This window comes from Stieleria maiorica (assembly GCF_008035925.1).
Classification (GTDB): Bacteria; Planctomycetota; Planctomycetia; order Pirellulales; family Pirellulaceae; genus Stieleria; species Stieleria maiorica.
This window is the reverse complement of sequence record NZ_CP036264.1, coordinates 1275409-1506094: the sequence shown is the minus strand read 5'-3', so window position 1 is coordinate 1506094 and position 230686 is coordinate 1275409. Positions and strand designations below refer to the sequence as shown.

The window sequence follows — 230686 nt, the reverse complement described above, 5'->3', positions numbered from 1 at the left end:
TGGTCCGTTTGGCGATCGCCGAGGACCTGAGCGATTCGGTGGACTGGACCAGTGTTTGCATGGTCGACGACGAGCGGCGTGGCGGTTGTGAAATCGTGCCGCGGGAATCGGGCGTGACGGCCGGGATGGCGGTCCTGCCCTGGATCGTGGATGAATTCCAAGCCGATCTCGAATTGGAAGTGCTCGGCGAGGACGGCCAGGCGTTGGTCCCCGGGCAAGCGATCGCGCGATTGCGTGGCAACGTCCGAGATCTGCTGACCAGCGAACGGACGATTTTGAATCTGCTGTCGCGTCTGTGCGGCGTCGCGACACAGGCGAAAACCTACGTGGACGCGATCGCCGGTGCCAAGGCATCGGTCTATGACACGCGGAAAACCACCCCCGGCTGGCGATTGCTGGAAAAGTACGCGGTGACGTGTGGCGGAGGCCGCAATCATCGTCGTGGACTGTATGACGGATTCTTGATCAAGGACAACCACTTGCAACTCGGCGGCACCGCCGGCCGGCCGATGTCGCCGCGTGTCGCGGTGGAAAAGGCGTTGCAGTGGCGGGGCGGCCAGATCCGGCGGATGACGGCGCCGCCGATCGTCGAGATCGAAGTCGACACGTTGGACCAATTGCGCGAGGTGCTGCCGGCCGGCCCCGACATCGTGTTGATCGACAACTTCTCGTTGGACGACATCCGGGCGGCCGTCCAGCTTCGCGACGAACTCAATCCGGCGGTCGAATTGGAAGTCTCCGGAACCGTCACGATTGACACGATCGCTGCGATCGCTGCGACCGGCGTGGAACGCATCAGCAGCGGCGCGTTGACGCACCAAGCGACATGGTTGGACCTGGGGCTGGATTGGTACGACGCATCGGCGACCTAGGATTCGGCGGAGACTCGGGTTGGAGTCTCATTTCTGCACGCCGCTCCTTTGACGCCCCACACCTCGATGCCTGAGAGTTCTTTCGATAAACGTTCGCCGATCGCCGGTGAACGCCACTCCCTGGATTTGTTGCAACCGACCCTGGACGCGATTTCCATCCTGGGATCGCTGTATGTGGTGAAACAGGTGGCCCGCGGCTGGATGGACGATGCGGGGATGGTCTTGGGGCTTTTGGCCGTGATCATCTTTTTGATCCTGTCCAAAATCACCGGCGTGTCACGAACGCGTGACCGCGGCAATGCCAATGACGAAATCACGGCGATCATGGTCACTTGGGTGATGACCGTGATGTCGTTGACGGTGATCGGATTCGCGACCCGTTATGGGGAGGTGTTTGCGCGCAGCTTGATGTTCATCTGGGCGGTCATTGCACCCATGATGGTCGCACTGTCCAGGATGCTGCTGCGGATCATCCAACAATCGGCCAAGCGACGCGGCTACGGAACACGCCGGGTTGCGATCGCGGGGCTGAACACACTCGGTCGGCAAACCGCCAAGAACATCGATGCCGAACCGGCGTTGGGGTTCAATCTGGTCGGCTTCTTTGACGACCGAGTCGAAGACCGCCCGACGCAGTCCGTCTCGGACATGAAAGACAACCTCGGATCCGAAGCGGCCCCGGATGACAACGCGACGTTGTCGGGTAACCTGTCGGAACTGGTCGATCAATGCCGTGGCGGTCAGATCGATACCGTGATGGTGACCTTGCCGATGCGCGCCGAGGACCGGATTCGATACCTGCTGGACCAACTGAGTGATTCGACGGTTTCGGTTTACATCGTTCCCGATTTCTTCGTGTTTGAACTGCTGCATTCACGCTGGACCAACATGGGCGGCTTGCCGGCGGTCAGTGTGTTCGAGAACCCGTTGTTCGGCGTCGACGGCGTGCTGAAGCGGATCGCCGATGTCACGATCGCCTCGGCCGCATTGCTGGTCGCCGCGATTCCGATGACGATGATCGCGATCGCCGTCAAACTGACCAGCAAAGGCCCGGTCTTCTTTCGTCAAAAACGCTACGGATTGGACGGAAAAGAAATCCTGGTGTGGAAATTCCGCTCGATGCGAACCTGCGACAACGGACCGGTCGTCAAGCAGGCGACCAAGGGCGATCCACGAATCACAAAGCTGGGGGCGATCTTACGCAAGACCAGCCTGGACGAGTTGCCGCAATTGTTCAACGTGATCGAAGGCACCATGTCGCTGGTCGGCCCACGGCCGCACGCCAGCGCCCACAACGAACAGTATCGGGGTCAGATTCGCGGTTACATGTTGCGGCACAAGGTCAAACCGGGCATCACCGGCTTGGCCCAGGTCAACGGATGCCGCGGCGAAACGGAGACGATTGAAAAGATGGAACAGCGGATCCAGTGGGATCATCAATACATCCGCCGCTGGTCGCTGTGGCTGGATTTGAAGATCCTGTTCAAAACCGTGTTGGTGGTTTGGAAACAGGAGACGGCGTATTAGTCACACACGCTGGTGTCCAGGCTTTAGCCGCACACGCTCGCTGCGAGGGACGTCGATTGTATTACTGATGGATTCAGTTGCTTTTGTTCCGTGCGTCATCCAAGATCACTCCGCTCGGTTCGCCAACGGCGATCGAGAACTTAGCCTGGGGTGAGACCGGATGAGCCCCAGCGAATCCGGGCGTAACCCCAGGCTATGGATGTGTATGCCCTTTGGGCAAGTGCAGCGGAATGAATTCCGCTGCATCGTGAAACAGCCTTCTGGGCTAACAAAGAAGATCGATGACCAGCGCGTGCAATTTTGCTACACTGAGGGTCAAACACAGGTCGATCACACCGTCACGTGAGTGTTGCCGTGGCTGAATATGTTCCCTCCCTGGCGTCGGCTATTGATTCGTTAGCACGAGGTGACGTGCCGGAGGCCGAGAGCATCTGCAACCACGTGCTGGCCGCTGATCCGAACAACGCCAAGGCGTGGCACCTGTCGGGAATCGTTCATGCACAACAGAACGAGTTGGCCGAGGCCGCCGAACGCTTTGAAAAGGCGATTGCACTTTGCGACGACGTGGCGATCTACCACTACAACCTCGGCTTGGCCTATCAAAACTTGATGGACAAAGACGGCGCGGTGAAAGCCTATCGCGCGGCGGTGGCGATTCAGCCCGACTTTCTGGAAGCCCAGAACAACCTGGGAAACTGCCTGGTCGAATTGGGCGAAACCACCGATGCGGTGAGACACTTTCGTGACTTGGGAAAGCGGTTCCCCGACGAGAGTATTGTGCACTTCAACTTGGCCAACGTGTTGCAGGACGCCGGAGAGTACAACGATTCGATCGATGAATTCCGGCGGGCGATCGACTTGGACCCGGACTTTGCCAGTGCCCGCGAGAACCTCGGTCGTGCCCTCTCCGACGTGACACGCTATGACGAGGCGTTGGTGGTTTGGAGAGCTTGGTTGGAACACGATCCCGAGAGTGCGGTCGCCAGGCACATGGTCGCCTCGATCACCGGCGAGGGTGCACCGCCGCGATGTGACGATGACTACGTCCGCGAGACCTTTGACGAGAACTTCGCCAAATCCTACGAGCATCAACTGCAGCGAATCGGCTACAACGTTCCGCAACTCGTCGCCCGGTCGATCGAGTCGCTGGGGATCGATCGCGATGACCTGATCGTCCTCGACGCCGGATGTGGAACCGGGTTGTGCGCCGACGCGTTGCGCCCACTGGCGAGACATTTGGTCGGCGTCGATTTGTCTGACGACATGCTGCAGGAGGCCAAAAAGCGAAACGCCTACGACGAGCTCTACGAACGAGAGCTGACGCAGTTCTTGATTTCCGGCGCCGGCCCGTTCGACTTGATCATCTGTGGTGACACGTTGTGCTATTTCGGACAGTTGGTCGAGGTGCTGTCGGGGTTCCACACGTGCCTCAAACCCGGCGGACACGTTCTTTTCACCGTCGAACGCTTCGAAACGGACGAAGAAAAGTCATACGAGCTGCAGCCCAATGGACGCTATCGCCACGATGAATCCTTTGTGCGACGATCCCTCGACCAGGCCGGGTTATCCGTGATCCGCATCGAAACCGGTACCCTGCGAATGGAACGCGGCCGTGCGGTCGACGGGTTGATCGTGACAGCCGGACGCGAGTGATCAGTCGCACGCAACCCCTAACCCACCCGTCGCAGAACGTCCCCAGAGCTCTCAGGCTGCTCGACATCCGTCGAAACGCCTTGCCGGCGTCAGGCCGGAATCAAATTTCGCGGCGGCGGCGGATCAGAAGGGCGCCCCCCAGAACGCACAAAGCAAATGCCGACGACGGTTCGGGGATCGCGACGGCACTTGTTTGCAGTGCCAGCGAGTAACCAAACACGCCTTCAATCGTGTTTTCCTGAATCCAAATCGTATAGTCCCCCGCCGCCAGTGGACCGGGCGTGTGGGTTCCGCCAAAGTCCTGCTCCGATGGCGTCAGGTTCAACAAGTTGACGTTCAAATCAGGCCCCCCGACAAGGGTCGCGATCAGCAACTGAGTTCCATTTCCGCTGTCCGATGTCGATCCAGCATCGAGACCGAAGAAATGTCCGTCGTCATCAAACGACAAAAAAGAAACCGAATCGAGCCGCTGCCCGGGAGCAACCGTGAAGGTGAAGATGTCCGGGTCTTCAAAAAAGTTGATGTAAGACGTCAAGCCGTTGACCGTTGTCTCCCCGAGTTCCAACGTGCCGAAGTCAGTCGGTGCGTTGGGCAGGTTGCTGAAATCATCCCCATAATCGGATTCGTTGATCACCACCTCGGCGACCAGGCTACCGGAGAAACATGCAACCAAGACACTCAAGAGGACCAAACGAGTCATGGGGAAAGCAACCGCGGGTGAGGAGTTGATGCGGACGGAGGAACCGTCGCGGACTCATAGTATAACTGCGGCGTCCTGCGGGTGGTTTCGAAAAGCCCGGCAACCGAGTTGTCGCCATCACTTCACCGCCGACAACGCGTCGATCCGATAGTTTGCACGCTCGGGCGATCATCGCTCGGACGACCGGGCAATCCCGCTAGAAACGGGGCGAGGGACGCCGCCACTGCAATGCGTCTCCCCCGCTGCTTTCCGTTTCGGCGAACGGTTCGGTCGACGGCAGCTGGGAGTCCACGGGCCGGCCAGCGGTTTGGACGTTCGAACTGTCGCCCCAGCCGGACACGTCGGCAAAGCCGCCCGCCGATCGCACAAAGGTCGAATTGGTCGGCTGGCCCATCGCCGGTTGGCTGCTGCGGAGCTGATTGCCGGGGGCGACTTGATTGGGGGCCAGTTGAGTGGGGGCTTGCGGGTAGGGGGCGGTCGAAGGGAAAGTCCCTGCTCCCGGACGATTCTGCGGCGGCACATAGCCTGGGGGATAGGGGGCATGGGTCAAATCGATCACCTGCATGCCTCCCGCACGGGGACTGGCTGCGGGATCGGTCGTCGGCAAGCCGTGATTGGTCGGTGCAAGTCGCGGATCGTTTTCGTTTGCAAAACCCGACGCACCCTGCGAAGCATCGCCCACCCATCCGGCTTGTCGCACGCCGCCGTCATACGCATTGGGCGCACTCAGGTCCGTCAGTCCGCGTGTCATTCCGGTCGACCCGAGCGAGGCGCCCGAAGGAGGCGCCGTGCTGTGCTGTGGGAAGCTGCTGGGCGGGGCATAGTTGCTGGTCGGAGCGCTATAGGTCGACGGAGCACCATAGTTGTTCGGTGATCGATAGGACCCGGTCGGCGGCGGGGGCACTCGGGTGGGTGCCCCAAAGGTCCCGATGCCCGATGCCGGCTGGATCGGAGAGAGCGTCGCGGTGCCTTGAACCGGGGCGAGCGGCGAAAGCATCGACGAGCCTCCCAGCGGCGAGACCGGCGTACTCGTGTTGCGGCAGCCGGCCATGAACAACAATGCCGCTGCGGAGAGCAGAACATGGGTCACAGCGGTCATGGGGGCTGGGGCCAAACGTTTCGAATTGGTTCGTCGCATGATCGGAAAGCCTGTGCGGAAAAGAAAATGCACCACGGCTTTAACAAAACCGCTAATTTTGCTGAAAGTCCAACCAAAGCGAAAACCTGGTTTTTCGGCTCGAATTCCGCAAAACCGCTAAAGTTCGCGCGAATCGGGGGGGCGGGGAAGCGACATCCAGACAGGCCCCGGAATCGGCCGCGCCGGCGTCATCCGTGAGGTAAACCCTTAACGGTGTTCGTCGATCGACAGGTGAACACCGCTGATTCTGCTGCCCCTTTTTTCTAGAAGACCACTGCTATGATTCCTCGTCGCTGGTGGAGACGCGTTCCGCCACGCCAACATGTCGGCCCGCTGCGGATGCAATTCGTGATCACCAGCATGCCGGTCGGCGGTGCGGAAACGTTGTTGGTCAACCTGTTGCGGCGGCTGGACCCGGCCGTCGTTCGCCCCGAAGTGGTCTGCTTGAAGCAACCCGGCCCGCTGGGGGAAGTGATCGCCGACGAGTTTCCCGTGCACAGCGATCTGATCCGGTCCAAGTGGGACGTCGGCGTGCTGTTCCGGTTGGCCCGACTGATGCGACGTCGTCAAACCGATGTCGTCGTCACCGTTGGCGCGGGCGACAAGATGTTCTGGGGGCGTCTGGCGGCGTTTCTGGCGGGCGTTCCGGTGATCGCATCGGCCTTGCACAGTACCGGATGGCCCGACGGCGTGGGCCGCTTGAACCGCATGCTGACGCCGCTGACCGATGCCTTCATCGCGGTGGCCGATTCGCACGGCGAGTTTCTGCATCAATTCGAAGGCTTTCCAGAAGCTAAGGTCCACGTGATTCGCAACGGCGTCGACTGTGAACGCTTTCGGGCCGATGAAACGAACCGCGCCGAGGTGCGGGCCGAATTGAACGTGCCATCGTCGGCACCACTGGTCGGCATCGTGGCGGCGCTGAGGAGTGAAAAGAACCACGCCTTGTTGGTCCGTGCCGCGGCACGCCTGCACGAACGTCATCCCGATTTGCACTGGTTGGTCGTCGGGGATGGGCCCGAACGTGAAGGAATCGAAAACCTTGCCCGGCAGTTGCAGGTGGCCGATCGAATCCACCTGCTGGGAACGCGTCACGACACGCCGCGTCTGCTTTCGGCGCTGGACGTCTTCACGCTCTGTTCGCTCAACGAAGCGTCACCGGTTTCGATCCTGGAAGCGTTGGCCTGTGAAGTCCCCGTGGTGGCAAGCGACGTGGGATCGGTCGGCGAAACCGTGATCGAAAACCGAACCGGCCACCTGTTCGCATCGGAGGATCTCGACGCGATGGTCCAGGCAATCGGGAAGCTGATCGATGACCAGTCCGGTCGACAGCGATTGGGGAAAGCGGGCCGTGATTTGGTGCTGCAAACCGGATCACTGCAGTCGATGGTGTCGGGGTACCAGAACCTGGCCACGTCACTTTACGACCGGGCCTGTGCCCAGGGCTCGCGTGTTCTCGCGGACAGCGCCACGTCCCACGGAACTGGACTTAATACGATCACGCAGCGCTAGCGGCCGATGGATTTCGTCCGATCGCACGTGGGATCAACCGTTTCGCGCGAGCGTACGGGCCGGCGACTTTCGATCACAAACTGAGCCGTAGGCGCTAGCCTCGGGCCTTACAAGTCGCGAAGGTCTATCCGAGGCCCGCGGCTAGCGCCGTCGGCTCATAGAGTTGGTGACATTGGGCAAGCGCCAAACGGCTGATGAACTCAATAGGCCGCCGACAAGTGTGCCCGTTGCGACCACTTATTCTCGATGCAGTCGATGATTAGACTTGGTGCATGACCCTCACTAGTCATGTAATCGTCCTTTTGGCGAAGCTGTTCAGCGGCTTCACCGTGCGCTGGGTGGATTGCCAGCCGGACACCTGTCAGCGAATTTATTTTGCCAATCACACCAGCCACTTGGACGCGGTGGTGTTGTGGTCTGCGCTGCCCAAAGAAATCCGCGCGGTCACTCGGCCGGTCGCCGCCAAGGACTATTGGAGTTCCGGTTGGGTCAAGCCACACATGGCGCGCAGCTTTAACGCGTTGTTGATCGATCGCAAACAGATCAAGGTGCACCGCAGCCCGATCGACATCATGCTGGAAGAAATGGGCGACATCTATTCGCTGATCGTGTTTCCCGAAGGCGGGCGGAGTGCCGGAGAGGAGATGGGCGAGTTCAAAAGCGGGCTGTACTACATGGGGAAAAAGCGTCCCGACTTGGAATTGGTCCCGGTCTACATCGACAACGTCAATCGGATCCTGCCGCGCGGCGAAGTGTTGCCGGTGCCGCTGTTGAGCTGCATCACGATCGGGGCGCCGATCTTTCTGGAATCCGGCGAACCCAAAAACGCCTTCTTGAAACGCGCCCGCGAAGCCGTCCAGCGACTCAAGGAAATGTGACGCGGGACATACCCTCGTTCCCAGGCTCCGCCTGGGAACGGAGATATCCTGAAACTCCGCCTCGAGTTGCATGTGCCGCGTGTGGCGGGAGCCACACACGCCGTGCGTTCCAAGGCGGAGCCTTGGAACGAGGCATGTAAACGGCCTGTGGCCGATCCGACACTCCTACCCTCGTTCCCAGGCTCCGCCTGGGAACGGAGATATCCTGAGGCTCCGCCTCGAGTTGCATGTGCCGCGTGTGGCGGGAGCCACACACGCCGTGCGTTCCAAGGCGGAGCCCTGGAACGAGGCAGGGGGCTTTCCTACGCGACACTGCGATTGCCAGAAACCGGCCGATCGCCCAAACTCAGGCGTATGAGCACTCCAGAGATTCCCCGTGGCGTTCGAACCGTCTCCGTCGGCCCCTATCAATGTGGCGACGATCAGCCGCTGATGTTGATCGCCGGTCCGTGCGTGTTGCAATCCGACGCGATTTCATCGCAGATCGCCGAGGTATTGACTCGAATCAACGAGCGTGACGATGTCAACGTTGTTTTCAAAGCCTCCTTCGACAAAGCCAACCGGACCAGCGCCGCGGCGATCCGCGGCCCCGGGATGGCGGAGGGGTTGGAGATGCTCGGGCGGATCGCGAACCAGACCGGATTGCCGGTCACGACCGACATCCATCTGCCCGATCAGGCCGCTGCGGTGGCGGAGGTCTGCGACCTGCTTCAAATCCCCGCGTTTCTGGCTCGCCAGACCGATTTAATCGTGGCTGCGGCGAAAACCGGCCGGCCGTTGAACGTCAAAAAGGGGCAATTCATGGCCCCCGAAGACATGCGTTACGTCGTTGACAAAGCCACGGCGGCGGGCAACGGAGGCGTGATGCTGTGCGAACGGGGCACCTTTTTCGGCTACGGCAGGCTGGTCAACGACATGCAATCGCTGCCGATCATGCGGTCGCTGGGGGTTCCGGTCGTGTTCGACGCCACACACAGCGTGCAGCGGCCCGGATCCGGGCAGGGATCGACCGGTGGAAACCGGGAAATGGTCGAACCATTGGCCCGCGCGGCCGTAGCAATCGGTATCGACGCGATCTTTTTCGAGACCCACCCGGAACCCGATTCCTCCCCCAGTGACGGTGCCAACATGGTGCCGCTGGGCCGATTCGAGGGCTTGGTCGATCGCCTGCTCCAGATTCGACACACGATCAATTCCGTTGGCCAATTGAATGGCACCGCCCAAGCTTCCTAGATTCTGCTTTCCCCTTTTCGGCCCCGATCGCCAGACCGCTGAAATCCGTCGTCGCGGCAGTCTGTTGATCACCCTGATGGTCCTGATCACCGGCGTCGGGTGCCAAGACGACACCGCACTGGTTCGAAAAATCCAAAGCCAACGCCAGGCGCAGCAGGAAACACAGGCCCGGCGCGATCACCTGGGCGAAGCGTTTGTGCTGCTGCGTAAGTACGTCGAATTGGCCCCGGAAATGGCTCAAGAACAGATCGCGTTCCATCTCAATGGCTGGAGCGCGACCCGCCCGCCGAGCGAGGCCACCGAACCGGAATTGGCCGACACACTCCGCGACGTGATCTCGGCGGATGCGTTAACCGAACGCGTCGCCGGCCGCACGTTCCTGCCCGGCGATGTGCTGCACCTGCGCGACAGCTACCTGTTTCACTCGTTGTACACCTGGGTGGACACACCGCGACTGGACGAAAAACTATTGACGGACTGGTTCACCGAGCAGCGTCAATCGTTGGGCGCAGAATCGGTCGACCGACTGGTCACCGCGACGCGTTTGTTCGACTGGACGGTGCGGAACATCGCACTGGAGCCCGACGATCCATCCGCCCCCGCACCGCAAGGCCCCGAGTTTCCGCTGGGCATGAAGTTTCAGGGTGCCGGGTACCGCCAAAGCGACTATCAAACGGTGATGCGTGGTACCGGCGACGGCCTGCAGCGTGCCGGAGTCTTCACCCAGCTGTGCCGACAAGCGGGTATCCCGGCGGCGGTCCTGGGTACGATCGACGGTACCAGTGGTGAAGTGAAACCGTTCTGTGTCGGCGTGCTGGCGGGCGATGAAATCTATTTGTTCGAACCGACCCTGGGCGTGCATGTCCCGGGGCCGAATCAAGTCGGGATCGCCACGCTGGCCGAGGCACGTCGCGATGCCGTCGTCCTGCGGCGCCTGGGCATCGCCGGTCTGGATCAATTCACCTATCCGGTGACCAAGGAAGACGCCCAGCAATGCGTCGCGCTGCTGAATCTGTCTCCCGAAACGATCAGCCCGCGGATGAAGAAACTGCAATCCGGACTGACCGGCGATCGCCGCATGAACGTTTACGTGGACGCGGACAAGATTGCCCAACAGCTTGATGCGGTCACGGGCATCAGCTCGGTGCGGATTTGGGATGTGCCATTGAAAACGGAAGTCTATCGCCAAGTCTGTGAACAATATGCCCAACGCGACCCCGTGTTCGCGTTTTGGTACATGGCCCGCTGGGCGATGATGGACGCCGGATTCGAAAGCGCACGTCAACTGACCCTCGGTCGCTGGCAACACCTGACCGGACAATTCGGTGACATCGAAGAAGAAAGCATCACCGGGGCGCGGACGTTGTACATGAACCAACGGGCACCGGAGTTCGAAATCGAAGACCTGCGGATCGACGTCGACCTTCAAAAACAATATGGGATTCGGCGTGAACTGGGAGTCGACTCGGCAACCTATGACCAACAAGTCGCCCAGATCCAGGGGCTGATGCGGATGGGCAAACGCACCGCGACCTATTGGTTAAGCCTGCTGCAGGCCGACGACGGACGACTGGAGACCGCCGAGGGATGGCTGGAAAAACGCGTGCTGCCCGAGGAGCAGCAATCGTTTTGGACTCCGGCGGCCCGCTACAATCTGGCCCGCCTGGCCGAAGCCCTCGGCAAAACCGACAAGGCGGTCGAAATGTACAAACGAGTCGGTGAACCGCAAGAACACGGCAACCGCATCCGTGCCCGGCTTGTCGCCAAGCAAGACGACTGACGAGGCGAGTAGATCGTTAACTCTTAAACTTAGGGTGCAGCATCTCCGTGTTCGGGTAGCGGAACTCGCCAAGAGTTTTGCACGGGCGCGGCAACGTCGCACGGGGGGACCGAAAGCCTTGGCGGCTTCCGCTACGACACGAATCCGACAATAAAGCTGCGGTTGACCACTAGAGCAGCGTCCGCAAGGCCGCCGGCAACGCCTCGCACTCTTGCTCGAAAACTCGCGCGGCAAGCGAATCAGGCGTGTCATCGGCACGCACCTCACAGGCACGCTGCAAGATGATCGGCCCGTGGTCGTACTGATTGTCGACGAAGTGCACGGTGCAGCCGCTGATCGTGACACCACGCTCGATCGCCGCCGCGTGGACGTTGTGGCCGTACATGCCATGGCCGCCGAACGACGGCAGCAGCGACGGGTGAATGTTGATCACGCGGTTTTCGAAATCGTCGGGAATCAACACGTGCTTCAAAAAACCGGCCATCACCACGTACTTCGCCCCACACCGGCGAACCGGGTCAAACATCGCCTTGCTGTACTTCGCATCGTCGTGGTCGCGTTTGCGAATCACCAACGTTTCGATGCCGTCGTTCTGGGCGATCTCGATCCCACGAACGCCGCTGCGACTGCTGATCACCAACCGGACATCGATCGGCAAGTCATGCTGATCGCGATGCCGCAACAGATTCTCCAGCGTTCGGCCGCCGCCGCTTAAGAACACGGCGATCGGCAGTTTCGTTGACGCCTCGCTCATGACGTGGTCGCCTTGGCGACGAACACGCCGCCGTGTTCCGAAGCCGCCGCATCGACGCCGTCGATCGTGCCGATCTCCAGCGAATCGGTAAGCGTTTCGCTGGAGATGTTTTCCCGGTGTTCCTGGATCGCTTTGGACACTTCGTCGTTGGCCGAATCGATCGCCACGCGAATCCGGTCGGTGTATTGACAATCGATCGCCTTGCGCTGGTTCTGAATCGCGCGGATCAGATCGTTGGCGATCCCTTCACGTTGCAATTCTGGCGTGACTTCGGTGTGCAGCACGACGACCGAACCGATCCCCTGTGCCGCGGCCCAGCCCTCTTTGGCCTGCAATCGAACTTCGATGTCCTCGCCATCCAACTCGATCACGCTGTCACCGAGCTGAAGCTTGACGACGCCATCGGATTGCAATTGGCCCAGCAGTTCGTTTCCGTCGGCTTCGGCCAACGCCTTTTTGACCGCCGGGACTTGCTTGCCGACCTTCGGCCCCAACCGTTTGAAGTTCGGAACGACGGTGTACTGGACGTACTGGTCGCCTTCGGTGGTGTAATGGACCGCTTTGACGTTCAATTCCTCGCGGACCAAAGCGTCATGGTTTTGCAGCCAAGCGATCTGTGAATCATCGGTCAAGATCACCGTGACCTCTGACAGCGGCAGTCGCACCTTCAACTTCTCGCTCGCCCGCGCCGCACGACCCAGCGAAGCGATCTCGCGCAACAGTCGCATCGAATCCGATAAATCCGTGTCGATCCGGTCCGCGTCGACCTCGGGGAAATCACACAGATGAACGCTGCACAGGGTCTTGTCGCCGAAGGGTTCGGTCAATCGTTGCCACAGCGTGTCGGCCAAGAACGGTGTGAACGGGGCGGCCAGCTTGACCAGCTCCAACAACGTTTCATAAAGCGTCCAGTAGGCGTCGTGCTTTTCCTGGGAGTCCTTGTCGCTGGCCCAGAAGCGATCGCGGCTGCGGCGGACATACCAATTGCTCAGCCCGTCCAACAGCGACGAAATCGCCTGGCAGGCGTTGTAGTTGTCCAACGCGTCCATGCGGTCGATCACCTTGGCCGTCGCCTGGTTCAATTCCGACAAGATCCATCGATCGATCTCGCTGCGCTGCGATGCGGGCCGATACTTCGGCGCCGACGCCAGCGACGCCGGCGTCAACTGTTCGTCAGCCGCCACCGCATCACGTGGGTCAAAGCCATCGATTTCCGCATAGATCGTGAAGAAGCTGAACGTGTTCCACAGGCGAAGCAAGAACTCAGGGATCGAATCCTTGATCGATTGCTCGGCATAGATGATCGAATTCCACGGTGCCTGGTTGGCGAACAGGTACCATCGCAACGCGTCGGCGCCGTAGCGGTCAAAGATCTCTTCGGGACTGCGGTAGTTCCGCAGGCTCTTGGACATCTTGCCGACTTGCTTGCTGAACTTCTTGCCGGAATGCTGCTTGGTCTCCGATTCTTCCAACAGAATCGTTTTCTTCTTCTGGTCGTCTTCGTGCTCCCACCACTGAGAAAGCATTAACCCCAGCACGATGCAATTGCGGAACGGCAGCGGATAGTCCAGGTCCTTGACCTTCATCGCCGCGACGTCGCAACCCGGTTCGGCCACCGACGCCCCTTCGCCGAACAACATCGTCGCGATCGCCAGTTGGCTGTAGAACCAGCCCCGCGTTTGGTCGATCGCCTCGCTGATAAAATCGGCGGGAAACTGTGATTGGAACTGCTGGTCACCGGTGTGCGGCCAGCCCCATTGGGCGAACGGCATCGCGCCGCTGTCGTACCAACAATCGATGACCTCGCTGACCCGTCGCATCCGTTTGCCGTCGGCGAAGGGCGAGTCGTAGGTGACCGCATCGATGTAGGGTTTGTGAACTCGCAGGTCGTCGACCAGTTCGGGATTGGCGGCTTTGGCTTCCTGCCAGACCTCGGTGCCTTGGATTCCCGGCTTGGCCAGCAATTCCTCGTAATTGCCAACCGCTTCCATTCGACCGGTTTCTTCGCAAACCCAGATCGGCAGCGGCGTGCCCCAATACCGTTCGCGAGACAACGCCCAATCGACGTTCGATTCCAGGAAGTTACCGAACCGTCCGTCACGAATGTGTTCGGGTTGCCAACCGATTTGCGAGTTGTTCTTCAGCATCAAGTCGCGGAACTTGGTCGTGCGGATGAACCAACTGCGTCGCGGGTACTGAATCAGCGGATCCTGATCGGCACGCCAACAGAACGGATAATCGTGCAGGTACTGTTCTTGCAAAAACATCAATCCGCGTTCTTTCAGGTCGCGGGAAAGGGCCTTGTCGGCATCCTTGACCCACACACCGAGAAACGCCTCCGGTACCGCTTCGGTGAATTTCCCGTCCGGGCCGACCGCACACAGTAGTTCGGGTTGTTCGCCGTCGACGAACCGCCGCCGTTGTTCGTCATAGACTTCGTAGTCGACCTCACCGAACGCCGCCGCCTGGTGAACGATCCCCGAACCGCTGTCGGTGGTGACGAAGTCGGCCGCGACGACACGCCAATAGTGGTGTTCGATTTTCTGGTCGCCGTTTGGCGTCCGCAGCGTTCCGGTCGGATCGCCGGTCGACTTCAGGTAACCGTCAAATGGGGGCGTGTAGCGCAGACCGATCAGATCGGTTCCGCGACAGATTTCCAAGACGTCGAATTCGCACTTGGCCTTGTCTGCGATCGTCTTGACCAACGCGGACGCCAGGTAAAACTGCTCGCCCGTTTCACCGTGTTTGACCAGCGAGTACTCCAGTTCCGGATGCACGGCGGCGTACATGTTGCTCGGCAGCGTCCACGGGGTCGTTGTCCAGACCAGCAGGCTGCGCGAGGGATCATCCACCAGGGGGAATTTCACATAGACGCTCGGGTCGGCGACTTCGCGGTACCCCTGGCCGACTTCGCCCGAGGACAGCGCCGTGCCGCCTTGGGCCCACCACCAGACGATCTTGTGACCCTGGTACAGCAATCCGCGATCGAACAGATTTTTCAAACTCCACCAAACGCTCTCGACGTAACTCTGGTGATACGTCACGTAGGCCTGTTCCAAATCCACCCAAAACCCCAACCGCTCGGTCAGCCGCTGCCACTGCTGCATGTACCGCCAAACGGATTGCTGGCATTTCTGGATGAAGGGTTCGATCCCGTAGGCCTCGATTTCCTCCTTACTGTGGATGCCCAATTCCTTGCCGACTTCGACTTCGACGGGCAATCCGTGCGTGTCCCAGCCGGCTTTCCGCTCGCAACGGTAGCCCCGCATGGTCTTGTAGCGAGGAAAAACGTCTTTGATCGCTCGGGTCAGACAATGGCCCGGGTGGGGCATCCCGTTGGCCGTCGGGGGGCCTTCGAAAAAGACGAAGGGAGGGGCATCGGCGCGACGCTCGAGCGATTGCTTGTAGATGTCGTTTTGCTGCCAGAATTCCAGCATCTGTTCTTCCAGAGCCGGGAATTTAGGGCTGGCGGGAGCGGCACGAAACGGGGCAGCAGAATCAGACGTCGTAGTCATGGGAAACTGAAACGGGTGTTCGGAGCGAATTCAGAGGGGGGAATTGTAATGGCAGCGGGCCGTTTGCCGTAGCCGGAGTGCTGGGCGAACGGCAGATGCGGTGTCGGCCCCAGCGGGGCCGAGGGGGCAGCCGGCAAATGGGACCAATAGGACAGAGAGGACGTGTAGGTCCCATGTGTCGTATCGGTCCTATCCCAGCCTGAATTCCCCTCGGGCGGCCCGCCGCCTGACCACCGCGCCAGCCCGCCGCCTGACCACCGCGCCAGCCCGCCGCCAGCCCGCCCTCTCATTTTCACTCATCCACAAAGTCTGCCCTGCCGATAAAATCGACTGTGTAGCGCCGTGGTTGCGCTCCGCCCCACGCCCCACGCCATTTCCGTTGATGTCCGCTTCGGTTTCCACTCAGAACGAACTGCCGCCCAGGCATCCGGAAAACGGGTCCGCCACGGTACGAGACATGCTTTACGCGTGGGTGGTTCAGTGGGGATCGGCCGTCGTCGATGGGGTCGCGACGGTGGGCGACATCGCGCTGTTCGCTTGGCAGATGCTGGTCTGGATTTTCACGCGGTTGCCCCAACGGGGAACGCTGCTGATCAATTTTTATCAAATCGGTGTGCTCAGCCTGCCTGTGGTGGCGTTGACGGGCACGTTCATCGGGATGGTGTTGGCCGTCCAAAGCTATTACCAGTTTCACGCGCTCGGGCTGGAAAGTCATCTGGGTGTGGTGATCAACACCTCGTTGGTTCGCGAACTCGGTCCGGTGCTGGCGGCGACGATGCTGGCCGGTCGCGTCGGCAGTGCGATGGCGGCGGTGTTGGGGACGATGCGGGTGACCGAGCAGATCGACGCACTGACGACGATGGGGGCCGACCCGATTCACTATCTGGTGGTCCCGCGGTTTCTGGCCTGCATCTTTTTGATTCCCGCGCTGACCATCATGGCGGACTTCATGGGCATCGTCGGAGGTTACTTCTACAGCGTGATGGTGCTGGAAATCGATCACGCGGCCTACCTGACGCACTCACGCGACGGCGTGGTCGGATTTGACTTGTTCAGCGGCGTGTTCAAGAGCGTCTTCTTTGGCGGAATGATTGCCGTGATCAGCTGCTACCAAGGGTTTCATTGCAAGCCGGGCGCCGAAGGCGTCGGCAAGGCGGCGACGCAGGCCTTTGTGTATTCCTTCGTGATGATCCTGGCCATCGATTTGTTCTTGAACATCATCTTGGACAAGATCTACTTCATGATGTATCCGTCGGGGGCGAATATCCTATGAGCGATTCGCCAAAGGAACACCTGATCGAAGTGCGCAATTTGGACGTCACCTTTCACGGCCAGACGGTGTTGAAGGACATCAATGTCGCCATCGAAGCCGGCGAGACGGTCGCGGTGATCGGTGAAAGCGGTTGCGGCAAGACCGTGTTCATGAAAACGATCGTCGGTCTGATTGCACCGACACGTGGCACGATCCACTTTGATGGACAAGATCTGTCGACCCTGTCACCGGCCGCGCTCAGTGATGTCCGCCGACGTTTCGGATTCGTGTTCCAAAACGCAGCGTTGTTCGACAGCATGACCATCTTCGACAACGTCGCCTTTCCGATGCGGCAGTCGACCGATGCGGGTGAGGACGAAATACACGACGCCGTGCTGAAACATCTTCAGGAGGTCGGGCTGCCGCCGACGGTGGTTTCCAAACGACCGAGCGAATTGAGTGGCGGCATGCGAAAACGCGTCGGCATTGCCCGTGCGATCATCTTGCAACCCGAACTGGTCGTGTACGACGAGCCGACGACGGGACTGGACCCCATCATGAGCGACGTGATCAACGAACTGATGCTGGACGTGCGTAGCCGCTATCCGGTCACCAGCGTGATCGTCACGCACGACATGCGGACGGCCCAAAAGGTCGCCGATCGCGTGCTGATGTTTTACCCGCGGACCAGACTGAACAAGGGGCAACCGCAAGTGCTGTACGACGGCCCACCGGCCGGGCTGGATCAATCCGCTGACGAACGCGTTCGACAATTCGTCCGCGGCGAAGCCGGGCAGCGGCTGATGGAGATAACGGGATAATCATGGACGACAACAGGCTTAGATTCGGTGTCGGCGTTTTAGTCATCGCCGCCATCGGCATCGGAATCATCTTGACCTTTTTGTTCGGCGCCGTGCCGCGCGTGTTGACCGGTGAATACCAATTGCTGGTCGAGTTCCCGGCCGCCGACGGCATCAATTCCAACTCGCCGGTGCTGTTGCGAGGCGTCGAAATTGGACGCGTCATCGACAAGGAACTGCGCGAGAATGGTGTCTTGCTGACTATCGGGATCGACAGCAAGTACCGCAAAAACCTGACCCACGAATACATCCCCAAGATCAAGACGAAGTCGATCATCACTGGGGACTCCAAGTTGGAATTCGTCAAAGGGGACGAGGACGAATTGCAGGCGATTCATGAAGGTCGACTGGATACGATTCGCACGCAAACGTACACCGACGATCAGTTCATCTCCTACGGATCACCGGCGTCCGACCCATTTAGTTTGGTTTTGAATCTGGAAGACGAGATGCGGAAGACGTTGGAGGCGGTGCAGTCGGCCAGCGGGTCGCTGCAATCGGTCGGCGACAACGTTAACCAGTTGGTTCAAAACGCGGACGGCGTCGTCCAGAATGCCGAAGGGCAAATCGGCGACGTCGCCCAAGACGCTCGCAACGCGTTGATCGAATTCCAAGGCGCGATGCGCGACATTCGCAACGTGATCGGAAACCCGGAACTCCGCGACAGTCTGGCCGAAGCGTTTCGCGAATTACCGGTCGTACTCAACGAAGCACAGAACACTCTTCAGTCGACTCAGAAAACGTTCGAAAGCTTTGAACGCGTCGGGCAGCGGTTCGAAAACGTCGGCGTCGCCGCGGAAAAGACGGTTCAAAACGTGGACCAAACCATCGACAGTGTTCGCGAAGCGATCGAATCCGCTCAGGGGACGATCGAAAACCTCGAAAAAATCACCGATCCCATCGCAGCGAACAGCGACCAGTTGGTGGTCCAAGTCCTCAAGAGCTTGGCTAACCTGGACCGCACTTTAGTGCAGGTCGAAGCGTTCGGTGCCGGGTTGAACAACAGCAACGGAACGATCCGCCGCCTGCTGGACGATGAAGACATCTATTGGCAACTCCGCCGCACGATCGAGAACGTCGAGATGGCGACCGCCAAAATCCGCCCGATCCTGGACGACGTCCGAGTCTTCAGCGACAAAATCGCCCGTGACCCGAGGCAACTGGGCGTCAAAGGAGCCCTCGACAAACGCGGCAGCGGGCTGGGGTTGAAGTAGCCACACGCGATAAGGCGCAGGCATTGATGTTGTTGTGCGGGCGTTAGCCCACGGTCGCTACGTCGCAGCGACAAGGAATCGCCTAAAGGCGAAACACCAACGCGAGCCAACTGCGGTCAAAACCATGCGGGGGCTTTCGGTCGGCGGAGGCTTTCGCGGAGGTGGAGAAAATAATGGCAGAATGATACGGGGCAGAATGATGGCAGACAGAAGGGATTCGCGACCGCGCTCTCCCACCCATCGTTTTGCCCCCATCCCACCGCACGCTTCTCCAATCACGCGCCGCTCGCTGACCAGCCTGTTGATTTAATTCGATCACACGTGGGATCAGCCGTTTCGCGCAAGCGTACGGGCTTCTTCTACCAAGAAAACGCACCGGCGCCCGTAGGCTCGCGCCAAACGGCTGATTAAATCAACAGGCCGTGACGCTTCCCGCTGGCATTTCTCTCCCATCGCCTTGCCCCCTTTCATCCCGTTGCCCCCATCATTCTGCCTTTTTAATCCCAAAATCTTTCAATCCGCTGACAGATCCCCGAACTCCCTGCGTGTAATCTGCTGATTCTCAATCCCCCGTCTTTGGACGATTTGATTTTGAACGCTCCAGATACACGACCGAGTATCCTGATACGGCTGCGTGACCACAGTGATCGCGAGGCGTGGCAGCAGTTTGTCCAGGTCTATCGCGGTGTGATCCGCCGCGTTTCGATCCGCTACGGGTTACAGGAAGCCGACGCGTCGGACATCGTTCAAGAGGTTTTGATTCGCGTCAGCAAGGGGATCGTCGGGTTTGATCACGATTCCAACCAGGCGCGATTCCGCACCTGGCTGGGGCAGGTCATCCGATCCGCGATCATCGATCACCATCGCCGACGGCCGCGTGAGCAAGCCAGCGGATTGACCGAAGTCCATGACCAACTGGCGCAGTTGACGGATATGGGTGACCAGCAGGCGTTTGATCGAGTCATGTGTCACGAAAGCCGCAACGAGATTTTCCGCTGGGCGGCCGGGCGAATCCGTGGAGAGTTTGCCGAGTCATCTTGGATGGCATTCTGGAAAACGTCGGTCGAACAACAGAGCGTCGACACGGTCGCCGAGCAGCTCGGACGATCCGTCGGCGCGGTTTACACAAGCCGCTCACGCATCATGAGACGGCTGCGCGAAGAGGTGCAGCGATTCGATGAAAGTCTCATGCCGGAAGACTCATCGGGAGAATCACCCGATGAACCCTGAACTTCACCCCGCGGCGGAGACACTGCTTCAGTATCTGTGCGAAGACCTGCCGAGGGAGAGAGCGGAAGAAATTGAGACCCATCTGGGTGAATGTCGAACCTGCCAGAACAACCTGGAATCGATCGCAGCGGGTCAGGATTGGTGGCAGGCCCTCTCGGGGTGCCTGTCCGATTCGACGCCCGAGAGGATCGTCACGCTCGATGCCGAGCGAACGCATGCTTCGCCGGACGAGCTTTGGTTTGTCGAAGACCAACAGATCCATAACCTGCTTGCTCCGACAGACGACCCCAGCAAGATCGGACGACTGGGTGTCTATGAAGTGGTCGGAATCGTCGGGGCGGGTGCGACCGCGGTCGTTCTGAAAGCGTTTGACGGAGCTCTTAATCGATTTGTCGCGATCAAGTTGTTGCGTCCCACCTTGGCGGCTTCACCGATCTCGCGAAAACGGTTCGCGCGGGAAGCCCGCGCCGCCGCTTCGATCGTTCATGAAAACGTGATCGAGATTCACGGGGTCAGCGAAGTCGATGGTCTTCCGTATCTGGTCATGCCCTATGTCCGCGGCGAGTCGCTGGCAAGACGCATCGAACGATCATGGCCGATGTCGACCGAAGCGATGCTGCATATCGCCTGTCAGGTAGCCGACGGCTTGGCAGCGGCCCATGACAAAGGGCTGATCCATCGCGACGTGAAACCGAGCAACATCCTGTTGGGTGACGGCATCGAACGATTGAAGCTGACCGATTTCGGGCTCGCCCGCGCCGTCGACGATCTCGGCTTGACCCGCAGCGGCACGCTGGCCGGAACACCGGAATACATGTCGCCGGAACAGGCTCGTGGAGAGACGATCGATCATCGAACGGATCTGTTTAGCCTGGGAAGTGTCCTGTACGCGATGTGTACCGGACACCCACCTTACACGTCAGACAGTTGTTACGGAGTGCTCCGTCGGATCGTCGAAGAATCACCGCGCCCGATCAGCCAGTTCAATCCCGACGTTCCCGATTGGATGTGCCAGTTGGTCGCCCGGCTGATGGAAAAGGACCGGGACCGCCGAATGGGCAGCGCTTCGATCGTGGCAAAGACACTGCGTCAATGCCTCAATCATCTTCACGATCCACGCCATCGTCTGCCGCAGGAACTGCTTCCGAAACGGCAACGTGCATGGCATCGCGCAATCATCGCGATTCTGTTTTTGATCGTGACCGTCTCTGGTGTCATTGCAGGCGTGGTGATGTGGCCGGCCGTAACCCCTGTCCAGCCCTCGAGACCGCACCCACCGACCGTGGACACGGAGCCCCCGCCCGTCGTCTCCGCGGAGTGGGACGATGGGGTCGGTCAGATATTGAACGAGCTTGACCGACAGTTGAGCGATTTGGACCTAGGCATTGAACAGAACGATCAAACGGGAGAAGTCGAATGAGATCTGTAACAGTGATGATCGTGTGGTTCGCCATCGCCGGCTCGACTCACGGATTGGCCGATGAGAACCATCAAAAACTGATTCGAGACGCCGAGTCGATTGCGGCGGAGTACCGAAGCACGCAAGGCGACTCAGATTCCAAATCGCTGTTGAAGACGAAAGTCAGGACGCTCGTCGAGCAGAGTTTCGACGCTCGCCAGACGGCCCAGCGCGAGCAGATCCGGGAGATGCGAGAGAAGTTGCGTCGGGCAGAGGAAACGCTCGAGAACCGCGAGGCGATCCGAGACCGGATCATCGACCGCAAAGTCGAAGACTTGCTGTCCGAGCAAGTCGCGGACTGGCAAGCCAACACTCCGCCAGAAGACGAATTCTTTGACGTCATCGGCATCGGTGACACCGTCGCGGTCTACCTGCCGGGCATCCTGCCGATGGGCCCCGCCAAAGGGCCGCCGATTCCGCCCAACGTCACCGTGATGAATTCGGGGCGGTTGGTCACCGGATTCCCACTGGCCGTCGGCTCCGACGGCGCGATCACGCTGCCGATGGTTGACCCGATCGAAGTCGCCGGGCTGACGGTGCGTCAGGCGGAAGAAAAAATCGCGCAAACCTACATCGGCGAAGACATCTTGCGTCCCGGGAAGGCGCGTCCGATGCTGACGTTGATCCCGAAAGGAGAAGCCTCGCTGCAGTCGAATGAGCCGTCTCCGGTTTTGATTGAAAATGTGCTTGGCAGCGCATCTGCATCCCCACTTCCCACCGGTGTGGCGTCCTTCGAAGACACCTACGGCCGTCTCGACAGAGCGAGGGAGTTGGTCGCAGAAATCCGCTCGCTACAGGAGAAAGGTGATGCCTGGCGACAAACGCTCGAAAGAATGCCGGTGCAGAGCGACCAAAGTCGTAGGAATATCACTAAAGCCATCGCAAACCTTAAACCCCTCCAAGAAACCAAACGCTTTCGTCTTGAATTAGAAAGAGACTACATGGCGGATGTGATTCAACAGCTAGCAACAGAGCTTCGCTCAAAACAAGAACTATTTGAGAAAGCAAAAGCAAAGCTTGGCGTTACCGAACAACTTTTTACATCGGGAGCGACGACCTCTGCTGAGCTATCCGATGTGAAATCTCAAGCGGTACAAGCAGAGGTGGAAAACCAAAGTGCAGAGCTCAAGTACAGTCAGTACAGAAAAATTGCCAAGCGGTGGCATGAAATCGTCGGTGACGTTCTGGACGATAACGCAAAGTCAGAACAACGTGTAAATGAAGGGGGCGGCGGGGGAACTGGTGACGAAGGCCAGGACGACCAACAGCAGTAACACGACCAGGATGGGCGTCAACCACCACTTCTTGTTGTACTTCACAAACCAGATGAACTCGCGCAAGATCCCCGGATCCGATCCCTCGGCCATCGAGTCGAAGGACTTGTCGCCTTGTTCGTCTTGAGGTTGCTCGGACGGGCTGTGGGGCGTCGTCATCGTGGCGCTTAGAAGGTTCTGAAGTAGGATTCCGGTTCGGATGGCAATTCGATCGACCGCCAGTTGGACCGTGCGTCGGGATCGGATTTGCGAATCGATTTGCCGCTCAGGCGAAACCAAATCGACACCGGCGTCACCACTGCATAATAAACGATTCCCAGCACAACGATCGTGGCAGTCCAGCGGATCGGAAACGTGATCGCGTGAAATAACGCCATCAGTTTTGGCTGCGATGCCGGGAATAAATAATACACAGGCGCCAGGCCCAACGCCGCGACAACCAACCCGCCGGACAGCAGCGGCGAACCGATCGCACGCCAACCGATCCACGACAGCATCAATAATGCCGCCGCGATGGCGATCCCGAAATAGCGTTGTTGTGAGGCGGTCGGGGGGGGCATGGTGAGGTGATGATTAAAGGCGGGGTCTCAGGGGACGACAACTTAGCTGGGGATCGGAGCAGTGGCAAAACGATGGGGGCAAAACAATGAAAGAATCGTTGTGCTCAACATGTCGGTAGACCTGTCATTCTAATCCTGTTTACCACATGCCATCCCTGCCCCCAAACATTTTCCCCCGCATCATTCGGTTTCCTTACCGCGGCACGCAAATCCAAGCTTGGGCCGCTCGCTGACTGGCCTGTTGATTTAATCAGCCGTTTGGCGCGAGCCTACGGGCGACAGTGCATTTTCTTGGTATTGGAGGCCCGTACGCTTGCGCGAAACGGCTGATCCCACGTGTGATCGAATTAAATCAACAGGCCGTGACGTTTCCCGCTGGCATTTCTCTCCCATCATTCTGCCCCGAATCATTCTGCCTCCTTCCCGCTGCACGCTGCCCCATGCACAGGCCGCTCGCTGACGCTTCCCGCTGGCATTTCCCTCCCATTGTTTTGCCCCCATCGTTTTGCCCTCTTCCCGTTGTACGCTGTCCCAAGCTCGGGCCGCTCGCTCACGCTTCCCGCTGGCATTTCTCTCCCATTGTTTTGCCCCCATCGTTTTGCCCTCTTCCCGTTGTACGCTGTCCCAAGCTCGGGCCGCTCGCTCACGCTTCCCGCTGGCATTTCTCACTCATCGTTTTGCCCCCATCGTTTTGCCGCCTTCCCGTTGCACGCTATCGGAAGCATGGGCCGCTCGCTCACGCTTCCCGCTGGCATTTCATTCTGCCATCCGTCCTCTTTGCCGCTCCTTCACCAACAAACAATCGCCGACCACCAGTGCGTCCATGTGGGTCTTCATGAAGCAGCGATACGCGTCGTCCGGTGAACCGACGATCGGCTCGCCACGGACGTTGAAGCTGGTGTTGATCAGCACCGGGCAGCCGGTTTGACGGTAGAACTCCGCAAGCAGCGCTTCGAATCGCGGATTCTGTTCCTGGTCCACCGTCTGCACACGGGCCGATCCGTCGACGTGCGTTACCGCCGGCAAGGCATCGCTTTTCGTTTGGCACACCAGCAACATGTAGGGGCTGGTCTGTCTGTCGTCCAACGCAAAATAGTCGCCGACATGGTCCAGTAAAACGGCGGGCGCGAAGGGCCGGAACGATTCACGAAACTTGATTTTTAAATTCATCGTCGACTGCATGTCGCTTCGCCGCGGGTCGCCCAGAATACTGCGGTTGCCCAGTGCCCGCGGTCCGAATTCCGCCCGCCCGGCGAATCGCCCCACCACCATCCCATCGGCCAACAATGCCGCCGCCCTGCGGTCGAGCTCTCCGGTATCAGTGATCGATTCGTAAACCGCACCGTGACGATCCAGCACCGCGCGCACCTGTTCGCTCGAGTACTCCGGCCCCAGCAGGCTGCCGCGTTGCGAGTCGCACGGCAGGGGTCGCCGTGGCTTGCCGAGCAGTTGATGCCAGATGAACTGTGCGATGCCCAAGGCGCCACCGGCATCGCCGGCGGCCGGTTGAATCCAGATCGAATCGAAGGGGCCTTCGCGAAGCACGCGTCCGTTGGCGACGCAATTGAGTGCGACGCCGCCGGCCAAGCAGAGGTTGGTGGCTTTCGTCGTTTCATGAAGATGTCGCGCCGACCGCAACACGATCTCTTCGGTCACCACCTGCACCGAAGCGGCCAAGTCGCGATCCAGATCCTCGATCTCGCTGTCCCTTTGCCGCGGCGACCGTCCCAACAAACGATGGAACTTTGGCGTCGTCATCCGCAACGACTGACAATAGCCGAAGTAGTCGAGATTCAAATGGAAGGAACCATCGGCATGAATCGTCACCAAGCGATCCTTGATCAGGTCGACATACTTGGGCCGTCCGTAGGGGGCCAGCCCCATCAGCTTGTACTCACCCGAATTGACTCGAAAACCACAGTAGTAGGTGAAGGCCGAGTAGAGCAGACCGAGTGAGTGGGGGAATCGGATTTCGTCGGTCAACTCAATCGAACTGCCTCGCCCCATCCCCATCGTCGTCGTAGCCCATTCGCCGACGCCGTCCATGGTCAAGATGGCGGCCTGGTCATAGGGCGAGGGGTAGAACGCGCTGGCGGCATGCGACTGATGGTGATGACCGAACGCGATCCGCCGCCGGTATTCGTTCCCGAGCCCGCGTCGGATCTCACGCCGCAGATGCAGTTTTTCCGTCATCCACGCGGGCATCGCCTTCCAAAACGACCGGAACCCTTGGGGGGCAAACGAGAGGTACGTTTCCAGCAAGCGGTCAAACTTCAGCAGCGGCTTTTCGTAAAAGCCGACGTAGTCCAACTCGCCGGCGGTGATGCCGGCTTGGTTCAAACAAAAGTCGATCGCGTGGGTAGGGAAACTGGCATCGTGTTTCTTGCGCGTGAACCGTTCCTCTTGTGCCGCGGCGACGACTTCACCATCGACCAACAACGCGGCGGCAGAATCGTGGTAGAAGGCGGACAATCCCAGAATCGCCGTCATCGACCGGCCTCCGCGGCAAAGTTGACGATTCGAAGCGGCGGCAATTGACCGGCCAAATTCGGCAAGGCGGGATCGACGATTTGCCGTCGTGCCAGTTCGTCCAGGGACAGTGAGTCGTCGACGTCGCAGGATTTCAACAACACCAATTCATCGGCATCCGTCAGGATCGACAGCCAACCCGCGATCGCGTCGGTGGTCGTAGTCCAGTCTTCGGGCAACGGCGAAACGGACGCGGCGTGATAAAACGCATCGACGGCGACCAGATGATTCTGACATCCATTGGCCCGCTTCATCTGTGCGAAGTCCTCTGCCGTCGATTCAAGCTGCCACGGGTCTAATTGTCGTCCCAGCCACTCAAACGTCGTTCGCAACAAGCCGACACACTGCCAATGCACCCAGGTCGGTGGGCTGGGGAACATGGCGTCCAGACGACGTACCGCATCGATCAATTCTCCGCCGCCGACGATCGCGATGGTCTGCGCCGGCGGTTGCGACGCGACCCACGACTGGATCGATCCGGCAAGTGATTCTCGCAAGAGCAGGCTACCGCCGATTTTAAGGACACGTCGCATGGGGGTGAATGTGGTATTGGTCAACAAGTACGAGCCCGACGCGCACGCGAGATAAACCCAACCGAAACAATCGTGAGCCGATGGCGCTGGCCACGGGCCCCCACGGTCAATGTTGTCACCGCAGGGCCCGCGGCTAGCGCCGTCGGCTCACGCGCCGCGCCTGGCGGCGATCCTGGGCGAATAACTTTGCCATAGCATAAGCCGGGGCGCAGCGAGAAACCTGGTCTCCGAGCGTTTCGGGCAGGGAAATGATCTCGCGGCCCAGGGCGTTGTCGGGCAACAAATCGCCGCAATGCCCGCTGACAATCAGCGGCCCCTCGCTTCCCAGTGCCTCGATCGCAGCACGCACCAGATCACGCCCCCGCTGATGCACTTGGACCGCCAACTCCATCGCCGTCTCGGTCGCAAACGTTCGATGATCCAGCCCGATCATCCGAGCGATTCGGTTGGCGGCATGAAAGCTGTCGCGGGGCTTGCCATCGGCAGTGCGGCAATCCGATGCGTCACCGGGCTGAAACCCCAACAGCAATCGCACGTCGTCCATTGTCGCAAACACTTCGCGCATCACCGGAACCGCACGCCCATCAAGATCCAGATGATCGACCAGCGAGCAAACCGGCGTGCGTCCGCCGCCGAGGTAGACGAGTGATCCTTCGGCCAATCGATCGAAGTCGGTCCGACTGTTGGTGGCGATCGATCCGGCACGCAGCGGGATCAGATCCGTGGTCGTCGAACCGATGTCGACCAACAATCCGCCGGACGCCAACTGTGGGGCAAAACGCTTAGCGACCAAGTTTGCCAGCGCGTGCCAATTCGACGCGGCGACCAGATCAACGTTTTGGATCGCCCAATCGGCAGAGTGAAATCGCCCGTCGACGGCATAGAAACTCGGTGCCGGCCATTCGCATCGTTTCGCCGCCCGGCAGACTTGATCGACGATGTGCTGCACACCGGCGCCGCGATCGAGAAAACAATCCGCCAGCTCGCCCGTCATCGTCACCACCAGCTGCGCGACATCGGGATAGCGGGCGAAATCCGACTGCAGCTGGCCGGCCAAATCATCGGGCCGCATCCAGAGAGGGAATTCGACCGACGAAGCACGGCCCGCGGTGTCGGCGTACTTCAGGTTGGCCCCGCCGATATCGACCCCTAGTGTGACAGACTGCGATTCGGGGGATGGGGTTAACATGGTGGCGGGAAAGAGAGTGTGTGTGGCGTTCGGAGTGTCGCCGTGTTCTCCGAACTCGGCGCTCTAAAACCGAAGCTTTGACCCGCGCTGACCTCGGAGAGGACGGCGACTGCGGCAAACGGTAGTGGACGACGCGAGGAGTCCTCGCCGTTTGCAATTCGGAAGGACTCGTCGCCTCGTCCACTACCCGAAGACCAAGCTGAAATGGAATAGTGGAAGCCTAATCCACAGAACTACACCGTCTCGGGCGTGTCGATTTCCACCTTCCCGTCGGCGGTCCAATGGACCGAGTTGACGCTGGCCTTGCAACTGACCGGTCCGGTTTCGATATCGAACAGGCGTGCCGCCAGGTTGCCGTGAATCATTTCACGCAAACCGACATAAGAGGTTGTCAGGCGGGGATTGATTTCGACAACGCAGTCGTCGCTCGGCGATTCACCGAGAATCAGATCCAATCCGACGAATCCGCGCGCGGTGGGCGGCATCGCGGCGATGGCTCGAGCGGCCAATGCGGTGGCACGGCGTTGGGCGTTGTTGTTCAGCGGGCCGCAGCCGCCGATGTATTCACAGACGCCGTCACTGATCTCCTGGGACACCGCCGGCAGGAACGTCTGGTAATTACCGGAGGAAAGGAGCGAGATCGAGATGCTGCGGCCGGGGACCCAACCTTGCATCAGGGTGCCTTGGTTGAGCGCCTTGCGTGCTTCGCGGAAATCGTCGTAGGTCTGGATCGCCAGCGTACCGCAACCGTCGCGCGGCTTGACGACGAATCGTTCGCAGCCGGCGACCACGCCGACCATCCGTTCGTCTCCGACGGCGATATACGGTGGGTGTGCGACGCCGGAACTGTGCAACACTTGTGCGGTGAGAAGTTTGTCGCTGGCGACCCGCAAGAAATCGCCGCTGCCCGCGATCACCTCCACGCCGCTGCTGCGAAGCGCTGCGACCCCCTTGGCCATCAAACCGTCCGTCTCCGGCGCGATGATCAGCGCCGCGTCACAGTCTTTGGCCGCAGCGACCCATTGTGCCCACAGCGGCTTGCCGACATCGAACGAGACCGTCTTTGTGGCGTTGATCGCGATTTCGAATCGGTCTTCCAGCACGACCGTCGTCTCGGAGAACGCAGACAGGTCTTCCACCAGAGCGTGAAGCATCGCCTCACCCTCCTTCCTAAGCGAAGGAGGAATCTGGTCGATCGCTTGATCTGCGACGCCGCCGCCGCAGATGTATTCCCCGACGAAAACCTTCAAAGCGACAATCCCTTAAAAAATGCCCAAATGATCGCGTGCTTCGTCCGTCATGCGGTCCGGCGACCACGCCGGTTCCATCACCACTTTGACTTCACACGCATCGACTTCCTCAAGCTCTTCGGCCGCCGCCTTGGTGCCGGCGACCAACTGTGGCCCCGCAGGACACATCGGGCTGGTCATCGTCATCTCGATCTTCACATCGTGACGTCCGTCTTCTTTCTCGTCCCCAATCTCGACGACGTAGATCAGCCCCAGATCCACAATGTTAACGTATAACTCGGGGTCAATCACCTGCTTCAGCGATTCACGGACCTTGTCTTCGGCAAGTGCCATTTTTTGTTCCTTTCTCAAGATTCGGGTTTCAGGCTTCAAGTCTCAGGCCTCAAGTTCTCCGCTAAAGCGTTCTTCCCTCCAACTTGAAACTTGAAACGACCAGCTTGAAACTGGCTTCAAGCGTATTCTCTGACTTGGCGTGCAATCGCCGCTCCCAGGGCCTCCCGGACGCTTTCGATCGTGATTCGATCGAAAATCTGCTGGAAGAACCCGGTCACAATCATACGGGTTGCTTCCTTGCGAGTAAAACCGCGGCAGCGGGCGTAGAAGATCTGATCTTCGTCCACCTTGCTGGTGGTGCTGCCGTGGGTGCAGCGGACGTCGTCGGCTTCGATCTCGAGTCCCGGAATGGAATCCGCTCGGGCGTGATTGGACAGCACCAGATTGTCATTTCGCTGGTAGCCGTCGGTTTTTTGGGCCGCGGGATCGACTTTGATCATCCCGCGCCAAACCGTTCGGCTCTTGTCCTGTTGGGCCGCCTTGTACAGAAAGTCGCTGCGGCAACTCTCGGCCTTGTGGTGCTGCAGGGTGTGATAGGCCAGGTGCTGTCGGGCCTCGGTGAACATCACGCCGTTGACCTGGCTGTACGCCCCGGGGCCGATCAAATCGACCGACTGATTGACCTTCGACAACAGCGATCCCATTGCTGCGATCGTCCACTGCAACGAGCAATCGCGGTCGATCACAGCTTTTTGTTGGGCGAAGTGGTAGGTCTTGTGCCCCCACTCCTGCAGATTGACATAGCGGAGGTGCGAGCCCGGTTTTTGCACCAGTTCGATCGACCCCAAGTGCAAACCCGCGTTGCCGGCGTCGGTGCTGTTGGACTCGTGCAGCAGAGTGGCTTCGGCACCATCCTCCAGAACCACCAGCGTGTGCGTCGTGTCGGTGCCGCCGTCGGTCAGGATCGATCCGATGTGCAGCGGACGATCGACAACAACGCCGCGGGGCACATACAAGAACTGGCCGCCGGACATGAATGCCGCGTGCAACGCCGCGAACTTGTCATGGTCGGGATCGAACGCGGTGAACAGGTAGGGACGCACGAGCTCGGGATGCGACTGTGCGATCTCGGACAGGCTGCCGAAGACAACGCCCTTGGCCGCCAGGTCTTCGTCCAGCGATGCCTTGGTGATGCACCCGTCGACCGTTTCGACGCGGCCGCCCAGGTCGACGCCTTCGACCAGTTGGTGTATCTGATCGGTGTCGGCGAGCTGACAACCGGACGGGTTGAGCACGGGCAGACCGAACTTCGCCAGTTGGAACGTCCGGATATCGGTGCGAATCCACTCCTCGTGGCGGCGCTCGGGCCACTGCATCGCCTGGGCATGTTCGAATGCTTCGCGGCGCAGCGTCGTCAACCAATCCGGTTCGGATTGGCTAGCGAGCAAGGCGTCGAACCCGGCGGCATCAAAGGCGTGTGTGATGGTTTGTGACATGGAAAAATTGTTGGATTGGTTTCGATTTCTGTGTGGGTTGACGTGGCGGTCGGCCCTTCGTTTTATGTGAGCCGAAGGCGCTAGCCTCGGGCCTTGCATTTATGTGAGCCGAAGGCGCTAGCCTCGGGCCTTGCCTGGACACCGATCGCGTTTGGCACCCGCGGGCTAGCGCCGTCGGCTCAGTTGTCCGCCACACCAGGCGAGAATCCGGGAACGGCTTCGGCCGGCAAAAGCAGGTCTTACCCGACGCTGCCTTCCATTTGCAGTTGAATCAGACGGTTCATTTCGATCGCGTATTCCATCGGCAGCTCTTTGACCAGCGGCTCGATAAAACCGTTGACGATCATCGTGCTCGCTTCCTGCTCGGACAGGCCGCGGGAGAGCAGGTAGAACATCTGCTCTTCGCCGATCCGAGACACACTGGCCTCGTGACCGATTTGAACATCCTGCTCGCTGATCTCGATGTACGGGTACGTGTCACTGCGGCTTTGCGGGTCCAAGATCAACGCGTCGCAGACGACGTTGTTCTTGCTGTTGTGGGCACCGGGGTGCACCGCAACCAGACCGCGGTAGCTGCTGCGACCGCCATTCTTGCTGATACTCTTGCTGATGATTTGTCCGGTCGTGTTGGGCGCCTCGTGCACCAGCTTCGCGCCGGCGTCTTGGTGCTGGCCGGCACTGGAGAACGCGATCGACAGGATCTCGCCGCGCGCCCCGGGCTCCTTCATGTGCACGGCGGGGTACTTCATCGTCAACTTGCTGCCCAAGTTTCCGTCGACCCATTCCATGGTCGCATCGCCGTAGGCATGCGCCCGTTTGGTGACCAGGTTGTAAATGTTGTTGGCCCAGTTTTGGATGGTCGTGTAACGACAGCGTGCGTTGCGTTTGACCACGACTTCGACGACCGCGCTGTGCAACGATTCGGTGCTGTACATCGGCGCCGTGCAGCCTTCGACGTAGTGCACGTTGGCACCTTCGTCGACCAGAATCAGCGTCCGTTCGAATTGCCCCATGCTCTCGGCGTTGATGCGGAAATACGCCTGCAGCGGGAAGTCGATCGACACGCCCTTGGGGATGTAGATGAACGATCCTCCGGACCAGACCGCGCTGTTAAGTGCGGCGAACTTGTTGTCTTCCGGCGGGATGATCTTGCCGAAGTACTCGCGCAACAATTCGGGGTGTTCGCGAACGGCGGTGTCGGTATCGGTAAAGATGACACCTTTTTTCGCCAAGTCCTCTTCCAGCGAACCGTAAACGACTTCGCTTTCGAACTGAGCCTTCACCCCGGCCAGAAACTTCTTTTCCGCTTCGGGAATTCCCAGCTTGTCGAAGGTGTCCTTGATCTCTTGCGGGACATCATCCCAAGTCTTTCCCTGATGATCGGTCGGCTTGAGGTAGTAGTAGATGTCCTGGAAATCGATATCGATCGCCCCGCCCCATTTGGGCATCGGCTTGGATTCGAAGATCTCCAACGAACGCAGGCGGAACTCACGCATCCAGTCCGGTTCGTTCTTGATATCGGAGATCTGGTTGACGATCTCGCGACTGAGTCCCTTCTTGGCTTTGAAGACGCCGGTCGTCTCGGTGCGGAAATTGTACTTGTTGATTTCGCCGATTTCGGTTTTCGGTTCGGCAGGCGCGTCGGTTGACATATCGATGAGCTCCAAAACGGAGATGGGAATGATTCGTAGGGTTCAGTTTGCCGGGCGAGTTGCCGAGCGAGCTTACGCGAGCTTGCCAAGCGAGCTCACGCCAGTGCCTCTTCGGCGTCTTCGGCAAGCAGCTTTTGGTTCAGCGCTTCGGCATCCGGATAGGCTTTTCGGATGCGGTCGTAGCCGTGTTGGTGCAGCTCTTCGGCCAGTTCCTTGCCGCCGGTTTCAACCAGCCGTCCGCCCAGCATGACGTGGGTGAATTCCGGGGGATTGTGTTCGAGCAATTTGTCGTGGTGGGTGATGATCAGCAGTCCCATTTTCTGGTGGCCGATGTCCGCGATCGACTCACTTGCCAATCGGACGGCGTCGGCATCGAGCCCCGAGTCGGTTTCATCCAACACGGCAAATTTGGGTTGCAACATTGCCAACTGCAGAATCTCGGCACGTTTCATTTCACCGCCGGAGAAACCGTCGTTGACGTAGCGGCGGGCGAATTCGCTGTCCATCCGCAGATGTTCCATCTTTTCGCGAAGCTCCTTGCGGAACTCACGCATCGGAATCAACTCTTCGCCTTCCTTGCGGTCGGGGCGTCGGACGTTGGTGGTCGCGTGACGCAAGAAATCCGCCATCTTCACGCCGGGGATCGCCATCGGTCGTTGGAACGCCATGAAGATGCCCGCTCGTGCCCGTTCATCCGGCCCCATCTCCAACACGTCCTTGCCGTCCAGCGTGATCGATCCCGACGTCACTTCGTACCCGGGGTGGCCCATGATCGCCAAACCCAAGGTGCTCTTGCCGCTGCCGTTGGGGCCCATCAGGGCGTGCGTTTCGCCATGGTTGATGGTCAAGTTGACGCCCCGGAGAATCGGCTTGTCGCCGACCGACACGTGCAAGTCTTCAATTTTCAGAACGTGAGTCATTTCTATGATTGCAAAGGTGGGTGTAAAAAGGTGTTTGATCGTTCCGTCGCGTCAGTCGACTTCAGCGGTCGTGCCGTCGCCAGGTGAATTCGCGGTTGACGAATTCACCGCCGGCGAAAATTGGCAACAGGAGTCGCCATCGAGTCGGCACTGGCTCAATTGAACCGGCTTGCCGAGTGCCTCCGACAGCACCTGCTCTTCCAACCGGCACATCGAATGGTCCTGGCTGCCATCGGCCAGCGTCGGATAAGGACACGCGTTGATGTCCAAAACCGGCAACTCACCCGCCGAGATCACATCGCTGACGACCCGCCGCGACTTCAACAACCGCGACAGCACTCGCATGCGTTCTTCCAACGGTGCGTTCTCATCAAGCTGCGCCGCATACTCGCGACCCAAACGCGTCGCCACGCTACGAAGCATCCGGTTTCGCAGCTCGGGGTCTTCGATCGACAGCAGTTCCTGCCACATCGCTTCGGCCAATTCGGTCGAATCGGCTGCCGTGATCCGCTTGCCTTGCTCGGTGATTCGGTAACGGTACGTGGGCCGGCCACGACCGGCCACGACTTTCTCGCGATCGATCAAGCCGCGAGCGAGCAACCGCTCGATCCGCTGGCGGACCGCCGTCGCGGTGACGCTCAGCTCCTCGGTCAGCTCTCCGATCCCGAACAGCTCGCCGCTGCGCATCGCCAGCAGCAATTCGCGATCGACCGAGCGGATGGGACCGCTTTCCGGTGACGGCTCAGGTTTCATCGCGGGACCTGTTGGGGAGTCTGGAACGAGAAAGACGACACCCCTACTGTTGCAGCATCGACCATTTTTGACAACCATCGTTGTTTAAAAAGAACGGCAGATTCCCCGCTGCAACGCGGCAACGGGGACCTCACCCCCACTAAGACACTTGCGCCCGCCCGACTGCGACGAATCGACACCGGGGAACACGGCTGAAAACCCAGCCGGCCAGTGGGAACAGAGGGGGCGACAACCCCTCGCCCCCTGGGCTCCTGCCTGGGGACAGGCGAGAGGATTTTGGCGTTTTCGATTCCGTGAAACCCTGTTGGGATCAGCCGTTTGGCGCCAGCCTACGGGCCTCCGATAGACGCCGGGGCCTCCGATAGCCGGGGGCCCGAACGCTTGCGCGAATCGGCTGATGTCACTCGTGTTTCGTCGCTCGATGGCGGCTGTGAGTCAACCAATTCATCGCGGAATGATTTCGCGTGAATTCTGAACCACCGCAAGATCCAGATTTTGCGCCGCCCATGCTCCGCCTCGCGCTGCCGGCCGGGTGTGGCAGGAGCCACACGGGAAGCGCGTTCCCAGGCCGGAGCCTGGGAACGAGGGCGACCACACAAGAGACGCGTTCCCAGGCCGGAGCCTGGGAACGAGGGGCAGAGGGCCTGGCGGGCGAAGAAGCGATCGCGCCCCCTGACCCCCGCCCCGTCCGATTGCTACGATTTCGCGTCCGCCGCAGGCCATCTTAGCCTCGGCGGTGAATCTCCCCGCTCAATGCCTCCCCCCTTTTGACCTAGTAGATACCGATGAAAGCTGTCGCGGTTACCCCGGGCACCCCCAATAGCGTTCACCTGACCGAAATCGAAGAACCGTCGCTGGATCAGTTCCCCGATGGCAAAGGGGTGCTGGTCAAGACCCTGAAGGTCGGGGTGGACGCGACCGACCGCGAGATCAACGAGGCGCTGTACGGCAACGCGCCGCAGGGCGACGATTTCCTGGTGATCGGCCACGAGTCGTTCGGCATCGTCGAAGCGGTCGGTCCCAACGTCCGCCGCGTCAAACCGGGCGACTACGTCACCGCGACGGTCCGTCGACCGGGCGGATCGATCTATGACGTGATCGGGACCAACGACATGACCAGCGAGGAGACGTACTACGAGCGTGGGATCAACTTGCGTCACGGCTTCATGACAGAGAAGTTCGCCGACGAGGAGGAGTACATCGTTCGGGTCCCCGAGGGGCTGAAGCATTTGCACGTGCTGCAAGAACCGATGAGCTGTGCGGCCAAGGCGGTCCAACAGGCCTATGAGGCTCAGCACCGCATGAAGGTCTGGCGGCCGCGTCTGGCCTACGTGCTCGGGTCGGGCCAAATCGGCTTGCTGACCACACTGATCCTCAAACTTCGCGGCCTGGACGTTTACACGCTGGCCCGCGGAGAAGCCCCGAACCTGAAAAGCGAAATCGTCACCGGCATGGAGGCCAACTATGTCAGCACCCGCAAAACGTCGCTGGACGAACTGGTCGCCAACACGGGCAAACCGGACTTGATCGTCGACGCGACCGGCAGCAGCAAGTTGGCGTTCCAGGCGATGCAACACGTCGGGCACAACGGCGTGGTGGTCTGGACCAGCATCACCGGGGGCGATGAAAACATCGAAATCCCCTCCGACAGCGTCAATTTGAATTGGGTGCTGGGCAACAAGTTGCTTCTCGGCAGCGTCAATGCCAACCGCACGCACTTCGAGAGCGGCATCCGAGATCTGGCGCTGGGCGACATGATGTTCCCCGGCGTGCTGGACAAAATCCTGACCCACCCGGTCGACGGAATGGACAACTACCAGGAGATGATGCGGTTGTTGGTCGAGGACAAGGACGCTTTGAAGGTGTTTGTGGATATCGCCGAAGGCTGATCGGCCCGGAACGATCCGCGAATACCGAAAAATGCTGTTGTGGGGGTCCTCGGGGTCTGGTAGGCTTCCCCGCTACGATTTTTCGGGCATGTTGCCCGACCCTGCGCCTGGCGTGTGCAGCCGGTCGGATCGCGTTCGATTGAAGTTTTTCAATCGAAGTTTGATTGAATCCGACCGCCGCAATCGCCAGCTTTCGCCGTGACCTTCCATCACTTAGGGACGGCGTCCGCAGCGGATGTCATTTCACTCCTCCAACCCACGAATCTGTCGCCGCGAACTCCAGACCGCCCTCCAACTGCGGGACGTTTGACGGCAGAAGCCTCTTTTGCCGCGGCGTCATGCTTCGCCGCGCTCCCCGGCCGAACCTGCTCGTTCGGCTCGCCGGCATCTCCTGGACTCATCAACAGATTCCGAATCGGAAAATTTCATGGTCAACCGCAATCTGATCCGTTCCCTCGAAGACGACGACATGCTCAACGATCTGGCCGTCATGGCGCCAGAGGAGGAGACGGAGGATTGGCTGCTCGATTTCCTGCAGCACGCCGAGCAGCAAGAATACGCCCAAGGGCGAATCGTTGACGGCAAAATCGTTGAAATCAACGACGAATGGGCCCTGATCGATGTCGGCTTTAAAAGCGAAGGCACGGTCAACCTGAACGAATGGGGCCCCGACGAAACCAAACCCAAGGTCGGCGACACCGTCCAGGTCCTCATCGAGGAAATGGAAGACAACTACGGGGCTGCCGACGACCCCTACGGAATGATCGCGCTGAGCAAGAGCAAAGCGGAAAAGATCATCGAGTGGGAACACATCATCAAGAAGATCGGTGAAGGCCAGGTCGTCACCGGTACCGTGATCCGCAAGATCAAAGGCGGTTTGCTGGTCGACATCGGCGTCAACGTCTTCCTGCCGGGCAGCCAAGTCGATATCCGACGCCCCGGCGACATCGGCGATTTCATCGGCCGCGTGATCCAAGCCGAAGTCTTGAAGATCGACGACACCCGCCGCAACATCGTCATCAGCCGACGTTCGCTGATCGAAAACCAACGCGAAGAAGACCGCGCGTACCTGATGCAGGAACTCGAGGTCGGACAGATCCGCAAGGGGATCGTCAAGAACATCGCCGACTTCGGTGCCTTCGTGGACCTGGGCGGTATCGACGGCCTGCTGCACATCACCGACATGGCTTGGGAACGCATCTCGCACCCGACCGAAATGGTTTCAATCGACCAAGAAATCGAAGTCAAGGTGCTGCACATCGATCGCGAAAAGCAAAAGATCGCGCTCGGCTTGAAGCAAAAAGACCGCAACCCGTGGGAAAACATCGAAGAGAAGTATCCGGTGGATTCCAACCACGATGGCGAAGTCGTCAACGTGATGAGCTACGGTGCGTTCGTCAAACTGGAACCGGGCATCGAAGGCCTGGTGCACATCAGCGAGATGAGCTGGACCAAGCGGGTCAATCACCCCAGCGAATTGGTCAACATCGGCGACAAGATCCAGGTCAAAATCCTGGGCGTCGACCCCGAAGGCCAGCAACTGTCGTTGGGCATGAAGCAGACCCAAAAGAACCCCTGGGACGACGTGTTGGAGCGTTACCCCGAGGGCACCGACGTGACCGGAAAGGTTCGCAACCTGACCAACTACGGTGCGTTCATCGAACTCGAAGAAGGTATCGATGGACTGCTTCACGTCAGCGACATGTCCTGGACCCGCAAGATCGGTCACCCCAGCGAATTGTTGGAGAAAGGCCAAGAGCTGCAGTGCCGTGTGTTGAGCGTCGACGAACAACGTCGCCGCATCGCGTTGGGACTGAAGCAACTCGATAACGACCCCTGGGATGGCGACATTCCGGACAAGTACCAGCCCGGCCAACTGGTCAAGGGCAACGTCACCAAGATCACCAACTTCGGTGTCTTCATCGGCCTGGAAGACGGCTTGGAAGGCTTGCTGCACATCAGCGAACTGGCCGAGCACAAGGTCGAAAACCCGGAAGAAGTCGTCAAGGTCGGCGACGAGATCGAGGTCAAGGTGCTGCGTGTCGATACCGACGAGCGAAAGATCGGCCTGTCGCTCAAACGAGTCGACTGGGGCGAAGAGCAAGAACGTGCCGCGGCGGAAGCCGAAGCCGCCGAAACCGGCAGCATGCCCGCCCAAGAAGGCGACCTGAAGGGCGGCCTGGGAAGCGGCGAAGGCCCACTGTTCCCGACCGGCGGCTGATCGCAGTCTGCCGACAGGGAACGCCACGCGTCCTGTTGATCACCAACGATGAAAACGGAGCCGACAGAATCGGCTCCGTTTTTTTATTGCCCCGTTCAAACGCAGTGGCCGACCTGCTGCTAACCTTCCGCGCCGACTTAAGGTCTGCCGCCGGACTCCGCGCAACTTATCATTCTGCCCCGCATCATTCAGCCCTCCCTCGCCTGACTCCCATCGAAGGCGAGTTGCCCTCTCGGATCCTTGGCTGGGTGACATCCGTGGGTTAATCCGAAGCCGACTCCCGCTCCAACGATTCAACCGCGGCCAGATGCGCCAGCGCCAACCGATATCCCCTCCGGTCCAGGCGAAACTGCTCGATCCGCCGCCCGCGGCTGCGAATCAAATGGGTCAACCAGACGATCCAGTGCATCTGATCTCGCTGGAACCCCAGCTTTTCGATCACCCGACGACTGCGGTGATTGGAGGTAAAACACGAGGCGAAAATCAACAGCTTGGGATCCTCCTCAAACAACTGGTCGAACAGCAGCGTGAGCGCTCGGGGCATGATGCCCTGTCCCCAGTGAGACTTGGCGAGATTCCAGCCACATTCACACGCGTTGAGCCGGGGGTCCGGAGCGGGTCCGAAATGCTGCATCACGTGTCCGACCATAACATCGTCGACCAGAATCGACGTGCAACGAAATGACATGCCGAGTCGGTCAGGCGGGGCATCCAGCTTGCGGGCAAACGATTCCGGAGTCTCGCTGCGGCGGGGACGGTACTGGTGCAACAACACGTCCGGGTCGCGCCGCAGCGCAAAGATCGCTTCGATTTCCCGCCGCTCGGTCGGCTTGATGATCAAAGCCACGCGATGATTCCTCCAGACTCGTAGGCCCGATTCTGGCATTCCGCCGCAATTCAATGATCTGTTTCGCCCCGTAGCGGAAGCCCGATGCATAGCGGAAGCCGCCAATGCGTTCAGCTCCCTGCCAGCTCGCGCCATGCCGGCCGAAACTCTAGGCGGTCTGTTGATTTAAACGTTTTCGATAAGTGAACAGGAAGCGACAAGCACGAAGCGCAAGCGGGCGATCGATTTAGTGAGCCGATGGCGCTAGCCGCGGGTCTAGCGGTGCCAGCATCGCCCTTCGAGGCCCGTGGCTAGCGCCATCGGCTCACGATTGTTTCAGTTGCGATTCATCAACAGGCCATAGGCGAGTTCCACTTCGGGAGAGACGAAACACTCGGAGCCGATCCATTCATCGTAGTTACTCGGTCGAGGAGGTGCCGGCGCGCTGAGGTATCCGCTGGCCGGTGAAGGCCTTACATTGGGGGCTCACCGGACTTCGGGGACGCACTCAACACCACAGGGGCGCATCGGGGCGGAACACACCAGTGTGCGGGGGATCCGCCACTGGCCGGGGGTGACCCACCTGTGTCACATCGTTTGTTGGCTTATCGGCGAGGACCGCACCATTGTTCCACAACTCCGTTAATCTTCACCTAGAAGATCCGCTGCTGAACATGGCGACGGTGCTGGTGACCGGAATCGTCGGCGGCGAAATCTTCGCACTGCTCCGCATGCCCAAGGTGACCGGCTGGATCGCGACCGGCATCGTGCTGCGCTGGCTCGCGCTGCCCGGCATGAACACCGAAGTGGATCCGAAATGCCTGGATCGCTTCTTGCCCTACATGCACTTCGTGCTCGGATTCATCGCGTTCACCGTTGGTGCGACGCTGTATTTCGCCAGTCTGCGGAACACCGGAAAACGCATCGGGCTGTTGTTGCTGGGCGAGACGTTGGTGACACCGGTGCTGGTCGGCGCGCTGCTTTATTTTGCCGGGCCGCTGCTGCCCGGCGGCGATTCGATGACGACCCAGGCCGCGTTGTTGCTGGCGGCAATCGCGATCGCGGGGGCTCCCGGGACGACGGTCTTGGTGATCCAGGAAGCCCGGGCACGGGGCATTTTGACACGCACCTTGTTGGCGGCGATCGGTTTGATCGACATGGTCGCTGTGGCCGTGTTTGTGTTCATCACGACCTTCTTGGGCGCCCAAGCCGGATGGTCCGATGCGTTGCAAAGCGTGGTCGTTCAATTCGGCATCACGCTGGCGATCGGCGGCGGCTGTGCCCTGATCGCGATCGCGTTGACGCGGATCATCGTCAGCCCGGCATTTCTGGGACCGACGATCGTTGCCGCGGTGCTCGGCTCGTGGGGCTTTGCCGCCGGTTTCGGCACCTCCGGCGGGATCCTCGCTTGCACCTTTGCGGGCATCGTACTGACGAATTTCCAACACGACCTGGTTCGTTCGGGCGAAGCCTATTTACAAACCATCGGCGGCGCGCTGTTCGCTCTGTTCTACACCTTTGCCGGCATGCGACTGGATTTCGGCCTGGTCCCCAGCGCCGCGGCTCTGGTCGGACTGTATTTCTTCGCTCGCCTGGCCGGAAAATGCATCAGCGCGTTTTCGGCCATGTCTTTGGCCGGCGTGACGGCCAACGTGCGCGGCTACCTGGGCATCGCGCTGCTGCCACACGGCGGCGTCGCGGTCGGCTTGATCCTGTTGGTCTCGGGCGAGGACTCCGGTTTCAGCGAGGAAGTCCGAACGATCGTCAACACGGTCGGATTGTCCGCACTGGCGATCAACCAATTGCTCGGCCCGAGCGCGACACGGTTCGCCCTGTCACGAGCCGACGAAGACCACAAGGACCGCCCACGACTGCTGGACTTCCTGCAAGAACATCGCATCACCGTGGGGCTGTCCGGAAGCGATCGCGAAGGCACGATCCGACAACTGGCGTCGCAGCTGTACGCGACGTCAAAGATGCAAATCCCACAGGAGGAGTTTGTCGCGCGGGTGCTGGCTCGCGATGCCGAACTGTCAACCTACTTGGGACAAGGGCTGATGATCCCCCACGCGATCCTGGACGACGGGGAGGGCGACGAGATTCGTGGCGTCCTGGGGCTCAGTGCCGAAGGGCTGAAATTCGACACCTTTGACGACCGCCGCGTCCACGCCGTATTGCTGCTGGCGACGCCGGAGATGGAACGCAGTCGTCACCTGCAAGTGCTGTCGGCATTCGCGACCGCCATCACCCGTGACGCCAACCTGGTCGAACAACTCTATCACGCCCGCAGCGCCGCCCACGCCTACGAAGTCCTGCACGCCGACAAGCACGCCGATATCAACTACTTCCTGGAAGACGCCGCCGATCAAGCCGGCCTGCGGCCGTAAGTCCCCACCGGGTACGCCGGCCCTTCCGGGCCGGCGCCCGTAGGGCTTTGCACGACGACCTAAAAAGGAGGTCGTACAGCCGATCAACCCTGTACGACGGCCCTTCCGGGCCGTCGCGGAGAGCCGCATGGACGACGGCCCGGAAGGGACCGTCGTACAGTCCTCCACGTAGGACATTCCTTCCGGGTTGCCCTCTTCTTCAGTCCCCGGCTGAACCCGCAGGGTTCAAACGACGGCCCGGAAGGGCCATCGTACAACACCCGACCAGCACAGCCGCCCATCACTCGCTCCCCTTCACCGGCACGAATCGAACGGCATCGATGATCACGTAACCATCGGTGGCATCGTTCGTGATCACAACGCGGGCGGGGGTGCCGGCGTCAAAACGGTAGCGTCCCAGCGAGGCGAAGGTGTCCTCGACCGCCGGCTTACTCCGCTGATTGAGCGTTACCGATTCAGTCCCCTCGGCATGGGCAATTTGGACCGGGACATTGCTCGCGCGGTTGTTGTTGACGGGATACGCGATTTGAACGTCATACGTCCCGGCGTCCAACGCGACTTCGAACGTCGCCGTCGACTGCCCCTTGTTTGCATTGCCATCATGCAGGTAGCCGGCCAGAAAATGCGGGTGATTGGCTTGGCTGGATTGCCACGAACCGTCCAGTTTCGCGGCAACGTTGTCCAACACGATCCCGGAAAAATCACCCGGACGAAGTGCCGCGCCGCTGCCCCCGCCGCCTTCGTACTGCAGCACTTGCCCATCGGCTTCCAGTCGCTCTTTCAAGTCTTCATAGCGAACGTCCTGAACGGCAGACCCACCGTCGATCGCCAGCACGGCCGCTGTCGCGGCGCTTTGGCCCAGGATCATAAAGACCGGTTCCATCCGTATCGAACCGAACGCGATGTGCGAACTGGACACGCAAACCGGAACCAGCAAATTGGTGCAATCAGATTGTTTCGGGACCAGGGAATCGTACGAGATCTGGTACGGGCCGCCGGTCGACACGCCGATGTCACCTTCATTTTGGACGTATCCCTCCGGCGTGATGTAGCGCTGAACATTGTGCGAATCGATCGAATAGGATCCCATGCCGACCGACTTCGGGGTGGGCCGACGCTTTTGAAGTTCGTTCTCGGTCATCACGTACTTGCCGATCATGCGACGCGCTTCACGGACGTAGATCTGGTGTGGCCAGTTCCCGTTGTCGGTGAATTCATCCGCCGCCAAGCCCCACGATTGCATTGCCGTACGAATCTCGTCGGGAACCCGCGGGTCGGTGGTGTGAAAGTAGAGCCAGCCTTTTTGATACGTTTCATGTTCGCGAATGATTTCGCGGCGACGCTCGTAGGAGGCTTCCGGATAGTCATAGTTGAACCCGATGTTATCCGTGCTCATCGGCCCGTGATTGTTCGTATCGGTCTTGCGATTGGGGATCGGGTCGAACTTGCGGAACGTGTCCTGCCAACCGGCTTGATAGATCCGTGCGAGCAACTCGTACTGTGACGGATCATATCCCTCCGGCTCGGCAAACGGGACGCGGTTTTCCGGGTGATCGGTCAAGCACATCCGAAAACAATATGCCTGGACACGATGATCGGCGGCCCCTTTTTCCCCGGGGGGATCAGCGCTGATTCGCGGCAGAACCCCACTGCTCGGATCGCCGGGGGTCTTGTAGGGGCTGATCGGCGGCAAATTGCCGAAGTGATGCTGGTGGTGCAACACACCGGTTTGCACGCCGTTCCAATTCTCGCCGTACTGCTCCACAGACTCACGCCCGACGTGATAGGGCACACCGGCGGCGGCCAGCAAATCGCCTTCGTAGGTCGCGTCCAGAAACACCTTGGCCTGGTACGTCTGGCCGCCGAGCATGCGAATCGACACGATCCGTCCGTCGACCACTTCGACGCCGGATTGGCGATCGAGCCAACGGTCGCGATGAACCGGAATCGCATATTCCGCGATGTAGTCTTCGAACACCTTCTCGGCGACGTGGGGTTCAAAGATCCATTGGGTCCGGTTTTCACCGTCGATCGCCCGATTGCCTTGCCCTTTGTTGCCATAGCTGTCACGGGTCTGCCACTGCCATGATTCCGGCTTTTGGTATTCCAAATAGATCCGGTGATAGAAGTCGCGTGCCAGGCCGCCGATCACTTCTTTCTTTCCGGTGTCGGTCCATCCCAAACCGCCGCTGGAAAGACCGCCCAGGTGTTTGTCGGGGCAGACGATCACCACCGACTTGCCCATCTGTTTGACCTGCACGGCCGCGGTCACCGCCGCCGACGTCCCGCCATAGATCACGACGTCTGCGTTGGTCGTTTCGTCGGCGGTCGCCGGCGTGAACGTCACGGCCAGGATCAGCCACGACAGAAAGTATTTTGTCTTCATTTAGAGATTAGGTTTAGTTGGGGCGATGACATTAGCGATGCCTTCCACAGTCTAACTGCGAGAGACGGTAGATGTGGATCGTAGCGGAAGCCGCCAAGGCTTTCGCCACGAGACCGCAGGGTTGGCCGAAACTCTTGGCGAGTTCCGCTACGGAAATACGGGGTCGCGACGGACGAAGACGACCGCTTCCTGATCCCGTCGCACGTCGACGGCACCGGGCAAGGTCAGCGCGTCGGGGCCGCCGCCGTAAAGCATCTCGACGACCCGCGTCCAGTGGTGTTGCCCCATGTCACGCAGCGGCCACCCCGCGCGGTGCCAACAACGGCGCAGGGCCTCGATCGCAACGGCTTGCTCGGCCGGCGACGCGGCACCGGAATCCTGTTCCCAATCACGGCCCGGCATGCCGCCACCGCCGATCCGATCGAGACGCCGCAGCGTCAGCGGGGCTTCACGGACCTGCTGGTCCTCGATCCAGCGATCGATCACCGACTGCAGGGCGTCTTTCCATTGTCGCTGGCCTTCGACCGCGCGTGCGATTGCCGTCACGGCGTGGGGGAACTGCGTTTCCATCGCGGGCAACAATTCGTTTCGGATCCAATTCCGCCGATAGGTATTGGATTGATTCGACGCGTCCTCTCGCCAAGCCGCATCGATCGATCGCAGGGCGCCGCGAATCTGGTCGCGACCGAGGGAGAGCATCGGTCGTGCGATCACAAAATCGCTGTCGGAGGGATGCTCGCTGAACGGACGAAAGGGAGCGACGCCCGCCATCCCCAGCGGCCCGGTGCCACGCATCATCCGGTACAACACCGTTTCGACGTTGTCGTCGCGAGAATGCCCCAGGGCAAGGTAGCGGGCGCCGTATCGGCCCAACAGGTTGCGAAAAAATGCCCGGCGGTGATTCCGCGCCGATTCCTCGTCCCGCGCCGCCGCATCGCCACACTCGATCTCGACGGCCAGGCCAAACTGATCGGCCAATCGCCGGACGAAATCGGCATCCCCGTCGGAGGCCTCGCCGCGGAATCGGTGATTGAAATGAGCCACAACGATGAACCCCGACGGCGGCGTGGTGCCTGCCCGCGGACGTGTGGCTTCTGCGAGACACCGCAGCAGCGCGACGCTATCGGCTCCCCCGCTGCAGCCGACCACGACGCCTACGTCCCGATATCGCGACACCGGCCATGCCGATTCGATTGCGTCGCAGAACTCTTGCCAGGGACTCGGATTTGTCATCGAAACGCGGGTAAAAATACGAGCCTCGCAAGGCGTCCAGACGAATTGCTATTTGTAAAAACCATCCCAAACCGGGCGACCCGATCGACTCCGCCCCAACGACAAGCCCCGGCGATTCCAGCCGCGACGGCTGCCCAGCCAACCACCCACGGCGCAGGGAAATTTGGTAGGATCTTCCTCGAATGATCGGCCAGTTTTTACCTGCCGCATTCGCCTAGTCTACCGGTCTCCTGCATCCATCTGAGCGCGGCTGCGCATTTACATACGCTATTCGAGGCTCCCTTGCCTAACCCCCTTCCCCTCGCATCATTCCTCGACGAAGTCTTCTTCCTTTATTCACTCGCCGGAGTCCTCGCCGGTGCGGTGTTGATGATGGGCTATCAACGCTGGAAAGCGGCCGCCTACAAGATCCGGCTGGCGGAAAGAGCCGACAAGTTGATGGACGAGGCGAACCGCGAGGCCGAAGCGCTGCGGACTCAGATCCTGTTGGAGGCCAAAGAGGAGGCGTTGGAGATCAAATCCAAGGGCGAGGCCGAGCTGGCCGAATCGCGGCGTCTGCAACTCAGCCGCGAACAGATGCTCGATCGCCGAGCCGAACAGCTTGATAACCAGGAGGCAGACCTGCGAAAACAGCAGCGTGGACTGGAAAACAGCCAACAACGACTCGACGCCGGACTCAAATCGCTTGCCCAACAGCGTGACGATTTGAACGAACTGGAACGAAAACAAAAGAAGGTGCTCGAAGCGGTCTCCGGGATGACGCGTGCCGAAGCGGGTGAGCAACTGATGAAGGCACTCGATGATGAACTGGAACACGAACGCGGAAAGCTGTTGCTGAAGAAAAAGAAACAGATCAACGAGTCGATCAAGGAACAGAGTCGCGAAATGCTGCTCACCGCGATCCAGCGCTACGCCTCGGCGTTCACCGCCGATTCAACCACCAGCACCGTCGACGTCCCCACCGACGACATGAAGGGCCGGATCATCGGTCGCGAAGGCCGCAACATCCGGGCGTTTGAAAAAGCCACCGGCATCGACGTGATCATCGACGACACGCCCGGCGTGGTGATCGTCAGCGGGTTCGATCCGGTCCGCCGCGAGATCGCCCGACGCGCCCTGACCATCCTGATCGCCGACGGACGCATCCACCCTTCGAAAATCGAAGAGGTCGTCGAGGAGACGAAAAAGGAGATCAACGAACTGATCATGCAGAAGGGACGCGAGGCGGCCGATGAAGTCGACGTGCCGGGTCTGAGCGATCGGTTGATCGAAATGTTGGGCCGCTTGCACTTTCGCACCTCTTACAGCCAAAACGTGCTTCGCCACAGCGTCGAAGTCGCGTTCCTGTCCGGGATGATCGCCGAGATGCTGGGGATGCGCGGCGATCTGGCCCGTCGCTGCGGACTGCTTCACGACATCGGCAAAGCCGCCGATCACGAACTCGAAGGCGGGCACCCCAAGATCGGCGCCGATCTGCTGCGGCGGCACAGCGAATCCGCCGAAGTCGTTCATGCGGCGCTGGGCCATCACGACGAAATCGTGGTCGAACACCCTTACACCATGGTCGTCGCGACCGCCGATGCCTGCAGCGCCAGTCGGCCCGGGGCACGACGCGAATCGCTGGAACGCTACATCAAACGGATGGAAGAACTGGAATCCATCGCCCGGCGGTTTGACGGCGTCCGCGAAGCCTATGCGATCAGCGCCGGGCGCGAGTTGCGCGTGATCATCGACAGCACGACCACCAGCGATGAACAAGCCGCCGTGGTCTGCCACGAAATCGCCAAAGCCTTCGAACGCGAACTGCTGTACCCCGGTGAAATCAAAGTCACCGCACTCAGGGAAACGACATTCACCGAAGTCGCCAAGTAACGCACTCCCCTCACCCCCAGCCTGGCCCCAGCACGACAGCCCTTTCGGACCGTCGCCCGCTGGGTTTCCCGTCACGCTCTTAAAAAAAGGACGCTGAAAAACACCTCACACCCGACCGCCCCGATCCCCCAGATCCGGAAGCGGGCTTTTCACCTGGTGTGCGAATTTGCTATGCCGTAATTCCCACTGGAGGACCAGTCGGTTTTTTCACCAACGGATTGAGACCCATGAAAGCGTTTGGCGTACGACTCGCCGCAGGTGCTGTGACGATTTTGTTGGGGGCCATCATGGCCGCCCAAGCACAAAAGGACCAACAAGCGAGCACCGAATCGGCTTGGACCGAAGAGCAGATTCCACCGGCAAAGGCGGTTGCGCCGATCGGATCCGAATCCGGTCTGCAAACGGCCCAGGCAGAGGATATCGAAATGCTCAAACCGGTCGGAGAGACCGACGCCGGCGACGATTCAAAGGCCTCGCCGGTGCGTTTGGTCCAGCACACCGAGTCGATCGATTCGATGGTGCTGCCGGAAATCCCCGCGGACGCGGGCGATGCGCCGCAGCCGAAAACTGGCGTCGGCGGACGTTCGGTGATGAAGATGCGGCTGCCCAGTTTCGACGAAGCACCGGCGGCTGGCGCTTCGGCCGACGTGGCCGTGACGAGCGACACGCCCGCCGACGACGCCGGACCCTCGTTCTCCATGGGAATGCCGATCGCAGACACCCCGGACGCGTCGTTTCCCGAACAACCGCAGATGTCCGAGATCACCTTCGCCGAGACACCGCTAGATGAACCATCGGCAGACGCATCCACGGTGGGCAACAATGCCGCCATTGATGACCTGGCCGGCCAGCCGCCCGCCAACGATCTGCGTGGTGGCACCTTTGCCGACCCGGCCGATGCCGCTGCGGCCGGTCCCGCCGCCATGTTGACACCGGTAACCGGCGACGGCGCCGATGCCGAGCAGCCACAGTTTGCCGACGCACCCGCTGCCGCGATGGCGACGCCCGAAATAGCGTTGCCCGAGGCAACGACGCCCGAGGCTACCCTGGCCCAGCCGTCCGGGACCACGATGCGGATCCATCGCCAGCCCGCGATGAAGTTGGAGATGGGGGCCGCGCAGTTGCCGATGCAAGCCGATGCGGGACAGCCGGCCGCTGCACCGGCGCAACCCGGCGCGCCTGCGGCAACGATGGGGATCGCTTCACAACCACAGATCGTTGGCAACGGGGCGTTTGCCGATTCGCCACAACTGCAAAACACGACAGCACCAAACCACATCGGGAACGCCAGCGCGTCGCCCTACGGTCAGCCCGCCGCTGCCACTGCTGATCAACGTTATTCTCAACCGGCCGGCGGATTTGGTGCCGCTGACCAATACCCTGCCGCCGCACCCCAATTGCCTGCTCCGCCATTACCTGCGGCCTCTTCCGCGGCGTCGGCCCTGTCGATGCAACAACAATCAATGCAATCCCAGTCGCTAGCTTCACCGGCGGCCACCTATGCGAGTCCAGGCCAACCGGCCGGCGCTGCGATTTACCAGGGTGTCGGGTACCAACAAACCGGCGCTCCGCTGCCCGCCGGCCCCACGTTGGCTTCGCCCGGCGAACGCTATCTGGACGGTCCACAATCTCCGTCGGTCGTGATCCACAAGCGAGCACCCGAGGAAGTGAAGGTCGGAAAGCCGGCTTCGTTCGTCATCACCGTCAAGAACGTCGGCGGTTCAAAAGCGTTGAACGTCCAGGTCCACGATCGTGTTCCCAACGGAATGACGTTGACCGATGCGACGCCGCGTCCCAACCCGAAGTACCAACCCGAGCTGTATTGGGAGCTGGGTGATCTGGAGCCAAACCAAGAACGCACGATCACGCTGCAGTTGACACCCGAGCAAGAAGGGGAGTTGGGCAGCGTGGCCCGCGTCACCTTTGAAGCCGCCGCATCGGTGCGAACGATCAGCACGCGACCAGAACTGCAGGTCGTCCAACTCGCACCGGAAACGGTTCTGATTGGACAACAACTTGAAATCGAATTAGAAGTCAGCAACCCCGGCACCGGCGAAGCGACCGGCGTGATTCTGCAGGAAGACGTGCCGGCCGGACTGGAGCATCCCCAGGGGACTCAGTTGGACAACTTGATCGGCACGCTCGGTCCGGGAGAAATCCGCCGTCAGGTGTTGCGGATGCGAGCGGTCAAACCGGGGATCGTGCAGAACCTGATTCGCGTTAAAGGCGACGACGGATTGGAGACCACGCATACGATCGCGGTCGAGGTTGTCGCGCCGGAATTGAAGGCGACGTTGACCGGACCATCGCGTCGCTTCCTGGAACGCCAAGCCACCTACGAATTGGAGATCGCCAACGTGGGGACGGCCGAGGCGCAAAACGTCGAATTGAGCGTCCAGCTGGATCGCGGATTCACGTTCGTCAAAACAGACTTCGAAGGACAATACGATGCATCGCGGCACGCGGTGTTCTGGTCGCTGCCCGCATTGCCGGTCGGTCAGTCCGGGAAGGTGCCGTTGACGCTGCTGCCGGTCGAAGAAGGCAACCGCGTGTTGCAAACCGTGGCGACGGCCGACTTGGGAATTCAAACCAAATCGGAAAGCCAAGTCGAAGTGGCATCGCTAGCGGAATTGACGTTTTCGATCAGCGACACGGCCGACCCGATCGAAATCGGCGGCGACACCGTTTACGAGATTCGAATCAGCAACACCGGATCGCGCGACGACACCAACGTCAAGGTCGCGTTGCAGCTGCCGCAAGGGCTGCAGTTGGTCGAACAAGGTGACTTCACGCCTCAGGGGCAAGGCATCATCGCCTTCTCGCCGCGGGCGTTGCTGAAGGCCAATGACGAAATGGTGTACCGAGTCAAAGCCCGGGGCATCGCCGCGGGGCGTCATTTGGTCAAAGCGATCGTCACCAGCGATCAATCCAACGTGCCGGTGACCAAAGAAGAGAGCATCATGGTCTACGCCGACCGCTAATGAAGTTCAAGCGACGCAGCGGAAGCCGCCAAGGCTTTCGCGCTTTGTAAAACCGCTGTCCCCAGCTGTTCCCCCCTGACCGCCACGCGGGTGTTTTGGCGCCAAGAAGTTTTTGAAGAAACTCGATCACCAGGTCACGCCGAACCACAATCTCTTCCGAAGTACCTGTTTGGGCTCGGACTGCCGGAAAGCGAGCATAGCTGCCCTACCACTTTGGAAACCACTCGCGATCCTTTTCGGGCAGATTCATCACGCCCAGGCACCGTCGAAATCGTTCCACTGACATCCTAATCGCTCCCGCGTTGATCCAGGGTGTGGGACTTGTTCCGCATCAACGGTCAGCCAATGGTCTCCGAAAACGCCCGCGACCGGCAACGCAAACAGGAGGCATCGAAACGCACCTCAAGTTTCTTCAGTCGATCCGAAAACCTTAGTGACTCGCGGACTGCTTGGCTGCCCCTGCAGGGTGCCGTAAGATCGGGTGGCGGGAGATATTCCGCGGTCCAACCACGGAATAGGTACTTTTACCGCGCTCGGACCACCAATAATTGATCGTTCGCGCTGCTAACCGACGCCCAACGGCAACGGCCCACTTCTTCTCTGTGTCTCTCCGTGGCCTCCGTGGTTGACTATTCATCCACAGTTTGATTGATGCGCTCGAAGAGCGCCCATCGGATTTCACCAGACCTCTGTTTCCTGGGATTCGCTATTGATGTCACGGTTTGAAGTGTACGCCGATGTAGCTGCTTGAAGGACCTCACGCAAAGTCGCCAAGCCGCAAAGATTTGAACCCGCTCCTTTGCGGCTTGGCGCCTTTGCGTGACTCTTGTCTCACTTGGTGCGCGATTGACTCGGCCGAAGAAGACATACCGACGCCTGACAGGGTAACTGCTGAGTGTTTGCCGAATCGAATACCGATCGTTGGAACGCATTTGGCGGCCCGGGCAATGTGTCTGAGGCCCGGAGGGCCGGTAGAGTGTCTGCCGGTGGCGTCAGCCCTCGTTGTTATACACAAATTTTTGATGATGTATTGATTCGCGAAATCGCTCAAACTGTTGCTCACAGGGAGTTCAGGTGCACGACAGGTAGCAACGGAGTGTTTGCGATGGTGAGCCAATGGGTGATTGACGAATTAGAAACGGTGGATCTTGGCGACAAGAGACGAAATGAACGACTTGCCGAAGTGCTCTCCGCCATGGCTGGTTTGCCGAGCAAGAGCATTCCTGCTGCAGTCGGCGCAGGACACAACGAAACAACGGCAGCCTACCGACTTTTTGATAACGATGCGATCTGCTTTGAGGACATTTTAGCGCCCCATATAGATGCCTGCTATAAGCGTCTTGCTGAGCAAGAAGTTGTCATCTTGGCTCACGATACGACGGAACTGGATTTGACGAAACCTAACACGCAAGTAGAAGGGGCCGGTCCGCTAGATGGCAGTTCACGCTACGGCGAGTTGCTTCACCCGCTGATGGCGTTCACTCCCACCGGCACGCCCTTAGGAACCGTTGCAGCGGAACTTTGGACTCGCGAGGAAGGTCCGTCAAAAGCCGATGATCGAAAGAAAGTGCCGATTGAAGAGAAGGAGTCTCTGCGATGGCTTGAAAACCACCGCGAAGCACAGTTAATCGCTAGCGAGCACCCCGAAACGCAAGTTGTCTGCGTGGCTGACAGCGAAGCGGACATCTTTGAAGTCATCGAGTGTAATTCCGATTCTCCAAAGAACTTTTGGTGGATTATTCGCAGTTGCTATGACCGTTCGATCGTTGATCAGCACGGTCGGCCATCAGGAAATCTGCATGAAAAACTCGCCGCGAGCAAAGTACGCTACACCAAAGCGATAACGATTCGTTCGCACCAACCCAAGTTAGCCTGTGACAAACGAGCACGCAATCAACCGCGAGAGGCACGCCAATGCGAACTCGAGGTGCGTGCAACGACGCTGACACTGAAGAACCCCTATCGGCCCGATCGACACCTACGGCCCACGAAAGTCAACGCGATTTGGGCTCACGAGATCGATCCGCCTGAAGGGGATACGCCTATCAGTTGGCTGTTGCTGACCAATATGCCGATTTCGAACAAGGAAGAGATTGAGCTGGTGTTGTCTTACTACTGCATTCGCTGGTTGATCGAAGTATTCTTCCGAACTCTCAAATCAGGCACTCGCATCGAAGCAAAGCGGTTTGAAAAGATCGAACGATTCGAGCGTTGTCTCGCTGTTTCGATGATCTTGGCGTGGCGAACGTTCTACAGCGTGCGGATCGGTCGCGAATGTCCAGACGTCAGCTGTGAAGCAGTATTCGTAGCCGACGAATGGCAGCCGGTATACAAGATCGTCACCGGGGAAGATCCGCCAAAGAAACCACCGACGTTGAAGGAGATCGTCCGCATGATCGCTCGGCTTGGCGGCTACATCGACCGACCACGACATGACGAGCCTGGCACCGATACGGTCATGCGCGGCATGGAACGACTCTACGACATCAGTAGTTGTTGGCGAAGCTTTGGTCCAAATGCAACCAGATCAGGGGAATGAATTGTGTATAACAACGAGGGCGTCAGCCACCGGGGACGGATTCCAAGCGATGCTCAAGACATAGCGGGCCGACACAGTATTCAGCCTTCCAACGCTTCCGGGCGGCTAGGAGACTGATTGTGCCGGCCCCTCAGGCCTCTGTCGTTCATTGCATTTGAGACCGGTGGTTGACACCATCGGCAAGCACTGTGCCAGCCCTAGTATCTACCCCGTCGACGTTGTGGGCTTCATTGCGGATGTACAGAAAAACGGCAGCGTCATCGAAGTGGAATGCCCCAGGGTGTTTCCGATCGAATACATTCACCATCAGCGACGATGGCTCAACGTGTCGTCGTGGCCGATCCGCGCGAACGTCCTGGTGCACCGCAGTCGGCGAGTACGAGTACGATGAAGACGGAAAGCCAGAACCAAGAACTGCACCGAGGGTCGCAGCGGTGGCTTTCAACAAGTCAATGTCCACCGCGCGTCCTCGGTGTATCCAAACGTTCTGTCACTTGGGGAATCTCGATTTAATGGCACTACCAATTGACTTGTGGCTCATCCATCCCGAGGCGGAAATGTGCGATGCCTTCCGCGATCGCTTTGATGGACTGCCGCGCGTCTCGGTGATCCAATCTCGCTTCGAGGATCTACCGCCTCACGACTGTTTCGTCACCGCTGCAAACGCGTTCGGGATCATGAATGCTGGGATTGACGCCGCCGTCATTCGATTTCACGGCGACAAATTGATGCGACGCATCCAAACGCGAATCATGGACGAATACCTCGGCGAACAACCAATCGGCACATCATTCATTGAATCAACCGAGAATCCCGACTATCCGTTCATCGCTCACTCGCCAACGATGCGAGTTCCGGGATCAATTGAGGGTACCGACAAGGTGTATGTGGCGACGTGGGCGTCGCTTCTTGCGATATACCGTCACAAAGCATCGAACGATACACAAATCGAAACTGTCGTGTTTCCCGCCATGGGCGCTGGTTTCGGGGGTGTGCCGTACCTTGAGGTCGCGCGGCAAATGGCTGTCGCATACCGTCACTACCTCAATCCGCCCCACCGCATGGATTGGGATATGGTTGCTGGTCGACAACGCGCAATACATTACGATGGTAAACGTCAGGTATCGCGATGACGTGACGGAACAATGCGATGAACCACAGTCGCGGTAGCCGGGCGATTTCGCGATGGACAATCAATTTCCGCGACTCGATTATCGCGGCCGTTCACGCTACTAGCCGACGCGTGGCGGCAACGCCGCGTCAACTTTCGTGTTTTTCGCGTCTTTCGTGGTTGCTCTGTTCTCCGCTGATCACAGAACTGCCCAACGCCTGACGGCAACGGCCCACCTCTTCTCTGTGTCCCTCCGTGACCTCCGTGGTTGATCATTCATCGACGGTTTGATGGGTGCGTTCGAAATGCGCCCATCGGATTTCATCAGACCTCTGTTTCCTGGGATTCGCTCCACACCTCACGGTCCGATTGGTTCCACTTGCGTACTGCGACCTTGCTGGAAGGATCTCACGCAAAGACGCCAAGTCGCAAAGATTTGGCCTCTCTCCTTTGCGGCTTAGCGGCTTTGCGTGATCCGTGTTGACGGGTTCACGGTCGACTCTGGCAAAGAAGACAATCCGACGCCTGTGGATCGAGTACGAGTACCGCGATGCGGAGTGCGAGTACGATCGTAGGCAACCGACGCCCGAAGTGCCGGCCGCTGATTGCGACACTGGATTTTCCACGGCCTTTCCAATCGAGTACATTGGCCACCAGCGGCGATGGTTCCCACTGGCGTGCCGACCGAACGAAGGAACCAAACGATGCACCCCAGTTCACTCATTGTTGCGATCGACAGACCTTTACACCCTTGCGACATTCACTCCACGTTCGCTGCCAACCGCTTGGCCCGTGAACGGGGTGATCGTCGACGTTACCCGAAAGAATTGTGCTTTCTCTGATTCGATCCTTTCTCGAACACCGGCGCGCGATGAAGATTGTTGCGGATAAGGCATCCGCTTATCGAGCAAGCGATCGCTTCCAGGAAGTTTCTATCAAACCATTCGTCTTCGTCCGACATCATTCCCAAACGTTGGCAAAAAGAAGTACACCGGAAGAACATCAAGCTGATCTGTACTCTTGGGAATGCGAAACGCACGTTCCTTTCTGGGGTGACTCTCTCCGCATTCATTTCTTAACGACCGTCGATCAAGTTTCCCCCCCGGTAGCTAAACGTATCGTCGATGTCTTGACGTACGAACAGTGCCTCCGCGACGGAATTGACGCCACACTTGCACAATACTATCAATCAACCGTTTTGTCGCGCTTTGAATTTGATGCATCCGGGCGGAAACTCCCTCGTTCACCATCAATCAAAAAATTGCGGGCGATGTATGGTAAACCTGACTTACACCTCGACGCATACGACGACTCTGAGACGCCGAAACGGTTTTCTCTCTACTTCACCACAAGTTGGAACGTTGAATACCCTGTTGAGCTTGTCATCGATGGTTGGTCTATCCAACGAGTGCGTTGAATCCTGTCACGGTGAGCGACTGCGGGTAACCAGTAAGGATTCGACTTCGCGAGCTTGCGAGCCGAAGTTCAGGTCCTCTGTTCAAGAAGCCCGGTAACACTCGCGCGGCCGCCTCGATCACTCTTGGATTTTGCTTCGAACGACTGGGCTCGTTCCAGACGCATCTAGCAGATGCGGTGCGTCTTAGCGGTCGCCATGCAGGTCCCCTCCACAGTGGGCACAGCGGGGTTCGCTGACTAGCCGTTCCGACTGCGGGGCGTGGCCGCTGGCCAGCCAGTACACCCAGCCCAGATGCATCCACACCAGAAGTTGCAGCTCGTCCAACCCGATGGCCGAATTGCTGCTCATCCAGCCATAGTGCCGAACCTTTTGGAATCCGCTGGGGAGAATGTGCTGAGCGAACCCCTCGACGAACTTGACACCTTCAACGTTCCGCTCGATCGTCCGCTTGGCCATGCCGGAGAGTTGCAGGTCTTCGCTGAGTTTTTGGCGAAGACCCTCGGGAAAGTATTCGCCCAGAGCGGCAGACTTTTGCGAATTGCGGCGACGATGGTTAGACTTGGACATCGTGTGTTCCTTGTGGAACGAGTGTGTGAAACGGTTCACCGTGAACCGCTCCTTCCATCAAGGTGCCATACCCCCAAAAACTCCCGCCGCGCAGCGGCTTACTTGAACCATCGCGTGCACGGGGAGGCCCGTTGCTTCGGTTTTACGAATGGACGCTCAACTAACGGGCCCCGGTGACGCGGGCCGTTCGCCCACAGAATGAAATCGTTCAGACCCAAGTCGACGACGTTCATGAACCCTGGCCAGTACTGGAGCATTCCGGTAAGTGGCGGTCGTTTCGGTTGCGGTGTCGTCCTTGCCCTCGTCGAACGCGAGGGCAAAGCAGATTCTCGAATGTTCCTTGCCGGATTACTTGATTGGATTGGAGACAGGCCACCTGCGTCTACGGACATTGCGAATCGTCCTATAGTCGCCGAACGTTTTGCCCACATCAAAATGATTCACATGACTGGAGGAGAGCTGATCGGCGAGGTTTCTCCTTGGTGGGGCTACAATAGATCTGTTCCGTTCAACGATGACGTACCAACAGTTGGCTACAACGTGTTCAGCCTTCTTGCAGAAAAGCAGGCGGATGCACAGATATGAAATAGGGCGAACCAGCGGATGCATGTGAGTCACCGAGTTAAGTTTATTGAAGTGGTGAATCGGTCGCGGAACAAACGTTTTTATAGACTGCCTATCTGACGCACTGATGCGATACCAAGTCATTTTCCAGTTTCCGCAGAGATTCTTCGCGACAGGCGAAGAGATTATCGAATTCGAAAATAGGTTGTGCGCGTCGCTTCCGAAGACGTGCGATGTCGACGGGTACGACACCGGACCAGGAACAACTTTGAGTTGAGTTTGTTTTTTGTAGAGTCGTTCGCGGCGGCTCGTTGATTTGTAACGCCCGCCACCTCGATGAGCGTCTTCGATACTTGGTGATCCCCCTCACCCCCTGCCCCTCGCCCCCAAAAACCGGCTCGCTGGAGCTCGCCAGATTTTGGGAGCGAGGGGAGCCAGTGTGATTTTTGTTGCGCCGCGAAGGGTAGAGTCGCCCGATGTCGCTGCGAAACGTTGCCTCGGTCGCAACGCTTTGCGATGGCAATCGACTTCACCCCCATCGGTGTAGCACGCCCTGCTTCACGAGTGCCAAATTCGGTTGCCATTCATTCGTCTGCCACAACATGTCCGATCGAATTGGGGGAAGGAGATTCTTTCCTGGGGTGGCGGTCACTTCGCTTCGCTTGTTCCCTGACCCCAGGCTACGGATGTGCATGCCTGTTGGGCAAACGAGATTGGTGACGAGCCTGGAACGGTCTCCCCACGGATCGAGCGGATGGGGAATTGCGTTGGGACGCGGTGCTAGCGTTGGATGGAGATCGTGAACGGCGGGCGCCAGCTGGGTGACAGGCTGGCGTCGTCGATGTTGACCCCGGCTTCGCTGGCGCCGTGGTGATTGAACAGCGGGTGGTCGGGCATCGAATCGAGTGCCTCGGCGCGGATGAATCGAATGCTGCCGTCTTCGTACAGCACGTTGATCCCCTGACCGCTGTGGCTGAAACGTAACTTACCGGGATCGTCGGCATGGCTGGCCGGACCCAGCGGGGCATCGGACATGACCGCGAACGAAGCCCTGGCCTCGAATCGTGGTGACGAGAATCCTTGATCGCCGATCACGCCCAAGGTGTAGGCGTAGTGGCCGCCGGCAAGTTGTTGCACCTGCTTGAGTTCGTTGACCGACATCTGGTGAAGTGACTGCACCGAGGGCAAGGTGGAAAGGGCAACCGATGTCGGCTCGGCCAACGTGGAATCGCCGATGGGGGCGAACGCCGGCAGGTCCGCCGACGGGCACCAACGCAGATCGGGTTCGTCCAACAATCCCGCATCGGCCAGCCGGATCGCGAACATTCCGGCAAAGGCTTCCGGCCCGCTCTCGGCGACTTCGGGCAACCGCCCGTGCTCGCTGCGGTAAACGTATTGCATCAACGCGTTCCAGTTCCGTCGCAAGCGGTCTTCGCAAGCCACCTTTCTGGCTTCGAATCTGCCCGCGGCGATCGTCGGCAACAGCAGTGCCAGCAACGTGGCGACCGACAACAGCCCGCCGATCGAGTCCATCATGTTCCAGCGGTTGCCCCCCGCTCCGGCCTCGCCCGACAAATCCACGTCGGTCAGCATCACCGGGGCGGGCGGTTTGACAGGGCTATCCGAGGTCTCGCCCATCGGCGGGATTCCGTCGGGGATCGCGGCCAGGGTGCGGGCCAGCAAGTCTTCGCTGGGTCCATCGAAATCGGGGCCATTGACGACGTCGTCGCACTGTTCCAGCGGTTCCAGGCAGCGCTGGATTTCTGCGAGCTGTTCACGACCCTCGGGATTGTCGCGGAGCCAATCCGAAACGCGTTGCATTTCGTCCGGCTCAAGCGCTCCGAGTAGGTATCCAAGCAGATCTTCGTGCATCGGCAGGAAATGCGGCGGGCGAATGAAGGTTGGACTCGGCTGCGGTTGCAGCGGTTTGCGAGTGTGGCTTAGTCCAGTGTTACAATGTCCTACGCACAGCGGCCCGAAGCGGTTCAGATGATGGTCCGGGGCGCGTTCCTGGTCCTGCAATTCTACAACATTCGCGCGGGGGGCGTGCTTATTCGCGTGGCGCGGCGTGGGATTCTTCCCACATCACGCCCAATCGCTGGACGGCAGCGTGCAGTCGGCTTTTCACGGTGCCGACGGGAATCCCCAGGACTTCGGCGGCCTCGCGATATTTCAGCCCCTGGTAATAAACCAGTTGAATCACCTGCTGCATGGGCTGGCCGAGCGAAGAAATGGATTCTTTCATCCAGTCGCCATTTTCTTGCGACGATGCTGCGACCACGGGGTCCGGGGTTCCGCCGACCAGTTTTTCCGCCCAGCTGGCGTTCCGTTGTTCGCAGTCGTTGGGGGTGCGATCCAGGCTGACCATGCGATGCCGTTTGTTGCGGCGTTGGACATCGATGGCCTGGTTGGTCGCGATCGCGTACAGCCAGGGGCGGAAGCGCCTCGAGCTGTCAAATTGTTGGCATTTCAGGTGAACCTGCAGAAACGTCCCCTGGAACGCGTCTTCGGCCATCTCGGTGCTGCCGATGTAGCGCCGAAGGTAACTATAGATCTCTCGCTGATAACGCCCCATCAGCTGGTTGAACAACGAACGATCGCCGGTTTTGCGATAGGCGGCCAGCAGTGCCTCGTCGCTCAGTTCCTCGGTTTCGGTCACCGAAGCGGGGCGGACGGAAGCGGTGGTGGAGGACATGGGCCGAGGTTCCGATGAGCGGGCAGGTGGTCGAGCAGACAGATGGTTAATGGAATCGAGCGGTCCATAGAACGCGTCAAAAGAGCGAAGAAGCCGCCACTGCGAAAGGGATTGCGGAGGAGCACCGTGCATGGAATCTCCCCCGCACCGTGGTACGTATTATCGCGCCGGATGGCCCATTCGTCAAAGCGTTTTTTCGCCGAATTGTCGTCCACGGAGGAGCGTACGGCTGGTTGAAGGCCGATTTCAGGGATAAAACGCCTGGGCGGAGGCGGGCCGTACAAGCAAACCATTTTCTCATGGACCTCCCTTTCATCAGATGGATCTCCATTGAACGCATCGAATCGAACGGGTCAACACGCCCATCGCTACGAGTGGTTGACGCCTGGTGATGTGAATGCATTCTTTGGGCTGATGCTGGACAACCTGACCGGCCTGTTCCTGGTGGTCATCCTGTTGGGAGGGTTCGGGTTTCCCACCGACTTTGCGATCTCCGCGTTGGTGCCCGGCACGGCCCTGGGGGTCTTGGTCGGCGACCTGGCGTTCGTGTACTTCGCGTTCCGATTGGCCAGGGAAAAGCGATCCAGCGACGTGACGGCGATGCCGCTGGGGCTGGATACGCCCAGCGTGTTCGGCGTGTGTTTGTTGATCCTGGGGCCGGCCTATCGCCAAGGCGTCGATGCGTTGGGGCTGTCGGAGTTGGACGCGGCCTACCGGACTTGGCACATCGGAATCTGGTGCATCGTGATGAGTGGTGTGTTGAAACTGGCGTTGGCTCCGGCGTCCAACTGGTTGCGCCGAGTGGTGCCGCGGGCCGGGCTGTTGGGGTCACTCGCCGCGATCGCGTTAGCGCTGATCAGCTTCTTGCCGCTCGGTGAAATCCTCGCCCGGCCGCTGCCCGGGCTGGTGGCCTTGGCCATCGTGCTGACGACGTTGATCGCCCGCGTGCCGCTGCCCGGGCGAGTTCCCGGAACACTTGGTGCGTTGTTGGTTGCCGGACTGATTTATTATCTGATGTGCGGGTTGGGGATCGATGGGTATCACTTCCCCACGCTCAGCACGATCGAGTGGTTTCCGACGCGGTGGATGCAGTGCTGGGACGGCAGCTGGATCTCGGCCTGGTCGGAGGCGTTGCCTTACCTGCCCATCGCCCTGCCGTTTGCGATTGCCACGGTCGTCGGCGGAATCGATTGCACCGAGAGCGCCGCGGCGGCGGGGGATACCTACCACACGCCGACGGTGATCGGTGTGGAAGCGGTGGCGACGTTGCTGGCCGGGCTGTGCGGCGGAGTGATTCAGACGACGCCCTACATCGGACACCCGGCCTACAAAGCCATGGGCGGACGCGCCGGTTACACGTTGGGGACGGCGTTGGTGATCGGGTCGGCGGGGCTGATCGGATACTTCACCTTCCTCAACGACATCATCCCCAAACCCGCCGTGCTGCCGATCCTGGTGTTTATCGGGTTGGAGATCACGGCGCAAAGTTTTTCAGCGACGCCCAAACGGCACTACGCCGCGGTGGCGATCGCCTGTTTGCCGGCGTTGGCCGCATTGGTGGTCAACTTCAGCGGTCAAGTCCTCGGCGACCAGGCGATGCGCGACGCCGGCGTCGGGCTATCGGATCTGAGTCCAGTTTTTCAGGAAAACTTTGCGACCATTTCGATGCTGGCCAGCGGATTCATCCTGACCAGCTTGCTGTGGGCGTGGGGATTGGCCGCATCGATCGATCGTAACCTGCGTTCCGCTGGAATCGTGTTTCTGGTGTGCGCGGTGTTTACACTGTTCGGCCTGATGCATTCGCCGCTGGAAGGCAGCCGGTTGTTCTTGCCGCTGGGGCCGGCGAGTTGGGACGCGATCGTGTTGGCGGCGGAAAGCCGGTCGAAGGTGTTTGAGTTTGCCGCCGGCTACGCAGTCGTCGGCGTGATGCTGTTGGTATGGCGACGTTGGATCCCCGAGTCGGATGCTGAACCGGCCGACGTGAACGATCCATCGGGACAAGATTGGGAGAACGATGCGGCGCACTGACCGACCAGACGATCAAAAACCGCTGGGCGACGTGCGCCGGGCGATGGCGTTGGCGATGTCGATCACGATGTTGATCGCGGCGTTGGTGGCGTGGTGGTTTGCGACCGACAGCACCGGGACGTTTGTCGCCGCAGCGTGCGGCCGAATCGGGCTGGTGTTGGGGGCGCTGTGGCTGGCGTGGCCGTCGCTGAAACGTCCGGCCAAATGGTTGCCGGCCAGTGCGCCGGTGATCGGAGTGATCGCCCTGGTCGTGCTGGCCGCCCAGCCGCGGCTGATCATTCCGGCGATCCCGATCGTGGGCGGATTGATCACGGTGTCGGCGTTGGCCCGAGCGTTTCGGCGCAAGTGACGCGAGGTCTGTCGCGGGAACGAGGGAGGAAGACCAGCCTCGTCGGACAGCCTGCTTGATGTGGTAAGCCGGTGGGGATCAGGGAGCAGGTGGCAGAATGATCCGGGGCAGAATGATGGGGGGCAGGTTCTCATGGACGACGGCCCGGAAGGGCCTGTCGTACAGTTAAGGGTGATCGCTCTAAGCTGGCCGGGTGGCGCGAGGGCTGGCGCCGATTGGCTGATGTCAATTTTGGCATCAGCCGGATGTCGCCGACGGCCGTTTAGACCATTTCGTTGCCTTCGATCAGCGCCATGTCGGCTCCGTCCAGGAAGCTGGCCAGCGATCGAGCTCGATACGGTTGTTGCAGTTTGCGAACCGCCTTGCTTTCGATTTGACGGACACGTTCGCGGGTGACTTGGAAGATCCGTCCGACTTCTTCCAGCGTGTACGTGTAACCGTCGGCCAGGCCGTATCGCAGTCGCAAGATTTCACGCTCGCGATAGTTCAATGTTTCCATGGCCAGATCGATTTGAGCCTTCAGGGCTTGGCGGTTGGTTTCCAGCAACGGGTCATCGTCGCGATGGTCTTGCAGGAATTCACCGAACACGCTGTCTTCGTGGTCGCCGACGGGTTGATCCAGCGACAACGGCTGGCGGCTCATTTTCAGGATCACGCGGGTGTCGTCCAGGCTCAGGCCGCTGCGGGCACAGACCTCTTCGGCCGTCGGTTCGCGTCCGTTCTCTTGGACCAGGTCACGGGTGATTTGACGGATCTTGTTCATCGTGTCGATCATGTGAACGGGGACACGAATCGTGCGGCTTTGATCCGCAATCGCTCGGGTGATTGCTTGGCGAATCCACCAGGTCGCATAGGTGCTGAACTTGTAGCCGCGGGCGTGTTCGAATTTGTCGACCGCTCGCATCAGTCCGGTGTTGCCTTCTTGGATCAGATCCAGGAAGGACAGGCCGCGGTTGCGATACTTTTTGGCGATCGAAACCACCAATCGCAAGTTGCCTGCCGAGAGCACGCGTTTGGCCGCTTCATAATCTTCGCGAAGGGCTTCGCAGGAAGACACGCGTCGGCCCAGCGTCTTGGGCGATTCGTAGGTCATCCGCATCAGGTAGCTCAGCTCGCTGCGGAGTTCTTTTTCCGACGGCATGCCGGGCAGATCGGTGGGGGAACCCTCGCGGAGTTGTTTGCGGATCTCGTTCATCCGCCGTGAAGATTTTTGAAGCTTTTGGAAGATCGGCTGAAGTTTGCCGGTGCGAAGGTTCATTTCTTCGACCAATCGGACGGCCTTGTTGCGGCGGATCACCAGGTTTTTCCAGGCCGCACGACGTTGACGCATCGGCAGACGTTTGTTGATCGCGGTGAAGTAATCCACCTTGTTCTGGCTCAACAGGTGTTCGAGCGTGCGAACGTTGGGGACGATCCGCTTCATGATCGCCTTCTTTTCGACGGCGTTGGTCACGCTGACTTCGATCGTGCGATCCAGTCGCAGCTGTTTGTCGCGAACTTGTTGCAGCAGCTTGAGAGAGCCCTGCAACATGAAATCGGTCGCGAGCATGCAGTGGCGGTACTTGTCGCGGGTCTTTTCGATCTGCTTGGCCGCCGAAACCTCTTGGTCACGGGTCAGCAAGGGGATTTGCCCCATTTGCATCAAGTACATTCGCACCGGGTCTTCGGTGGGATCGGCTTCGGTTTCCAGTTCGTCGGCGATGCCGCGGGCGTCTGCAGGGGTCTCTTCCAGATGATCGTCGGCGAACTCTTCGCCCATCACCCGGGAGCGTCGGTCGACCGATTCTTCGGCTGCAAAGGCGTCGTCTTGTAAGCTGCGTCCGCTAATCCTGGTACCCATCAACATCGTCTCCTCTGATCCCGGCTTGGAATATTCGGTTTTGTCCGGGAGGGGTACAGCATCAAGGATGCCGGCCCCCGTTGATGAGAACGCATATGGCATTGCAAGTCGTTTGTGGGGTTGGAGTTGCGTTAACGGGGCGGGCGTCGGGCGGGGGCGGAGTGTTGCGAAAAGCCCACGAGGGGGCGTCGCAAAAATTCAACGGAGGTGGCAACAATGGGCCTCCAGACGCCAGCAGCGAATGGGCTCAGGGTTGCAGCGGAACCGACGGTTCGGCGAAACGATCCGCCCGCGTTCCCCCTGGCCGAGCCGGTGATGATCAAATGTAGGTCACCGGACACGCACTTAACGGAAAACCCTCAGGAATTTAGACTAGGGAGGCCACGGAGAGTTCCCCAACTTTTTCGCGGTGCGGCGCGGTTCGGTTGAATCACGACGCATCAGCCGAATCGTGACGCGGAAGCGAGGGGGGCCGAGGTGGCGTGGCGGTAGGCGCTTCCAGATTGATTCCGATTCCTCGTTCAGAACGATTCCCACGTGAAGCCGCCCATGTCGTCTTCGACTGACCAACCTTCCGACCGCCCAGACCCCGACGGATACCGTGGCCCCGACGGATACCGTGGCCCCGACGGATACCGTGGCCCCGACGGATACCGTGACCCCGACGGATCCGCATTCGATTGGATCGATGTCGGCCGCGTCGACGATTGGGCCACGACGCGCCACCATCTCGATTCGATTTGGAATTGTGGCGCACCGGCGGATCTTCTGGACATGCTGCGTGTTCGCTTGCAGCGGCACTTCGAAGATCTGGACGAGCTCGATGCGACGATCATGAATCTGGATCGTTTCATCGCGGCCAGCCGATCTCCGACGTCGCTGTTGTCCCTGTTCGAACGCGACGAGGAGGCGTTGTCGGCACTGTTGCAGATCTTTGCGACCAGCCAAACGTTGGCCAATCGTCTGATCGCCGACCCGGAAAGTTTTGACTTGATGCGGGCCAGCGATGGTCAGCCGGCCGAGCGAAAATTTCTGGTCGACGAATTGGTCGCCGAGCTCGAAATGCTGGACAGCCCCAATCGGGCGGCGCTTGCGATTCGCAAATTCACCAGTCGTGAAATGGTGCGGATCGCCTATGGCGAGTTCGTCCGCGATCTGAGCCCGGATCATGTCGGCCAGCAATTGGCGTTTGTCGCCGACGCGGTCTTGGAGGCGGCGTTAGAGTTCGTGTTGCGACGCCAAGCCCAGCGGCTGGGACTGCCGCGCCGAATCGACGGCCAGAGTGTCCAGCTGGCGGTGATCGGTTTGGGGCACTTGGGCGGAACCGAAATGGGATACGGCAGCCCCTTGGAATTGATGTTCTTGTACGATTCGATCGAAGAAAAGAACGAATCGCATTGCGAATTCGTTCGGCAGGTGGTTGCCGATGTGATCGCGCTGGTCAGTTCCGACGACGCCGCGGCGCTGAACATTGCGATCGACACGTCGTTTCGGCCGCTGGGAGATGACGTCGTCATCGGCAGCAGTTCCATGACGGCCCGGCGCTTGGAGTCCGAAGGACGGACCTGGCAGCGGATCAAATTGACCAAGGCACGCGTCGTCGCCGGCACGCATCAGTTGGGGCAGGATTTCCTGAGCCGATTGGAGCCCTGGATCTACCGCCGCTTTATGAGTCGACAGGACTTCGCCGATGTGCGTTCGTTGCGGCGCAAACTGCAACGCCGTTTTGATTCTCAGCAGACCGAAGGCGACGACGTCTTGATGGCGCCCGGCGGTCGGCGTGACATCGAGCTGATGACCCAGTTTTTGCAGCTGTTGCACGGCGGAGAAATCAAATCGGTCCGGGTCGGCAGTACCGCCGAAGCGATCGATGCGCTCGAGAGAGAAGGTTGTCTGACGCACCAGGAAGGCAGTTTGTTGTCTAAGGGCTACGCCAGACTTTGCCGATTGCAGCACCAGTTGTCGGTCATGTTCGGGCGTTCGACCAGCTGTTTACCCAACGACGATTTGATGCGTCGGCGTGTCGCTTGGCATTTGGGCATTCGCGACGCCCAGGGCCGCGGCGGCGATTTGGAACGTTTCCAGTCGCAGTTGCGTGAGACGTTCCAGTTGAACCGCAAGGTGCTCAATCACCTGATGGTCGAAGCGCCGCGCGGCGACGATTCGGATTCCTTGGAAGATTTTGCCATCGAAACCGAACTGGTGCTCGATCCGTCGCCGGATCCGGAACTGGTTCGCCAGACCTTGTCGCGTCATGCCTTGCGCGATCCCGATCGCGCGATGGATCACATCCGATCGCTGGCCACCGAGTCGATTCGCTTTCTTTCGGCCAGACGCTGTCGTCATTTCTTTGCCTCGTTGGCGCCGCACCTGTTGGCGGAAATCGCGAAGACACCCGATCCTGATCGCACGCTGATCACGCTGGCCGAAGTGGCTGATTCGATCGGCGGCAAATCCAGTTTGTGGGAGTTGTTTGGCACCAACCGTGCAACCATGCAGCTGATGATTCGGATGTGTGCGGCGACGCCGTATTTGAGCAACATCTTGATCGAGATGCCGGGCATGATCGACGAACTGATCGATTCGCTGCTGATGAACCGGTTGCCGTCGGCCGAGCGTTTGGACGCGCGTTCGAGTGATCTGTGTCGACGCGCCAGCGACATCGACGTGGTGTTGCACGGGTTCAAAAACAGCGCGCACCTGATGATCGGCGTGCGGGATATTTTGGGCAAGGAGTCCGTGCAAGCGACGCATCGATCGCTGGCCGACACGGCGGAAGCCTGTGTGCGACGCGTCGCCGAGTACGAACAGGAACAGCTGGCGATGCGTTTCGGTGATCCGGTCGGTGCCGATGGTCAACCGGCAGAGTTGTTGGCGGTGGCGTTGGGGAAATTTGGCGGCCGCGAACCGAATTATCACAGCGATCTGGATGTCGTTTTCTTGTACACCGGCGACGGGCAAACCGAACGCCGAATCGGTGGGCCGCGCAAAACGATCACCAACGCCCAGTTCTTTAATCAGCTCACTTCGGCGATCATGACGCGCATCAACCGACCGGGCGAATACGGGCGGTTGTACGAGTTGGACGGTCGGTTGCGGCCCACCGGCGAAGAAGGCGTCCTGGCGGTTTCTCTGGATCAGTTTACCAACCGATTCCAACGCAACATGGCGCCGCTGTGGCAACGGCTGGCCCTCTGCAAGGCGCGCGTGATTTCCGGCTCGCGCCACGTTCGGCGGCACGCCGGCGAAACCATGCTGCGGATCTTGGCAGCCACCCAGTGGCGACCGGCCATGGCCCAGGAGATCCGCCAGCTGCGTCTGCGAATGGAAAAGACCGCCAGCGAAGAGAACTTGAAACGTGGCGTCGGCGGAACCGTCGATGTCGAGTTCATCGCCCAATTGTTGACGCTTCAGCACATCAGCCAGCATCCCGAGGTGCATGCCACCGGCACCATCGACTCCTTGCAACGGTTGTCCGACGCGGGGCTCTTGCCGGCGGACATTTCGCTGCGGCTGATCAATAACTATCGGACCCTGCGCCGCGTCGAAGCGAATCTGAGGCTGATGAATGTTTCGGCCCGGCACGAATTACCGGACAAGGGATCGCAGATGCGAGACCTGGCGTTTTTAATGAACGAATCCGATCCAAAAATGATCGAAGCATTGGTCCAGCAAGCGCGGGCCAGTAACCGTAAACTGTTTAACGAATTGTTTGGCGACTGACACCATGGCCCAGAATTCCTCCCACGATCCGACACGTCTGCGTTCCCATCGCTGGTTCGGTCCTGATGACATGCGATCCTTCGGGCATCGTTCGCGACTGAAGGGCATGGGGTTTGACGACATCGATTATCAGAACCGACCGGTCGTCGCGATCCTGAACACCTGGAGCGAGCTGAATACGTGTCATTCACACTTTCGTGATCGCGCCGACGAGGTCCGGCGTGGGATTCTGCAATCGGGCGGGTTCCCGGTCGAAGTCCCCGTGATGTCGTTGGGCGAAATGTTGATGAAGCCCACAACCATGTTGTATCGCAATCTGTTGGCGATGGAGGTGGAGGAGGTCCTGCGCTGTCACCCGATCGATGCGGCAGTCTTGATGGGCGGCTGTGACAAGACGGTTCCGGCGATGTTGATGGGGGCCATCAGTGCTGACATCCCGTCGATCTTTCTGCCCGCCGGACCCATGTTGAAGGGACGCTGGAAGAACGAAACACTCGGCAGCGGCAGCGACGTCTGGAAGTATTGGGACGAACGGGTCGCCGGCAACCTGTGTGACCAGGATTGGAAGGGCATCGAGAACTGTATCGCGCGTTCGGCCGGGACTTGCATGACGATGGGGACCGCCAGCACGATGGCCGCGGTGACCGAAGCGATGGGGATGTCGCTCGGCGGGGCCGCCTGTGTTCCCGCGGTATTTTCCGATCACTGTCGGCTGGCCACGCGAACCGGTCGACGCGCGGTGGAGATGGCCTGGGAAAACCTCAAACCCTCGGACATCCTCACACGTCAATCGATCGAAAACGCGTTGATGGCTTCGCTGGCGATCGGAGGCAGCACCAACGCGATCGTTCACCTGATCGCGATCGCCGGACGGCTGGGGATTGAACTGACGCTGGATCATTTCGACGAACTGTCGCGGACGACTCCGGTGCTGGGCGATATTCGTCCCGGTGGACGGTTCTTGATGGAGGACTTTTACAACGCCGGCGGATTGCCGGCGCTGCTGGCGCGAATCAGCGATCTGCTGCACACCGAATGTCGCACCGTCGGCGGCGGAACGTTGGGGTCGCAAATCGAAGGTGCAGAAGCGATCGACGACGACGTCATTCGCACGCGTGAAAACCCGGTCTCGGCCGCCGGAGGAACCTGCTTATTGAAGGGCAATCTGGCGCCCAACGGTTGCGTGATTAAATCGATCGCCGCCGATCCGAAACTGTTGACCCACCGTGGCCCCGCGCTGGTCTTTGACGACTATCCGCAGATGAAGGCGACGTTACATGACCCCGATTTGGACGTCACCGCCGACAGCGTTCTGATCCTTCGCAACGCCGGTCCGCTCGGCGCACCTGGCTTTCCGGAATGGGGCATGCTGCCGATCCCCAAGAAACTGTTGCAAGCCGGCGTCAGGGACATGGTGCGGCTGAGTGACGCGCGGATGAGCGGCACCAGTTACGGAACGTGCGTGCTGCATATCGCACCCGAAAGCGCCGCCGGCGGACCGTTGGCACTCGTCGAAACCGGCGACGAAATCGAAATCGATGTGCCCAATCGACGGATCCATTGGCATGTCAGCGACGAAGAGATCGATCGTCGACGACAATCCAAAGACTTGGGCACGCTGCTGCCCGAACGCGGCTACGGGCACCTGTATGCCAAGCATGTCACCCAGGCCGACCGGGGTTGCGATTTCGATTTCCTCGAAGGCCGTTCACCGGGCCAAGAACCCGGCATTCATTGATGCCCGCGGGATAGGCTGCTCGCCAGGACAGTGCCACTTTGACGTCGCTACGCTCGGTGCGGGCGTGGAGAATGGCGGTGATTCAAAACTCAAGCGAAATCATTTCGCGATGGAGGGTCGACTCGCAGCCGCCATCGGGCGACGAACCACGAGTGACATCAGCCGATTCGCGCAAGCGTTCGGGCCTGAGCGTCTTTAGAGGCCCGTAGGCTGGCGCCCAATGCACCTGCTTTCGATCACAAACTGAGCCGACGGCGCTAGCCTCGGGCCTTACAAGAAGGGCAATCCAAGGCCCGCGGCTAGCGCCGTCGGCTCATCGAGTAGGTGGCATTGGGCTGGCGCCAAACGGCTGATCCCAAGAGGGTTTGGCGGAATCGAAAACGCCAAAGTCGTACGAACGATAATTCGCACGAATCGAGCGATTTTGCGCAGCCCGGGCGGAGCCTTGGAACGAGGGCGAACGGGGCGGTGGCAGGCTGGAAGCCTGTCCCACTTGGTTTAAGCTTTTGCGGTCGCGCGGCGTTTGTTCCAGCCGCCTTTCGCGTAGCGCTTTTTGTGGCGATGGCCGCCTGTTGCGGGTGATCCGTTTGATCGCAATCCGTTGCGACCGCTCGGCTTGCGAGAGGCCGCTGCGTTGCCGGTCGGCTCGCTCAGCTTCGCACCCGGGTTTTGGACTCGCAAGGGTTGGCCGATCAGTTTCTCGATCTCGCGGAGCTTGTCTTGCTCATCCGCGGTGCAAAACGAGATCGCGATGCCATCGGCGCCGGCGCGTCCGGTTCGGCCGACGCGGTGGACATAACTTTCCGGGTCGACGGGCATGTCAAAGTTGACGACGTGGGTGACGTCATCGATGTCGATCCCACGTGCGGCGACGTCGGTGGCGACCAGGACGGAGATGCGGTTGTCACGAAACGCGCCGAGCGCTTTCTGGCGGGCCGACTGGCTTTTGTTGCCGTGGATAGCGACCGCGCTGATCTGGTGCTTTTCCAATTTGCGCGTCAACGCGTTGGCACCATGCTTGGTGCGGGTGAAGACGATGGATCGAACCACATCGTCACCGCGGAGTACCTTGACCAGGCGTTCCACCTTTTCGCTTCGCTCCATCATGCGGACGCTTTGATCGATCTTGGCAACGCTTTTGGTTTTCGGCGTCACGTTGACTTCAAACGGGTTGAACAGCAATTGGTCGGCCAATTGGCGGATCTTCGGCGGCATCGTCGCTGAAAAGAACAGTGACTGGCGATCATCGGGCAACTTGGCGATGATCTTTTTAATCGCCGGCATGAATCCCATGTCCAACATTCGATCGGCTTCGTCCAGGACCAGGATTTCCACGTCGGAAAGCTGCACGTGGCCTTGGTCCATCAGATCGATCAGTCGCCCCGGGGTGGCGATCAAGACGTGGGCGCCTTTCTTTAGCGAACGCACCTGTTCGCTTTGCCCCACACCGCCGTAAACCAGGGTCTGGCGAAATCGGACATGTTTTCCATAGGTGTGAAAACTCTGTCCGATTTGAATGGCCAGCTCGCGGGTCGGTGCAAGGACGAGGACCAGCGGGCGACCGGAAGCGGCTCGCGGTGCGTCATGGCCCAGGTAGTCCAGGATCGGCAGCGCGAACGCAGCCGTCTTGCCGGTGCCGGTCTGGGCGCAACCCAAAATGTCTTTGCCTTCGACGGCGGCGGGGATGGTTTGTGCTTGAATCGGGGTCGGGACGGTGTAGTCCAGTTCGGCCAATCGTTTTTCCAGCGGCCGGTACAATTCCATTTCTTGAAATGATTTCAACGTTCGTCTCTTCAGTCGTGTGGGGAGCTGCGGCAACCGTTTTGCCGCGCGATCCCGATGTGTGTGGATCGGCCGAATCTCGATAGACCGGCTCGGTGCTTCGAAGCATGGCCGGCCGCTGGGATGGTCCTTTCAAGACGTACCCTGGGCATTCACAGCAATGCTCGATTCGCTCCCGGGCAAACAAGAAAGTCCCAGGGAGGGTTGCATCGGTCGATGCAATCAGCATTCAAAGAGCGGCCACCGTGGCCGAATGAAGGCAGCAAGGAGGGGGGGCGTCTTCGCGAGGGTGGAAGATCGCATCCGCGGGCCGCCGAGCATCCAGCTCAACGTATCGGCTCGCGTCGGCCAGCAAACGTCGGTGACGTTTCTCGTTTTGATCCGGCCGGTTTCATTCATCCAGCGAGCGCCTTGTTCGTCTCACTGATGACGCAAGCGTACATGCGCCGTAGGAAACCGCCAACACGGATTCGGCGGAGATCGTCCGAATGTCGCGAATTATCCCCTTGTGGCGTGAATATTCATAGGACGAATAGGACTTATGGGACACATACGTCCTATTTGTCCCATGTGTCTCAATGAGTGTTGGCGATTCAGGTCCCGCAGCGTTTCCATTCTGCAGGGTGGGTTAGGACACCGCTGATCTCACGTGATCCGGTGCCGGTCGCGGCGGGGCGACGGTGTAGAGCCGTTCCAATTTTTCGGGGCATTGGACGTGATGGTTGACCATCTGCTGGCACAGGGCGTCGGCATCGGCTTCCGCCTTGATGCAGTTCAACAGTCCGTCTTCGGCGGCCAGCTGATAGGGGAACAGACCTTGCCGGCTGGCCAATTCCGCGGCACGCTGAAACGCCTCGATCGCCTCTTCAGGTGCGCCGGACAGACGTCGCTCAATGCCGCTCAGCAGTGCGGCCAGCATTTGAGCATACTCCGACGGCAGATTGGACAATCGCCGCAGGCAGTTTGCGACGACGGTGGGGGCCGTCAAAGGGTCGTCGGATTGTCGATCGCGGAGGTGTAGTGAAACCAGTGCGGTCAGATGGTCCACGCAGACTCGGACCAACGGCATCCGTCGGATCGGCGATTTTCCGATGGACTGTCGCATGTCGATCACCAGCCGTGATGCCGTACGGAACTTCGCCAGATAAATCGATTGTTGGACCGATTGCATCCACTGGAAGAAATGGATCAGTTCCATCTGCCCCGTGTCGGTCATGATGCGACGGTTGTCTTCGCATCGTTGTCGAAGTTCATCAACACCGTCGGACAACAAGAACGCATTGCCGCTGAAACCGACCGTCGCGACCAATTGTTGGTAGGAATCATTGCGGCGTCGGGCGTCATCGACCATCTCGTGGGCCATCGACCGCATCGTGTCCCAGCGTCCCAGGTGCCACTCGGACCACAGCCGCAACCAGCGGGTGCGAGCGATTTCGAACCGCAGCGGTTTTTCGTCGGCGATGTAATCGACAATGCAGGCGTCAACGGCATCGGGAACGGCGTCCCACCGCATCGCCAGTGTTTCGACGAATGCGATCGCCGAGCGGATTTCCCCGGTCGACTTGTCGGCCGGTTGGCCTTGAACGCGAAAGAGCATCTTGTCCAGCGCTTCGCGACTCTGCCGCGCGGTGCTCAGCTTGCGACCGCAGAGCATCACGGACCAGATCTGGGCCATCGCTCCCTGATGAATTCGATCGTTGATCGATCCGTGTTCCAGCGCGCGGTGGGCACCGTGCAGCACCAGCCGCATGGTACCCTGGAAGTCGAGCATCGCCATCGAGCGGCTGATTTCGTTGCAAAAGTGCAACTCGCACGCTTCGATGGAATCTTGTCGCGGCATCGCCTCGTCGGCGACCTCCGGCGAGGCGGAGATCGGCGGAATCGGTTGTTGCAGGCCGGTTCCATCCAAGTGCAGGCCGATTTCATCCAGGTTATCCAGCTCACGCAGGTCAGCGGCCAGGCGGGAAAGTTCTGTTCGGTCATCGAGTGATCGATGCCCAGAACTGGGGGCGAGTCGGATATCAAATCGGCCCGCCAGATCGGCCAACAGGGGGCGTGCGCGCTCCATTTGCCCGCTGCGAACGAGCAATTGGAGCGCCAGCGTTTGAAACCGCAGGCGTTCGTGCAGGTCGGTCGACGCCTCGGAAAGGGTCAGGTAGTGCTGGGCGGCTTTTTCCGGCAGGTCGGCTTCATGAAAACAGCGTGCGGCATCCCGCAGGTGTTTCTCGCGGGCATCCCCGGCGACCTGCTGCAGCACTTTTTCGTGCCACTCCCCGGCCTCTGATTTGGCGAACGCGCGGTCGGCGTTTTCGGCGGCCATGATCGCGAACGGCAGCGCGGCGCCGTCTTGGTCGGCGGCGTAAAAGTGGCCGGCGATTCGCGCCGCGAAGTCGCGCGGCCGGTTCAGTTTTGATAACAGGTCCGCCCACGCCAAATGGGCTTGGTGCAGTTCGTCCCGGTCCAGGTTTTCGATCAAACCGTCGGCGATCTTGTCGTGAACGACCGTGATACATTCGGTGCCGGTGGCGTCGTCATTGACCAAGCGTTGATTGACCAGTTCGACGATGGAAACGTCGACCTGGTCGCCACGTCCGGACAGTTCCGCGAGTTGGCTGATCGAGACCGGAGCGGCGGCGGTCACAATGAAAGCCAGGATCGACTTTGCATCGTCGCTCAAACGGTCAAACCTGGCTCGCCAAAGTCGATCGACGTCGCCGAGGTTCGAGTTGGTCGCATCGTCGGACTCTTCGACCTGATGCAGCATGCCTTCGGGGCGAAACTCTTCGGCCAACTCTTGCAATCGAAAGGCGTTGCCGCGGGCGACGTCGATCAGTTCCTGCAGACCGGCCGGGTTGATGTTGGCATCCCATCGTGTTGCCGCCGTCTGCAAAAACGCCAGCGCCGCTTCGGCCGGCAGCGGGCCGACGTAAACGCGTTCGTCGGCCGGCTGGCGTTGATTGGTTTCCGGATTTCGCGACGACGTGATGATTCCCAGCGATCCGTCGGTGTCCTTCTGCAATTCGTCCCAGACGGTGTCGCTGTCGTGATCGGACCACTGGGCGTCGTCGATGATGATGATCAACGGCCCCACTTTTCGCAGTTCGCGGCTCAAACGCGATGCCGCCGAAAGCGCGTCCAGTCTTTCCGGCGCGGCGGAGAACAGGAACGACGTCTCGGCCAGGTCCGCGACGATCACGTGTCGCAACTGGGGAAAGGAGTGGATCAAGATCGACGCGCTGACCGGATCCAGTTTCAGCGATTCGCGATCCGTTCGCGCGTACCGCTGGGCGATCTGGTCAGCGATCTGGTCCAACACCTGCAGCGTTTGGTTTTCACGCGACCGGCATTTGACGCGGAACACCTGGCCCCAGTTGTTTTGTCGCAATTGACGCTCGAGCTCATCGAGCAACCGGGTCTTGCCGGCGCCCGCTTCGCCGTGAATGTGCAGCCGGCCGGTGCGGCCGCGATAGATCTCGCGGATCCATCGTTGGCACTGTTCCAGTTCTCGTTCGCGGCCGAACAGGTGGTGGGTCGTGACCAGCCGGATCGGATTGTCATCGGTCTTGGTCATCGCCACCAATTCCAGTGACGAAGGGCGTTTGGTGCGGTCGGCGCTCAACATGCCGGCGACGGCCATCCGCAGCAGCGGCGGGATGTCCTCGTTCATCCCCGAGACGGCGTCGGCGATCGTCTGCTCGTCTTCGTCGCGCACCCAGTCGGCGAAGTCCCCCTGGCGCAGCCACTGATCGCTTCCAGAAATCTCGTTCAAGCAATCCAGCATCACCAAGCCCAGGCTGAAAACATCGCCCGCCGGCGTGTAGCTTTGTTCCCACAGGGCTTCCGGAGAGAAATACCGTGGCGTCCCGGCGATGTAGGGTCGCAGACCGTCGGGATCGGTTTCCGGGTCGCAGTTGGCGACCAAGCCATAGTCGACAATCACCCCGTGACCGTTGTTGCGGACCATCAGGTTGGTCGGCTTCAAGTCGCGGTGCACCAAGCCGCCGAAGTGCATGACCGCCAGTCCGACGGCATAGTCATGCAGCAACGAATGGAGCCGGCGATAAGCATCCTGCGGGGGCAGATCCTTCATCCGCAGCGCCGCCGAATACAGCGTCTCGCCTTCGACCTCCTCCATCGACAACACCGTGTACTTCTCGATGATCTCGATCCGGTCGGTGCGCAACAGGCACGGGTGTCGAAACGGGGTCATCCGCCGAAACCCCAGTTTGTTTCGATACAAATCGTGAGACGACATCCGGCACAGCAGTTTGAGCGCGCAGCGTCGCTTGGCCAATAAGTCATCTGCCGAATAGACGAACCCCGCTTTGCCGCGGCCGATCAGCCCACGAATGCGAAAATCGCCGAACCGCTGCCCCGGTTTGAGCGGAGAACGCATGCTCGATTCGAGCGAGTTGGACAAACGCGTTTCGTCGTTGCGGGACGGGCGACCGAAGGTTTCGTCGGACGGATTCGCAGAAGGATTCTCGGGAGGTGCATCCATCGCTGTGGCGCTGGCAACATGCTCGGGAAGTTCGGCGCGAGTTCATTCGTTTGGGCGAAAACGCGACTTCGCCCAACGTTAGCCCTCTTGGCTCTGATTTTCCTGCCTCAGATTTCGCTGGCGAAGGATCGCCAGAACGCCGAGCAGTATATACGACTCGGTTGATCCGCTGGAGGCAAAAATTCGATGTGCGCCAAAAGATGTTGCCCGGTGGTGTTTGCGCACAGCATGCTGCCGCAAAGTCTCCCCCCCGGGGCCGTTGCCTTCCCTTCGCGACCCCGGTCCGTCCGAGGCGGTGTCCGATCAGAACGCGAACACCGCGTAGAGTGAAATCGCAAGTCCGATCAGGCCGGCGCCGACATAGGGGGCGGCTTTCCAGGGTGTCAGATCCACCGCCCCCACATCCTTCTGGACGTACGGCTGGCTGCGGCGGAACCCGACCGCACCGAGCGTCAATTGCAACACGACCAATCCGAAGAACACCACGCCCATGAAGTGGTATCCCGAACCGAACGTGCCGACCACCCAGCCGGGGTCCGATTCACTCTGGCCGCTCAGGAACGTACCGACCGACATCGCTGTCAATCCGACGATCAAGGTAACCAATGCAGACATGCCGTCGACGGTGCGATTGAGCAGACCGACCAGCATGATGGCCAGGATCGGGATGAAGTAAATGCCGTTCAGTTTTTGAAAGAATCCGAAAACTCCCTCGCGGCCATGGAAAAACGTGGGCGCGGCGATCACCGCGAACACGGCGACGACAAAGCTGCACAGCTGGCCAGAGATCACCACCTGGCGTGTGGTGGCCTCGGGCCGCAGGAACCGTTTGTAGATGTCCAGTGAAAACAGGGTCGCGCTGCTGTTGAGGACCGAGTTGAACGTCGACAGGATGGACCCGACAACCACCGCGGCAAAAAATCCGACCAATGATTCCGGCAACACCGAGACGACCAGGGCCCCGTAAGCGCGGTTGGCCGCCCCGTCGGTGGTCGCCTGGACGCGATCGGCGAATGCCGAGTCCGTCGCGACCATGTACGCCGCCGCGATTCCCGGCAGCACCAGGATCAGCGGGGCCATGATCTTAAAGAACGCCGCCAACAGCACGCCCTTCTGCCCCTCGGCCAGGTTTTTTGCCCCGAACGTCCGCTGAATGATTTGCTGGTTGGTCGACCAATAAAAAAAGTTCAGCAGCAGAACGCCGGTAAACAGTGTCGGCCACGACACGTCTTCGTCGGCCGTTCCCAGCGATCGAAAGGCGTCGGGGTCGCGGTCGGCGATCAGCGAAAACGCCGAGAACAGACTGCCGTCGTCCCCGGCAATCTTGGACAGCGTGAAGTAGGTGATCATCAATCCGCCGATCAACAACCCCGCTCCATTGAAGGTGTCCGAAACCGCGACCGCTTTCAGCCCGCCCCAAATCGCGTAGCCGCCGCCCACCGCGGCGATGAAGATGATCACCGTCCAGATCGTTTGGATCTGCGTCAGGCCCAAACGGGATTCCAGTTCCAGCATCCCCGACAGCCCGTTGGCACCCAGGTACAACACGAAGGGCAGCAAGATCAGCATGTAGGCGATGACGAACAGAAACGTCGTCAGCGTGCGCACCCCACTGCCGTAACGCTCTTCAAAGAACTGCGGGATCGTCGCGATCCCCGATTTCAAATAGCGTGGCAGGAACACCAGCGCCAACGCGACCAGCGAGATCCCCGCGACGACCTCCCATGCCATCACGGAGAGCCCTTCGGTGAAGGCGGCGGCGTTGAGCCCGATCAATTGTTCGGTCGACAGGTTGGTCAGCAGCAGCGAGCCGGCGATGAACACGCCCGTGAGTGATCGCCCCGCCAGAAAATAACTCTCGTCGGTCGAAGCGCCGCCGCCACGGGTGACCCACCAAGTTGCAAACGCGACCAATGCGGTGAAAAACAGGAACGTTGCGATCGTCATGGGGGGAATCCGAACTGGAAGAGGAGAGAAGTCGGGAGGTGGGCCGGAGCCGTTACGCCGGAGACCGCTGCGCCCGAGGCAGCGGTCGCGCGGCAGGGGAATCGCGGGATTTACGAGCTGGGGTTGAGTGAAACGCGCTGGCCACCCAGCGAATCGCTTCGTCGGCAAGCGTCTAGAATCCGTTGGGTTTGCAAGGCCCGCTGGGCGAGGGCGGGTTGGAGCGTGCCGGCCGTCACGATCGCGTTGAACGTCCGCATCATTTCCACTTCCTGCGCGTTCGATTCACCGCTGTGGTATTCGTCACAGGCAAACGTCTCACTGCGGCGGCGGAAATTCCAACGGCAGTTGTCGATCTCCAACTCGTGGCGGTGGACTTGATACTCGGTCTTGGAGTCGTACAGCGGCAACACGAAATCGTCGATCGTCAGGTAGCCGCAATCGCCCGACAGGGTTGCGAGTTGTTGATTGGCCGTACAGAACGAACAAAAGAATCCGGCCGTCAGCCCGCCGTCAAACACCAGTTCGCCGGCAAACTCTCCCGGCACCCACTCGTCGGACCCGTCGCGGCGCAGCGGTGTGATCGTGCGGCCGGAGACTTCGACGGGATCGCGAAAGCCGCTGGCCCAGAGGATGAATCGGATGCAGTACCAGCCTAGATCGCCCAGGCAGCCGTGGGGTTCCAACACGCTGTCGGTTCGGATGTTGGCGGATTGGAATTCCGAGTCACCGGTGAACGAAAAATGGGCCTGGATGCGGCGGAGCTGGCCCAGCGATGCCGACCGGACCTGCTCGCTGACGGAGCCGATTCGCTTGCCATGGTCGAACATCACTCCGTCCATCAACTGGACGCCGTTGGCGTTGCAGGCGTCGAGCATCTGCTGGGCATCGGCGGCGTTGACGGCGACCGGTTTTTCGATCAACACGTGCTTCTTGGCTTCCGCAGCGGCGATCACCCATTCCTTTCTCACCCCGGTCGGCATCGGCACATAGACCGCGTCGATGTCGCCGCACGCCAACAGCGCTTCGTGCCCCTCAAAGGCCTCGGGGACGGTTTCAAAGGGAGCGTCCCATTGGCACTCGTCGATGAACTGGCCGGCCCGCTCGCGCGATCGGCTCGAGACGCCGCGGACGACCCCGCTGCCACTCAATCGGATCGCTTGCCAATTCTTTCTCGCAATATTGGCCGTACTAAGGATTCCCCAACGACACTGCGCACTTGTCATCGTTGCTGGTGTTCTCTAAACGTGTTTCGTTTGGTGTGATTCCATGGGCTTGGAACGAAGCGCAAGAGAATAACACGGAACACGCCACGTGTGCTGCCGACACGTCTGGATTGGGAACGGATCTCACTGAATCGGCAACCGATCTCACGCACGCCGGCGAGCGACCTCAAATCCGGTGAATCGGGGAGGGGGGGATTCGTTGTACGACGTCCTTTCTAGGTCGTCGGCCGGAGTCCCACGGACGACAGCCCGGAAGGGCTGTCGTACTCGAAAAAACTACTCAGCTGTAGACCACTCAGCAGTAGTCGGCGAATTCGACCTGGATGCGAACGATGTCCGAGGCTCCGGCGAAAAACGCGTCCAGGACGTCGGAATCGAAGTGGGTTCCCCGGCCTTCCTCCAGGATCGAGAAGCACTTTTCGCGTGGCATCGCTTTCTTGTAGGGGCGTTCGGAGGACAAGGCATCAAAGACGTCGGCCACCGCGGTGATCCGACCTTCGATCGGGATGTCATCGCCGGCCAGGCCGATCGGGTATCCCGTGCCGTCCACTTTCTCGTGGTGGGTCTGGGCGATGCTGGCCGCCAACCGCATCAACGACGTACCGTCGGCGAGAATCTCCGATCCGGTCTGCACGTGGCTACGCATCGTCGCGGCGTCGTGGGCGGCGAAGGGTTTGATGATCTGACGTCCGTGTTTGACGTGCCCCTTGATGATCTCGTACTCCTCCGGTTCCAGTTTGCCGGGCTTGAGCAGAATCGCGTCGGGGATCGCGATCTTTCCGACGTCATGCAGTTGGGCGGCCAGTTCCAGGTCGTCGACGAAGCGTTCGGGCAACCCCAAATTGCGGGCGATCACTCCGGCATATCGGCCCACTCGGATCACGTGGTTTCCGGTGTCGTTGTCGCGCAATTCCGCGGCTCGGGCCAGGCAATAGATCACTTCGCGTCGCGACTTTTCCAATTCCTTCGTCCGCCGCATGACGATCTTTTCGAGCTCCGCGGCGTGATAGAACAGCTGGTCGTGGTACATCTTGCTCTGCAGCGCGTTGCGAACCCGTGGGGCAAGTTCCATCGGGTCGATCGGCTTGATCAAAAAGTCCGTCGCGCCGAGTTCCAGACAGCGCAGCTTGACTTCGCTGTGAGTGTTCGCGGTCAGGATCAATACCGGCAGACGCTTGAATTTATCGACGCTGCGGATCTGCGACAGAATCGAAATCCCGTCGACGTGCGGCATGTTGATGTCCAACAGCACGACATCGGGCTCGCGGGTGTGAATCAGGTTCATCGCGAGAGTCGAATCGGTGGTCGTTTCAAAATCGCTGTGTCCGGCTTGGGACAGAATCTTCTTGGCGATCATGACGTTGGCGATCTCGTCGTCCACGATCATGATCTTTCCGGGCGGGACATCCTGATGGCGTTCGACACGAACGTGCGAATCGACAACCAAGGGGGCGTTGACCGTCGGAACCGGGATTCCGACACAAGTGGATTGGGGGTCGATCGAGGAAACGTTGGAACTCATGGCACTCCGCCTGACTAAAAAATGATTCTGCGGAAGTGTGGGTTGTTGGCATTCGCCGCCGTGTCGCATTCAACGGCCGCCCCCGCTTTTGACCGTTTTCATTCTCCCGATCAAATCGGAAAAGAAGGTCGTGTGCGATCGGCGGGATGTTCGAGTTGGAACCGTCGCAGGGCCGATCGCCGGACGCTGCGACGCCAGGCGGGCGATGCCGTCGCGGGCCGGTTCGCCGGTTGCAAGGCGGATCATCTACAATCGGCGTCCGATTGGGTCCATTGGCAACGCCGGCGGTCGATCCGGTAGGGGGGCGGTGGTGTCCCGGCCGGTTGATTGAATGAGCCGTAAGGCGCTAGCCTACGGGCCTAGCGGTGCCAGCATCGCCCTTCGAGGCCCGTGGCTAGCGCCATCGGCTCACAATTGTCTCGGTTGCGATTAAATCAACAGGCAGGTTCAGCGGCGGCCGATCTGTGGTAGGTTCTCCGTTGAAGTGAAAGCACGAAAACAGGAGACCATCACGATGCAAAAACGCCCCTTGGGAAACACCGGCTTGGAACTGTCCGTCCTCGGATTCGGGGCCTCGTCCATCGGAGCCGAATTCCGCCCGATCGATGTTTCGGAGGCGCTGCGCTGTGTCAACGTGGCGCTCGACCGCGGCATGAACTATATCGACACGGCCGCCTACTATGGCCGCGGGATGAGCGAGATCATGCTCGGCCGCGTGCTGCCGCAACTGCCGCGCGATTCCTATTACCTGAGCACCAAGCTGGGACGATTTGCCCCCCAGCACTTTGACTTTTCCGCGCGTCGGGTTGCCGAAAGCATCGACATTTCGCTCGAACGGATGCAACTGGACCACCTGGACACGGTGTTCTGTCACGACATCGAATTCGTGGATCTGGATCAGATCGTCAACGAAACGATTCCCGCCCTGCAGAAAGAAAAGGAAAAGGGCAAGGTGCGGTTCATCGGCGTCAGCGGTTACCCGATGAAGATCTTTCACGAGATGATCCGCCGCAGCGAGATGGACGTGATCCTGACCTACAACCATTACACGCTGCAAAACGACATGGCGCTCAGTTTGATCGATCCGTGTCGCGAGTCCGGCGTCGGACTGATCAACGCCGCTCCGTTTTCAGCACGCTTGTTGACCGACGCGCCCTTGCCGTCGTGGCACAAGGCGACCGAAGAGGTCCGCAAAGTCGCCAAGGCGGCCGCCGATCACTGTCGCAACGCCGGCAGCGACATCGCGAAACTTGCACTGCAGTATTCCGCCGCCAACGAATCGTTCGCCAGTTGTGTCGTCGGATCGGCCAACCCCGACCGCGTCGCCGGTTGGTGCGACTGGCTGGAAGAACCGCTCGATGAAAACCTGGTCGCCGAGGTCAAGGAAATCCTCAAGCCGATTCACAACTGGGTCTATGTCGAAGGACGGCCCGAGAATAATGACGGGTGAGTTTCCGGTTGGGAGTTGGGAGTTGGGAGGTAGCTACCTTCGCCAGAAGGTGGTTCTCCAGTGGTTTCCTCGTTCGGGCGAGCGTCGCCGCTGCCCACGTTCGCTGCCCCGTGCGAACCATGAAATGAATTCACCGACGCTCGTTCAATTTGTTCTTTTTTTAGTTTGGCGGTCTTATGAAATCTTGCATCACCATTTCGTTGGTCGAAGAAGCTCGTGGCGGTCCGTTCGTCCTGTGGGACGGTCTGGAGAAATCGATCGCGTTTGCGGGGGAGCTCGGCTATGACGCAGTCGAAATCTTTGCCCCGTCGGTCGAATCGCTGAATTTGGATTCGCTGGGCAATCTGCTGGACGGCGCCGGCGTGCGTCTGGCCGCGCTGGGAACCGGCGCGGGTTGGGTCAAACATCGGTTGCAGCTGGCTGATCCGGATCCGAAGAAACGCGCCGATGCCCGCGCGTTCGTGCGAACCATCATCGACGCGGCCGGAGGATTTGGCGCGATGGCGATCATCGGTTCGATGCAGGGACGCAGCGAGGGAGACGTCGATTCTAAAACCGCCTTGGCGTATCTGGCCGAGGCCCTGGAGGACGGCGGCCAGCACGCCAGCCAGTACAACGTGCCGTTGATTTACGAGCCGCTGAATCGCTACGAAACCAATCAGTGCTGTACCGTCGCCCAGGGCGTGGATCTGTTGCGTTCGCTGTCGACTTCCAACGTGCGGCTGCTGTGCGACCTGTTTCACATGGGGATCGAAGAAACCGACATCGCCGATGCGTTGGTGACCGGAGGCGATTTGGTCGGCCACATCCACTTCGTCGACAGCAACCGCCGTCCGGTCGGCTACGGCCACATGCAATACGGACGGATCATCGAGGCGTTGCGGACGATCGGCTACCGAGGTTACTTGTGCGCCGAAGCGTTCCCTTGGCCCGATCCCCACGAAGCCGCTCGCCAAACCATGCGGGCGTTCCGATACTGGACGCAGTCGGAGTGACGCCGGTCGGGCGGGCGGCGGCGATTCATCTTTCGGGCCAGCTGCAGCGGAAGCCGCTTTGCGGGTAAGCAGTAGTGGACGACGCGAGGAGTCCTCGCGGTTCATGATCCGAATGGACTCGTCGCCTCGTCCACTACCTCGAAAACCGGGCCATGGCGAGCGGCTAGGCCGAGGCCAGCGACGCCGTCGGATCGACGTAGTCGTGGTGCGAACCGATGAATTCCGATTCGCTTTCATCGGTCGCCGGTGAGACGGTGCCGAAGTACAGCAGGCACGTCGTGGCGATCCCCATGCTGATCAGCGTCCAAAATGGCTGATACGACGGCCCCAGGTCGGTCTGGGTCAGGAACACCGACGCGCCCGCCCAGCCGCTTTCGGTGATCCGCTCCAGCGACACCGACAGTGCGTTGTTGGTGAAGTGGATCAGGATGCAAGGGATGATACTGCCGGTTCGCAGCGTGATCCACCCGAGTGCGATGCCCATCACCGATGCGGCGATCGATTGCTGCAGAACGCCGTGTGAGATTCCGAACATGATGGCGGTCAACACGACCGCGCGAAGTTTGCCTTTCTCGCGGACCAGCCCGCCGAAGATGAATCCGCGAAAGGCCAGTTCTTCACAGATCGCCGGCAACAACGCCATCAGCAGCACGACGGTCGCCCAGGGGGCCGATGCGATCTGCTCGGCGAACGGTTTCATCGCCGCTGCCGTCTGCTCGCTGACCGGATAGACGTGATTGATCATCTTGGACAGCATCACGTAGCTGGGGTGCAACGTGACGCCGAACAGGACCGCCAATGGCAACGTGGTCCAGTGTGGCATGCGGATACGGAGGCTTTGCCGAATCGATTTGGTCATCATCGTCGCCATGACCAGTGCCGGAAACACGATCAACACTTGTGGCATCATCACCAGCTTGGCAATGCCCGTTAAGTCTTGTGGCATCTCGGTGATGGTCAATCGGGCGAAGAACAGGGTGACCAGGATGATCGCGCCACAGGCATAGGCTTGCGCGGGTGTCGCGGCGAGTTGGCGGTCACGCCACAAGTGACGCACCCACATGCCCAATTCCCATTGTTCGCCGCCACCGAACAACACGGATTCGTCTTCGAACTGGCGACGGGCCCAGCGGGCCGCCAGCCACAAGCAGCATCCGGTGACCGTCGCCACCATCGGCACATAAAACAACGCCGTGCCGTATTGGCCTTCGACCAGGGCTCGGACCAACAGGAACATCCCGGAAACGGGGATCAGGCTGGTCCCGATATTGAGCGTCGTGCCGGGCAGCATCGGCAACATCACCAGCGGCAAGGTCACCATCATCAGCGGCATCAAGTAGTACTGTCCCTCTTTACTGCTTTGCGCCATCGCCGCGACCGCCAGCGCCAACGCGCTAAACAAACACGACAGTGGGACCAGGGCGACGAACAGCCACAGCATCGGCACCAGGGGCGGCGCGCCCAACGAGCCGCCGGCGCCGCCGACGCCCATGTGTTGGAACACCAGGGAACTGGTCACGAGCATGCTTCCGGCATTCAGCAGCGCTGTGAGCATGCTGAACGAAGCGACCGCGCCGAGTTTTCCCCAGACGATTTCGCTCCGCAGCGCCGGGCTGCACAGCAAGGTTTCCAGCGTCCCGCGTTCCTTTTCTCCGGCGACCAAATCGACGGCCGGGTAGAACGCGCCGGTCATCGCCCAGACCAACATGATGAACGGCAGCAATTTGCTCCAGAACGCCGCCTCACGCGTCCGCTGCGGTGCGATGTTCTGATCGGACCACTCGAACGGCAGCAACAGTTCGGCATCGATGCCGACCCCCGAAAGACGTTCTTTGATCCACTCGCCACGCCAGGCGGCCAAGACGCCGGCCACGCGGCCTTTGGCGACGACCGATTGGTCGCTGCCCACGTTGAACAGCAGTTCGATGTCGGTCTTGGCCTGGTCATCGCTGTGGGGCGACTTAAAGTCGGTGCCGACCAAGTCGCCCATCAAACCGATCTCTTTGAAGGCGGGCGGAATCAACACGACCAAGTCGAACGCGCCGGTCTTGACCCACTGGTTCGCCTTTTCGCGAACCGGTCGATCCCCGGAAAGTTCGTCCCACCGATACGTCAACAGCTCCAAGGCCTCGGGTTGTTCGATCAAATGTGGGGCGAACGATTCGCCTTCAAACAGCGGCGGTGCGTCTTCGATGTTTTCGGTGCCGACGACACAGACCGACGTCGGATTTTGACGCGTGAATTGCGCGATCTGTAACAACAGCATGCCGACCAGCGGGTACAGCATGATCGGCAGCACGGCGATCGTGAACAGCGTGCGACGGTCGCGCAGCTGGTCGCGCATTTCACGCAGATAGATCAGCCAGACCGCGGCCAAACGCGGCTTTCCTGCCGTCGCGGCCTTTTGCCGAATCGCCTTGGACGAATCGCTCATACCAATTGTTCTCCCGCCGCTTGGTCGGCCAGCGAGGCGGGTTCGTTTCGCCCGCTGAGCCGCATCTCGTGTTCGTGTTGGCTGAGCAGCCCAAAGAACAGCTCTTCAAAATCGTCTTCGCGATGGCGGTCACGGAGTTCCTCCAGTGTGCCGCTGTCGAGAATCTTGCCGCAATACATGATCGCAATCCGATCACACAGCCGTTCGACTTCGCTCATGATGTGCGTTGAAAAGATCAGGCACTTGCCGGCCTCGCGGAGCGAGCGGATCACGCCCAACAGATTGCGGGCGACCAGCACATCCAAGCCCAACGTCGCCTCGTCAAATACCAGCACCGGCGGGTCGTGAATCATGGCCCTGGCGATCGAGACCTTCTGCTTCATGCCCGTCGACATCTTGCCGCCGGGGACGTTGCGAAAGTCGTTCATCCGCAACTGATCAAACAGGTCTTCCAGACGGTCGTTCAAATGGGCCGATCGCATTCCGTGAAGACGCCCAAAGTACTCCACCATCTCCCACGCCGTCATGCGGTCATAGATCGCCGTGTTGTTGCTGACGAAGCCGATGTTTCGACGGACCTCGGCCGAGTCGCGGACGACGTCATATCCGGCGACCGTGGCGATCCCGTCGGTGGGTTCGAGCACCGTACTGAGCATCCGCAGCACCGTGGTCTTGCCGGCCCCGTTGGGGCCCAACAGCCCAAAGATCTCGCCCCGCTGAACGGAAAACGAGATGCCGTCCACCGCCACGAAGCGTCCCCGTTGGAGATCCTCGTACGTCTTGGTCAGATGTTGAACGTGGATCATGCGCGAGAGCGGGCCCCAAGAGCGGTCGGTCGGAACTGGTTTCTCGAAACTAGCTCATCGCACCGGTCGTGTGATTCAAATCCGCGGTCGCCGCGGTCGGATCGGCTAATCATCAACGGCACAACCGGCAGAAACGGCAACGCTTATTGGAAACTCCCGCAGAGGCCGGTGCGGCTTTCTGCCTCGATTGGCGACGGATTACACTTGTAATTGACGCGTTGCCTTTCAGGTTGCCTCTCAAGCCGAGGGAACTTGTTTACTTTTTCACCGCCGGCACGCGGGTGTAGCACCATGCCGAAATCATCAAAGTTACATGCCAGTTTGAAGGCCGCCGATCGTCGTCGCCGCCGCCGAAAGTTGTCGGATCGAGGCCCGGGGGCGGAGCTGAAACCGAGCGAGGCGACACCGCGACGCCCAGCCGGTGCCGATGCCCCTCGTTGTTATACACAAATTTTTGATGATGTATTGATTCGCGAAATCGCTCAAACTGTTGCTCACAGGGAGTTCAGGTGCACGACAGGTAGCAACGGAGTGTTTGCGATGGTGAGCCAATGGGTGATTGACGAATTAGAAACGGTGGATCTTGGCGACAAGAGACGAAATGAACGACTTGCCGAAGTGCTCTCCGCCATGGCTGGTTTGCCGAGCAAGAGCATTCCTGCTGCAGTCGGCGCAGGACACAACGAAACAACGGCAGCCTACCGACTTTTTGATAACGATGCGATCTGCTTTGAGGACATTTTAGCGCCCCATATAGATGCCTGCTATAAGCGTCTTGCTGAGCAAGAAGTTGTCATCTTGGCTCACGATACGACGGAACTGGATTTGACGAAACCTAACACGCAAGTAGAAGGGGCCGGTCCGCTAGATGGCAGTTCACGCTACGGCGAGTTGCTTCACCCGCTGATGGCGTTCACTCCCACCGGCACGCCCTTAGGAACCGTTGCAGCGGAACTTTGGACTCGCGAGGAAGGTCCGTCAAAAGCCGATGATCGAAAGAAAGTGCCGATTGAAGAGAAGGAGTCTCTGCGATGGCTTGAAAACCACCGCGAAGCACAGTTAATCGCTAGCGAGCACCCCGAAACGCAAGTTGTCTGCGTGGCTGACAGCGAAGCGGACATCTTTGAAGTCATCGAGTGTAATTCCGATTCTCCAAAGAACTTTTGGTGGATTATTCGCAGTTGCTATGACCGTTCGATCGTTGATCAGCACGGTCGGCCATCAGGAAATCTGCATGAAAAACTCGCCGCGAGCAAAGTACGCTACACCAAAGCGATAACGATTCGTTCGCACCAACCCAAGTTAGCCTGTGACAAACGAGCACGCAATCAACCGCGAGAGGCACGCCAATGCGAACTCGAGGTGCGTGCAACGACGCTGACACTGAAGAACCCCTATCGGCCCGATCGACACCTACGGCCCACGAAAGTCAACGCGATTTGGGCTCACGAGATCGATCCGCCTGAAGGGGATACGCCTATCAGTTGGCTGTTGCTGACCAATATGCCGATTTCGAACAAGGAAGAGATTGAGCTGGTGTTGTCTTACTACTGCATTCGCTGGTTGATCGAAGTATTCTTCCGAACTCTCAAATCAGGCACTCGCATCGAAGCAAAGCGGTTTGAAAAGATCGAACGATTCGAGCGTTGTCTCGCTGTTTCGATGATCTTGGCGTGGCGAACGTTCTACAGCGTGCGGATCGGTCGCGAATGTCCAGACGTCAGCTGTGAAGCAGTATTCGTAGCCGACGAATGGCAGCCGGTATACAAGATCGTCACCGGGGAAGATCCGCCAAAGAAACCACCGACGTTGAAGGAGATCGTCCGCATGATCGCTCGGCTTGGCGGCTACATCGACCGACCACGACATGACGAGCCTGGCACCGATACGGTCATGCGCGGCATGGAACGACTCTACGACATCAGTAGTTGTTGGCGAAGCTTTGGTCCAAATGCAACCAGATCAGGGGAATGAATTGTGTATAACAACGAGGCCGATGCCCCCCGGCTGTTGATCGAGGCCACGCTGTTTGTCGCCGATCGTAATGCCCAGCTGAACGATTCGGCGGTGATCGGGGCGTTGCGGTCGATCAAGAACCAAACAACATCGCGTTCCAGTTTCACTCAGGGCGTCACGGAGGAAATGATCGCCAGGCTCGATGCCGCCGGGGTCAGTCCATCCGACCGTCGCACGGCGGCGAGCGAACTGTTGGCGATCGCGGTGCAAAATGTGGATCCCGACTCGCCCCAGGCGTTGATCCGCTACCTTGAGTTGATCGCATCGTAACCTCGGTTTCTTCACACCGCCTTCATGGGATCTTCATCGACCGCCGGAAGGGTGAAAAGGTGCGACGGTTGTTCGTGAAATGACGGCCAAAACTGTCAAAGCGTGACGACACTCCGGGTCGTGCGTTTTGATCCGCAATGAACGGTCGGTCTCGTCCTCCGGCGCGCGTTTCAAACTTCAGGCAAAATCTGTGGATGCCGGCAAATCGGTGATCCTAGCAAAGGACGATGCCAGAAATGGCAAGTGGATCTCCGATGGCGATCCGGCTTGCGACGACTTCAAGGCGGGTGCCGAAAAATGTATCGACGGATCGATGCATTCGGCTCGTCACAGCAGTTCACGGATGACAACGAAGCGATGAAAAAGACTCTTGGTGTGCGCACGCGGCGCTTTTCGCTCGCGCTTGCGCTGGCGACGTGCTTTGGCACTGCGGCGACAGGCGCCGACGACAATCTGTTTGGCATGCCGAGCGACGACTCGGCGCCGATTTATCGTACGGCGACGCTGAACTCAGCCGATGCTGGTGCACTGATCGAGTCCGAACCCTCGGCTTCGGACGCCGTCGATTCCGGCGGAACCGTTCCGCTGAAAGACTATGAAAAACTGCTCGGGCGGGTCGGCGATTTGGAATCGTCTTGGGAGAAGTACCAGGACAAGCTGAAGAGCGAAGCCGACGAAAAGAAGAAGAAGCCGACGTTCAAACTGAACGGACGGGTTCACCTGGACAACTGGAATTTCCTCGACAGCGATGCCGGCATCAACCAACTGGAGACGGGCAACCCTGCGGACGATCCCGAGGACCGCTGGGACTTTCGTCGCATTCGGATGGAGTTTTCGGGCGACGTCCCCGGAAACATGGAATGGCGAATGCAGATCGACTTCAACAATCCCAGCTCGGCGGAAATGAAGGACGTCTACTTCGGATTCAACGAGTTGCCGCACAACCAAGTGCTGTTGATCGGGAATCAAAAACGTCCCATCGGTTTGGACCACCTTAATAGCAGCCGTCACAACGTATTCGCCGAACGACCGTTGGCGGTCGAAACGTTCAACGAAGACGCTCGTCGGCTCGGTGTCTGCATGTACGGCTTTACCGAGGACGAATCGATCCACTGGCGCTACGGTGCGTTCTTGTTGGAAAACATCAGTACCGACGGACGTTACCGCGGCGACTTTGACGAGGCGGGGCTGTACGGCCGACTGTCGGCCAGTCCCTGGTGTGACGACATCAGCGGCGGACGCGGCTACTGGCACTGTGCGATCGCCGGGTCGGTCAACCAAACCGACGGCGACGGCCAGTTGGATCTGGACCAAAACGCCAACGAAGCACGTTTCCGCACCCGGCCGGAGGCGCGAAGCGATTCACGTTGGTGGGACACCGGTCGGATCCTCGGCGCCGAAGGCTATCAACAACTCGCCTTCGAATCGATGTTAAACATCGGTGCGCTCCAGATCACCGGTGAGTACTTCACCACGTGGATGCAACGTGACGCATTGGGTGGATTCAACGGCAGCGACCTGACGTTCCACGGCGGATACCTGTTCGCGCACTACTTCCTGACCGGTGAGCATATCCCACTCTCGAGAGCGACCGGAACGATCAGTCGCGTCAAGCCGTTCGAGAACTTCTTCGTCGTCGACCGCTGCACCGGCGGAACCGGCAGGGGCTGGGGGGCGCTGGGCGTCGGTCTGCGTGCCGATTACTTGGACCTGTCCGACTCCGATATCCGCGGCGGGCAAGGGTACACCGTCACGGCCGGGATGAACTGGTACTGGACCGCGTACTCCAAGATTCAAGCCAATTTGGTGATGGGCGAAATCGAAAACGCCGGACAAGGTCGTTCGGCCGTGCCGCTGGCCGCCGGTATCGACGGCGACTTCAGCATTCTCGGTTTCCGCTACATGATCGACTTCTAACGATCCATCACCTGTCCAACGCCTGCCAAGGCGTTTCAACAAACCATTCCATTTACAGAAGAAGTCATGTCCATTCAAAAAACGATCCAGGCCGGGCTGCTGTTGGCAATGGCCCTTTGCTTGACCAGTTCCAACCAAGCGCTGGCCCTGGGCGGCAAATTGCTCGATCAAACCGGCTGTTCTTGCTGCCCCGTGTGTGACCACGTCTGCAAGCTCGACGCAGAAGTGGTTGACGAAGAAAAGACTTGTTTCAATGTCGAATCCAAAGTGATTTGCATTCCCCGCGTCGTGTTCCCCTGGCAAAAAGCCAAGAAAGCCGCCTGTGCCTCCTGCGATGCCTGCGACGGTCTCGGCTGCACCAATTGCGTCCACAACGGCGCCCGCGTCCGCAAGATCTGTGTGCTGAAACCGGAGAAATACACCTGCCCGGCTTGCAAGTACACCTGGACGGCGGAAAAGAAGCCTTGTGGCGGTTGCGGCACGGCTTGTTGCGGTACAACTGGTTGCGGTACAGGCGCCTGCTGTGGCGGACTCGGTTGCGACAGCGGTTGTGCCGCCGCGCCGGCGTCGCTGATGCCCACCCCGACGCCCGCGGTTCCGTCGCCCGCTGTGCCGGCACCGGTCGCCGCACCCGAAGCCCAGCCCACCGTCGACGCCGGAGATTATTATCGCCAATACGGAAACGGCATCTCCGCGATTCCGGCGCCCGTGGCCTTCTGAGCCCGTGGCCTTCTGAGCCCGTGGCCTTCTGGTCGCTCGTCTCAAATCCCGGATTCCAGAACCTCGTCTTTGCCCGATTGGCAAAGGCGAGGTTTTTTGGTGAATCGCTCGTCATTCGCAGCGACCTTCACCAGCAGGTGGTTTCTCGGCGTTGCCCACACTCTCTCTGGCGAGAGTGGCGACGGCCAACGTGAATGCCCTCCGTGCCGACCCGTTCGGCTACACTCATCGCGTCAATTCACAACCACAAACAAGGAATCAGCATGTCGCGAGCGTTATTGGTGATCGATGTCCAGCGGGAATACTTCGACGGAGCGCTCCCGGTCACACATCCGGCCGGCCACCTGGAGTGCATCCTGGACGTGATGGACCGCGCGGCCGAAGCCAAGGTGCCCACGGTGGTCATTCGCCACCATCAAGCCGATCCCGAGTCACCGATCTTTCGCAAGGATTCCGAGATGTGGCAGCTACACGACGAAGTCAACGCGCGTCCACGCGATGTGTTGATCGACAAGCAGTTGCCGGGATCGTTTACCGGGACGAATTTGGATCAATGGTTGAAGGAAAACGGAATCGATACCGTCAGCATCGCCGGTTACATGACCCACATGTGTTGCGACACGACCGCCCGCCAAGCCTTTCACCGCGGTTACAAGGTCGAGTTTTTGCGTGACGCAACGGGGACGTTGACCGTCGAAAATGAAGCCGGCAAGGCGACCGCCGAAGAGCTGCAGCAATCGATCCTGGTCGCCCAACAGATGTTCATCAGCGAAGTGATCAGCAGCGACGTTTGGAAGCAACGCGTGGAGTGAACCGGCCGGCTGGCAGATCGCATCGGCAATTGAAATCAGCCTCACTGGCCGAGGTCATGCGGTTTCTAAGTTTTTGATTCCAAGGGGGGGCAAATTTCTCTGCCCGCTCTGAACCACAGGCAGGTCGATTGCCCACGGATAGCAGCGAGGGGGTTCGGTGGGAATTCGCATCCGCGCTCGGGGGGCAGCCGGCACCAATCCTACCCGCCATCATTCTGCCCCGAATCATTCTGCCTCGGGCAGTCTTTCGGGGCATTTTTCGTTTTCCAGTCCCCTCGACGACCTCGAAATCCGGTCACAACCCGGCTTTTCGGCCAGTTTTGGCCCTGCCCTTGCTGGTCCGTGCTCGCAAAATTATCCTACCGGGCTCAAATTTCAGGACTTTCTTCCTCCAAACACGGTCAAAACCGGTCAGATGCCCAGCCCCACTCAGCGACACGTTCTCTCCGCTCTGGTCCAGAACGTTCCCGGGGTACTCGCCCACATTTCTGGGATGCTTGCCTCGCGTGGCTTCAACATCGACTCGCTCGCAGTCGGTGAAACCGAAAACAAGACGCTCTCTCGCATGACTTTCGTCGTCGTCGGTGACGACCGAGTCCTGGAGCAGGTACGCAAGCAGCTGGAGAAGATTGTCACGGTCGTACGCGTCATCGACGTCAGCAGCCGAGACTTCGTCGAACGCGACTTGTTGCTGTTGAAGGTCCAAGCACCTTCGGGGCCCAAGCGGGCGGAGATTCGTGAGTTGGTCGATATCTTCCGCGGCCGCATCGTCGATGTCGGTCCGGACGAATTGATGATCGAAATCAGCGGTCGCGAAAACAAGGTCCAGGCGTTCATCGAACGCGTTCGGCCCTACGGCATCACCGAACTGGTCCGCACCGGTCGGGTCGCAATGGTCCGCAGCGATTCGGACGTTTCGATCGCAGACGAAACGACCCAGGCGAGCGCCTAGCGACCGCCGACACGCCGACCGCCTGATTCGCCCGCCACGACCGCTTTGTCGCCGCGGGCCGACAAAACGGCGGAACGAAAAACACACCGTCTCGCCGCCGCGGCGAGAAACAGGGCCAGCGACATCTCCCCCCCGGAATCTCCCTGGACCGTCTCCCTAGAAATCACCCTTCCAAACACGATCGAGACCATTCTCTCATGGCAGCCACAATCTACTACGACAACGACGCCGATCTTTCGCACCTCAAAGGCAAAACGGTGGCGATCCTCGGCTACGGATCCCAAGGCCACGCCCAAGCACAAAACCTGCGCGACAGCGGCATCAACGTGATCATCGGACAACGCCCCGGTTCGGCCAACTATGACCTGGCCGTCTCCCACGGCTTTGAACCCAAGTCGATCGCCGATGCGACCAAAGAAGCCGATGTGATCAACATCCTGCTGCCCGATGAAGTCCAGGCGGACGTCTATCGCGAATCCATCCTGCCCAACCTGTCCAAGGGCAACGTGCTGATGTGTTCGCACGGGTTCAACATCCACTTCGGCCAAATCGCGCCCCCGGAAGGGATCGACACGCTGTTGGTCGCCCCCAAAGGCCCGGGCCACCTGGTTCGCAGCGAGTACGAAAAGGGCGGCGGCGTTCCGGCGTTGATCGCACTCGGCGAAGGTGCCTCGGAAACCACCAAACAGATCGGTTTGGCCTATGCCAAGGGCATCGGCGGGACCCGCGGTGGCGTCATCGAAACCTCGTTCATGGAAGAAACCGAAACCGACCTGTTCGGTGAGCAGGTGGTGCTGTGCGGCGGCGTCAGCGAATTGGTCAAGGCAGGGTTCGAAACGTTGGTCGAAGCCGGCTACCAGCCCGAAATGGCTTACTTCGAGTGCATGCACGAACTGAAGCTGATCGTCGATTTGTTGTACCAGGGCGGTTTGAGCTACATGCGTTACAGCATCAGCAACACCGCCGAGTACGGCGATTACGTCACCGGCCCCCGCATCATCACCGACGAAACCAAGGCCGAAATGAAACGCGTCTTGGAAGAGATCCAGAACGGCACCTTCGCCCGAAACTGGATCCTGGAAAACCGCGGTGGAGCGGCGTTCTTCAAAGCCACCCGCCGTCGCGAACGAGAGCACGGTGTGGAACAGATCGGTCGCGGATTGCGGAAAATGATGTCCTGGATCGACGAAAAAGAAGTCTCCTGACCGAATGGTCCGGGCATCGGTGTAGGTTGTTGGTGTACGACGTCCTTTCTAGGTCGTCGTGCAGAGCCCCACGGGCGACGGCCCGGAAGGGCCATCGTACACCAGAAAAGCGATTGCCCTAAGACTGGATGGTCCCTCAAGGCGAGACACCAACGGTTGCCGTCTCTGTGATTGCTGACAGCCCATGCCATTCACGCCCGGGCTTTTTTCGTGCCGCCGGATTGCTCTCGCCATGGCTTGCGATAATCCGCACAATGGGGATGCACCCTTTCGCCCCCTCGCTTGCCCGGCTTCTTTCGGTACCTCGCACCATGTCAGCATCCACCATCGCGGCAACTCATTTGCCACCGGTTTCAGAGATCACGCAACTGCAAATCGACACCGTGGCCGATTGGCATCAGGGGCCGATCGAAAACGCCTATGACGGGTTCAAGCAACTGGTGTGCAAGCAGCACGAATACAACTATCGGCTCTGGCACCAGGAAGACATCGCCCGCAGCCCGACCGCCGACGACGTCAAGATCGCCGAGGTGAAACGGGCGATCGACAAGCTGAATCAACAACGCAACGACATGATCGAGCAGTTGGACGACGCGATCACCGAGCTATTGGAAAAGTTGCATGTCCGCCCGGCTGCCGAAGCACCGATCAACACCGAAACCGCCGGCAGTGCGATCGATCGGCTGTCGATCATGTCGCTGCGGCTGTACCACTACCGAGAGCAACTCGAACGCGACGACGCCGATGCGGCACACCGCGCGATGGTTGCCCAACGCATCGATCTGTGTGAACAGCAACACGCCGACCTGTCCAATTCGCTGCAGGAATTGCTGGCCGACCTGTTGGCGGGAAAGAAGCGACACAAGACGTATCGCCAGATGAAGATGTACAACGATCCGTCGTTGAACCCCGAAATTTACAAGTCGTAGTGGGGCAATCCGCCGGCGGATCAGACGGTCGAGTGGTCGCCGGACGGTTCGGTTTGGGGGCCGCCGGGCAAGATGACTGCGCCGTCACGGAGTTTTCCCGCCGGCCGAGGCTTACGCTCTTGGGTCCCGTTGAGACGTTGATTCGGTGGAACGACCACGCCACAGCTGACGACAAACTGAATCGCTTCGTCGACCGTCATGTCGATGTCGATCGTGTCGCTGCGGCGGACCGTGACCGTGAACCCGGTCATCGGCATCGGGCTGGTCGGCATCAGCACGCTCATCATTTCTTCACCGGTCGCGTCGCGTAACTGGCGAATGCTGTTGCCGGTGACGAACCCGAGCGACCAGATGCCCTTGCTGGGATACTGGACCGCGACGACGTTGTTGAACTCGATCTCTCGTTCACTGAACGCAAAATCGGTCACCTGCTTCACGCCGCCATACACCTTGTTGACGAAGGGGATCCGCAGGATGGCTGAATCGAACCCGCGAAAGAACCAACGGCCCAGTCGAAACGTGAACAGACGTCCCATGAAATACAGCACGGTCAGAAACACGATCAGAAAGACCGGGACGACGTACTTTCGCTGCATCCAGCTGAGTTGGATGTAGCGGTGCCAGTAGGCGTTGGCCGAAACCAGTGGTTTGGCATCGGCGGTGAACTGATCGGCATTCTCGTGGACGGTGTCGACGATCTCTTTGGGCAGATAGCGGCGGCCCGTCGGATCCGGCACATACTTGCTGTAACCGAACAGCGTGTACGTGCTGAAGCCCCCGTCAGCCTCCGGCACCGCCCCGTCGGGAATCTCGGTCAGGGTGCCGTCAAAGTATTCCGCTCCCAGGACCAGCCCCTCCTGGACGACCCATTCGGTCGGCCGCAGGACATAGGTCTCGATCGTTTTCCAGGCCCAGATCAGCACCAGGATCGTCAGCAACGGCGGCAGCACGACGCCCAACCCGCGAACCAAAATGTTTCGCACGCTGACCGATCGTGAGGCGTGGTCGATGTCGTCGTGGTCGTTCACAGCGAGTGCGTTTGAATCTGGTGCGGTTGAATCAGGCAAATCGAAATCAATGCGTTGGTGGTGAGAAGCAACTGTACGCTACGGGGGCAAGTCGTGATCGGTTTTCTCGGCGGCACCGGCCAACCGCCCCCGCGAATAACCCTCAAAGTACGCACATTCGACATCTTCGCAAGAATCATCGCATCGAAAAACCGGACTTCCAGCCCGTCTCGGCTCGGCCAATCGAGTGGATCGGCCAGAAACCCCGCCTACAATCCCTTCTCTGCGATTCGACCAGATGTCAGGATTCTTTCCGACGAAATTGCCGAAAACACGACACTCGGTCGTCACGAGCAAGCGCGTGCAACGACAGCGACGGTCACGCGGCGCGCCCCGGCCTGCTTGAGCACCTTGGCGTTTTCCGCCGCCGTGGCGCCGGTGGTCATCACGTCGTCGATCAACAGGATGTGCCGGCCGGCGATCGACGGGCGGCCGCCGGGCCAAAGCGGGCGGGAGACGCAAAAGGCGCCCTCCACGTTCCGTCTCCGCTCCTTTTCACCCAGCCACGCCTGTTTCTTGGTCTTCCGAGTCGTCGCCAGCAGATTCCGATGCACCAACCGGGGCCAGTCCCGGCGCAGGACCCCTGCAACTGTCCGGGCTAGCACGCGGCTGCCACCGGCGCCACGCTGGATGCGACGCCACAGGTGTGAGGGGACCGCGGTCACCAAGTCCGGGGCGTCCCCTGGCGGGAGTGCGGTTTGCTGGTCGCCGCTGGGAGCGTCATGACGGCTGCTCACCGGGTCGCCAAGCACTGGGCCGCCAAGCACCGGGTCGCCAAGCACTGGGCCGCCAAGCACTGGGCCGCCAAGCACTGGGCCGCTAATCGCAGTGCCGCCAATGACCGCACGGATGCGTTCGGCCAGGCGTCGCCCGAGCGCGTCGGCCAGGGACACCTGGCTGCCGTACTTTGCCGCGACGACCGCGTTTCGCACCAAACCGTCATAGCTCCACAGGGCGATACAACCGTCAAACGCGTACGACTCGCGTCGGCAGCGCTGGCAGCGGCCCAGGTCGGCGGAATCGCCGGCAGACACCGCGGCGGTCGACGGAGTGAATTGACCGGCCCCCGGATACCCACAGCGTCGGCAAGCCGATTCCATCCGTTTCTCGCTCGATTCGAGCTGGACCTGGCATTCGGCGCAGAAGTCTTCGCCGGGGGCGACGCAGGCGTCACACAGCCGACAGGTTGACGGCAGCAACAATTCCAGGGCGTGGCGGCCGATTTGGCCGCCGAGTCGGCCGCCGAGTTGCGTTCCCAGCCGGAGCAGTCGCCACGATCGGGGAGCCGGGGCCGCTTTCGGTGTTGAACTGTCTGCAGTCATGGGCGGTAAATCAGAAAATGATTTTTTTTCGCGCGAACCTTTCTTTTTCAGACCACTCTGTACGATCAACTACCACAGGCGGTGAGAATTCACTGGCTTTTGGAGTCGACGTGCGTTACCGTTAACGCAGGTCCGCAGACCCCGCCATCAAGCGGCATGCTACCGCATCCGCAGCATCACGTCTTTTTCGGGCGAGATGTCGGCAGGTCCGCTCATTCATTTTTTTCGTCTTTGCTCCACGCCGCACCATGAACGGTGCCGGGAGGTTTGAAATGCGTTTTGAACAAATCATCGCAGTTGTCACACGTAGCCTGAACATTGCAGGCGTCCGTGAGATTTCCAGCGCCGATGCATTTGCACACGCATCAGACCTCCAGCTCTGTATGGCGTGTGTATCGCCCGGGAACGGGGTGTATTCGGGACCACAGACCATGCTGATGCAGTATCAGCCCGGTTGTGGCCATCCGAGTCCGCCGACGTCCCACGGTTGGCTGACCACGGTCGCCAATACGGCCGGCGGTAAACGGAAACGTTTACCGCTAACCGTGCGGCTACTCGGACTGGCCAAACGTGGCTCAGCCGCTCTGCAACGCAGAGGCTGAGAGAAGGAAAGCCTGCGAGGCAGGTTTTTCATTCCCACCGCGATTGCCAAGCCGATGGTCCGTGCCGAAACCGGTGTCGCTCACGACACAGGTTTTTTGTCCGGACGCGATCGGTGATGTGTTTGACGGTTTTGTGCCTGAAATCGCCTGATTTCAAGTCTTCCCCGCTGCTCGATCGGCCCGGTCTCCTGGCCCGAGCTGGGACTCAAACACTTCGCACCGATATCGGAAACGAGACGTTCGGCAACCGCGACTGATACATCCAAGCCGACCGTGTGAACGCCCGCCAACTCTGGCGGAAACGCTTCTCACGCTCAGCCTCGCCTAAACCTGACGATCAACCTGGTTTGATCCATCACCGCACGAGCGGGAGCGCCACCAAAACGAGCGCGACCACGCGAACGCGGCGATCAAGCCGACACCCGAAGACGCTGATTTTTCCCCGTGCGGGCTCCACCGCCATCCCGGTCAGCTTTCGGAAGGAACCGAGCGATGAACATCACGACTGAAAACCCAATGGATCTGCGACAGCTGAGCGTTGCCGAGTTGGTCATCCGCGCCCAAGGCGGTGACCGAGACGCGTTCGGCGAACTGTTCGACCGATACCGATCCGCAATCGTCGCCGGGGCGATGAGCCGGGTCCGCAATGCGGACGAGGCCGACGAACTGGCCCAAGACGTTTTCATCCAAGCGATGCAAAAGATCGACCAACTGCGAGTGCCCGAGGCATTCGGTGGTTGGCTGCGACAGATCGTGCACCGTATGGCGATCAATCGCGTGACCCGCAATCGATCGGCCATCGCCTGCGATCCGGAAACCTTGGAAGCGACCTGCGTGACCGACGACGCACCGGACGAAGTTGCCCAGAGCCGTGAGCAAGCCGCTGCGGTTCGATCCAGCATCGATCGTCTGGGCGCGTTGGATCAAGAAACGTTGACCGCGTTCTACTTGAACGGTCAAACCTTGATCGAAATGAGCGATGCGTTCCAGGCACCGATCGGTACGATCAAGCGACGTTTGCACGTCGCGCGAAAGCGATTGGCCAAGGAAATGGACCTGCTGGGCGCAGCCGTGTGAAGTGTTTTGCGGTAGCGGAACTCGCCAAGAATTTCGCACGCGCACTGTGACTTGCCGAAAGCCGTTGGCAGAAGCGCAAGTGCCAGCCCGACGCGTGAGCGAGGGGCAACCCAAGGGCACTTCTTGGTGCCTGCCGCGATGGTTACGGCGTGAAGCCCACTTCGCGATCGGAAAAAGACTCGACGACGCGTGCGGATGAGGGGGCAGCCCCTTGTTCGCACGCGTTTTTGTTCGCACGCGTTTTTGTTCGCTTGCGTTTCGCTATTCCAGTTCGCGCTGATTCAATTCGTCGCGCAACTTGGCCGCCAGCTCGTATTGCTCCTGTTCGACCGCTGCGGTCAGTTTTTCGCGGAGCGTCTGGCCGACTTCATATTCGCTGCGAAGTGTTTCCCGCAATTCGACCAGGCGGACGACCAATTCGTCTTCCTCGAAGTGCTCGTCGGCTTCGTGTTTCTCAAAGAACTGGCGGATCGTTTCCAGCCCGGCGTTGATCGCCATCACCGCCCCCTCGCCGGACTCCTCTTCCTCCAGCGCGCCCAGGGCGGCCGCCTGCGTGCGATGGAACAGAACAAACGGACGGTACTGTTCGTGCGATCGCGACCATTCCTCGTCCGGGCTGACCCGCTCGCTGACATCCATCAGACGCAGCGTATGGTCGGCGTCCATCACCGCGCGGTTGTAATATTGCAGACGCAACCAGCAGATCCGGCGATGATAGAACTGCATGAATTCGCGATCGACCTCCATGCATTGGTCCTCGTCCAGCTCCAGATCGGGGTCTTCCAAGACCGCCTCTTGCAGGTATTCCAAGTAGGTCGGGTGGCCTTCGATCAGCGTGCCATCGGGGCGTCCGGTCGTTTCCAGTTGCAGCACACCCATGTCGACCCGCATCTGGATCACATCGCGTCCGTCATTTCCTTTCACCATTCGGACGTTCAGCGTGTGGGGATTGAATTCCCAGTCCTTCAGGAGGTCGTCTAGGTGCATCGTTCGTTTCATCGTTCTCTTCTAAATCGGCAAGCCACGCTCGGATTCCTCAGCCTCGCCCGCCCTGCATCTGGAGTATAGCATCGGACCTGTCACGGTCGAATGACCAGCCGTGTCAGACCCGGCGCTGATAACTCTACCAGCGTCAGGAAGACACGCCGACCAGGGCATTTGTCTCAATTCGCGACAAGCATTCCAGGATGAGTTATCAACGCACGTCGGGCGGTTGCCAGCAAAGCTGCTTTCACCCGTCGGCGGAGCGGAAAAGTTCAACTTTTTCGGCGGATTTCCTCAAGTTCGCCGACGTTTGGGAATGGTTTGCGTGTTCAGGACTTGCGATTGGCACGCGGTTTGTACTTTCGACCGACGCGAAGAACGTTTTTAGACTCCCCAAGATCAAGGAAGGAAGCTCATGTTGGTTCTCAGTCGCAAAGCCGGTGAAAAGTTGATGGTCGGCGATGATATCATTTTGACCGTCAATCGGATCTCGGGAAACCGAGTCGCCATCGGCATCGAAGCGCCGCGAAACGTCCGAATCGTACGAGGCGAATTGCAGAAAAGTCAGGTCGCTCCTTCGGGAAACGCACCCAACACCGCGCCGATGGGCGAAGCAACCATTGCCGTTGCTAGCAAGGCAGAGGCGTGATCGGCGGTCTGTCGGTTTTCCCCGGTAGCGGAACTCGCCAAGAGTTTCGGGCGGTAGCTGGTACACAGGTAGCGGAACTCGCCAAGAGTTTCGGTCCTCGGTGGATCACGACGACCGTCTCGGTAACTTTCGTGCTGGCCCCCGATGGAGACGCTGGGCGTGAGCCATCGTTTGCCCGCTGTAGATCAGCGCGACGGGTGCACACCGAGCTTGCTGATCGTGATTCGGCCGTCAAAACAATGTTGAACGTCGCGACCGGGTTCGCGAGGTCGACCGTGGAAATCCAATTCAAACCGAACACGTCCCCCCGGTTCGATCCTTCCCGTTCGGTCGATCGGGCAACGGTCGACGTCGCATTCGGTTCGCTCGGGGATCTCTGCTAAATCTGGCGAGACGGCTGGCAAATTGACATTCCACAGGGGCGGTGCGCGATGGTCATCGCATGGTTCGGCTGCCGCGCGCAGAAACTCGCCGATCGTTTGCTCCAACCAGATCGGTGTGTGGTCCCAGGTGCGTGGCACGTCGGGGCGCCGATAGTGGGACGCCGCCATCGCCGGGATCCCCAGCAGACACGCCTCGCGTGCGGCCGCGAAGGTGCCGCTGATCATCAGGTTCACGCCCAGGTTTGCACCGGCGTTGATCCCCGAAAACACGATGTCCGGTTGGAAGTCCATCGCATAGTGGGCGACACGGATGCAGTCGACCGGCGTCCCGTCCACGCTGTACCAATTTTCGCGGACGGATTTGATGGTCAGCGGGTGAGAGGTGACGATGCTGTGCCCGCATTCGCTGCGGCACCGATCCGGCGCGACGGCAATGATTTCGACGTCTTCGTGTGGCCGGTGCATCTGGAGCGCGTGGCGGACACTTTCGTGTAGGGCGTGAATCCCCGGTGCGTCGATGCCGTCATCGTTGGTTAGCAGGATTCTCAGCATTTGGCTGCAATGATGGCGTCGAGCTCTTGTCGCAGCCGTGGCAAGATTTCGTCGTATCCGAACGCGCCCAATGCTTCGGTGCCGCGTTTCAAATTCACTTTCGCCGGGCCGCACCACAGCCCCAGGTCGGCGTCATCGGTTTCGCCCGGGCCATTCACGCGGCACCCCATCACGGCGATGGTGATGTCGTGGTCTTTCGCGTATTCGGTCATTTCTTTGACGCTTTGGGCCAGATCGATGAACGCTTCGTTTTCCACCCGCGAACAACTCGGGCAACTGATGATGTTCAGCGATTGTTCATTCAGTTTGACAACGGTGCGGACGCGACCGGCATAGATGTCGTCGACGATGTCGCGCCCCGCCGCGATCTCTTCGGGTTTGCGATCATTGGGCAGCGTCAGTGAGACGCGAACGGTGTCGCCGATGCCGTGTCCGATCAGCTGTTCGAAAGCGATCCGCGTTTTGATGATCCCCTCGGGCGGCATCCCGGCTTCGGTGACGCCCAGGTGCAGCGGGACCTCGCTGCGTCGCTCGGCAAAGCGTCGGTTGCCCTCGATGACCTTTTGCGGATCGCTGTCTTTGAGTGAAACGACGTAGCGGTGGAATCCCAGCGAATCAACGAACTCACAGTGTTCCAGGGCGCTTTCGAGCATCGGCGTAATCGAATCGGCCGGATCGTATTTGGCTTTCTTGTCTGGGTCGACGCTGCCGCAATTAACGCCGATCCGGATGGCGCAGTCGTGTTCCAGGGCTTGCCGGATGATGAAGCGGACCTTTTCTTGCCAGGGTTTGTCGCGTTGGTGGTGATAGAGGTGTCCGGGGTTGTAGCGGATCTTGTCGACAAACGGGGCGACTTTTTCGGCCAACCGAAAGTTCTCTTGCAGGTCGACGGCCAGGTTGGCGGTGGTCTGTTTTCGGATTTCCGCCAATGCGGCGGCGTCTTTCTCGCTGTCGACGGCGATCCGCACCACGCCCGCCCCGGCTTGCCGATAGGCTTCTGCCTGGGCCACGGTGGCGTCGATGTCTTGGGTCTTGGTCGCCGTCATGCTTTGCACGGCAATCGGGTTGCCGTCGCCGACGACGATGTCGCCGATCGCGACCGGGCGAGTTTGATTTCGCTGGATAGCCATAGGAAGTGTGTCAGGGGAAAGGGGCGGCGTAAGCGTCCGGCGGGCGTCCCGTTTCATTGTCCGCACGCGGGGGACCAACGCCACCGGGGCAGTGTTGCCCCTTCGGCAATCGGAGTTTGGAAAGGCGGCTCAATTGTACGCCCAGGGGTACCGAGACGGGACCCGGCGTTCCGCGGCCACACGGCAGCCCCCTCGGAGGAACGGGGCCCCGGATCCACCTCGCCTCACTCCGGTCACCCCACGTGCTGCAATTGGTGCCACCCATCAAAGACACCATCAAAGCCACCGATCGGAAAGACCGATTTCGGGGGTGCCCGCGAAGCGGTCACGGGGGAACAGTTGGGACAACGGTTCTACAATGCACCATTGGCAGTGAGGTGCGATCGGTAGAGTGTTTCGTAGCGATCGATCATTTGGCGGTTGGTGTAGTTTTGCTCGAGGTGTTGTTGGTTGGCTCGGGCGATCGATTGGCGGAGGTCTTTCGAGCAAAAGAATGCATCGGCGAGCTGCGCCATGGCTGGTCCGTCACCGGGAAGAAAACCCTGACGCTTGCATCGCTCGCCCGATTCGTCGCCCAGTAGTTCGGCGCTGCCTTCGACGCGGCTGCACACGGTCACGCATCCGGCGGCCATCGCCTCCATGACGACGTTGGGCATGCCCTCATAGTGGCTCGGGAGCATCAGCAGTGTTGCCGCTTTCAGAAACGGCGCGACGTCGTTTTGCCACGGCAGGATTTGGACTCGGTCAGGCCCCATTGCATCGGCCCATTGCGCCAGGGGGTCTCGCAGCGGGCCGTCCCCGATCATCAGCAGTCGCCGGCCGGGGTGAGCGGCGAACAGGGAGTCGAATTGCTGTTGGATCAATTCGATCCCTTTCTGGGGATGAAGCCGGCCGACAAAGATCGCAACCTGGCTGTCGTTGGGCCATCCGATCTGCGACCAATCGGCTAGAGCCGCGTCTCGGTATGTCGCGATGTCGACTCCGTTGGGGATGACCGAACTGGTTTGAGGGTTGGCCGACAGCAGCTTGATCGCAAACGATCGGACTTGTCGGCTGACGCAAACGACGTGACTCATTCGCCGCACCGCTCGAGACTCCACTGCCAATCGGATGCGTTTGGATTCGGCGACGCGAAGCCCGCCGATGACGTGCGGGACACCGACGCGTTTGGCCGCGAACGTTCCCAAACAGTTGGCGTGAAAGAGAAACGTTTGGCACAGCTCGGGTGGTGAAGCACTGATTCGGCGTATCAGCCACCGTCTGGCCGCTAGCATTTGACTCCAGTGATCAAAGCCGCCGAATTCGAGTTCGACTTTCTCGGCAGCCAGTCGATCGACCAGGCGATGGCGTTCTTGGCAGGGTTCCGAGCCGATCGAGAGGACTCGCACCTGGTGCCCGCGTCGATGCATCCCGAGGGCCAATTCGGTCAACGCTTTCTCGGCGCCGCCGACGTTCAGCTCGGTGATCAAAAAATCAATTTTCATGCGGTGCACTACGCTTTGAAATCGGGCTTGGTTTTTCCGTCAGATTGGTTGTAAGTTCCCTCTAATCGTCTCAACCGCCCTGCCAAGCGGATGTTGATTGGCGGGAACGTCAATTCAAACCGATGTGGGGCGGTGCAATAGGCGAGGTTGTTCAGTGTGCATCACCATTCGATTCCGCTCGCCGACACTGCGGCGGGCATTTTCCATAGGTTGAGAGATGATCACTCCATCTACCTGGTCGGTTCTGCCAAGCTTGACGATCGAGTCCGTTCATGGGCTGAAAGAAACATTGGTCGTCGGGCCCGCTGGCATCTGGCAATCGCCGACGTCTCGGGACGCGTCGCAGGGCCAATCGCGCTCGGCGGGCGAATCCATCGGCGAACGTCCTGCGGCGGAACGATCCGACCATCCGGACGGCCCCGCCCGAAAAAGCTGAGTCGGGTATGCGATTCGCGTCTGGATCGTGCTTGAAGTCATCAAGACATTGAAGGCACGCTCCGCCTCTGGTTGCACGTCCGTGTGTGGCTGGAGCCACAGTCGCGGTGCGTTCCAGGGCGGAGCCTTGGAATGGGCCAGCGAGACACCCTCGTCTCCCATCGCTCGCCCCTCCCTTCCCGGGAGGGTTTTGTCTTGGCTTGGTGGCTCTGCCCCATGCTTTGCTCGGCCCTCCAGGGTGGTTGGGGCAAGACGACAATCCGTCGTCCGGTCGCCGCGATGCTGCTGCAGCGAGGAGCCCGTGGTTTGTAACGAGGACGTAATAAATGCGTCGAAATGTCCCCGCGGCCGCACGGCGAAATCTCGCTTAAACCCTTGTCCTGTCATGCCTTGGGGTTCTCCGAGGGACAGCGGGCCGATTTGACGGCGGAGCGAAATTTGCAATGCTTTCGGCTACAGACTAGCCGAAAACATCGGGTGGGGCGGCGCGCTGCAGACGATACAGGTGTCGCTATACTAGCCGACCAATCTTCCCACCTGGCGTTTGTCGTCCGAGAGCAACCGTTGATGAGCACTGTCACGCCGCACCCGCAAGATTCCAAAGACAAGTCCGATTCGGAGCCCAAGCGGTCGCGAGTCCCCCACGCGGCGAAGCTGTATCACAATCTTGTGCCCGCCTACCAAGCCTTCTGGCCTGCCGTGGCCGGAAAGAACATCCGCGCGGAAGTCGGCGCGATGCAGTTGCCCGAAGGTGCCAGGGTTTTGGAGGTCGGTGTCGGCACGGGGCTGTCGCTGGCGAGCTATCCCCGTCACATCCAATTGACCGGCATCGACCTGTCGGAATCGATGCTGGCCGAAGCGCAAACGCTGATCAACCGGAAGGGGTGGGATCACATTTCGGTTCAGCCGATGAATGCCGAGGAGCTGGAGTTTGCCGACGATCAGTTTGACGTCGTGACGTCGTTTCACACCGTCAGCGTGGTTTCCAACCCGGCCAAGATGATGCGCGAACTGGTTCGCGTCTGCCGACCGGGCGGGAAGATCTTGATCATCAACCACTTTCGCAGCGACAATCCCCTCATCGCCCGCGTGGTGGACTCGGCGGGCAACGTGACCAAGCGACTCGGTTGGCGGACCGACTTGGAACTCGAGGAAGTGTTGCGTGAGTTGCCGATTCGCATCGACCAACGCTACAAGCCCAATCCGTTTTCATTCTTCACGATCATGAAGGCGACTGCCAAACCGGATCAGGTTTAGCGCGAGGGTGACGCCGAACGTCTTGGCTTTGCTGAGTTACTCGGCGCAATGGCATCCAAGTCGTCATGCACGACGTGGGCTACAGCTTCGGTTTCAGGTGGGCGGCGTAGACCTTGGCGATGTCGCCCATGTAGTTTCGTGGTGCGTCTTTGGCGGCGATGTCCAGGTGCTTCTTCGCGGTCGCTTCGTCTGCCAACGCATCGGCATACAGCCCCAAGTAAAAGTGGCCGTAGAAGTTGGCCGACCGGGACGCAGCCGAACCGGAGGTGAATGAGTTCATGCGTTCTTTGACCGGTTCGACGTCACCCGAGTGAAACATCTGCAGGACCTCTTCCATCGGGGCGCGTGAATCGTTGGGGGCCGGCAGCAGCAGCTGTTTTGCTTTCTCCGGTGATTCGGCTTTGGCAACGCAGAGGAAATGCCAGGCCGCATTCTCGACATCGTTGGGGTTCACTTCGCGATGGATTTCGAACAACTTGGCACCGTCTTTAAATCTTCCGGCAAAGTAATACGCGATCCCGAGTTGCCACAAATAGGGTCGGTCGTTGGGGCGTTGGGTCAGATAACGCTCGAACAACTCGATCGCGCGTTTCGATTCGCCGCAGCGAAGCAGCGTGTCCGCGGCGACGCGTTGAAACTCGTCGGTTGCCGGTGACTTGGCGATCTTATCGGCGGCCTTCGCTGCCGATTTGTAATCCAGTTGGTCGAGCGCCCGACGTGCCTCGATCGCCCACCGTTGGTTGTCCGCGATCGATTGGGCCGCGCAGGCGGTGGCGAGGACGAGGGACAGGCAGACCAGGACGAGCGATCGAAGGGGATTGAGCATCTGATTGGCCGGAAGGAACGGGAGCTTACTTGGCGACGACTTCCAGCAGTTCGATGGCGGGTTCGCCGTCGCAATAGATCAGTGCGGTTCGCCCGTAAACGGTGTCTCCCGGTTCGGCGTGCAGCAGGCTTGCCAGGGCCGGTCCGGCCTGGATTTCCCACAGCTCACAGAGTTGGACTTCGCGCAGCACGTTGTGTTCGATCAAGACACGGCCAAGCGGTGTCTGTTGCGATTCGATCCGTTTCCAGACTTCGGGTGCGAGGGCGGAGACGTTCAGTCGGACGATTCCGTACTGCACGACCTTGCCGCTGGTCTGGGTCTTCAGGGTGATCTCGCGGACGTACCAATCGCCGTGGTCATCGGCATGGCGGTGATTTCGATGAACGACGACGTCGACCTTTTCACCATGATGTGACTCGACGGTCACGGTCATGTGCGAATGATGATTGAGCAGTTCGTCATAGGGCGAGGGCATCCGAAGCGTCGAACTGCATTGTCCCCACTGGGCAAACCCCGTTTCGGGGTCGTAGAACTCTGCCAACAGCGTTTCGATTTTTACGTCGGCGTCGTCTTTGGAAAGCCCAGCAACCATGAATCCGCTCGGGGGACGTTAGAAGAATGAAGTGATGGATCGTGAGTCGACCGAATCACACCGTGGCAGCGGCAACACCCAGCGAGACGACCTTGGGGGAGTGGATCTCGGGGCGTTCGAGCACGGTGTCGACCAGGAAGTACAGCAATCGTCGCAGCGCGTCGGGTTCCAGTTTGTCGGCGACCTGTTCGGCGCGTTGTTGATGTTTGTCGACGAGCCGGAATGCGGTGTCAAAGACGCCGGCTTTCTCGTACAGCCGCCGGACGGCGCTCAATCGTTCGCTGTCGCTGAGCATGCAATCGGCATCGGCCAGCCCCAGCAGTTCGTGTCGGTCGTGTTCGTTGAGCGACTCCAGCGCCAGCGCCCACAGCAACGTCGGTCTGCCGCCAAAGATGTCGCCGCCGGCGGAGAGCTTGTTGTCGTCATCGCCGGCGAAATCACCCAGGTCGTTGAGGATCTGGAAGGCGACGCCCAGGTTACGACTGAAGGCGCGGATTGCCTCGCGGTACTCGTTTGCCTTTCCATCGGCGTCGTCGCCACAGCCCAGCCGGACACCGCTATACAGAGCGGCCTCGAATGCCGGGGAAGTCTTGAGCGCATAAATCTTTAACGCATCCAGCGGCGTCAACCGACGGTCCGTGCCGTCGCGCCACAACAATTCGGCGCCCTGGCCTTCCCCGAGTCGCATGTGGGCGGCGGCCAGGCAATCCATGACATCGATTTGGGCGGCCGCACCGGTATCGGCCATCGCACTGCGGTCGCTGATCAGGCGGTAGCCCATGCCGACCAGGAAGTCGCCGACGTTGATGGCCGTCGGGACGCCGAACACTTTGTGCAGCGAGGGTTGGCCATAGCGAAAGGAATCGTCGTCTTCGATGTCGTCGTGGACCAGACTGGCTTTGTGAAAGGTCTCGATGCTCAGGGCGGCCCTGCGGACCGATTGGGGCAGTTCCGCGATCGCGCGGGCCGCGTTGCTGCCGGTGCAATCGCCGCCGGTCATCGCGTCGTAGGCTGCCAGCGTGATGAACGGTCGCGAGTGTTTGCCGCCGCGGGCGAGAAAGTCGTACGCGATGTGTTCGGTGGCTTCGACCGCATCCATCGCGGCGACAGTCTGGGCGGTCAACTCGCCGGTGCCGAACGCCGATTTGCCACGCAGGCGCGGCGCGTTCGCTTCGAGCGTCTCGGGCAGGAATAAATCGCCTGCCGCGCGCATCAGGTGAACGTAGCTGCGGGTCTCCTGCTGGGCCGGCTGGTAGGGCGTGCGGATCATTTGGTCGACCCACGCTTCGTCGACTTTGGTGTTTCGACAATCGCTACTGAGCAGCGGGACCGCCATGCAGGGAATCCCCGCCAGTAGGACTTTGTCGATCGCCTTTTCCAAGACGTTCAAGCAAGCCACGCCGATCACCGCATCGACGTACCCGCCGACGATGATCTTCATCACCACGGGTGAACCTTCGGCGACCAACACGCGGTAGCCCATTTCTTCGGCCAGCCCGCGGAAGTCGGCGATGCTGCATGCCCCGCATTCTTTGCAGTTCATCCCGAACTCGTCGTATTCCGCCGGGCATCCCTCGGCGTGCTTCAGGCAGTGTGGCAACAGGAACAAACGCCGCTCCGGGGGAACCCCTTCCAGGGCGTGGCGCCAGAACGAGGTGCTGATCATCACCATCACCCAGCCGACCAGCGATTCGGGCAAGTCGGCTTCTTCCAGCGTCCGCCGAGCGACTTGCTCCAATTCGTCCTTGGTCATCGGGACGCTGCGGTCCAAGCGATCGGCGACCTGCTCACAGCGGGCGCGAAGACTTTCGCGCAGCTCCAGAGTTTCAGGAACCTCTTTCAGGTGACTCGTCTTGCGACGTCGGCTGCGCGATCCCGCGGCGGCGTCTGAGGACGCGGAATCCGACGACGATGGGGGGACGGTTTGGCTGGCAGTGGCATCGCTGGGGCTGTATCCGGTCGACAAACCGATTACCTCGGGGCGAGAAATGGTGCGGGAATCTAAGGTGGGTTCACTGTAGCCTGGGACCGGAGGACCGATCGTCATCGAGGCCAATTCGGGTCGTGTTTCTCGGCCAGCACGCGGAGAACTTTTCCCAGCGCGGCGGCGGTGAAGATCAGCGGATACAAGCGTTCATGGTACCAGAGCTTGGCAAAATAGAATCCGATCGGCCACGCCACTTGATGTCGCCGATCCTCGACACTGTGCATCAAGAATTCGACCCCGCGTAGTATAGCCGCCACCAAGGCATCGTTCACAGCGGCGGCACTGTCTGCGGAAGAACATTCTGGTCGTTGCTTTGTGAACCCGCCTGCGAGGCGATCGGATCGCAAATTTCCGTTCTCGTTTTCAGATTGCGGACCGACGTTAGGGGGGGCATCGCGGCGGCGCAGGATCACCGTCGCGAGCGCTTCGACGGCGAGCCCCGTTTCCTCCACGCTACTTTCCAAGCCCTCGGGGATTTGCGGGGCGATCGACGCGAATTCGGGGTCGGATTCGACCAGGGAGCGGATTTTTTCGGCGACCGATGCTCCTCCGCCCCAACCGCCGTCGGCGTTCTGGTTCTGCACCAGATAATCGCATGCCGCCGCTTCTTGGCGGGGGGCAGTCCCGCCCGCGATCAGAACTTTTGCCGTTCCGTAGATCGGGTTGGATTCGTCGTCGCGGTCTTGGTTGCCGAACCAAAGCGGCATCCATGCCCCATCGGGTTGTTGCTGCCGTGACAAATATCGCAACGCTCTGCGATTGGCGCGGTCAAGCTCCACCACGCTCAATCCCCTTTCACGCGATCGGTCGGGCGATTGCATCAGCCGCTGGGCGCGAGCCCACGGGCTCGGGCGTGACGGATCTAGGGCGTGGCCCGTACGCTTGCGCGAAACGGCTCGTTCGTCCTGGGACCGGAGAAATTCATCCGGCTGCGACGGTAGCGGTCCATTCGCGATGGCCCGAAGCGCCCGCAGCGCGTGGGCGGTCAGGTCGGTGCTGCTGCGATCAAAGGGCAGCTTTCCCCAGCCGCGGCAGAACGTCGGCCAGCCGCCGTTTCGGTTTTGCAGCCGGATCAGCCAGCGGCCGCCGCGAATCATCGCGTCGTGCATTTGAGTCTGTCGAATTGCGTCGGCGTGTGGACGCATCAGTCCGAGGGCCAGGATGGCGGCCGGTGTGTCGTCGCTGTCCGGGACCGCCCCGCTTAAATCGGTCCAGCCCCAGCCGCCCGGCTCGGCACCGGTAAACGGATGTCGCGTCAGGTGCTGGCAACCCAGGTGCCAGTCGGCCAGTTGTTCGCTGTACCAATCGCCGGCGTCCGCCGGATCACAGACCAACGCGTGAATGGATAACGACGTCGCCCACGTGGCCAAATTGGTATCGATCGGCCAGCGTCCGCCGTCGAGCATCGATTGGGTTAGAAACCGCAAACCGTTTCGCACGACCGGCAGATCGCATCGCCCGGTCGCCGCCAGACTCATCACCACGAACGCGGTCAACGGGGTCGCTTCGAGATAGCCGCCGCTGGCCGGTTGCATCCTTTCCAGCACCGCGAGGGTTCGATTGACGCAGAGCGAGCGGATCAGCCGGAGCGGGGCGATCGCGCGGCGACCGAGGAAATGCCGTGCTTGGCCGATCGCCACCAGCGCGGGGATCGCATAGCTGACCACCGGCATCTGCAAAAAGCGATACATCGATTGCGGAAAGACGGCCGCTTCGAATGGCAGGGCGGCGACCTGGTCCCAGGAGATCAGGCCGGCGATGGCCATGTTGTTCATGATCGGCACGACGAACGTTTTGTCGGTCCCGTATCGCTTGCGCAGCCCGTCTAGCCGGCCGGCCCGGTCCAGGTACTGATTCAGTTGCTGCACGGCGGTCGGAGCGAGCGGTGGTTCGCCGATCCTTTCCGCCAGCGTCGACGCCGATAAAACGAGGTAACTGGTGGCGATGTTGGAATGGCTGCGGTCGGTGTCGCCGAATCCGCCGTCGTGATTCTGTTGGGTTCCCAGGTAGCTCAGCCCCTGGCGGACCATTGCTCGCAGCGATTCAGGCTCGGCCGGATCACCATTGAGCAGAACCGCCGAAAAGGCGCTGACGGCCGTGGCGGTGCTGAGCGCGCTGGCGGCCAGTTGGCCGCTCCAGTGTCCGGCATCATTTCGGGCGGCCAGCAATTCGCCGCGAACGCGGTCCAGCGTTTGCCGACATTTTTGTCGAACGGCGTCGATGCCGGCCGGGGAAGGAGACAGCGTGGTCAAAACGGAGTACAGCGATTTCGAGTCGGCGGGCTCAGAAGCGATCTTTGGGGCGATCGGCGTCAGGGGACAGGCGACGATACCTGTCCGCTGCGGCAACGCAGTATATATCGGAATGACCACATCCCGGACGTGGCCCGCCATGCGGCCGGCGACGACGCGACCGGCGACCATTGATAGGCGATTTCGTAACTGGTACCCTTCGGCGTTCGCGGACAGGTGATTTCTAGACACCTGAATCCTAACCGACCAGTCTGACCCCACCGGCAGCCAGCACAGTGATCGCCCCCAATCTCGCCTCTGAATTGCCCGACGACCAGCGCATCGTCATCACCGGAATCGGATTGACCGCCCCCAACGGAAACGATTGGGACGCGTTTCGCGAAGCCCTGTTGGAAAAACGCAGCGGTGTGAAACCCTATGAAATCCGCTACTTCGGCAAGACCTTGGCGGGCATCTGTGACTTCGACACCCGCAGGTACCAGACCAAAAAAGATCTCCGCCGCGGGACACGTGCCGGCAGCGTCGGCGTTTACGCCGCCAACGAGGCGATCAAACATGCGGGGATCGACTGGGAAAACACGGACAAGTCACGCGTCGGGATCTACGTCGGTGTGACCGAACACGGCAATGTCGAAACCGAGAACGAGATCTACGTGATCAAGGGGTTCGATTACGACACCAGCTGTTGGTCGCACCACCACAATCCCCGCACGGTGGCGAACAACCCCGCCGGCGAAATCGCGTTGAACTTGAAAGTCACCGGGCCGCACTACACCATCGGGGCTGCCTGTGCCGCCGGGAACGCCGGAATCATCCAGGGGGCACAAATGCTGCGGCTGGGCGAATGTGACTTGGCCATCGCCGGGGGGACCAGCGAGAGCATCCACACCTTCGGCATTTTCGCCAGTTTCAACAGCCAGAACGCCTTGGCCAGCCACGAGGATCCCGCCAAGGCGTCGCGTCCGTTTGACGTCGATCGCAGCGGGATCGTGGTCGCCGAGGGCGGCTGTCTGTACACGCTGGAGCGACTGAGCGATGCGAAAAAACGCGGCGCGGAGATCTACGGCGAACTGGTCGGGTACGCGATGAACACCGACGCGACCGATTTCGTCTTGCCCAATCCCCAGCGTCAGGCCGAGTGCGTGCAGATGGCGCTCAAGCGGGCCGGGCTGCAACCCGACCAGATCGACATCGTCAGCACGCACGCGACCGGAACGTCCAGCGGAGACGCCCAGGAATGTTCCGCCCTGCGGACCGTTTTCGAAGGCTGTGACAACGTGCGGATCAACAACACCAAAAGCTACATCGGGCACGCGATGGGAGCGGCCGGCGCGTTGGAACTGGCCGGCAACCTGTCGTCATTCCGCGACTCGGTCGTCCACCCGACGATCAACGTCGACACGCTAGATGAAGACTGCCGTTTGCCAGGGCTGGTGCTCAACGAAGCCCAGGAGCACCGTAAGGTCGATTACGTCCTGAACAATTCCTTCGGCATGCTGGGGATCAATTCCGTCGTGATCATCGGCCGGGTGTAATTCGGCGGCGTTTCGCTTTCAGGCACCAAGAGGGCAGCGCAGAATCGCTCGATATCAGCCGCAGGGCGCCGACCTAATGCCCCTATTCTATGAGCCGACGGCGCTAGCCGCGGGCCTTAGGTTGCCCTTCGAGACCCGTAAGGCCCGAGGCTAGCGCCTACGGCTCAGTTTGTGATCGGAAGGATTCATTCGGTGGATTGCGGGCCGGATCGACTGCCCCGTGTTCAGCTCGCCGGCTGCGACCAGGAATCGGAATTTCGTCGCTCTCGGGCACTTCGAAATTTGATGCCCAGGCGGTAAGATGGGCGGCCCGGCAATTCCTGCTTCCGCACCGTTTTCAATCCGCCCGTTTTCAACCCCATCCCGAATAGCAATGACGCCTGCCGAAATCCGCGACGAAATCCTGGACATTCTCGAAGACATTTCGCCGGACGAAGACCTGGACGATCTGAAAGACGATGTTGCGTTCCGTGAGCAGTTGGAGCTCGACAGCATGGACTTTCTGGACATCGTGATGGAGCTGCGGAAGCGGCACCGCGTCCAGATTCCCGAAGAGGAGTATGGGGAGCTGGCCAGCATGGCGTCCACGGTGGCGTATCTGGAACCCAAGATGCGTGACATCGTCAAAACCTGATCCCGCGGCTTTGGCCGTCAAAGCGTTGGAAATTTCGTGACCGAGCCGTCCGCAGCCGACCATTACGACACGATCATCATCGGCGCCGGGATGAGTGGCTTGGCCGCCGGGATCCGCCTGGCCCACTACGACCAACGTGTCTGTATTCTTGAACGCCACTACACGATCGGCGGCCTGAATTCCTTTTACCGCATGGGGGGCCGAGACTATGACGTCGGCCTCCACGCGATGACCAATTATGCCAAGCGTGGGACAAAGAAGGGGCCGCTGGCAAAGCTGATCCGGCAGCTGCGTTTCCGCTGGGATGATTTCAAGCTTGCCGAGCAGATCGGGTCGTCGATCCGGTTTCCCGGTGTCTCGCTGGATTTCAGCAACGACATCGGACTGCTGGAAAACGAGATCGCCGAGCGATTCCCCGGCCAGGTCGACGGATTCCGCTCGCTGTGTGACTCGCTGTTGGACTATTCCGACATGGACGGGGCCGACGAGCGATTCATGCGGTCGGCGCGGGAGGTAATGGCAGAGCACCTGAGCGAGCCGCTGTTGATCGAAATGCTGCTCTGCCCGCTGATGTGGTATGGCAACGCCCGTGAAAACGACATGGACTTCGGCCAGTTCTGCATCATGTTTCGGGCCTGTTATCTGGAAGGGTTCGGCCGTCCGTTTAAAGGCGTGCGGGTGATCCTGAAGAACCTGGTCCGCAAGTTTCGTGGGCTGGGCGGTGAGTTAAAACTGCGGAGCGGCGTCTCCCGGATCCACGTGGAAAACGGCCGCGCTGCGGGTGTCGTGCTGGATGACGGAACCGAGCTGACCGCCACCCGCATTCTGTCGTCGGCCGGCAACATCGAAACGATGCGACTGTGCGACGACGTGACGGAGGTCGATGTCGCGCGAGCAGGAAAACTCTCGTTTATCGAATCGATCTCGATCCTGGATCGAATGCCCCAGTCGTTCGGGTTCGATCGGACGATCGTCTTTTACAACGACAGCGATTCGTTTCACTGGAATCGCCCCGACGATGACCTGTGCGACGCGCGCACGGGCGTGATTTGTTCGCCCAACAATTACATCTACGAAGACGACGAAGGCGAATTGCCCGATGGCGTGCTGCGGATCACCACGCTGGCCAATCACGATCGCTGGTGCGAGTTGCCCGATGCAAAGTACCAGGCGGAGAAGGTGCGGCAGTACGATTTAGCCGTGGCTTCGTCGGTGCGTTTCATGCCCGACTTTCGTCAGTACGTGGTCGACACCGACGTGTTCACGCCAAAGACGATCCGTCGATTCACCTGGCATGACAACGGGGCCGTCTACGGCGCGCCGACCAAGCAGCTCGATGGCACGACCCATCTGCCGAACGTGTTCTTGTGCGGCACCGATCAGGGGTTTGTCGGTATCGTCGGCGCGATCGTCAGCGGCATCAGCATGGCCAATCGGCACTGCTTGCAGCCGTAGCGGAGGGCGGTGTCCGTTGGGGCGGTCCGAGGGTTTGTTCATGCCAGCCCGACGCGTAAGCGAGGGGCCACTTGGCGCCCCTCGCTTACGCGTCGGGCTGGCATCAGCGGCCCGTCTCGCTCCAGGGCATCTGCACAAAAAAAGACCCGGCTGAACACAGCCGAGTCTTTTCGTGATTTCGATCGTTTGCCGATGCCCTAGCTGTTGGTGATCGCTGCTTGGGCGGCGGCCAATCGGGCGATCGGCACGCGGAACGGGCTGCAGCTGACGTAGTTCAACCCGGCTCGGTGGCAGAATTCGACGCTGCTCGGGTCGCCGCCGTGTTCGCCACAGATGCCGATCTTGAGCGCTTTCTTGGCCGAGCGGCCTTTGGTGACGCCGAGTTCGACGAGCTGGCCGACACCGGTTTGGTCCAGCGACTGGAACGGGTCGACTTCCAGGATTTCTTGGTCCAGGTAGTCGGGCAGGAAGCCGCCGATGTCGTCACGGCTGTAGCCGAACGCCATTTGAGTCAAGTCGTTCGTGCCGAAGCTAAAGAAATCGGCGTGCTCGGCGATTTCGTCGGCCGTCAGGCAGGCGCGGGGGATTTCGATCATGGTGCCGATCGAGATGTCCAGGTTGCCATCGAACTTCTTGGCGGCGACGGTCTTTTCGATCGTTTCTTCGACCTTCTTACGCAGCAGCGCCAGTTCCTGGTAGGTTCCGACCAGCGGAATCATGATCTCCGGGTGGGCCTTGACCTTCTTCTTGGCACAGCTGATCGCGGCCTCGGTGATCGCTCGGACCTGCATCTCCAGGACTTCGGGGTAGGTGATGCTCAAGCGGCAACCGCGGTGACCGAGCATCGGGTTGGCTTCGTGGAGCGCTTCGATGCGTTTCTTGATGTCCGTTGCCTTGACACCCAATTCGGCGGCCATTTCTTTTTGCGCGGCCGTGTCGTGGGGCAGGAACTCGTGCAGCGGCGGGTCCAGCAGTCGGATCGTGACGGGCAGTCCGGCCATCGCCTTGAAGATCCCTTCAAAGTCCTTGCGTTGGAAGGGCAGCAGTTTGGCGAGTGCTTCGCGTCGTTCCGGCTCTTCTTCGGCCAGAATCATCGCCCGCATGTGGATGATGCGGTCTTGATCGAAGAACATGTGCTCGGTCCGGCACAGTCCGATGCCTTCGGCGCCGAAGTCGCGGGCGCGTTTGCTGTCGGCGGGCGAATCCGCGTTGGTTCGGACGGCCAGGGTGCGGTACTCGTCGGCCCACTTCATCAGCTTGGCGAAATCGCCGGACAGCTTGGGCTCTTGTGTTTCCACGGATCCCAGCATGACTTCGCCGGTGGTCCCGTCCAAACTGATCAGGTCGTTGACCCCGATCGTTTTTCCGTGGACTTTCAGCTGCTTTTTCTTCTCGTCGATCTGGACGTCCGAGGCACCGGCGACGCAGCACTTGCCCCAGCCTCGGGCGACAACCGCCGCGTGGCTGGTTGCACCACCGGTGCTGGTCAGGATGCCGACCGCGGCGCTCATGCCGTCGACGTCTTCGGGGCTGGTTTCGCGACGCACCAAAATGATGTCTTCCCCGGCGTCTTTTCGTTCGCGGGCTTCCTCGGCCGTGAAGGCGGGCTTGCCGACCGCCGCACCCGGCGAGGCGTTGATGCCCTTGCACAGCACTTCGGCAGCGTTGCGGGCGGTGGTCTTGAAACTGGGCAGCAGCAATTGTGTCAGGGCGTTCGGCGGAACACGCATGACCGCTTCCTTTTGGTCGATCAGCCCTTCCTTGACGAAGTCACAGGCGATCTTGACCGCCGCGATGCCGGTTCGTTTTCCGGTCCGCGTTTGCAGCATGTACAGCGTGCCACGCTCGATCGTGAACTCGATGTCCTGCATTTCGGCGTAGTGGTTTTCGAGCGTCTTTTTGACCTCGAGCAGCTCTTTGTGGATCGCGCGATTCCATTTCGGCATTTCGGCGACCGGCTGGGGCGTGCGGATCCCCGCGACCACGTCTTCACCCTGGGCGTTGATCAGGAATTCGCCATAGAACTTGTTTTCGCCGGTGTTGGGGTTTCGCGTGAACGCGACGCCGGTGCCCGAGTCTTCGCCCATGTTTCCATAGACCATCGACTGGACGTTGACGGCGGTTCCCAACAGGTGGCGGATGCCTTCGATCTCGCGGTATTTGACCGCACGATCGGTGTTCCAGGATCCGAAGACGGCTTCGATCGACAGCTCCAATTGGGCGACCGGGTCCTGCGGGAACACCTCGCCGGTGTGTTCCTTGTAGACTTCTTTGTACGCTTCACACAGCTCTTTCAAGCCTTCGGCGGGCACTTCGGTGTCGTCGGTGACGTCGTACTTTTTCTTGACCTTGTCAAACGCGACTTCGAACTGGTGGTGGTCCATGCCCATCACCACGTCGCCGAACATGTTGATCAGCCGGCGGTAGGCGTCGTAGGCGAATCGCTCGTTCTTGGTCGCCTTGGCCAATCCCTCGGTGGATTGGTCGTTTAGTCCCAGGTTCAAGATGGTGTTCATCATCCCGGGCATGCTGACCGCCGCTCCGGAGCGAACGCTGACCAGCAGCGGGTTTTCTTCGTCGCCGAATTTTTTGCCGAGCTCTTTTTCGAGCTTTTTGATCGCTTTGCCGACCTCGTCCATCAGGCCGCTGGGCAACTGTTTGCCGGCCTTGTAGTACTGGTCACAGACTTCGGTGGTGATCGTGAATCCGGGGGGAACCGGAAGTCCGATGGAGGTCATTTCGGCGAGGTTCAGTCCTTTACCGCCGAGGAGAGCTTTGGGTTTGCCTTTGCCTTCGGTTTTTGTTTTACCGAAGTAATAGACCATCTTGTTCGCCATGGTTGTTCTCTATCGAAACCGTCTCAGAAGGGGCGTGAGCGTGCGGAGTGTGTGTCGCTATCTTCAGTCAAAACAAGGACTTACGTATACCGGCGCCGCTGTCGCTCGTGGAGAAAGTAGGGGTCACTCGGGAGTCATCGGGGGCGTGGTTGCTCGGCATGGTGTCGCCGCGAATCAACGCTGTGATCCGCCTGGGAGGCCCGATCGATTTCACCTCGTTTCGGCCAAGCGGGCGTAAATCTATTTGCGACAAGCGGTTTGGTCAATGAGAGGGGCACAAGGAACCTGGGCGGGAACGCGGTTTCGGTGGTCCTGGGGGGCTTGCGCGAAGTCGTCACTGGACGGGGCGGGCAAAACGATGGGGACAAAACGATCCCAGAATGAATGCCAGCGGGAAGCGTAAGCGAGCGGCCCGAGCTGGGACCGCGCTCGACAGGGAGAAGGCAGAATGATACGGGGCAGAATGATACGGGGACAATGATGGGAGGCCGTAGGAAGGGAAGGGACATGGGGCGGCTGATCCTGTCGGTTGAATTGTTTTGCCCCCAATGTTTTGCCAGTTCGGCCTCCCTTCTCCAGGTGCTCGGGATCTGTTCCGTGAATCGGGCTCGGCGGGAGCCCCACGCATCCCTACAATCTGCATCTTTCCCTCCGTCATTCCATTTTGTTTGCCGACCGATCGTGACAAAGCCAGCCAGCCAGCTTCGCGTCTACAACACGCTGACGAAAACCAAAGAGCCCTTCGAGCCGCTTTCTCCGCCCGCGGTGGGGATCTACCTGTGTGGACCGACGGTGTATGCCGAATCGCACATCGGCCACATGGTCGGCCCGGTCATCTTTGACACCGTCAAGCGTTACTTGCGTTACAGCGGATACCAGCCGACGTGGGTGGTGAACATCACCGACGTCGACGACAAGCTGATCAACAAGAGCAAGGAACGAGAGCTGCCGGTGTCCCAGATCGCGACGGAGATGACGGCCGACTACATGGCAAATCTCCGCGAACTGGGCGTCAACCAGATCGATTTCATGCCGCGGGCGACCGATCACATGCCCCAGATCATCGGCTTCATCGAGCGGCTGATCGAAAAAGGTCACGCCTATGAAGTCGACGGCGACGTCTTCTTCGACGTCGTCAAAGACCCCAACTACGGTCAGCTTTCCAACCGCAGCGTCGATGACCAGCAGGGTGAAGGCGGCGAGGCGGCTGCGAAGAAACGTTCTTCCGGCGACTTCGCACTCTGGAAATCGGCCAAGCCCGGCGAAATCTCGTGGGACAGCCCCTGGGGACGCGGCCGACCCGGCTGGCATATCGAGTGCTCGGCGATGAGCCACGAAATCTTGGGCAAGACCTTCGATATCCACGGCGGCGGGCTGGACCTGATGTTCCCGCACCACGAGAACGAACTGGCGCAAAGCGGATGCTGCCACGACGCCCCGATGGTCAAGTATTGGATGCACAACGGGCTGATGCGTTCCGAGGGTAAGGGAAAGCTGGGCGGCAAGGGCGACCGCGAAGAATCGGCCGAAGAGGCGGCGGCGGGAAAGATCAGCCGCTCCAAGGGCGACGGCGGATTGAGCGCCCTGATCCGACGCCACACCGGAACCCGGATTCGGTTCTTCTTGCTGCGAACCCATTACCGCAGCACCATCCTGTACAGCGAAGCGGGCCTGGAAGAAGCCGGTGCTGCATTGGACGGTTTCTATCGGCTGTTCGAGCGGTTCGAAGAGATCACGGGAATCTCCTATTACGACGACGACGGTCTGAAGCCCGCCAAGACGCGGTCCGAGGGCGAATTTGATCCCGGCAAAGACGCCTTGTTGGAACAGGTCCACTCGCTGCGAGAGAAGTTCGTCGCCGCGATGGACGATGACTTCAACACCGGGGCGGCGATCAGCGTGCTGTTCGACTGGTTGCGTCTGCTGAATCGTTATCTGAATGAAAACACGCTCGCCAAAGGGGCAGACACTTCGTCGCCCGAGGTCGTCGCTCTGATCGCGGCCGTGCGTTCGATGAAAGAGCTGACCAATGTGTTGGGACTGTTCGGCAAGCCGCCGGTCGCCGGCGGCGGCGATGAAGTCGCCCAGGAGTTGCTCGACAAGACGATTCACTTGTTGATCGATCTTCGCAAGGAAGCCCGGGAGCGGAAAGATTATGCGACCGGGGACGCCATCCGAAATCGTCTCGGCGAACTCGGCGTGGCACTGTTGGACAAGAAAGAAGGCACCAGCTGGGAATTGACCTGATGAACTCCCATGCGGCGGTCAAGCTGGGTGGTGCCGCGGCGAGCCAGTCGCCGATGACGATTCTGGGCATCGACCCGGGATTGAACACGACCGGTTACGGCGTCATCCGTGTCCGTCGCGGCCAGTTCCAATTGATCGAAGCGGGGATCGTGCGCAGCAAGGCCAAGGCATCGATCGAATCGCGGTTGCTTGAGATCCACTCCGGCGTGGCGGAAGTCATCGAGCAGCACCAGCCCGACTTCCTGGCCCTGGAGCAGTTGTTTTCCCACTACTCGCGGCCCAAGACCGCGATCTTGATGGGCCACGCTCGCGGAGTGATCTGTCTGGCCGCCGGGGCAGCTGGCGTGCCCGTGAAAAGCTTTGAACCCACCAAGGTCAAGAAGGTCATGACCGGCAACGGGCACGCGCCCAAGCACCAAATGCAACTGGCGGTGAAGTTGCAATTGAATTTGGCCGAAGTCCCCGAGCCGGCCGACGTCGCCGACGCCCTGGCGATCGCCGTCTGCGGTTTCCACCTCAGCCACAATCCGCTGTTCGCATAGACGTTTCCAGTCTGTCACTCCAGCATCCTATCACGTTCCCAGGGACCGCCTGGGAATGAGTCTGTTCTTCCCCCTAGCCCCTAGTTTTGACACGTGATTCTGAACATCGCCGGAAAACTGACGCAGGTAACCGAGTCGTCGATCGCGATTGAGTCATCGCCGTTCGAATACGAGGTCTTGGTCGGTGACTACACGCGCCGGCAACTGCAATCCAAAGTCGGCCAATCGATCCGCTTGCACACGATGGATTACATCGAAGGCAACGCCCAAGGTGGCGGTCGGTTGACGCCGCGGTTGGTCGGATTTGCGACCGAGCCGGAGCGGCAGTTCTTTGACCTGTTTTGCAGCGTGGACGGAGTCGGGGTGAAAAAGGCATTGCGCGCGATGGTCCGTCCGGTCAAAGAGTTGGCGGTGATGATCGAACAGCAAGACGCCAAGGGGTTGTCAGCCTTGCCGGGGATCGGTCCGGCAACGAGCGAACGGATCATCGCCAAACTGAGACGCAAGATGCCGCGGTTTGCCTTGATGGTCGACCAGGCCGGCCCGGCGGGCGAGACGGATTCGGAAAGCAATCAAGTGGTCAGCGAAACCTTTGACGCGTTGGTCACGCTGGGGCACGCCGAGGCCGAAGCGCGGCGGTTGATCGATGAAGCGTTGGCAACCAAGAAGAAGTTCAAAGACACCGAAGCGTTGCTGACGGCGATCTATCAAAAGTCGATCTAGTGGTGCACCGTCTCGTTCCCAGGCTCCGGCCTGGGAACGGGATGTGCGAACGCTCCGCCCGGTGCGTTGTTGCGTCATGTGGAGGGGGACGTGACATTTATTGCTGGTGCATCACGTTTCACGTCCGAAGCAGCTTGGGGAGAGTCGCCTGAAGGCTAGACACCGGTGCCCCCACCCGTGCGGTCGGTTCGACAGAAACACGCCTGCAAAGAGGGCCGTGGCTGCTATCATAGAGGTGACCGCTCCGCCTCCCTCCCCGTCGCCCCACCTTCGATGCTTGCACCCACCCCTCCGTCGTTTCTTCTTGCCCTGTTCGTCGCTGCCGGGCTAATCGTCGGCGGCCCCACCGACGAGTCGATCGCCCAAGAGCCTGACAAGTACGAACACGGCCCAGATTCCCAGCCCAACGACGCGGTCCCACATGGAACGGTCACACAGCACGTGTGGCCAGAGAGCAAGGTTTTTCCCGGGACCAAACGGCGTTACAGCATTTACGTTCCGGCGCAATATGATGGCAAAACGCCTGCCGCTTTGATGGTGTTCCAGGACGGGCATACCTTCGAAGGCACCCGGGGCGACTATCGCGTGCCGGTCGTGTTCGACAATTTGATTGCCAAGGGCGACATGCCGGTGACGATCGCCGTGATGATCGATCCGGGATACACGAGCGAGCTACCGGAGAAACGTGGCTGGCGGCCGCGGCCGGAAAACCGCAGCGTCGAATACGACACCGTCAGCGGTGACTACGCCGAGTTCCTGCTCACAGAAATCCTGCCGGCCGTCGAAAAGGACTATCGCATCACCGCCAATCCCGACCTGCGGGCGATCTGCGGCAACAGTTCCGGCGGCATCTGTGCCTTCGGCGTCGCCTGGCATCGGCCGGACCAGTTTCGCAAGGTGCTGAGCCACATCGGCAGTTTTGTCAACATCCGCGGCGGTCACCACTACGCCGCGATGATCCGCAAGACCGATCCAAAGCCGCTACGGGTGTTGCTGCAAGACGGCGCCAACGACCTGGACAACCAGCACGGCAATTGGCCGCTGGCGAACCAACAGATGGCCAAGTCGCTTGAGTTTGCCGGTTACGATTACAAGTTCGTGTTTGGCACGGGCGCCCATGACGGAAACCATGGTGGAGCCATTTTCCCCGACTCGCTGCGATGGCTGTGGCGGGGCTGGAAGGAGTTGACGCCGTGATCCTGCGACCCTCCAATCCCAAACGTCACTCGTCCCACTCCCCAGTCTCCGTCGCGGAACCGATCATCACCAGCTCTCCTTCCACGCGTCCATCACCCTCGGGAACCAGCGATGATGACGCATCGCTGGACGTCCCGTTTGCCGTTCCATTCGTCCACCGACTGCGGACGACGACCGAAATCGCGGGCGATGACTTCCCGACGCTGCTGAAACTGGTGACCCACGGCAGCTTCGGTGACGCCAAGGTGCTGGTGGTGGCCGAACGCCCGGTGGCCGACGCGGCGTCCCAGGTTGGAACCCTTGCGACGCGATTGGGCGAAAGCCCCGGCGTCAACCTGGTCCGTGACGTCGTGCTGGTCGAAGGCGGTGAAGCGGTCAAAAACGATTCGGCGTGCGTGGACCAGGTCCTGGCGGAAATCAATGCCCACGATTTGGACCGCCGCAGCTATGTGATCGCCATCGGCGGCGGTGCGATGCTAGATGCCGTCGGTTATGCCGCCGCGATCGCGCACCGTGGCATCCGACTGATCCGGCTGCCGACGACCACGCTGGCTCAAGGCGACAGCGGGGTCGGCGTGAAGAACGCGATCAATTACTTCGGCAAAAAGAATTGGGTCGGAACGTTCAGCGTTCCCTGGGCGGTCATCAACGACGCCTCGCTGCTGGAAACATTGCCGGACCGTGACTTCTGCAGCGGATTCAGCGAGTCGGTCAAGGTGTCGCTGCTGAAGAGCCGCGCGGAGTTCGACTGGCTGTGCGACCACGCCGATCAGATTCGCCGACGTGAGATGCCGTTTGCGACCAGGGCGATTGCGACCAGTTGCACATTACACCTGCGACACATCACCGAGGGCGGCGACCCCTTTGAAATGCTGGAGGCCCGGCCGCTGGATTTCGGACATTGGTCGGCGCACAAACTGGAACCGATCACGGACTTTGAGATCCGCCACGGGGAAGCCGTCGCGATCGGCGTCGCGATCGATTGCTTCTACTCGCATCTAAAACTCGGCTTCCCGATCGAGGATGTGCGGCGCGTGTGCGAGTGCATGCATACACTGGGGTTGCCGCTGTGGCACGAGGCGCTCTCGCCGCTGGATCGCTTGCTTGATGGGCTGGAAGAGTTCCGCCAGCACCTCGGCGGTCGCTTGACGATCACGATGTTGCGGGGTGTCGGCGAAAGTGTCGATGTGCATGAAATCGACACGCCGGCGATGGCCCAGGCGATCGAAATGCTGCGCAGCGAAAGCGAACGGATCGCCGGTCAAAGCTGACATGGAACCTTGTTCCCAGGCTCCCGCCTGGGAACACGCTGTCAGGAGGCTCCGCCTCCCGGTCCGCAAAGACCAGGCGGAGCCTGAGAGACATTGCGTTCCCAGGCCGGAGCCTGGGAACGAGAGGGGCTGACACGGAGTCTTGTTCCCGAGCTCCCGCCAGGGAACACGCTGTCAGGAGGCTCCGCCTCCCGGTCCGCAAAGACCAGGCGGAGCCTGAGAGACATTGCGTTCCCAGGCGGAGCCTGGGAACGAGAGGGGCTGACATGGAGTCTTGTTCCCAGGCTCCCGCCTGGGAACACGCTGCCAGGAGGCTCCGCCTCCCGGTCCGCAAAGACCAGGCGGAGCCTGGGAGACATTGCGTTCCCAGGCGGAGCCTGGGAACGAGAGGGGCTGACATGGAGTCTTGTTCCCAGGCTCCCGCCTGGGAACACGCTGTCAGGAGGATCCGCCTCCCGGTCCGCAAAGACCAGGCGGAGCCGGAGAGACATTGCGTTCCCAGGCCGGAGCCTGGGAACGAGAGGGGCTGACATGGAGTCTTGTTCCCAGGCTCCCGCCTGGGAACACGCTGTCAGGAGGATCCGCCTCCCGGTCCGCAAAGACCAGGCGGAGCCTGGGAGACATTGCGTTCCCAGGCGGAGCCTGGGAACGAGAGGGGCTGACATGGAGTCTTGTTCCCAGGCTCCCGCCTGGGAACACGCTGTCAGGAGGATCCGCCTCCCGGTCCGCAAAGACCAGGCGGAGCCGGAGAGACATTGCGTTCCCAGGCCGGAGCCTGGGAACGAGAGGGGCTGACATGGAGTCTTGTTCCCAGGCTCCCGCCTGGGAACACGCTGCCAGGAGGCTCCGCCTCCCGGTCCGCAAAGACCAGGCGGAGCCTGGGAGACATTGCGTTCCCAGGCCGGAGCCTGGGAACGAGGGATCCGATTCGAATTCGTTTGGAAATGACGTTGTCGCACATGCAGAAGGAGTTCTATCGGATCGGCGTCTTGCTGCTGGCGATGTGGCTGGTGCGGATCGTCGACGCCACGATCCCGTATGCTTTGGCAGACCATGGATTGCAGCCGCGGCAATGGAGCGGATTGCCGGGGATCGTGACGATGCCGTTTCTGCACGGCAACTTCAGCCATCTGTTTAGCAACACGGTGTCACTGGGGATCTTGCTGGGACTGCTGGTTTGGTCGCGCAAGTCCCCTTGGGTGCTGGCCGCGTTGACGTCGGTGGTCGGCGCGACGCTGCTTTGGCTGGTCGGCCGGGACGCGAATCACATCGGTGCGAGCGGTTTGGTGTTCGGGCTGATCGGATTGCTGATCGTCGGTGGTTTCCTGAATCGCCGCTTAATTCCGGTCGGCGTCGCCATCGTGGTCGGGATCCTGTTCGGCGGAACGCTGCTGTCGGGAATCCTGCCGGGCAGCGACACGGAGGTTTCCTGGGAAGGCCACCTGTGCGGATTAGTCGGCGGCGCGGCGGTCGCGTTTTTTGCCAGTGAAGAAGCCGGGCGGTGGCGGATCCGGGGGTAAATGCTAGCCCGACGCGTGAGCGAGAGGCAACGCGGCGCCCCTCGCTCACGCGTCGGGCTGGCATGACTGCGCTAGGTTTGGCATGTCAATCAAATCAACAATCCGTTGACGAGTTCCGCCACCTTAGAACGAGGCGTTAACAAAGCACCGGAAGCCTAACCCACCAACAAAAAACGCCCGAGCGGGGTAGCTCGGGCGTTTTCGTTGGGTTAATTGAATCGCTTGCCAGCGGATCAATACATGTCGTGATCGCCGCCGTGGCCCTTGGCACCTTCTTTGGGTTTTTCGGCGACCAGGGCGTCACTGGTCAGCAACAAGGTGGCGACGCTGGCGGCGTTGCCCAGTGCGGTCCGGGTGACCTTGGTCGGGTCGATGACACCGGCCTTGACCAGGTCTTCGTAGGTATCGGTCAGCGCGTTGTATCCGCCGTTGCCCTTCATCGCAGCGACCTTTTCGCAAACGATCCCGCCGTCTTGGCCGGCGTTTTGAGCGATCATGTGCAGCGGGGCGCGGCAGGAACGCAGCACGATGTTGTAACCGACCTTTTCGTCGTCGCTCAGGTCGTCGCCGGGTTTGACGCTGCTGCTGGCACGCAGCAGTGCGACACCGCCACCGGGCAGGATGCCTTCTTCGACGGCGGCACGGGTTGCGTGCAGGGCGTCTTCGACACGAGCCTTCTTTTCCTTCATCTCGCTTTCGGTCGCGGCACCGACGTTGACCTTGGCGACACCGCCGGCCAGCTTGGCCAATCGCTCTTCCAGCTTTTCGCGATCGTAGTCGCTGGTGCTGTTTTCGATTTCGCGACGGATCTGGTCGATGCGAGCTTTGATGTCGCTGCTCTTTCCGGCACCTTCGATGATGGTCGTGTTGTCTTTGTCGATGATGATCTTCTTGGCACGACCGAGTTGCGGCAGGTCGACGCTTTCGAGCTTGATGCCCAGAGCTTCGAAGATGGCTTGTCCGCCGGTCAGGATGGCGATGTCTTCCATCATGGCCTTGCGTCGGTCGCCGTAGCCGGGCGCCTTGACGGCACAGACATTGAAGGTGCCACGCAGACGGTTGATGACCAAGGTTGCCAGTGCTTCACCGTCGACGTCTTCGGCGATGATCAACAGCGGCTTGCCCTGTTGAACGACCTTTTCCAGCATCGGAACCATGTCCTTGATGCTGCTGATTTTCTTTTCAAAGACCAGGATGTAGGCGTCTTCCAGGACGGCTTCCATGCTGGCGCTGTCGGTGACGAAGTAGGGCGACAGGTAGCCGCGATCGAACTGCATCCCTTCGACCCATTCCTGCTCGGTTTGCAGGCTCTTGCCTTCGTCGACGGTGATGACGCCGTCCTTACCGACCTTGCTCATCGCGTCGGCCAGCAATTCGCCGATTTCGCGGTCGTTGTTGCTGGCGATCGTGGCGACGTCTGCCATCGCGGCTTGGTCTTTGACCTTGGTGGCCATCGAGTGCAGCTTGCCGGTCAGATCGGCAACGGCTTTTTCGATCCCCATCTTCATTTGGATCGGGTTCACACCGGCGACGACTGCCTTCAGGCCTTCGTTGAAGATCGCTTCGGCCATCACGGTCGCGGTGGTGGTTCCGTCGCCGGCGACGTCGCTGGTCTTGCTGGCGACTTCGCGAACCATCCGGGCGCCCATGTTTTCATAGACGTCTTCGAGATCGATTTCTTTGGCCACGGTGACACCGTCTTTGGTGACCGTCGGGCTGCCGAAACTCTTTTGAAGGATCACGTTGCGGCCTTTCGGGCCCAGGGTGACCTTGACGGTGCGTGCCAGTTTGGAAACGCCTCGGCGGATCGCCTCACGGGCTTCCTGCTCAAATGCAATGATCTTTGCCATGGAATTCTGTATGTAGTGTGTTGTTAGAGGTGTTTGGGTGCAGTCGGTTCGATGCGATCAACGCGTTCTCAGCCGATCACCGCCAGGACGTCGTCTTCACGCATCAGCAGGTACTCTTCGCCATCGATTTCGACCGTCTCGCCGGCGTAGCTGCTGAACAGGACGTGGTCGCCCTCGGAAAGCTGGCTTTGTCCACGGGTTCCGTCGTCGAGCAACTTGCCCGTGCCGATCGCCACGACGGTGCCGCGGGCCGGTTTTTCGCGGGCCGAATCGGGCAGGACGATCCCGCCGGCGGTCGTTTCTTCGACTTCTTCACGCTGGACCACGATTCGCTCGCCGATCGGTTGCAGACGAACGGAAGCCTTTTTCTTGGTGGCAGTCGCCATAGTTGCGGATACCTTTTTCTGTAGTGCGGGGAAATGAATGGTGAGTGTCTTGTCGGTGCCGCCCGTGGCTCGCGTCCGCCCAGCGCGATCGACGCGATTGGCAGCAAACTAAAAAAGCCCATGCAAAGCGGCTGTCACTTGGGGGCCCGGCGGCCGCGCCAACTTGACAGGTTTTCTGACTTGCACGCCGAGCAGCAAACGGTGTGCCAGATCCGGGCCGCGTCCGGGCACTCGACTCACCGAAATCACGCAAACGCCCGGAAAGAGCCGCTCCACGCCGCTGGATCACGCCGCAGAAATTTACCCGCCACGCCGCTGCTGGCCGATGTATATCTTGGTGCATTTGCCGAGGGAGCAACAGGGGCCAAGTGATTCGGGGTCGCGATCGTCGGCTGGTAGCGGAAGCCGCGGAGGCTTTCGGTAGCCGGCGGCTTCGCCGCCGAGGGCGAAACTCTTGGCGAGTTCCGCTACCGCGGACTACCGAGGGGCCACCAACGACAAATTGGCAGCCGCATTCGGCATCGACATGATCAAGACTGGCCGCCGGCAAGCGAACACCGATTTGCCACCGGAATCGCGGCCGACGCTTTGATGGGCCAGTTCCGCGGCAGCACGTTTTTAATTGGCCCGGCGATTGCAATGGATGAGCGGCTGCTCGGTTTTTCTGTCAAAACCTGCTTTTTAGCGTTCCACATAAACCTTCAAAGGTGTTTCGATGTTCCCTTTTGATCCGATGTACCTGCTTTTCATCGCCCCTCCGCTGCTCTTGGGCCTGTTCGCCCAGTGGCGGGTCAAAAGCACGTTTGCCTCGATGTCGCAGGTCGGCGCTCGAATGAGCGGTGCCCAGGCGGCGCGGCAGATGCTGGATTCCGCCGGCCTGCACCAAGTGGGGATCGAGCAGGTGGCCGGTCACTTGAGCGACCACTACGACCCCCGCGCGAAAGTGCTGCGACTGAGTCCCGAGGTTTACGGGGGGCGTTCGATGGCTGCGCTGGGGGTGGCCTGTCACGAAGCCGGCCACGCATTCCAAGATGCCAAAGGCTACGCGCCGCTGACGATCCGCAACATGGCCGTCCCGGCGGCGAACTTTGGCAGCAACATCGGCGTGACCCTGGCCACCATCGGGCTGTTCCTCAGCTACCAGACCCCGACAATCGGCAACGCGCTGCTGCTGTTGGGGATCGTCCTGTTCGCCGGCGTGGTGTTTTTCCAAGTCGTCAACTTGCCGGTCGAATTCGATGCGAGCAATCGGGCGCGACGCCATCTGGTTTCGGCGAATTTAATTTCGGCCAACGAAGAACACTTCGTGGCCAAAGTGCTGAACGCCGCCGCGCTGACCTACGTCGCCGGGACGTTGCAAGCGATCATGACGCTGGCCTACTTCATTTTCCGTTTCATGGGTGACCGTCGCTAAGGGTTTACCGGTACGATGGGGAGCATGAACGATGCTCTCCGTCAAATCACCGAAGGCCAATTCCAAGCCTACAGCAAGCTGCCTTGGCTGATGCTTGTGGTGTTCGCCGTGCCGCTGGCCATCGCGGCATGGCGTTTCCGCACCTATCCGACGCGGCTGTGGATCGCGGTGCTGACCCTCACCCTGATCGGCAGCGTCTGGACAGTCTTTTCACCCGACGGATTCATTTGGGTGGCGGCACTCGATTGGCTGCTATTGATCGTGGCCGCGGTGGACTTTCTGTCCATCTATCTGGCGACCAACCGCGGCATCGACGCCAGTCGCGACATCGCCCGATCGTGTTCGCTGGGCGTTCCGGTTGAAAGCCATCTAACGATCGAAAACCGCAGCGGCATCACCCTGGTCGGTCACGTCCGCGACGACTTGCCGGACGAATTCCACTCCAGCCCCGATCAGCACACGTTGCGGCTGCCGCCCCGGGGACGCGTCAGCTTTCGACGCAAGCTGACCCCCGGCCGGCGCGGCGCATTCCAACTACAACACGTTGCGCTGCGTTTCTTCAGCCCGCTTCGGCTGTGGCACCGCTACATCCAGATCCCACTGGAAAGCGAGTTGAACGTTTACCCGAACATGAAGCAGTTGAGCGACTATGCGTTGCTCGCCCGCACCAATCGCCTGAGCCTGATCGGGGTCCGACGCACGCGGCGGATCGGCCAGGACAGCGACTTCGAACGATTGCGGGACTACAGCCGAGACGACAACTTTCGCCACATCGATTGGCGCAGCACCGCACGTCGCAACAAATTGACGGTCCGGCAGTTCCAGAGCGACCAAAGCCAGCGGGTGATTTTCCTGCTCGATTGCGGCCGAATGATGACCAACACTCGCGACGGGTACACGCTGTTGGACCACGCGATGAACGCCGCGCTGATGATGGCTTATGTCGCGCTGCACCAAGGCGACTCGGTGGGGATGCTGTGCTTTTCCGATTCCGTGCACGCCTTCATCCCTCCCCACGGCGGCAAGAGTCAGATGAACCGCTTGATCCATGCCTGCTTTGACCAGTTCCCCCGGATGGTCGAATCACGCTATGACCAAGCGTTCCTGTACCTGCGAAACCACTGCAAACGCCGCTCGCTGGTCGTCCTGGCGACCAACATCATCGACGAAGTCAACGCCGCGGCGGTCACCGATTACCTGGGCAATATCAACGGCCAGCACCTGCCGATGGGCGTGATCCTGCGCGACCGCACGCTGTACGACGCCGCCGACCATCCCGACGGGGACGAAATGAACCTGTACCGCGCCGCTGCGGCGGCCGACATCCTGATCTGGCGCGACCAAGTGCTGAAGGACCTGGAACACCGTGGCGTCCTGATGGTCGACACGTTTCCGGACGAGCTGACTGCGCCGCTGGTCAATCAGTATTTGGAGATCAAGGCGAAGCACTTGCTGTAGTGTTTCGCAGTTTCGTTTTCGATTGGGCTGGACCGTCGCCTTCCTCTCCGAGGTCGGCGCGGGTCGACGCTTCGCTTTTCCGCGGACGCCGAGTTCGGAGAACACGGCGACTTTGCGTCAGCCGTAGTGGACGACTCGAGGAGTCCTCGCAATCCGAATGGACTCGTCGCCTCGTTCACTACCCGAAAACCATGCGGTCCCTCTCGCTCGCACTTCGGGCTGGTATTGATTGACGAAGCCGGCGTGTTCTCGCAAATCATGGCTACCCGAATCGCATGACTCTGGTAACCTGACGGGTTCGAAAAATCCATTCACCTGACCGCAGAACGATCCATGCCCCGCCGCTCTTACAAGAACTCACCCGGCAAAAACGCCTCCGGAGCCAAACGGACGGGCGCAGCCAAGCCAAAACGGGGGGGGCGAAAACCGAAAACCTCACGGGCCACCAGCCTGGCAAGCTCGCAGCCGTCGGCGCCAAAAAAGAGCGACGCAAAGAAGCGCCCCCAGCGATCTGCCGGCGCGACGATCGCCAGCACGCGCGACCAACCACAACGGTTACAGCGACTGCTGGCGGCCGCCGGTTTTGGCAGCCGACGCCAATGTGAAACGCTGATCGAAGAAGGCCGGGTGGAAGTCGACGGAGAAATCGCGGCGGAACTCGGCACCATCGTCGACCCCAAAACCAGCAAGGTGTTCGTCGACGGAGTTCCGCTGCGACAGCAGAAACTGGTCTATTACGCCGTCAATAAACCGACCGGATTCCTGAGCACCAACGCAGACCCCCGCGGACGACAACGCGTCATCGACCTGGTTCCCAACAGCGAGCGTGTCTTTCCCGTCGGCCGACTGGACCAAAGCAGCCAAGGGCTGATGCTGTTAACCAACGACGGAGACTTGGCTCAACAGCTCTCGCACCCCAAATACGGTGTCCGCAAGGTCTATCGCGTCACGGTGGCGGGCAAGATCGACGGCGAAACGATGCGAAACATGCGCAAGGGGATCTACATCTCCGACGGTTTCGTTCGCGTCGAAGGGGCCAAGATCGTGAAGTCGCGGGCCCGGGCGACGGAGATGGAAATCACGCTCCGCGAAGGGAAGAACCGCGAAATCCGCCGCATCCTGGCGCGGCTGGGGCACAAGGTCCAAGTCTTGCGGCGGATCGCGATCGGTCCGCTGCGGATCGGCGACCTGCCGGTCGGGGCACACCGATTGCTCTCTCGTGACGAAGTCGCGAGGCTGAAGAAAGCGGTCGAGCACAGTCGCAATGAAGTCGCCGAGGAAGATCCACGACGCCGATCGTCGGGAGCGAAACGGACGGCGAAGAAGAAACCGGCCGGAAAACGACGCCGTGCCGAAAGCCGCAACGACGTCACCGCACGGCGGACCCGCCGAAAGCCCCCGACGACAAAGTTCTCGTTCAAACCGAGGAAGTCCGACGACGGCGGTTCGATCATCGGCGGGGACTGAGGCTGAGGCCCGCAGACGCAGACCAACGAAACAGCCTATCTCCTTACTCTCTCCCTCGGGGAGCGACGGCGTTTGCGCTGGACGTCGATTGCATCACTGATGGGTTCAGCACACCAAGAAACGGCCCCCGCTTTCGATCGGCCGGCGGCTTTGCCGCCGGCCGATCGAAAGCGGGGGGGGAGAAGATGGGCTTTCTTTCCTGGGGTTGCGGTCACTTCGCTGCGCTCGTTCCCTGACCCCAGGCTATGGATGTGTATGCCCTTTGGGCAAGTGCTGCGGAATGAATTCCGCAGCATAGTGAAATAGCCAGAGAGGGCTGCACCAGAGAAATCGCTCGCATCGGTAGTGGACGACGCGAGGAGTCCCCGCGGTTGGCAATCCGAATGGACTCGTCGCCTCGTCCACTACCCTCAAAACCAAGCGAAAATCCCCAGCTCCCCCCTACAGGGTCGCGCGGAGTTTGGCTCCGTTGCCGGCTTGCCCGAACGCGGTCATGCGAGCGACGCAGACGTCCTTCATCGCGGTACGAGCGGGTTTCAGGTAGGCACGCGGGTCGAACGCCGACGGGTCTTCGGCGAACACCTTGCGGATCGCGCCGGTGATCGCCATGCGGCAATCGGTGTCGACGTTGATCTTGCGAACACCGCTCTTGATCCCACGCTGGATCTCTTCGACCGGCACGCCGTAGGTTTGCTTCATCTGGCCGCCGTACTGGTTGATGATGTCCTGCAATTCTTGCGGGACGCTGCTGCTGCCGTGCATGACCAGGTGGGTGTTGGGCAATTTGGCGTGGATTGCTTCGATCCGCGACATCGCCAGCACTTCGCCGGTCGGCTTTTTGGTGAACTTGTACGCACCGTGGCTGGTGCCGATGGCGACGGCCAGGGCGTCGACGCCGGTTTCTTCGACGAACCGTTGGGCTTCGTCGGGATCGGTCAGCAATTGGTCGTGGGTCAGTTCACCGACCGCACCGTGGCCGTCTTCCTGTTCGCCTTCGCCGCTTTCCAGCGATCCCAGACACCCCAGTTCGCCTTCGACGCTGACGTTCTTGGCGTGTGCCATTTCGACAACGGCCTTGGTCACGCGGGCGTTGTATTCGTAATCGGCAGGAGTCTTTCCGTCTTCTTCCAGCGAGCCGTCCATCATCACACTGGTGAAACCGTTCTCGATCGCCGATTTACAGGTCTCGGGGCTGTTGCCATGGTCTTGGTGCATGACGATCGGGATGTGCGGGTACAATTCGGTCGCCGCAACCATCAGGTGTCGCAGGTAGGCGTCCTGCGTGTAAGCGCGTGCACCGCGTGATGCTTGGATGATCACGGGCGAATCGGTTTCTTCGGCGGCTTCCATGATCGCCTGGATCTGTTCCATATTGTTGACGTTGAATGCCGCAACGCCGTAATCGTTTTCTGCGGCGTGGTCGAGCACAACGCGAAGAGGAACCAATGCCATGATCAGCTACCTTGGGGTAAAATGAGAGTCGGGGGTCAGTGTTTTGTCGGGAATTATCGCTGCGTGGCACCTGACCGCAAGGGCGGGGGATCATGATTCTGCTGTTGGACAATCAGGACTCCTTTGTCCACAACTTGGCACGCTATTTTCGCCTTACCGGGGCGGAGACCCGGGTGATTCGCAGCAACCAGATCACGGCCGGCCAGGCGATTGAGCTGGCCCCCCAAGCGATCGTGCTGTCACCAGGCCCCCACGGGCCGGCCGAGGCCGGCTGTTGCATCGACCTGATCCGCCAGGCGCCGGGGCAGCTGCCGATCCTGGGCGTCTGCCTGGGGCATCAAGCGATCGGGGCGGCATTTGGCGGCCAAATCGTTCGCAACGAGCCCCGGCACGGGATGGCCAGCTCGATCACTCACGACGGCGAGGACCTGTTCCGCGATTGCCCCAGTCCGATGGACGTCGCGCGTTATCATTCCCTCGTCGTCTCGCCAGAAAACCTGCCGGACTGCCTGAAAGTCACCGCCACCTGCAGCGACGACGGATCCGTGATGGGGCTGCGACACCGCCAGCGACCGGTCTTCGGCGTGCAATTTCACCCCGAATCGATCCTCTGCGACGAAGGCCACCGAATCATTCGAAACTTCGCCTCCCTGACCAACAACCGTCTCTGACCTAACCAACTCTGACCCAACCAACAGCGTGATCCTGGAATCAATCGTCACGACGATCGGCGAAGACGGCCGAGTCAACCTGGCGCCGATGGGCCCGGTGCTAACGCATCCCGAAGCGATGCGAACCGCCGGACCGGCCGACCCCGGTTTTGTGCTCCGCCCCTTCGAAGGGTCGCGCACGTTTGAAAATCTCCGCGCCACCCGCCACGCGACCATTCACGTCACCGACGACGCCGCGTTGTTTGCCAAGGCGGCGGTCAGTCGGCTGGACGATCGATCGTCTCCGCTGCACCGGTCGGATTGTGGCCGCTGGGCGATCTTGGACCATTGCCATCGCTGGTTCGCCGTCGAAGTGACTTCGGTCGTCGATTCGCCGCCGCGGTACGAGATGCCCTGCCGCGTGGTCGACTCGGCGATCGTCGTACCGTTTTTCGGTTTCAATCGAGCCAAACATGCGGTCATCGAAGCGGCGATCTTGGCGACCCGAACCCATCTGATCTCGCCGGCGGAAGTCCGATCGCAGCTGGATGCGCTGCGCCCCCTGGTCGACAAAACGGCCGGCAGCGCCGAACGGGACGCCTTTGACGAATTGACCGCCGTCATCCTGCAGCGGATCGATCCGCACGCCCCGACAGGAACGGCGTGATGGAAACGCCGAAACAGATTCGAATCGAAACCGGAGCGCGATTGCATTTCGGATTGCTGGACACCGCGCCGCCGTTCGGCGGGCTCGGTGCGATGATCGATCAACCGGCGACCATCGTCGAACTCTCACCGGCCGACCAGTGGAACGTCCGACGCGGTGACGCGCAACGCATTGGCCGGATCGCCGAACGTTTCAGCCGATTCATCGGGCAAGCGACCTTGCCGGCCGTCGCCGTCGATGTCATCAACGCCGCGCCACCGCATCGGGGATTCGGCAGTGGCACACAACTTTCACTCGCCATCGCCGACGGCTTGCGTCAGTTCACCGGGCTCGCGATGTCCCATGAAACGCTCGCCGTCCAGATCGCCGACCGCGGCAAACGTTCGGCGGTCGGAGTCCACGGGTTCTTCGGCGGCGGAATGATCTTTGAAACCGGCGACGACGACGGAGGAGCACTGAACCCGATTCGACAGCGCATCGAATTGCCACCGTCGTGGCGGCTGGTAACACTTAGCCCCAGCAACATGACACAGACGGTTCATGGCAAACAGGAATCCGATCACTTTGCCAAGCTGCAATCCGGATCATCAGAGGACTCCGATCATTGTCATCGCGAATTGTTGCGAGGGCTGATCAACGACGACATCTTGCCTGCCGCCCGGGCCGGCAACTTCACCGACTTTGCCCGCGCGATTGAAAGCTACAACTACACCAGCGGCATGATGTTCGCCGCAACGCAAGGCGGCCCATACAACGGCCGCTGGGTCACGGAGCTGGTCGCATCGCTTCAGAGTGCCGGCGCGATCGGTGTGGGACAAAGCAGCTGGGGACCGGGCGTGTTCGTCTGGTGCGAAGACGAATCGGCCGCTGCACGACTGGCCGATCAGTTTGCTGACCCGTCAATCGACATCCAAATCGCTCGTATCAAAGACAGCGGGCGAACGGTGGTCAGGGGGTAGCGGTCGATCCGATTCACGCGACGTTGCGGAAATCTGGTAAGAAGATTTCAGGGGTAAGAAAATGATGAGATGCTCGATTCATTCAATGGAACTAATTTTCTTACCCAAGAATCTTCCTACCAATCCACCTACCACGGCCCCCTGTCTCGGCGGACTGGCCACACCTCACTCCAACATTAAACGGTCTCCCGCCCCGGAAGCTGCGTAGACTTTTTTGACCAGCTCCATCGCGTGATCCGTTTCGCCCCGGATCTTCAGCGCGGCCGGTGCCCGCAGTGACAACAACCCTGGCAGATCAAAGTACTTGGCCGCGCCGGGCACAAAGTGCTGGTCGCTGTAATCAGAAACGCGGCTGATGCGAAACCCGCGGCTTTCCAGATCAAGTCGGTCGACCGCATCGCCGGCGACCACCGCAGCGGCGGCGCTGCTGATGCAGCTCGATTCATCGGCAACAATCGACAACGCCCCTTCGGGCTCGGCGTGATGCAGGTGCGCCAACACGCACAACAATTGCTCGAATCGCTTGACGGCGAGCGGTCGGTTGTAGCCGAACGTCAGACCAGAGTAGCTGCGATCATCGGCGATCAAGGGTTGCTGGTGTTCACTTTCCATCGAGTCTTTGACGCGTCCGATCGACGGGGCCAGGTAAACGACCACCGTCGCGCCAGCGGTCCCCTTGGCGGCAACCGATTTTGCGATTGCATCTCGCTGTGATGCATCCTGCTGTGCCGCATTGCGAGCGAACGTCACGGGCGCCACCACGTGACCATTCGCGTTTGGGGACGATCCAGAAATCACATCGAAGTCGACCACGGTCTTCCAGTCGCGATGCTCGATGCGATAGCGGGTGACTTCAGAGTCGGTGCCTGAATCCAATTCGGTGACGTGCAACGCTTGGGCCGCCGGCAGGGACCGATCAAAGATCACGTTCCAAGCCCCGCCGACCACGCGACGATACTCGGCCAGTTGCTGATTTGCAGCCTCTCCTTCGGCCGATCGATCGGGGATCAACGCGTCGAGCTTTCGGTCACTTTGATCCTTCCACCACGCCAGCACCTTGCGTTCATGTGGAATCCCGACATCGGTCGGTGCGGGATGTTCGTCGTTCCAAACCTTCATGTCGGCTTCGGTCAGCGGCTGGAAATCCGTTTCGACCAACGGCACATCGTCGGGCAACCCCAGGTGCTTGGCCATCCAGGGATACATCATCGAACGGGTGACGTAGTTGTAATTGTGCGGAAACCTCAGCACGTCACCGCACATCACGTTTTCCGGTGCGCCCAACATGGCATACAGTTCTTGCAACTCGGGATAACCGTCATCCAACATCGCCTTGGTCCAGTCGTTGGCCGCCGTCATGCCTTGGGGCTTGGGCGCGAACAGCGCCGCCAGTTCGACGTTGCCGGTCCCGATCCGCAGGTAGTTACAGTTCTCGCAGTAACACCCGCCTTGCATCGACGTCGACACCATCCCGTTGGGAAACCCGACCTTGATCCGCGGATCGATGGCGCCCAACAAGATCGTTTGAGTTCCTCCGCCGCTGCCGCCGGTCACGCCCAAACGCTCCGGGTCGACGTCGGGCAGCTCGGCCAAGAAATCGAGTGCCCGGATCGCGTTCCATGTTTGCAATCCCATGACCGATTGCAGATTCAGATCCGCGTCGATGCCGAACAGACAAGGGGCCTGGCGATCTGCCTCTTCCGGCCGCGGATTGGCATGACGATGGGCGGTTTGATAATCGATCTGTTGTGAGTCCGCGTAGCCGAGCATGTCAAAGATCAATGTGACGCACCCCATCCGCGCCAGGTGGGCACAGCGAGCAAGCTTGGGGTAGCGTCCGGAGTTCTCAAAAATCTCGCCACCGGATTCGAGTTGTTTGGCCAGTTCGGCGTCGCTCAGCCGCATCGTCCGGCCGCCGTGACCGTGGGGCGACAGCACGGCGGGACGCTTGCCGTCGACCAGGCCAAGGGAATTATCGGCGGCGGGGCGGAACAACATTCCGGTGACATAGTGGCCCGGCAGCGACTGGAAGTAGACCTTTTCCACGGTAAACCCGTCGCGATGGACATTGCCGTGCAGCACCGGCGACAGCGGTGTTTTGTCCGGCATCGGCCATAGCCCGGTGGCGACCAACACGCGACGACGCAGTGATTCGGATCGCTCGTCCCAAGCCTGGACGCTCTGGGGAACGGAGAACGGGAAGTGATCGTTGAGTGTTTTAAGTTTCTCGGTTTGGGCCGAGGACGTTGCCCCGGAGATGGCAACGATCAAGAACGCGAGGGAACCAGCGAGCAGACGCGTCATGGTGGTGGGGTCTCGGGAGGTGGGTGGTCGGAGTGGGGAGGTGGGAGCGGTCGTATAGATTACCAGACCCGGAGGCGGCGGTGCCCATCGCGGCACTCGCCAACAGCCGGTTGATTCGATCAAGGTCCCGAAGTCGATGTGATCATGCCAGCCCGACGCGTGAGCGAGGGACGCCACGTGGCCCCTCGCTCACGCGTCGGGCTAGCAATAGGAGCGTGGAGTCGGATAAATCAACAGGCTGCCAAGAACTTTGATCCCCGCGGCACGCAGCGGCGAAAGCCTCCGCGGCTTCCGCTACGATCGGTTGGCCAAACCGGTCGGATCTCCTACGCTAGACGCGTCGACGAACAAACTTCCGCCAACGATCTTCACGGGCCCATGTCCGCACTGCACACCTCCCCTCTGCACGCCGATTTTTACGCCGACCGGATGGTCCAACACGAAACGGTGCTGGAGCAAAATGAACGGATCGCCGAGGCGACGTATCGGTTGCGTGTCTCCGCGCCGGCGATCGCCTCGATCGCCGTTCCCGGCCAATTCGTGATGATCCGTCTGGCCGGTGTCGACGCCCCGCTGATCGGACGCGCGCTGGCGATCTGGGACGTGTTGCCCGACCAGGACGGCAAGCCGACCTACATCGATCTGATCTATCTGAAGAAAGGCACCTTCACGACGGCCTGTGCCGAAAGCCCGCTGGGAACCAAAGTCAGCTTGTGGGGGCCGCTGGGCAATGGATTCAACGCGCGAGCGTGCGACCGATTGATCATGGCGGTCGGCGGGATCGGCCAAACGCCGATGCTGCTGTTGGGCCGTGAAGCGATCGGCAGCCAGTCCTTCGGCCGCGCCAATGGCTGGGCCAAGCAGGTGGAATTGATCTACGGCGCCCGCCGCGAATCGCTGCTGGCCGGCGTGCCGGAATTTCGCGAGGCCGAATTCGATGTCCGGCTTTGCACCGATGATGGTTCGGCAGGCCAGCAAGCGTTGGTGCCCGACGTGCTAGCCGCGCGGCTGGACGAACTGTCCGATCCCGCCTCGATCCGAGTCGTCACGTGCGGACCGGAGATCATGATGGAAAAGGTCGCGGAGGTCTGTCGGGAGCGAGGCGTTGATTGCCAGGTCTCGATGGAAACCCCGATGGCCTGCGGCATCGGCATCTGTTTTTCCTGCGTCGCCAAAGTCAAGCAGGACGACGGCGGCTGGGATTACAAACGCACCTGCGTCGAAGGCCCGATTTTTGACGCCGACAAGATCGTCTGGTGAATTTGGGAGAGTCGTCCGGGGTTGGGGGAGCGTAGAAAGGCGTGAAACGCGAATTGCCAGCACGACGTCCCTTCGAGCTGGACCGTCGCCGTGTTCTCCGAACTCGGCGTGCGCGAAAAAGCGAAGCTTTTCCCCGCGCCGACCTCGGAGAGGACGGCGACTGTCCGGCCCAGTCGAAAACGTAGCGACGGCAAAGCACCAGTTTCTCCCGCGTGTCCCTACCCCAGCAGCAGTGCGGCGGCGCCGAGGGCTCCGGCGACCAGGAACCCGGTCGAATCGACGACTGCGATCCGCCAGATCGGCTCCTCTTCGGTTCCGTAGTAAGCCCGAACGCTCTCCCCGTGCAGCCAGGCCCAAATACCGGCACCGATCAACAAGCTGCCCACGCCCTTGATGATGTTGAAATCAACGTCATCCGACGTCGCCTGATCGATGATCTCGAAAATGCGAAACGCCAGCGCCCAGCCATAGCTGAGCAAAACGACGTACCAACTGACTTTGCCACGGATGAAGCAACAGATACTGGTCGCCAGCGACAAGGCCGCCATCAACCCCAGCATCCCGACAATGATGTAGTAGACGACGCCCACGACATCGCCCATCGCGCCGCTCATTTCCTCCAGCATCTCGGCATCGACAAAGCCCAGGACCAACACCAGCAAACCGCCGTAGAAGATCGCCCCGAGAGCGTTGATCAGGCCGATGAAGATCAAGAAGGGCGGCTGGGGGGCTTCGGTCTTCATGAGCATCGCTTCGCCACGCCGGTCACTGCCGGAGATCGCTTCGTTGAGCAATTTGGCGGCGTTGGCACTGGGCGGTTTGACCGCCTTCTTTGCCCCGGGGACTTGCACCGCTTTGACCGGCGCCAAATCGGTGTCCGTCAATTCGTCAAACAGGCCCGCGGTGGCCGCCGGAGCGGGGGCGGCGAGCGGTCGAGACTGGGCCGCCGGACGCGCGGCGGCCGGTCTGGATTGCCCCGTCGCGCCCGCGGCGGCTGCTTTCGGCGCTGCACCTGTCGCCGCAGGTGCCCGCAACTGTTTCCCGCACTTACACTTGACCACCTTGCCGGCTGCGGAGTCGGGGATTTGAAGGAGCGACGCACATCCGGGGCACTTGATCTTCATGGACGATTGACGAGACGTTCTTGGCAATGGAAGCAAACGCGATCTGCGGCGTCCATCTTAACAACTCGCCGCCGTTTGTCTGGTGATTTGACGCGTTTGGCACCAAGAATCGGCTCTGGCCCGCCGATCGGGAACGTCCACTTCGGGTGCCGTGGCCTCTCCGATGTACGATGGCCCTTCCGGGCCGTCGTCCGCTGAACTCTGCGCGACGACCTAGAAAGGACGTCGTACGGGCGATAGCTAGACCTCGCACGGGCGATTGGCCGGCCACCATTGCTGCGCCCCGGGCTATTTAGTCGAGGTCACTCGAACAACCTCGGCAATCCGTCGCCCAGACTCTGCGCCTTCTGGCTGAGCGCCGCATTCATCAACTCGATCGCGACGCGAGATTCCAGCGTCACGCCGGCGCGGACGCCGACGCAGGGATCGTGGCGGCCTTTTTCGAGCTGAAAATCGATCTCCGTCAGGTCCTTGGTGACCGACAACTGCGGCTTGTTGATCGTGGAGGTCGGTTTGAATCCGACGCGAAACACCAGCGGCATGCCAGTCGTGATACCGCCGATCAACCCGCCATGCGTGTTGGAGACGTACCCGCCGCTGCGAATCGGATCGTTGTTTTCGCTGCCCACCCGCTCGATCACCGCCGCCCCGGAGCCGACTTCACAGGACTGAACGGCATTGAGTCCGCCGAGTGCCCCCATGATCCGCACCTTCAAACTCTGGTACAGCGGATCCCCTAGCAGCGGCGGGACGTTCAACGCCACCACCTCGATGCCCGCGCCGAGTGAATCGCCGGCCTTGCGGGTCTGCTTAATCAACTCGGCCGCTTCGGTCGCGAAGTCGCCGTCGATGGAAGGGATAACGGCGGTGTCGATTTCCTGCTGTAACGCGGCGACGGTGCCCGCATCGATGGCGACCGAATCCTGCTGGGCCAAAAACTCCTGGCAGCGTTCGGCCAGCGAACGCGTCGCTTTAAGTGGTCCGACCTGGTCGATCGACGAAAGCAGAACGGTGCCGAAGGTCTGCTGCAGAAACAAACGCGCGATGCTGCCGCCGACGACATCGCTGATCGTGACGCGATAACTGCTGCGGCCCCCGCCGCGAACATCGACGAAACCACGCGATTTGTGGTACTTGACCAAATCGGTGTGACCGGGCCGAACCTGTCCCTTGGGCCCGACGAACTGGGTGTAGTCGCCCGACTTTTTGCTGGTCGACAACACCATCGCGGCGATCGGTTCGCCGGTGGTGTAGCCCGCCTCGTAACCTTCGGATTCAAACCGCGCGCCGTCGACTTCGACGCTGATCTTCGACCCACCGGTTTCATCACCACCCAGCAACGCCTCGTGGTCGGTCTGATACAGGCCGGCGAGGAAAACCACCTTGTCCTTTTCGTTTCGAGGCGTGCCGTACTTGTTGCCACCCGGGCGGCGCCGATCCAGGAACGGCTGGATCTGGTCGCGCCGGATCATCAGTCCGGCCGGACATCCGAAGACGATGGTCGTCACCGCCGGGCCATGGGATTCCCCCGCGCCCGCGACGCCGAAGTAGGGTCCGCCAAGAATTTCCATTACAACCCCAACGCGTCGCGACCTTGGGCCTCGATTTCCATCACCTTGTCCAACCGCCGCTGGTGCCGCTCACCAGGCGTGTAGCGAGCCCCCAGAAACGCGCGAACGATTTCCAACGCCAACTCGCTGCCGATGATCCGCCCGCCGATACACAGCACGTTCATATCATCGTGCTCGACGCCTTGATGGGCCGAATAGGTGTCATGACAGATCGCGGCGCGAATCCCCGGGATCTTGTTCGCCGCGACGCTCACCCCGACCCCGCTGCCACAGACCACGATCCCACGATCCGCGTTGCCCAGAATGATCTCGCGGGACACCGCGACGGCAAAATCCGGGTAATCACAGCGCGCCGTGCTGTCGGTGCCGCAGTCGATGATGTCACCGACCAGGGTCGCAAAGGGATCGGCGGCCAGTTGCTGGGAAACCACCTGTTTGAGCGGGTATCCGGCGTGGTCACCGCCGATGGCGACGCGTAGTCGATTGCCGGGTTGGTTGGGATCGGTCATGAATGGGAGGGCACGAGGAGCAGGAAACGAGTTCGGAAGCGACAGTTTACCGTCAGCACGAAAAATTCGTTAGTCTCGTAAACAACCCCGACCGGCATTTGTGAGCCGCATTTTCGATCGCCGTTGACCTGATCAACCAAAAAACCTAACCTAAGCCCCCCAAAGCATTTAGCTTCTCCGAATCGGATCCGGGGTGCCCCTTTGAGGTGGCACCGAACCGCACTTTCGTCTATTTGGCCCGAAATTGGCTGCTCTAGACGCGGGGGGCGGTGCGCTGCCAATCTGACTCTCTTGCGGGCGAATCTGTATGCTCGCGGCCAATCAAACATCGAAACTTAGCAAGCGATTCAGCGATGTCGTTTTTTGAAACCCTGGCAGATGTCACCGGCGCCGTGTTCGGCGGTGTCCTCAGCTCCTTTGAACGTGCGGTCACATCCGTGTTCGGATCGGCCAACGCGCGTCAAGTCACCGCGCTTCAGGCCAAAGCGGAGGAGATCACCGCATTGGAGCCCAAATACGAGGCGATGACGGACGAGGAATTGCGGGAACAGACGCAATTGTTCCGCAAGCGGATTCGTGACGGCCAGTCGTTGGATGACATCTTGATCGAGGCCTTTGCGGTCTGTCGCGAGGGCGGCAAACGCTTCCTGGGCATGCGGCACTATGACGTCCAGCTGATCGGCGGAATGGTGCTGCACCAGGGCAACATCGCCGAAATGGTCACCGGTGAAGGAAAGACGCTGGTCGCGACGCTGCCGGCCTACCTGAACGCGCTCGAGGGCAAGGGTGTTCACGTCATCACGGTCAACGATTACTTGGCGCGACGTGACATGGAGTGGATGGCGCCGCTGTACATGAACCTGGGCTTGACCGTCAACGCGATCCAGTCCGGAATGTCGACCGGCGAAAAACAAGCCGCTTATCGCTGTGACATCACCTACGGAACGAACAACGAATTCGGCTTCGATTACCTCCGAGACAACATGCGGCCGGCCGCCCAGGGCGACGACCGCTTTCCGCCCGAAGCCCAACAATGTCAAGGCCCGCTGAACTACGCGATCATTGACGAAGTCGACAACATTTTGATCGACGAAGCACGAACACCGCTGATCATCAGCGGCCCCAGCGACATGGACCTGGGTCGTTACGCGGACGCCGACCGCGTCGCGCGGGCACTGCGAAAAGACGAACACTTCACCGTCGACGAAAAACAACACAACGTCACGCTGACCGACGAAGGGGTCCGTGAAGCCGAACGATTGGCCGACGTCGAAAGTTTTTACACCGCCGGCAACATGGAATGGCCGCACCTGATCGACAACGCGCTCAAGGCCCACTACCTGTACAAGCTGGACGTCAATTACGTCGTCAAAGACCGTCAAATCGTGATCGTCGACGAATTCACCGGCCGCTTGATGGACGGTCGCCAATGGAGCGACGGGTTACACCAGGCCGTCGAGGCCAAAGAAGGCGTCCCGATCAAACCGGAAACTCAAACCTTTGCCACCGCCTCGCTGCAAAACATCTTCAAGATGTACAAGAAGCTGTCCGGCATGACCGGTACCGCGATGACCGAGGCCAATGAGTTCTGGAAGATCTACAAGCTGGATGTCGTCGCGATCCCGACCAACCGCGGTCTGCAGCGGATCGAACACCCCGACGTCATCTACCTGACCGAAGAGTTCAAATACAAAGCCCTGGCCGAAGAGATCGAACGGACCAACAAATGGGACGTCCTGGTCATGAAGGACGGGACCGAGTTGTGGGGCAAAGTCACCGAGGAACAAGACGATCAGGTCAAATTCATCGGCAAGGGCGAAAAAGACGCCGAGACGATTGCGAAATCAAAGATCACCGCGATCGAATATGCCGGACGGCCCGTTCTGGTCGGCACCGTCAGCATCGAAAAGAGCGAAAAACTGAGCCGGTTGCTCGAACGCCGCGGCGTTAAACACGAAGTGCTGAACGCCAAGCAGCATGAACGCGAAGCCGACATCGTCTCCCAAGCCGGACGGAAGTACGCCGTCACGATCGCCACCAACATGGCCGGCCGCGGGACCGACATCATCCTGGGCGGCAATCCCGAAACCAAAGCCTGGGCACAACTGCAACACAAGTACCCGACGCGTCTGGAAGTCCCCGACGACGAATGGAACGAGCTGGTCGAATCGATCGACAAAGCCGAAGGCATGAGCGAGCAGGGCCAGCACGTTCGCGAGCTCGGCGGGCTGTATGTCCTGGGAACCGAACGACACGAATCGCGACGCATCGACCTGCAGCTTCGCGGTCGTTGTGGACGACAGGGCGACCCGGGATCCAGCCGCTTCTTCTTGTCACTCGAAGACGATCTGATGCGGATCTTCGCCGGCGAGTGGGTCAAGAACATGATGGAGCGGATCGGCATGCGGGAAGACGAACCGCTGGAATCCAAGCTCGTCACCCGACGCATCGCCGCGGCCCAAAAGAAGGTCGAAGAACGCAACTTCGAAATGCGGAAGAGCTTGTTGGACTATGACGAAGTCATGGACGAACAGCGGAAACGGGTTTATCGCTACCGCCAAAACCTGCTGGACGGCCACAGCTCGCGTACGATGATCCTGGATCTGATCCGGGCCCAAATTCAAGAGCAGGTCGAAACGTTCCTGGAACCCGATTACGGTGCGGAAACCTTCGCCTCCTTCGCCGGCGCGCAACTCGGATGCAGCCTGGACGCCAAGGATTTCCTGAACATGGATATCTCCATGGCGACCAGCTACGCACGCGAGCAAGCCGAACGCGCCGCCGAAGTCACCGTCGAGGAAGTGGTCGAAGAGAACTTGCCCGAAGAGATGGAGGACGAGTGGAACTGGAAAGCGCTGACGAAATGGTCCAACACCACCCTGGGCACCAACTACCAGGACCATCAACTGAAAAAGATGGAACGTGATGACCTGATCAATACCCTGATCGAAAAGAGTCACGAAGCGATCGAAAAAGTCGACCTCAGTGAAGGCGAACCGTTCCTCGACGCCGACTACGGTCTCCGCGTGCTGTGTGGTTGGATGCGACACCGGTTCGGAATCGAAACCACCCCCGAAGAGTTCCGCGATGTCGAAGACCGTCGCGCCGTCACCCATGCATTGGTCTCGCGGGCCGAAGAAGCGTACACGGAAAAGGAAACGGAGTACCCGGCCCTGGCCGGCATCTCGCAGTTCACCGTCCAGCAGGGCGCCCAGGTCATTCTGGATCGCGAGAACCTGATTGATTGGATCAAACGTCGCTTCGACAAGATGATCAGTATCGACGACGTCCCGCTGAACCGTGACGACTTGAAGACCCAGTTGACCCAGTTCAGCCGCGAAACCGCCGACGCGGCCGGTGCGATGTACGCCAAGGCCGAAGAGATGGTCGACAACGTGTTCGGCAACGCCGATGCGGATCAGACCGCCGCCGTCGCGACCAGCGGCACCGACAAACTGCAAACGCTGGCCGAGTGGATGAAACGCGAACTCGGCGCGTCGGCCGACGCCGATGACCTGGCGCGGATGAATCGACAGCAGCTGACCCTGGCCGTCGGCGGTGCCGTCGACGATCGATTCCACCCCGAAATGCGCCGCATGGAACGGCAAATCCTGCTGAACATCGTCGACGATGTTTGGAAAAACCACCTGTTGACGATGGACCACTTGCGCAGCAGCGTCGGTTTGAAAGGCTATGCCCAACTGGACCCCAAAGTCGAATACAAACGCGAAGGCATGCGGCTGTTCGACAACATGTGGGAATCGGTCGGTGAGCAAGTCACCGGGTTGATCTTCCGCATGGAATCGTTCAACCAAGACTTCATCCGCAGCACCTGGGTCGACGCCAAAGCGCGGCACGACGAAGTCGGCTCGGTCACCAGCGCGGCCGGGACCGCCACCGCCACCAAGGCCGCCACGCAAACCGCCGCTCAACAAGCCGCCGAAGCGAGCAACCAGCAAACCGACGCCAAACCCGAACCGATCCGCAACACCGGCGTCAAAATCGGACGCAACGATCCCTGCCCCTGCGGCAGCGGCAAGAAATACAAGAACTGCTGTCTGAGGAAGTGACCGGCCAAATGTAGCGACCTTCGCCAGAAGGCGGATTCAAACCTCGTTCCCAGGCTCCCGCCTGGGAACGCCATTTCCGGCGAGGCTCCCGCCTCGCAATTAACTCGTTCCCAGGCTCCCGCCTGGGAACGCTATTTCCGCGAGGCTCCCGCCTCGCAATCAACTCGTTCCCAGGCTCCCGCCTGGGAACGCTATTTCCGCGAAGCTCCCGCCTCGCAATTAACTCGTTCCCAGGCTCCCGCCTGGGAACGCTATTTCCGCGAGGCTCCCGCCTCGCCAGCACGACCCACTCGGGAGGCGGAGCCTCCCTAGCATCCCGTTCCCAGGCGGAGCCTGGGAACGAGAGAAACCCCACGAGAGAAACCCCGAGAACGGAATCTCATCATGCTTGCCAACGCCATCTACTTGATCGCGCTGTCGGTGCTGTCACCCTGGATTCTGTATCGCCGCGTGCGACATGGACGCTACCGTCGCGGATGGCGTCAGAAACTGCTGGGGCTGTCCGCGGGTGAGGCATCGAGTCTGCTGGGTGAGGGCCGAAACGGACCATGCATTTGGCTGCACGCGGTCAGCGTCGGCGAAGTCAACTTGCTCGGCGGCGTGGTCAAACGACTGCAGACGCAACATCCGCAAGCCCGCATCGTGATCAGTTCCAGTACCGACACCGGATACGATTTGGCCACCGAGCGGTTCGGAGCCGATCGGGTGTTCTTTTGCCCGCTCGACTTTTCGTGGGCGGTGGGGCGAACGCTTGCCAATTTGCGTCCGGACCTGCTGGTCTTGGCGGAATTGGAATTGTGGCCGAACCTGATCCGGATCGCTCGAAAGCGCGACACCGATGTCGTCGTCATCAATGGACGGTTGAGCGACCGTAGTGCTGCCGGCTACCAACGATTCGGATGGCTGACCCGATCGATCTTTCGCTCGCTCAGCAACGTCCAGTGCCAAGACGAATCATCGGCCGAGAATTTTGGCCGCTGCGGTACACCGCCGTCGCGGATCGCCATCAGCGGTTCGCTGAAGTTTGACGATGCCCCGCAATCGCGCGAATGTATCGAAGTGCAGTCTCGTCTCCGTTGGGCGGGCGCCGATCCCTGGCACGCGATCTGGGTCTTCGGCAGCACACAGGAAGGCGAAGAGGCGATGGCACTGGACATCTACCGACGGCTCAGCGAGCAGCATTCCGAATTGCGTTTGATCCTTGTGCCGCGTCACCGAGAGCGGTTTGATCGCGTCGCCCAGTTGGTTCGATCACAAGGGCTGGTCGCGCACCGTCGATCCGACGATGTTTCGATGGAACACTTGAAATGGACCGCCGACCGAGTGCTGTTGATCGACACGATCGGCGAGCTCCGATCGTGGTGGGGCGTCGGCCAGATCGCCACCGTCGGAGGATCGTTTGGAGACCGCGGCGGACAAAACATGCTGGAACCGGCCGGCTATGGCAGTGCGATCGCGTTCGGCCCCGACACCCGCAACTTTGCCGACATCGCCGAGCGATTGCTCGATGCCGAAGGGGCGGTTCGTGTCAACGACGCCGCACAACTGGAATCCTTCGTGCAGCGTTGCTTGAACGACGTCCCGGCGGCCGACGCACTCGGACGCGCCGCGCGACAGGTCGTCCAGCAACATCGCGGCGCCACCGAACGGACGATTGAAGCGGTCGGCCGGTTCATCGCCGTGGACGAAGGCCGACAACAACGCGCGGCCTGAACCGCGGGTAAGCGGTCGTGGACGACGCGAGGAGTCCTCGCAGTTGGCAATCCGAATGGACTCGTCGCCTCGTCCACTACCCGAAAACCAAGCTGAGAAACCAATTTCCCGTTACCGTGCCGCCAGTTGGCTTTGAGAGTGGGCCGGCGTGATCTCGACCCGGGCTTCCTCGATCAGACTTCTCAGGAACGCTTTGGCTTCCAAGTAGTCGCGTTTCTCGTAGTAGGCGACGTTTGCCTTCAACTCCTTTTCGATCCGCTCGATCCAATCTCGCATCGGCAGAAAATAGTCGGGGTTGATGCGTCCGACGACGCTGCGCTGGTGAAACACCAGATCGACCGGTCCGCGTGCCTTTTCGTAGTAGCTCGACTGCAGCAAGATCGGCCACGCGACCTGACCGGTCACCGGATCGACGGGGCGGCGTGGCGCCCGACTGGAAACCAATCGCACCGCGGCCCGCTTTTCCTGACGGACCTGCTCACCGCGAGCGTGCAAGTGCCCGAACCGCGACTGATTGTTGATCTGTTTTCGCTCCAACCGCGTCGCCAGGAACGCGACGCTGTTTTCCATTTCCAACCGGTCGGCATGCAGGTGCTGCGTGCGTGCACTCGCGTTCAAAACGTTGGCCGTCGCCGCGGCCCGGATCAATGCGGCGCGCCCGAATGCCGGGTCATAGCCGTAGCCGCGATGGCCGTATTGGACATGTCCGTACACCGGCCGAACGTAGTGGACGGTGTGGTGCCGGACCGGTCCGCTGTAGCAGTGGCCCGAGTCGCACCCGCTGGAACTCGACTGGGCCGACGCCGAACCCGCCCCCGCCAAGACCGAAAGCAACAGAACCGAGCAAAATGCGACGTTTGCCAGTGTGACCTTCATCGATCCAATTCCCGTGAAATGATTGTTTTTTTGTGCCAACACCCAGCCAAGCGGAGCCGACGGGAGGGCGTTACAGAAAACGTGAAAAAGACTGTCGATGGGGCCGGTTGGTGCACAGGCATTCGCCGCACACGGTCGCTGCGTCGCAGCGCGAAGAGTCGCCTAAAGGAACCGTCCAGCTTAGGGCGGAGGCGAAACGCGACGAATCCAAATGATCTGGCCGATTGGGTAAGAGGTGGTCGGCGGATCGGTGTACGACGTCCTTTCTAGGTCGTCGCGCTGAGCCCCACGGGCGACGGCCCGGAAGGGCCATCGTACCCCAAGAAGAGCATCGCCCTCAGCTGGACGGTCCCTAAAGGCTAGACACCAACGGTGGGTTACATTCCCGTCGGGACCGACTTGGATTTCATTCGATTGATCAGCGGGACGGTCACCGCGATGACCATCAGGGTCACGGCCAAGGGAATCGGGATCAGGAACAGGCCCAGGACACCGACGACGAACAACCAGACCGCAGGTTCATGAATCCAGGTTTGGAATCGGCCACGAAAGGGCCACAGCAGGATCACGGCCAATCCGAACGTGACCAGCGTGATCACGTTGACCAGCAAGTCCTGAAGCGACTCGCGCTGCGTGAACGATTGCACCAGGACCGGCCCCTCGGCAAACGTGTCCAAACGGACAATCGAGGCCACTTCGAACTCCGAAAACCGATGTTGCGCGAAGAGGGTTTGCGGAAGCCTGGGATTGGATTGCAGGAAACGCCCCGCCAATTGCAACAACTGCCGATCATACGCCTGCCACCGCCTCGTCATGTCGGGATCAACGTCGGGCGCCGCCGGTCTGGCGGTTGCGTCCTGTTCTCGATTCGCTTCGTCCGACCGACGCTCTGTTGTTTCGTCGGTGGCCGTCGCCGCGACGCCGACCGCGTCCTGACCGGACGTCGGGACCATCCGAAACGGGTGCCCGCTGCGACTGGCAATCGCTTGATAGCGCGCGATCCATGGCAGCAACCAACGTTTGATTTCTTCGTCGCTTCGTTCAGCCAGCATGTCGCGTGAGCGATCGATCGCAGTCACGACACTTTGCGCCAGTGCAAAGGCCCGCGCCGATCGTTGCCGCACGAAGTCGTCCGGAACCTGATCCATGCCACCGTCTTGCCGTTCCAGCGTGATTCGTCGATTCTGACCGACCAGCGGCGTTTGATAGAACGTGACCCATAGATCGCGGGTCGGCACGTCGACCAGTTCGCTCAAGTAACTCGTGATCGCTCGCCCCGCCACCGGGACTTCGACCAGCACCTCCAACGATTGGGGCAGCCGACTGTAGGCCAAGGGGACACGCAACCGCGACGTTTGGGGAAGCCTGGACGTGTCGTCGTCCCGGCCGTCGGCCTGATCGTCATCCGAGACATCGCCCGAGCTGCCGCGGCCCGGCGGCAACTCACTTAAATCGACTTCGCGCCCGGCGGACCAAATCCCGATACAGGTGGCGCCAACGGGCAAAGCGACGGTGACTTCATTTCGGGTTTCCGGCAAGATGTCAAATCGCTGGATGACCAGGACGTGATCGCTGTCAAGAAACACCCTTGCATCGCAGCACAGTGCCACCGGGTTGACCGTCGCTTGCAACAGCGGTTCCAACTCGACCGACCAATTCGATTCGATCGGTGAATAGAACGAATAGCGTTCGGGTGATTCGACCTCGTTCTGGAAGGACGCAAACACGTTTGGATCGTTTTTTAATGACCGGACCGACTGGGCACGCCATTGAATCGCCTGGGTCGTCAATTGCCCCGGCACCGCGACCAGATGATCACGCAAGTTGGCTCCCAAGACAGTCACCGCAGGAACACTGACACGCACCTGGTCTCGGTTCTTTAAACTGCCAGTGACCTGAACGCGCCGCACGTCTTCGCCGCGACGAGCCGATCGAACGACTTGGGCGGGCACCGCGACGCGAACGACGGTGACCACATCATCGCTGGATTGTCGCTTTCCCCAAACACTGGCGCCGCTGACCTGCAAATCGGCCGCCCAACGTGTCGGCAGTGTCAGATCCACATAATCGGGGATCGTTCTGCCGGGCAATTCCAGCAACGTGTCGCAGAACCATTGCCCGTCCGCGTACCGCATCCTGGTGATCTGATCACAGGTAAAGACCGAACCGGAGGCGCGGCGGCTGACCACGATCGGGTCATCATCCGTTGGCGTCCCACTGAATTCAGCGTACACGACCGGAATCCGCCCGGCGAGCAAATCGTCCTGCGTCAGTGTGGCCGGTTTCCAAGTGCCGGGCTCGTTCTCATTCCCCGGCGCCGGGTCATCGGATCGCGTCATCCGGACGTCCAGCGATCGTTCACGTGTGATGCGATAGGTTTCGCGAATCTCGCCATCGGATGAAATCGCGAACCGGGGAAGCATGGTCCGCCCCCGGATCGGCACGCGACTTTCGGCCAACAGTTCGATCTGAGTGGCCCCGTTGATTCGATTGTCACCGATCGGCACCTGTGAGCGAACCCCCGACGGGGTCTCGACCGTCAGCGGCGTCATGGAAGTGATGGGTTCACCATTGACCAAACAACTGACCAAGCGGAACCGCGGGGGGATGGTGATTTGGATGCGTTGAAGACTCGGCCTCAGGTCGACCAGGTCGGCCTTCAACCGCAACTCCATCTTCGTCTCCTTGACGTGCAAACGATGATTCAACCGAGCGGTGGGCGTGGGAAATTTGTCTTGCAAAAGCACGAAGGATGGGAACACGTCCTGAATGACAAATGCCCGTTGAATTCTTCCGGGATAGCCTCGCCACGCCGCCAAAAACTCGTCTTCGCTGGCGGGTTGGGAGCCCTTGGCCAACTCGCTGACGCGAATCGAGGCTGCCGATTCGATGGCAAACAAGGTGGCCGCCCAGCGTTGGGCGACCGAGGAAAACACCTCGGGGATCGGCATCGTCTTGCTGTCTTCGGTCGACGTCGGATCGTTCAGCACCGAAGGCAACCGCCACAGCAAACGGATCGGAGTGTCGACGCTGGATTGTTTTTCGAATCGATAAACCCCGCTCACCAGTGAAGCGTTCGCACCGGGAGGACGATCGGAGCTGTCGGCCAGTTCCGATTCTTCCATTGCCCAACCGATACTCGTCAGACTCGGTGGCGGCCCGCCGAGAATGGTCAGCTGCAACGTGTCACCTTCTCGCAGGCTGTCTTCCGGTGTGATCTCACACTCGACGACCGTGGATTCGATCCCGGCAGAAATCCGATATGCCCGGCGCAGGGTTTGTGCGGCCGATTGGCCGGGACGTTTGACGGCGCGACATCGAATCGCCAACTCGCGGACCGGTCCCAAGTCCGCTTCGTAGCGTCCCAATTCGGAACGGAACAGCGATCGGCCCAAGGGATCACCGAGCGATTCGACTTGGATCTCGCGTGGTGCTTCGACAATCAACTTGGCGGCATGGATCGCGGGGATCGCCAACCGAACGACGGTGGTTGCCATTCCCGATGTCGCGTCCAGCCGAACGTCGCCGCCGGACAGGCCCGGATCGGCCGGCCCCGGATCGGCACCCGGTGGTTCGGAATCGCGTTCGTCCCAAGCCGGCCCGTCGCCGCCGACCGCCATGCCCGGTTCGATACCGAGCGTCAACACCGACGGCAAATAGGTCAACCGCAACAGACTCTGACGACTCGACGGGATCGCGGCGGTCACCGTCCCGCGTTCGTCGACGGTGAAACGGATGATTTGCGTCTCACCGCCCGATACCAATTCGATCCGGCGCAACAGATCGGCACGGACGGGCAATCGCACCTGCGTCGATTCGCGCACCAGCTGGATTTGATAGTCCGCTTGAATCTCGGCGGCGATGGAACCGGCCGCGTCGCGTGGCGGAGTCAGAACGACACGGTATTCCGCCGATTGGAATTGTGCGTCCACCGGACGGTCTGGATCGACGTCCGATCGAATGGATTCATAATCCGCTCGTGACATGTACACCTTGTCGCCGACCGGCACATAGTCGGGATCCAGCGGCACCAACAATTCGATCGGATCGTTGTCTGCCGTTTCGACCATTCCCCCGCCGTCCGACTCTCGCCGAGCATCGTCGCCGATGGAATCCTGGGCCGCCAGGCCGCCGCCCATCGTCGCCGACCATCCGATCGCGAACAACAGCACCGAATGCGGAACCGACACGGAGAAGTCCGCCGATCGGTCGCGGGCGTTGCGTTGTGATCGGGTGTCGTCCAGCCGCAGCGATCCGCCGGCACCACTGCCGGTCACCCTGGTCGTCCGTCGATCGGCCATCACCACGTGCAACAGTGCCGCGGCCGACAGCGGCACGGCGATCCAGCCGATGATGGCCGCTTGCGCCGGCCACCAGATGACGGCCCCACTGATCGCAAGCACGGTCAGAACGAACAAACCGTGGACTCCCAACGGAAACCAGCGTGCGATCGACCACGCCATAAAAAAGACGACCGTCGCGACCAGCCACCCCAGGCCGATCGCCACGTCACGCGCGACCAAAATCAACACCGTCCCCTGGCCCAATTCGCCCGACTCGCCGGCGAGTGAATCGGTGGCACGGTGCAGTAACAATGTCCCCGCGCCGGTTTGATACGCCACCTGTTGCCGAATGACATTGCCTTCCACTTCGACACGCGGGATCCGGCATCGTCGAAACCAGTCGCTAGATGCGTGACGCCGCCGCATCAACACCGCGATTTGATCGCTCGGCCGCTCGGGATCGATCCAGATCTCGCCCACCTCGGTTCGATCGGCAGCTTGGCGCACCCCGTTCCTGGACACAGACACGATTTCCAGTTCGTGATCGAAGGAAAGATGAATCGGCTTGCGCGTGGACACCTCGGCGGTCAAATGGAACAAGTCTTCATTGCGGCTGTTGGCGACCACTTCGAATCGCTGGTTCCAAATCAGACAGGCCGCCGTCTCGGGCTGCGCCCGTCGCAATCGAATCTCGGGACGGAGCAGCGGTTCGTATCGAAGGTATTGTGGTTGACCAGCGGCGACCGACGTCGAACCGTTTGCCTCGGTTCCGGGAACCAGTTGAACTCCCGGGGGAATCTCGGAAATCTCCCAGCTGGCGTCGATCCTGACCTCGGCGGTTTGCCCTCGAGTTCGACGCACACTCGGCAGCGACAGGGTCAACCGGTCTTGGACCGGAAAGAACCGGCGTCCGACCAATTCGAATTGCCGCAAGTCACGGCCTTCCAGCGTGATGACGTAGGTCCCCAGCGGATCAGGCGACGCCCGCTGCACGCTGGAACTGGGCAAGCTGACCGTTGCCGACTGATCTGTCCGCCGCAACGACCAACTGAATTCTTCCTGTCGGGAGTTGCCGGTCAGCACCGAGAGTTCTGAAATCGGTTGCGTCGTCTCGGCCCGGACGACGATGGTTTCGGAGACATCGCTGCCTTCGGTTTCGATCACGTGCCGCAGCGCGACCCCGAAGGAATCATCGACGGGCTCCAACGTGACCTCGGGGATTTCGCCGGTCGGGCTGCGGATCAACAACGTTTCCGAATCCGGTTGAAAAAATGCGATCGATTCCTCGTCCATCGTGGATGATTCGAACCGCCCCTGCAGCATCACCGAATTGCCGTCCCAACGGCGCAGCGGTGGCGGTTGAATCGAGACCACATGTTCTCCCACATGCTGCAGCGGTCGAACGATCCAGGTCGAAGCCATCGTCAAACGGTTGCGATTCCTGGGCAGATTCTTTCGCGCGATCACCTCGACTTCGAACGTCGCTTGGGCCGCTTCGCTGGGCGTCGGCCAAATCACCCAACGATTGGCATCCACAGGCACGGTGATTCTGCGCCCCGAACCGACCACGGTGACCGAGTCGACGGTCCAATCTGGATTAACGTCCATCTGAAACGGAGACTGGTGATTCTGCAACAACCGACAACGGATGCGGCTGTTCGAGCGCACCTCCGGGGTCGGAGCCTGTTGCACACGCAACCGCGTCCAAACCGCTTCGATGAACCGCTCTTCTTTTTCGATCAGCATCAGCTGCGACCAGATCGCATCGGGCTGTGCGTTTTGGGGTGGCGGACCGTCGGCGATCAACAGCGTCTCACCAGCCCGCGTGGGTGTCTGAATCGATTGCCGCCATGTCGGTGGCAAGTCCCACTTTGCGACTTCCAAGGGGTCCATCACCGCGACAATGGTTTGCGTGGACGCTTCGGTCCACAACACGTTCGGCTCGTCGGGTGTCACCGAGGGCAATTCACAAATGCCGTCGCTGAGATTCCAATTCGACGTCCCCTCGATCGTCAACGTCAACAGCTCCGACGCCGGCTCGTTCCGCAACCCGCCTGCCGGTGCTGCGGCCGGGACGGAGTCGATGACACCGACCAATCCGCCGGGTAGATCGACGTCGATCAACGATTGGCCATCCTCGCGCCGCAACACCTGATACGGTGCCTCGATGGAATTGACTCGAATCGCCGTCACGGTTCCCTGCGGCAAGCGCAGACGAAGCCGATTGCGTTGGCGTGGAAACTGCAACGTCATCCGGTGGATCCACGACACGCCCGACAAGTCCACCTCGTACTGCTTTGATTCGCGTCGGATGAACAGTGGCTGGTTCGCTTCGCCATCAGACCTTCGGCGGGCATCGATCTCCAGCCGGTTCAGTCCGCCGGCTTCCAACACGTACCAACGAATGTCGCCTGTTCGCGTTTGCACATCCGCATCCGGCGGCGGCCCGGGACGCTCGACCAATACCCCTTGCTTGGACTCCAGAACGATGTCGCTGGGCGTGGAAATGACCAGTCGCGTCTGCGCGGTCCGGGGCAAACGCAAGTCGAACCGTTTTGCCGCGCCCACCGATTGGCTTCGCAACGTCCATCCGAAACGAATCTCGGATTGTGACCATCCGTCCAAGGCGCCGGCCGCGCTGTCCGGTTCGCGTTGATCCTCTGCTGCGATGCCGGCCGAACCGAGCGATTGTTCGACAGTCGCGGTAAACCCGTCCGCTGACGGCGTCCCCGGAACGACCGCCACCAACTCACCCGAAAAATCGATTTCCAACCTGGGAAGATTTCCCCGACCGACCGAAAGCGGTGATCGAAGACCGCCGGGTGAACCGGTGATCGCCAAATTGACCTGCCCCAACTTTCGACGAATGATCGGGCGAGGCTTGTGCTCCAGCACCAACTTGCTGCCTTCGCTGACCAACAGATTCTCATCCAGCCGAATGTCATAGAACCCGCTGACCAAACGAGCCTGGTTCGAATCGGCAAACCGCTCGGCACCGTTGCCGATCGCCTGCTGCAAATCGCGGATCGAAACGGCACGAAAATCTGCCGGCACCAAGTCGACGATTTGTGAAAGGAAAACCCCGATCGGACGCAGCGGTCGACCGTCACGATCACGCAACGGCAGCGGCAACGTCAAACGATCCTGACGTGCCGCTGCGTCATCGCTCGACACCGCATCGCTGACCCCGGCCGCCGATGATTCGCCCTCGGCGGACTCGGTGGTCGGGGACTCGTCTTCCGCAGCCTTGTCTTCCGCAGCCTTGTCTTCCGCAGCCTTGTCTTCCGCAGCCTTGTCCATCGGCTCGCTGGCTGAGGGCTCGCTGGCTGAGGGCTCGCTGGCTGACGAAGGATCGTCTTTGGGCCCTGCGGCGTCCGGCCCCGCAGCGTCCGGCTCGGCGGAGGGTCGATCGGTGTCTCCTTGAGGTCCATCGGCGGGTTGCTCGACCGCCGGTGGCGTTTCGGGGACTTGTTGGCCGCGCGACTGTCCGGTCGCCAGCAGCGCACAGCCGACCGCGATCAACGTCAACATCAGCCGCCGCGCAACGCCGATCCGGCCGACGGCGAACGGGCCGCGAGCCATCGCCAGGCCCAGCAACGCTGCCGCGTCACACCCTCCGCGACAGACGAAGTTGTCGGTTGTCGCCGGGGTCATGAAGCCACCTCGTCGGCAGACTTCGAGACGTCCTCCGGACCGATCGAATGGGTGACGGCGATGCTGCTGGGCGGTCGGTAATCGGGCGGTTGCCGACGACTTTGCGATGATGAATCCAATCGTGTCTCGCGGGTGCTGGTCAACACTCTGGACGGCGTCGGCAGCACCAGATTGCGAATCGCCAACATCACGATGACCAGCACCAACGACAACATCGTGACTTGACCGACCAGGATGGCGGCGTCCGGAGCGACCGCCAACAGCCCCGCAAAACAGACGATCGCGACGACCGCGGAAAACGGATTGCGGGTCGCGGGGATGTAGGTCAGCACGGCGGCCACGAACACGATGGCACCGGCGACGATCATCCACAAGATGGTTCGAGTGCCGACCATCGACCGGAACGAGCGGTCGTCCATCGAAGAGAACAAGTATCGATTGCCCGTCGGCATCGGGCTCAAATCGATCGCCTCGGGCTGTGCCGTCGCGACTCGATTGATCAGCGTGGTCTCGGTCATCAGCGGGCTGCGAATCAGTCGCCAACGGTCGAATCCCCATTGCATTTCGCGGCCGACCGACGGCGTCGCCCAAACCAAGTGGCAATCCGACGGGACCGTCAACTGCCAAAACAGCTGGCCGGTCCCGGGACCGACATGGGCCAGCGGCCTGATCGATTGAAACAGGCCGCCACCGGTTCGATCGATCCACAACCGAACATCGATCAGATGCTGCTGCATGTCCGATGGGACGCGCACGACCAGCCGCTCGCCGACCATCTTGTACGCCGCGGGTTCGCCGTTCAGAGTGACCTGGATCTCGGTTTGATCGGCGTACTCCAAGTCCAGTTCAAACTCGCCGGTCCCTTCCAGACTGGCGATCACTTGATCGTGTTGGGAGATTTCGCTGATCGCCGTTCGCACCACGATCTTGCCTGTCAGCAATTCGCTTTTCGCCGGCGCCCTCGGTGAAATCCGCAGCGGAACCGTTTTTGTCGGCAGCGTACGAAAGACCAATTGATCGGTCAGCGATTTCTCCGCCGGCGTGATGTCATGCGACTCGCCGCCCAACAACTCCAGTTCGATTTTTCCCCGCAGCGTGATGTCTTGGACGATCGGATAGGGCAACCCGATCTCAACCAATTTCTCCGCGGCATCGGGGTTAAACGTCACGGATTCGGAGTGGATGAACCGTACTTCCATGTTGCCGTCGGCGAGCGCATCGGAAACGAGATCGTATTGCAAGCTTTGCGACGCCTGCCCGGCCGTGTTGGTCCCGGTCGCCTGCTGTTGATCGGCCAAAGCGTCGGACGTGACGGCCTGTAACTGCGCCGCACGGTCATTGACCTCGACCGACCATTGTTTCATGGCGCTGTCATTTTGCCCGTCGGTCGCCCCCGACGTCTCGCCCTCATCGTCGGCACCGGAACCCTGCGACGAAGCAACGTTCGATGCGGCATCGGCGGCAACCCCGGGGGTCGGTTCGGGGATCGCGATCCGCAACCGTCCTTCCAAGTCGACGGGAGTTTCGATCAGCCACGTGACGGTGGTCACCAATTGATCACCGATCAATTTGACGTTGGCGGTGTGTTCCAAGCTGATTCGGGGCGGGCGTTCCACCAATTGGCCGACGATGCGTGCGGCCGATTCGGGAGGCATCACGGCGAACACGCGGGTCGTATCTCCGATTCGCGATGGATCCGCGGTGGCCCGTTCACCGTTGCCGACTCGCTCAAGCGCCGCGGATTCGGCATCGGCCGAACGTTCTAAATGGGACGAACGCTCCAAGTCGACGACGAACGAACGCCGGCCTTTGCCGGAGAGCCGAACGATGGCTTCTTGAATCGTGATCGGGTCACGACGATCCCCCGACCCGACGATCCGTGGCACCGGCAATTCGACACGCCGATCCGCTTGATCGGCCGACGCCTCACTGAGCCCGCGGCGCGCCTTGATCAAAACGGGAATGCTTTCTTCCATGCCCGTGTAATTCACTTCGATTTCGATCAAGTTGTCCGATTCATACCAGGGAAGCGGAGCACCGGTGCGCGCGTTTTCGATTCGAGGCGCCTGCCAATCCGCCAGATCGACGCTCAACAACTGAGACCGATTGCCATTTCCGATCGATTCGATTTCCATCGAAAGATTCGCGGAATTGTCCCGCAGTTCGATGTCGCACTCGCTGGACACGCGGAATTCACGCTTGGTGGCGTCCAACCAAATCGGCAACGTAAACTCGCCACGGATGAATTGAAACGAATAACTCCGCTGGTCGACCGCCGTTTCATCCTCGGCGGCCGGTGTGGTGTTTTTGACATACGATCGCTGGTGCCACCGCAAACGATAGTCCGCTCCGGTCGTGATGTTGATCGTGCCCTGGTTGCGAAGCGCTTCGGCAACCACGGGCACTTGCAATGCAAGCGGATTCTTGGCCGTCGGGGAATCGCTGGGGATCTCCAATCGAAACTCCAACACAATGCTCTGTCGACGTTCGAACTTGGGGATCGTGACCTGAAACAGCTCGGCGTCACCGGCGTCGGGCTTGGAGAGTTCGACTTGCTGCCCGAATTGACCGCTGGTGATCAGCTTCGGATCATCGCGCAGCGACGCCCCCGGCGGAATCCGGAGTTTGAAACTGGAGATCGGTCCGCGGGAATCACGCACCGTCATCTTCACGTTCTGCAACAACGGATCCTGGGGCGAATTCCATTGCATGGAAATCCCACTGGTCGCTTCCAGCAACGGGACCGAAACGGGTCGATCCATCGTGCCCCACTGTAGTGTGAAGCGGCCCCCGCTGCTGATCACCTTGAATTGACTGCGGCCCGCCTCGTCGGCTGAGGTTTCAAGGACTTCGTCGTCGCGATTGGGGATCACGCCGACGACGTCGCGCGAATCGCTGACCAGGTTGATCTCCGTCGCCGAAGGCGGCAAACGAAAATCCAACGCATGCACCACATCGGTCTCGACCCGAGCTGACATCTGCATGCGGAACCCGACGATGGTCTCCTTGGCGACCGAGGCGAGCAATTCATAGTCCCCCGAATCCTGGTCGACCGCCACGGCCAGTTTGTTGCCGTTTTCGGCGCCGGAAAAGAATTCGACCGGACCCAAGCGGTGAAAATTCTCCATCGCCAAAGGGATCTCGATCGTCTCATCGGCGGTTGCGTCGACGGCCACCCGCACCTCCACCGACAACTCCGCCCGATTACCGTCGACCCGACCGTCGATCTTCACCGTGTCGAACACATAACGGCGCGTTTGGTTCGTGCCGCCACGTTCGAGTTCCAAATACCGCTCGTACTTCATCCCCGGGGCATAGATCGCATTCTCCGAGACGTCCAGAAACATCATCCCCTTGATCGGCAGCTTTCCAGACTCGGCCGGCGTCGGCGAGGGACGCAGGATTTCCGCCGGCGGATACGTCCCCGGGGGCTGGGCGTGGCTCGGAACACCGCCCACCAAACAAACGCTCGTGAAGCAAACGATCACCCCCACACACCTGACCACCGACGCAGCGATCGATCCGGCAGACATCAGTGCCGCCGAAAAGAGGTTCGTTGCCGAATCGGTGCGATACATAAACCAGATGGACTCGAGACGGTCTGCGGCATCGCGGCGAGCCGACCGGGGCTCACAAGCAAGCAGCACGTGGCGGAATGAGAAAGGAGAAGGAAGCGGGCGATGCGTCCGTCAAAGACGGACTATCCGTTCAGCGATCAGCCCTTTAGTTTACGCAAACCACGCAACCGGAAACAGCAAAAGCGCGCCGTTGAGCAGCGGATTTCACCGGTCTGTTTGTCCGCCGGGACACCAAGTCATCCAGCCGCACCAATCTGCACTTCCCTCACATGCGGCCCAAAGATCCGGCGATGGGCCGAAGAGTGGCCCGTAACAAGAGGCCACGGGCGAACATGACAACCGATCGCCCCGACCGAGCGGCCTAGTTGAGCGGCAGCGGACTTTCCGCGAGGGCATCGATGGCCGCCCCGATCCACCGGGTTTCGACCGCCCCACTGCTGCGATCGACGATCAACCAAGGACGCGCCCGCCGAATCACACCCTTTTCAAGAAACTCGCCGAACAGCCGCAATCGCTGTTGGTCGGGCTGATCGATCGCCCCGGACGACGCGACGTCTTGAGGGCCCAAGATGATCGCCGCACCGAAATCGCCGTTGTCGGCGTGGTAGACACGGCTGCCCGACGGGGAGTGCCCTTCATCGCGAGCCCCACTGCGTGCGGGCAACACCAGGTCCAACGTGGGGTGGGAATCCAACAACGTGGTCTGGACCGACACCAACAACTCCAACGCGATGCGGAAACCGTCGGCACAACATCCCTCAAGCGGGACGGGGCGAACGACCAATCGAAACCCGAACTGGCTGTCGTCGGTCTGCGGGAATGACAGGTGCAACTGGTCGTCGCGAACAAATTGCTCGTCCAGCCGCGGCAACGCCTGGCCATCCGAAGCGACCAGGGCGATGCGTTCCTGGCCGACCGCGAGTGCCACGGCGTCGCGCTCGCCGCGGGCATCGATTCTCCAAATCGAATCGCCGATCTGCCATGCCGCGACGCCGATTCGATTTGGGGCCGTCAACCACATTCCGATCAGCCCGCGTATTCGGCGCCGAAGAATTCTTTGCTGTCATCGACGTTCGGCTTGATCGTCCGGGCGCCTTCCTGCCAGTTGGCCGGGCAGACTTCGCCGTTCTCCTCGAAGAACTGAAGCGCTTTGACCATTCGCAGGGCTTCGTCGACGCTTCGGCCCAGCGGCAGGTCGTTGACCACTTGGTGTCGCACCACGCCTTCCTTGTCGACCAGGAACAAACCACGCAGCGCCACGCCGCCGTCGAGCAGGACGTCATAATCCCGCGCGATCTGCTTGTTCAAATCGGCGACCAACGGGTATTCGGTCTTGCCGATCCCGCCCGCATTGCGGGGCGTGTTGGTCCAGGCCAAGTGGCTGAAATGGCTGTCCACCGAAACGCCAAGGATTTGCACGCCCAGTTTGGCGAACTCCGCCGCGCGATCGGAAAACGCGATGATCTCCGTCGGGCAGACGAAAGTGAAATCCAGCGGCCAGAAAAACAGCAACACGTACTTGCCCTTGTAATCGCTCAAAGAGATCTCTTTGAACTGGCCGTCGGGCATCACAGCCTGTGCTTTGAAGTCGGGTGCCTGTTGGGTAACCAAAACGCTCATGGGACCGGTTCAATCTTGCAGTCGAGGAAGTTTCTGGATGGACGGCGACTCCGATCGAATCACCGCTGCCGGCGGAACGTTGACGCCCCGCCGCTAACGCACACTATCGAGCAGGCACCAGTTTCGGACAAGCGGGCGACGAAAAAACGCCGCCCCCGAGTCAGATCCTTCGGTGTCACTTCCTTCGGTGTCACCTCCTCCCCAGCCGCAGCCTCCGGATCACTCCGCCGGTGGTCGCCGCGGCCGTTCTCCGCCGGGGGTGTCGCCGCCACGGTCGGCTCCCGGGCGTCCCCCTCCGCCGCCGCGACGCATGTTTTCCGCACGGGCCCGCATCGCCTTTTCAATTTCCTCTCGCGACAGTTTGCCATCCTCGTCACTGTCGGCGCGCTCCAGCATAGCCGCCATCCGCTCGGGCAGCTCGTCGCCGGACAACAGGCCGTCGCCGTCCTTGTCTTGGCTCATGATCCGGTCCAGCATGGCTTGAGGATCACCAAATCCGCCCCGCCCGCGACCGTCGCCAGGTCCGCGACCTTCACCGGGCCCGCGGCCTTCACGCGGGGCATCGCCGTCGCGGGGGCCGCGATCACCGAACCCGCGTCCACGGGCGGGCACCAATTCCCTCAAATCGAGCTTGCCGTCACTGTTTTTGTCCAACGTTTTCAGCGCCGCGCTGGCGCCGGCAATTTCCTCAGCCGAAATCACTCCGTCTTTGTCGGCATCCAACGCCGCCATCACCGGCAACCGCATCAGCATTTCTGGGCCACCGGGGCCGAACCCGCCCGGGCCGCCGAATCCGCCGCGCCCTTCACGCGGACCGGCCTGATCGCCAGGCCCTTCGGAATCGCCGCGGCGGCCGCGTGGTCCCCGCGGCCCACGATCGCCGTCGTCCGCCTCGGCCCGACCGCGTCGTCGCCCCTCCTCGCTGTCCTGGGCCGTGGTGTTGGAAGCAGAAATGGCGACGGCAAGCCCCGCGATGCCGCAAAGTGCCAACCGCAAGGCGGTCTTGGTTCGAATCTTCATTGGATGGTTTCCCGGCGTGATGAGCAAAAGTCTAGTGTCCGACGATCTTCGGGGCCCTCGCCGATCGCAATCCGGAAATCCCCGCCGGGCGGCCCCATCGGCGGGACGCAGTTGGCGGTAAAATCGAATCTGCGACGGACGCCCCAGACACGTCGTGCCTCGGTTTGTACCCGACACCGTTTGAACGCTTCACAACCGCCGTGGTTTCGCTCGAGTCGGATGATTTCGTACACCACCCCACTCCCACCACCGGGAAGAACGATGAGTGAATCAGACCATGACCCGACGCAAGAATGCTTTGACAACGATGGCAGCTACATTTGCGACAGCTGTGGCGAAGAGATCGTGATCCCGCTGGACCCGGCCGGTGGACATTCCCAAACTTATGTCGAAGATTGCCCGGTTTGCTGCAACCCGAGCGTGATTCACGTGGATTGGGACGGCGCCCAGGCACACGTCTGGGCCGAATCCGAACAAGACCGATTCTGACCCGACACCAAGACCTCCCCAAAGAGCCAGCTTTCATGAGACTTCCACCCTGGGCGATCGAAGCGATCCGAAACGGCGTTGCCGACGTGGCCCGAAAAGCGAGCGACACCGAAACGATCGCCCGAGTCAAGGCACAGGCCGCCGAACTGCTTCGCGACTTGCCGGAGAATGCGTCACGCAGCATCGACGCGCTCGTCAAGACCGCCAGCGAAACCGCACGCGGCGCGATCGACCAGGGCCGCGAGTCGATGCTGCGTTGGACCGAGCGTCAAACCGACTTGGCCGTGCCTTGCATCAACGCCGGCGGCGTCCTGTTGGCGCGTTCCGGGACGGGGGTTCCGGTTTCGGATCCCGTTCTGCAACTCGGCGCCGACGTCCTCCGCGGTGACTGTGTCGACCACGATCTGAATCAACAACTCAGTCGATCGCTGGCTCGGTTGCTGGACCTGGACGGCCACGCCATCGCGGTGGCCACCAGCCTGGACGCCGCCATCGCATCGCTGACGGTGCTTGCACAGCAGCGAGAATTCGTGATGCACCGCAGCCAGGCGATCCGGCTGCCTTCGGGCACTCCGCTTCCCGATGCGTTGGCAGGCCTGACACTGCGCGAATGCGGCGGAGTCCAAGCGATCGAGCCACGCGACTTTGACGGCATCGACCACGCCTGCGTGATCTTGGCCGATGACGGCATGCATCCGATCGGGCCCATTGACTTCAAAGGCCGTGACGTGATCTCGATCGCGGTCCTGCCCGTCGGCACGATCCGCCAAGCCCACGATTCGATCCCCAGCGCCCAAGTGCTGCTTCAATCGGGAATTGACCTGGTCCTGCTGCCCGGCGGTCCGCTGACCGGTGGAACCGCGGCAGGGATCCTGGCGGGAAAGAAAACACTCATCGATTCCATCCAGCAAGACGCGCGCTGGAACACGCACAAGGCGGCCGCCGGAATCGTCGCGATGACGCTCGCCGCGATGACGGACTCCAATCCCAGCCCGTTCTCGGTCCTGATCGACACCGGCGAAGAAAACTTGCGGAGCCGCGCCGAACGCATGGCGATTCGCTTGACCGCCGACGATTCGATCACCGGCTGCCAGATCACCGATCGACCGGCGCGGCTGATCGATGGCGGACGCTGGGAATTCCCCTCCCGGCAACTCAACCTCCGTCATAAAACCCTTTCGGCCCAGCAGTGGTGCGATCAACTGGCCAAACAAAACCCGGCCGTGATCACCGGGATCGACGGCGAGCACTTGGTGATCGATCTGCGCTGGCTGCCCGCCAGCGCCGATTCCGCCACGGCCGCCGCACTGGGGTCCGGTGAATCGTCCCCGTCGGATGACGCTCCTGTCGACGTTCCCCAAGTCTGATTGCATTCGGCACAGGCACAGACGCATCAACACCGGCAAAACACGCAGCGGTGTCCGCCGCCGACCACATGAGCGCAACCCGCTTGAAGACGGTGGCCTGCACGCCGGTGTGCCGAACCCCAGTCAGCCTCCGACCACGTAACGACCGCGAATCCGCTGTCGAAGTTGGCATTTGGCCCCAGGTTTCTCGGTAACATCCGTTCGGCAACTGCTATAGGTAGTGTTGACGAGTTTGTTTTCATTGGGGCGATTTACCAAAACTGATGAATCCTGAGGTTTCCGAAGAAATACACCGTTGCGTTCAGGCCGTCGTGGACGGAGACCGCTCCTCATTTCGCCGGGTCGTGGAGATTATGCTTCCGGTAATTCGCGCCTATGTGGCTGCGCGAAGCCTTCCGGGTGTAGACGTCGATGAAATCGTCCAACGCACTTTCGTTGAGGCATACAAGAGCATCGGCAAGTATCGAGCCGGTTCCGACTTACAAGCGTGGCTCGTCACGATTGCTCGCTTTCAGACGATGATGGAAGTGACGCGGTTGAGACGGCAGGCGGATTATCACTCTCGGTACATCCCGGTCGCACTCGCACGTCAGATGGAGAGCCAGCTTGCCTGCGACGCGACCGAAGACGAGCGATTGACCTTCCTGCGTGAATGTCTCGGCCAAATCAAAGAATCGTCCCGGGAGCTGATCCACCGGCGCTACGCCGAAGATCTTTCAATGGAAGACATTGCGGCGACCATGAAACGCACTGCTGGCGCTGTCCGCAAGGAGTTGTGTCTCGTCCGCAAGCGGCTCCACGAATGCATCGAGCACAAAACTTCTCTAACGCGCGAAGTCGGCGGGGAGCAGTGAATGATGTTTCCCGACCGAATCGAAGAACTGCTCAATGCAATCCTTGACGGCGAAGCATCGGAGCAAGACATCGCCGAATTACAGACGCTGATCTCCAAGGATGCGTCGGTGGCGCCAATGCTCGCTGACCGTATCGCCGAGCACCGGTTGTTGGGTTTGATTCACCAACCATTCGACAACGAATTGTGCGTCCGCACGGTGATGGAGTCGATCGCGGAAGCGGAAGCGTCAACGGCCGAATCAATTCTTAATCGGGCGTTTGACACTTCAAGCGTCGACGACCGCACGGTCTCAAAAAATGAAGCAGTCGTCGACACGCGGTTCAGAACGCTGATTGGATGGGTTGCCACCTCCGCCGTCGCCATTCTGGTGATAGCTGGTGTTTGGGGACTCGTCACGGATCGAGGCCGCGGGCGTATCGATCCGATGCCAATTGCCGATCGTGTGGCCGCAAAAACGATTGCTCCGATTGCGACCTTGCTGCTGGAAGAGAATTGCGTCTGGCCGGACGACCGGGACTTCGGCGAAGGTGATCGGCTCCAACCAGGATCGATTGAGCTTAAAAGCGGAGCGGCTGTCCTTCGTTTCGAGGGCGGCGCCGAATTGGTCATGGTCGGGCCTGCGCAAATCGATCTGAAATCGGCTGCACGGATCGTCGTTCATTACGGAGATGTCGTTGTCCGAGCAGATGACGGAGCGGAGGGGTTTGCGGTTGTGACACCGACCAGCGAGGTCATCGATCTCGGCACCGAGTTCGCCGTCAAGGTGAAACGCGATGGCAAAACCGAAGTGCATGTATTGGACGGTGAGGTCAGCTACCGCAAGATCGACGCTCCGGAAGAGTTGGTCAAGATCTTGCACGCCGGTGAGGGGATTTCTATCGACGAAAAGGGGCAGCCTGTTTCCGTTCCGATGAGTTCACCGAGATTTCGCGATTACGTGCGGCGGATCAATCCACGTTCCCGCGCTGACCTGCTGACGGCTTATGAGGGCTTCAACTATTCGCCAGGTGTTTTAGCGCTGGACCAAAGTGCGGTCGGAATCGGGTGGGCCGGTCCCTGGCGAAAACGATTGCCCTCTGAACGCACGTTGCCATCTGAAGATTCATCTCCCGGTCACTTTGAGATTGTTCACGGACAGATGAATGTGACCTGGCCCGTGCCGGGCGGGCGCATGGGCATGCTGAAAGTGCCGGCAGGTAATGTTTATTACGTACGCCCGCTCGAGCATTCGATCAACCTTGATCGCGATGGCGTAACCTACTTCAGCCTGATGGTCCGTGAGACAAGTCGGCCCGAAGGAAGAAAGCGTGCGAGTGAGCGTCTGCGACTCACTTTTCGTGAACTGGACGACTACTACACTCAATACCTGAGTTTCGGACATGGCACGGGCTATCAGCCGTATGTTCGCACCGGAGCGGACTTGCTGTTCGCGTCACCAATGGTGTTGCCGCCGGAACAAACAACGCTGTGGATTGGCAAGGTTGTATCGCGTGCCGATGGCGAAGATGAGATTTTCTTTCGGGTTTACGGTGAATCCGATGCATTAGGCTACGCCGAACCGGCAACCTGGCACGTGGCCTCACGAGGTATACGGCTCAGCTCGCATTTTGATTGCGTGCTGCTTAGTTCCGAAGGCATGACCGAGCGCCTGATCGACGAACTGCGTATTGGTCCGACATGGCGCAGCGTCGCTCCCATTACGGAGACCGTCGAATGAGTCGGTCGCGTTTCTCAACTTACCTTGCCGCGATTGCGAGTGCTGTTTTTGCGCCACTCGCTTTGCAGGCCGGCGAGATCGACTTCAATCGTGATGTCCGCCCGATCTTGGCCGACAGTTGTATTAGATACAAGAAAAAGTCCAATCAGAAGAAGTAAATCGATGCTGTGTTCCATCGTTTCCAGGCGAGAAGTTTCCCGAACGGGACTCGTGGCCTCGTCCACCACCATCGCTTTCGCCGTGCTCGTATCATTGGCCTCCGGTACTGCAAGAGCAGCCGAAAAGACGGCATCGGTATTTGTCAACCAATACTGCGTTGACTGTCACTCGGGTGAGGAAAGTGAGGCGGGACTTCGCATGGACACGCTCAAGCTGAAGCTCGGCGATCAGACAGCATTCGACGCGTGGGCGATGATTCATCACCGCGTCTCCAATGGAGAAATGCCACCTGAAGATGGAGCGCAGCCCGAGCTGGACGAAAGAGCGGAATGGTTAGCAGAACTCGGCAACGCTTTGGCTGATGCCGATCGAGATCGTCAGGAGCGGTTCGGCCGCAGTGAGCTTAGACGGCTCAGCCGCGTCGAGTTTGCCAACTCGTTGAAAGACATATTGGATTTGCCGTATTTGGAAGTGGAGGAGATGCTTCCGCCAGACAGCCTAGCCCATGGCTACTCAAAGAGCGCCATGGCGCTGGACTTTTCGCACGTTATGGTCACCCGCTACATGGAAGCGGCTGACGAAGCACTTTGGCAGGCGCTAGCGTCGCATGTCGAAAGCTATCCAAGCGAGATAATTCGAGCCGAATTGAAGAGCATCGACGGCGTATCCGATACGCTGCAGACACTGCGCGTGCAGCTCAAGCAGACGACCGCGATGCCATTGATCGGGATGCGACGCGATCCGACGCTGGAGGTCACCAAAGGCAATTTCGCAAAGCGAGATCCCGGAACGATTCGTGACCCCGAACCACACTTTGACGGTGTCGCTACCTTCATGAACAGCCGATCGAATCACAACATCGTGGTCAAGCCGTTCAAGGTCAAGCAGAGTGGGTACTACAAGATTCGCGTGCATGGCTGGGGGTTGCTAAATGACCATGGCGAACTTCAGCCGAGTGATCGCACGGAAGCTGTCGCGTTCTACAGCGCATCGGGGAGATTGTTGGGTCGCTGTGACCTGCCGCCGAATGAACCGACCACCAGCGAAATCACAGCGTGGCTGAATGCGGAGGAGCCGATCGAGTATTTGGCGATTTCCACTGACAACGAGCTCTTCAATTTCCCCGATCGGGGAAAGGCCAAGTACGAGACATTCAAGGCGCATGGCATAGGGCTGCAATGGTTTGAGATGGAAGGCCCGCTTGCCGGGCCAAGGTCGTCAAACGAGGGCGGTGCTGCGCAGTGGCCGCCGGAAAGTCATCGTCTTTTGCTAGGTGATTTGGAACTGGAGCCAACCGACTTGCAGCCAAACGGTTTGGCTTACCGAGTGGTAACGGAGGAACCGATTGCGGATGCCAGGCGTTTGCTCGGCCGTTTCGTGCGTCACGCGTATCGACGACCACAGAACGAGGGCGATTTGCGCATTCCAATGCAGATGGTGCGACGCCGACTACAGCGTGGCGAGCCGTTTGTCGATGCGCTAATGGCTGGCTATCGCGCGGTCCTAACCTCTCCCGATTTTCTGTTGCTCAGCGAGCATCCCGGTCGGCTCGACGCCTGGGCGCTGGCCAGTCGGCTTTCGTTCTTCCTCTGGAATTCGCCGCCGGATTGGGAATTGCGGCGGGCGGCGGCTAGCGGCGAGTTGTTGAGCGACGACGAATTGCAGCGTCAAACACAAAGGATGCTTCGTCACCCGAAGTCATCACGCTTCGTCGAGCACTTCCTGGACGACTGGCTTGATTTGAGAAACATCACGCTCACCGAGCCGGACAAGAATCTCTATCCCGAATACAACGCGTTGTTGACCGAATCGATGGTGGAGGAAACGCGGGCATTTTTTACCGAGATGATTGACGGTGATCTCGGAGCCAACCACGTGTTCAAATCAGATTTTTTGACAATCAATCAGCGAATGGCGCAACTATACGGAGTCGAAGGAGTTCAGGGGTTTCACACCCGCAAGGTGTCGCTCGAAGAAGGCAGCGTTCGCGGCGGATTGTTGACCCAAGGCAGCCTGCTGAAGTTGACCGCGAATGGGACCACGACCTCACCGGTCGTTAGGGGAACCTTCATCCTATCTCGTCTTCTGGGTGACCCGCCACCGCCGCCGCCCGCATCGGTACCGGCGATCGAACCGGACATCAGCGGAGCGACGACTATCCGCGAGCAACTCGCAAAACATCGGTCGATCGCGATGTGCGCATCGTGCCACCAAAAGATCGATCCCCCCGGATTTGCGTTGGAAAGCTTTGACGTGATGGGTGCCTGGCGAACAAGCTATCGTGCCTTGGCTGAAAAAGGCGACGGCATCGACCTGAAATCCAACGGAAAGCCAGTCAGTTACAAAATTGGCCAGCCGGTCGATTCCGCGGGACAACTGCCCGACGGGTCTTCGTTTGAAGACATCAATCAGTTTCGCGTTCTGCTGGAATCCCGAGAACCACAGATCGCCCGAAATCTGCTGGAACAGTTGATCGTCTATGCCACTGGAACGCCGGTCGGCTTTGCTGATCAGCGTGTTGTCGATGAGATGATGGAATCGTTGGCTAAGAAAAGATATGGGTTGCGAGCAATGATTTATCAGATCGTCCTAAGCGACCTCTTCAGGAGTAAGTAACATGTTTGAACGGTTCTATCTGTCGACGCGAAAGCATCTTTCACGGCGGCACTTTCTAAGAGGTGCCGGCGCGACGATGGCTTTGCCGCTGCTCGATGCCATGACTCCCGCGTTCGCGAGAGGAGACGAAGCTGCCCTCTGTCCGCGACGCATGATTGCGATCAACGTTGACCTGGGATTCATGCCTGAGGAGTTTTTTCCGAAGGAGTCCGGCAACGAATTCCGTCCTTCACCCTACCTGCGGCTACTAAACGAATTCCGTCGGGATTACACAGTATTTAGCGGGGTATCGCATCCGGAAGTCGATGGCGGACACCAAGCCGATGTGTCGTTCTTAACCGGAGCTCCACATCCGAGATCAGCGGGTTTCAAGAACACCATTTCGTTGGACCAGTTTGCTGCACAGCACATCGGTCATCTGACGAGATTTCCGACACTCAATCTTCGTGTCGGTCCGGGCGCAGGGTCGATGTCGTACACGGCGGACGGCGTGCGGATCCCGTCCGAGGAGCGACCATCCCGGGTCTACGAAAAGTTGTTCGTACAGGGATCACCCGATGAGGTTGCCGCTCAGATTCGTAAACTTCGCGAAGGCCGCAGTTTGATGGATTCGTTTGCCGAACAAATCTCGTCGCTCAGCCGCGACGTCGGTGGACCGGATCGTGCGAGGCTTGATCAGTACTTTTCGTCTCTGCGAGAGGTGGAAAAGCGACTGGCAATTGACGAACAGTGGCAGAACAAACCCAAACCGCCGTCGAAACAGAAACCACCCAAGGACAACCTTGCACCGGGCGAATTGGTCGAGCGAACACGAAATATGTACGACCTGGCCCGACTCGCACTCGAAACTGATTCGACCAGACTGGTTACCATCTTCGTCACGCAAGGATTTAATCCCAAGGTTGATCTTCCCGGTGTCGACTTGCCTCATCATGCGTTGACGCACCAGAGTCAAAAGCAGGACACGCGAGAGCAGCTTCGCATTATCGAGGAAGCGCAGATGAGAGAGCTGGCGAGATTGCTTGGCGGACTGCAAGCAGCAAGCGAAGGCGGTGAGACGCTTCTCGACCGCACGATGGTGATGCAAGGCAGTAACCTTGGCCATGCGGGCAAACATGACAACCACAACCTGCCGGTGCTATTAGCCGGCGGTGGCTTCAAGCACGGCCAGCATCTCGTCTACGACCGCGAGCGGAATACTCCACTTGCGAACCTTTACGTCAGCATGCTTCAGCGATTGGGGATCGAAGCAGACAAATTCTCATCGGGAAATGGTACCATCAGTGGTTTGGAACAAATGTCATGAAATCAACTCCGATGCCAGCTTGTCACTATCGATCGATCTACCACGCAGGCCGATTTAAGCAACTCAGCCAATTTGAAGGAAAGGTGTTTGAGAGGTTCATTGCGTGATGACAAGCACAACAATAAGGTCTTCGGATGACCGTCGAAAATTTATCAAGCAGGGTGTGGCAGCGAGTGTCGGGCTCTCAGTCGCTGGGCGTGAAGTATTGTCTCAGGAGCGAGTCGCCACTCATAATCGTTCATCGAAACCCGTGCGAGTCGGTTTTGTCGGCGTCGGCGTGAAAGGGTCGACTCATGTCGGCAATTTACTGCGGATGGAAGGCGTCGAGCTCCAAGCGGTCTGCGATATCGTCGAGCAACAATGCGTCGAAACGCAGGCTCAAGCTGAACGTTTGGGCAAGCCGAAGCCTGCGGCCTACTTTCGCGGCGATTGGGATTTTCGCCGGATGTGTGAGAGCGAAGAACTGGATCTGGTCTATACAGCGACGCCTTGGCGCTGGCACACGCCGGTGATGCTTGCCGCCATGAACAATGGCAGCCATGCGGCGACCGAAGTTCCCGCTGCGGTAACGCTGGAGGAATGCTGGGAACTTGTTGAGACCGCCGAAAAAACGGGAAAGCACTGTGTGATGATGGAGAACGTCAATTACCAGCGCATCGAGATGGCGATCTGGAGAATGGTTCGCGAAGGCGTATTCGGTGAAGTGGTTCACAACGAAGGGAGTTATCTGCACGATACACGGTGGTTGAAAGCGAATGATTTCGGCGACGGATTGTGGCTGGGAGAGCATCATGCCCGGCGAAACGGCTGTCTCTATCCGACGCACGGGATCGGCCCCTTGGCTTGGTACCTGAACCTGGGACGCGGTGACCGTATGGAATACCTGGTCTCAATGAGCTCGAACTCACGCGGTTGCGACCTCTACATGCAGGAACACCTTCCTGCCGAACACCCGAAACGCAAACGGAGCTACGCCAACGGCGACGTCAATACATGCTTGATCAGAACGGCCAGCGGTGTCTCGATCGAAGTCAAACACGACACGGACCTGCCCAGACCCTACAGCCGCGGCACGTTGGTCCAAGGCACGCGGGGGATCGTCCGTCGGTTTCCCGAATTCAAGATTTGTCTCGAAGGAGACTCGCATCATCACAAATGGGAAAGCGGCGACGCCTACTCCGAGCGATACGAACATCCTTTGTGGAAACAGGTCCGGGAAGAATCACTCGGATCCGTCGCTCGAGGCGGCCATGGTCCGATCACGAAGGATGCAGTCTGGGATTATGATCCTGCCGTTGAACTGCGTAACGGCGATTTCTTAGAGGATTATCGCTTGATCGAGGCGCTACGAACGGAGGTTGATCCAGACTTCAACGTGTATGACGCTGCGGCTTGGAGCGCTATTGCTCCGTTGAGCGAGCAATCCGTCGCGAATCGTAGCGTTGCGGTCGACTTTCCCGACTTTACCAAAGGCAAATGGAAGACCGCCCCGCCCCTACGAATACTGGGTGTTTAGTTTTTCGATCGTTGCATGCCTGCAAGTTGAAACGAGCGGATGAAAACAGCATGCGAAGTGGAACACCGATGAATTCACCTATTGACCGCCGAATGGCGATGGGCCGACTGAGTGCCGTCACAGCGTGCATCGCAATTCCATCATTACGGGGTTTGGCGGCTGAACCCGGCATTTGGACAGGGATGGGGCTGGTAATCTACGATTGCAATCTTTTACGCAAGTGGATGCGCCGGCAAAGGCCAATCTTTGACCTTTTCAAGCCAATGACGTTTCTCAACCACTGCTTTTCATTGGGTGCGGGCGGAATGCAAGCGAGCCTTGGCGTTCTGAAGCCCGGTGAAGTTGACGAACTCCGAAGCTTTGCCGACCGGCACGGGATGTTCATCGATGCCATCGTCAAACCGCCGAAGGACGAGCAGGATTTAGATCGGTTCGAGGCGGAGATCAAGACAGCTCGCGACGTTGGCGTTCAGGCCGCTCGAACGACGATTATTCCAGGGCGGCGATACGAACGCTTCAAAACGCTGGAGGAGTTTCGTGAGTTTGAAAAGCATGGCCAAAAGATGCTCGAACTAGCGACACCCGTCGTAGAACGGCATCGCGTCCGGCTCGCGGTAGAAAACCACAAAGACCAACGAATTGATGGGCGGGTTGCCTTGCTCAAATACCTCGACAGCGAATTCATTGGCGCTTGCGTCGATACGGGTAACAGTTTTGCACTGCTTGATGGAGCCTACGAGCCCATCGAGGCACTCGCTCCCTATGCATTCACGGTGCACCTGAAGGACCAGTCGCTTCGACAGGTTGAAGACGGGTTCCTGCTAGGAGACATCCCGCTTGGGCAGGGAAGCTTCGACTTGCATCGGATGGTCAGCACCATTCGAAAGGCAAAGCCAGAGATAAAGTTCACGCTTGAACTGATTACTCGTGATCCGCTGAAAGTTCCGTGCCTGACCGAAGAGTTTTTCGCCACGATGCCATTGGCGCGAGCGAGCGATCTTGCCCGTACCCTGCAGTTTGTTCGGCGGCACCAGAAAGGCAGTTTGCAAGAGGTTAGCAAATTGACTCTGAAGGAACAGGTCGAACTTGAGCAATCGAATGTAACGTCAAGCATTCAATACGCGAGCCGGGAACTAAAGCTATGAAACAACGGGCCATCTCGCGTCGCGAATTCGCAGGTGCCAGTGCGTCACTTTCTGCTTTGAGCTGGTCGTCGCTGATTCGAGCGGCAAGTCCGCTCAGCCGCCTCCGTGTCGGTGTCATCGGCACGGGTGTGCGGGGAAAGTATCTGATTGGCAATCTGCCTGAGAATGCTCGCGTGGTGGCCCTCTGTGATTGTGCAACTTCTCGAGTCGCGGGGACGCTGAGTCCGAAGCAGGAATTCGCTGAGGTTCTCGCCGGCTTTTGCCAGCGGGACTCCGGTGCCTGCAAGTCGTATCAGGACTACCGGCGAATGCTCGATCGAGAGCCGCTCGATGCGGTCATCATTGCTACTCCCGACCACCACCACGTGCAGGCCGCGATGTTGGCTTTGCATGCTGGCTTGGATGTGTACTTGGAAAAGCCGCTCTCGTTGACGATTCGGGAAGGCCGATTGCTGGCAGATTTGGTGAAGAGCACGGGGCGAGTTCTTCAGGTTGGTAGCCAGCAGCGCACCATGGAATTGAACCGATTCGCTTGCGAGTTCATTCGTGATGGCGGTCTTGGCAAGGTCAAGCGGGTCGACTGTCCAAATTATCCGGGGCCTATCGCGGAGTCAGGTTTCAACTCCGAACCGATTCCTGAGGAACTTCAGTGGGAACTCTTTTTGGGGCCAAGCTCATTTCGTCCACACAATCGCAAACTTTGGGTCAAGGATAAGTTCAAGGTCGACCAACGCTTGTGGCGAGGCTGGGATTTATTCCGCGATTACTCGGGACACTTGATGACCAATTGGGGCGCGCACAACGTTGATATGGTGCAATATGCGCTAGGAATGGATCATTGCGGGCCCGTCAACATTGCACCACTCGACGTAAGCGAAGCAGCGCTAGAACGGGACTGGCGCAAGAAATGGTACAATAAGACCCCGAGACCTGAGGGACGATTCAGCCAAGCGAGCCGTTTCCAGCCAGTCACGATGGAGTATGCCGATGGTACCACGCTGAATTTCCTGCCGGATGTTCCCACGGCCACTTTCTATGGCGAGCACGGATCCATGAAGATCAGTCGAAATAGATTTGTCACTGACCCACCCGATCTGATTCGAAACGCTCCCGATCCCGCGATTGCTGACAGATGGAAAGGAAGCGGCTTTGTGGCCCGACCTCACCTTCAGAACTGGATCGACTGCATGGAAACACGCAGGCCAACCAACGCACCGGCTGAAGTCGGTCACCGCAGCGTGACGGTGTGCCACCTCGCGAATCTCGTTCGAGAGGTGAATCGACCGTTGAAATGGAATCCGGTTGAAGAACGATTTGTCGACGACGAAGAAGCCAATGCGTTATTAAATCGGCCGCGACGAAAAGGATTTGAATTGCCCGTTCCGACCGGACAGGACGAATGAAGAGAGATTACAGCATGATTTTCCGTGTTCTTACTGCTGCTGTTGGCATTTTGCTCGCTTCGAGCGCGGTTTTCGCATCGGATACCGATGCCACAAATAAGACAACTTTTTCGGTCCAAGGTGATCAAATCCTCATCGACGGAGAGCCGTTTAAGATCATTGGGCTTCGATGTTCAAACGCTTTGATTTCGGACGAATCGACCGATGATCTGATCGAGCATTTCCCCGAGTATCGCGAACATGGAATCAATGCGGTAAGTGTGTTCTTCATGGGGTCACGCTTCGGTGACGTGAAAGGTTACCGTGCAGACGCCAGCTTGGACCCGGTTTACGCCGATCGGATGGCTCGCATCATCAAGGCTGCCGACAAGCAGAAGATGATCGTCGTTGTCGGATGTCTTTACTGGAGTACGTCAAAGTCGAAGGATGCCTTAAGCGATTGGGGACAGGAAGATGCAAACCGAGCGATTGCGAACACCACCCGTTGGCTAAGTGATCACGACTACCGCAATGTATTCGTCGACGTGGACAACGAAGGAATGGCGCACGACGCAAAGGGCTGGAGCATTGCCGAAATGATCGACGCAGGACATGCGGTCGATCCGTCGATCATGCTCGCGTACAACGACGGCGACCCTCCACCGGACAACGCGGATCTATACATCCACCACAGCCCCAAGGTGAAAGGAAAGCCCTGGCTCGACACCGAGGCGACGCCCGGCAAGTCGACTCTGGGGGGATACTGGGGTAATTTCAGCAAGCAGACTCACAAACGAACAGGCGGCAGCTACTACAATTATTCAAGGATCGGACGATATACCGAGGCGATGAAGGCAGAGCAGATCCGACGCACGGTCGATGAGATCGAGCGGTACAACGGCCACATGCTCGCATCGACATGGCTACAGTGTGCGTCGAACGAAAGCATCGGAGGTCCCTTCGCTGATCCAGGTGGTCACTCTCGAATCAAGGACGTCGACATCGACGTCGACCGTTTGCATTCCGATGCGGGAATCCGTTGGTGGTTGGACTTTGTCAAAGACAAATATGGTGCGTGGGATCCAGGAAAGCGGGGGACGGTCTCTGCGGTGAAGTCGATCGACCCTTCTATTCGGGACTGGACAGATGGCCGATTCCAGATGGTCGCCACCTTCGACTGGTTTCCAGAAGGCCCCAGCTATCGGTCGACAGACGGAAGCTATTTCTTTTCTGGAAGAAACGCGCTGACTCGGTTGGATACTAAAGGTCAACTATCGGGCAATCCGAGTCCTGGAGCAGTGCGGGGACGTGGCAGCCTTACGGAAATGAGATATCGATGAACAGTAACATTGCATCGCGACGAGAGATACCTGGTCTTGGGGCAGCCACACTGGCAATGCCCCTGCTCTCACAGCTTGCATGTGCAGACGGCTCCAATGATACACCGCAGATCGCGACAAATTCTTATCCATGGAGAACCTTCGCCAAACGTGAGGATCGTCCATACGCACGACACACCGTCGAACTACTGGATCAGATCGCCGCCACTGGCATTGCCCGATATGAACCGATCGTCGAAGCCCCTTCCGAACTCGACGGGCTTGGTGACCGGTTGGACGCCCGCGGACTTCAGATGCGGTCGATCTATGTCAACAGTGTTCTCCATGACGAAGCGCGGTCGCCGAACCGTCTTTCCGTCGTTGAGGCCCATCGCGTGAGCAATCTTAACGTGCGAAAGGCCAAGGCATGAGCACTCATTTCCGTGTTCCGGATCGTCGACAATTCCTGAAGACTGGACTTTTGGCATCGCTGACGACTTTGCCGCACGTTGCCGATGCAGTTGACATTCCCGGCCGCGAGCCGATGCTGAATCTAAAGCAAAGATTTCGGTCGCCCATCATCATTGCGTCGGTTGACCAATTGCGAGTTGGTGATTCGATTTGGTTTCGTGTTCGCAGCGATGACGGCTTGGAAGGCTACTGTCCCGGTAACGATCGCCTGGAAGTCACCGTCGAAATGGCGAAACAGCTTGTCGTTCCGTTTTTCGTCGGCAAAGATGCGCGGGACATCGAATCGTTGGTCGACGACGTCTATACCGAGCGAGACTCGCGCGGCAGTGTCTACAAATTCGCCGGGATGCCGTTTTGGAATGTTGTTGGGCACATCGAAGTCGCCCTCTTTGACATGTTGGCACGCCAAGCGAGGGTTCCCGTCAACACGTTACTCGGAAGGCCACTTCGAGCTCAGATCCCCGTTTACATTTCCCAATTTGGACGAGCGACGACAGCCCGGCAGGAAGTTGAAAACGCTGCGAGGGATCTGGAGAAGACCAGTGCTCTGGCGACAAAACTGAAAGTCGGCCGGCGAATGGCCAACTCCGAACAACAGATGCAACGGGATCGTCGGATGATTGAACTGGCTCGCAAGACCTTCGGCGATGATGTCACCATCTACGTTGACGCCAATAGCTCGTACACGGTTGCCGAGGCGATCCAGATGGGGCGATTCTTAGATGATTACGGCGTCGCGTTCTTCGAGGAACCGGTCCCGTGGCAGGACTACCGTGGAACCAGGAAAGTTGCTGAGGCTTTACGCGAATTGCAAATCGAAGTCGCCGGCGGCGAACAAGACAGCAGTCTCTGGCAATGGGACGACATGATTGATGGGCGAACGGTCGACGTCGTTCAACCCGACGTCTTTTACAACGGCGGATTCGTTCGCACGTTGCGGGTTGCGAAAATGGCCGAGGCTGTGGGGATTCCGGTAACGCCGCACAGTCCCAAAGTGCTTCCCCATGCGGCAGCCAACCTGCATCTATGCAGCGTACTGCCAAATCTCGGACCGTTTCAGGAGTACCGATCCTACGGCAAGGTCACCGACGGAAAGGTTACCGTTCCGACAGGAGTGGGGCTCGGAATCGAAATCGACACGCAGAACATTACAAATGCCAATCTGCTCTGATGCGGATGATTCGGGCAACTTTGATTTGCAGATAGAATCCCGAAGAGGAAATAGTCCGAAGTTCTGGCCGATTTCAAAAACAGTGCCCGGAGATGATTTGCTCGGTCTATCAGTCGTTTGCCTGGAATCGATGGCTCACTTGCATTGCGGCGGTGAAATGATCTCCTTGGGCCGATACGTTGGTACGGAGTCAAGGGATTGCCGGAAAAGCATATGAATCCCCAGATCGCCTACCGAACTCTTCGGTATCTTGAGCCTTCGGCTCCGGCACGAACACGGTACCAGTACTCTAACAGTGGCTACCTGGTGGACGGGCAGATCGTCGAAAAGTACGGCGGAACTTCGGACACCTTTGTTCAAGAGCGGATTCTCGATCCGCTTGAGATGAATCGTTCGACGTCGGTTCTTCCCGGGCGAAGTTCTCGCTCCCGCAGGTGGAATCAACTTCAGCGCTGACGAGATGCTCCAGCTCATTCGTCTCTTCCTTCAGCAAGGCACGTTGGACGGTCAGCGCATCGCTTCGAAAGGGCGTATGACAGAAATGATAATGCCTGAGGTGGTGATGCCGAAATAAAGTTGCTACGCATCGACAACGGGCTTTCATGGCATGGGATGGCAGGTGTTCATCATCCAGGGCGAGAAATGGGGTGGGTGTAGCGATCAGGCGACAATCTCTGTTGACTGTCGGCCGGTGGGGGCATAGTCGGGGTCGCTCTCGCGGAACATCAACAACTCGGCGATGTTCTCCCGGGTCAGCAGCCCCACCAGCCGGTCGCCGTTTATGACTAGCAGCGCGGTCAGATCCGACGATTGCATTTGCTGCATCGCCTCGCGCAATCCGACCGTCGGCTCGGTCATTGCGGATTCCACCATCGTCATCTGTGTTTGCACCGCAGCGTCATCCAAACCTTCCTTCAAACCACGGATGATTTGGGACCGAAAGATGATCCCGACCGGCTTGCCGTCGTCGTCCACCACGGGGAAATCTTGCTGGGCACCATCCAACAGCATTTCACGCAGTCGGGCAACTTGGTCGCTGGCGTTGGCGGTGCGCATCTTCGTGATCATTGCCGACCGAACCGTTAGATCGCTCAGCAAGGCCGACGTCCTCACTTGCAACGCTTCTCCACGAGCGCCGAAATAGACGAACACCGCGATCAGAATCAGGAATGGGTTTCCATAAAGCCCGAGAAAGCCGATGCCGAAGGCCAAGAACTGCCCGACACTGGCCGCAATGTCGGTGGCCTTCACCCGATTCATCTTCAGCGCCAGCACGGCGCGAAGCATCCGCCCACCATCCATCGGAAACGCCGGGATCAAATTGAACACGACCAGCGCGACGTTGATGACGAGCAGGCTGCGGAGGAACGCTCCGATCCCACCGGCCGGATTAAAGAACTCTGCCGACAAAGCGTTGCCCGAGGAGAGCAGGAGCACAGCGGCGATCGCAACCGCGATCACGACGTTGACCAACGGACCGGCGATCGCCACCGCGAGTTCCTGGAGCGGTTTTTCGGGGATGCTCTGAAGCCGGGCGACACCCCCGATCGGCAACAACGTGATGTCTTCGGTGGCGATGCCATAGCGCCGCGCCGTCAGTGCATGTCCGTACTCGTGTGCCACGACACAGGCAAACACGCACAGCACGAGAGAGATATTTGCAATGGCGGCGGCAAGCGTGCCCGTCCCGACAAACGCGGAACCGCCTACCCAGGCGATCAGCAGCAAAAACGTCCAGTGCATTTTGACATCGATTCCGGCCAAACGACCTAGCCGTATTGATCCGTTCATTTCAATTCTTATCGCTTTTCGGAGTGGTCTCGCCGCAGCGAACTGATTCGTCATTGCGGCTTCGGTCTTGGGTTACCGTCAGGGCACTGTAGCTGCAGATCCAGTGCCAATTGCTCGGTCGGCGAAGTCGCCTGCCCGTGACAAGCCCCCTACCGCCGGGCTTCTTCCATCGCCGCGATCAGCTTGCCGGCGGTGGGGATCTGCAGCAGGATCCCGATCACCGCCAGCACGATCGGGACCAGATGGGCCAGGTTGTTGTCGATGAACAGGAACACCGCGTTGATGATCGCCGGCCCCTCCACCAACGCCTGACCGATCAGCGTGTACGTCGCCACCGCCCCGAGAAACGACTGCGCCTGTGGCGGCAGCGGCGAGTCGGCTTTCAGCGGTTGCGGCAGGTCGACGTCGGACGACTTGAGCTGCGCCGCGGCCTGAGCCTTCATGATCCCCCGCAACACGATCGCGGCACCGGACGATGCGACAAACACACCGTAGCCGATAATCAGAAACAACATCGCGTCGCCATCGAACCGCAGCAGCGACTGGTCCTCCGGCGGATTGGCGAACACCAGGTAGGCCAAAATCCCGCTGATCATCATCACGCCACTGATCAAAGCCAGCGAGATAATGGTCCCGGTTTTCGCGGCCGCGTCGATCGTCGTGGCTCTCTGGCCCTGGGGAAAGGTTCCCCCTGGCGTCGCCGAGCTTGCCACGTAAGGATTCTTTGCTGGATCATTCATTTCGTTCTCAATTTCCCCGTTTTGGGTGCGGATCGTCTCAAGTGCAACTGTACTATACGGACCACTTTGAATTGCCGTTGCCGCCGACACACCGGTTTCCGATGGACAAATACCGTCGTCTGCGGCGTCATGTTGCGACCAGCGACGCCCACCGGAGCGATGTGCTGTTGGTGCCCCCGGCAGCTACTGATGAACAACTGCTTCGCTGCCACCACGGCAACTACATCGACCGGGTGGCGACCGGCACGCTCTCGGCCCAGGAAATCCGTCGCATCGGTTTTCCATGGTCGCCCAAAATGGTCCAGCGATCGCGGCGCAGCACCGGAGCGACGATCGCGGCGTCGCGCAGCGCGCTGGTCGACGGCATCGCCGCCAACCTGGCCGGCGGCACACACCACGCATTCTCCGATGCCGGTGAAGGATACTGTGTGTTTAACGACGCAGCCGTCGCAATTCGCACGCTGCAAGCTGAATCTCGGATCGGCCGCGGCTGTGTGATCGACTTGGACGTGCATCAAGGCAACGGCACCGCGTCGATCCTTGCGGGTGATCCCTCGGCGGTCACGATGTCGATGCACGGGGCCAAGAACTTTCCGCTGCGCAAGGTCCCCAGCGATCTGGACGTCCCCCTGGACGACGGCACCGATGATGACACGTATTTGGAGAAACTGTCCCTGGCCCTGACCACACTGGATCGCTGGCGGACCGACGGCGAATTCGATCTGGTCGTCTACCTGGCCGGTGCGGATCCCTATGTCGGCGACCGCCTCGGACGCATGTGCCTTTCGAAATCCGGACTGATCGAGCGCGATCGAACCGTCATCCAGTGGTGCGTCGACCGATCGATCCCGGTCGCGATCGCGATGAGCGGCGGTTATGCGGCAGACATCGACGAGATCGTCGCCATCCACGCCGCGACGCTAAAGATCGCCGGCGAGATGTCGCGACAAATGGGATAGGCTCACGCCGCGGCGCGGCCGTTTTGACGCAACCGCAATTCCTCGTTCTGCAACAGGTTGCGGTGCGACTCGCCACCGAGCGCCGCTTCGACGCGTTGGTTGACGCTGCGTCGCATCGCCCTGTGGTAGCCGACCGATGCGGCAAACAAAGTGATCAGATTGACGAACGAGGACTGGCCGGTCAGGGGATGTGGGTCCAGGACCAAATGGCTGTCGCTGCCGAAGGAAAACAGTTTGCCGTCGATCTCGCCGATCCCCTGACCGTCGGCTTCGATTTCAAAATCCGCGCCGATCGAAAACCAATGTCGACGCAACAGCAGGTTCCACATTTGCTGGCCGTCGTGATAACAGAAACTGAACAGCGATGGGATACGAAATGTTCGGTGGTTCTGTTGAACGTACGTGACCAAGTCGCTGCGTGAGAGCATCGCGGCCATCGTCAGCAGTGTCTTGCCGGTGCCGATGCTGTTGTGGACTTCCGTCGCGGTCACCTCTTCGATCGTCCCGACCCAGCGGACGCGATCTCCGGTCGTGCGAAACAGTTTTAAAACCAGCCGTCGGGTTTGGATGTCGCCGGACTGCATCTGCATGATGTCGTCCTCGGCGAGTTCCTGTTCGAGTTTTTGTTGCTGCTTGGCACTCAGCCGGCCGGATCGTTTGATGGAACGCTTCAGTTCGTTGCGGCGTTTGTCTTGCATCGCCTGCAGACAACTGTGCATCTCTTCTTCGTCGGGTTTCCAGACGTCGGTCCGCACGCCGATCAGGTGCGTTTTTTCCCAATCGCCGGTTTCTTGGTCCAAGGTGTTGACGGTCCCGACACAATCCATGTGCGTGGTGAAGTGATTGGTGTCGGCCGTCTTCAGCTTTTGAAGAAATTCGACGTTGCTGGGATGCACTCCCGGTAACGCCCACATGTCGACGAATCGCTGACACCCGGTGGGTTGCTTGGCCGCCATCTCACGTTCCCTCTTTTATCGTTGGCTCGGCAACGCCGCGAAAAACATGCGGTCCCAATGGTTTCGCTTGATGATCCATGCACGTTGGTGTCTAGGCTTTAGCCGATCTTCGCATTGCCAACGACGCTCCGAGATCGCCTAAAGGCTAGACACCAGCAGTTTGAATCCGCGTGTTCTGCCCGCGACGCGTCAATAGATGTACGAAAGACCGAAGTGGATGCCTTGGACATAGAACGTCCCGTGCCGAAAATTGGTACTGGGGCGTTGTGCACCGACGGCCGGGTCGGCCAGGTTGCTCGCCAGATTCGGATCGACCACGCCACTGAGTTCCAATGCGTCGGTCATCGCGATGATGTGGTAGCCGAAGGTGACGTCAAAGCACGGGTACTTTTGCCAGCCGAGTGTGAAGTCCAACTCCGGCACCCAGCCGAAGGTGTTGTCGTTGTGAGTGCCGGCATTGGTCGAGCGGACCAAGATCCCGTTCGGGACGGTCGCGTTGTTGCCGTCGATGCTGGTGAAGGTGCTGCCGGAGAGAACGGCCCGGCGACGAAGCGATCCGAATCCGATCTTTGCCAGCGAACTGAACGACCAACAACCCTCGCGGTAGTGCGTCGCGATCCCGAGTTGACCGCCGTGGAAATCGTTTTCGATGTCAAAGTCATCGGTGGTCGCCAAGACCGATCCGATCGGGCGAACCCCATCGGACAAGGCCGTCGCACGATCCACGATCGTCAGCGATTGGTCCATCCCCATGTATTGATAGCCGTACAACAGATCCACGGTGGCGCCTTGGCGTTTGTACCACAACTGTCGAATCGAGACGTCAGCCCCGAACGTGTTGCTGTCCGCGCGAATCGCCAATTCGCCGCTCGCTTCACCGGGCGTGGCGATGATTCGCGTGTCGTCGATCGGCGGAACCACACCATCGGTGACGTTGAAGAACGGACGCACCAGCGTCGCGTGCGTGTTCTGGTTGGCGTTGAATCCAAAGGTCTGCTCACCGGCGAACCAGCCTCGGGCGACGATGTTGCGATCCATGTATTTGTCCAACCATGCGCCGACGGTCAAACGTCCGCCCGCGGTCATGTCTTTGAAGACGGTTTCACGTCCGGCAAAAATCTGGGTGGTGTTATCGTCCAACGCTCCGTCGGACGCCAACGCGGGTAATCGATCACCCGATCGGAACATCAACAGCAATTCGATCGACCCGAACCAATCGTCCGACGTCAGACCGAAACGTCCCAAAGGACCACATCCGATCGAGTCACACCCCCCGCCGTCGCAGTACTGCGAATCACAACCGGGCGCCGCATCACATCCACCGTCAAATACCTGTCCGGAATAGTGGTACGACGACGAATCGACGACCGGTGGCATCACCGGAGGCATCGGAACGTGGCCGCCACCGCTGCGACAGGATTCGCACGAGCAGGTTTGAACCGTGTGCTGCGTCGGGGCGACGGGTGAATGGGCGTTGTGGATCGCCTCGTAGCTGACGGTTTGCACCGGCGCCTCGGCGGGTCCATCTTCTGACAGCACCACGGGCGCGGGCAACGATGCGGCCCGATCCTCCGGCTCTGCCCCCTGCCGCGGTGCATGAACCGGATCAAGCGGCGCGTCGACCAACTCGCTCGAACCCTCACGCCGGCCAAGACCAGGCGCCTCGGTGACCGCCACCGGCTCCAACTCGCTCGTCTTAAGCAACGGCGGCTGATAGGTGCCTCGATCGGGTTGTTTGCGGCGGATCGTGTGGTCGCCACCTAAAGCGCTGGCGCCGCATGCGAACACGCCACCGGATACGAAGCAGGTCACGAATGCGAATCGTCGAAGTCCGTCTTGAATCATGAGGATTCCAGATGTTGCATCAGGTCAAAGGAAAGTCGCCGAGCACGCGCGGTCCTGCCGACGCAGCGCCCGGTACCCCTTTCTTCGACATTGACGGATCGGCCGATTAAACAAACCTGGCAAACTTTGACGATTAATGGACAGCCCTCCGCTTGGGGGGGCAATATCCGGTGGAACTGACGTCAACCGGTTCGCGCAACTGGCCCCGCTTCTTAGCCGCCTGCAGAAATCAAGTAGGAAGATTTCGGGGGTAAGAAAATGATGAAACGCGTCATCCATCTGTACCCGGAAGGGTTTTTGCGTTCGCTTGATGCGAGTGCAGAAGCATCGCGAGACCGATCAGGCCTCGAAGCCGTCGTTAAAGATTTCTTCTCCGGCGAGCGTTTCCAAGATGATCGGGCAGCCCTCTTCGAGCATGTCCAACACCTCATCAAACCCTTCGTCGCCGCCGTAATACGGATCCGGCACGTCGTTGGGCCAGTTGTCATCCAGATAATCGCTGAAGACTCGGATATGCGAGGTCGGCCGGTCGGCCAGCGCCGTCAAATCCTGGTAGTTGGCGTTGTCCATCGCCAGGACCAAATCAAACTTGCCGTCGTCTAAATCTTCTTTGGTCACCTGTCGGCCCCGGCTGGTCAATTCGTACCCGCGTGCCTCGGCCGCCTTCAACATCCGGGGGTCGGCTCGTTTGCCGATGTGATAATCGTGCGTACCGGCCGAATCGACTTCGACGTCCAGACCGAACTCCTCGGCGAAACGCTTCATCACCGCTTCGGCAGCGGGAGAGCGACAGATATTGCCCATGCAAACAAAGAGGACTCGTTTTGACATTGGCTTGATTGGTGGCTTGAAGGCTGAAGATAAAACGGATGTGGCACGGGCACCTATAGACTATTCGATGGAGGCCCGTCTGTTCAATGCATCTGCCGTCAGCTCAGGATCTTCAACCCCGCCGTTTGCCGGGGAATGATCCCGGCATCCCTCGCTTTTTGATTCAAACGGTCCAGTGCAGTCGCACCGATCGCTCCCAAGTCGACCGTCCAATCGTTCACGTACAACCGGACATGCTGCATCAGCACCTCGTCGTCAAACTCTTGAGCGTACTTACGCATCGTTTCGAGAGCCCCGGCGGGATCGGCCAGCGAAAACTCCAGCGAGTCGCGCACGACCGCTTGGACTTTCTGCAAGACATCACGGCGCAAGTGGGTGTCACCGACCAGGCCGCCCAGCGGAAGCGGGCATCGCGTTTCGTTCTCCCAACGTGTCCCCAAATCCTCCACCAATCCCAATCCTTGATCTTGCCAGGTGAATCGCCCCTCGTGAATGCACACGCCGAAATTGGCCGTGTTTTGAACCAGCCGTGGCATGATTTCCGAGAACACGACTTGCTCGATCCGAGTGGAGTCGGGATAGAACAGTCGAAACAATAACGTTGCGGTTGTGTGCTGTCCCGGGCACAACGTGACCTGCTCGGTCGACACCGGCGCTGCAGCTGATTCGGCGTCGGCGGCGGAAGACAAAAGCAGCGGGCCGACACCGAATCCGAGCGCCGAACCGCTCGGCAAAACCACCATCGAATCGGACAGCAACAGCGCCGCGTGAAAGCTGCATTTCGCCACGTCGAAGCGGCCCGCAAACAGTTGATCGTTCAGCTGTTGGATGTCCAGCAAGCGGATGTCAAATTCCAAACCGCGCCAATCGACCAAGCGGTTCATCAACGCGTGAAAGGCAAACGTGTCGTTGGGGCAGGTCGAGATTCCCAGTCGAATTCTTTCGCTCATGCGTTCGGCCTGTCAATGAAGTGCTGTAACTGCGTTGCGACACTGGCAAGTGCCGCAGCGATCTTCCATTGCGATTTATCTCGCACGCCGACGTGGTTGGAAAACCCGCGCACCACACGCAGCGGCACGCCCGCCCGCTGGCAGGCGTAGGCGACCGCGAACGCCTCCATGTCTTCCCCGACCGCATCGGGAAAGCGGTGGCGGCGAAGCTTCGCGTCATCTTCGTTTGCCGATCCCGCGCAAACGGTCAACAACCGCGCCGACCGGTGATCACCCCGCTGATCTTCGGGAAACCTCGCAAAATCGATCACCCCCGTCGGCGCGAGCTCGGCCGACCAATCCCACCCCAGATCGTGCGCGTCGACAAACCGTTCCCCCTGGCCGACACCGATTCCATCGATCGCGACCGAGTCGAACCAGATCGCGTCACCGACTTGAATCGCCCCACGGTCCGGTGCGGCAAACAATCCGGCGATCCCCGCCAAAATGATTTCGCTGGGCCGTTCACTGAGCAGCAGCCGAGTCGTTTCGATCCCCGCCGCGATGACCCCAAATCCGATCGTCTGGATCGACCAACGATCGGCGTCGAATTGAAGCGACGGTTCGATCAAACGTCGTTCGGCGTCGGTGGGAACCAGGATCAGACCGTTCAATGGATTCAGCCCATCCAATGTTCGATGGCAATGCGATTGGACTCAAACGCCATGTTGTCCAGGTGGTCGGCGGTCGGGTTGACCCAGGCATAATCGTCCAGCTCGGCCGGTTCCAGTATCACGGTGGTCGGATCGACGGCCCGGCAGACGTAGAACAGATCGATGACCTGGGTCACGATCCCCTGGTAATCGTATTGGTTGGGGGATGTGATCAACAACTCGGTCCGTTTTAACCGCAGTCGCGTTTCCTCGTAAACTTCTCGCGCGAGTGCGTCTTCGACGGATTCCCCGGAATCGACGAAACCACCCGGCAAACCCCATTGCCCCTTTCCCGGATTGCGTGCCCGCCGCACCAGCAGCAACTTGTTTTCCGAATCCACGATCAATCCGCCGACGGCAGCAACGGGTCCGAAGAAGACCGCAAACTGGCAGCGGTCACAACGAAACGGCACCCGACCGGGGTCGTCGTGCTTGCCGCCACATCGCGGACAATGCAAGTAAGCCTGCTGGATCGGAATCGACATCAAAAAAACCTGTCGCTGGATTCGGATGTTTAATTTCCGCCGGCATAGCTGGCCGCACGCAGCACGCCACAGCTTTGAAAATGCCGGCTCAGATTGGCCAGTTCGTGTGGCGATTCGATCACGCCGATCCCCAGCGGTTCGATGACTTCGCGAGGCAGATTGCTGTGCAGCATCAATCGGTGTTTTTCGCTCACCCGTTTCAGCGTGCGAGCGAGATCGGAAAAGCGATCCCGCGGTGGCAACGTCTCCGACGCGTCGCCGAATTCCGCCGATGCCTCGTGCCCTTCATCGTCCGAGTCACTATCGATCGACAACAATGCTCCCTCGGGCGGCTGATCCAATGATGACCAGATCACGATCGTCGCGTCGGGCAAGGCGTAGGCCAAGGCGGCGTCCGCGGCCCGGGCGACGTTTTCCCACGTCTGCTGCTGGGCATCACCGTCCAGCGCCGCCACGACCAACTCAGCCGGCGGCGGGACCGGGTCGGGACGACGCAGCGTCGGCGTGATTCGCTTGGCGATCGCATCGATCGTGCCGGCATGGATCTCTCCGGCGGCGCCGTCCGAGTTGGCCGTGACGCTTAGGATCAACTGCACGCCCAACAACCAAGGCACCTCTTCGGCGATCGTGTTTCCCGACTTCATCGCCGGTGAGGAAGCGACCCCGGAAGAAACCTTGTCGGCAAAACGCGTCCGCGTGGCCGAATCGCTGAGTGCCGGGAACACCCCGGTCAAATCGCGCCGCTGACTGACGTTGTTGGGCCGGACCGCGACGATCGGCAAGACGAAATCGGCATCGACCAGGGCCCGGTTCAAATAAATCGGTTCGGCATCGACATCGGCCGCCAAATAGCACAACGATTCACGGACGTCGCATTGATGCGAGACCACCGTGTGCTCGCCCGCGGCCGCCCGAATGCGCTGGAGGGTCTGTTCGGTCGCTTCGTCCCAAACCACAACTTCGATTCTTTCGGCCGGTGTGCTGCGAAGCATTCGAAGCGCCCCTTCAATCACTGCGTCGACGTCGGGCACGTTGGGATCGACGGCCAACGCGACATGGTCTCCGGCCACGATGGCGGCTTCGATCGGCGGGAAATCATCCGGCGCCGAGAGGGCACGCAGCGTGTCGGCGACGACGTCTCGGCTGGACCGGTTGGTCGCCGCGTCATATTCCCAGATCTGAACAGATGTCAGGCCGGTGTTCTTGATCGAGAAGCGGACACCGCTTTGTTGCCGACCGGACGCCGAATCGCTCGGGCTAATCTTGCTGCCGGTCGACTTGGCGGTGGAATGATCCGAGGGGCTGGGGTGGTCGTCGGGCATGCGACGGTTCGCTCGTTCCGGGGAATGGACCAGTGAGTAACGAAACAATAGCGCGGTTATCACGCTTTCGGGCAAATCACGCAACCGCCTCGCATTTCGCCGCACAATCCTGTATGGGATGTCCCTCGCGGGTGATCGGCGAACGTCGCCGAGCACCACTGTCGCCGATCTCCAACTGGCATCCCATCCGCCCATGAACCACCCCGAGCGATCACTGCCCCGGCTGCTCGCGATTGCGGCTTTGATAGCCTTTCCGGGCTGCGGCGGCACCGATTCCGCCGACCGCCCCGCCGCAGCGTCATCTCAAGACACCTACACCATTTCGCTTCCCGAAACTCCAGCCGCGGAGTACCTCCGGCAAGTCCTGACACGATACCAGAACACTCGGGCCTATCGCGATCGCGGCCAGGTGAGACTTGACATCGAAAAAAACGGCAAACGGGTCCGCCGCACCGCTCCCATGCACGTCGTGATGGACGGGCCGACGATCTGGATCGCCGCCTACGACGCCCGGATCTGGTCTGACTCGGACCGCATGATCGGCTGGATCGCCGACCCGCAGACCGATTTTCACGACTCGCAAGTCGTCCTCGGACCACCGGCCGCCGGCGGGCGGTCGGCGTCCCGCCCCGGGCTGGAAACCCTGCTCCGCGACCCGATTTTGACCTCCAGGATGGTCTCCGGACTCGGCGGTCCACCGCCCCAGTTGGAATGGTTGCTCGACCCGAACCCGATGGGCAAACTGTTCGGCACCGAGTCCGACGCGCCACCATCGTCCGATACGCCTGAAGAGCGATCGATTCGCTACGACGGGCTGGCGAGACGCGAAAACGTCCAGTGCGTGATCGTCCAAGCGACTGCCGGCGAGGATGTCTATCGATTTTGGATCGACCCGACGCGGTCGCTGATCCACGGCGTCGAACTGCCGGTGTCGATGGCGGGCAAACAAATCGAACTCGAAGGCTGGAAGGTCCATGCCCTGGAACTCGTTTTGGCCGACGCCACGTTCCAGTCCCCGGCCTCCCCCTACCAGATCACCGATATGCCTGACGCGGAACTGCCGCCGCAGCCAAAATACCTGCGGGCGATGGTGCCGCTGCCGCCCCCGCCTCCGGACCGCCGATTGGGCCGTACACTCCCAACGCTCCAGGCCACCGACCGGACCGGACGGATCACGGTTAACCAGCGAGGCATCGATCGACCGCTGACACTGTGGTACGCCGGCGTGGATCCCTCGGTCGGCGATGCTCAGGTCAGGAACGTTCACGCCGCAGAAATCCTGTCGGCCTGGATACGTCAATCGCCCGAGTCGATTCGCGAGAGCGTCCGACCGGTGGCTTTGGTCGACGATTCGACGGCCAGGTTGTTCACCGACGCGGGGCTGGCCAATGGGTTTTGGGTCCTGCTGGACCAGCGGGGGAATCGCGACACTCGGGGCTTGGAGCTGGAGGCCGGGCGCGCGATGTTGGTCGATTCGAGCGGCAAAGTGGTTTGGATCGGTGATCCGTTCTCCGCAGCCGACATCATCTCACTCGCTGCAATCGCCGGCGACGTGATCGCCGGTGTCGACGTCAGCGACCAAATCCACCGCCAGTGGAAAGCCGACCACGACGCCTACCGCCAACGTGTCGCCGAACTCCAAACGCCCTAACAGCCCCGTTTTCACTGTTTCAGCGATACACCGGGCCAAGCACAACCTCCCGTGGAAGAGGGCGCGGCTAGGAGGAGAGGTAGGAAGATTTGGAGGTAAGAAAACAGACTCCATCAAATGCCTGATGCAGTTCATCATCTTCTTACCCCCAAAATCTTCTTACCAGTTTTCCACCGCCGTATCCGACAACGCCGCCGATACCGCCCCCCATCGTTTGCCCCCATCTTTTGACCACCCCATCTTTTGACCAACCCATTTTTTGACCAACAAATTTTTTGACCACCCACCCCCGCCTTTCCAGCCGGCCCTACGCTTTGCCCTCTGACCAGACTCCGAGCTGATCTTGCGGCCAAAGGAGCTTGTCGGGGATGATCGCCGCCTCCCGATCCATCCCCTTTTTCAGGCGCACGATCATGGATGACGATGAACTGGAACGGACCCCCAATCCATTTTCGGCGTTCGCGGAATCTCGCAACCAAACCCGACGACACTTCGCATCGACGGCCAAGTACCTGATCGGGGCGTTCGTATTGTTCGGCATTGTGACGGCCGGCCAGGTTTATCTGCAGCGCGCCCGCTTGGCCGAAATCATCAGCGGGTTTTCGCAGCTTTCGACGGCCGAAAAACTGGACCAATTGCAGCGGTTGCAAGCCTCCGGTGTCGACGGCATTCCCGGGATCGTGGCGGCCGTGGTCGATGAAAAGCCCGAGGTGTCGGCGCGGTCGGCCGAACTGTTGCAGGACTTGAGTCGGCAATGGGTGACGCTGCCCGCCGACCAACTCGCCCAGCGGCGATTCATCTTTGCCGACCAACTGGCAGCGGTCTCCGGCAAGCTCACCGACTTTCGCGATCCCCGCTGGATCCACGTGCAAGATCTGGCGCGTCTTGCGGCCCGCGACCTGATCGATTCGGGGTGTGCGGAAAACGATGCCACGTATCGCCGGTTGATGCAGGTGATCGCCATCGAAATTGCCCCGCCATTAAATCCTTCGGCCCAAGACGCGTTGGCGCAGGAAAAATCGGCAACCGACATGTCGGCCGGGGAGACAACCGCTGCGGGATCATCGCGGGATTCAATCGCCGCTGCCGACCAGCCGCTGCCGATCGATCTGGCGGACAATGCGGCGGCGGGCTGGACCGACTGGCCGCCGACCTCGACAACACCGACGCTGTATCGACGCACGGTCGCGACGCTCGATCCGATGGATCGCTCGGAAGTGATGTTGCAACAAGCCGCCGAAAGCAATGCAACCGCGATTCCCGAGGCGAGGTTGTTGAAACCGCGATTCAAACCGGCCGCCACCTTGGTCGACCAATCGAAGCAACGCTTGACCAACGACACCGAATCGACATCCTATTGGATCACACAGCTCGGCAGCCCCAGTCCGTTCGTCCGCAAAGGCGCCGTCACCGAGCTCGGCAAGCGTGGCGACGCGGCGTCTCTCGCAGCGCTCCGTGGACATTTTCAGCGTGAAACCGACCCGAAGATCCGCCAATTGATCAACAGTCACCTGGAACGGTAACCAGACCATCATGCTTGAAGTCGAAACGAAGTACCAACTCCAGGACAAAGCAGCGCTCGTCAAATGTCTCCATGACCTGGCGGCGGTCGGCGGCAAACCGGAGCGACATGCCGACACCTATTATCGCCACCCCTCGCGAGACTTCGTTGCGACGAAGGAGGCGTTTCGAATTCGGTTGATCGATTCGGTGGCCTCGGTGACTTACAAAGGCCCCAAGATGGACGTCGGTGATTCGGCGCTCAAGGCGCGCGAAGAGATCGAGTGGTGCTTGGCGCCCGGCGACACCGACGGCAGCCAGATGACGCGGTTGCTTTCGGCGCTCGGGTTCGATCCCGTCGCCACGGTGCGCAAAGAACGCCAGTCGTACACGTGGCCAAAGGCGGATTCACCGTACGCCGATTTCACACTGACGATCGACCAGGTGGACCAAGTCGGGTTGTTCGCGGAGCTCGAATTGATCCTCCACGACGATTCCCCCGAAGCGGTCCGATCCGCCGGCGCGCGGATCGATGCGTTGGCCGGCCGACTGGGTTTGGAGAATACGGTTCGCTCCAGTTATCTGAATCTGTTGCTCGAAAAGCTGGGATTGGACCGCTGCTAGGTCGGATGGGTCCGCGATCGAGAGGGCCATTCGGACGTATGGGACCGATAAGTCCTAGTTGCCCTTAGGGGGCCGGTTGGGTAAGAGGTGGCCGGTGGATGGGTGTACGACGTCCTTTCTAGGTCGTCGCGCTAAAGCCCCACGGGCGACGGCCCGGAAGGACCATCGTACGTGCGAAAAAAGCGTCGCCCTAAGCTGGACAGTCGCCTAACGGCCAAACACCAACGGTTGCTAATCGACCAGCCCGCTGATCTCTTCGCGAATCCGCCGGGTCAAGCGGCTTTTGGCCAGCAGGACGACGTTGACCGAGACGTCCAGCTGCCGCGCCACCTCCTCGGCGTCTTGGCCCTCGATCGCGTGTTTTTGAAACGCTTGCCAGGTCCCCGGCTGGACGTCGCGTTTGACGATGTTCGCCGCGTGCCGAAAGACGGAACGGTCATGCTGCCGGTCGAACTCGGCCGTCATCTGACTGTTCGGATCGGAAAGCTGCTCGATCTGTTCGCTCAATTTGTCGAATTGCCCGGCGACCAGCGGTGTCTTCTTCAGTCGCCGCATCGCATAACGCAATTGATTGAGAACAATATTGCGTAAAAAGTTTCGGAAGGAACCGATTCGCTGTCGCTGAAACCCCGGCAGTTCACGAACCAGCACCACCAGGATCTCTTGCACGATGTCTTCGGCTTGGTGGACGAGCAACGGATAGGTCGAGATTCGTTGGAACATGAACGGACGATAGATCTCGATCAGCCGCTGCCAATCCTCGTCACGTCCGTCATCGGCGATTCGTTTCAGCAGGCTGAGAGAGGTTTCTTGCATCGTTTCGCTTCAGTGCTCCGCTAACGCCAACGCCATGGCTTTGGCATATTCCTCGGCGATTGTGTCGTCGCCCAATTCCAGAATCGAGAATTCGCGAAATGAATCAGCTGCCTCCGGCGGCTTGGCCAACACGATCGCCCCGCGGTTGGCCCGATCCAATTTGTCGATCGCGGAAAACACGAACCGACCGTCAAGAAAGCCTTCGATCGTTTTCCCATAGACGATGTATTCCAGCGTATGAAACTCGTCCCGCGACAGGCTCGACTGGGGAGCGGATTGATAGAATGAAAGCCGATTGTCCTCGAACTGCGGCACGCCGATGTTTCCGTCGGGATACCCCGGAAACGGTCGCACTTTGATGCCCATCAGCCCGAAGGGAGCGACCTGGTGCAAGACGCCCGCGTGGGGCCGGTTTCCTCCCATCATCACCCGCCAGCCGGTTTTGTCGCTGCCCCATTTCATCGCCCGCAGCACGAAGTGCTGGTTCCAACGTGAGGAATCGTGCGACGATTCGATCATCATTTCGATGCGAAGGTGAAAGTTTCGGTAATCGTGTCGCCGGGTGGTCAGCATCGCCGATGCCGAGGCATCATCAACGATTCGGATCGTGCCGGTTTGCCGGTCCGTCTGATAGCCGACACCTTCGGTATCGAAATTCGCCAACAGAGCGTCTTCGCCAGAGAGCAAATTGGTAAAAGACGGCGAATGCGGAAGCGTATGACGAAGATCGGGTAGTCGAGTTGCGACGAGTTCTCCCGAGGGGCTTGAATTTGGCTGGGGCCGCTGGGCATGCTGTTTTTCGACACGCAACGACGTTTCGCCACCGGGCCGAAGGTGCACTCGGGCTTGAAGCAGCGTTTTCCCGGTGACAAGGATCTTAAGCTCGTGGTCACCTTGTTCGACGGTGACTCGACCACGCATCCCGTCGCGAGACACCGTCACACGGTCTCCGTCGACCAGAACGCGGGCGTCCGATGGCAAGTCATCGATCACGATCGTCCCATGCCGACCCTTGATGACCAGTTGCATCAATAGGATTGCGAGCCCAACGATGACGACGCCCGAGGCCACGAGCAGCATCCGGCGAGGCGATCGTGGTTGTGGTTTTGGTTGCACCCGTTCCGCAGGTTTACACGCGACCGACGTGTCGGATCGGTCGTGATGATCAACCGCCGTGCCGATCGATTCTTGACGGTTCGGGTTCGAATCATGAGCTCGATCCGTCGAATCGCCTTTTAATGCGAAGGGCCGAAGCGCGTCAGCGGCTTGGGCCGGGGTTTGGTAACGCTGGTCGGGGTCCTTGGCGAGCATCCGCGTGACCACACCGGCAAGCTGGCCGGGGACTTCCGGTCGCACATGGTCGATGGCCGGAGGAGCGGTGTGAGTGTGAGCGAGCACCAATTCACCGATCGAACCGGAGAACGGCGGATGCCCGGCAAGCATGTGATAGAGCGTGCAACCGAGAGAATAGATATCGCTGCGGATGTCCGCCGACGCCGCATCGCGACACTGCTCCGGGGCGATGTATTCCAGCGTGCCCAGCAGAGTCCCGTTATCGGTCAATCCGCTGTCAGAGTTGCCGATGCTGTCGCGCTGGCCGACCGTCAAGCGCGCCAAGCCAAAGTCCAGGATCTTGGCTTTGATCCTTCCGTCGGCTTTGTAAATCATCAGATTCGACGGTTTGATGTCTCGGTGGACCAAACCGTTGTTCATCGCATGTTGCAGCCCCAGACAGACCTTCACGGCAACGCCACACGCGAACTGAATCGGCAACGGCCCATTGGTGGCGATCAATTCATAAAGATTCTTTCCGGGGACGTATTCCATGCACAGCACCAGGGCGTCGCGCATCTGTTTGACGGTGTGACAGCGGACGATCGATTCGTGGTTCATCGACGCGATGCATTTGATTTCCTGATCGAAACGCTTGCGTGCCTCTCGATTGGCGATCAACCGCTCGTTAAGCACCTTCAGCACCTCTTTGCGGCCGGTCAGTTCGTGTTTGGCCAGATAGACGACCCCCATCCCGCCTCGACCGATCTCTTTCAAGACTTTGAATTCCGTCAGTGCAGCCAATTCGTTCGGAAGCTCGGCGGAGTCGCTCGGTTCCTCGGCCGACAATTCGGTTTCCCCGGGCGATCCCCCCCTCAACTGGCTCGACAGCGAGGCGTTGGTCACCACCTCGCTGTGACGACGCAACTTTTCGATCACCGAGTCGACGGAGATCGCGGCCACCTCCGCGGCGAGTTCCGGACGTGTCTCCAGCACCGCCATGACTTGTCGTTCGGTTTCTTCGTCTAACTTTCCCTTTGCAAACGCGCGCAAAGTTTCATGCGTGACCTCAAGGTCATCATGGACGACAGGGACATCGTGATTCATCGAACTTTTTCCGGGGTCGTTCACTGTCACTCGGCCTGTCGTACGCCGCGGAACGGCGTTCCATTGGTGAATCGGCCAAAGATGCGATCTCCGGCCACATGGACCACCGCGGTAATCCCGTGGGCATTGGAGAAGCGAAACACGCCACTGGACTCCCGTTCCCACGTCGCCCGCCCGCGACGTCCCTTGAACATCACGATTCCATCACCGCCGCGTCGGAACTCCCAAACGAGACGCGGGCCGTCCTTCACAACCACCGACCATTTCCCAAGCAGCAACTCCTCGGCGGACGGCTCGGTGCCTCCGGGACGCCCTTTCTGCTTGCGCTCCCGCTCGGCATCTTCCAATCGCTGGATCCACACCGCCACGTCTTTTCCAGCCTCGGCCGCGGCATTCAATTGAGCACGTGCGAGCCGTGAATCCGGATAGCGGTCAAAGGCCAAGAAGACTCCGGTGACGAACTCTTTGTCCGGCCAGGTGCCCAATTCCGGCTCGGCAAGCTGAAGCCAAGTCGCCGAATCGAGTCGACGAAGTGGGTACGTGACCTCGCCACCGCTTGCATTGGTGAAGATCAACGATGTCCCCGATGCCTCGGTCGTACGCCGATCGAATCGGAGTTCCTTGGACAACACCTTCAGTGGCGTCGACCGCGGCAACTTGCCGGCAGCATACTCGACGGTCTCGAACAGCATTTGAAGTCGCTTGACGGCGTCAAGGTCTTGCTGCAATCGACTTGTGAACCGGAAAAAATCCGAATCCTCCAGTCCGTTCTCGAGCAGATTGATTGCCAACGAATACTCGCGTCGCTGCAACAGCGATCGCGTTTCGTCCCAGATCTGCTGTTCAGGATCGACCTCTTCGGTAAAACCGCGTGGAGTGGCGCAATCGATGAGTCCGACGACAAATGAAACGCAGAGAATCACTCTGAGCAAGGTTTTTTCCATGGAGTCTACCGTTTGCTGGAACGTGGCCGGATTCTTCGAGGACTCGTCTAAAGGCGCGGCACCTCGGGATGCTGTCACGAGTACAGAGAATAATCTGTAAAAAATCCCAACACGAGAAATCCGCACCTCAAACGGCACAGGCAGAAACGCTGGTGTCTAGCCTTTAGGAGCCGTCCAGCTCAGGGCAGTGGCTTTTCTCAACGTACGATGGCCCTTCCGGGCCGTCGCCCGTGGGGCTTTGCGCGACGACCTAGAAAGGACGTCGTACACCCATCCACCGTCCACCACTTACCCAATCGGCCAGATCATTTGGAATCGTCGCATTTCGCCTCCGACCTAAACTGGACGCTCCCTTTATTAGATCCCAATTCTCAGAATTTCCGAAGCACGGGGGACGCGATCACGCGGTCCGTCCGACGCGGCCGACCAGCATGCCGGCGGCCAACAGCAAGGTGATGGTCAGCACACCGATCGACGTGGCGATGATGATTTTGAACGAGGCCCGACCGGTAAACAATTCGTTCCAAGTCAATCGCTGGTCGGCATCGATGCCCTGCAGTGTGAACATCGCCACCGGCTCGCCCCGATCCGGTCCGGGGCCGGTCGCCGCAACCGTGCTGGCAAAGATCTTGCCCGTGTCGCTATGACACTCCAGACACCCGGTGACTCCCAGGGACCAGCCCGCCGGACGGACGTTGTGCGCCATCGGCCAGCGGATCATGTCGATCGCATCGTTGTCATCGACTTCGATCTTCTTGACCGTTTCGGGTTCGTCTCCACTGGCATAAACAAACCCGCTGGAGACATAAACGGCCTGCTGAAGATCGAGTTCTTCTTCCAGGGCGGCGATCGCGGCGGAGATTTTTTCACCGAACAGTTTTTCGCCCGCCGCCTTGGTCGCCGCTTCGACTTTCGCCGTTTCCTCCTCGGTCCACTCTTCGGGTTTGCTGCGATAGCGATCCTCTCCGAGTGCCTCCTTCATCTCCGAGCTGCCCAGCTTGGGGGACAGCAATTCGCTGCTAAAGTCGCTTCGGACACGAAGCGCCCGGCGCGTGATGTCGTACACCTTGCTGGGATCCAGCGGCGTCAGTTTGCCATCGACCAGGCTGGCCCAATACGCCGGCCACACGGCGCGGTGCGGGTACACCCGTCCGTCATCGCCCTTGGCATAGACGGGGCCCGCGATCCGAGGCAATTCGGTGCCGTCGCGATGGCCTTTTTCTCCCAACGAGTGAGCCAGGGAGGTCATGATCCCCAGAGCCTCGTCACGGGGCAGCGGTCCGCCGTGACAGGCCGTGCAGGACAGTTTCTCGAAATGCAACGCCGGCAGCCCGGCATGGGCGGGATGCGGCGAACCCAGTCGCCCGGCCAATTGATCGGTGGCGTAGTCGTCGTGCTGCGGTTCGTCCTCGCCCGTCCGCCCGAGTTCTTCGACAAAGTCGGCGCCCATGTGACACCCGGCACACGACAACGTCACCATGTCTTTGCCGCTGGGGTGTTGTTCGCCGGGGTAGGCCCGGACGATGTGGTGGTCGATCCCGTTACGGTGGCAATCGACACAGGCCATTCCGGCACGCAAGTGGACGTCTTGGTCATGAACCCAGCGCGGTTGAATGCCCTCGGCGTCGACGGTCCGATTGCTGTGGCATTGGTAACAGGCATTGTTTTGGGGCTGGCGAATCAAATCGACGAAGACCGTGCCGTCGGCGGCAAAGCGTGACGCGTCGTAGCTGACTTGGGGCAGCTTCTCCTTCGTCTTCTCGTCATCGGGATCCGCCCCCTCTTTGATTCGCGAGACTTGGCCGTCGATGGTTCCGATCTTCATCGCGGCGGTGGCGGCCCAGGCAAAGTTTTCTTCGGCGATCTGGTCCCGCCGGGCGTTGAAATCGTACGAACCCGAGACGCCGTGACAGGCCAGACAATCGATTTCCAAGGAACCCGACAGGGGCCATCGCGACGGCGAGGCGGTCGTTTCGTCCGCCGCATCGGCGTCCCCGTCTGCCTCGGACGCCGCGTCGTCTTCTTCGGGTGCGTGGCCGAGCCCGCCGCCGGGGATGCGTCCGCCGAATTGCCGGACCATCGCCCACTGGTCGATCCCGATTTTCCGCGGGTCGAAGGTTTGGTTCCAATCGCGGTAGGACAGCGGCAACTGGGTTCCGGTGCGGGGATCGGTCCAGATCCAGGGTTCACCTTGGCGGCCATCCTCCGATTCCGGCAGAAAGGCGTTAAAATGCCAGCCGTGGGAGATCGTTTCGTAATCGTGGCAGCGCCCACAGGTGTTCAGGCTGGAATAAGGCGTCGTCGAACCCGGTTCGATGCGGCGATTGTTTACATCATACAAATGGATGTGGTGCAAAAACCGGGCGTCACCATCGCTGTGCGCGTAGCTTGAACCATCGGCGGCCACGAGGGGATGTGCTGCCGCGACCAGCCCCAACAGGGCGGCGCAGGCGAAAACACGAGACCATTGCGAAAACGATTGCGGCAGAAACATAGGAATTTTTTCAATCCGTGGTCCGGGCTTCGGGGGGCAGCCCCATTCCCGGCAGCGTGTCGGGGCAACATAATTCGACAGCTTAGCATTGTTACGTAAATTCGTGTCCCACCGACCACCAACCAAGGTTTTTCTCATGGCTCAAACTGGCGTCATTACTTTCAAGGGCAACCCGATGACACTGGCCGGCGAGGCGTTGAAGGTGGGAGCCCCGGCTCCCGAGTTTCAACTCCACTACGCCGACGGCGGGATCCAAACCCTGACGTTGGCCGATCTGAAAGGCAAACCCAGCATCATCAGCGTCGTCCCCAGCTTGGACACGCCGACCTGTGCGATCCAGACGAAGAAGTTCAACGAAGAACTGGCCGCTCTGGGTGACAAGATCAACGCCGTCACCGTCAGCCGCGACCTGCCGTTCGCCCAAGCCCGTTTCTGCGGGGCCGAGGACATCAAGATGCGGACGGCCAGCGATTACCAAACGCACGCCTTCGGCAACGATTATGGATTGACGATCGAAGAGCTGAAATTGCTCACCCGAGCCGTGTTCGTGTTGAACGCCGACGGCGAGATCGCTCACAAAGAAATCGTCGCCGAAGTCACCGAGGAACCCGACTACGCGACCGCCCTGGCCGCCCTGCGGATGCTGCTGTAGATCCCCTTTACAGTGAGCCGACGGCGCTAGCCGCGGGCCTTGGATTGCCCTCCGAGACTTATAAGGCCCGAGGCTAGCGTCTACGGCTCCGTTTGTGATCGAAAAGCCTTTAGGCATCCTCTGCAGCCGGTTCCCCGGATGCAGGGAGATCGGCTAAAGCCTAGACACCAACGCTTCCTAGCATTCCATGTCACCATGGTTTTCGGGTAGTGGACGAGGCGACGAGTCCATTCGGATTGCCAGTTGCGAGGACTCCTCGCGTCGTCCACTACCATTCGCCTTGATCCACCGCCCACCACGATGTCAAAAGAACATCACCCACGCTCGAGCGACGACCTTCCCATCGTCGTTGCGGCGCTGTACCGATTCGTCGCCTTGCCGCACCACCAGCAACTGCGGCCGTCGATCGAATCGGTGCTGGCCGAAAACAACGTGAAAGGGTCGTTGTTGTTAGCCAGCGAAGGCATCAACGGAACGATCGCGGGATCGCGCCGCGGCATCAATGCGGTGCTCGAGCATTTGCGATCGATTCCCGAGTTTGCCGAGTTGGAGGTGAAAGAATCCGCTTGTGCCGAACAACCCTTTCGCCGCAGCCGGGTCCGGCTGAAACGCGAGATCGTGACGATGGGCGTCCAGGGCATCGATCCCAACCAGTCGGTCGGCACCTATGTCGACCCGAATGACTGGAATGACTTGATCGCGGATCCCGACGTCGTCTTGATCGACACAAGGAACGAATACGAGATCTCGATCGGCAGCTTCGAAGGTGCCCAGAACCCGCATACCGAATCGTTCCGCGAGTTCCCCGAGTTTGTCGACAGGCACCTCGATCCGGCCAAGCAGAAGAAGGTCGCGATGTTTTGCACCGGTGGCATCCGATGTGAAAAATCGACGGCGCTGCTGAAGCAAAAAGGATTCCAGGAGGTCTATCACCTCCGCGGCGGAATCCTCAAGTACCTGGAAACCGTTCCGGAATCAGAATCCAAATGGAACGGCGACTGCTTCGTGTTCGACCAACGCGTTTCCGTCGGACATGGACTGACCGAAGGGGAGCACGTGATGTGTTTCGCCTGCGGCTGGCCGGTGTCGAAAGAAGATCAGCGACACCCGGATTTCGAAGCCGGCGTGCATTGTCCGAATTGCGTCAACGAGATTTCCGAAGAACGCAAACGCCGCTTCGCCGAACGGCAAGCGATGTGGGAAAAGCAAGGCCGTTTGCCCAAAGGGCATGCGCATCCGTAGCCTGGGGTCAGCGAACGAGCCAAGCGAAGCGACCGCCACCCCAGGAAACGGACTCAGGATTCGGGTTCGTGTCGTAGCGGAAGCCGCCATGGCTTTCGACCTCCCGGCGCGGCGTCGCCGCGCCAGTGCGAAACTCTTGGCGAGTTCCGCTACCTGAAAACCAAGCTACGGGCATTGCGAGTCGAGGTGTTTCAGCCAATCGTCTGAGACCATCGTGAACTTCAAGGATGCACCATGGAATGTGCAGCCATTGTCACCGGACATTTCGACGTCATTGAGTTCAAGCGTCGACAGGTTCGGAAACAACTTGAGACGCGTCGGCCCCACATCACCGAGACGAGCACTGGGAATCGCAACGTCAGTTACGCGTTGACTCGCGAACAGCGATAGCGTGGTCGTTTCGCCAAATTCAACCGTGCCGCCGACATCTTGGATGTCTTCAATCAGTTGACGACGTGCCGCGTCCTGTCTTTGCAAGTACGCAAACCAGACCGCAGCGAGCACGATCACGACAAGCACGCTCCGCAATGAAAACTGTCGCCGAGATAACTTTCCCATACGACTCAACTCTCACTCCTTTCTGCGAAAACGAACTGCGATCAATCCGCCGCATGCGAAGCGATCGTGCGTCAGAACGTTTTCGACCCTCATCCGGGCCGATGACAAGACTCGATTAGAGCGAATGCTGGCTGAGGGTGCCAGTTTCAACCATCCCAGACAAATTCGAGCTTCGTGGCATCTGCCTGATTCGCTCCATGCCCCTGAGGCACGCGACAACGCCCCCCCCCACCGATGGCACCCCCCCACGGATCCCTGGCTGCTTTTCATCCGTGGGGACGCTCTGCCATCCGTGGGCCGGTTCGACTCCGGCGTCCGTCCAAGACAATCCGATGCCAAACCGCAGAGCGGTGCCACAACACAGCCCGGGGTACCGAAGGATTGCGAATGGTTTCACCCAAGATCCAATCGCTCCCACACGGAATTGCGATCAGTCTCGCTTCGTACGTTCGTCGCACATTGATGGGCGGCAACCGATCGACGCGTCAAGGACGAAGGCTGGGTGGAGAGACTAAAACGCAGAGGCGCAGAGAGCGCAGAGCATGATGCACTCCATTCCCCATCTCTGCGTCCTCTGCGACTCTGCGATTCAAAATGATATACGAATGGCGCAACCCAACGCTGATAATGACTGCTGCGTGATGCGTCTAATCACGGGAATCGAATCGCGAATGACACACCCTCGATTCAAGTGGGCACCATGAAATTGCCGGCAGACCCGCGTTGACCACATGTTTGCGGGGAGGCACCAATTCAAATGCAACCTGCCAAAGAAGAGCTGCCCCCGAGGTACGCGACGACGAGATTGTCCCACCGATGGCAGCGCGTCCCCACGGATCCCTGGCTGCTTTTCATCCGTGGGGACGCTCTGCCATCCGTGGGCCGGTTCGACTCCGGCGTCCGTCCAAGACAATCCGATGCCAAACCGCAGAGCGGTGCCACAACACAGCCCGGGGTACCGAAGGATTGCGAATGGTTTCACCCAAGATCCAATCGCTCCCACATGGAATTGCGATCAGTCTCGCTTCGTACGTTCGTCGCACATTGATGGGCGGCAACCGATCGGCGTGTCAAGGACGAAGGCTGGGTGGAGAGACTAAAACGCAGAGGCGCAGTGAGCGCAGAGCATGATGCACTCCATTCCCCATCTCTGCGCCCTCTGCGACTCTGCGATTCAAAATGATATACGAATGGCGCAACCCAACGCTGACAATGATTTCCGCGTGATGCGTCTAATCACGAGTATCGAATCGCGAATGACACCACCCTCGATTCGCCTGCCACATCTTCTACAGCTCCCTTGAGGGTGAAAGTCAATCAAATGAATTCAATTCAGCTCAAGCATCAGACGTCGGTTTGTCTTCGTTCGCCGAACCGCAAAGGGGTAGCCTTGAATCTTTGCGGCTTGGCGACTTAGTGTGAGATCCTTCCAGCGAGCAAGTCAACGCGTCAATGAAACCGCGTCAGATCAGTCGCCACAAAAGCACGAGAAGACAGTAAAAAAGAACCGCGAATGGCAGCGTGCCCTCACGGATCCCTGGCTGCCTTTCATCTGTGGGGACGCTCTGCCATCGGATCAAATGGTCAGCGAGAGTCTTTGGAATCCGCATCAAACGGTATTCGCGCGTTGCGACGGTCGTCAAACAGACGACCGTCGAGCCGACGCTGCCGTTCGGACTCAGCAAGAAAATCGCGACGTCGGATTGTATCCACAATGAACGCGAAGACATCACCGGCATACCAACATGCAAGAAAAAGCAAAGCGGGCACGACCGTAAACATGAGCAGGGCGATCGCTACGGCACCACCGCCGCCGGACATCATCATGGCATTTCGGGACTCATCGTGGCGTGGGCGTCATTGAGGTCTCCGTGGCTTCAGTCGGCGAACGACGGACATCACGGGGGACGGAGGAAAGATCGTCTATTTCAAAATCCATGCAAGTGGTCCTCCCGTACATGTTATGGTTCGGGTGCTTCGCCTGCGATGCGGGACGACTCAAGACCGTCATGAGTGGCCTTTGCGCGACGAGCGAATGTCGAGTAGAGGGCAACCAAAACTATCGTGAGAAATAATGGTGGTATCCAGCCCGTGGCAAGTAACGCGGCGTTCATTCCGACCCCATCGTACATGTAGTCGCCACTTTGGTAAGCAATTTCACGCAGTGCTGGCAAGTTGAACTGCATTCGAAATTGAAGCGTGGCATACCAAGACGTTAGTGAAGACAGCACGATGCGAGCAAGCCAGTTTGGACCTGACGGCGATTTCGCTGGCCAGAACACAAAGACCGCAGGGATCAAAAACAGTGACGCGTTCATCCCGGCACTGCCAACGTCAGCGCAAAGTTCATTCGGGAGCCATCGAATTGGGCGGATCATCGCGAGCAACAGATCGACGCTAATAGCGCCGAGAATAAGTCCACCGATGATGAAAGAGTTGCGCATCATTCGTCAACAAAACGGCCCGTGGTCACTACGCCAATAGACTCAACTCGGCGACTTACGTACATCGCCTGGTTCGCCGCTATGCAGCGTCGGGCACGAGGAAAGCCGCGTTGATTGGGTTTGCTCGATGAATGTTCGGTCGAGCTAGCAAACTCACTGGCTGCGTTCGCTCCATTCTCAGGCGGCTGGTACGGATTCGTCGTCATATCAGTTGGCGAAACTATTTACAAATTGGTCTCGTAGACCGGGGCCGAACCGGACCGGCGAAGTAAAACCATCTTGCCCAGGTGCGCTGCGGTGCGTACCGAGCCTGGAAGTGTTTGGGACGTGGTGGGTGGGGCAAAACGATGACGAGAAGGCTGGCAGAATGAGGTGGGGGCGACGAGGGTTGCTGGATGGTGGTGGGGTGATTGGGTGGGTGACCGCGTGGCGGTCAGGGGGAACAGCTGAGACAGCGGTTCTACAATTTGGAGAGACAGCTGGGACGGTGGTACTGAGGTTTTAGCCGCGGGTGGGGCGGACGTCGGCGAGGATTTTTTCGAGCTGCCGCATGCTGCGGGACAGCAGCACTCGCACCGACACGTCAGTCTTGCCCAGCTTCTCGGCGATCTTCTTGGTCGGCAACCCTTCGGCATATCGCATCTGGATCGCTTGCCGTTGCTCTTCGCCGAGTGACTGGACCGCGGCTTGCATCCGCATCATCCGCACGTCGCGGCTGAACGCCGCGCTCGGGCTGGTCATGCTGGCGGCCAATAGTTGTTCCAAACCCGGTGCGGAATCGTCGGACGAACCGCTGCTGCCGCCGGCATTGAGCGATTGTTGTCGATTGGCGTCGCGCCGCTTGGCATCGAAGTGAAAGCGGTGGGCATCGACGACGCGCCGGCGGGCGAGCTGTTGCAACCAATCCATCGGCGAGTATTCATCCAGCGGTGCGGTCGGCAAACCCGACAGGGCGGCCGCGGAGATCTCTTGGACCAAATCGTCGACTTCGACCACCGCCAGCAGGTGTTCGCCGGTGATCGAACGCACGAAACCGGAAAGCTGGGATTGGTGCTGATGGATATACTCCGCCAGCGCCGCCGCATCCTTTTGTTTGATCCGCTCGGTCAACGCCGAGTCGTCAGGGGTTTCATCGGGCATTTCAGATCATCGTGAGAGCGTGGGATGCGGTGCGTGTTGGTTCGGCCGCGGATGCGTGAATCGACACGACCGAGTATAACGAAGATCAACCGACCGGCGGATCGGACTCGGCAAACCCTCTCCTGATCGTCTTCACCCATCCATGACCGACAGGACCTCCCCCATCGACGACGTCTCCGGCCCGGAATCCGCCGCGGCCCCGCCGGTCGATCCCGACGCGACCACCGACGTTCCGCTGCGTGAATCCGCCAGCCGATCGCCCGTCGATCCGGACCTGATGGATGATCTGCTGGAACGCTGCCTGGAGCAATACCTGGAAGCCGCTCCGCTGGCATCGCCACAGGAACTGGGGCGGTTTCTGCCCGAGGTGGATCTGGGCACGCAACGCTTCCTGCTGGTCGAATTGATCAAATTGGACATGGCCAGCGTCTCCGAAGCGACCGTGACGGGATCCGCCATGGCGGTCGTCCCGCGCGTCGAAGACTACCTGACGCACTTTCCCCAGGTGATGACGGCGGCCGATGTACCGTTGGACTTGCTGATGGAAGAAATCCAGTTGCGAAAGGAATCCGGCGAGCTTCTCGACCCGGCCGACTACGCCAAGCGGTTTCCGCAACACGACTCGATGATCGCCGAGCTGCTGGGCGGCCAGCTGAGTGCCAAGCCGGAGGCGACTGCGGCAGCCGTCAATCGCAAACGCCCACCGGAGTTTCAGGTCGGGCAGCAAATCGACGACTTTGTGATCGTCCAAACGCTCGGCAGCGGCGCCTTTGCCAACGTGTATCTGGCGCGTCAATTGTCGATGAGTCGATTGGTGGCGCTGAAGGTTTCGCGGGGGACCGGTGACGAACCCCAGGCATTGGCGCAGTTCGATCATCCGAACATCGTGCGAGTTTACGATCAACGGATGATCGACGATCCGCCGGCGCATTTGCTGTACATGCAATTTCATCCGGGAGGCACGTTGGCCGATGTGGTCGATCGGGTGCGTCACACGCGGCCTTGGGATCGATCCGGCGATTTGATTCTGCAATCGGTCGATCGATCGCTGCTCAAGACGGCTCAAGCGGTCCCCGAACGATCGGCGCTTCGCGAAATGCTGGGGGCGATGTCGTGGCCGATGGCGGTCGCCTGGGTGGGGATCCACTTGTCGCGGGCGTTGGAGAACGCGCACCGTCGCGGCGTGATGCACCGCGACGTTAAACCCGCCAACGTGCTGCTGTCGGCCGAGGGAGTTCCGAAGCTGGCCGACTTTAATGTCAGCTTCGCCGGCAGCGCGGGACGTGCCGGTGCGGCCAGCAGTTTCGGCGGCTCGATCGGCTACATGGCCCCGGAACACCTGCGCGCGATCTCGGCGACCTCCTTCTCGGCCCCTGAAGACGTCGGACCGAGGGCGGACTTGTATTCCCTGGCGATTCTGTTGTGGGAATTGTGGCAGGGCCGCCGACCGTTTGAATCCCAGGGGCGACCGAAATCCTGGACCGATGCGGTCAGCCAACAACTGATCGCCCGCGAATCACTCGGCGATCCGGCGACGCACGGCGAAGACGCGTTGGCGCGACTCTTGGAAAAGATCCTCCGCGACACGCTGGCCTTTGCCCCGGAAGACCGGATCGGATCGGGAGCGGAATTGGAGGCCCGGCTGATCTTGGCGCTGCACCCCGATGCGGCACAGCTGTTTGATCCCGAACCCGAATCTTGGCACGGATGGCTGAGCCGTCAATCGCCGTGGTGGGTCGCTGCGACGACGATCCTTGTGCCCAACGCGATCGCCGGGGTGTACGGGTTCTTTTACAACCAACAGGACACCTTGGAAAAGTTATTTGCAGAGGTCGAAGGGTTGAGTACGACGTTCACGACGCTGGTAATCTGCATCAATTCGGTTGCGTATCCCTTGGCCGTGGTGCTGGCGATCTATTTCACTCGCCGTGTGGTCAAGGGATTGGAGTCGACCGCGTCGGGCAAGGAGGCAACCGAGGAAGACCTGTTCGCGGCGTTGGAACTGGCCCACCGGGCCGCCGTCATCGGCGGTCTGCTCTGGTGCCTGGCGGCGATTCTGTATCCGGCAGTCCTGTCCTACGTGCATCCCGAGTTTTCGCGTCGCGAAGTCGGACATTTCTTTTTGTCACATGTCATCTGCGGCGGCGTCGCGGCGATCTATCCATTTTTCGGGTTAAGCATCTATGCGATCTCGGTGCTGTACCCGCGGATGGTGCGTTCCAAGCTGAATGACCCAAATTTTGACCGTCGCGTGGCAAAGCTGGTGCGTCGTTGCGAGCGTTGTCTGCTGCTGGCATGCCTGGTGCCGTTGATGGGGGTGACGCTATTGTTGGTCAGCAACGAGGATGCGAAGCACGTGATGTTGATCGCGATCGCAGCGACCGGATTGGGATTGTTCGCCGCATTTTCCGCCTACCGATACATCCTGCGACAATGCTCGGCGATGACCCCGGTGTTGTCCAGCAAGCGTGATTCGATCTTGTCGATGTAGGGGCGGCAAAAAGAAAAAACCTCTCGCCGCATCGCGATCCATCGCGCGGCGAGAGGCGACCCTTTCGATCACAAACTGAGCCGCAGGCGCTAGCCTCGGGCCCCACAAGCCGCAGGCGCTAGCCTCGGGCCCCACAAGCCGCAGGCGCTAGCCTCGGGCCCTACAAATCTCGCTGGGCAATCCAAGGCCCGCGGCTAGCGCCGTCGGCTGACTTCCACCGCCCGTCACGGGCTGGGCGCGTTGTCGGTGAATTGATCGATCGCGGTGCGGAGGTCGGGTGAGGAGAATCCGCCGCCGATGTCACTCGGCGACGACGGCTGGGCGGACTGCGACGAGGCATCGGTCGTGGGGTCCGGCGTGGTCGTTTCGGGCGAAACCGCAGCCGCGGATTCGGTCACTTCGGTGACCACGGCCGCCGCCAGCGGCAACGCTGCGAGTTCGTATGATCGCAAGTTGTTCGCTTCGTCGGACTCCATGAACTGGTCGTAGCTATCCACCACGACCAGAACCCGATTCAGCCCGATGATCTGTCCGTTCAGGTTTCCCATCGCCAGAGATTCGATTGGCAAGGTCAATGTCACCTGGATCGCCTGGCCGGCCGGCACGGAGTCGAGTTTCGCCGTCACGTTGGGGCTGGTCGGAAGGATGCGTCCGAGCAGACCGACCAGGGTGACGTGGGCGCCACAGACATCGCGTGTGCTGCAGTTCTTGATGACCAAGTCGAATGACGGGCCGCATCCGGTGGTGTCGGCATGGCGGGCGATGGATTCAAGTTGCAGATCACCGAGTTCAGCGGCGGGGATCGCGACCGGGCCGTACGGATGAAACGCGTTGACCGTTGCGGCGGGATTGGCGTTGTTGTTGACACCGTGTCGAAGCAGCAATCCGATCACGTGATCGCATCGATCGGGGCCGTGGAGCAGCCGACGCAGTTCGGCATCGTCGGCGTGTGCCACGGCCAAGCAGTTGCCCAGCAGGGTGCCCGCGATCGCGGCGAACATCCACCGGCACAGTGGAATTGGGCGTTTCATGGTTTGGTCTCGTGTTGGTGTTGGGGTGGTTTAGGAAGATGGGATGGGGCGTTGGAGTGCAAGCTCTAGCCGACAGTGGTCGAGGTCGTGCGTTTTTTGGAAAACACCCTCCTGGCAGGCATTGGTGTCTACACAATTTACAATGGCTCCCTTCTCCCCCGGCTTTGCGGGGGAGAAGGGCTGGGGATGAGGGGGCCAGCGTCCTGAAAACGGGTTGGGCGGAATGCCCCTCACCCCCAGCCCCTCTCCCCAAAACAGATCGCAGTCGACTTCGCTCTGTGATCAAATTCTGTTTACGCGATCTGTTTTAGGGAGAGGGGAGCCATGTCCTAAATCGCGGACCGATTTTTGTAGACACCAATGCCCAGAGGGAGGGTGAAGTCGTAAACGCCTGTTAAATATCAGGTTTAAAAACCGCACGGCTGCGGTCGCTGCGGGGCAGCGACCGGGCCGGATCGTCGTCCCTGGGCTCAGTAGCAAGCCCAGTAGCTGGTGTAGACCGGGACGTGGTAGGTCACCGGGTGGTAGTACGAGTAGCTGACCGGTCGGTAGCAGTGATAGCGATAGGTCGGTCGGTAGTAGCTGTAGCCGTATCCGTAGCTGTAACCGTAGCTTCGATAGCTGGGCGAGTAACCGTAGCCGTAGCCGACACGGCGGAAGCAGGCCGCCACCGCGTCTTCGTCCTTGTCATCCTCGCCCAGCAAGGCGTCGACGTCCGCCTGGCCGAACTCGTCCAGATCCTCCGCCACGCCCTCGGCCGATGCATCGGCGGCGACGATCAGATTGGAATCCAACGTGGCCAGCGACTGCAGCAAGTCGTCGTCGGCGCTGACGGTGCCAAAGATCATCACGAGCGGTGCGACAGCAAACAAGATTCGTTTCAACATGGTTTTATTCCTTCACGCGATTCGACAGGGATGTTTCTGTGAAGAAGGCGGGAGCCCGTCGAGTCACTCGCCGCATTCGTTGTTCTTGACTGAAGAACCAAGCGGGCGAGATAGGTCGGTGTTTCAAAGAATCTGAAAAAGTGCTGGGCGGATGGGGGAGGATAGAAAAATGGGGGGCAGAAAAATGGAGGGAAGAGACGAGAAAAGACAAGAAAATAGTGTGGGCTCAACCTGGGGCGTTGGATTGCTGTGATGGGCGGGCATCCGATAGACTCGGCGCGGCAAACCATTTGTTCTCTGGCTTGTGGAGTGGGACGCGCTGATGTCGTTATCGATTCGAACTTTCCGGGGGATCACGCCGAGCCTGGGGCAGCGTGTTTATGTCGACCCGGCGGCGACGGTGATCGGAGACGTTGCGCTGGGCGATGACGCTTCCGTTTGGCCCGGGGCGGTGATCCGCGGCGACCTGAAACCGATCCGGATCGGTGATCGCACCAACGTGCAAGACAACGCGGTGCTGCACACGACGCACAACAGCGAGTTCAACCCCGGCGGGTGGCCGCTGACGATCGGCGACGACGTGGTGATCGGCCACCGCGCGATCCTGCACGGCTGCACAGTCGGAAACCGTGTCTTGATCGGAAACGGGGCGGTGGTCAACGACGCGGCGGTGATCCACGACGAAGTCATCGTGGGTGCCGGCTGTATCGTCCCGCCGGGCAAGACACTCGAAAGCGGTTTCGTGTACGTCGGCAACCCGTGCCGCCAACTGCGCCCGATCACCGAACCAGAAACCCGCTTCTTCCTGTACTCGCCGGCCAACTACGTCAAACTAAAGAATCAGTATCTGGCCGAGGCGGAAGGGCAAGCTTGGAAATGAGACAAAAAATGGGTGACAGGAAAATAGGTTGGGAGTAGCACGAGCCAGCGACTCATTTTCTTGTCACCGATTTTCCTGTCGCCCAATTCTTCTCCAATGGATGAACCGAGTCGGGCGCCGAGGTGCGCGTCACGATTTATCGACAGGTCGTATCGTGTCCCGCTGGCAGTCGCACCTGCCGCTCGCTGACGCTTCCCGCTGGCACTCTCATGCGGTATGCTTACCCCACTGTCATGCCGGCGACGGCGTCGCGGATCTTGGAGACCAGGGATTCATCGAGGTCACTGAGCATGGGCAGCAGCGGGCCGGTAGCGGCGATGCCGGCTTCGGCGACGGCATGGTGCAACACACGGATCGGGCTGTACATGTTCCGCAAGTCTTCTAGCGGCAAGAACCACTGCCGAATCGACTCGGCGGTTTCATAATCCCCGGTCTGGATCGCGCGCAACATTTCCATGCTGCGGGCCGGCGCGACGCACACGCAGCCGCTGGTGAAGCCGGTGATGCCGAAATCCCGCAAGTGGACGATGGCCGGTTGCTCGCCGATGCCGCTGACCATCCGCGAGGACGGGAAGACGTCGCGGATCTTGTTCAGGTAGTCGTCCTGGCTGGGATCATCGCGCACGACCGCGTACTTGATCCAGGAGATCAGCCCGTCGCGGTGCAACGCGTCGACCCACTTGGCGTCCAACCAGCGATCAAACTTCAGATACAACACCAAGGGCTTTCCGTAGCGTTCGGCCAGGTGACGAATCCCGGTGGCGACACCCTGTTGATCGACGACATCGCGTGCGGGCAACAGCATCGCGGTGGCGAAGTCGTATTCACGCAAGATATCGACTTGATCGACGGCCAACCCGTAGGCCGGTCCGATCGACGGCACGACACTGGTTTGATCGCCCGCGGTTTCGCTAAGCATCGTCAACGTCTTGGCATACTCGCTTAGACGCATGTGATAGAAAACGGCGTTTCCGCCATACAGCAGCGAGCGGATGCCGCCGTCTTCGAGAAACCGAATCAGTTTGGCATTTTCCGACGTGCTGACTTCGCCCTCACTGTCGCGCGCCAGCGGCGGCACGGCGAAAACACTTTCGGACAAATGATCGGGATCAAAGGAACTGGTAAGCATAATGGTTAGTGCATTCCGGGGATCGGCATGGTGACACGGTAAAGACCGGTGCGGGCGGTCACGAACATTGTTTTCCAATCATCGCCGCCGAAGCAGACGTTGGCCGGCTGCTCGGGGAAGGCGACGACGCCAATTTGCTTTCCGGCCGGCGAATAGATCTGCACACCGATGTGGGTGGTGATGTAGACGTTGCCATTGACGTCCAATGCGATCCCGTCGGCGCCGGTCCCCGACTTGCCCTCGGGTTGCTGGAGAGTGCAAAACGTTTTCGGCGCGGACAACTTTCCGGGTCCGGTCACGTCGTAGACCAGCATCTCGGCCTGCCCGCTGGGGCAGACATAAAGCCGTTTCCGATCGGGCGACATGCCGATGCCGTTGGGCGCGGCCAAGCCTTCGGTGACGCGGGAGACCGTGTCGTCGGCGGCGATGTAGTAGACGGCTTGAACGGTTTGGGGCAGCGGCGTCGGTGCGCGAAACAGCGGGTCGGTAAAATAGATTCCGCCGTCATCGTCGACGGTCAAGTCGTTGGGGGCGTTGAAGCGTTTGCCGTTGTACTGCGATGCCAACACGGTCGCGTTCGCGTCATCGTCATAGCGGACGACTTGCCCGTCCATCTGACATGCCAGGATGCGTCCGTCGGCGGGGATCAGGATCCCATTGGTATGTTTCGAATCGCCGGTGAACAGGGTGATCGATCCATCGGGGGCGAGACGATGGATGGCGGTGTTGGGGATGTCGGTGAACAACAGCGACTTGGATTTCGGTTCCCAGGCGGGGCCTTCGGTGAAGGCGAATCCGTCCTGAACCAATTCGACCTTGCCGGTCGGTTTGACTTCCTCGGCCGCGTCGTCCTGGGCCGTCGCGACGGTGACGCTCGCCAGAGCGAGGAGCACAGCGGGGAACCACCTTCTGGCGAAGGTAGCTACGTTTGACCGGCAAAGTGGCGCGGTCCAGATCGGATTCAATTTCATCGCGGTGCCTCAAGCTAAAAGTTCGTGTCGAAGCCGTTCAAAGTAATCCAACATCGGTCGCGGTGCACCCAGCGAATCGATCACGCCGGCGTGACTTTGCACATGTTTTTCATTATCGGCCCAACCGTCCCAGACGATGCCGTGCACGACCTGCTTGGCCAGCAACGTGCGAACGATCGGACCGGCCGTGCGAAGCTGGTTGGCCGACAACTCCACCCGATCCGTACCGGTCATCAACGTCGATTGCTTGGCGATCGCTTTTTCATCTTCGCCACAGCCGCCGGGGATCGTCAGTTGAACCAGCATGGGCAACCCCAGCGTCGCCCAGCGATCGATCATCTGGCCGAAATCGAGCGCCGACCGCGGCAGCGTCGCATCACGGGCGTAGTTCAATCGTACGTCTAACCCGATGCCGGCCATCCCCAACCCGCTGCGCGCGAGTGCGTCGGCAAAGTGCAACGCGGAGATTCCGTCGCGGTGTTTGGCCAGGTATTCACCGAACGGTTGATCGAAGGAAATGATCGCCGGCGTGTTGGGATCGATGCGACGGACGGTCTGCAGGATGGCGACGGCCAATCGCATCACCTGTTCGTCATCCAACGCGACCGGGCCGGGCGTGTTCAATCCCGCGGCACAGTTCCACAGCTGGACCGAACCGCGGTAACGCTCGACGACACGTTGTGTGTATTGAGTGACCGATTGCAAGAAGGAATCGAAGTTGTCTTCGATCAAGTACAACCAGGGCGGCATCAGCTCTTTGCGGAAATCGACCAGCGGACCGGCCAAGACGCGAAGCCCGCGTTCGCCGCACCAATGAATCGTTCGATCGCTGGCCTCGAATTCGAACCGACCGGCATCGGATTCGATCGTCCCCCAGTTCAACCGAACCGCGGCACAATTGAACGCGCTTTCAAACCGCCGACTGAGTGGCGAGCGTGTCGGGGCGGGCGGAAAGACGCTGCCGGCCAACAGAGTGCCCAACTGTGGTTCGCGCTGCTTGCGATAGGCGATCGATTGAAGCGCGAACGATTCGCCCAGATCCGCAATGGCTTGTTCCAAGGTCGCGATCGCTTGCAACGCATGACGTGAACACTCCTCCAGGTCACCGCGTGCCTCGGCCGCATCGAGAAACTGTGCGGTCCCGCGTGCGACCAACTCACCGAACCGGTCTCCCAACGCCAAACCCGCCCGCTCCCAATTGCTGGACTGTTCCCGCGCCCGATAACAGCTCCCCCGGGCCAGTTCCAAATACAGCGGATGCGGTCGCTCGTGGGGCATCAATGAACAGGTCGAAAGTGTGCGATAGCCCAGCCCCTTGGTCGGGCAGGTCAAATACAGCTTGCCCGACGTGTCGACCGGACGCGAAATCGACAGGATGCCCCCGTCGACGCTGTTCTTACATTCCCAGGGCACACCCTCGATGCCACAGATGTAGGCATCTTTCCACAGCGTCTGTTTCAACAACTGGGTCGAATCGGATGGGACAGCGAAATGGAATTGCCCCATGGTGCGGGCCAAACAATCCGGTTGCGGGATAAAAGACGCAATTGACAGAATCCGGACCGGCTGAATCCAGATCGGCCCACAGTTTACCGACTGATTGTGTCGCTTGCGAGCACGGCGGATTTCCACTGGTTGTGATCGGCGTCGGATTCTCGACAATAACTGAATCGCCTTGTGACAGGTCCGTCGAAACCGATCGACGGCCTGTCGGTTTATTCCGATCACACGAGGGCTCAGCCGTTTCGCGCTAGCGTACGGGCCACCAATGCCAAGAAAACGCACTGGGGCCCGTAGGCTCGCGCCATACGGCTGATTAAATCACCAGGCCGTCAACGGCGATGCCATCACCCCAACCCCCAAGAATCACCGTGACGCAGTCCGCCGAACCGAGGACCGACCCGTTGTACGACTTCGACGATGCCGGCGCGCTTCTGAAGACGAATCTGCCGCTACCACGAAAGAGCGGCAAGGTTCGTGATCTGTACGACCTGGGGGAGAGCTTGCTGGTCGTCAGCACCGATCGCATCAGCGCGTTCGACTTCATCCTGCCCTGCGGCATCCCCGACAAAGGCCGCTTGCTGACGCAGATGAGCGCGTTCTGGTTCAACCACTTGGGCGTGCGGCATCACTTGAAATCCACCTCGATCCCGTCGGAGTTGTCGGCCAAGTTCGAGACCGGCCCGCTGGAAGGCCGGATCATGGTGGTCGAGAAAGCCGAGGTCGTGCCGTTCGAATGCGTCGCGCGAGGCTATCTGGAAGGCAGCGGATGGCGGGAATACCAAGAGACCGGCGAGGTTTGCGGCAACAAGCTGCCACCGGGACTGCGGCAATGCGACAAGCTGCCCGAACCGATCTTCACTCCGGCAACCAAGGCCGAAGAAGGCCATGACGAGAACGTCAGCATCGGACGGATGATCGCCGACTTGGGCAGCGACCTCGCGCTGCAGTTGAGAACGGAGACGCTGAAGATCTATTCGGCGGCGGCCGACCATGCCCGCTCGCGTGGCATCCTGATCGCGGACACCAAATTTGAATTCGGTCTGGTCGACGGCGAGATCGTGTTGATCGACGAAGTCCTGACGCCGGACTCGTCGCGGTTCTGGGACGAAGCGGTCTATGCCCCCGGCGCCGCCCAGCCCTCGTTCGACAAACAATTCGTCCGCGAGTGGCTCTCGCAGTGCGGCTGGGACAAACAAAGCGACCCGCCGACGCTGCCCGATGACATCATCCGCCAAACCGCGGCGAAGTACCGCGAAGCGTTCGAGCGGTTGTCGTAGCGGAAGCCGCCAAGGCTTTCGGCTCCTGCGCAGCGCGCCGTCGCCGCCACGTGCGAAACTCTCGGCGAGTTCCGCTACCAGACTTTGCCACGTGCGAAACTCTCGGCGAGTTCCGCTACCGGACTTTGCAGTGATCCAGGATCTCGTCGGCGGCGGCTCGATAGCCGACGTAGAAGGGACCGAACTCCGCGTACTTGGCGCTGGCGACGTCGAATCGCATCTTGTAGACGATGTCCTTCAAGTAGTCCGGGTTGCGTGCCCACAGCGTGACCATCCATTCCCAGTCGTCAAGACCGACGCCGACGGTGATCAGCTGAGACACCTTGCCGGCGAACGCGATGCCGCTTTGCGCGTGCTCGGCCATCATGGCATTACGGCTGCTGAACGGCTCGGTGAACCAGTTGGCACCCGGGACACGACTCTTGTTCATCGGATAGAAACACGCCGCTGGCCACTCGGGGAACTCCGGACGCAACCGCTGTTCGTTCATCATCGGCAACCGACGCTCATAGGCCCCCACCTTGGCCTTGAGCTCATCCGAGTCGGGATCGGCCCCTTCGGCGATCAATCGATCGCGAAACCGCTCGATCGTCGGAACGTACTCGCTGACTTCGCTGATCGAAACGAAGGACCAGACAGCTTCGACGAATTGCCCCAGCGGGGGCGCGACCAACGACTGGTGCACCGCATCGACTTTCGCCGGATCCGGATCCATGACCATGATGCCGAAGTCGGCGCCGTGACCGCTGATCCAATAGCTGGCCAGACGCTCGGGTGCGGCATCACCGGACGGAGCAAGCGCCGCGGCGAACTGACTAACACACTCCGACGAGAGCGGCGCCGCCATCGCTTCGCGACGAAAGCGATAGAAAAAATGACCGCAATGCCATCCGTTTTCGGGGACAGTCGAAGGCTCGGGCAGCGGGGCGGCGTGGGGGTTGGGACGACCGGACATAAGCAAAAAACGCGATCAGAGCGAGCGGGGGGAAGGCGAGTCGAAGTGCGGTGCATTATCCCCGCTTTCCCCCCGGCGCCCATGGCCCTGGGAGCGCAGGCCCTGGGAGCGCAGGCCCTGGGAGCGCAGGCCCTGGGAATCACCGGAGGAGGTGTCTGGCATGTGCAGCAGCCAACGGGCGACGAAACACGAGTGATACCAGCCGATTCGCGCAAGCGTTCGGGCCCCCGTGTCGATGGAGGCCCGTGTCGATGGAGGCCCGTGTCGATGGAGGCCCGTGTCGATGGAGGCCCGTAGGCTGGCGCCAAACGGCTGATCCCAACCGCGGCTAGCGGGATCAAAAACGCCAAAATTGCACGAACGAAAACGTGAACGAATCTTAGGAGTAACGATGAAACGCATCACCTATTCGATTTAGCCCATCTTCCTACCTCCGAAATCTTCCTACCCCTCCAGCTGCCACGACGTCCCGTCTCGGCGGTGGAAGCCAGGGGAGTGATGGCAGAATGATCCAGGGCAGAATGATGTGGGCACGTGAGCCCGACAGCAGCCCCCGGCGACTTGAGCGAAAACCGGATTGATCTGGCGAGAATGTCGACTCTTTCGCTATCAGTGGATTCGGCCACGGCACACGCACCGCCGGACGCGATTTCAGCTGGCGAATCCCTGTTCGTTTAACCTGACCGCATTGATCCGGTCACAACGCCCGGAACCGGTTGCGAGGGTTGCTCCGGATGAACGTCTGCCCTGGAAACTCCTCATCTTCACGTAGCATCTGCGGCGATACGACTCACCAAGGCCGTCCTTTTTCCCCGGTCGTCCGACGCACGCGCAAGGAAGCAATCAAGATGCAACGACGTCATTTTCTCGCCCTTCTGGGCTCACTGGCAGCCACGTCTGCCGCCGAACAATCGTTCGCCACGCCGCCAAACTTGGTTGAACCGGTCCACCGCGTCGCCAATGCGGCCAGCCTGGCTCCAGCCCCCTCGGTGAAACTCCAGCCGCTGGACGAAGCACTGTTGCGGGCCCGGAGGAGCTTGGTGAACTGCCGACAAACGATCAACGACTACACCGCGTTGCTGATCAAACGCGAGCGGATCGGCGACACGCTCGGGCCGCACGAATACATGTCGGCCAAGATTCGCTGTCGCAAGGTCGTCGACAACCAAGTCGTCCAACCGCTCAGCGTTTACTTGAGCTTTGTCAAACCGGCCAGCATCAAGGGCCGCGAAGTGCTGTACGTCGAAGGCCGCAACAACGGCAACCTGATCGCACACGAAGGCGGATTCAAAGGCCGCTTCTTGCCGACGGTCAACTTGCCGCCGACCGGAACGTTGGCCATGCGCGGCCAACGCTACCCGATGACGGAGATCGGACTGGAAAATCTGCTGGTCAAATTGATCGAGCGAGGCGAACAGGCCAAGCAATTGCCCGACGTCAAAGCGGAACTCCGACGGGGCATCAAAGTCAACGACCGCCCCTGCATGTTGCTGACGGTCACCCAGCCCACGCCGCGCCCCGACCTGCTGTTCTACCAGGCCAAGGTGTACATGGACGAAGAGCTGAACGTGCCGATCCGCTACGTCGCCTACGATTGGCCGAAGGCGAATGAAACCAAGCTTTCGGTGATCGAAGAGTACAACTACTTGAACCTGAAGCTGAATGTCGGGCTGACCGACGCAGACTTCGACCCCAACAATTCGGCGTACAATTTCTATTGAATGCCGGGTGAGCCTGATCGGTAGCGGAAGCCGCGAAGGCTTTCGGCGCGGACCGGCGGATGCGCAGCCGGCGAGCGAAATTCTCGGCGCTTTGTTGATTTCCCCCAAGGCAAGGTGCCTATGTTAGCCCGACGCGTGAGCGAGGGGCAACGTGGCGTCCCTCGCTCACGCGTCGGGCTGGGATCATTGCGCAAGAATTGGCGTGTCGGATAATCAACAAGCCGTTGGCGAATTCCGCTACCGGGATGATGTCACCCGAGCACGGGCGGCACGCGGAAACACTCTTCGTCCGCCGCCGGGGCATTGGCCAAGGCGGCGGCGCGATCCAAGCCCTGCACCAGCGTGTCGGGCCGCCAACGGTTGTCCACGTCCAACGCCGTCGTCATCGGCTCGACGTCATCGGTGTCCAACTCGGACAGCTTGGCGACAAAGCCGAGAATGCTCTCCAGCTGCGGACCGAGATGCTCGACCTCTTGGTCGGAAATCTCTAGCCGCGCAAGCAGGGCCAGCTTGCGGACGTCATCTGCCGAGAGTGCCATGGCTTCCTCGCGCTAAAACTATTTGGCGCCGCTGACGTCAAACGGTTTGGTTCGGACGCGTTTGCGGATCGAACCGCTGCGGATGCATTGAACGCAAACACGCATCGACTTGTTTTCACCATCGGGCAGGGTCACGTGGACCTTTTGCAGGTTGGGGACAAACTTGCGACGCGTGATTCCGGTGATTTTGGTACCGACACCGCCCAAATACTTCGCTTTACCGCGAGTTTCGATGCGGTTGCCCATCTGCACTTTCTTTCCGCAAATTTCACATTGTCGTGCCATGGCACATTTCCCCCGTCGTATCGCGCGGGGGCTCCTCAGCCGGTTGGTTCGTTGGTTTGCTGTTGTGATGTTATCGACTTCGACGCCTTGTTCGCCAGCCGGTACCGAGTCGGTAATCGCACGGTGGATCGGCGAGATCTCCCGAATTGACGTGCTTGCCGAATTGGCATGTGGCCTGATCCGGCGACGGCCCCGCAAACCCCGCATCAGAAGGCTCCCGTCCGCACATTTTTCGCCGAAATCACATCGAAGGGCCAAGACTATACAAACACAAGGGTTTGGGCGAAAGAAGTAATCCCGAACCAATCTTTCTTGAGTGAAAAAGCCCAGATTTCTCAAGATCTCCGCTGGCGTGGCCGAAAACTCTTCCTAAGCCTCCTGTTCCCGGACGCAAATCCGTCTCGGACACCGGCTTCCCGACAACTGGCCCGGCGCTATCGGCACTGCCGCCGAGCGCACGTCCACCGAGCGAACTCTCCCACCGAGCCCTGCGACCATGACCGCCCCCGATCGCAACATTGCCCCACTGCAGAAACCGGCCCCACACACGGTTCGCCCATCACGGTGCCGACGGGTATTTCAAGCCCTGGCATGCGGACCGCTGGCGTCTGCAGCCTTGGCAACCCTGTTGACCGCAGCCTCGACCGGGTGCTCCGCCTTGCCCTCCATGCGAGGATTGGATCTGATGAGCCCCTCGTCGAGCTTGCTGTTCCCCGGATCGGCAAAAAACGCGTCCCCGTACCAAATGCTCGACGGCACCGTGCCGGTGACCTCCGTTTCGGGTGATGGTGCCCTGACCGAGGAAGCGTATCACAAGATCCGTGAAGCGAAGGCCCAGAATGCGGTCGTGCTTCAAGTGGCCGGCGACGAACAACCCGTCCGACTGCTGCCCCTTCCGGCCGGCGAACAGAGCGTTTTTGTCAGCGAATTGCTGACCCAAACCGGCGTTCTCAAGAAACTCGGCGACGTCCAAGCAACGCTTTACCGCCCGTCGCCCGATTCGATCGCCGGCGTGCGGATGGACATCAAATTTGCCGACGACGGCACCGTCGCACCGACAAGCGACTACGGGCTGCGTCCCGGAGACCGCGTTCAAGTGCGGCCGATTACGACCACGCCGATTGAAAACCTGGTCAAGATGGCGCTGCGGCGCTAGGACCGCTTGGTCGTCCACCGCAGCTTAATGTTCGCACGTGACGCTGCGTTCCAAGGGTCGTCGAGCTCTCCGAATTCGGCGGAACTGAAAAAGCGAAGCTTTGCCCAGCGTCGACCTCGGAGAGGATGGCGACTGTTCTGCCCGATCGAAAACGAAGCGGCGACAGACCACCTGGTTTGGATGACGGCGTTGTTGAGCACGACGGCCCGTTAGGGGGCCATCGTACTTCGCGGCACGCTGCGGTGCGGCAGCGTCCCAGCACCGACTGGAAGTCGCCACGGTTGCTGGGATAAAATCGATAACAGACGCTGACGTTCTCTCAACCCCACCCTTCACGCGATGCCGATCCGGTCGCTGGCGAGCCGTTCATGTCTGAAATCGTTCATTGCCCGAAATGCCATTCCGCGGTCACGGTCGCATCAGGACAGGCTGGCAATCGAGTGCAGTGCCCGAGTTGTCTGAAGGAGTTCCTTGCCCCGGCCACCCTGGGCGGAGCCGGCGCGACCTCGGAGGACGAGGATTGGCTGACGCTGGCCGAGTCACCCGCGCCGCCGTCGCCGACCGCCGGCAGCACACCACAGCCGACGTCTTCGAACCAATCTCGATCGCCTGTCCCCGGTTCAACCGAGACCGACGACGAACTGTTCGGCGAAAATCCGTTCGTCGACCTGCCCACCGACGCCACATCGGAAACCGAATCGGATCCCGCCGACCTGTTCGCAAACCTGCCGTCGCTGGACGAGTTCTCACCCCCCACCGCCGGACCTGCCGCGGCGGCCAAGCCGACGCCCGAATCCGCAGCCACCATCGACCCGAACGAAGAATTCCGAGTGACGTGTCCGATTTGCGGCAGCATGCTGTCGGCAAAGGCCAAGCAGACCGGCAAGACGATCAAGTGCGGCGACTGCTACAGCGAAGTCCGCGTCCCCAAGCCGCCCCGTAAGAAGGTCCAACCACAGCGAAATGATAACGCCGAGACGTTTCAGTTCGTCGAAACGGGCGCGTCCGGCCGGCCGGCGGATCCGTTTTTGAAAAGCGCCAACGAGCTGCTGCGCGAAGCCGAACGGGACCCCGAGGAAAGGCAATCCGAACCGGCATTCGACGCACCCAGCACCGTCGGCTGGTTCAAGACGGTCTTCGGGATCTTTCTGGACCCGGGCGTCATCAGCCACTTCTTTGGATTGGCGATCTTGTTGGGGATTCCCGCGGCATTGACGGTCGCGATCCCGGTATTCGCGCTCGGGATGTTTCCGCTCGGTTTGCTCGGCACCACGCTGACGGTGGCCTGCGGGTTCGCGATCCTGTTCGGCGTGGCCAACGAACACGAACGGATCGAAGACTGGCCGACGCTGGACCCGACCGCCTGGTTTGAATCGCTGTGGTTGGTGATCGCGGCGACGGCGATCGCGGTGGGGCCGGCTTACATGTTTGCCACGGTGTTTGGTGCCGTGCCAGTCGTCAAGCTGGGGTTGGTGATGTTCTCGATTTACGCCGCGTTTCCGATCATCCTGCTTTCAATGCTGGACGAGCAATCGATCACCTCGCCGTTCTCGGCCGACGTCAGCAAGAGCATCACGCGATGCCAGGAGGAATGGGGGGCGTTCTATTTTTCGACCGGCCTGTTGTTCGCCGCCCTGTTCGGCTACTTCGTGATGTGCCCGTCTACACCGATGGGCATTGCGATCGGCGTGATCCTGTCGATCGGCGTGGTGTTCATGTACTTCGCCATCCTGGGCCGCCTGGCACTGGCGATCGGCGAGGTCGTCGACCTGACGGCGCTGGAGACCGAGGAGGATGAGGAGGAGGAAGAAACGTAGCTTCGTTTTCGATCGGGCCGGACTGTCGCCGTCCTCTCCGAGGTCGGCGCGGGGTAAAGCTCTCTTTTTCGCGCACGCCGAGTTCGGAGAACACGGCGACTCTCGCAGCGCACCGACAGGCTGCAAGTCGATCCCACACCATGCTAGGCGTTGCTGCCGTAGGGTCGCGTGCTGATCACGCCCTCGGTGGGACTGGACGCGGTTCCGTAAAGCCGCTTGGGAATCCGACCGGCGCGGAACGCGTGACGTCCCGCGATGGCCGCATGTTTCATCGCTTTGGCCATCAGGACCGGATCACGGGCGTGGGCGATCGCGGTGTTGAGCAACACCGCGTCTCCGCCGATTTCGAACGCTTGGCTGACGTCGCTGGCCGTGCCCACCCCGGCGTCGATGATCACCGGATAATCCGGGTCGTCTTCCTTCAGATACTCCAGAATGATCTGCAGGTTGTTGGGGTTCAGCAATCCCTGCCCGCTGCCGATCGGGCTGCCGGCGGGCATCACGCTGGCCGCGCCGGCTTGCTTCAATCGCCGCGCGGTGACCGGACAATCACTGGTGTAGCAGAGGACCTGGAAACCGTCGGCGGCCAATTCACGGCATGCGGCGACCGTCTCAGCGGGATCGGGCAGCAGCGTTTTGCTGTCCCCGAGCACTTCCAGTTTGACCCAATCGGCGCCGGGGTTGCCGAGCGTTTTCAAGATCTCGCGGCCCAACTTGGCGGCGCGAATGGCATCCGCGGCGGTGTAGCAACCGGCGGTGTTGGGCAACAGCGTGTACCGGTCCAGATCGATGAAATCCAGAATGTTCTTGCCGCCACGGTCGTACAGGCGTTCGCGGCGGACCGCCACGGTGACACAGTCGCACCCCGATGCGTCGAGCGAGTCGCGCATTTGCTCCATCGTGTCATAGCGCCCGGTGCCGACGATCAGGCGGCTGGCCAGCGTGTGACCACCCACGACAAGCGGGGCGTCATCGGTCCCCGGCGAAACGTTCGATGAAGATGCAACAGACAAGGTGGCTCAACCGCCTCCGACCAGGGTAACGACTTCGACGTCATCGCCGGCACGAACCATCGTGTCGGCGTACGTTTCGCGTGGGACGACGTCTGCGTTGAGTTCGACCGCCAGGTAATTCGGCGGCACATCCACGGTGTCGAGTAACTGCTCGACACTCATTTCCGAGTCGATTTCGACGCTTCGGCCGTTGACGGTGATTTCGATCATCAGGTCCACTCAGTCGTTGTCGTCATCAAACGCCGAATCAAAGGCGCGGGTGCTGGGCGAGAAGTCCAGCTTCTTGGTGAACTCGCAGGCTTCGGCGGCACCAAACTCGCGTTCCATGCCGCTGTCTTCCCACTCGATCGACAGCGGGCCGTTGTATCCGATGTCGTTGAGCGCGCGAATGATCTCTTCAAAGTTCACACCGCCGCGTCCGGGGCTGCGGAAATCCCAACCACGACGGGCGTCGCCGAAATTCAGGTGGCTGCAATTGATGCCGCTGGCTCCGTCCAGGGTGACGATCGCATCCTTGATGTGGACGTGGTAGATCCGGTCGGGGAACCGCCGCAGAAACTGGACCGGGTCGACGCCCTGCCAGATCAGGTGGCTGGGGTCGAAATTGAATCCGAATTCGGGCCGCCGGTCCAGAGCTTCCAAGGCGCGTTCGGCCGTGTAGATGTCGAAGGCGATTTCCGTCGGATGAACTTCCAGGGCAAACCGCACACCGCATTCGCCGAACACGTCCAGGATCGGGTTGAAGCGTTCGGCCAGCAAATCAAACCCGGCATCGATCATGCTCGGCGGCACCGGTGGAAAGGAGTACAGCAGGTGCCAGATGCTGCTGCCGGTGAAGCCGTTGACGACTTCGACGCCGAATTTCTGGGCCGCCCGCGCGGTGTTCTTCAATTCCTCGATGGCACGCTCGTTGACGCCATCGGCATCGCCGTCGCCCCAAACATAATCGGGCAAAATCGCTTTATGGCGTTCGTCGATGCGATCCAAAACCGCCTGTCCTACCAGGTGGGCGCTGATGGCGTGACACTGCAGCCCCGCATCGTCCAAGGCTTGGCGTTTGTTGTCGCAGTAATCGGCTTCGGCGAGCGCCTTGTCGACCTCAAAATGGTCGCCCCAGCATGCCAATTCGATGCCGTCGTAGCCGAATCCACTCGTTTTTTGGACCATGTCGGTGAACGGAAGGTCTGCCCATTGACCGGTAAACAGGGTGACAGGACGCGACATGAAGCTCTCCAAAAAAGCGAACGGGATGACGGGAAAAATTGGGAAGAAGAATTCGGATGAAACATAATTCCATGCTTCCAGGGGTATTTTGCGCTCCCGCCGGTGAAATCTGCAACAACCCTGAAACCGCGGTTCTCGGTCGAATTGGTGGTTCGCAGCCCCAATTGAGGTGCCCCGATCGACGCGAGAGTTTCTTTCCAAAGCGAATTGTGCCGCCGCAGAGTCCATTGAGCGTCGCCATCCTTGGCCTAGAATAGGGCTCTGCGATTGCCGCAAGGCGAATTCACGACACTTCAGGTCAGCCCGGCTCCACCTATTTTTCCCCAAGACTCGAAATGGCTCATAAGAACGGCAAGGCTGCGTCAGCCCCTCAACCGACCGGTTCCACCACCGCGGAAGCTGTCGCCGCCCGTCTCCGTGATTCGCTGCTGCAACAGCGAGAAGAGCTGCCGGTCGACAAACTGTTTCGGGCGCTCGTCAAGCTGGAAGGGAGCGACTTGCACCTCAAGGTCGGCCAGCCGCCGATGGTCCGTGTCGGCGGAACACTCAAACCGCTCAATCGCGGCCCGATCGACACCGAAGAGATGGTCGACCTGTTGCTGCCGATGATGGACGAGCGGAACTTGCTGATCTTTGAAGAGGAGGGCGGGGCTGACTTTGCCTACCTGTGTCTGGTCGACGGCGTTCGCTGGCGTTTCCGTGTCAACATGCTCAAGTCGCTGGGAAACATCGGCCTGGTCGCCCGGCGGATCAATAACTTTATCCCCGACTTTCGCGGGCTGTTCCTGCCCGATTCGATCGAAGGCCTGTGCCACTACGAACAGGGCATGGTGCTGCTGGCGGGGGTGACCGGTAGCGGCAAGAGCACGACGATCGGATCGATGCTCAACTACATCAATTCCATTTACCGCAAACACATCCTGACCCTGGAAGACCCGATCGAATTCATCTTCACCGAAGACAAGTGTCTGATCAATCAACGGGAGATGGGACAGGACGTCAAGGACTTTAACATCGGGATGAAGCATGCGGTGCGTGAAGACCCCGACATCATTCTGGTCGGCGAATTGCGTGACGAAGAGACCTTCATGACGGCGATTCACGCGGCGGAAACCGGGCACCTGGTGTTCGGGACGATCCACGCGGCGAGTGCCTCGACCACGATCGGCCGGATTTTGGACTTGTTCCCCGAAGAGATGCACAACGCCATTCGCAGCGCGATCGCGTTCAACATGAAGGGCATCATCGCCCAAAAGCTGCTCAAGAGTATCAAGCCGGGCGTCTCCCGCGTCCCGACCTGCGAGGTCATGACGTTCAACCCGACGATCCGTAAACTGGTGCTGGAGGGCAAGGACGAGAAACTGCCCGACGCGATCCGCATCGGCGCCGATGATGGCATGCAAGACTTCACGATGAGTCTGAAGGGTCTGATCGACGACGAACTGATCGACCGTCCCACTGCATTTGCCGTCGCCCCCAACAAGGACGCCCTGAAGATGGCGCTCAAGGGGATCGATGTCAAAGCCCCCGGTATCTTGTAAGCTTTCGCAGCAGTCGCCGGATACTCGTCGAACCTCGCGGGACCGCCAACCGCTCACTTGCCCGTATCGAATGCGGCACACACCGCGCCCGACCACTTTCATTGCCACCACACCTTTTCTGCTCTTGCCCGTAATTGATGGCCGAACAACCCCCACCCCAGCTCTGGCAGTCCGTCGCTCCCGTTGAATTCGCGCCAAAGCTGAGCGACAACACGAAAGTCCAAGCGTTGTTGATCAGTACCCGTCAGGGCGCGGGATTTGAGGTCGCCGCCGGGCAGATTTCGCACGCGATCCAGTCGCGTGCCACCCAGATCCTGCTCGACTTCACCGCCTCGGGATGCGCGATGCGGTACATGATCGACGGCCTGTGGGAACAGTTGCCCGCACTCGATCGCGAAACCGGCGACGCGATGTTGATCGCACTGAAACAACTGTGCCAACTGAATCCCGCCGATCGCCGCAGTGCCCAATCGGGATCGGTCGGTGTCAAATTGAAGAAGGAAAAGTTTGACCTGGTGCTGCAATCACAAGGTGTGCAAACGGGCGAGCGCGTCCTGGTGCGTTTGAATTCCTTGCAGATCCCGTTCGATACGCTCAGCGATATCGGGATGCGAGACAAGATGGCGGCCGCCCTGAAACAGCACCTCAACGACGAAGGGGACATCGTCCTGATCACGGCGCCGAAATCCGAAGGCCTGACGACCACCTGGAACGTCAGCATCAACGCGTCAGATCGCTTCTTGCGGGACTTTCAATCCTTCGAGGATCAGGCCCGCCCCGAACCGGAAATCATCAACATCAACGCCAACTACTACGGCGGCAACACCGGTTTGACGGCTCGCGAAGCGGTTCGCAAGGCGATCTTGAAGGAACCCGACGTTTTCATGTTCCCCGAAACGGTCGATGCCGAAACGTTTCAATTGGCCCTCAACCAAGTCACCCAATCGGAAAAGAAAGTCATCACCCGGATGGTCGCCGGCGGAGCGGTCGAGGGACTGGTGCGTTTGATCGCCCAATACCCCGAGCAGCGTGTTCCGATCGCCAAGTCGGTTTCCTGCGTCCTCGGCCAACGACTGGTCCGGCGACTGTGTGACAACTGTAAAGTCGGATTCCAGCCGCCGCCCCAGCTGTTGCAACAATTGGGCATCCCGCCGGGACGTGTCACCTTGCTGTACCAACCCTTCATCCCGCCGCCGATTGAGCAGCAAGTCGACGAAAACGGACGCCCGGCGCCGATCACCCCGTGTCACCAATGTCAGGGCCGGGGTTACCTGGGCCGGATCGGCATCTTCGAAATGCTCACCCCCGGCGAACAGCTGCGTGATGCACTGACCAAGACCCAGGACGTCGGACGACTGGCGGCGATCGCCAAATCCGAAGGTTTCCACGGCGTTCAAACCGAGGCCGTGCTGACCGTCGCACGCGGGCTGACCAGTCTGGACGAATTGAAACGCGCCTTCGCCAAGAAGGCGTGACGCTCAACGCACGCCTTCAAACAACGCCGACCCGATCCGCACCATCGTCGCCCCCGCGGCGATGGCTTCTCGAAAGTCACCGCTCATGCCCATCGATAATTCGGGCAAGGTGTGACCACCCGACGCGACCAACCGGTCACGCAACTGGGCGACATCCTGAAATTGACTCGCCGCCTGGGACGGCTCCGTTCCCCAACCGGCCATCGCCATCAACCCGATGATCCGCACCGAGTTCAAGTCGGGAATCTCCAACAACTGGCCGACCGCATCGGGCGAGAGGCCGGTCTTGTTCTCGTCGCCGCTGATGTTTACTTCCAACAAGACCTCGGCGACACGTTCCTGACGGTGGGCCTCGCCGTCGATCGCTCGCAATATACGCTCGCTGTCGACCGAATGGATCAGCGGGCCTAGCGGCAACATGCGACGCAGTTTGTTGGTCTGGACGTGGCCGATCATGTGCCAACGCAAGGAGCGGTTCGCGTTTTCCGGCACCGCCCGTTCGACCGTCTCGGCTTTTTGCCACAACACCTGCGGGCGGCTTTCGCCCAGGTCGCAACATCCGGCGTCAAACAACAACCGCGTGGTTGCCGCGTCGACGTATTTGGAAACCCCGATCACGCGCACCGAATCGGGGGCTCGCCCGGCCGCGACGGCAGCTTGACGAACTTCATCCGTCACACGCATCCAGTTGCGGCGAATCAGCCCGGCGATGTCATTGGATTGTGACATGGTGTCCCCCGATCAACTGGGATTGTCTTCCACGGTGATCAAGTCTTCGTAAGACTCTTCCTCGGCATCGAATCGCGCGCAATAGAAGTCCGCGATGATCTGCTTCCCCATAAAGGTACGCGGTCCCGATACAGCCATCGATCGGTACACGATCCATTGTGTCTTTCCCAATTGGATCCGAAAAGCCGCGGCGGTCCGCGGCGGGATCAGCTTCAACTGCTCGCCAACCGTCAGTTGTCGCCAGGTCCGCTTGGAGGCAAACCGGTCACGCGACAGATCCATCCACAACGGTACAAACAGCTGGCCTCGGCCACGCGCGGCGAGCAGCAAGTGCCGATCCTCGGTGGCCTGCAATCGCGTCGTGGAGGATGCGTTTTTCCATTCGCCGGCCGACAACGGCATCACCAAGGCGCGTCGCCGATGATCGCCCAAGAACAACTCGGTCGTTTCCTGCTCGCCCTGGACGTCGATCTTGTCAGCCAGCGGCAATCGGACCTGGTACTCGATCAAGGGCAGTGCGTCGGCGGGATCCTTGTGCTGCTCGCGACGACCGGTCCCGTTCCCATCACCGTCGCCGGGATTGTCTGCCGAGCGTGCCGATCCCGAGGGGACACGTCCGCGAACCACCGCATCGGCAAAGAAACAACAACGATCTTCGCGAACCACCATGATCTGTCGCTGCAAGACGTATCCGCCCTGGTGCAACTGCTCCAACTCCAGATAGTGGACGTCGTCGTCGGTGTATTCGCAGGTCGCTTCCCAATCGCCCTCTGGCTCCAGGGGCTGACCGTCGACCACGACGACCGATTCACACGTCCCGCTGATCAGAATCGATTTCCCGGCGGCCAATTCCAGTCGCGTCTGGCGGTCGGCGTAGTCGACCACCATTCGCCCCCGTCGCACATCCCATTCGGGAAGCAGGCAGGCGACTCTGGCGTCTTCGTCATGCAACATCGACTCCGGCAGACTGACCTGCCACGCCAGCCGGCCTTTGGATTGGGACGTTCCCAGTGCGGCCTTCATCGCCGGCCGCAAGGATTCTTCGTCCAGGTCTGCGGCGTAGGTCAACAGTCCATGTTTTCCCACGTCGTCTTGAACCTCACGCGTGGTCAATGTCGAAAACGCCTGGACGCCGCCTCGTCCGGTCAACGCGGCCACCCAAGTGGCCAGTTCGATTCCGATCTCGTCGATGGATTTTTCAAAGGCAGGCCCGACCACATCCGATTTTGACTTGCCGTTCTTCCGCTGTTTCTTCTTGTTGGACGGTTTCGCCGGACCGACGAAGCGCAGCAAACGACGCTGGCGCAACAGCGAGGCCAAGGCGAGCCGACACTGGTGCGGCTGCGACAGGACGGCCGAGACGGACAGGTCATCTTGCTCGCACCATCGCTTCAGAGCTTCGATGCTGCTGTCGGCCAATCGGCGGCACGACGGCAACGCACGCAATCGGTGGGCAAGCGTCAAACCGATTTCGGCGACACCGATCAGCACGGCCGGATGGGTCGGGTCACGCTGCAACAACCCGTCGCGAAAATCTTGAATCGTCCCCAGCAGGCTCCACCAATCCGCTTCTTCCAAGTGATGTAACAGTCCGGGCATCGCGGCCGCCCAGGACAACACGCTCCAGACGTCACTCAGATTGTTCGGGTTCTGGACCAACGATTCTTGAAACCGCCACGCCATCGCGTCGGGTTCGATCCCACAAAACCGCTTCCCTGCCGTGTTCGCCCCGACGGCCGTCCGCGTCAACCATTCGATTTGCAGGTCGCACGGTTTTCCGAAGGCCGTCGCCACCCCCCAACGATATATCGTGCCCCGCCAGACGGCGTCTTGGAAAACTTCAACGATCGGCTGGTCCCGCTGATCGGTCAAAATCCTCTCGCGCAAGATCGTCCATTGGGCCGACGTGGGCGGCGACTCTTCCAATAGCAGCGTCTCGCCGCCGGAGCCCGACTCCGGCTCCGCCGCGACCGCTTGTCGCGACGGTTCACTCGAATCGGATGTTTTCGGTTGTCGACGCTTTCGGGACATAGGAGACTGGTTTCGTACAGATCAAAAGGTGAAGATGGAAGGGAACTGCCAGCGGGCACGCTACCTTACCCGCCTTGCTTGACTCGTGCACCTACCGACCTAGTGTCCTACTTCATCCGATCCCATTCTCTTCAGCTCCCTCGATGAACAAACGATTCCGACTCGGCATGGCCTGTTTGCTGCCCTCTGTGCTGCTCTGGGTGTTGGCAACCAACCCCGGTTGCGGCCGATCGGAGACCGGCTCGGTCGCCGATTCCGGCGCGGAGAATCGCTCGGCGTCCTCCGACACGACGGACTCCACCGTCAGCCCCCCTCCGAGCCCCACCCCTGCGGCCCCGGCAAATCAATCGCCCGATGCGGGTCCGACGGAAGCAACCTCACCAACCGAATCGACCGAGACGAGGGACGATGCCGCCGCACCGCCCGGTCGCCCACTGCCATCGCCACCGGACATGCCCTCATCAAGCGAGACTACGCCCGGCGACGCGGCGACGTCGCCCGAGTCATTCGATGCCGCAACGGCAGCGGCAAACGCGGCTCCACCAGAACAACCTGCCCGATGGGAACCGGAGGGTCCGACCGCCGAAGAAATCGCAAGGGAAGCCTTTCTGCCACCACCGGAGGCAAAATCGTTAAGCCAACAAGGACGATTGTGGATCGATCCCCAACGCAAACGCGTGATCGTCGACGGCTATGTCGCACTCAAACGCGGTGCGCTGGAAATGTTTGCTTGTCCGGTCGGCACCAAAGAACATGAGTCGATCGTCGCCGCGTTGGCTCGCTCACGCGAAGTCCATGCGGCCTTGTTGGCCGTCGACGCGACCCCCGGAGCCCCGGTCCGATTTCGCCCCGAGTTCGTCCCACCGACCGGCCAAGTCATCCGTGTCTGGGTCTGCTGGTACGATGCCGAGGACCAATTCCACGTCATTGATGCCCGCCAGTGGGTTCAGGACTTACAAACCGAACAGGCGATGACCGCCGAGTGGGTGTTTGCCGGCAGCGGATTCTGGCAGGACGAAGAAACCAAGCAAGAGCACTACATGGCTGATTCGGGCGACATGATTTGCGTGTCCAATTTTTCCAGCGCGATGCTGGACGTGGCGATCCCCAGCAGCGCCGATACCGACTCGCTGCGATTCGTCCCGTTTGAATCCAAGATCCCCGACCGCGAGACGCCGGTACGGCTGATCTTGGTGCCGGTCCC

The 230686-nt window shown here is 60.1% G+C and carries 168 protein-coding genes (1 of these 168 cut by a window edge); 85 read left to right on the top strand and 83 right to left on the bottom strand.

Annotation, left to right across the window (positions count from 1 at the left end):
- The 3 genes from nadC to Mal15_RS04920 form a co-directional block, all read left to right on the top strand.
- A protein-coding gene (nadC, locus tag Mal15_RS04930; protein WP_147866744.1) for a carboxylating nicotinate-nucleotide diphosphorylase crosses the window boundary here: on the top strand, positions 1–872 show its 3' portion. It extends 58 nt beyond the left edge of the window; the window shows 872 of its 930 coding nt (coding positions 59–930); its start codon lies off the left edge, out of view; the stop codon is at positions 870–872.
- 66 nt (positions 873–938) lie between these two features.
- Positions 939–2399: an undecaprenyl-phosphate glucose phosphotransferase gene (locus tag Mal15_RS04925; protein ID WP_147866743.1), complete on the top strand. Its 1461-nt coding sequence runs from the start codon at positions 939–941 to the stop codon at positions 2397–2399.
- Positions 2400–2753: 354 nt separating this feature from the next.
- Positions 2754–4052: a tetratricopeptide repeat protein gene (locus Mal15_RS04920; protein WP_167546635.1), complete on the top strand. Its 1299-nt coding sequence runs from the start codon at positions 2754–2756 to the stop codon at positions 4050–4052.
- Positions 4053–4152: 100 nt separating this feature from the next.
- On the opposite strand, the gene Mal15_RS04915 is transcribed toward Mal15_RS04920, so the two are convergent.
- Together Mal15_RS04915 and Mal15_RS04910 are read right to left on the bottom strand one after the other, a co-directional pair.
- Positions 4153–4752, bottom strand: a complete 600-nt coding sequence (locus tag Mal15_RS04915; protein ID WP_147866741.1) for a PEP-CTERM sorting domain-containing protein — start codon at positions 4750–4752, stop codon at positions 4153–4155.
- Between the two features lie 196 nt (positions 4753–4948).
- A complete protein-coding gene (locus Mal15_RS04910; RefSeq protein ID WP_147866740.1) occupies positions 4949–5851 on the bottom strand; it encodes a hypothetical protein in 903 nt (300 codons plus the stop codon).
- Between the two features lie 318 nt (positions 5852–6169).
- Between Mal15_RS04910 and Mal15_RS04905 the strand changes: the two genes are divergently transcribed.
- From Mal15_RS04905 to Mal15_RS04890, 4 genes are all read left to right on the top strand, one after another.
- The gene (locus Mal15_RS04905) at positions 6170–7402 is read left to right on the top strand and encodes a glycosyltransferase family 4 protein (RefSeq protein ID WP_147866739.1); all 1233 of its coding nucleotides are present in this window, start codon (positions 6170–6172) and stop codon (positions 7400–7402) included.
- 272 nt (positions 7403–7674) lie between these two features.
- On the top strand, positions 7675–8280 hold the full coding sequence (locus Mal15_RS04900; protein WP_147866738.1) for a lysophospholipid acyltransferase family protein: 606 nt from the start codon (positions 7675–7677) through the stop codon (positions 8278–8280).
- Between the two features lie 354 nt (positions 8281–8634).
- Entirely contained in the window at positions 8635–9513 is an 879-nt protein-coding gene (gene kdsA / locus Mal15_RS04895) for a 3-deoxy-8-phosphooctulonate synthase (protein ID WP_147866737.1), read from the top strand.
- A 76-nt stretch (positions 9514–9589) separates the two neighbouring features.
- On the top strand, positions 9590–11293 hold the full coding sequence (locus Mal15_RS04890) for a tetratricopeptide repeat protein (RefSeq protein WP_147866736.1): 1704 nt from the start codon (positions 9590–9592) through the stop codon (positions 11291–11293).
- A gap of 169 nt (positions 11294–11462) precedes the next feature.
- Here the strand turns inward: Mal15_RS04890 and purN are convergent, their stop codons facing one another.
- Positions 11463–12047 (bottom strand): phosphoribosylglycinamide formyltransferase, encoded by a 585-nt coding sequence (gene purN, locus Mal15_RS04885; RefSeq protein WP_147866735.1) that lies wholly within the window; start codon positions 12045–12047, stop codon positions 11463–11465.
- Complete coding sequence (gene ileS, locus Mal15_RS04880; protein WP_147866734.1) at positions 12044–15562, bottom strand: isoleucine--tRNA ligase; 3519 nt, start codon at positions 15560–15562, stop codon at positions 12044–12046. Before ileS ends, purN begins: the two co-directional genes overlap by 4 nt.
- A 457-nt stretch (positions 15563–16019) precedes the next feature.
- Here ileS and Mal15_RS04875 point away from each other — a divergent pair, with 457 nt between their 5' ends.
- The 6 genes from Mal15_RS04875 (at position 16020) to Mal15_RS04850 (ending at position 22851) form a co-directional block, all read left to right on the top strand.
- Complete coding sequence (locus Mal15_RS04875; protein WP_286177699.1) at positions 16020–16835, top strand: MlaE family ABC transporter permease; 816 nt, start codon at positions 16020–16022, stop codon at positions 16833–16835.
- Positions 16832–17635 carry an ABC transporter ATP-binding protein gene (locus Mal15_RS04870; protein WP_147866732.1) on the top strand — a complete coding sequence of 268 codons (804 nt, stop codon included), beginning with the start codon at positions 16832–16834 and terminating at the stop codon, positions 17633–17635. The genes Mal15_RS04875 and Mal15_RS04870 overlap by 4 nt, the downstream gene beginning before the upstream one ends.
- A 2-nt stretch (positions 17636–17637) precedes the next feature.
- Complete coding sequence (locus Mal15_RS04865) at positions 17638–18888, top strand: MlaD family protein (RefSeq protein ID WP_147866731.1); 1251 nt, start codon at positions 17638–17640, stop codon at positions 18886–18888.
- A gap of 591 nt (positions 18889–19479) precedes the next feature.
- Positions 19480–20118 (top strand): RNA polymerase sigma factor, encoded by a 639-nt coding sequence (locus tag Mal15_RS04860; RefSeq protein ID WP_167546634.1) that lies wholly within the window; start codon positions 19480–19482, stop codon positions 20116–20118.
- The gene (locus Mal15_RS04855; RefSeq protein ID WP_167546633.1) at positions 20108–21538 is read left to right on the top strand and encodes a serine/threonine-protein kinase; all 1431 of its coding nucleotides are present in this window, start codon (positions 20108–20110) and stop codon (positions 21536–21538) included. Before Mal15_RS04860 ends, Mal15_RS04855 begins: the two co-directional genes overlap by 11 nt.
- A 314-nt stretch (positions 21539–21852) precedes the next feature.
- Positions 21853–22851 (top strand): polysaccharide biosynthesis/export family protein, encoded by a 999-nt coding sequence (locus Mal15_RS04850; protein ID WP_167546632.1) that lies wholly within the window; start codon positions 21853–21855, stop codon positions 22849–22851.
- Here Mal15_RS04850 and Mal15_RS04845 read toward each other — a convergent pair.
- The 11 genes from Mal15_RS04845 to Mal15_RS04795 form a co-directional block, all read right to left on the bottom strand.
- Entirely contained in the window at positions 22780–23010 is a 231-nt protein-coding gene (locus tag Mal15_RS04845) for a DUF5989 family protein (RefSeq protein WP_147866727.1), read from the bottom strand. The two genes, Mal15_RS04850 and Mal15_RS04845, sit on opposite strands and share 72 nt — an antisense overlap.
- Before the next feature lie 8 nt (positions 23011–23018).
- Positions 23019–23411 (bottom strand): hypothetical protein, encoded by a 393-nt coding sequence (locus tag Mal15_RS04840; protein ID WP_147866726.1) that lies wholly within the window; start codon positions 23409–23411, stop codon positions 23019–23021.
- A 756-nt stretch (positions 23412–24167) separates the two neighbouring features.
- Positions 24168–25901: a carbamoyltransferase family protein gene (locus tag Mal15_RS04835; protein ID WP_147866725.1), complete on the bottom strand. Its 1734-nt coding sequence runs from the start codon at positions 25899–25901 to the stop codon at positions 24168–24170.
- A complete protein-coding gene (locus tag Mal15_RS04830; RefSeq protein WP_147866724.1) occupies positions 25898–26473 on the bottom strand; it encodes an amino acid kinase family protein in 576 nt (191 codons plus the stop codon). Before Mal15_RS04830 ends, Mal15_RS04835 begins: the two co-directional genes overlap by 4 nt.
- A gap of 133 nt (positions 26474–26606) precedes the next feature.
- Positions 26607–27662: a hydantoinase/oxoprolinase family protein gene (locus Mal15_RS04825; protein WP_147866723.1), complete on the bottom strand. Its 1056-nt coding sequence runs from the start codon at positions 27660–27662 to the stop codon at positions 26607–26609.
- 233 nt (positions 27663–27895) lie between these two features.
- The gene (locus Mal15_RS04820) at positions 27896–28912 is read right to left on the bottom strand and encodes an ATP-grasp domain-containing protein (RefSeq protein ID WP_147866722.1); all 1017 of its coding nucleotides are present in this window, start codon (positions 28910–28912) and stop codon (positions 27896–27898) included.
- A gap of 12 nt (positions 28913–28924) precedes the next feature.
- On the bottom strand, positions 28925–29245 hold the full coding sequence (locus tag Mal15_RS04815) for a metal-sulfur cluster assembly factor (RefSeq protein ID WP_147866721.1): 321 nt from the start codon (positions 29243–29245) through the stop codon (positions 28925–28927).
- A gap of 116 nt (positions 29246–29361) precedes the next feature.
- Positions 29362–30681 (bottom strand): Fe-S cluster assembly protein SufD, encoded by a 1320-nt coding sequence (gene sufD, locus Mal15_RS04810; RefSeq protein WP_147866720.1) that lies wholly within the window; start codon positions 30679–30681, stop codon positions 29362–29364.
- Positions 30682–30920: 239 nt separating this feature from the next.
- Entirely contained in the window at positions 30921–32333 is a 1413-nt protein-coding gene (sufB, locus tag Mal15_RS04805) for a Fe-S cluster assembly protein SufB (protein WP_147866719.1), read from the bottom strand.
- 95 nt (positions 32334–32428) lie between these two features.
- Entirely contained in the window at positions 32429–33253 is an 825-nt protein-coding gene (sufC, locus tag Mal15_RS04800) for a Fe-S cluster assembly ATPase SufC (RefSeq protein WP_147866718.1), read from the bottom strand.
- 51 nt (positions 33254–33304) lie between these two features.
- Positions 33305–34006 (bottom strand): helix-turn-helix transcriptional regulator, encoded by a 702-nt coding sequence (locus Mal15_RS04795; RefSeq protein ID WP_199773807.1) that lies wholly within the window; start codon positions 34004–34006, stop codon positions 33305–33307.
- 785 nt (positions 34007–34791) lie between these two features.
- On the opposite strand from Mal15_RS04795, the gene Mal15_RS04790 reads away from it, so the two are divergent.
- Together Mal15_RS04790 and Mal15_RS04785 are read left to right on the top strand one after the other, a co-directional pair.
- Complete coding sequence (locus Mal15_RS04790; protein WP_147866717.1) at positions 34792–35895, top strand: glucose 1-dehydrogenase; 1104 nt, start codon at positions 34792–34794, stop codon at positions 35893–35895.
- Between the two features lie 427 nt (positions 35896–36322).
- A complete protein-coding gene (locus Mal15_RS04785) occupies positions 36323–38116 on the top strand; it encodes a 30S ribosomal protein S1 (protein WP_147866716.1) in 1794 nt (597 codons plus the stop codon).
- A 262-nt stretch (positions 38117–38378) separates the two neighbouring features.
- On the opposite strand, the gene Mal15_RS04780 is transcribed toward Mal15_RS04785, so the two are convergent.
- Positions 38379–38963, bottom strand: coding sequence for a GNAT family N-acetyltransferase (locus Mal15_RS04780; protein WP_167546631.1), 585 nt, complete (start codon positions 38961–38963; stop codon positions 38379–38381).
- Positions 38964–39616: 653 nt separating this feature from the next.
- Here Mal15_RS04780 and Mal15_RS04775 point away from each other — a divergent pair.
- Positions 39617–41329 carry a cation:proton antiporter domain-containing protein gene (locus tag Mal15_RS04775; RefSeq protein ID WP_147871849.1) on the top strand — a complete coding sequence of 571 codons (1713 nt, stop codon included), beginning with the start codon at positions 39617–39619 and terminating at the stop codon, positions 41327–41329.
- A gap of 280 nt (positions 41330–41609) precedes the next feature.
- On the opposite strand, the gene Mal15_RS04770 is transcribed toward Mal15_RS04775, so the two are convergent.
- Complete coding sequence (locus tag Mal15_RS04770) at positions 41610–43715, bottom strand: FAD-dependent oxidoreductase (protein ID WP_147866714.1); 2106 nt, start codon at positions 43713–43715, stop codon at positions 41610–41612.
- 147 nt (positions 43716–43862) lie between these two features.
- On the bottom strand, positions 43863–44948 hold the full coding sequence (tilS, locus tag Mal15_RS04765; protein WP_147866713.1) for a tRNA lysidine(34) synthetase TilS: 1086 nt from the start codon (positions 44946–44948) through the stop codon (positions 43863–43865).
- A gap of 282 nt (positions 44949–45230) precedes the next feature.
- Here tilS and rny point away from each other — a divergent pair, with 282 nt between their 5' ends.
- The 5 genes from rny (at position 45231) to Mal15_RS04740 (ending at position 54868) form a co-directional block, all read left to right on the top strand.
- A complete protein-coding gene (gene rny / locus Mal15_RS04760; protein ID WP_261344586.1) occupies positions 45231–46820 on the top strand; it encodes a ribonuclease Y in 1590 nt (529 codons plus the stop codon).
- A 227-nt stretch (positions 46821–47047) separates the two neighbouring features.
- Positions 47048–49801, top strand: a complete 2754-nt coding sequence (locus Mal15_RS04755) for a DUF11 domain-containing protein (RefSeq protein WP_147866712.1) — start codon at positions 47048–47050, stop codon at positions 49799–49801.
- 1105 nt (positions 49802–50906) lie between these two features.
- Positions 50907–52340 (top strand): IS4 family transposase, encoded by a 1434-nt coding sequence (locus Mal15_RS04750; RefSeq protein ID WP_147866711.1) that lies wholly within the window; start codon positions 50907–50909, stop codon positions 52338–52340.
- 512 nt (positions 52341–52852) lie between these two features.
- Positions 52853–53473 carry a macro domain-containing protein gene (locus Mal15_RS04745; RefSeq protein ID WP_147866710.1) on the top strand — a complete coding sequence of 207 codons (621 nt, stop codon included), beginning with the start codon at positions 52853–52855 and terminating at the stop codon, positions 53471–53473.
- Positions 53474–54322: 849 nt separating this feature from the next.
- Positions 54323–54868: a hypothetical protein gene (locus Mal15_RS04740; RefSeq protein ID WP_147866709.1), complete on the top strand. Its 546-nt coding sequence runs from the start codon at positions 54323–54325 to the stop codon at positions 54866–54868.
- A 183-nt stretch (positions 54869–55051) separates the two neighbouring features.
- On the opposite strand, the gene Mal15_RS04735 is transcribed toward Mal15_RS04740, so the two are convergent.
- Positions 55052–55435: a transposase gene (locus Mal15_RS04735; protein WP_147866708.1), complete on the bottom strand. Its 384-nt coding sequence runs from the start codon at positions 55433–55435 to the stop codon at positions 55052–55054.
- A gap of 231 nt (positions 55436–55666) precedes the next feature.
- On the opposite strand from Mal15_RS04735, the gene Mal15_RS04730 reads away from it, so the two are divergent.
- A complete protein-coding gene (locus tag Mal15_RS04730) occupies positions 55667–56020 on the top strand; it encodes a hypothetical protein (protein WP_167546531.1) in 354 nt (117 codons plus the stop codon).
- Between the two features lie 759 nt (positions 56021–56779).
- Here Mal15_RS04730 and Mal15_RS04725 read toward each other — a convergent pair.
- Together Mal15_RS04725 and Mal15_RS04720 are read right to left on the bottom strand one after the other, a co-directional pair.
- A complete protein-coding gene (locus Mal15_RS04725) occupies positions 56780–57871 on the bottom strand; it encodes an anti-sigma factor (RefSeq protein ID WP_147866706.1) in 1092 nt (363 codons plus the stop codon).
- A 178-nt stretch (positions 57872–58049) separates the two neighbouring features.
- A complete protein-coding gene (locus Mal15_RS04720; protein WP_147866705.1) occupies positions 58050–58694 on the bottom strand; it encodes an RNA polymerase sigma factor in 645 nt (214 codons plus the stop codon).
- A gap of 330 nt (positions 58695–59024) precedes the next feature.
- Here Mal15_RS04720 and Mal15_RS04715 point away from each other — a divergent pair, with 330 nt between their 5' ends.
- Both Mal15_RS04715 and Mal15_RS04710 read left to right on the top strand, forming a co-directional pair.
- Positions 59025–60722, top strand: coding sequence for a permease (locus Mal15_RS04715; RefSeq protein WP_233903284.1), 1698 nt, complete (start codon positions 59025–59027; stop codon positions 60720–60722).
- Positions 60709–61071, top strand: a complete 363-nt coding sequence (locus Mal15_RS04710; RefSeq protein WP_233903283.1) for a hypothetical protein — start codon at positions 60709–60711, stop codon at positions 61069–61071. Before Mal15_RS04715 ends, Mal15_RS04710 begins: the two co-directional genes overlap by 14 nt.
- Positions 61072–61333: 262 nt before the next feature.
- Here Mal15_RS04710 and Mal15_RS04705 read toward each other — a convergent pair whose 3' ends face one another.
- Complete coding sequence (locus Mal15_RS04705) at positions 61334–62911, bottom strand: sigma-70 family RNA polymerase sigma factor (RefSeq protein WP_199773806.1); 1578 nt, start codon at positions 62909–62911, stop codon at positions 61334–61336.
- 549 nt (positions 62912–63460) lie between these two features.
- Here Mal15_RS04705 and Mal15_RS04700 point away from each other — a divergent pair.
- Together Mal15_RS04700 and araD are read left to right on the top strand one after the other, a co-directional pair.
- Positions 63461–66634: a [protein-PII] uridylyltransferase family protein gene (locus Mal15_RS04700; RefSeq protein ID WP_147866703.1), complete on the top strand. Its 3174-nt coding sequence runs from the start codon at positions 63461–63463 to the stop codon at positions 66632–66634.
- A 4-nt stretch (positions 66635–66638) separates the two neighbouring features.
- A complete protein-coding gene (araD, locus tag Mal15_RS04695) occupies positions 66639–68372 on the top strand; it encodes an L-arabinonate dehydratase (RefSeq protein ID WP_147866702.1) in 1734 nt (577 codons plus the stop codon).
- 498 nt (positions 68373–68870) lie between these two features.
- Here the strand turns inward: araD and Mal15_RS04690 are convergent, their stop codons facing one another.
- The 5 genes from Mal15_RS04690 to Mal15_RS04670 form a co-directional block, all read right to left on the bottom strand.
- The gene (locus Mal15_RS04690) at positions 68871–70154 is read right to left on the bottom strand and encodes a DEAD/DEAH box helicase (RefSeq protein WP_147866701.1); all 1284 of its coding nucleotides are present in this window, start codon (positions 70152–70154) and stop codon (positions 68871–68873) included.
- Positions 70155–70782: 628 nt separating this feature from the next.
- On the bottom strand, positions 70783–74550 hold the full coding sequence (locus Mal15_RS04685) for an ATP-binding protein (protein ID WP_233903282.1): 3768 nt from the start codon (positions 74548–74550) through the stop codon (positions 70783–70785).
- Between the two features lie 408 nt (positions 74551–74958).
- A complete protein-coding gene (locus tag Mal15_RS04680; RefSeq protein ID WP_147866699.1) occupies positions 74959–76602 on the bottom strand; it encodes a solute:sodium symporter family transporter in 1644 nt (547 codons plus the stop codon).
- Between the two features lie 110 nt (positions 76603–76712).
- Positions 76713–77825 (bottom strand): Gfo/Idh/MocA family protein, encoded by a 1113-nt coding sequence (locus Mal15_RS04675; RefSeq protein ID WP_147866698.1) that lies wholly within the window; start codon positions 77823–77825, stop codon positions 76713–76715.
- A 295-nt stretch (positions 77826–78120) separates the two neighbouring features.
- Positions 78121–79347 carry an HD-GYP domain-containing protein gene (locus Mal15_RS04670; protein WP_147866697.1) on the bottom strand — a complete coding sequence of 409 codons (1227 nt, stop codon included), beginning with the start codon at positions 79345–79347 and terminating at the stop codon, positions 78121–78123.
- 514 nt (positions 79348–79861) lie between these two features.
- Here Mal15_RS04670 and Mal15_RS04665 point away from each other — a divergent pair.
- Complete coding sequence (locus tag Mal15_RS04665; RefSeq protein WP_147866696.1) at positions 79862–80797, top strand: aldo/keto reductase; 936 nt, start codon at positions 79862–79864, stop codon at positions 80795–80797.
- Between the two features lie 176 nt (positions 80798–80973).
- The gene (locus tag Mal15_RS04660; RefSeq protein WP_147866695.1) at positions 80974–81792 is read left to right on the top strand and encodes a sugar phosphate isomerase/epimerase family protein; all 819 of its coding nucleotides are present in this window, start codon (positions 80974–80976) and stop codon (positions 81790–81792) included.
- Positions 81793–81955: 163 nt separating this feature from the next.
- Here Mal15_RS04660 and Mal15_RS04655 read toward each other — a convergent pair whose 3' ends face one another.
- Positions 81956–84226, bottom strand: a complete 2271-nt coding sequence (locus Mal15_RS04655; RefSeq protein ID WP_147866694.1) for an ABC transporter permease subunit/CPBP intramembrane protease — start codon at positions 84224–84226, stop codon at positions 81956–81958.
- Positions 84223–85032, bottom strand: a complete 810-nt coding sequence (locus Mal15_RS04650) for an ATP-binding cassette domain-containing protein (RefSeq protein ID WP_147866693.1) — start codon at positions 85030–85032, stop codon at positions 84223–84225. Before Mal15_RS04650 ends, Mal15_RS04655 begins: the two co-directional genes overlap by 4 nt.
- 540 nt (positions 85033–85572) lie before the next feature.
- On the opposite strand from Mal15_RS04650, the gene Mal15_RS04645 reads away from it, so the two are divergent.
- The 8 genes from Mal15_RS04645 (at position 85573) to Mal15_RS04610 (ending at position 93853) form a co-directional block, all read left to right on the top strand.
- On the top strand, positions 85573–87006 hold the full coding sequence (locus Mal15_RS04645) for an IS4 family transposase (protein ID WP_147866711.1): 1434 nt from the start codon (positions 85573–85575) through the stop codon (positions 87004–87006).
- A gap of 3 nt (positions 87007–87009) precedes the next feature.
- Positions 87010–87318: a hypothetical protein gene (locus Mal15_RS04640; protein ID WP_147866691.1), complete on the top strand. Its 309-nt coding sequence runs from the start codon at positions 87010–87012 to the stop codon at positions 87316–87318.
- 357 nt (positions 87319–87675) lie between these two features.
- Positions 87676–89235, top strand: a complete 1560-nt coding sequence (locus Mal15_RS04635) for an OprO/OprP family phosphate-selective porin (RefSeq protein WP_147866690.1) — start codon at positions 87676–87678, stop codon at positions 89233–89235.
- A gap of 66 nt (positions 89236–89301) precedes the next feature.
- The gene (locus tag Mal15_RS04630; protein WP_147866689.1) at positions 89302–89955 is read left to right on the top strand and encodes a hypothetical protein; all 654 of its coding nucleotides are present in this window, start codon (positions 89302–89304) and stop codon (positions 89953–89955) included.
- 263 nt (positions 89956–90218) lie between these two features.
- Positions 90219–90767, top strand: a complete 549-nt coding sequence (locus Mal15_RS04625; RefSeq protein WP_147866688.1) for a cysteine hydrolase family protein — start codon at positions 90219–90221, stop codon at positions 90765–90767.
- Positions 90768–91182: 415 nt separating this feature from the next.
- On the top strand, positions 91183–91719 hold the full coding sequence (gene ilvN / locus Mal15_RS04620; RefSeq protein ID WP_147866687.1) for an acetolactate synthase small subunit: 537 nt from the start codon (positions 91183–91185) through the stop codon (positions 91717–91719).
- 197 nt (positions 91720–91916) lie between these two features.
- Complete coding sequence (gene ilvC, locus Mal15_RS04615; RefSeq protein ID WP_147866686.1) at positions 91917–92924, top strand: ketol-acid reductoisomerase; 1008 nt, start codon at positions 91917–91919, stop codon at positions 92922–92924.
- Positions 92925–93235: 311 nt separating this feature from the next.
- On the top strand, positions 93236–93853 hold the full coding sequence (locus Mal15_RS04610) for a DUF4254 domain-containing protein (RefSeq protein WP_147866685.1): 618 nt from the start codon (positions 93236–93238) through the stop codon (positions 93851–93853).
- A gap of 20 nt (positions 93854–93873) precedes the next feature.
- On the opposite strand, the gene Mal15_RS04605 is transcribed toward Mal15_RS04610, so the two are convergent.
- Entirely contained in the window at positions 93874–94881 is a 1008-nt protein-coding gene (locus Mal15_RS04605) for a DUF502 domain-containing protein (RefSeq protein WP_233903281.1), read from the bottom strand.
- Between the two features lie 326 nt (positions 94882–95207).
- Entirely contained in the window at positions 95208–96242 is a 1035-nt protein-coding gene (locus Mal15_RS04600) for a ComF family protein (RefSeq protein ID WP_147866683.1), read from the bottom strand.
- Positions 96243–97336: 1094 nt separating this feature from the next.
- Here Mal15_RS04600 and Mal15_RS04595 point away from each other — a divergent pair.
- The gene (locus Mal15_RS04595; protein WP_147866682.1) at positions 97337–97921 is read left to right on the top strand and encodes an RNA polymerase sigma factor; all 585 of its coding nucleotides are present in this window, start codon (positions 97337–97339) and stop codon (positions 97919–97921) included.
- Between the two features lie 261 nt (positions 97922–98182).
- On the opposite strand, the gene Mal15_RS04590 is transcribed toward Mal15_RS04595, so the two are convergent.
- Positions 98183–98920, bottom strand: a complete 738-nt coding sequence (locus Mal15_RS04590) for a UvrB/UvrC motif-containing protein (protein ID WP_147866681.1) — start codon at positions 98918–98920, stop codon at positions 98183–98185.
- 400 nt (positions 98921–99320) lie between these two features.
- Here Mal15_RS04590 and Mal15_RS04585 point away from each other — a divergent pair, with 400 nt between their 5' ends.
- A complete protein-coding gene (locus Mal15_RS04585; RefSeq protein ID WP_147866680.1) occupies positions 99321–99554 on the top strand; it encodes a carbon storage regulator in 234 nt (77 codons plus the stop codon).
- 185 nt (positions 99555–99739) lie between these two features.
- On the opposite strand, the gene surE is transcribed toward Mal15_RS04585, so the two are convergent.
- The 3 genes from surE to Mal15_RS04570 all read right to left on the bottom strand — a co-directional run bounded on the left by surE (position 99740) and on the right by Mal15_RS04570 (position 103103).
- On the bottom strand, positions 99740–100489 hold the full coding sequence (gene surE / locus Mal15_RS04580) for a 5'/3'-nucleotidase SurE (RefSeq protein WP_147866679.1): 750 nt from the start codon (positions 100487–100489) through the stop codon (positions 99740–99742).
- Positions 100483–101619, bottom strand: coding sequence for a (E)-4-hydroxy-3-methylbut-2-enyl-diphosphate synthase (gene ispG, locus Mal15_RS04575; protein WP_147866678.1), 1137 nt, complete (start codon positions 101617–101619; stop codon positions 100483–100485). Before ispG ends, surE begins: the two co-directional genes overlap by 7 nt.
- A 353-nt stretch (positions 101620–101972) precedes the next feature.
- Positions 101973–103103 (bottom strand): glycosyltransferase, encoded by a 1131-nt coding sequence (locus Mal15_RS04570; protein ID WP_147866677.1) that lies wholly within the window; start codon positions 103101–103103, stop codon positions 101973–101975.
- 1002 nt (positions 103104–104105) lie between these two features.
- Here Mal15_RS04570 and Mal15_RS04565 point away from each other — a divergent pair.
- Positions 104106–104795, top strand: a complete 690-nt coding sequence (locus Mal15_RS04565) for a class I SAM-dependent methyltransferase (RefSeq protein ID WP_147866676.1) — start codon at positions 104106–104108, stop codon at positions 104793–104795.
- Between the two features lie 79 nt (positions 104796–104874).
- Here the strand turns inward: Mal15_RS04565 and Mal15_RS04560 are convergent, their stop codons facing one another.
- Genes Mal15_RS04560 through Mal15_RS04545 form a run of 4 tightly spaced genes read right to left on the bottom strand, consistent with a single transcriptional unit; the run spans position 104875 to position 110623 of the window.
- Positions 104875–105621 (bottom strand): tetratricopeptide repeat protein, encoded by a 747-nt coding sequence (locus tag Mal15_RS04560; protein ID WP_147866675.1) that lies wholly within the window; start codon positions 105619–105621, stop codon positions 104875–104877.
- Positions 105622–105646: 25 nt separating this feature from the next.
- The gene (locus tag Mal15_RS04555) at positions 105647–106213 is read right to left on the bottom strand and encodes a hypothetical protein (RefSeq protein WP_147866674.1); all 567 of its coding nucleotides are present in this window, start codon (positions 106211–106213) and stop codon (positions 105647–105649) included.
- Positions 106214–106268: 55 nt separating this feature from the next.
- Positions 106269–108260, bottom strand: coding sequence for a polyprenyl synthetase family protein (locus tag Mal15_RS04550; protein WP_147866673.1), 1992 nt, complete (start codon positions 108258–108260; stop codon positions 106269–106271).
- Positions 108257–110623, bottom strand: a complete 2367-nt coding sequence (locus tag Mal15_RS04545; protein WP_233903280.1) for a prenyltransferase/squalene oxidase repeat-containing protein — start codon at positions 110621–110623, stop codon at positions 108257–108259. The genes Mal15_RS04550 and Mal15_RS04545 overlap by 4 nt, the downstream gene beginning before the upstream one ends.
- A gap of 104 nt (positions 110624–110727) precedes the next feature.
- Here Mal15_RS04545 and Mal15_RS04540 point away from each other — a divergent pair, with 104 nt between their 5' ends.
- From Mal15_RS04540 to Mal15_RS04530, 3 genes are all read left to right on the top strand, one after another.
- Entirely contained in the window at positions 110728–111987 is a 1260-nt protein-coding gene (locus Mal15_RS04540) for a beta-ketoacyl-[acyl-carrier-protein] synthase family protein (RefSeq protein WP_147866672.1), read from the top strand.
- 373 nt (positions 111988–112360) lie between these two features.
- Positions 112361–112621, top strand: coding sequence for an acyl carrier protein (locus Mal15_RS04535; RefSeq protein ID WP_147866671.1), 261 nt, complete (start codon positions 112361–112363; stop codon positions 112619–112621).
- Between the two features lie 36 nt (positions 112622–112657).
- Positions 112658–114076 carry a phytoene desaturase family protein gene (locus Mal15_RS04530; protein WP_233903279.1) on the top strand — a complete coding sequence of 473 codons (1419 nt, stop codon included), beginning with the start codon at positions 112658–112660 and terminating at the stop codon, positions 114074–114076.
- A gap of 197 nt (positions 114077–114273) precedes the next feature.
- On the opposite strand, the gene ppdK is transcribed toward Mal15_RS04530, so the two are convergent.
- Positions 114274–116913 (bottom strand): pyruvate, phosphate dikinase, encoded by a 2640-nt coding sequence (ppdK, locus tag Mal15_RS04525; protein WP_147866670.1) that lies wholly within the window; start codon positions 116911–116913, stop codon positions 114274–114276.
- Positions 116914–117594: 681 nt separating this feature from the next.
- On the opposite strand from ppdK, the gene cysS reads away from it, so the two are divergent.
- The 6 genes from cysS (at position 117595) to Mal15_RS04495 (ending at position 124413) form a co-directional block, all read left to right on the top strand.
- Positions 117595–119160: a cysteine--tRNA ligase gene (gene cysS, locus Mal15_RS04520; RefSeq protein WP_233903278.1), complete on the top strand. Its 1566-nt coding sequence runs from the start codon at positions 117595–117597 to the stop codon at positions 119158–119160.
- A 62-nt stretch (positions 119161–119222) separates the two neighbouring features.
- Complete coding sequence (gene ruvC, locus Mal15_RS04515; protein WP_233903519.1) at positions 119223–119702, top strand: crossover junction endodeoxyribonuclease RuvC; 480 nt, start codon at positions 119223–119225, stop codon at positions 119700–119702.
- 93 nt (positions 119703–119795) lie between these two features.
- Positions 119796–120425 (top strand): Holliday junction branch migration protein RuvA, encoded by a 630-nt coding sequence (gene ruvA, locus Mal15_RS04510; RefSeq protein ID WP_147866668.1) that lies wholly within the window; start codon positions 119796–119798, stop codon positions 120423–120425.
- Positions 120426–120698: 273 nt separating this feature from the next.
- Positions 120699–121622, top strand: coding sequence for an alpha/beta hydrolase (locus tag Mal15_RS04505; protein WP_147866667.1), 924 nt, complete (start codon positions 120699–120701; stop codon positions 121620–121622).
- On the top strand, positions 121619–122893 hold the full coding sequence (locus Mal15_RS04500) for a 3-dehydroquinate synthase (protein WP_315854288.1): 1275 nt from the start codon (positions 121619–121621) through the stop codon (positions 122891–122893). Before Mal15_RS04505 ends, Mal15_RS04500 begins: the two co-directional genes overlap by 4 nt.
- 944 nt (positions 122894–123837) lie before the next feature.
- Positions 123838–124413 (top strand): rhomboid family intramembrane serine protease, encoded by a 576-nt coding sequence (locus tag Mal15_RS04495; RefSeq protein WP_147866665.1) that lies wholly within the window; start codon positions 123838–123840, stop codon positions 124411–124413.
- A gap of 233 nt (positions 124414–124646) precedes the next feature.
- Here Mal15_RS04495 and groL read toward each other — a convergent pair whose 3' ends face one another.
- Both groL and groES read right to left on the bottom strand, forming a co-directional pair.
- Positions 124647–126263: a chaperonin GroEL gene (gene groL, locus Mal15_RS04490; protein ID WP_147866664.1), complete on the bottom strand. Its 1617-nt coding sequence runs from the start codon at positions 126261–126263 to the stop codon at positions 124647–124649.
- 68 nt (positions 126264–126331) lie between these two features.
- Positions 126332–126649, bottom strand: a complete 318-nt coding sequence (gene groES, locus Mal15_RS04485) for a co-chaperone GroES (RefSeq protein WP_147866663.1) — start codon at positions 126647–126649, stop codon at positions 126332–126334.
- A gap of 715 nt (positions 126650–127364) precedes the next feature.
- Here groES and Mal15_RS04480 point away from each other — a divergent pair.
- From Mal15_RS04480 to Mal15_RS04470, 3 genes are all read left to right on the top strand, one after another.
- Positions 127365–128063, top strand: a complete 699-nt coding sequence (locus Mal15_RS04480) for a zinc metallopeptidase (RefSeq protein ID WP_147866662.1) — start codon at positions 127365–127367, stop codon at positions 128061–128063.
- A gap of 24 nt (positions 128064–128087) precedes the next feature.
- On the top strand, positions 128088–129521 hold the full coding sequence (locus tag Mal15_RS04475) for a DUF58 domain-containing protein (protein ID WP_147866661.1): 1434 nt from the start codon (positions 128088–128090) through the stop codon (positions 129519–129521).
- 333 nt (positions 129522–129854) lie between these two features.
- A complete protein-coding gene (locus tag Mal15_RS04470) occupies positions 129855–130988 on the top strand; it encodes a pseudouridine synthase (protein ID WP_147866660.1) in 1134 nt (377 codons plus the stop codon).
- 441 nt (positions 130989–131429) lie between these two features.
- On the opposite strand, the gene fba is transcribed toward Mal15_RS04470, so the two are convergent.
- Complete coding sequence (gene fba / locus Mal15_RS04465; protein WP_147866659.1) at positions 131430–132440, bottom strand: class II fructose-bisphosphate aldolase; 1011 nt, start codon at positions 132438–132440, stop codon at positions 131430–131432.
- Positions 132441–132532: 92 nt separating this feature from the next.
- Here fba and Mal15_RS04460 point away from each other — a divergent pair, with 92 nt between their 5' ends.
- From Mal15_RS04460 to Mal15_RS04450, 3 genes are read left to right on the top strand one after another with little or no spacing between them, the layout of a single operon-like run.
- On the top strand, positions 132533–133111 hold the full coding sequence (locus Mal15_RS04460) for an anthranilate synthase component II (protein WP_147866658.1): 579 nt from the start codon (positions 132533–132535) through the stop codon (positions 133109–133111).
- A 28-nt stretch (positions 133112–133139) separates the two neighbouring features.
- Positions 133140–133757 carry a DUF447 domain-containing protein gene (locus Mal15_RS04455; RefSeq protein WP_147866657.1) on the top strand — a complete coding sequence of 206 codons (618 nt, stop codon included), beginning with the start codon at positions 133140–133142 and terminating at the stop codon, positions 133755–133757.
- The gene (locus tag Mal15_RS04450; RefSeq protein WP_147866656.1) at positions 133757–134716 is read left to right on the top strand and encodes a GHMP family kinase ATP-binding protein; all 960 of its coding nucleotides are present in this window, start codon (positions 133757–133759) and stop codon (positions 134714–134716) included. Before Mal15_RS04455 ends, Mal15_RS04450 begins: the two co-directional genes overlap by 1 nt.
- Before the next feature lie 165 nt (positions 134717–134881).
- On the opposite strand, the gene Mal15_RS04445 is transcribed toward Mal15_RS04450, so the two are convergent.
- On the bottom strand, positions 134882–137020 hold the full coding sequence (locus Mal15_RS04445; protein WP_147866655.1) for an alpha/beta hydrolase family protein: 2139 nt from the start codon (positions 137018–137020) through the stop codon (positions 134882–134884).
- Between the two features lie 378 nt (positions 137021–137398).
- Here Mal15_RS04445 and Mal15_RS04440 point away from each other — a divergent pair, with 378 nt between their 5' ends.
- A complete protein-coding gene (locus Mal15_RS04440; protein ID WP_147866654.1) occupies positions 137399–138280 on the top strand; it encodes a dihydroorotate dehydrogenase electron transfer subunit in 882 nt (293 codons plus the stop codon).
- Positions 138281–138498: 218 nt separating this feature from the next.
- On the opposite strand, the gene Mal15_RS04435 is transcribed toward Mal15_RS04440, so the two are convergent.
- From Mal15_RS04435 to rpiB, 3 genes are all read right to left on the bottom strand, one after another.
- A complete protein-coding gene (locus Mal15_RS04435; RefSeq protein WP_147866653.1) occupies positions 138499–139404 on the bottom strand; it encodes a zinc ribbon domain-containing protein in 906 nt (301 codons plus the stop codon).
- A gap of 302 nt (positions 139405–139706) precedes the next feature.
- A complete protein-coding gene (locus Mal15_RS04430; RefSeq protein WP_147866652.1) occupies positions 139707–140975 on the bottom strand; it encodes a chorismate synthase in 1269 nt (422 codons plus the stop codon).
- Positions 140975–141484 carry a ribose 5-phosphate isomerase B gene (rpiB, locus tag Mal15_RS04425; RefSeq protein WP_147866651.1) on the bottom strand — a complete coding sequence of 170 codons (510 nt, stop codon included), beginning with the start codon at positions 141482–141484 and terminating at the stop codon, positions 140975–140977. The genes Mal15_RS04430 and rpiB overlap by 1 nt, the downstream gene beginning before the upstream one ends.
- Positions 141485–141837: 353 nt before the next feature.
- Here rpiB and Mal15_RS04420 point away from each other — a divergent pair, with 353 nt between their 5' ends.
- The gene (locus tag Mal15_RS04420; RefSeq protein ID WP_147866650.1) at positions 141838–145554 is read left to right on the top strand and encodes a preprotein translocase subunit SecA; all 3717 of its coding nucleotides are present in this window, start codon (positions 141838–141840) and stop codon (positions 145552–145554) included.
- 384 nt (positions 145555–145938) lie between these two features.
- Complete coding sequence (locus tag Mal15_RS04415; protein WP_147866649.1) at positions 145939–147267, top strand: 3-deoxy-D-manno-octulosonic acid transferase; 1329 nt, start codon at positions 145939–145941, stop codon at positions 147265–147267.
- A 111-nt stretch (positions 147268–147378) separates the two neighbouring features.
- On the opposite strand, the gene Mal15_RS04410 is transcribed toward Mal15_RS04415, so the two are convergent.
- From Mal15_RS04410 to Mal15_RS04385, 6 genes are all read right to left on the bottom strand, one after another.
- Complete coding sequence (locus Mal15_RS04410) at positions 147379–148143, bottom strand: hypothetical protein (RefSeq protein WP_147866648.1); 765 nt, start codon at positions 148141–148143, stop codon at positions 147379–147381.
- Positions 148144–148520: 377 nt separating this feature from the next.
- Positions 148521–156080, bottom strand: coding sequence for a hypothetical protein (locus tag Mal15_RS04405; RefSeq protein ID WP_147866647.1), 7560 nt, complete (start codon positions 156078–156080; stop codon positions 148521–148523).
- Positions 156077–159613 (bottom strand): hypothetical protein, encoded by a 3537-nt coding sequence (locus Mal15_RS04400; protein ID WP_233903277.1) that lies wholly within the window; start codon positions 159611–159613, stop codon positions 156077–156079. The genes Mal15_RS04405 and Mal15_RS04400 overlap by 4 nt, the downstream gene beginning before the upstream one ends.
- A gap of 406 nt (positions 159614–160019) precedes the next feature.
- On the bottom strand, positions 160020–160679 hold the full coding sequence (locus Mal15_RS04395; RefSeq protein ID WP_147866645.1) for a hypothetical protein: 660 nt from the start codon (positions 160677–160679) through the stop codon (positions 160020–160022).
- Between the two features lie 5 nt (positions 160680–160684).
- Positions 160685–161278 carry a peroxiredoxin gene (locus Mal15_RS04390; protein WP_147866644.1) on the bottom strand — a complete coding sequence of 198 codons (594 nt, stop codon included), beginning with the start codon at positions 161276–161278 and terminating at the stop codon, positions 160685–160687.
- A gap of 219 nt (positions 161279–161497) precedes the next feature.
- Positions 161498–162298, bottom strand: coding sequence for an EF-hand domain-containing protein (locus Mal15_RS04385; protein ID WP_147866643.1), 801 nt, complete (start codon positions 162296–162298; stop codon positions 161498–161500).
- A 261-nt stretch (positions 162299–162559) separates the two neighbouring features.
- Here Mal15_RS04385 and Mal15_RS04380 point away from each other — a divergent pair, with 261 nt between their 5' ends.
- From Mal15_RS04380 to Mal15_RS35060, 13 genes are all read left to right on the top strand, one after another.
- The gene (locus Mal15_RS04380; protein WP_233903276.1) at positions 162560–162787 is read left to right on the top strand and encodes a CPXCG motif-containing cysteine-rich protein; all 228 of its coding nucleotides are present in this window, start codon (positions 162560–162562) and stop codon (positions 162785–162787) included.
- Between the two features lie 35 nt (positions 162788–162822).
- Positions 162823–164154, top strand: a complete 1332-nt coding sequence (locus tag Mal15_RS04375) for a hypothetical protein (protein WP_147866641.1) — start codon at positions 162823–162825, stop codon at positions 164152–164154.
- A gap of 263 nt (positions 164155–164417) precedes the next feature.
- Positions 164418–165008 (top strand): RNA polymerase sigma factor, encoded by a 591-nt coding sequence (locus Mal15_RS04370; protein ID WP_147866640.1) that lies wholly within the window; start codon positions 164418–164420, stop codon positions 165006–165008.
- A 201-nt stretch (positions 165009–165209) separates the two neighbouring features.
- Positions 165210–166727 carry a FecR domain-containing protein gene (locus Mal15_RS04365; protein WP_233903517.1) on the top strand — a complete coding sequence of 506 codons (1518 nt, stop codon included), beginning with the start codon at positions 165210–165212 and terminating at the stop codon, positions 166725–166727.
- Positions 166728–166766: 39 nt separating this feature from the next.
- Positions 166767–169502 carry a DUF1592 domain-containing protein gene (locus Mal15_RS04360; RefSeq protein ID WP_147866639.1) on the top strand — a complete coding sequence of 912 codons (2736 nt, stop codon included), beginning with the start codon at positions 166767–166769 and terminating at the stop codon, positions 169500–169502.
- A gap of 1 nt (position 169503) precedes the next feature.
- Positions 169504–170808, top strand: a complete 1305-nt coding sequence (locus Mal15_RS04355) for a DUF1552 domain-containing protein (protein WP_147866638.1) — start codon at positions 169504–169506, stop codon at positions 170806–170808.
- 250 nt (positions 170809–171058) lie between these two features.
- Positions 171059–172324 (top strand): Gfo/Idh/MocA family protein, encoded by a 1266-nt coding sequence (locus Mal15_RS04350; protein ID WP_167546629.1) that lies wholly within the window; start codon positions 171059–171061, stop codon positions 172322–172324.
- Between the two features lie 68 nt (positions 172325–172392).
- Complete coding sequence (locus tag Mal15_RS04345; RefSeq protein WP_147866636.1) at positions 172393–173469, top strand: sugar phosphate isomerase/epimerase family protein; 1077 nt, start codon at positions 172393–172395, stop codon at positions 173467–173469.
- Positions 173466–174872: a Gfo/Idh/MocA family protein gene (locus tag Mal15_RS04340; RefSeq protein WP_147866635.1), complete on the top strand. Its 1407-nt coding sequence runs from the start codon at positions 173466–173468 to the stop codon at positions 174870–174872. The genes Mal15_RS04345 and Mal15_RS04340 overlap by 4 nt, the downstream gene beginning before the upstream one ends.
- A 182-nt stretch (positions 174873–175054) precedes the next feature.
- Positions 175055–176191 carry a hypothetical protein gene (locus Mal15_RS04335; RefSeq protein ID WP_147866634.1) on the top strand — a complete coding sequence of 379 codons (1137 nt, stop codon included), beginning with the start codon at positions 175055–175057 and terminating at the stop codon, positions 176189–176191.
- Positions 176188–176601: a hypothetical protein gene (locus Mal15_RS04330; RefSeq protein ID WP_147866633.1), complete on the top strand. Its 414-nt coding sequence runs from the start codon at positions 176188–176190 to the stop codon at positions 176599–176601. The genes Mal15_RS04335 and Mal15_RS04330 overlap by 4 nt, the downstream gene beginning before the upstream one ends.
- Positions 176598–177812 (top strand): mandelate racemase/muconate lactonizing enzyme family protein, encoded by a 1215-nt coding sequence (locus tag Mal15_RS04325; RefSeq protein ID WP_147866632.1) that lies wholly within the window; start codon positions 176598–176600, stop codon positions 177810–177812. Before Mal15_RS04330 ends, Mal15_RS04325 begins: the two co-directional genes overlap by 4 nt.
- A 213-nt stretch (positions 177813–178025) precedes the next feature.
- Positions 178026–178268 (top strand): serine hydrolase, encoded by a 243-nt coding sequence (locus Mal15_RS35060; RefSeq protein ID WP_147866631.1) that lies wholly within the window; start codon positions 178026–178028, stop codon positions 178266–178268.
- Between the two features lie 204 nt (positions 178269–178472).
- Here Mal15_RS35060 and Mal15_RS04315 read toward each other — a convergent pair whose 3' ends face one another.
- Together Mal15_RS04315 and Mal15_RS04310 are read right to left on the bottom strand one after the other, a co-directional pair.
- Positions 178473–179603 (bottom strand): site-2 protease family protein, encoded by a 1131-nt coding sequence (locus Mal15_RS04315; protein ID WP_167546628.1) that lies wholly within the window; start codon positions 179601–179603, stop codon positions 178473–178475.
- A gap of 149 nt (positions 179604–179752) precedes the next feature.
- Complete coding sequence (locus Mal15_RS04310; RefSeq protein WP_147866629.1) at positions 179753–180343, bottom strand: hypothetical protein; 591 nt, start codon at positions 180341–180343, stop codon at positions 179753–179755.
- Between the two features lie 41 nt (positions 180344–180384).
- On the opposite strand from Mal15_RS04310, the gene Mal15_RS04305 reads away from it, so the two are divergent.
- Complete coding sequence (locus Mal15_RS04305) at positions 180385–181302, top strand: histone deacetylase family protein (protein ID WP_147866628.1); 918 nt, start codon at positions 180385–180387, stop codon at positions 181300–181302.
- A gap of 2 nt (positions 181303–181304) precedes the next feature.
- Here the strand turns inward: Mal15_RS04305 and Mal15_RS04300 are convergent, their stop codons facing one another.
- The 7 genes from Mal15_RS04300 to Mal15_RS04270 form a co-directional block, all read right to left on the bottom strand.
- On the bottom strand, positions 181305–182258 hold the full coding sequence (locus Mal15_RS04300; RefSeq protein ID WP_147866627.1) for a hypothetical protein: 954 nt from the start codon (positions 182256–182258) through the stop codon (positions 181305–181307).
- 189 nt (positions 182259–182447) lie between these two features.
- Entirely contained in the window at positions 182448–184103 is a 1656-nt protein-coding gene (locus tag Mal15_RS04295) for a BBP7 family outer membrane beta-barrel protein (protein WP_147866626.1), read from the bottom strand.
- A 339-nt stretch (positions 184104–184442) separates the two neighbouring features.
- Positions 184443–184934: a low molecular weight protein-tyrosine-phosphatase gene (locus Mal15_RS04290; protein WP_147866625.1), complete on the bottom strand. Its 492-nt coding sequence runs from the start codon at positions 184932–184934 to the stop codon at positions 184443–184445.
- A 98-nt stretch (positions 184935–185032) separates the two neighbouring features.
- Positions 185033–185884, bottom strand: a complete 852-nt coding sequence (locus Mal15_RS04285; RefSeq protein ID WP_147866624.1) for a menaquinone biosynthesis family protein — start codon at positions 185882–185884, stop codon at positions 185033–185035.
- The gene (gene mqnB / locus Mal15_RS04280) at positions 185881–186537 is read right to left on the bottom strand and encodes a futalosine hydrolase (RefSeq protein ID WP_167546627.1); all 657 of its coding nucleotides are present in this window, start codon (positions 186535–186537) and stop codon (positions 185881–185883) included. Before mqnB ends, Mal15_RS04285 begins: the two co-directional genes overlap by 4 nt.
- Before the next feature lie 5 nt (positions 186538–186542).
- Entirely contained in the window at positions 186543–187061 is a 519-nt protein-coding gene (locus Mal15_RS04275) for an NUDIX hydrolase (protein ID WP_147866622.1), read from the bottom strand.
- Between the two features lie 29 nt (positions 187062–187090).
- Positions 187091–188383 carry a nickel-dependent lactate racemase family protein gene (locus Mal15_RS04270; protein ID WP_147866621.1) on the bottom strand — a complete coding sequence of 431 codons (1293 nt, stop codon included), beginning with the start codon at positions 188381–188383 and terminating at the stop codon, positions 187091–187093.
- 193 nt (positions 188384–188576) lie between these two features.
- On the opposite strand from Mal15_RS04270, the gene Mal15_RS04265 reads away from it, so the two are divergent.
- From Mal15_RS04265 to cyaB, 3 genes are all read left to right on the top strand, one after another.
- The gene (locus Mal15_RS04265; protein WP_147866620.1) at positions 188577–190034 is read left to right on the top strand and encodes a hypothetical protein; all 1458 of its coding nucleotides are present in this window, start codon (positions 188577–188579) and stop codon (positions 190032–190034) included.
- Positions 190035–190447: 413 nt separating this feature from the next.
- Positions 190448–191557 (top strand): HEAT repeat domain-containing protein, encoded by a 1110-nt coding sequence (locus Mal15_RS04260; protein WP_147866619.1) that lies wholly within the window; start codon positions 190448–190450, stop codon positions 191555–191557.
- A 10-nt stretch (positions 191558–191567) separates the two neighbouring features.
- Positions 191568–192158, top strand: coding sequence for a class IV adenylate cyclase (cyaB, locus tag Mal15_RS04255; RefSeq protein ID WP_147866618.1), 591 nt, complete (start codon positions 191568–191570; stop codon positions 192156–192158).
- Between the two features lie 231 nt (positions 192159–192389).
- On the opposite strand, the gene Mal15_RS04250 is transcribed toward cyaB, so the two are convergent.
- The 4 genes from Mal15_RS04250 to Mal15_RS04235 all read right to left on the bottom strand — a co-directional run bounded on the left by Mal15_RS04250 (position 192390) and on the right by Mal15_RS04235 (position 198791).
- Complete coding sequence (locus tag Mal15_RS04250; RefSeq protein ID WP_233903275.1) at positions 192390–192974, bottom strand: RNA polymerase sigma factor; 585 nt, start codon at positions 192972–192974, stop codon at positions 192390–192392.
- A 9-nt stretch (positions 192975–192983) separates the two neighbouring features.
- Positions 192984–195353 (bottom strand): serine/threonine-protein kinase, encoded by a 2370-nt coding sequence (locus Mal15_RS04245; RefSeq protein WP_147866617.1) that lies wholly within the window; start codon positions 195351–195353, stop codon positions 192984–192986.
- 26 nt (positions 195354–195379) lie between these two features.
- Positions 195380–196297, bottom strand: a complete 918-nt coding sequence (locus Mal15_RS04240) for a hypothetical protein (protein WP_147866616.1) — start codon at positions 196295–196297, stop codon at positions 195380–195382.
- Positions 196298–196697: 400 nt separating this feature from the next.
- A complete protein-coding gene (locus Mal15_RS04235) occupies positions 196698–198791 on the bottom strand; it encodes a hypothetical protein (RefSeq protein ID WP_147866615.1) in 2094 nt (697 codons plus the stop codon).
- Between the two features lie 136 nt (positions 198792–198927).
- Here Mal15_RS04235 and tpx point away from each other — a divergent pair, with 136 nt between their 5' ends.
- Positions 198928–199443 (top strand): thiol peroxidase, encoded by a 516-nt coding sequence (gene tpx / locus Mal15_RS04230; RefSeq protein WP_147866614.1) that lies wholly within the window; start codon positions 198928–198930, stop codon positions 199441–199443.
- Positions 199444–199743: 300 nt separating this feature from the next.
- Positions 199744–200685: an oxygen-dependent tRNA uridine(34) hydroxylase TrhO gene (trhO, locus tag Mal15_RS04225; protein WP_147866613.1), complete on the top strand. Its 942-nt coding sequence runs from the start codon at positions 199744–199746 to the stop codon at positions 200683–200685.
- Positions 200686–200850: 165 nt separating this feature from the next.
- Here the strand turns inward: trhO and Mal15_RS04220 are convergent, their stop codons facing one another.
- The 4 genes from Mal15_RS04220 to Mal15_RS04205 form a co-directional block, all read right to left on the bottom strand.
- Positions 200851–201243 carry a hypothetical protein gene (locus tag Mal15_RS04220; RefSeq protein ID WP_147866612.1) on the bottom strand — a complete coding sequence of 131 codons (393 nt, stop codon included), beginning with the start codon at positions 201241–201243 and terminating at the stop codon, positions 200851–200853.
- Positions 201244–202827: 1584 nt separating this feature from the next.
- Positions 202828–203070 (bottom strand): hypothetical protein, encoded by a 243-nt coding sequence (locus tag Mal15_RS04215; protein WP_147866611.1) that lies wholly within the window; start codon positions 203068–203070, stop codon positions 202828–202830.
- 134 nt (positions 203071–203204) lie between these two features.
- Positions 203205–203690: a hypothetical protein gene (locus tag Mal15_RS04210; RefSeq protein ID WP_147866610.1), complete on the bottom strand. Its 486-nt coding sequence runs from the start codon at positions 203688–203690 to the stop codon at positions 203205–203207.
- 498 nt (positions 203691–204188) lie between these two features.
- Entirely contained in the window at positions 204189–204827 is a 639-nt protein-coding gene (locus Mal15_RS04205; RefSeq protein WP_147866609.1) for an RNA polymerase sigma factor, read from the bottom strand.
- Between the two features lie 142 nt (positions 204828–204969).
- Between Mal15_RS04205 and Mal15_RS04200 the strand changes: the two genes are divergently transcribed.
- A complete protein-coding gene (locus Mal15_RS04200) occupies positions 204970–207318 on the top strand; it encodes a bifunctional serine/threonine protein kinase/MFS transporter (RefSeq protein ID WP_147866608.1) in 2349 nt (782 codons plus the stop codon).
- Between the two features lie 224 nt (positions 207319–207542).
- Here Mal15_RS04200 and Mal15_RS04195 read toward each other — a convergent pair whose 3' ends face one another.
- The gene (locus Mal15_RS04195; RefSeq protein ID WP_147866607.1) at positions 207543–208349 is read right to left on the bottom strand and encodes a hypothetical protein; all 807 of its coding nucleotides are present in this window, start codon (positions 208347–208349) and stop codon (positions 207543–207545) included.
- Positions 208350–208819: 470 nt separating this feature from the next.
- On the bottom strand, positions 208820–209236 hold the full coding sequence (locus Mal15_RS04190; protein WP_147866606.1) for a hypothetical protein: 417 nt from the start codon (positions 209234–209236) through the stop codon (positions 208820–208822).
- A gap of 322 nt (positions 209237–209558) precedes the next feature.
- Here Mal15_RS04190 and Mal15_RS04185 point away from each other — a divergent pair, with 322 nt between their 5' ends.
- Positions 209559–210116 (top strand): gamma carbonic anhydrase family protein, encoded by a 558-nt coding sequence (locus Mal15_RS04185; RefSeq protein WP_147866605.1) that lies wholly within the window; start codon positions 209559–209561, stop codon positions 210114–210116.
- Positions 210117–210336: 220 nt separating this feature from the next.
- Here Mal15_RS04185 and Mal15_RS04180 read toward each other — a convergent pair whose 3' ends face one another.
- The 3 genes from Mal15_RS04180 to Mal15_RS04170 all read right to left on the bottom strand — a co-directional run bounded on the left by Mal15_RS04180 (position 210337) and on the right by Mal15_RS04170 (position 213722).
- Positions 210337–211245, bottom strand: a complete 909-nt coding sequence (locus tag Mal15_RS04180) for a dihydrodipicolinate synthase family protein (RefSeq protein ID WP_147866604.1) — start codon at positions 211243–211245, stop codon at positions 210337–210339.
- A 5-nt stretch (positions 211246–211250) separates the two neighbouring features.
- Positions 211251–212138, bottom strand: coding sequence for an SMP-30/gluconolactonase/LRE family protein (locus tag Mal15_RS04175; RefSeq protein WP_233903274.1), 888 nt, complete (start codon positions 212136–212138; stop codon positions 211251–211253).
- An 87-nt stretch (positions 212139–212225) separates the two neighbouring features.
- Entirely contained in the window at positions 212226–213722 is a 1497-nt protein-coding gene (locus tag Mal15_RS04170; protein WP_147866602.1) for an endo-1,4-beta-xylanase, read from the bottom strand.
- Between the two features lie 365 nt (positions 213723–214087).
- On the opposite strand from Mal15_RS04170, the gene Mal15_RS04165 reads away from it, so the two are divergent.
- A complete protein-coding gene (locus Mal15_RS04165) occupies positions 214088–214996 on the top strand; it encodes a phosphoribosylaminoimidazolesuccinocarboxamide synthase (RefSeq protein ID WP_233903273.1) in 909 nt (302 codons plus the stop codon).
- Between the two features lie 115 nt (positions 214997–215111).
- On the opposite strand, the gene hemQ is transcribed toward Mal15_RS04165, so the two are convergent.
- Complete coding sequence (hemQ, locus tag Mal15_RS04160; protein WP_199773805.1) at positions 215112–215951, bottom strand: hydrogen peroxide-dependent heme synthase; 840 nt, start codon at positions 215949–215951, stop codon at positions 215112–215114.
- 848 nt (positions 215952–216799) lie between these two features.
- On the opposite strand from hemQ, the gene Mal15_RS04150 reads away from it, so the two are divergent.
- Positions 216800–217672 carry a DUF1571 domain-containing protein gene (locus Mal15_RS04150; protein ID WP_147866600.1) on the top strand — a complete coding sequence of 291 codons (873 nt, stop codon included), beginning with the start codon at positions 216800–216802 and terminating at the stop codon, positions 217670–217672.
- Positions 217673–217923: 251 nt separating this feature from the next.
- Here Mal15_RS04150 and gatC read toward each other — a convergent pair whose 3' ends face one another.
- Both gatC and rpmB read right to left on the bottom strand, forming a co-directional pair.
- Entirely contained in the window at positions 217924–218211 is a 288-nt protein-coding gene (gene gatC / locus Mal15_RS04145) for an Asp-tRNA(Asn)/Glu-tRNA(Gln) amidotransferase subunit GatC (RefSeq protein WP_147866599.1), read from the bottom strand.
- Between the two features lie 18 nt (positions 218212–218229).
- Entirely contained in the window at positions 218230–218496 is a 267-nt protein-coding gene (rpmB, locus tag Mal15_RS04140; RefSeq protein WP_147866598.1) for a 50S ribosomal protein L28, read from the bottom strand.
- Between the two features lie 685 nt (positions 218497–219181).
- Here rpmB and Mal15_RS04135 point away from each other — a divergent pair.
- Both Mal15_RS04135 and Mal15_RS04130 read left to right on the top strand, forming a co-directional pair.
- Positions 219182–219652 (top strand): hypothetical protein, encoded by a 471-nt coding sequence (locus tag Mal15_RS04135; RefSeq protein ID WP_147866597.1) that lies wholly within the window; start codon positions 219182–219184, stop codon positions 219650–219652.
- Between the two features lie 368 nt (positions 219653–220020).
- Complete coding sequence (locus Mal15_RS04130) at positions 220021–221469, top strand: hypothetical protein (RefSeq protein ID WP_147866596.1); 1449 nt, start codon at positions 220021–220023, stop codon at positions 221467–221469.
- Positions 221470–221612: 143 nt separating this feature from the next.
- Here Mal15_RS04130 and Mal15_RS04125 read toward each other — a convergent pair whose 3' ends face one another.
- Genes Mal15_RS04125 through Mal15_RS04115 form a run of 3 tightly spaced genes read right to left on the bottom strand, consistent with a single transcriptional unit; the run spans position 221613 to position 223706 of the window.
- Positions 221613–222482 (bottom strand): thiazole synthase, encoded by an 870-nt coding sequence (locus Mal15_RS04125; protein WP_147866595.1) that lies wholly within the window; start codon positions 222480–222482, stop codon positions 221613–221615.
- Between the two features lie 6 nt (positions 222483–222488).
- Positions 222489–222692: a sulfur carrier protein ThiS gene (thiS, locus tag Mal15_RS04120; RefSeq protein WP_147866594.1), complete on the bottom strand. Its 204-nt coding sequence runs from the start codon at positions 222690–222692 to the stop codon at positions 222489–222491.
- Positions 222693–222701: 9 nt separating this feature from the next.
- Complete coding sequence (locus Mal15_RS04115) at positions 222702–223706, bottom strand: sugar phosphate isomerase/epimerase family protein (protein ID WP_147866593.1); 1005 nt, start codon at positions 223704–223706, stop codon at positions 222702–222704.
- A 335-nt stretch (positions 223707–224041) separates the two neighbouring features.
- Here Mal15_RS04115 and Mal15_RS04110 point away from each other — a divergent pair, with 335 nt between their 5' ends.
- Positions 224042–225247 (top strand): type IV pilus twitching motility protein PilT, encoded by a 1206-nt coding sequence (locus Mal15_RS04110; RefSeq protein ID WP_147866592.1) that lies wholly within the window; start codon positions 224042–224044, stop codon positions 225245–225247.
- Positions 225248–225384: 137 nt separating this feature from the next.
- A complete protein-coding gene (locus Mal15_RS04105) occupies positions 225385–226722 on the top strand; it encodes an ATPase, T2SS/T4P/T4SS family (RefSeq protein WP_147866591.1) in 1338 nt (445 codons plus the stop codon).
- Positions 226723–226725: 3 nt separating this feature from the next.
- Here Mal15_RS04105 and Mal15_RS04100 read toward each other — a convergent pair whose 3' ends face one another.
- Positions 226726–227451: a YggS family pyridoxal phosphate-dependent enzyme gene (locus Mal15_RS04100; protein ID WP_233903272.1), complete on the bottom strand. Its 726-nt coding sequence runs from the start codon at positions 227449–227451 to the stop codon at positions 226726–226728.
- A 12-nt stretch (positions 227452–227463) separates the two neighbouring features.
- Entirely contained in the window at positions 227464–229482 is a 2019-nt protein-coding gene (locus Mal15_RS04095) for a hypothetical protein (RefSeq protein WP_147866590.1), read from the bottom strand.
- A 143-nt stretch (positions 229483–229625) separates the two neighbouring features.
- Between Mal15_RS04095 and Mal15_RS33915 the strand changes: the two genes are divergently transcribed.
- Positions 229626–230686: YdjY domain-containing protein (locus Mal15_RS33915; protein ID WP_167546626.1), on the top strand; the 1061-nt coding region annotated here is incomplete at its 3' end.

Coding starts and splice junctions, on each gene's coding strand:
- Mal15_RS04925 (WP_147866743.1), top strand. CDS start 939: ATGCCTGAGAGTTCTTTCGATAAACGTTCGCCGATCGCCGGTGAACGC.
- Mal15_RS04915 (WP_147866741.1), bottom strand. CDS start 4,752: ATGACTCGTTTGGTCCTCTTGAGTGTCTTGGTTGCATGTTTCTCCGGT.
- Mal15_RS04910 (WP_147866740.1), bottom strand. CDS start 5,851: ATGACCGCTGTGACCCATGTTCTGCTCTCCGCAGCGGCATTGTTGTTC.
- Mal15_RS04905 (WP_147866739.1), top strand. CDS start 6,170: ATGATTCCTCGTCGCTGGTGGAGACGCGTTCCGCCACGCCAACATGTC.
- Mal15_RS04900 (WP_147866738.1), top strand. CDS start 7,675: ATGACCCTCACTAGTCATGTAATCGTCCTTTTGGCGAAGCTGTTCAGC.
- kdsA (WP_147866737.1), top strand. CDS start 8,635: ATGAGCACTCCAGAGATTCCCCGTGGCGTTCGAACCGTCTCCGTCGGC.
- Mal15_RS04890 (WP_147866736.1), top strand. CDS start 9,590: ATGGTCCTGATCACCGGCGTCGGGTGCCAAGACGACACCGCACTGGTT.
- purN (WP_147866735.1), bottom strand. CDS start 12,047: ATGAGCGAGGCGTCAACGAAACTGCCGATCGCCGTGTTCTTAAGCGGC.
- ileS (WP_147866734.1), bottom strand. CDS start 15,562: ATGACTACGACGTCTGATTCTGCTGCCCCGTTTCGTGCCGCTCCCGCC.
- Mal15_RS04875 (WP_286177699.1), top strand. CDS start 16,020: ATGCTTTACGCGTGGGTGGTTCAGTGGGGATCGGCCGTCGTCGATGGG.
- Mal15_RS04870 (WP_147866732.1), top strand. CDS start 16,832: ATGAGCGATTCGCCAAAGGAACACCTGATCGAAGTGCGCAATTTGGAC.
- Mal15_RS04865 (WP_147866731.1), top strand. CDS start 17,638: ATGGACGACAACAGGCTTAGATTCGGTGTCGGCGTTTTAGTCATCGCC.
- Mal15_RS04855 (WP_167546633.1), top strand. CDS start 20,108: ATGAACCCTGAACTTCACCCCGCGGCGGAGACACTGCTTCAGTATCTG.
- Mal15_RS04845 (WP_147866727.1), bottom strand. CDS start 23,010: ATGACGACGCCCCACAGCCCGTCCGAGCAACCTCAAGACGAACAAGGC.
- Mal15_RS04840 (WP_147866726.1), bottom strand. CDS start 23,411: ATGCCCCCCCCGACCGCCTCACAACAACGCTATTTCGGGATCGCCATC.
- Mal15_RS04835 (WP_147866725.1), bottom strand. CDS start 25,901: ATGACGGCGATTCTGGGATTGTCCGCCTTCTACCACGATTCTGCCGCC.
- Mal15_RS04830 (WP_147866724.1), bottom strand. CDS start 26,473: ATGCGACGTGTCCTTAAAATCGGCGGTAGCCTGCTCTTGCGAGAATCA.
- Mal15_RS04825 (WP_147866723.1), bottom strand. CDS start 27,662: ATGTTAACCCCATCCCCCGAATCGCAGTCTGTCACACTAGGGGTCGAT.
- Mal15_RS04815 (WP_147866721.1), bottom strand. CDS start 29,245: ATGGCACTTGCCGAAGACAAGGTCCGTGAATCGCTGAAGCAGGTGATT.
- sufD (WP_147866720.1), bottom strand. CDS start 30,681: ATGTCACAAACCATCACACACGCCTTTGATGCCGCCGGGTTCGACGCC.
- sufB (WP_147866719.1), bottom strand. CDS start 32,333: ATGTCAACCGACGCGCCTGCCGAACCGAAAACCGAAATCGGCGAAATC.
- sufC (WP_147866718.1), bottom strand. CDS start 33,253: ATGACTCACGTTCTGAAAATTGAAGACTTGCACGTGTCGGTCGGCGAC.
- Mal15_RS04795 (WP_199773807.1), bottom strand. CDS start 34,006: ATGAAACCTGAGCCGTCACCGGAAAGCGGTCCCATCCGCTCGGTCGAT.
- Mal15_RS04790 (WP_147866717.1), top strand. CDS start 34,792: ATGAAAGCTGTCGCGGTTACCCCGGGCACCCCCAATAGCGTTCACCTG.
- Mal15_RS04785 (WP_147866716.1), top strand. CDS start 36,323: ATGGTCAACCGCAATCTGATCCGTTCCCTCGAAGACGACGACATGCTC.
- Mal15_RS04775 (WP_147871849.1), top strand. CDS start 39,617: ATGGCGACGGTGCTGGTGACCGGAATCGTCGGCGGCGAAATCTTCGCA.
- Mal15_RS04770 (WP_147866714.1), bottom strand. CDS start 43,715: ATGAAGACAAAATACTTTCTGTCGTGGCTGATCCTGGCCGTGACGTTC.
- tilS (WP_147866713.1), bottom strand. CDS start 44,948: ATGACAAATCCGAGTCCCTGGCAAGAGTTCTGCGACGCAATCGAATCG.
- Mal15_RS04755 (WP_147866712.1), top strand. CDS start 47,048: ATGAAAGCGTTTGGCGTACGACTCGCCGCAGGTGCTGTGACGATTTTG.
- Mal15_RS04750 (WP_147866711.1), top strand. CDS start 50,907: ATGGTGAGCCAATGGGTGATTGACGAATTAGAAACGGTGGATCTTGGC.
- Mal15_RS04745 (WP_147866710.1), top strand. CDS start 52,853: ATGGCACTACCAATTGACTTGTGGCTCATCCATCCCGAGGCGGAAATG.
- Mal15_RS04740 (WP_147866709.1), top strand. CDS start 54,323: ATGAAGATTGTTGCGGATAAGGCATCCGCTTATCGAGCAAGCGATCGC.
- Mal15_RS04735 (WP_147866708.1), bottom strand. CDS start 55,435: ATGTCCAAGTCTAACCATCGTCGCCGCAATTCGCAAAAGTCTGCCGCT.
- Mal15_RS04730 (WP_167546531.1), top strand. CDS start 55,667: ATGAACCCTGGCCAGTACTGGAGCATTCCGGTAAGTGGCGGTCGTTTC.
- Mal15_RS04725 (WP_147866706.1), bottom strand. CDS start 57,871: ATGCACGAAGATCTGCTTGGATACCTACTCGGAGCGCTTGAGCCGGAC.
- Mal15_RS04720 (WP_147866705.1), bottom strand. CDS start 58,694: ATGTCCTCCACCACCGCTTCCGTCCGCCCCGCTTCGGTGACCGAAACC.
- Mal15_RS04710 (WP_233903283.1), top strand. CDS start 60,709: ATGCGGCGCACTGACCGACCAGACGATCAAAAACCGCTGGGCGACGTG.
- Mal15_RS04705 (WP_199773806.1), bottom strand. CDS start 62,911: ATGGGTACCAGGATTAGCGGACGCAGCTTACAAGACGACGCCTTTGCA.
- Mal15_RS04700 (WP_147866703.1), top strand. CDS start 63,461: ATGTCGTCTTCGACTGACCAACCTTCCGACCGCCCAGACCCCGACGGA.
- araD (WP_147866702.1), top strand. CDS start 66,639: ATGGCCCAGAATTCCTCCCACGATCCGACACGTCTGCGTTCCCATCGC.
- Mal15_RS04685 (WP_233903282.1), bottom strand. CDS start 74,550: ATGCGTTCTCCGCTCAAACCGGGGCAGCGGTTCGGCGATTTTCGCATT.
- Mal15_RS04680 (WP_147866699.1), bottom strand. CDS start 76,602: ATGACGATCGCAACGTTCCTGTTTTTCACCGCATTGGTCGCGTTTGCA.
- Mal15_RS04675 (WP_147866698.1), bottom strand. CDS start 77,825: ATGACAAGTGCGCAGTGTCGTTGGGGAATCCTTAGTACGGCCAATATT.
- Mal15_RS04670 (WP_147866697.1), bottom strand. CDS start 79,347: ATGAGTTCCAACGTTTCCTCGATCGACCCCCAATCCACTTGTGTCGGA.
- Mal15_RS04665 (WP_147866696.1), top strand. CDS start 79,862: ATGCAAAAACGCCCCTTGGGAAACACCGGCTTGGAACTGTCCGTCCTC.
- Mal15_RS04660 (WP_147866695.1), top strand. CDS start 80,974: ATGAAATCTTGCATCACCATTTCGTTGGTCGAAGAAGCTCGTGGCGGT.
- Mal15_RS04655 (WP_147866694.1), bottom strand. CDS start 84,226: ATGAGCGATTCGTCCAAGGCGATTCGGCAAAAGGCCGCGACGGCAGGA.
- Mal15_RS04650 (WP_147866693.1), bottom strand. CDS start 85,032: ATGATCCACGTTCAACATCTGACCAAGACGTACGAGGATCTCCAACGG.
- Mal15_RS04645 (WP_147866711.1), top strand. CDS start 85,573: ATGGTGAGCCAATGGGTGATTGACGAATTAGAAACGGTGGATCTTGGC.
- Mal15_RS04635 (WP_147866690.1), top strand. CDS start 87,676: ATGAAAAAGACTCTTGGTGTGCGCACGCGGCGCTTTTCGCTCGCGCTT.
- Mal15_RS04630 (WP_147866689.1), top strand. CDS start 89,302: ATGTCCATTCAAAAAACGATCCAGGCCGGGCTGCTGTTGGCAATGGCC.
- Mal15_RS04625 (WP_147866688.1), top strand. CDS start 90,219: ATGTCGCGAGCGTTATTGGTGATCGATGTCCAGCGGGAATACTTCGAC.
- ilvN (WP_147866687.1), top strand. CDS start 91,183: ATGCCCAGCCCCACTCAGCGACACGTTCTCTCCGCTCTGGTCCAGAAC.
- ilvC (WP_147866686.1), top strand. CDS start 91,917: ATGGCAGCCACAATCTACTACGACAACGACGCCGATCTTTCGCACCTC.
- Mal15_RS04610 (WP_147866685.1), top strand. CDS start 93,236: ATGTCAGCATCCACCATCGCGGCAACTCATTTGCCACCGGTTTCAGAG.
- Mal15_RS04600 (WP_147866683.1), bottom strand. CDS start 96,242: ATGACTGCAGACAGTTCAACACCGAAAGCGGCCCCGGCTCCCCGATCG.
- Mal15_RS04595 (WP_147866682.1), top strand. CDS start 97,337: ATGAACATCACGACTGAAAACCCAATGGATCTGCGACAGCTGAGCGTT.
- Mal15_RS04590 (WP_147866681.1), bottom strand. CDS start 98,920: ATGAAACGAACGATGCACCTAGACGACCTCCTGAAGGACTGGGAATTC.
- Mal15_RS04585 (WP_147866680.1), top strand. CDS start 99,321: ATGTTGGTTCTCAGTCGCAAAGCCGGTGAAAAGTTGATGGTCGGCGAT.
- surE (WP_147866679.1), bottom strand. CDS start 100,489: ATGCTGAGAATCCTGCTAACCAACGATGACGGCATCGACGCACCGGGG.
- ispG (WP_147866678.1), bottom strand. CDS start 101,619: ATGGCTATCCAGCGAAATCAAACTCGCCCGGTCGCGATCGGCGACATC.
- Mal15_RS04570 (WP_147866677.1), bottom strand. CDS start 103,103: ATGAAAATTGATTTTTTGATCACCGAGCTGAACGTCGGCGGCGCCGAG.
- Mal15_RS04565 (WP_147866676.1), top strand. CDS start 104,106: ATGAGCACTGTCACGCCGCACCCGCAAGATTCCAAAGACAAGTCCGAT.
- Mal15_RS04560 (WP_147866675.1), bottom strand. CDS start 105,621: ATGCTCAATCCCCTTCGATCGCTCGTCCTGGTCTGCCTGTCCCTCGTC.
- Mal15_RS04555 (WP_147866674.1), bottom strand. CDS start 106,213: ATGGTTGCTGGGCTTTCCAAAGACGACGCCGACGTAAAAATCGAAACG.
- Mal15_RS04550 (WP_147866673.1), bottom strand. CDS start 108,260: ATGACGATCGGTCCTCCGGTCCCAGGCTACAGTGAACCCACCTTAGAT.
- Mal15_RS04545 (WP_233903280.1), bottom strand. CDS start 110,623: ATGGTCGCCGGTCGCGTCGTCGCCGGCCGCATGGCGGGCCACGTCCGG.
- Mal15_RS04535 (WP_147866671.1), top strand. CDS start 112,361: ATGACGCCTGCCGAAATCCGCGACGAAATCCTGGACATTCTCGAAGAC.
- ppdK (WP_147866670.1), bottom strand. CDS start 116,913: ATGGCGAACAAGATGGTCTATTACTTCGGTAAAACAAAAACCGAAGGC.
- Mal15_RS04505 (WP_147866667.1), top strand. CDS start 120,699: ATGCTTGCACCCACCCCTCCGTCGTTTCTTCTTGCCCTGTTCGTCGCT.
- Mal15_RS04495 (WP_147866665.1), top strand. CDS start 123,838: ATGACGTTGTCGCACATGCAGAAGGAGTTCTATCGGATCGGCGTCTTG.
- groL (WP_147866664.1), bottom strand. CDS start 126,263: ATGGCAAAGATCATTGCATTTGAGCAGGAAGCCCGTGAGGCGATCCGC.
- groES (WP_147866663.1), bottom strand. CDS start 126,649: ATGGCGACTGCCACCAAGAAAAAGGCTTCCGTTCGTCTGCAACCGATC.
- Mal15_RS04480 (WP_147866662.1), top strand. CDS start 127,365: ATGTTCCCTTTTGATCCGATGTACCTGCTTTTCATCGCCCCTCCGCTG.
- Mal15_RS04475 (WP_147866661.1), top strand. CDS start 128,088: ATGAACGATGCTCTCCGTCAAATCACCGAAGGCCAATTCCAAGCCTAC.
- Mal15_RS04470 (WP_147866660.1), top strand. CDS start 129,855: ATGCCCCGCCGCTCTTACAAGAACTCACCCGGCAAAAACGCCTCCGGA.
- fba (WP_147866659.1), bottom strand. CDS start 132,440: ATGGCATTGGTTCCTCTTCGCGTTGTGCTCGACCACGCCGCAGAAAAC.
- Mal15_RS04460 (WP_147866658.1), top strand. CDS start 132,533: ATGATTCTGCTGTTGGACAATCAGGACTCCTTTGTCCACAACTTGGCA.
- Mal15_RS04450 (WP_147866656.1), top strand. CDS start 133,757: ATGGAAACGCCGAAACAGATTCGAATCGAAACCGGAGCGCGATTGCAT.
- Mal15_RS04445 (WP_147866655.1), bottom strand. CDS start 137,020: ATGACGCGTCTGCTCGCTGGTTCCCTCGCGTTCTTGATCGTTGCCATC.
- Mal15_RS04440 (WP_147866654.1), top strand. CDS start 137,399: ATGTCCGCACTGCACACCTCCCCTCTGCACGCCGATTTTTACGCCGAC.
- Mal15_RS04435 (WP_147866653.1), bottom strand. CDS start 139,404: ATGAAGATCAAGTGCCCCGGATGTGCGTCGCTCCTTCAAATCCCCGAC.
- Mal15_RS04430 (WP_147866652.1), bottom strand. CDS start 140,975: ATGGAAATTCTTGGCGGACCCTACTTCGGCGTCGCGGGCGCGGGGGAA.
- rpiB (WP_147866651.1), bottom strand. CDS start 141,484: ATGACCGATCCCAACCAACCCGGCAATCGACTACGCGTCGCCATCGGC.
- Mal15_RS04420 (WP_147866650.1), top strand. CDS start 141,838: ATGTCGTTTTTTGAAACCCTGGCAGATGTCACCGGCGCCGTGTTCGGC.
- Mal15_RS04415 (WP_147866649.1), top strand. CDS start 145,939: ATGCTTGCCAACGCCATCTACTTGATCGCGCTGTCGGTGCTGTCACCC.
- Mal15_RS04410 (WP_147866648.1), bottom strand. CDS start 148,143: ATGAAGGTCACACTGGCAAACGTCGCATTTTGCTCGGTTCTGTTGCTT.
- Mal15_RS04405 (WP_147866647.1), bottom strand. CDS start 156,080: ATGACCCCGGCGACAACCGACAACTTCGTCTGTCGCGGAGGGTGTGAC.
- Mal15_RS04400 (WP_233903277.1), bottom strand. CDS start 159,613: ATGTCTGCCGGATCGATCGCTGCGTCGGTGGTCAGGTGTGTGGGGGTG.
- Mal15_RS04395 (WP_147866645.1), bottom strand. CDS start 160,679: ATGTGGTTGACGGCCCCAAATCGAATCGGCGTCGCGGCATGGCAGATC.
- Mal15_RS04390 (WP_147866644.1), bottom strand. CDS start 161,278: ATGAGCGTTTTGGTTACCCAACAGGCACCCGACTTCAAAGCACAGGCT.
- Mal15_RS04385 (WP_147866643.1), bottom strand. CDS start 162,298: ATGAAGATTCGAACCAAGACCGCCTTGCGGTTGGCACTTTGCGGCATC.
- Mal15_RS04380 (WP_233903276.1), top strand. CDS start 162,560: ATGAGTGAATCAGACCATGACCCGACGCAAGAATGCTTTGACAACGAT.
- Mal15_RS04375 (WP_147866641.1), top strand. CDS start 162,823: ATGAGACTTCCACCCTGGGCGATCGAAGCGATCCGAAACGGCGTTGCC.
- Mal15_RS04370 (WP_147866640.1), top strand. CDS start 164,418: ATGAATCCTGAGGTTTCCGAAGAAATACACCGTTGCGTTCAGGCCGTC.
- Mal15_RS04365 (WP_233903517.1), top strand. CDS start 165,210: ATGGAGTCGATCGCGGAAGCGGAAGCGTCAACGGCCGAATCAATTCTT.
- Mal15_RS04355 (WP_147866638.1), top strand. CDS start 169,504: ATGTTTGAACGGTTCTATCTGTCGACGCGAAAGCATCTTTCACGGCGG.
- Mal15_RS04345 (WP_147866636.1), top strand. CDS start 172,393: ATGAATTCACCTATTGACCGCCGAATGGCGATGGGCCGACTGAGTGCC.
- Mal15_RS04340 (WP_147866635.1), top strand. CDS start 173,466: ATGAAACAACGGGCCATCTCGCGTCGCGAATTCGCAGGTGCCAGTGCG.
- Mal15_RS04330 (WP_147866633.1), top strand. CDS start 176,188: ATGAACAGTAACATTGCATCGCGACGAGAGATACCTGGTCTTGGGGCA.
- Mal15_RS04325 (WP_147866632.1), top strand. CDS start 176,598: ATGAGCACTCATTTCCGTGTTCCGGATCGTCGACAATTCCTGAAGACT.
- Mal15_RS35060 (WP_147866631.1), top strand. CDS start 178,026: ATGAATCCCCAGATCGCCTACCGAACTCTTCGGTATCTTGAGCCTTCG.
- Mal15_RS04315 (WP_167546628.1), bottom strand. CDS start 179,603: ATGAACGGATCAATACGGCTAGGTCGTTTGGCCGGAATCGATGTCAAA.
- Mal15_RS04310 (WP_147866629.1), bottom strand. CDS start 180,343: ATGAATGATCCAGCAAAGAATCCTTACGTGGCAAGCTCGGCGACGCCA.
- Mal15_RS04300 (WP_147866627.1), bottom strand. CDS start 182,258: ATGGCGGCCAAGCAACCCACCGGGTGTCAGCGATTCGTCGACATGTGG.
- Mal15_RS04295 (WP_147866626.1), bottom strand. CDS start 184,103: ATGATTCAAGACGGACTTCGACGATTCGCATTCGTGACCTGCTTCGTA.
- Mal15_RS04290 (WP_147866625.1), bottom strand. CDS start 184,934: ATGTCAAAACGAGTCCTCTTTGTTTGCATGGGCAATATCTGTCGCTCT.
- Mal15_RS04285 (WP_147866624.1), bottom strand. CDS start 185,884: ATGAGCGAAAGAATTCGACTGGGAATCTCGACCTGCCCCAACGACACG.
- Mal15_RS04275 (WP_147866622.1), bottom strand. CDS start 187,061: ATGTCGATTCCGATCCAGCAGGCTTACTTGCATTGTCCGCGATGTGGC.
- Mal15_RS04270 (WP_147866621.1), bottom strand. CDS start 188,383: ATGCCCGACGACCACCCCAGCCCCTCGGATCATTCCACCGCCAAGTCG.
- Mal15_RS04265 (WP_147866620.1), top strand. CDS start 188,577: ATGAACCACCCCGAGCGATCACTGCCCCGGCTGCTCGCGATTGCGGCT.
- Mal15_RS04260 (WP_147866619.1), top strand. CDS start 190,448: ATGGATGACGATGAACTGGAACGGACCCCCAATCCATTTTCGGCGTTC.
- cyaB (WP_147866618.1), top strand. CDS start 191,568: ATGCTTGAAGTCGAAACGAAGTACCAACTCCAGGACAAAGCAGCGCTC.
- Mal15_RS04250 (WP_233903275.1), bottom strand. CDS start 192,974: ATGCAAGAAACCTCTCTCAGCCTGCTGAAACGAATCGCCGATGACGGA.
- Mal15_RS04245 (WP_147866617.1), bottom strand. CDS start 195,353: ATGAATCACGATGTCCCTGTCGTCCATGATGACCTTGAGGTCACGCAT.
- Mal15_RS04240 (WP_147866616.1), bottom strand. CDS start 196,297: ATGGAAAAAACCTTGCTCAGAGTGATTCTCTGCGTTTCATTTGTCGTC.
- Mal15_RS04235 (WP_147866615.1), bottom strand. CDS start 198,791: ATGTTTCTGCCGCAATCGTTTTCGCAATGGTCTCGTGTTTTCGCCTGC.
- tpx (WP_147866614.1), top strand. CDS start 198,928: ATGGCTCAAACTGGCGTCATTACTTTCAAGGGCAACCCGATGACACTG.
- trhO (WP_147866613.1), top strand. CDS start 199,744: ATGTCAAAAGAACATCACCCACGCTCGAGCGACGACCTTCCCATCGTC.
- Mal15_RS04220 (WP_147866612.1), bottom strand. CDS start 201,243: ATGGGAAAGTTATCTCGGCGACAGTTTTCATTGCGGAGCGTGCTTGTC.
- Mal15_RS04215 (WP_147866611.1), bottom strand. CDS start 203,070: ATGATGATGTCCGGCGGCGGTGGTGCCGTAGCGATCGCCCTGCTCATG.
- Mal15_RS04210 (WP_147866610.1), bottom strand. CDS start 203,690: ATGATGCGCAACTCTTTCATCATCGGTGGACTTATTCTCGGCGCTATT.
- Mal15_RS04205 (WP_147866609.1), bottom strand. CDS start 204,827: ATGCCCGATGAAACCCCTGACGACTCGGCGTTGACCGAGCGGATCAAA.
- Mal15_RS04200 (WP_147866608.1), top strand. CDS start 204,970: ATGACCGACAGGACCTCCCCCATCGACGACGTCTCCGGCCCGGAATCC.
- Mal15_RS04195 (WP_147866607.1), bottom strand. CDS start 208,349: ATGAAACGCCCAATTCCACTGTGCCGGTGGATGTTCGCCGCGATCGCG.
- Mal15_RS04190 (WP_147866606.1), bottom strand. CDS start 209,236: ATGTTGAAACGAATCTTGTTTGCTGTCGCACCGCTCGTGATGATCTTT.
- Mal15_RS04185 (WP_147866605.1), top strand. CDS start 209,559: ATGTCGTTATCGATTCGAACTTTCCGGGGGATCACGCCGAGCCTGGGG.
- Mal15_RS04180 (WP_147866604.1), bottom strand. CDS start 211,245: ATGCTTACCAGTTCCTTTGATCCCGATCATTTGTCCGAAAGTGTTTTC.
- Mal15_RS04170 (WP_147866602.1), bottom strand. CDS start 213,722: ATGGGGCAATTCCATTTCGCTGTCCCATCCGATTCGACCCAGTTGTTG.
- hemQ (WP_199773805.1), bottom strand. CDS start 215,951: ATGTCCGGTCGTCCCAACCCCCACGCCGCCCCGCTGCCCGAGCCTTCG.
- Mal15_RS04150 (WP_147866600.1), top strand. CDS start 216,800: ATGCAACGACGTCATTTTCTCGCCCTTCTGGGCTCACTGGCAGCCACG.
- gatC (WP_147866599.1), bottom strand. CDS start 218,211: ATGGCACTCTCGGCAGATGACGTCCGCAAGCTGGCCCTGCTTGCGCGG.
- rpmB (WP_147866598.1), bottom strand. CDS start 218,496: ATGGCACGACAATGTGAAATTTGCGGAAAGAAAGTGCAGATGGGCAAC.
- Mal15_RS04135 (WP_147866597.1), top strand. CDS start 219,182: ATGAGCCCCTCGTCGAGCTTGCTGTTCCCCGGATCGGCAAAAAACGCG.
- Mal15_RS04130 (WP_147866596.1), top strand. CDS start 220,021: ATGTCTGAAATCGTTCATTGCCCGAAATGCCATTCCGCGGTCACGGTC.
- thiS (WP_147866594.1), bottom strand. CDS start 222,692: ATGATCGAAATCACCGTCAACGGCCGAAGCGTCGAAATCGACTCGGAA.
- Mal15_RS04115 (WP_147866593.1), bottom strand. CDS start 223,706: ATGTCGCGTCCTGTCACCCTGTTTACCGGTCAATGGGCAGACCTTCCG.
- Mal15_RS04110 (WP_147866592.1), top strand. CDS start 224,042: ATGGCTCATAAGAACGGCAAGGCTGCGTCAGCCCCTCAACCGACCGGT.
- Mal15_RS04105 (WP_147866591.1), top strand. CDS start 225,385: ATGGCCGAACAACCCCCACCCCAGCTCTGGCAGTCCGTCGCTCCCGTT.
- Mal15_RS04100 (WP_233903272.1), bottom strand. CDS start 227,451: ATGTCACAATCCAATGACATCGCCGGGCTGATTCGCCGCAACTGGATG.
- Mal15_RS04095 (WP_147866590.1), bottom strand. CDS start 229,482: ATGTCCCGAAAGCGTCGACAACCGAAAACATCCGATTCGAGTGAACCG.